Genomic DNA, 225,076 nt, shown 5'->3' with positions numbered 1-225,076 from the left:
CACGATGCGGCAGTGAGTTTTCCCGGCCCGGCCGGTCTACGGTTCGTCGTGTGATCAGAAAGCGCGAAGCAGGAGGAGCGACATGAGCCAGTTGCTGCGGGTCCAGAACTTCACCGTCTCGAGCGACGGGTTCGGCGCCGGCGAGGGCCAGAGCCTCGAGAAGCCGTTCGGCCATGCCGATCCGGGGAACTTGCTCGCCTGGGCCTTCGCCACCGACCACCCACCCATCAACCGCTCCGAACCCGGTGGCCGAGGTCTGGACGACTACTTCACGCGGGACTACGCCCGCAACATCGGCGCCGAGATCATGGGCCGCAACAAGTTCGGGCCGCAGCGCGGGCCCTGGCAGGACCACGAGTGGCAGGGATGGTGGGGTGACGAGCCCCCGTTCCACACGCCGGTGTTCGTCATGACGCACCACAAGCGCCCGTCGTTCACGCTCTCCGACACCACGTTCCACTTCGTCGACGGCGACCCGGCCGCGGTGCTCGCCCGGGCGAAGGAGGCAGCTCAGGGCCAGGACGTCCGGCTTGGCGGTGGGGCCACGATCATCCGGCAGTTCCTCGAGGCCGACCTCCTCGACACCTTGCATGTGGCGGTCGCGCCGACGAAGCTCGGCTCCGGGGCCCGGCTGTGGGAGTCCCCCGATGAGCTGCTCGACCGGTTCCACCAGGACGTCGTGCCCAGCCCGAGCGGCGTGACGCACCACCTGTTCTGGCGGAAATGAGGCCGGACCAGCCGGCCGGCGCGGGCTCCGTCACCGGCGCCCGCGGCATGGCCGCTGCCCAGCGGCGTCCTTCTCCAGTTCGGCTGTGGCCTTGGCCAGCCGCTTGGTGCGCGCTCGGCGCTGGCCGGCGGCGTTACCGGTGGAATGCACCAGGATCCGGCGCATCTGTAGCACCGGATCGCGCTTGCGGGCCCGGGGATGCGCTGGATGTCCTGAAGGACGTGGTAGTGCCCGCGCTGCTCGGGCGGCAGGTGCTCCTCCCGCTAGGCGGTGTAGTCCACCGGCGCGCGGCTGCTGGAGGTCCGGGCCGGCCCAGAACTCGTCGCTGATCTTGGACGCCGGTACCGGCGCGATGAAGTCCGCCTCGGCGGCCAGCGGCGCACCGATGTCGTCCCAGGAGTACAGCTTGGAGTCCGCGACCATCAGCAGGCGTCGCTCGCCGGCGAGTGCCTTGAGGGCCTGTATCGCGCCGACGACCTGGGAGACCTCCCCGGCGCCGCCGGAAAGGACGCGGGAGAAGACCGGGACGCCGCCGTCGGCGGCCACCCCGATGCCGGCCTGGACCTGCTTCAAGTCCACCCGCCGGTCCTTGGCATGCCCGAACTTGACCATCGGGTAGTCCTCGTCCTGCCCGGCCTCGGGGTAGGCGCCGTGCACGGACATGCTCGTCATATCCCAGTGGATGCGGGCCACATCGATGCCGAAGCCGGCGATCGCGCCGCCCCGACGCTGCCGGCAAGCCGGTCCAGGTACGGAGCGATGGGGCCCAGAGCACGCACCAGGCGGTCGTCACCCAGCACGTCGGCCTCGACGCCGAAGACCTCCTCCACCGCCCAGCTGCGGGCCCAGTCCCCCGACCCTGAACAGCGGCGCCGGAGCGGTCAGCCGGTTGGCCACCAGCACCTCGATCACCTGGCCGTGCGTCAGCTCCGCCCGGGAATCGGGCGGGCAAAGGGCATCGACGATCCCCGCAACGTCCAGCTGGCGCAGAAACTCGGCAGCGACGGGCAGAGCGCCCAAACGCTTGGTCACCACGGACTCGATCACGCACTCCATACGGGGGGCGTTCCGTTCGTGGCCGCGGGGACCGGGAAGTCATCGACACACCCGATCGAACGCCGACAGGCCCGTGCCGGACACTGCCCGGCCCCGCTCTCCAACCGAATCAACGACCCGCGAAATACGGGACTAGCGGGACGGTGTGAGGAGGAGGATCAGGCAGACGTCTCAACGGTGCAGTTGGGCCGCAACAGGGGGCAGGGCCGTCGTGCATCACCCCCGTAACAGAATGATCCACTTCCTTGTGCGGCCCGCGTCCACGCCTGTGAGGTGGTCTGATGCACTTTCCGACGGCAGGCAATCCGTTCGTCCGCCACCTGCGCGTGTGGCACGCAGTGGTGGCCTCTCTCGTCGCGGCGGCGGCGTTCCTCGTCCTTCCTCCGTCCGACGACGGCGTGCGCTCGGTACCCGGCAGCCCCTGCCGACCGGTCGATTCCGCGCGTGAGGACACGCCCGTGACCCCCGACCTCGACGGGGACGGCTTCGTCGACCTGGTGCATGAGATCTCCCGGTCGTTGAAGGTCGACGTGGTCGTCGTGCCCGGCTCCGAGCGCGGTCCGGACCACGACAGCACGACCGTCCTCACCCAGGACGGCCTCGGTGTACCGGACGACATCCAGGTGGGCGACGACCCGTTCCAGCCCACGGTCGCCGACCTGGACGATGACGGCCACGCGGATCTCGTCGTCAGCGGCGCCGCCAGTGTCCTGTGGGGAGGTCCCGAAGGCCCGCAGGCCGGCGGACCGCACGGGCGCGTCCCACTGCCGGGCAACGGCTACCACACCGCGCCGATCGCCGGCGACTTCGACGGGGACGGCCACACCGACCTCGCGGTCTTCAAGCACTCGGGCGAGGAGCAGGGCGAACTTGTCGTCCTCAAGGGACCGTTCAAGCGCTCGGGCGCCCCCGCCCGGACCGTGGAGATCCCCAGCCCGGTCCACCAGGGCGCGTCACCCGTGCTGGTCGCCGGGGATGCGAACGACGACCGCGCCACCGATCTCGCGCTCTACGACTCCCCGTGGGATCCGCCCCTGCTGTTCACCGGCGGCGCCCGTACAGCCAGTGGCCTGGGCAAGGAACCCGAGCGGCTGCCGGAGGGCGAGAACATCGTCTTCGGCGACTTCGACGGCGACGGACACCAGGACATCGCCATCGGTCGGAGCTTCGTCGACAGCTACGACGAGGTCGACACACCGCACCGGCGCGGCCAGGTCAGCGTCCGCTACGGGAAGGAGCCGGAGAAGTGGATCACCATGGACGGCGGCGGCTTCAAGGAGGGCTTCGGCACCAGGCTCGCCGTCGGGGACTTCAACGGCGATGGCTGCGACGACCTGGCCGTACAGCTGACCAAGAAGAAGGAGGAGGGAGACGCGCGGATCGAGGTGCTGCGGGGCGGCTCCGAGCACGGGCTCGGATCGAAACCCTGGCACTCCGCCAAGCGCTCGGTGCCGGGTGACGACGGCCCCGACGACGGCACACTCTTCGCCGTCCACGACTGGGACGGCGACGGCCGCGCAGAACTGACCCTTCTCGGCGGGGACAGATGGTGGATCACCGACGGCACGGGCCGCGACGAGGCATCCTTCCCGGTCACCCCCAGCAAGAACCAAGGTTCATAGACACCTGCTTGTTGTCCCAGGCCGTGAAACGGCCGGCCCTGGGGTGCCGACCGGGACCTGCACCTGGACGCTCGGGTGGCTGCCCTCCTGCAAGTGCCGCCCCCGCACGCAAATATCCTGACCGCCGGACAGGACTCCGGCAGCCCTCCGTTCATCCCCGTTCTGGAGAAGATCCGGGACCGCGACCCGATCGGACGTCCACGTTCTCACCCCGAGGCGGTCACCGACGACAAGCCCTGCCCTTCTCACAGCAATCGCGCCTACCCCAGGACGCGGCCCGCAGCCGGGGGCGCTCGGCCGACGGCGAACTGGACTCCGGCGCCGCCGGTCAGCCAGGGCGGGGTGCGGCCCAGGCCGCACCCCAACAGCGCAGAACGTGCGGCCGCTGGCTCCCGCCTTCCGACACGCCCGCGAACAGTACGAACTCGACCGCCTGGAACGCATCGTCACCGGCCACGACCGCACCGGAGAACCCCACGATGGCCACTGACCGCGACGCCATCACCGCAGCGATTCAGCGGCTCCTCGACGGCCGTCCAACCCGGTCCACTGGGGCGCTTACCACGCTGCAACTCGCCGCCGAGGCAGGCGTCAAGCGCTGGGTCCTCACGCACAAGCACGTTGACCTGAAAGAAGAATTCACCCGCCGAAAGTCCGAGGTGAACGGAATTCCGCCCGCGTTCCAGCATCTGCACGCCCGCGCAGTAGACGCCGAAGCCATCGCCCGCGCACTGCGGGAGGACAACGGCCGGCTTCGCGAGCGCGTCGCCGTCTATGCCCAGGTCATCCACGGACTGCGCGTCGAGCTGGACCCGCGCACCGACAACCGCCCCCAACGCAGCCCCGTCCGGAGCCTGCCTACCAGCATCATCTGACGTGCGCGTTGACCGGGGCCGGTGCCGGTCTCCCAACCCTGTTGTCACGCGGGAACGGTCACGCAATTTCTCCACGTAGTCCCGCGCCCCACCGGACCCCGGTGACCGCTCGGACGGCTACACGAATCGGCATAGCGTCCGCACGTCCATGGGCGAGTACCTGGGCGAGGACTTCGCGGAACAGGACGACGTCCTCGGCCGGGGCTTCAATGACGGCTTCGATCTCGCTGTCGCTCAGCCGCAGGTCATCCAGCGCTTCAGGGTTGAGCGAGACGCGGAGGACGTTGCCCTTTAGAACGGCTTCGCGCACACAGCCGTACGCGGTCCCCTGTCCGGCTGTGACCAGGCAGTGTGTGTCCATGCCCAAGGCGACCTCCTGATCATCTGGGTCATTCTCGCCCGCCATGAACATCAAGATGAATCCGCTTCCGTCCTCCCCCTCGGCGAGAGCAGCCTCGGTGAAGTAGCCGTCAGGGTCGATCTCTGTTGTGGCGACACGAGCAGTGAACCGGTATGTCATGACGGGGTTCTATCAGGGCGTTCAGCTGAGGCAGGACTCAGGATGCGGGGCCAGGTGAACCGCGACTGATTGACATCGGAAGCAACAGCTCGCAATAGGCGAGAGGACCGGTGGACGCCACCGGGCAGCGGCCACGGCGATGGCACTGCGCGCAGTCACCACCGGGAACGTCGAGGAGGCCGGCGCCTACGGACTGGCCGACGCCGCCGAGGCGTTCACCGCCCGTCGGCTGACCGTCGACCTGGTCCACCGCGACATCGACTTCAGCCTGGACGGCATCGGCATCTGACCCGCCCACGGGACAGCGGAGGGCCCGCAGCCATTGGAGCTGGCTGCGGGCCCTCCGCGACGCCGGCCGACAGGCCGAATGACCAGCTACCGCCCTCTGCGGGGGCCGGGAACCCTCGGGAGGAGTTCCCAGAGAGGCCGGCCGCTGCTCGCCCAGACAGCCAGGGTCCGCCGGTCGACCAGGTGCATCTGCAGCTGCTCGGCCAATGGCGCGCAGCGCGTCGAGAACCGGCCGTTGGTGACCACCAGGACGACATCGGCCCCGTAGAGCTGACGCGCCGTCCCGTTGACCCGCTGCAGGTCCGGGGTACCGACTGCCGACCCCCGGTCCCCATCGCGCCGGTGCTTGCACTGGATGACCCAGGCGCGGCCCATCGGATCGGTAGCCAGCACGTCCGCCCCATTGTCCCCGGCGCCGCCGATCTGCCGGGCGTCGCCGCACCCGTCCCGCCGCATCAGGTCACGCACCGCGTACTCGAAGTCCCGGTGGCCCAGCGCATCCAGCTGTGGCAGGCCGTATCGCAAGCCCTGCTGCCGGGTCCGCTCCCACAACAGGCGCTGCCTGCGGCGGTGCGCCCACAGCGCCGCCCCTACCACCGCGGCGGCAACCAGCATGATCAGCACCAGCGGGTTCGCCGCCAGCCAGGTCACCACGACCGACAGCAGAGCGATGCCCACGACACCCCCGGCTGCCAGGCCGAGCAGCTGGTCGGCCTGCCGCCGCTGACGCCTGCTCGGGCGACGCCTCCGGGGACGCCGGACAGGCGACCGACGGGCCGTCACCGCCCGCTCCGGGGGGAGGGGAACCGGACCGGATAGGACGCCGTGGGCCGCGGTAACGGCTTCCTCTCCCAGCCAGGGAATTGCACCGGGTAGACCCCGGACGTGGGGCGCGGCCGCGGCTTGCCCTCCGGGCCCTTGGGGTGCGCCCCGTTGCCTGCGCCGACGATCACGATCCCGACGACCGCCACGATCGCCATTTCTCTACGCGCGCCTGCCGCCCACCGGGAATGACCCCTGACATTTGTTCCGTCCGCCCGGGTGTAGTCCCCGATCCATGGCACAGCGGTGTCCCCTCGAAGCGCTTCGCTGACAGCCCTACATCGTGACACCGGCCACTGACACAGCGTGAGCCAAAGAGGATCAACGACTGAAAAGGATCAGGACGACCGAAAGCGGTCCCGGCTGTTTCCCACCAGAATCGAACCTTACCGGCGCCCACAGGGCGAAAAGCGCCTGGGCAACGCGCGACGAGACCAGTCGATCACCGGTGACCTGGCAGCCTTCGTGGCCTGGGTCAACGACGAGTGCCACCAACTCGGTCGCAGCGATCAAATCCCCGAGGACGGCCGCGACAGACTCAAAGCCAGCCGCTTCCGGCGTACTCTCGCGTGGTTCATCCGGCGCCGTCCGAGAGGGCTGGTCGCCGCATCGATTCAGTACGGCCATGCCCACACGCAAATGCTTCAGGGTTACGCGGGGAGCTACGAGTCCGGCTTCCCCGATGAGTACGCGTTCGAGGACTGGCTCTCTACCGCATCGAGTGCCTTGGCGACGACGAACAAGCCCTCACCAACGGTGAACACCTCAGCGGCCCCGCCGCCGACACGTACCGGCACCGCATCACGGCCGCCAACCGCGAATTCGTCGGCCGCGTGCTCACCAAAGAGCGCCATGCCCGCGACCTGCTCGGCAATCCACTGCTGCAGATCTACCACGGCGAAGGAATGACCTGCGTCCTCAACCCCGCCACAGCAGCATGTCAGCTCCGCGGAACAGCCGATGACCCCCAGGTCACCCCCGATACGGACGACTGCCGCCCGCAATGCCCGAACATCGCCCGGACCGATCGCGACATCGCCTACGTCCGGCAGCGAGCCGCTGAGCTCGCCGACGTCGTCGCTGATCCACTGGCGCCACCCATCCGCCACGAACGCGAGCGGCGCGAACTCGACCGCCGGACGAACGGACGACTTAACGTCTCTCAGTTGGCCATCGAAGCAAACGTCAAGCGCTGGCATCTGACTCACCAGCACGCCGATCTCCGACAACTCTTTCAGACCAAGGCCGCCGAGCTAGAGACGAAAAGGACCTCGAACGTCCATTCCTCGGACGCCTTCGAGGAGCTGAAGAAGAAGCACAAGGAGCTGCAGGCCCACTGCAGGATCTTGGAAGCGCGTCTTCAGCTCTACGCGACCACCTTGAACCTGCTGTCCCTGGAGAACGCTGCCCTCTCAGGCCGAGACGCTGACGCGGCCAAGGTCCGAGCCATGCCGCGGCAGCCGCAGCACACGCCCAGACAAGCACCGGAAGACCCTGGTTCAGAGCAACACTGCCGTTGCGCGACATGCGACGGCGACTTACCTCAACCGATGCGCCGTGGGGATATGCCCAGGACGAGCTTCTCCAGCGCTTCCCGGACCGGGCCGAACGCCGCTACCCAGGTCTCGATCAGGTAGACCTCGCTGGTCTCGTCGATACCGAGGAAAAACCGGCCCTCGTCGAGCTCACCGATGGGGAAGATGTCCCGCCCAACCGTCGAGCTCCAGTCTGCGAATCGATCCTCCTCGCCCACCGCGAGTTCGGGATCAAAGTTGAAGGGCGTCCTTGCGCAGGTGATGCCTGGCCCGCTGATCTGCACGTCCAAGCCTCCGAACTCGGTCAAGAAGCGTTCGGCGGCCTCATGCATCCGGACCAGCCCAGTTGCCTCCAGCATCTCGCGCCATTGCTGAATCGGGACGCGTCGCCCCGGCTTCCATCCGGCCGCACGCAGCGTTTCCTCGACCTCGCCGGCATCCCGCCGAGTCGCCACATCCGCTTCAACCCACGCCTGGTCCACGGGCACGTTCTCAGGCCAGCCCGGCCGCCACTGGGCCAGCCACTCGTCGAAGTCGTCGCGCAGGAACTGGCGCTCTACGGGCTTGAGTCGCACCTGCGGCCGCGCATCGGCCCACCAGACCTCGAACTCCGCCACGGTCCCTACTGCCGGCCAGCGCTCCGCGGCTGCCGGAAGCAGCAGCACGTCGACGAACCCTCCAACCGGAAGGCCGATGTCAATGAAGATCCCCGTCGCGCCCGGATTCGGGACCGCGATTACCGTCCCCGAAAGCCTCTGTCCCAATCGCAAGCCTCTCCGGGCCTGGATCCATTCTTCGACGCTGACCATGAGGGCCATCATCGCAGCGGAATCAGCGCAACGGGGTTATGCGCCTGCAACAGTGCTGTTGTCTCGATGCCAGACATGTCAGCAGGTCAGCCCCGCCCGACGAAGGGCAGTAGCAACTCGAACTGGCGAAAGAAACGCGGCCCTGTACGACGGGAAGCACTCCGGCCATGCGGTCATCGCCACCGCCGCGCACGTCGCGGTGCCGACCGTCAACGGCCGCCGCTCCGGGCACCCGGGCACCAGCATGTGGGGGCGAGCCGCATGAGCATCGAGACCCTGCCCGAGGGCGACTGGATCCGCGGAGGCGCGGTCGGCGAGGACGGCCACGCCCTGTCGTTCACAGATTCGGACGATCCGATGGGTCCGAGCCGAGGTCAGGTCGTGGGTGCGGCCCGGCAGTACGGATAGGGGACCAACATGCCTCCTGCGCCGATGGGTTGGCACTTCGAACACCTCCCTCAACGGCACGGGAGCCATGTGCGTTGCGGACACCTCGCTCACGCCGCCTCCGTCACCCGATCAGTGGCCACGCTGAAAACGCTCAGTGTGCCCATCTCGGCATGATCAATCGCGATGGCTTTTGAAGTCACTCGCCGCTTGCCCTTTCGACTGAGGAAGGCAGGAAGACGCCGTCGTCGCAGTCAGCTGCGCGCCTCACATAGGTGCCTTTCCGCTCTGACTGCTGTGGCCGTGCACGGGCTCGGTGCCAGGCCGGTCGCGGAGCCGAAGGCTGATCAGCGCGGTGATCGTGAAGGCGGCGACCTGGTAGAGCATGGCGTGCCGGAACGCGGTGTCCGCATCGGCGGCGGGGGCGTAGTAGGCGAATCCGGCCGCGGTCACCCCGATGGATCCGCCGAGCTGCTGTGCTGTGGGCAGCAGTCCGGAGACCGAACCGGCGGCGGGGCCGTGCACCTCGGCCAGGACCAGGGTGAACACCGATGCGGTGAAGGCGCCGAACGCGGCTCCGCCGACGGCCAGCACGGGCAGTGCCGCCTGGCGTCCCGCCGCCGAACCGACGAGGGGGGCCAGCGCCAGGCACATCCCGGCCAGCACCAGGGACGTGACGGTGAGCACCGTCGGCCCGTGCCGGCGGGTGAGAACGGGCGCGGCTCCGCTGCCGACGGCGGCGGCAGCGGCGAACGGTGCCGACGTCAGCGCGGCCGCCAGGGCCGAGTACCCGACGGCGGACTGGAGGTGGAGGAAGAGCACGTAGGTGAAGGAGGGCACGCCCGTGTTGAACACGAACACCAGCAGTGTGCCCCTCCGCGCCGACCGGTCACGCAGCACCGCTGGATGGATCAGCGGGTCAGGCCGGTACGGGAGGCTCCGGACGAAGTAGCCGAGGGCGGCCACAGCCACGGAGAAACCGGCCCACGTCCACCAGGGCCAGCCCGCTTCTCGCCCCAGCGCCAGGGGCATGACCAGCGCGCCTGCTCCCACGGTGACCAGCAGCGCACCCAGCTTGTCGACGCGGAGTCCCTCCGCCCCGCGGGTGCGGGGCAGAGCGGACGCTCCGGCCAGCGAGGCGAGCCCCACCGGCACGGTGAGGAGCATCACCGGCCGCCAGCCGAGGCCGAAGAGGTCGGCGCTGAGGACGAGGCCGCCGATCAGCGGCCCGGCCAGTGACGCGACGGCCATGGTGGCGCCGTACAGGCCGAAGGCACGCGGCCGGCGTGTCGCCGGGGTGGCGGCCTGGATGAGCGACAGGACCTGGGGGGCGACCAGGCCGCTGCCCGCGCCCTGCACCAGCCGGGCCGCGATCAGCGATGCGGCGTCGGGGGCACACGCGCCGGCCACCGAGCCCGCGGTGAAGACCACCGTGCCCGCCACGAACAGCCGGCGGTAGCCGTACCGGTCGCCCAGCCGTGCGGCGGGGATGAGCAGGCACGCGAACGTCAGGGTGTATCCGGCGAGGACCAGTTGCACAGCGCCCGGACCGGCGCCCAGGCCGGCCTGGATCGCCGGCGCAGCCACCTGGGCGACAGTGACGTTGAGCAGTTGCACGAACGTAGCGCTGAGCACCACCGGCAGCACGAGGCGTCCGCCGCTCACGGCAGCAGAGCCGCGGCGAGCTCACGGGGCCGGGCGGCGAACGGGCTGTGGCTGCCCAAAAGGGTGCGCACGGTGAACGGGTTGCCGGGCATGGCCCGGTCGGCTTCCGCGATCATCAGATCCTGCACGGCCATCGGCAGCGCCCGATCGTCGGCGCAGCGCAGGAAGGTCCGTGGGACGCGCCCCCACCGTTGCGGAGTCACGACGACCGGGGTGGTGGGGATCGCCAGCGGCAGATCGGGGCTCAGTGCCGAGCGCCAGCGGTCGAAGCGGTCCAGGGGCGTGTCGTGGTAGTGGGTCTGCCGCAGTTCCTCGACGTAGGCGGGGTCCTGCGAGAGCGGGTTGATCCGCACGGCGCCCAGTTCCCCGGGGTCGCCGAGGTTGAGGCTCTGGCCCCGTACCGTGGCGTACTCGGGCGAGCCGAGATAGTCGAAGAACCGAGGCCGTCCGGCGGGCACGAAGGCCGAGAGGTAGACGATCTCGTTGACGAGTTCGGGTGCGCGCTCGGCAGCCAGTGACGCGGGGCCGCCGCCCACGCTGTGCGCGACGAGCACGACACGACGGTGGTGGCGGGCCTGGCGCAGCGTGTCCAGCACGGCTGCGGCGCAGTCGTCCATCGTCACGGTGGCGAGCGCGGACTTCTCGGTCAGCAGGCCCGGCTGGCCCGGCTGGAGGTATCCGCTGGGCAATGGCGCGTCGAAGCCGTGTCCCGGCAGGTCGACGGCCATGCTCGCGGCACCGGCTCCGGCGAGCGCGCGCTGCGTCGCCGCCCACTGCCCGGAGCCGTGCCAGGCCCCGTGCACGAAGACGAAGACAGTACCTGGGGAGGAAGAATCAGTCATGACCGCATTCCACGCGACCCGATCCCGATCATCCAGTGAAAGATCTGACAAGCTGGCCGACGATACATGTGAGATATGGCTGGGAGGCTGACATGGAGGCGCGGCACCTGAGGTACGCACTGGCCCTCGCGGAGCACGAACACTTCGGCCGGGCGGCCGGTGCGCTGGGCATCGCGCAGCCTCCGCTGTCCAAGCAGATCGCCGACCTCGAACGGGAAGTGGGCACCCGCTTGTTCGATCGCACCCGCCAAGGGGTGTTCCCGACGGCTGCGGGCGCGGCCTTCCTCTCCCGGGCGCGCAGGGCGCTCGACGAGATCGCGGCGGCCCCGGTCGACGCGGCCAGGGCAGCACGCGGCGAGACGGGACGGCTGCGCCTGGGTTTCATCGCCTCGGCACTGCTCGAACCCCTGCCGGACGTCCTTGGCCGGTTCGGCCGTGAACGGCCCGACGTGCGGTTGGAACTGCACGAGATGGCGACCAACCGCAGCACGGCCGCGCTGGTCGCCGGCGAACTGGACGTGACGATCGGCCTCGGCCGGCCCCGGGGCGTCGGGGCCGAGCAGCTGGTATCGGTCCCGATCGGACACGACCACCTGGTCGCGGTCGTGAGCAGCACGCATCCGTACGCGGGTCAGTCGTCGGTGGACGTGGACCAGCTGCGGCGACAGCCGCTGATCGTTGCGCCGGAGGAGGACGAGCCCGCCGTCGCCACCGGGCTGCGGACCCTCCTGGGCAAGGACTCCCCGGGGCTCTCCGGCGCGACCGTCGCGAGGGACATCCACACCATCATCGGCCTCGCCGCCTGCGGAGTGGGCGTCGGTCTGGGACCGTCTCGCATGCTGACGGCCCCACGACGGGGCACGTGGTTCTGCGAGGTCACCCCGCGCACGCCTCTGCCCGATCTGGTCCTGTCCTTCAGCGCCCGGGACCGTTCCCCGGCACTGAACGCCTTCCTCGACGTCATCCGCACGAACTGCTCCGAGGTCGGTGCCGCGCTCGACCACCGGCTCGGCCCACTCGGACCACAAGAAGAACGCGACCGCGACTCGCCCCCCACCTGACTTCGCCTCGCCGGACGAGTGGAAGAAGTTCACCCCGTCCCTGTGCTCCGGCACCGAGCTCGCGGGATCACACCGAAGATCGCCCGTCGCGGCACCCCGCACGGCTCCGGCCTGGGCAAGACCCGCTGGGTCGTCGAGCGGACCTTCGCCTGGCTGCACCGGTTCAAACGCCTCCGGATCCGCTACGAGATACGCGCCGACCTCCATCTCGATCTGCTCCAACTCGCCCGCAGCATCATCTGCTTGGGAGGACTCCGAACTTCATTCTGAAACGATCAGTAAGGCAAGCCTCTTACTGGCATTCGACGGCGCCGTCCTCGCCGGACTGGCCAGCATCGCCGACAAAAACCTGCCACTGCCCAGCAAGGTCATCGGCTCGGCCGCCGTCGCGACCCTCGTAGCCGCCGCCGTCATCCTGCTTCCTGGTCGTGCGGCCCAACCTCGGCGGCAGCCGCCGCACGGTGCGCGAGGGATTCCCTGTCTAGGCGCAGATGGACAAGGACACGCTGCGTACCGCGCTTCGCGAGGAGACGCGCCTCACCCGCATCAAGACGCTCTCGACCGTCGCGGTCACCAAATACCGGCCCCTGGCCCGCCCGGTTGACGTCATCCTCGCCGCACTCGCCCTACTGACCGTCGCCGCGATCGGAGCCCTGGCATGAGCGCCGCGATCATCGCCGTTCTCGGCACGCTCGCCGGGGCGATCCTGACCGGCACGCTCGCGCACCTGACCCAGCTATCCCAGCGCGCCGCCACCGAGGCCGCCACCCGTCGCACCGAGGCCCCGGATGCCGTGGCCGCGCTCGCCGACCACCGTCGCGCGATGTGGCTGCGGGAGGACCTGCGGCTGCGCGGCGAGCACTGGACCACGGCACGGGCCACCTCACACATCACCCGGGCCGCGATCACCGCACCGCTCCTGCGGCTGTCGATCCTGGCACCCGCCCTCGCCTCCGCAGCACAGACCGCCACCACCGCCACCTACGCGTTGCGGCACGCGCCCGACAACACCATCCTCCAAGCAGCCCACGAGCATGCGATCCGCACCACCGACACATTCGTCGCAACAGCCGGGACCATCCTCGCCGCGTGACCACCGACCGTCAGCGACACCGGCCCTACCGGTCGGTGCCATTGACGGACCCACCGTCAATAGTCGCCGTGGACACCGAAGCGACCCCCGGCCGGGAAGGTGCCGGGGGTCGCTTCGGTGCGTAACGTCGCGCGGTTTGGTGCGCGAGGTACTGCGGTGCCATCCAGCGGTCTCGTCGGCCGCTTGGGGTCCGGTTGGGTTGAATGTGGGTCCGCCGAGCAGCGAGCTGTTTACCGTTCAGCAGGGGAGGGTTGTCTTGCCGGCAGCGCCTGTTGCGCCGGCGATGCCGTCTGCGGTGGATGTGGCATTGGTGCCGTTACCGCCGGGCTGGCCGGGACACACCGGGCTGGCGGCGCCGCCAGCGCCGCCGGTACCGCCCGTGTGGCCACCGCCGGCCGTGGAGGCGCCGCCGTTGCCGCCCTTGCCGCCGGCGATGCCGACTCCGGCGTTGCCTACACCGCCCACGCCGCCCTTGCCGCCGGTGCCACCGAGGGTGGCGTTGCCGCCGGTGCCCCCGGCGCCGCCGTTGCCATTGGCACCCCCGGCACCGCCAGTGCCGCCCAGGCCGCCGGTGCCACCGAGGGTGGCGTTACCGCCGTTGCCGCCGTTGCCGCCGTTGCCATTGGCTCCGGCAGCGCCACCGGTGCCGCCCAGGCCGCCGGTGCCGCCGTTGGTCCCTGCTCCGTTGATGCCGTTGGCGCCAGGGAAGCCGAGGACGCCGAAGCCGGTCTGGGTCCGGATACTGTTCGCGTCGGCACGGGGGGCCGCCGACGCGAGGGTGGGTGCCGTGAGGCTGAGGACGGCGATCGCGGCAACCAGGAGGATCCGGGGAACAGCAGGAGTACGCGTGAAGCGCATGAGGGCGACCTCTCGATTTGCGCGGCCGGAGATACTCTCCGGTCGGCACACAGTCAACGTAGGCCGGAACGGGCCGCGCAGCGCTCCACGAAATGATCCAATGGCCGTAAATGAACTAGTTGCCCAAAGAATGGCTTTAAGTATATTTCTTAGGTACTCCTGCATCCTCAAGCGGCGGACTGCCGAGCGCGTCCCGGGCCAGCAACGGCAGGCCCATGAACGGCGTAACCGCGCAACGCTGGTGGCCGCCTGCCGGTCGGTCAGATGCCACACCCCCCGCCGACCAGACCAGCCCCACCGGACCCGCCGAGCGCGTTCTCAACGACGGAACTGCCAGCCTGCCGTGGCAGGCATGTGATCCACGAGTCGCGCCTGGAACTCTCGCCGCTCTTGCTTGCCGACTTCGATACTGCGCGGTACGCGGCACGGCCCGGCCGCCTCCGAGAAGCCGGAACCTCATAGCTCCACCAGGACCGCTCCCACGTGGTTGCCTTCGACCAGTTCGCGCAGAGCGCTGGGGGCGCTGTCGAGACCGTGCAGCCTGGAGTACGGGAAGGTCAGCGTGCCGTCGCGCAGCCCGGTGCCGAACTGGCGGTACCACTCGGGGATCAGGCCGAGGTGATGCGCATGCAGGACGGTACCGCGCAAGGTGATGCCCCGGGTCAGCAGGGGGAAGGCGTCGATGGCCGTCGTCGGGGAGCCGGAGGCCGCGAGCTGGGCGTCCACCGCCCCGACGAGAGCGATGCGGGCGCCTCGGTCGGCGACGGCGATGGACGACGCCTGTAACTGCTCGCCGCCGACGTTGTCGATCACCGCGTCGACGCCCTCCGGAGCGGCGGCGCGGAGTTGCTCCTCGATTGATCCCGCGCCGCGGAGGACCACGGCGTCGAAGCCGATTTCCTCGCGCAGGACGTCCGCCTTGCGCTGCGAGCCGGCGCTGCCGATGACCCGCCAGGCCCCGTGGAGGCGGGCGGCCTGTCCGGCGAGACGGAGACCGCTACTGGGCCTTGCATACAGGAGGGGCAGTCGCCCAATACGGGCCCAAGGAACTCGGCTGTCCGAAGACCTCACAGCGACCCCGGACAACCCACGGGCTCTGAACAGCAGCGGATCCATCGACATGGCCTCGATCCTGCCGTCGGAGCCAGCTGCTGACCTCGGATTTCACTCGGCGACCGGTCTTCCAGAGGCATCAGTGAACACGCGACCCGGACAGCCACGTCATGATCGCCTTCTTAGAGGACGTTCCGGTTGAAAAACGGAACGTCCTTTTAGCACACGATCTGACATGGATGTTCCTCAAGCCCCGGGTTGCCGCGCTGCCGCAAGTATCTTCTCCCGGTCCCCGGCCGGCCTCAGCCGTGGAGCGACAGCGGGAAAGTTGCGTCATCATCGGGCGTTGGCTGCGCGGGCTGTCCGGTATCAGCGGCCCCGCAGTTGGCTCCGCGGTGTGGCGCGGGTCACCGGAACCTTTCGGCTCGACCGGAGAGGTAGGTGATGTGAGATGTGATGAACAGGGAGATCGGGAGCGCATGCGCGCACGGATCAGGGCGGGCGACCGCGAGGCGTTCGCCGCGCTCTACGAGGAATACGCGCGGGCGGTCTACAACCACGCCTATCGGCTGTCGGGCGACTGGTCGACGGCCGAGGAGGTGTTGTCCGAGACCTTCCTGGCGGCCTGGCGTACTCGTCACGCCGTCGAGCCGGAAGGCGACTCACTGCGTCCGTGGCTGCTCGGGATCGCTACTAACAAAGCACGCAACGCCAACCGCGGTATAGGGCGGCGCCTGGCCTTCCTGGCCCGCCACCCCGCCCCGGAACCGGTGGCGGACATCGCGGATGTCACGGTCGGACGCGTCGACGACACACGGCGGCTCGCCGCGGTCCGGCAGGCACTGGGCGGACTCCGCCGCCAGGAACGCGAGGTGCTGGTCCTCTGCGTTTGGTCCGGGCTGGACTACGCCGAGGCCGCCGAGGCCCTGGGCATCCCGGTGGGCACCGTGCGGTCGCGGCTGTCCCGTGCCCGTACCCGGCTGCGCCGGCTCACCGATGGGGAACTCGGCCGGACACCGGACGGGTCCGCGCGGGAAGCGCGACTGGGAGAAGCGGTCCGATCCGGCCGGGAACCCCGCCCCGACCGCGGAGAGGTAGAGAGCAGGGCCGCGTTCGTGGCCCTGCCCATCCAGGAGGAAGCCCGATGAATGACCGTACCTCCGGCTCCGAGCGGGCCGAACGCGAGGAACTGGCCCGCCTGCTACCGGCCCCGGCCGAACGGGACCTGCCCCTGGGCCGTCATCTCCACCACAAGGACACCCTGATGCGTCTGATCGACCAGGACGGCGACCGCGTCACCGCCGGCCCCCGCCCCCGCCTCCTGCGCCCTGCCGTCCTGCTGCCCGCCGCCGGGCTGGCATTGGGCGGAGTGCTGCTGACCACGCTCGCCATGACCGGCCAGGACCGCGCTCCGGCACCGTCCGCCGCGGGCACGGGTTCCCAGGCCACGGCCCCTCGTGGCGCGGCCGTGCTGCTCGACCGGATCGCCTCGGTCGCCGAGAAGAGCGGTGAACAGACGGTCACCGGCCACCAGTTCGTGTACGTCAAGACACTGCAGACTGAGAACGACGCCGATTTCGGTGGCCCGGCGAAACTGACCGAACCTCGCGAGCGTGAGGTCTGGATGTCACAGAAGGCAGGACCGGTAATCGATGTCGGCCTGATCCACGAGGACGGCTCGTACTTCCCGATCAAGGTCGGGGTCCCGGACGGCCAGCCCGCCGTCGGCTACCCGGCGGGCCTCAACCGGCCGACATACACGTGGCTGGCCTCGCTGCCCACCGACCCCGACGCCCTGCTCCGGCGGCTCGCCACAGAGATCACCCGGGACCAGGACTCGCGCGACACCCCGGCCAAGGACCGGGACCAGGCCCAGGACGCCTTCGACACCATCGGTGAACTGCTGCGGGAGACGGTGATGCCACCGAGGACCGCGGCCGCCCTCTACAAGGCCGCAGCGAAGATCCCCGGCGTGACCGAGGACTCCGACGCGGCGGACGCGGCCGGCCGGCACGGGATCGGCGTGGCCCGCGACAACACCCGGACCGGTGAACGCACCGCCTGGATCTTCGACTCGACCACCCTGGAGTACCTGGGCGAACGGAGCTACCTCATCAGGGACACCTCCATGGGCAAGATGGGCACCCTGATCCACGTGTCGGCGGTCTTGGAGCGCGCGGTGGTCGACGCCCTCCGCGAGGAGCCGTCGACGACGACCTGATCCCGACAGGGAGCTGCCGGGGCGTGGCTACACGCCCCGGCACCGGCCGCAACCGCCCTCTCAGGGGTCGTTCTCGTCCGGTGTTTTATTCCGTGAAAGCCTGTTCTGTGGTTTTCTTCGGGTCGCGCCAGGAGATGGTGTTCTCGCTGGTGAGTCGGCGGGCCATGAGATCGGTCATGGCAATGTGGATCACGGCTTCGGAGCGGGTGGGCAGGGTTTCGTAGTCACGGGCCAGGCGGCGGTGGAGCATCAGCCAGCCGTAGGTCGGCTCGACCGCCCAACGTTGACGGACCGTCCTGGTGGGCACGTCGCCGTGCCACGCGGGCAAGCTGACCGGTGACTGGCCTTCCGTAGGATGCGGAACGCCGCGTCCCCGGCAGCTGCAATGCCGGGGACGCGGCGCTCGTGCATGAGCCTGGCCTACAGCTCGATGTCGAGCCGCTCCACATCGGTGAACTCCGCTCCCAGCCCTTGTGCGCGGCTGTTGTTGGCGCGGAAGTACATCTTCGCGAGACCGTCGGCCGCGATCTGCCGGAGCTGCTGCTCGGTGGCGCCCTGCTCCCGTGCGCTGAACAGCTGGTCCGCGAAGGCGGGGGGGCAGCGCCTGGGTGATGTCACGGATCCGGGCGTCGTCGGTCGTGCCCGATTCCGCGGTGAACCCGAACCGGGCACGGGTGGAGACGACCAGGCCGTCCGTGGACGCCGCCTTCTTCCGCGCCTTCGCGCGGATCTGCGGCTGCCACCTCTTCTTGGCCTCACTCTCCAGGCGGGAGCGTGGCTCCTTGCGGGGCCGCTTGAGCTTGCCCGAGACGTACCGCTCCACCGTGCGCTGGGAGATCCCGAGGGCCTGGGCGGCGGCCTCGGTGCCCCTTGAACTGCTTGACGAGGTAGTTCATCTGCGCCTGGGCGCTCTGCGGGATGCGGCGGGTGAACGCCCCCTCCAGCGCGCGGTCCAGGCTCTCCCCGAGCGAGTCGACCATTGGTTACTCCCCTTCTCCGGGGCTCTGATCGGTCTTGATGAGGTTGGCGATGCTGAACACGCCGCCGCGATCCTCGAATTGCTGTTCCGCCCACAGGACGGTCTGGGTGCCCTGGTGCTTGACCATCCCCGGCGAGACCCCGAGCCGGAACGTGCCCCGCCCGGCTCCGGTTTCCCGTCGGCGGTTTCCCGTCGGCGGTGTGCGGGAGGATGTCCAGCGGGGACGGGCCGGGCGAGGGGGTAGACGATCGCGTCGGTGCCGATGGAAACCGGGTACAGGTTGGCGGCGGCCGCCGTCCTCAGCATCTTGCGGTGCAGGCCGATCCGCTGGTTCGCCAGCACGGCGCCCCGGATGTCGGGACGCCATGTCTCCCGCTTGAGCGCCGATCACTTCTCGTAGTAAGGCACCTGGCCCCGGCTGCGCTGGCGCAGCTTGCCGATGCCGCCCTTCGCCGTCGCCTTGATCGCGGTCGTCAGCAGGCTCATGGTCGGGTCGACCTGCCTGGAGCGGGCCATCGCGTCCAGGAAGTCCTGGCCGCCGAGGTCAGTGGTGACGCCGAGGTCGGCCATGGTCGCGATGTAGGCGTCGCGCAGCCGCTTGTACCAGGGGTGCAGGTAGCGGCCGGTCTGGGTGCGGACGTGCGCCTCGATCGGTGCGACGTCGAAGCCGAGCTCCACCGTGTACTGGACGGTGGGGGTGGCGTACCAGGCCTGGCCGGTCGGGCGGTCTCCCTTCGGGGTGAACGGGCTCGGGAGCCGGGCGAGGTCGACGGTGCGCCCGAACACGTGGGCGAGGTCGACGTGGGAGAGTTCGACCAGCCACGAGCCGGGCAGCGAGGCGTCGGAGGCCGGGTTGTCCTTCAGGCCCCGGCTCGCACACGTGATTCTCGATGCCGGCCGGCGCAGCCGCCTCCTGCCCGGACGGGCCGACCTGCTCGGCGGTCGGCCTGCTCTTCAACATGAACCTCGGCGTCGGCAAACCGCGCTGACGGTGGTTCAGCGACTAAGGTACTCGTAAGGGCGCAGGCGGTGGCCCGGCGTGCGGACGAGGGCGGCACACTGGGGCGGCTGCCTGGTGGCTGGGCATCCCAGGCTGTCGGCCGTGGTCGCCCTCGGCGCCCGGGACGGGACATCCTTCCCCGACGGCTCGGAAACTGGGTGAGGCGTCTGCCGGGTAGCCAGCAGGGACACCGTGCTCCCGCAGACCGATCCGCCCGCGCACCGCGAGGAGCTCCATGACCGTATCCGACCGCTACCGCACCGCGTGGGAAGGCTTCTGGGAGCAGAGCTCCGGCGAGCAGGGCGAACCTTTCTGGGACGCGGATCCGGCCCTGGCAGCGCGGCGCGACGTCGAGCACCTCACCCCGTACGCCGACTACTGCCTGCCGGTCGCCGACCTCGGGTGCGGCAACGGCACCCAGACCCGTTTTCTCGCCACCCGTTTCACCCTCGCCGTCGGCGTCGACCTCTCCGCCGCCGCCATCGCCCACGCCCGCCGGACCGATCCGAGCGGAGCCGCGACGTACGAGCAGCTCAACCTCGCCGACCCGATGCAGACCGGCGCGCTGCACGAGCGCCTCGGCGACACCAACGTCTACATGCGGGCCGTACTGCACCAGAGCGACCCCGAGGACCGCCCCGCGGTGGCCGCCGCCGTCGCCCAGCTGGTCGGCGCGCACGGTAGGGCCCTGATCCTGGAGCCGACCGGTCAGGCCAAGGCGGTCATCGCCGCCGTCGCCGCTCAGCCCGGCGGCCCTTCCCTCAAACTGCGCCGTGTCAAGGAACACGACCTGCGCCCCGGCGAAGTCGCTGAGGGCGAAGTCGCCGCCCTGCTGCGGGCAGCGGGGCTCACCGTCCTCGGCGAGGGCGCCACTGCCCTCGCCATGAGCGAGACCCGCCCGGACGGCTCACCGGTCGGGCTCCCCGCCCGCTGGTTCGTCGCCGGCCGCCCCTGACCCGGATTCTGTACGGTGGATCCCCTTGACGCGAGAACTGTGTTCTGTGGCACGGGGTGCACCTCGGCGCGTGGGCGATGCCGGCGGTGATCGCCTGTTGCGTGGAATGTCCATATGTCCGGCGGCCCGCGCGAAGGTTCCCGGTGGAGAGCGTTGGGACCGGCACCCACCCCAACACCGCCTACGCCTGAGCTCAGTACGCCCAAAACAGCTGGGCTGAATACCTCGAAGTTGTTCAATCCACCGACTAGCCCCCGCGACTTCGAGGACCGATCTTGGGCACCCTCGTTCTCGTCTCCGCAGGCACCCCCTGGACCGAACCACCAGGAGGAACCAGCGTCATACCCGCAACTGCTCACCCCCGAGGAGAAGCTCGCCGACGCGAAGAAGCTGTTGAGCCTCCCGCATATCGTCGTGATCTGCGGCTCCACCCGCTTCATGACCGAGATGAACGAGGCCGATCTGCGGGAGACCAAAGCCGGAAAGATTGTCGTCAAACCGGGCATTGACATGAAGTCGCCGCACGAACTTTGGTCCGATCCGGTCGAGGCCGAGGCGCTGAAGGTTCGACTCGACGGTCTGCACCAGGCGAAGATCCGGCTCGCTGATGAGGTGCTCGTAGTCGGCGACTACATCGGAGACAGCACCCAAGCCGAAATTGCCTACGCCCGGTCGCTGGGCAAGCCCGTGCGGTTCACGCACCCCGAAGTCGACCCTGACGCCTGACCGCCCGCTGCCACCCCGACAATCAGGGCCAGCAGCCCGCCGTCTGCCTGTTTCGCGGTGGTTTCGGCCACCGCCACCCCGCACCCTCCGCAGGCATCCCTTGGAATTGATCATTTAGCTTCCGAGTCGAGGGTTGGAACACCGACTCTTCCCCAGTCGCCGACGACCACGCCCGGAACGGGGACGAAGACCCCGAGGGCCGCGCCGACCTGGAAGCCCAGTTCGCGGACGCAGTCCGCGAGTGAGCCGCGCCGCCGACAGCCCGCACCCGCTCACCCCGGCCGACCTCCTGGCCGGGGACCGGTGGGCACACGAGTGCCCGGCCTGCCACCTGCCGATCCGGGGCAAACTAGCCTAAGTGCTGTCCCGCAATGGTGCGCCGAGTGGGGTGCCTGGCATGACTTGGTAAGGTTGTCCGCATTTGGGTGGACTGGACGTGTAGTGGGCCTCGGATTTCATGGAGGCCGAGCGGTGCGGTTCGCCTGCCGGAACTTTGGACTGTCGGATCTGCCGCGGCGCGGTCTCGCCCCGCACGAGGCTCCCCTGGAGGTGCTTCTCCTTGACATCGAGGCAGAGCTGTCCACCTGGGAAGAGGGGAGGGTGGTGTGGTCCCAGGAGGCGTTCCCCGTGGCCGAGCTCGCGTACCAACTGGCGCTCTGGCTCCAGAGCGCGGCCGCCGGCCAACAGAGTTGCGAGCTCGACTCGATGCGAACGGATGCGGGACTGATCCGCATCGTGGGTTCCGACGGAGGCTGGCGGATTGGCTCCGACTTCACGCCCGACTTCTGGACCTCTCCCGTTGCCTGGGATGTTCTCGTGGCTGAGATCAAGCAGTTCGACCGTTCCGTACGTGGGGGCGTCGCTGCGATGGGTATCGAGCTGTTGTCCTTCATCCCAGAGGTCTGACGGCTCTCCCGGATGCTCAAGTGCGGTGTACGCGCGGGCCTCATCTGCTCCAGTGTTTGAAGGTCTGGCCAAGGCGAGCAGGCAAGAAGCGGCTGCCGACGACGTGATATCGATGCCGTCGACGCCGTGATGCCCGCTATGAGTGACCGGGACCTCGAGTTCCGGAATGCGATGGTCTCGGTCGCGACTCAGCAGGGGCCTGTGTACCGCGGCGACGCGCGTTCGCCCGTAAGGAGCCTGGCTGCCACCCTCCCCACCTTGTAGGCGTCAAGGGCGAGTTGAGCGGGTAAGGCAACGCATGCCTGGAGCATCCCCAGGGTCAGACAAAAAGCTAATTTTACTACCTATCGGGCGTAAGGCGGCGCACCGGAGCGTGTTCTATTCGGCTTGCTTCTCGCGCAGGAATCAAGATTTTCTGTGAAGCGTCCGTGATTCAATCTTCGCATTTATCCGGCGACGTTCCTGTGACCACGCCATATCGCCTCCGGACAGTACTACGCTCGATGATCACTCGATGTCTGAAGGAATTGTGGCTACTGAACCCCTTCCAACCTGACGGGTGGTTGGGCCGGCAGCCCCGGCGGCGGGCATGAAGAAAGCTCCTGGTAAACGGGTTCACGACCAAGATCACCAGTCCGCCAGGAGCCTTCGCGTGCTTGTCTACCCGTCCGGCATCGATCTGTCCAGCCGCACTCTGCGGCATCTCTCCGGTCTTCTCGCAGGTCACCGCCGTCGGATCGGTTCACGCTGGCGGCGCCTGACCTGCGGCCGACAGGCCATGCTCGTCCTGGCCCACCTACGCTGCGGCGACACCTACGCCCGTCTCGCCGCAGGCTTCCGCATCGGGATCGCCACGGCCTACCGCTACATACGCGAGGCCGTCGACCTCCTGGCCGCTCTCGCGCCCACGCTGGAACAGGCCATGACGACCGTCCGCAAGAAGGCGTACGTGATCCTTGACGGCACCGTACTGCCGATCGACCGCATCGCCGCCGACCGGCCGTACTACTCGGGGAAGAAGAAGCATCACGGGATGAACGTGCAAGTCCTCGCCGATCCCGCCGGACGCCTGATCTGGGCTTCGGACGCACTGCCGGGAGCCACACACGACCTGACCGCGGCGCGGGTCCACGGCATTCCCGCCGCCCTCGCCGCAGACGACATCAAGTGCTGGGCCGACAAGGCGTATCAGGGTGCCGGCCCTGCGATCCGTGTCCCGATCCGTGGCAAGCACCTGCGCGGCTGGCGCCGACGTCACAACCGCGATCACGCCAAGATCCGCAGCCTCGGCGAACGCGCCATGGCCATCCTCAAGTCCTGGCGGCTCCTGCGGAAACTTCGCTGCAGCACCACCCGGATCACCGCCGCCGTCCGAGCCGTCGTCGCCCTCGAACTCGCCACCTGATCAAGATGGAAAAGGCTCACTCTTCTATGTCCTCAGAGTTCCGGAGTTTACCTTCCCCGCACTGTCACACTTTGTGTACGAGAACGATTTCCTGGTCTTCTCGGGGACCTATGTGACCGTGCTCTTTCTCGTCTACTTCCCTCTGGGAATTCTGGTGCCCGCCCTACGGCCGTGGGCTGCGGTCATGTCCATCGGATTCCACCTCGGGATCGGCTTGCTCATGGGCCTGACCGGCTTCGCCCTGACCATGGTGGCCTGCGATCTGGTCTTCCTGAGCAGAGGGCTGGACCAGGCCGTCGCCTTCGGCGTCGGACGGTTCCAGAAGGCCCGCTCCCGCAGGTTCGAAGGGACTTCAGCCGAAGCCACACCCGAAGGGGACGTGGCCGGGGGGAAGCCTGTTCGGGGAGAAGAGGCCTCCCGTGAGCCTGTCGGCTCCGGGAAAGCGGGATAGCCGACCGTCTTGCCGCTCGGCCCCGCTTCGGTCGGCACCCACACCTCCTGCATGGCCAGAATGAGGTTATGCGCCCATGAGGGATGCTTAGTGTCGGTCAAAAGTGTTGTACGGAACGTGGGTTCACTGCGGCCGGGCAGCGGTTTCTGCCGTCGAAGAGGACCACCGGCGTCCGGTGTCTCCCGGCTGGTGATCCCGCAGGTGGCCGGCCGGTGGCGCCCATGTCTGGACCGAGGAACGGAGCTGGAAAATGGCAGTGCCATCGCCCCAGGACGACGGACCCGACCGGCAAGGATGCATGATCGGCCTGTTCTGGATAGAGCGGGACAGGGTGTGCCTGGGTGCGCCTCCGGTTGAGGAGGATCCTGGCGTCTTCCTCTCCCCGACCAGGCTTTCGGTCGGGGAAGGTGCTCATCAACAGGCCTGGCCCTGGGCCGATGTGACGGATCTCCAGGTCCTGGATGTTCCGGTCCGGTCAACCGCGGCCCGGTGGGCGACCCGGGTCACGACCGTCGTCGCCGCAGCTCTGAACGCCTGGGGGCCGGGCGGCCCGTCGATGATGACCGCAGTGGTGTGCGCCCTGGACCAGCGTGTTGAGACGCCGGTCTTCTCCGGCGCGGCCACCGCATACACGCAGCGGGAGGTCGATCTCTCCCTCGGTCTGCTCTCCCACTTCGTGCGGGGCAGCGCCTCGCCGTCCCTGCTGACGCAGTGGTGGCAGGAGAACCAGCCGTCCGCCGTCCTGCACTCACGTGAGCGGGAAGCCGTTCTCGAGGACTGGACAGCACCCCTCATGTGAGGTCCACGGACACCTTCCGCACCCGGGGACGGCACACTCAGCGATGGAGAGCACTCATGAACAGCTCAGTGACTGGTGACGCGGGAAGACGTGTTGTCCTCGCCTTCGACGGCGACTGCGGCTTCTGCCAGGCCGCTGTCCGGCAGATTCAGCGGCGGGCCAGCCCGCGAATGGAGGCCGTTGCCTGGCAGACCCTTCCGCCGGAGCTCACCGAGCCCCATCTGGAGCGCCTGGACCGGGAGGTCCTGCTCTTCGACGGGGACCGGGTACGCGATGGCGGGGCCCCGGCCCTGGCCGGTCTCCTCGGAACCTCCACGGTCCGCACGTACCGGAGTGTCGGGCGGTTCCTGCAGCTTCCCCTGATCCGCCTGGCAGCGAACCTGGTCTACCGCTGGGTGGCCGGCAACCGGCAGCGGATGCCGGGCGGCACAGCAGCCTGCGCAGTGCCCCGTCCCCACCACTGAAAGCACGAGCACCCCCCATGCCCCACGTACCCTTCTGCATACTCAGCAGCTCCCACGCGCCCAAGGTCAGCCACGGCCACGACCTTGACCGTTTCGTCCAGATCGGCTCGCTCACCAAGCCACTGACCGGAACCCTGCTCGTCCAACTTGCCTCCACCGGAATCCTCCGACTGGACGACCCACTCGAGCAGTTCCTCCCCGCCCCGGCCGGGACCGGCATCACCCTGCGGCACCTCGCGGAGCACACTGCGGCCCTCCCTCGGGTCCCGCCTCGGCTGCGCAGATTCGACCCCTACGCCGACTTCGACGCCGGAGCCCTGGACTCAGTGGTACGGAGCCTCGACTCCTTCACCAATGGCAGCCCGGGCAGGGAAGAGGAGTACTCCAACCTGGGCTACGCCTCCTGGGCGCCGCCCTCGCCTCGGCAGCGCGAGCGCCGTACGAGGAACTGCTGCGCGAGCACGTGCTCGCGCCCCTGGACCTCACCGCGATCACATCGAAACCACCGCCGGACAGCCGGCTGTCCGGGCGTGGATTCCTGGGACGAACCCTGCCCCCCTGGACCATGAACGGCGCGATCCTGCCCTCCGGAGGACTGTGGGCCACCCCACGCGACACCGCCCACCTCGTCACCAGACTGCTCGTCGAACGCCGCCTGGGCGACCCTGCACCCTCCTGGCAGACGACCGGCCGACTGCGCTGGCACGACGGCGCCACCCGGGGCGCTTCTGTTTTCGCGGGCGCCATGACGGACGGCACCTGGGTCATGGCCCACCGGCTCTCCGGAAAGCCGCTCCCGACGGAGGAGATGGCTGCCCGGGTTCTGAAGGACGCGGTGACCGAACCATCCGACGAAGTCTGAGCAAGCGTAGGCGGTCACGGCTGTCCCCAGAAGCCGCCGCTTTCTTCGCAGAGGCCCAACCTCGTTGGTCGTCCTCACGAAACCTGTACCTGATCCCACTCAGAAGTCCGTGAGCGTTTTCAGCGGAGCAGGTTGCGCAGCGGGAATGGTCCCACAAATCGCGGACTGTGGCGGTGGCACCGGCATCGGCAAGGTCTGCGGCGGGAGTACGTCCAGTCGTTACGGCCATGACGGGTACGCCTGCTGCGCGGCCTGCGGCTACGTCGGCCGGAGTGTCTCCGATGAGCAGGATGTCGGCCTGGGCGAAGGCGGTGTCCGCGGCGTTGCGGGTGCCTGCGATTGCGGTGTGGACCAGTTCTGCCCGGTCGTCGTGGTCCTCGCCGTACCCGCCGTAGGCGAACTGAATGTGGGTGTCGAGCCCGAACATCTGGAGCTTGATCTCCGCGACGGCCCGGATGTTGCCGGTGACCACGCTCTGCACGACGCCGTCCATGTCGGCCAGGGCCGCGAGGGCGGATGCGGCGCCGGGCATGGCGCGGCATCCAAACCAGACGCGTTGACCCGTCTGGGCAGTTCGCGACTGAACGCCGGAAGCCTTGCGACCTGGCCAGCCCCGGGCGGCACTCGATCGCACGGAACCCGTACGTATGATCGATCACCTGTATCCGTTCGTTACCCAGAGGGGCAGCGTGGCCGACGGGGCAGGTTTACGACCAGCAACACGGGGGGTGCTGACAATGTCGTTCGAAGAAGAGTGGGCCGCGGACAAGGCAGCCGTGACCATGAGATTGAACCAAGCCGGCAGTAGGAGCGGTTCGGCGCCGACGCCGGGCTCGGCCGACTACGTGGTCGAAGACGACGACCTCGGCGGGATCGGCCATGCCGCTTACGGGCTCTTCAACGGCCTGGAGCCCGCAGGCAAGCACGCAAGCGCGGCGAGCGAGAGTGCCGGGAGCAGCCTGAAGGGTGACGGCTTCGACACCGGTGCCGCGCTCTCGGAAGTGAACAAAACTTGGGAGACGCAGGTGAAGACCCTCCTCCAGGCATGCGCACACATCTCCAACCACCTCGACTACACGAAGAAGTCCAGCAAGGCCAATGACGAGTGGGTCGGAGCGCAGCTGCGCATCATCGGACCCGTTGCGCCGGGCAGCGAGGGTGCCGTTTCCGCGTCCAAGATCAGCGAGTTCTTCCGGTAAGGAGCCCCAGCCATGCCCACGTTCGAGCAGCTCCTGAATGCCAAGCTGGGTCCGATGGACACCGTGGTCACTCAGTGGACCGAGATGATCGCCAGGCTGACGCAGCTCAAGACCGATGCGTCGGCCATGAAGAGCAAGGCCGACAAGTCCACCTGGCGGGGTGAGAACGCCTCCGTGACGAAGGAGTTCGTCGCGAAGACGGCCAAGGAGTTCGGTGATGCCGTCACCGAGGCGGAATCCGTGCGTGACCTTCTCCAGGACGCCTACACTCTGTTCAAGACCGCCCATGACGACCTCAAGGCCACGTACGAAAACCCTCCGCCGGGCATCACCATCTACCCGAACGGCGTGCTCAGCCACCGTGTCCACCCCGACCGCCGGTCGAAGGACAGCACCGAACCGATTGCCACCGAAGCACAGTTCGAGGCGCTGCGCGGCAAGATCGAAGGCATCCTGCAGCGGGCCAACGAGGCCGACGAGCTGTGTGCCTGGGGTCTGCGCGCGCTGATCAAGAACCACCCCAACGACTTCGGCAGCACCGACCTCGGCGGCGTCGCCGACGCGAAGAAGATGCGCGAGGAGGAGAAGCAGCAGGCCGAGAACGGCCGCGAGGCCGCCAAGCTGTACGCCCGCTGGGAGCACCTCGACGACAAGGAGCGCGAGCGGCTGCTCAAGCTGGCCGAGGGCGGCAAGGACTCGCCGGCCTTCGCCGAGCAGCTGATGACCAACCTCAGCTACAACGGCCGCGACCAGCAGGAGGCCGTGCTGCTGCTCGCCGGAAATCTGGAGCACGGCGGCCGCGAGGGCCAGCTCTCCGCCGCCGACGCCCGCCTCTACAAGGCCCTGTCCGGCTCCCTTGCCACCGCCACCGGACCCGACTCCTCGATAGGTTCCCCCGGCGGTGTCACCTCGGCCTGGACCGACAAGCTCATCACCACGGCCCGCGACGGCAACGGCCTGCCCACGCGCCACCCCGGCGCCATTGGGGGCGGCGCCGCGACCCTGAAGGACCTCACGGACCTGATGGCCGCCGACGCCGGCGACAAGGCGTACGACCCGAACGACAAGAACGCGTCCCCGTACGACAAGGACAAGGGCGACCCGGTCTACGGCGAGGCGTTTCTGCACGAGGTCGGCGACACCATCCGCGAGTGGGAGACGGACAGCGACGACGCCTACGACGGCGTCATGAAGAACTGGCAGGGCACGCAGGAGGACCCGGTGAAGGGTCTGATGAACGCCATGAGCCGCAACCCCTCCGCCTCCACGCACTACTTCGACCCGAACACCACGGACAACCTCAAGTACTTCCTGGAGGACCGCAAGTGGCCGGGCGGCGAGGTCGAGTTCAGGATGCCCGAGGAGACGCAGCGCACCTCGGCCCGCACCGAGTTCGGCGCCGCCCTGGAGGCCGCGGCCACCGGCCGTGAGCCGGGCAGTCCGCTGCACGGCGTCCCCGCCCAGCACGACGGCGCGCAGGCCGCGATCTTCGAGCGGATCGCCAAGGAGTACACCGGCGAGCAGACCTACGGGACCCAGAGCTCCGTGCCCCTGGCCATGCGCACGAGCATGGGCAACATGATCGGGGACTACGCCTCGGACGTGCACCAGATCCTCGGCAAGAACATGGACGGGCCGACCGACTTCAACAACCTCACGATCGAGCGGGGCGACCTCACCCGTCTCATGCGCGGCGTCGCCGAGGACCCCAAGGCGTTCGGTGTCATGCACCACTCTCAGAGCGTGGTGATTGCCGAGGGACTGAACGGCTTTCCGCCGGACTCGTACCGCAAGGAGGATCCCGAGATGCGCGCCTGGGTCAAGCAGTCGGCGTCGGTTCTCGGCCACCTCGACGGCGTGCGCGGCGACGTCATCTATGACCTCGGCCAGGCGGAGAAGGACACCAACGCCTGGAACCAGAGGATGAACTACCACGCCATCGGCGCACCCCTGACGGCCATCCCCGTCGTCGGCGACGCGCTCCAGCGCACGGTCGACGCCGGCACGGCCGGGTACATGAACGAGCTCAACGCCAAGGTCGACGAGGAAACTCGTAAGAACATGGTCAACCACTTCGAGAACGGCGAGGACCAGATGAACGCCATGATGCGGAAGATGGCGACCGAGAAGGGCATCACGACGGAGGAACTGGACGCGAGCCCGGGCGAGTACGAGGACGGTCTCCAGACGACTGCCGAGAACTGGTACCAGCAGGGTATCGAGGACGCCCAGAAGAAGATGGGACAGCCGTAGACATGGACAGGAAGTGGCTGCCGCTGACCATCGTGCTCGGCGCCGTCGGGGTGGGCGTCGTGACGGCGAGCTTCTGGCCTGACGACGAGAAGCCGCCGCTACCGCAGACGCTGTGTCATGGGGCGCTCAGCCGGCAGACGGCGGAACTGATCGACGACGGCAAGGGGGGCGAGGTCACCACGGAGGAGTGGGAGAGAAAGAGCAAGAGCACCGATTACGCGGTGTTCAAGGGGTGCCAGGTGCTGCGTGCCAACGCGGACAGCGACTCCCCCCGAGGGGTCTACACCCTGATCATCGAAGACAACCGGAACGACCCTCACTACAAGCCCAAGAACTCTGTCCCCCTCGGCCCCGGCTTCACCGGTTGGGCGCTTCCCGATAAGGCCGAGGCCAACCTGCCCGCCGGCTGTGCCGCCCGCATGGGCTCGACGGCGCCGAACATCACGGTGACGCTCATGGCGCCCTCGAAAAAGGGGGAAGAGGAGGAGAAGGACCTCGTCGACCGGGACGCCCCCGCGATCCGCAACAATGCGGCCGTGGTGCAGGAGGCCGCCACCAAGCTCGCCAAGAAGTACGGCTGCGCCGCCTGACCGTCGCCTGACATTGATCTTGGTCGACACGGCTCCAGCAGGACCTCCAGGCTCTGAGCGTCACCCGGGCAGCCTCGCGGTGCGCTCGGGGTGGGCGGTGCCGACGTAGTGCATGGCGGTCTTCTCTGTGATCCCAAAGAGCCGCATCAGCCTGAGCGGGTCGGCGGTTTCGGCTGCCTCGTTGAGGATGCGGTCCTGGCGCAGGCCAGCCAAGGTCAGTCCCTGGGGTACGTCGCTGCGGAGCAGCGTCTTGCCGACGGCAGGGTGGTCGGGGTCGAGCGCTGATCTCTGGCTGACGATCAGGCGCGGGTTGGTCGAAGCGGGCCAGCGGCGGTGCCGGTTGTCCAGCCAGTCGGCGGCGGTCCGGTGGGTGAGTTCCTCCAGGTAGAGGGTGTGCCGTCGGAGGCCGCGGCGGATGACGAGGGTGCCGCGTGCGAGGTCCAGGTCGCAGGTGAGGATCGTGCGGAGTTCGTGGACGGGCACGGCGTGGACGGCGGCCAGGACGAGGATCAGACGCCCGAGAGGGGTCTTCGTCTGCCGCAACGCGTTGGCCAGCAGGTCGCTGGGGACCGGCTTGGGGATCCCTGTCGGGCTGCCGACGCGAAGGTGCTGTGCGGGGTCGCGGAAGACCACTCGTCCCCGTTTCAGTGTCCTGAACAGGCTGCGCAGGGCGAGGGCGAGCTGCCTGCGGGCACGTCCGGAATGGCCGTCCACGGCCGCGTCGACGTGGTGCCGGGTGATCTCTCGAAGCGAGAGCAAAGCGGCCTCTGCCCAAGCGGTGAGCACGGGCTGGAGGGAGGCCAGGTACGGGCGGATCGCGTCGTAGCCGCGGACCTCGCCCTCGTGGCGCCCCCGGCTTCGTAACACCTTCACCCACTGTCCTACCTCGTCGGCGAGGTTCTCCGGTAGCGCGGCGAGGGTGATGTCGATCCACGTCAGATCGACGTCGCGGTGGAGGTCGGGGTCCTGGAGGAGGATGCCCCGGTCTCGCAGGAACTGGCAGACGGTCTTGGCCTTGAGGTCTGGGCCGGTCCGGGCCAGGCCGTGGATGTCCCGCTCGGAGATGGCCGCTTGGGCGCCGCACCAGTAGAGGAGGATGCTCAGGGTGCGGATGTTGCTGTTGTGGCTGGGTGACTGCCGCTCGTGCAGAACCCGGCTGAAGTCCTCGACCAGCCGTGCGGCCGTCCCGCTCAGCACCAGCTCGGCCGTGTTCCGGCCTTGGAGACGCGGCAGCAGCCGCGTCCAGTCGCGCCGGATGGCAAAGAGCTGCTCCTGCCTGGCAGCGGTGTGCGCCGGTGCGGGTGGCAAGTCCGCGTGGGACGGCTCGTCGACCGGGATCGGCGGGGGCGGTCCGGATCCGCCGATAGGCACGTCGATCAGCAGCTGTGTGTACCGGGTGGTGGTGGGCTGGGCGTCGTCGAGGAGACGGTACGGGCGGCAGCCGCGGCAGCGGCCCTTCCGCAGCGGGAGTTCCTGCCGGTGGCAGCGTGCGCAGGTGCCCCGCACCAGCTTCTCGCGCCCGTGCCGACAGGGAGCGCAGCGGGAACCGTACGGACCAGAGGGCATCCACGCCTGGCAGTCCGCACACGACCGCGGCGACCGACACCAGGGCACCCGGCCGGCCACGGTCCGGGGTGGGCGCCGGACTACTGGGAACAGTCGCAGAGGTTCCGGCTCGGAGGCCAGCAGCCCCGCCCGCTGAAGAACGAGGCGGATGGTGGTCCGGCCGGCGGGCAAGTCCCGCAGGAGCACCTCGGGCAGCAGCCAGGTACCTTCGGCCGCGCGGACCGCCAGCGCGAGTCGCAGCAGCGCTGCCTTGCGGTAGCGGTTCCCGCGGCTCAGCCCCTGTTCGGCCGCGATCTCCTCCAGCACCGCCTGGGTCTCCTCCCACCCGGACACCGGTCGGCCCGCGACCGCCCGGACCGTGTCCGCGGACAGAGTCCTGGGGATCGTGAACAGCGGGATCTGCCCCCACACGCCCGGCTGCAGCACCGCAGACCGCTGCTCGGCGCCCGCGCGCTGCTGCCTGAGTCTGAGGTTCCACACCTCGCTGGTCCGCGGGCCGGAGCCGCCGGCCCGGCTCAGCTGGCGGGCTGAGTCCGCCCGGTCGTGATAGACGCCGACCGTCAGCTGGAGGTCACGTGGCGGTGCCCCCTCGATCCCCAGGGCCCACTCGGCGTCGTCCAGCAGCCGGATCGCCTGCAGGCACGAGCGGCACAGACCGTCGGAGTTCAGCAGCCGCTCGTGCCGGCACCGCGGACACGTACCCCGCTCGCGGTAGTGCTGTCGCCAGCGCCTGCACCCGGCGCAGGCCGTCCTTTGGTTGAGGACGACCCAGCCCAGACAGTCCGCACAGCTCCGGGCCGTTGCCCGGTCCGCAGCCACCGGCGCTCAGCTCGGCGGGAGCGAGCGCGGCCCGCTCCCCCGGCGGCTTCCCGGCACTGGCCGCACCGGCCCCGACGGCAACTCCGCGCCGTCGGCCGTCCGCTCCCCTTCCTCCGGCACCGGCTGGGTCCCGGCGAGGGGCTCAGCCTGCAGCAGATCTGCGACGGTGCAGCCCAGCGCGGCGCACATCATGTCCAGGTCCTCCAGCCGCACCGTGACCGGAGTCCCGCCCCACAGCGCGGCGACCTTGCTCAGCGACGGGTTGAACCCGACCTGCCGGAACGCGGCCAGCACCTCGGTCGGCCGCCACAGATCCCGCTGCGCGGCCACCATCCGCAGATTCCACTTCACCGCAGGTTCCCCTTGTCCATCACCAGTCGTTGGGCCGCCCGGGAGCTGGCCTCCAGGTTCGCGTGCTCAGGATCGGCCTGCGCGGTCGCCATGTACCGAAGAGTCGTGGTTGCCCAGGCGTGTCCGAGGACCTTCTGTACCTCCCACAACGTCATCCCGCGCTCGTAGTTGTGGGTCGCGCAGGCGTGCCGGAGAAGGTGCGGGAACAGGTCGCTGACCGGCCCGCTCAGGTAGCTCGCCGCTGCACTGTGCAGGGCGCGGCGGAACGTCGAGGGCATGATCGCCGGTGCGATCGGCAGGTTCAGCGCTGCAACCGCCGTGGGCTTGCGCTCCGACGGCCACAGCGGCGCCCGGGGATGCGCGGCATCGTCGCCGAACTCGCCCCGGATCTGCTCGATGTACCACCACAGCAGAGCCCGGCCCTCCTGGAACAGGTACGCCTCGCGCGGCCGCGGCCCCGAACCGCTCGCTCCCTTGCCCAGGACGACGAACCAACCCCACTGGCCGTGCTCCCAATGCACGTCCCCCATGCAGACCCCGCACAACTCCGCCGCGCGGACGCCCGACAGGTAGGCGATCTTCGTCATCACGTAGTCGCGGCAGGCGACCGGGTACTTCCGCGCCCGGGGCAGGTCCTCGCGCCAGCGACCGAAGAAGTCCTTCATCGCCGCCTGCGACGGCGGGATCCTCAGCCCGAAGTCGCCTCGGTGCCGGGGCCGGTTGAACGGATCGATCGGCGACTCGACCACAGCCCCGAAGCGGCTCATGATCTCGCCCGCGTACCGCTGCTCCAGGAACGCAAAGTACCGGTCGATCTTGCCGATCTTGTACCGCATCGTCGACTGGGCACGTTTCCCCGGCCCGGCGAAGTACCGGTCGACCTCACGAGAAGTGAGCTGCCACGGCACCGTGCCGTAGAACTCACAGACCTCGATCACCGGCTTGATCAGCCCCTCCAGCGTCTCCTGCGCCAGGCCCGCCGCGTCCCGGGCCCACTGATACTCCGACAGCGTGTCCAGGAAGAAGCTCTCCTCGTCGTGCGCCGAGATCCTCGCCTGCCGGCGCCGCTGAAGCGTAACGACGTCCGCGAGCCCCGCCTCGACCGACACCGCGGCCGTGTCCACCGGCGCCCCCGGCTCCGGCATGGTGCGTACGAGCGACAGCGTGCGACTTTCGAAATCCGACACAACGACGCAGATTACGGCGATCACTCGCAGAATCTGCGAGTTACTGCAGAGATCTCACACCATCGAGTGAACGGACCCAGCACACCGATCTACCAGCTGAAATGCGACGTTGACGCGTCAGTCGGCCGCAAACGAACCCGTACGTACTCCACCAATCAAGCGCGTCCAAACGCGCATCCGGCATATACGAACTCACCTGGCCCATGGGCACGGGCCCCGCAGGGCGCGCTACCTGGGAGTACGGGGCTCAACGCCGAACGGGCGAGTGCCACATCATCTGGCGTCGCATCGGCACCCACAACATCCTCACCGGCCCCTGAGCTCGCTGGAGACTTCCTGATCGATATGCGGGCGCCGTCGGTTCTCGGGCTCTGGCTCACATTCCGTGATGCGGCTACGGGGGGTAGGACACTGCCGAGGAGTGCGCCGGGGTCTTCCATGTGGGTTCCGAAGTCCGCGGAGCAGCGGTCAGGTGCGGAGCAGGAGCACGACGCCTGCGGCCAGGAAAACGAGCCCGAAGGCGACGAGAAACCCGCCCCAGACTCGCACGAGCCGCCTCTGGCGCCCGGCGTAGTGGAAGAAGTCCATCCCTGGATGCTCGAATCCCAGTCGGTTGAAGGTCCGTAGGAGGCTGGTGTCGGCGTGGGCAGGGTTGAGATACGTGTCCACGGCCCGCTTGGCGATACTGCGGTGGTCCGTCGCCAGCGCAAGCCCGATGAGCACCATCCCGAGGCCCAGCAGCAAGGGGACAAGGTACATACGTTCCTCCGGTGCAGGCACTGTTCGACAGGTGCACGGTACACAGGGATGACGACAGACCGTCATGCCGGAGAACGGCAACCTGAGGCCCAGTGCACTGCCGGTCAGATGCCGGCCGTCGCTCACAGCACGCGTCACGAAATGTGCGCCAGAACCGGTTCTCGTGAGCATCGGCCTTGCTCAGGAGCAACTGATTTCTCCGTACTCAAACGTGCCCCCGTTCTTCGGACTCAACTGCTGTTCACAACTGTTCATTCGGGATGAGAGCGCTGGAAGGCTCGCCCCATGAGCATCGTTGAGAATGTCGTGTCCGGTCTCCTCGTGGCGCTGGTTCTGTGGGGCGCCAGGTGGCTCCGGATCCGGTGGTTCCGGCACCGTCCCGCCCACGGGCCGGACCACGAGACCACCGACATCTGAGCCCTGCCGAGCGTAGGCAGGTCTACCGGGGACTTCACCGCACCGTCCGCACACAGCACCGCGTCCACCAGCTCGAACAACTCATCGCGGCGGGTGCCCAGACACTCGTGGAAATCGCCCCGGAAGCGTAACGCTTCCGCGAACGCTTCCCTCCGGACAGCATCAGGCAGCAGACTCACCTCACGGCCTTCGTCTTGGTCACGTGCACCTTGGTCGGAGCACATGATCAGACGAAGGCCGGCCCTGCGTCCGGCGAATCCTCAGGTGAGCGACCCAGTTCGAGACGTCATTCGAAGTGACTCGAAACAACGAACCCCGAGCAAATTCCCCCCAGGATGACTGCTTGCGCCCTACCAACCCACGTCCTTGGCCACCTCGGCCTGGGCTGCGGCGATGTCTTCGGCAGTGGACTCGATGATGTCCACCTCCTCCAAGCGTGCCTGCAGGTCCGCGAGGGCCTGCTTCTGAGCCGGGTGAGTGATGGGCACAGCGTTCAGGTCGGTGCTCATCAGCCAGTCGAACAACACAATGGCGTCAGAACGCCACAGGCGGAGATCGACGGTTGGCGTAGACCCCCAGGGGAACCCAGTTTCCATGTGGATATCTTGCCAGGTCAGCGCGCTGTGCATCATCACTGCGTCGATGGTAATGATCCAGGTGCAGCATCACAGGGCGAAGCCGGAAGATAAAGAACAAGCTGAGTGCGTGCTTCTAGTCTGTTCAGGCTGCGGCATCACGGGGTGCCCCGGAAGGTGTGTGCTGCCCCGTGTCTTCTACCATCGGCTACCACCGACCCGTCGAGTAGCACCAAGGACTTTGTGAATCTCTCCGGTCTTCGCGCCAAGGCCCCCTCGCTCGCGGCCGGCATGGCCGCCGCCGATCACAGCCCGGACAGCCAGCTGTCCCAGACTCGCCACCGCGCCGCGCTCGTGGCGGGCTGGCAGATCGGGCCAGGTACAACTGTCCTCGAACTGGGCTGCGGCCAGGGCGACATGACCGCCGTCCTGGCAGAGGCGGTCGGGCCCAAAGGGCGCGTGGTGGCCGTCGACGTGGCCGAGCCCTCCTACGGGGCGCCGGTGACGCTCGGGGAATCGGCAGCCCGGCTCGCGGCGGGCCCCCTCGGGCCGCGCATCGACTTCCGCTTCGGCACCGACGTCCTCGCCCCATCGGTGGACTTCCCCGAAAGTGCCTTCGACCACGTGGTGCTCGCACATTGTTCCTGGTATTTCGCATCGCTTGGACAACTGCGGGACACACTGGCCCGGGTACGGCCGTGGGCGCGGCGGCTGTGGTTCACCGAGTGGGATTTGACGCCGGCGTCCGGCGACCAGTTGGCGCACCTTCTCGCCGTGCTGATCCAGGGGCAGATCGAGGCCGCAGGGTTGCATGGTCAGGGCAACGTCCGCACGCCTTTCTCCCGTGAAGGGCTGCTGCGGCTCCTGCCTGAGGCCGGCTGGACGGCCGACGGCAGCGGGCCGGTCGATACCGCAGAGCTTCAGGACGGTGACTGGGAAATCGCTGCCTGCCTCGACCTGGCCGGAACAGAGGAGCCTCTGGCGACACTGCCCGAGGCGGTACGACAGATCGTCCTGAGCCAGGTCGACGTTCTCCGGGCCATCGCCAAGCCGCACGACAACCACGCGCTCGCCGCGTACTCGGTCACCGCGCGCTGACATACGACCCATCGGCAAAATACCTCAGAACGCACTAACCGGGAACGGCTGTCGTCCGGGCGGCCGTCAGGCGATGTCCTCGTAATCGGGCAGGACATCCGTCGACGCCGGGACCCGCACCCAGATCTCCGCATCGGCCGGCACCACATCAACGCCCCGCGTCGTCGGCGGCCGCCGCGGCGACATCACAGAACGCACCAACCGGGCCCCGTGGAGCGTTGTCACCGAAGGTTGAGCGCCATCGCCTCGCGCTGTGAATGGTCGCGGCATCATTCAGAGATGGCCCACAACATAGTGTTCTTCCTCGCTCCCGACGACGAGACCGCCGCCGCGACGCACCTGCGGGGACCTGGTGAGGCCGTTGATGGTGTGACCTGCCGTTCTGTCGAGCCGGACAGTGCCATCGCCGAGTGGGACATGTACTTCGCGGAGCCTGCGGCCGAGGCTCCGCCGCTAGAACAGTTCTACGCGTGGCGGCCGTGGCCGGAGTGGGTCACCGCGCCTTTGAACGATGGAGCTGAGGTGTTCGCCCTGCCGCAACGGCTGACCTGGGCGTTGGCCAACGCGAGCTCCGCCGAACTGGCAGAGCTCGCAGGTCGCTGGAGCACGCGGCTCTGGTCCGAGGACGGAGATGACATGACCGACGATGATCTATTGGCGGTCCTGCAAGGTGTTGCCCGACTCGCGGCATCTGCAGTGAACACAGCTGGCGGACTCTACAGCTGGAGCTTCTGACCATCCTCTGGCGAGGGACGTTGGCAGCCCAAGTTCGCTCAATGTCCGACGACACGGGACAACCAGGCATGGCTGCCATCCGTGCAGCGGTCAGGCGATGTCCTCGTAATCGGGCAGGACGCGCGTCGAGGCCGGGACCCACACCCAGACCTCCGCATCGGCCGGCACCACGTCGACGCCCTCGTCGGGCGGCCGCTGCGGCGACGTCACATGCCGCGTCCGGAGTCAGCCGCCAGCCCCGGGTCCTGCGCCCGGCCCGCGCGGCAGCACCGGCACCGCTTTCGCCAGCGCCACCTTGATCGGGAACTCCACACCCCGATCCCGCGACCCGGGAAGTACAGCGGCGCGGCGGGCGGTCCGGGCGGCCTACTCCGCTCTCGACCGACCCTCAGTTCAGAGACGAGCACGCTCGCGTCCGACCGTGGTCTACGCGGACAGCCCGCCGTGCTGGCGTTCGCATCTGTCGTACTGCAAGTGCAGCCGGCGGAGGTCCTGCAGCGCAGCAACGGGGAATGGGTGCTGGAACCACTTCACCCTGTAGCCGTCCTCTCCGTGGAGCCGGACCACCGATTGAGCAGCCTCCATGACGACGTGCCCGAGGAGGCTAAGGGGCTGTAGTGGAGGTCCACGAGAGTGTGCCTGCCTGGTCCGGCGCGTCGAAGCTCGTGGACATGCCGGGAAACCGGTAGATCGCGACTTGAACGTCTGAGCCTCGGCGGCGGAGAACCCACCTCACTTCGGCTGGCTCAAGATCGAAGGAGAAACGCTGGACGGAGGTGCCACCGTAGAGCCCGACGACACCGTGGAGCACGTCCGCAAGGGCGTCCGTGCAGTAGCTCACGATGTCTTTCTGCTCCGATACACCGTCCGCAATGCGGCAGGTCGCCCAACCGCTACCACCGAGTTCCCAGCTGAACTCAAGCTGACTCATCCCGCCCCCCTGCCAGTGATCTTCTACGCAACGACGGTACAGCGGCGTTGAGGGCAGCCCTCACCCTCCCTTCGTGCTAGTGCCAGGTCTGGGCGGGTGTGGCGTCGCAGGGCTGCTGGTCGGCCACGGCCCCGGTGCCGGGCACCGTGATGCTCAGGCACTGCTTGGAGTTCGCGTTGACCAGGCTCCAGCCCCCGCCGGGCTGGGCCTGCCAGCGCCAGTTCTGGGTCGACGACTTGTTGCACGCCCACTGGTTTGCGGTCGCCCCGGTCGCTGGTCAGGAATGGTTTCGGTGGGACGAGGGAGAGATCCTGCGTCCTGTTTCCGTCTGATCGTCGCGGGGTGGATCGCCTGGGTTGGGGGGGGTGGTCAGTTCTTGAGGAGGGCGAGGAGGGTGGTGGCGTTGGGGGTACCCAGGCCGGTGCAGGCGTCCCATCCGCTGGTGCTGGAGTAGCCGTTGTTGTTGCCGCTGGTGATGTCGCGGAAGCCGGGTGCGGTGGTGGTGGCGGTGGCTCCGGTGTACAGCTGGGTTTGGATCAGGCCGAAGTGTTTGCCTGAGGCTTGGACCAGGCGGCAGATCAGGGCGGCCCACAGTGGGGCGACGGCGCTGGTGCCGCCGTACACGGCGGCGGCTCCGTTGAGGCGGATCTGGTAGCCGGTCATCGGGTCGGCGTTGCCTGCGACGTCGGGGACGCCGCGGCCGGGGCCGGTCGGCCCGGCGGGCATGGTGACCGCGTTCTGGAAGTCCGGGACGTACCAGAGGTTGCTGACGCCGCCGCCGGTGGCTCCGCTGCTGTTGTTCCACACCGTCTCTGAGGTGATGGTGTTGTTGGAGGTGTTGCCGGTCAGGGAGGTGCCGCCGCAGGCCAGCGCGTATCCGGAGGCGGGGTAATCGCAGTGCCGCTGCCCGTCGGGGGCGCCGTCGACGGCGCCGTTGTCGCCGGAGGCGGCGCACACGGTGATGCCCAGGGCGCACGCGTCCTGGATCTGGTCCTCCATGGCGTCGACGGTCGCATCCGCCCACGCCTCTTCGTACTGGCCCCAGCTGATGCTGATCGCGGTCGGGGCGGGGCTGGCGTGCACAGCGCTGGTGAGGGCGTCCAGGAAACCCTGGGCGCTGTTGGGGGCGAAGTACACCAACTGCTGGGCTTTGGGGGCCAGCGCCCCGGCGACCTGCAGGTCGAGCATCACCTCGGCGTCGTAGTTGGTGTTCTTGCCGGGGTTGTTGACGGCGCCGTCCACGCTGACCGCGATCGGGACCGGCCCGGTGATGCCCAGGCCCTTGTAGTAGGCGGTGAGGTCTGCGGTGGAGAACCCGCCGCCCAGCTCGATGAAGGCGATGATCTGCCCGGTCCCGTCGGTGGCGGCCGGGAACTTGTACAGGTTGCCGACCTGGATCGCGGTGAAGGAGGTGGCGGCGACGACAGAGGCCCGTTGCAGGTTCGGGCGGGCCTGGGGGCGGTTGTCCAGCCCGACCACCGCGGTCACCAGGCCGTCCAGTTCGGCGGGCACCCGCAGGCCACCGGTCCGGTAGCGGTGCACGATCCGCTCGCCGGTGGAGGGATCGAGGCTGGAGGTGTAGGCCAGGGTGGCGCCGAACGCCTGCGCCATCGAGGCTGCGGTCCCGGCGACGTGCAGCTGCCGGGCCCCGGTGTTGGTGGCGGTGACCTGCAGGCCGTATCGGGCCAGGATCCGGCCTACCAGGGTCACTTCGGCGGGACTGGCGCCGTGCCGCTGGGCGAGCTGGTCGTGGGTCAGCGTCGCCGGGCCGGTCACGTACTCGCGGGAGACCGGCGCGAGCCGGCGCAGCATCACCGTCACCTCGATGTGCTCGGAGTCAGACACCGGCCGGACGTTCTCCACATCAGGCAGCGGCGGCCGCTCACTGCCTTCGAGCGCGACGAACCCCTCGCCCACCGAGTCACTACCGGCCCGGACGGTACCTGCGGACTTACGATCCATGACTGATCCCCCTTCTCCTGCCACCCCGCAGGGGCGGCGACACCGACCTGCTCGGGCCAAGACCACCTCGGAACCGAATCGCCGCGGCCGCGCGAGGCCGGCCGCACGCAGCAGCCGCACCATCAGCACGTCACCGTCAGAGCGGGGGCTGGGTCCAGACGTCCCCGGAAACAACGATCACGACTGGAGATCGCTTGCACACACTGGGTCGTAGTGAACAGCTTGTCGTCAAGTAGTTACTTACCGCTATCCCCTGAACCGGTGACAGCCATCAACGCGCCGCGCATCCCGCCAGAAGCCCACCACTGCTGGGCCCTATGCCCGGGGGCGGGCGTCCCGCGCGGTGCTGGTGTTCCACTAGCAAGCTGATGATCAGTGGGGTGATGGCCTTGCAGGTCGCGGTGACGCTGTCGTTGGCGGGGTCGGGGTCGGTGGGGGTGCGGGCAGGGGCAGCCGAGTTGGACCCAGCCAGAGCAAGGGCATAGAACGGCGACAACAGGGCCTCCCGGTGCGCTCAACGGTCTTCGACAACTACGAGCTGCAGCAGGGGACCTGTCTTCATGCACGCCCCGACCCAACACCACTCGACCGGGGCCCACTAATCGAACTGATGCCCACCAAGATCGATAGAGCAACAGCTCCCAACGCCTCATGACAGCAAAATCTCTCACCTCATGACAGTGAAACCAGACGATCGATACCGCTCTGACCAGCAACAAGAACCCACGACAACAATCCCCGCCACTGACCCTCACCACCACTGACACCAACCCGAGAGATCGCAGTGCACGTCAACACGCTGCTGCTGCAGGAGGTCCTGGCCGATCCGAAGTGGGCGGACAAGCTGACCGATGCGGACCGGAGGGCGCTGTCCCCGCTGTTCTGGACGCATGTGAACCCGTATGGCCGCTTCGAGCTGGACATGACAGCCGCCTCAATCTGGACCTGACCCTCCGGGCGGCGGTGCTCGGCCCCCGTGTCCCGCAGGATGAGGCAGCTGCAATTCCCGCGTGAAGACGACGTTGCCCGGGACGCCGAAGCATCCCGGGCTCTCTGGTGGCGCGGTCGGTGCCGAACGATGCGGGCGGACGAACCTGCTCGGCCGGCCGCGCACCAGGGTGGGCGCTTTCTCGACAGTTGGACGTGATTGCCGCGAGGCATTATCCCAGGCCGCCGTCCAATCCTGCGCCTTTTCGATCTCTCGGCGGGAATCGCGTGTCGGGGCGTCGTACCGTCCAGGCGGGAGCTCCCGCAGGCAGGTCCCGTCCGTAAGGGCATCCCGTCGATTGTATGCCGGGGCCCGTGTCGCCGGGCGGCTCGATCGGACGTGCCGGGCGTGCGCTCTTCAGCTGTTCCAGTCCAGCGCATGGAAAGTGGAAGGTGAGTATGGCCAACGGATTTCCCGAGGGAGAGTTCTACCTCCTGAACAGGGACGCGATGCTGTGTCTGGCCGCCAATCCCGGCGGGACCAGTTCCACCCAATCACTGGGCCCAGGAGGAGGAACCATCGAGTACAGCACCACCGAACCACCGGTCGTACGGCTGGAGACCCCCAAGCCTCCGTCGGGCAACGCCTTCCAGGGCTGGTACTTCGACACCAGCCACCTGGAATATCATCCCCCCAACAACTACCTCGTCAGCCGCATGAAGGCGGCCAGCATGGGTCACTTCGCCCTGCAGGTCGAGACGGAATGGGAAACCGAACACGACTCCCTGCACATGTGGGGCGTGGGACGCAGCGAGGTGTCGACCTGGCAGGCCGACGACGGATACCTCTTCCATACGGAGAAGCCCGACTCGGTACTCACGATCATGGACCGCGACAGAGAGCCCCGAGTCGGCATGCTGCCCCGAGGCCGGGCCCACCAACGCTGGCACTTCATCCCGTTCCCCTAGACGCACGTGAGCCGGTGCGACCGTTCCAGTCAACGCTGACGACGCGGCCCTGGTGCCGTTGACTGACGGCCTCGGTTCACTCGGCGTCGGTCTCGTCCTCGTCCAGCCCGCGCCGGAGCTGAACGAGGACGACGACGGGGGGGCGGACAGGATTGCGAATCGCGCCGAAGGCTCCCCGGCCGCTCAAGGACTTCACCAGTGAGAGAGACGGCGATCATGCTGCGGGGACACAGATTCCGGAGGGCGGCCTGCCGCAGACCGCCGTCGGGGAAGGATCAGCGCACGGGGACGATGGTGAAGCCGGTCTCCGGGGTCCCGGCCGCACCCGCCGCGGTGCAGCATCGCGGGCATCCCACCGCGCTGCGGCTGGATCTTCCACGACTGCTCCGCCCGCGCCCGCTGCCGCGCCCGCTCCTCCTGCTGTTCCTTGACCTCCAGCTCCCGGATCCGGGAGCGGACCTGCCGCAGCTGCCACTCCAGCCACTCGGCCAGGACCCGGTTCTTGTCGAGGTCAGATATGCCGTCGGACACAGCTACACCTCGGCAGGTGCTTCGTGGACGTGCTTCAGCGCCGTCCTGGCCTTCACCACGTCCGGCCCGATCAGCGACCGCCAGTACCGGTGCGTCGACACGGTGGTGGAGAGCTCCAGCAGCCTCGCACGGTAGTCGGCGATCCGCTGCGCCTGCTCGTCCGAGAAGCCGGGGCTCTCCGTCTTGGCGGAGACGTAGGTGCTGTGGAGCTGCTTGTCCGTCTCCCAGCCCGGCATCGGCTCCGCTGGCTTCGTACACGGCAAGCAGCAGCGTTTCGACAGCAGTTTGGACGGCACTACGACCGGCGGTGCTTCCCGGATGCTCACGGCTTCGGGAGGCAACGCAGCCGGTCGGGAACCCCGGGCCGCGACACGAGCGTCCGCAGCCTGCGGTGTGCTGAGGACAAAAGCGCTGGCTACGGGCGCAGGTGGTCTGGCGGCCGTGCCGTTGCCGACTGCCGCGCCGCCGGGCCTGGGTGCCTCCCGAAGTCGGGTTCTGGCTCAGGATCTGTGACGGGGCCACCGTGAGTCATCATCGGGTACCCCCATCGCTCGGAGAACCAGCAACGGCCTGCTGGCGCCGTTCACCCGCGTCCACTGCGCTCTGCCAAGACGTGCAGCCAGCAGGAAACTTGGTGGTAGCCATCCGGGCCGTACGAGATGCTGCCAGAGTGATTGAACGAGATGCCGCGGTTCAGATCGTTGAGGAAGAGCTGGAACGCGACTACCAGCGCGAGCTATCGCTTGGGCTTGTCCCGATACGTATGACTGTGTCAAATGTAGAGCGGCATGAGCTGGTATGGATAATCTCCTGGACATCTGAGAAGTACCTGCGCACCCGAAACCCAGACTTCGCGCTGGCCGGGAATGGGCCGTACCTTGTTGACCGCGTCGACGGAAGCCTGCATCAGATCGGTGTCGTCTCCGCGGTAGCGGACGCGTGGGAGGCGGACTACCGAGTCCGCATTCGAAAGCAGGTCACGCGGACCGCAGTGAACGATCTGCACGATGAGGTCCGGGCGGTGGCAGGCGCTCGTGGGAGGGTTCATGCCATGCACACCCTGCGCCAAAGAGTGCCAGTGCTCTCCCACGCTCAAATCATCGAGTACGTGACCGCCTTGCAACAGGGCGACGCTCCGGTGCACCTTGTAGAGGTCTCCTCCAGGGAACTGGTGCCGCCCACCGACCCGATCTAGTCCGTGGTGACCATCCGCAGAGCCGGGAACCGTTGAGGTGCCTGAGGCAGCGGCTGTCCTCACGAAGCGAGGAGAACTCGCTTGCGCAGCAGCGAGAAGCCAGCGCGGCCGAACACCTGGCGCTTGAGCATTTTGATCCGGTTGACATGGCCTTCGACGGCGCCTGAGCTCCAAGGCAGGGTCAGTCCGGCGATGACGGCGTCGCGGTCGCGGTCGATGCCGGCGGCGAGGGTGTGGAGGCTGGGCAGGTCGTCCTGCCGGACAGCGTCGAGCCAGTCGGGCAGGCGCTCACCCTGGCGCTCGGTGAGCATGGTCGCGAAGGAGCGGACGTGCCCGGTCAGGGCGTCGATTGCGGGGCAGTGCGTCCGGACGGTCTTGAGCTGGAGTTGTTCGGTTTCGGTGAGGGTGTCCGGACGGCGGAGGATCCATCCGGCGACGGTTCGGGGCGAGGGCGGCCGGGGGGTCACCGGCTGCGGCGAGGTGCGTTTGTCGTGCAGGTAGGCGCGAACGCGCTGGTAGCTGCCCTTGTAGCCGAGTGGCACGATCTCCTCCCACAGCTTCCAGGCGTTGGTGCAGCCCTCGTTCCAGCGGTCGTCCAGATAGAGCTTGTAGTCGTCGAGGACTGAGGGCCGGTTCTGCCACTGACCGGTGAACAGTTCCTCCGATGTCGCGGCGTCGGCGAACTGTTTGACGGTGCGGTAGGTCATCCCGAGCTGCCGCTGGACCGAGCGTCGGCTGTGCCCTGCGGCCAGCAGTGCGTGGACGGCGGCATGTCGGGCCCGGGTCCGATCGGCGAATCGGTGCCCGCGCGGCCAAGGAGAACCGGGCGAGTCCGCTGCCGGGACGGCCTCGGGTTCGGGACTGGGAGCGGGTGCGGGAACCGTGGGGACCAGAGCGCGGAGGCAGCGACGGTGCTGGGCGACGCTCCGCTCGGTGGCCTCGCTGAGGTTGTGCCAGAGATGCCACCGGTCCGGGACCTGGACGGCCTGCGGCGCACCGGCGGTGGCGCCCTCGGCGAAGAACGGCGCCCGGTCCCGACAGACGACCTCGACGCCGGGCCGATCGGCGAGCCAGGCCGCCAGGCTGGATGCCTCCCGGTCGGGCAGCAGGTCGACAGGGCGGCGGGTTTCGACGTCGACGAGAACGGTGCCGTAGTGGCGGCCCTTGCGGGTGGCGTACTCGTCGACGCCGACCACACGCGGGGCGGGCACTTCCGGCTCGGGCAGGGCATCGACCAGGCGCAGGACGGTGCTCCGGCTGACGCAGACCCCGAGCGCAGAACTCAGGCGGGCGCCGGCACGGCCCGCCAGGGCGAGACCGACCGCGGCCAGCATCGCGCGCAGTCGCTCGGTCCGCCGACCGTGCCGACGGGTCAGGCCAGGTACCTGCTCGACGAAGGTGCGGCGGGTGCACCCCGAGTTCCCGCAGGCGAACCGGCGGGCCCTCAGCTGAAGAACAACGCTTCGGCCGGCGCTGGGCACATCAGCGGGAAACCGCAGGTAGGAACCATGAACCCGGTTCGATCAGACCCCGCACGCCGGGCAAACGGCAGCGTTCGCAGTGCATTCCGCGTCGACCCGCACTATCGCGATGCTCACGTCCACCGACAGCACTGCGACGTCCGCGATCGACGGGAACAACAGCTCCTTCAACCGGAGCACGATCTCTTCCACGGACCCGAACTGTCAGCCCAGCTACCTTGACCACGGCTGATTTTCGGGCGACTTCACGCACTGCCCGGAGAAGCTCAGCCGTCACACAGCGTGGCCCCGTCACAGAACCTGAGCCAGAACCCTGCGACGTGAACAGAACCAGTTCCTGGTCGCCATGCTAACGAAGGCGATGTACGCGGTGAGCTCGACCATCGCCGCCGCACCGAGCCGGTCGAGCAGGCTCACGTGCAGCTCGCCGGTGACGGTCGGCGGCGTGTTCGTCATGGCCTCGGCGTACTTGAGGACGTCCCGCTCCAGCGGCGTGAACAACTCCGAATCCCGCCAGCGGGGCACCTGGGACGCGACGGCCATGTGCGCGAACGACTTGAGGCTCGCGTCGGCCGCGTCCCACTCGCCCAGCTTGGCCGAGACCTCAAAGTTGGACGTGGCGACCTTGGGGTTGTGCCACACCACCTCGACGGGCTCGGCCACGGCGCCGAGCTGCTTGATCATGTTTTCGCTCATCTCGGTGCTGAACTCGGCCTTCGGAACGCGGAGCGCCATGGTGTTCTCCTCAGTGGATTTACCTGTCTGGCTGTTCGGCATGGAGACACCGCCGGGCCCGCAAATGTGACAACCACCGCCACGCGTAGATCGTCAGCACTCCAGTGCCTGGTCATCCCGCACGACTAGGTTCACTGTCGTAGAAGCCGAAACGACCGGGTTCGCTGTCAAACGCCTTGGATGGCAGAGGACATCTGCCGAGACCGCGCCTTGCCAGGACCACTCAGCTCTCATTATCTTGAAGTCAAGATTCTTTAGCAGGGGAGCAGATGTGGCTCAGGGAACGCTCGGATACGCCTTGGACGGCCTGCATCACGTGCAGCTTGCGATCCCTCCGGGCGCTGAGGAAATCTGCCGCAAGTTCTGGGGAGACGTTCTCGGTATGACAGAGCTCGAGAAGCCGCCGGTGCTGGCGGCTCGCGGTGGGTGCTGGTTCCGAGGCGGTGGCCTGGAGGTCCACTTGGGGGTTGAAGAGGACTTCCGCCCGAACAGGAAGGCACATCCGGGCATCCTTGTGACCTCGCTCCAGGCGCTCGCCAAGCGGTTGGAAGACAAAGGAGTGAGCGTCACCTGGGATGACAGCTTTCCTGGCCACGATCGCTTCTATGCGTTCGACAAACTGGGCAATCGGCTCGAGTTCCTTGAACCTGTCCGCGATTGCTGACGTCTCATGATCAGGACGTCTTCTTCGTCCAGTGGCTGGTGCGGGGACTTTTGCGGGTGAGGCGTCGGGTCATCATGGTGATGAGTGCCCAGTTGAGGTGTGCTTCGGAGTGCTGGGGCAGGGCCTGACGGCGCACCCTACGGCCTGACCGGCCGATCCGATGCCACCACCGGGCTGCAGCAAGCACACGTGACCACCTGTCACCGGGCCCTGGTGGCTGCGATCATGAGGGCTCATCAGCCTCCTGACCAGCGGCTGGAGGATTATCCTGAGTAAACATGACATACGAGACCGGTCTCTCCTGGCTTTCGGAGCAGTGTGGGGAAATGGCCGACCTGCTTCCCGCGGAACTTGACTGCCTCGTCGAGCGGGGGCCGGTATCCGCCATGGTCCTGATCGCCGAGCGGTCGGTGTCGGAACTGGATGGTCCGGCGGCACTGCAATTGGGACGCGACGTGCGGCGTCTGCTGGATTCCGTGCTGCCCGAGGAGACGATGCGGACGGCCTGGGTCGGCTCCACAGACCACGTGTTCGACCCGTGCAAGGAGAACGTCGCTCCTCGGGCCTGGCTGAAGAGGATCGAAGCTGCCTGGCTCTCCGCCGAGTTCCGGCGTGCTCCCGGGTTCGTTCCGCCTGCTGCCGATCCGGTGACGGACGACGCACTGCGCGCCGCCGTGCTCCGGGCGATGGGCTGGGTCGCCGCTGATCTGACCCTGGCGGACGAGGTGGGGCAGCAGTTCAACTCCTTGCCGCAGACAGGACTGGTGCCTGCGCTGGAACAGGTGGTCGTCCACGTCTGCGCCGACCTCGGCTACCGGCTGTTCCTTCGAGCCATGAAGGCGTACTACGTGGCGGTCGACGCGAGCAGCCTCGACGCGTTCGTGACGCTCGGCAAACAATTCGGATACCCGGACCCGCTCGTAGAGGAAGGCCTCCCCGGACCGCCCTGACCGCACTGTTCACCGGCGGCACGCCCCTGGACCGCCTCGACCGCGCCGACCATGCCCAGCTGGCCTGGCCGCCGTCGCCGCCGCCCGGTCCCCGGCCTCCGCCGCGACCGTCGCGACGACCGCGCGCTTGGGGCCCCGGGTCGACGGCCGCGCCGAACTCGCCTACCTCGACGCCGCGACCCGCGTCCCCCTCGTCGCCGTCACCGGCGCCGCCCTCGGCGTCACCGCCGCCGCCGCCGGCATCCTGACCACCCTCGACCCGCTGCTCCTGCCCCTGCTGCTCCTGGCTGTCCTGCCCCGCGCCTGCCCCGCGCCTGGGCCGCCGCCCGCGCCGCCCAAACCGCCCACCGCGCCGACCGGCACGCCGTCGGCGACCGCCGCACCCGGCACATCCTCATGTACCTCGCGGCAGGCCGCTCCACCGCGCTCGACGTCCGCGCCGGGACCATGCGGCCCTGGCTCCTCGACCAGTACCGGGCCGTCAGCCGCCGCCTGGAGGACCACACCGCCCGCATCGGCGCCGACACCGCCCGCCGTCAGCTCGCCGGTGACACCCTCGCCGGAGCCGCCACCCTCCTCGTCTACGGCGCCCTGCTGTGGCTGACCGTCCGCGGCCGGATTCCCACCGCGGACGCCGCGACCGCCCTCATCGCCGTCCAGACCAGCCGTACGCTCCTGACCGGCCTGACCACCACGTACCGCATGGGTCTTTACCTCGACGACTGGTCCACCTTCCTCACCGACGCCAAGGCCCGCACGACCCTCCCGGCCGCCCCCGAGCCGGTGCCCGCGAACCCCGCAGTGATCCGCGCGGACCGCGTCACCTTCACCTACTCGGGGGCCACCGCGCCCGTCCTCGCCGACACCTCCCTCACCGTCCGCCGCGGAGAAATCCTCGCCACCGTCGGCCACAACGGCGCCGGCAAGTCCACCCTGGCCAAACTCCTCGCCGGTCTCTACACCCCCACCCACGGCACCATCACCTGGGACACCACCGACCTCACCACCGTCGACCCCGACGAACTGTGCTCCCGCCTCGCGATGCTGCCCCAGGACATCAACCGCTGGCAGGCCACCGTCCGCGAGAACATCACCCTCGGGCAGGGCAACCAGAGCGACGACGCAGTCCTGACCGCCGCCCGCGCCCACGCCCGCAAGAACGCCCCCCTGCTGATCTGCGACGAACCCACCAGCGCGCTGGACCCCCGAGCCGAACAGGCCGCCTACGACCGCATCCGCGAACTCGCCGCCGACGACCGCACCGTCATCCTCATCACCCACCGCCTCGGCTCCACCCAGCACGCCGACCGCATCATCGTCCTCGACCACGGCCGCGTCCCCGAAGAAGGCACCCACAACAGCCTCCTCGCCGCAGACGGGGAGTACGCCGCGATGTGGACCACCCAGGCCCGCGCCTACACCCCCGCCCCCGTCCCGTAGCCGACCGCCCCCGTTATGCTTTCGCGTTCCTGCAAGAGGACCGCTGGCCTCCGGGCCCGGCATAACTATGTTTCCCTGTCGAAGGCATGACCTGGGGGTGGTGTCACCGGGCCCGGGGCCCTATCTGTTTGGTCAAGGGAAATGGGGCTGCGTGGGGTCGGGTAGCGGGGCAGCATGACCGTGTGGCTGATCTGTCATAGGACAACGTGAGCTGTTTCTTCGATCCAGATCTGATGGGGGCGTTGCCGGACGTGCATGTCCCGGATGCTTCGGTGCAGGACTGGCAGGCGGTCCTCGATCTGGTCGTGGAGAAGGGCTGAAAGTGCCAGTACTCCGAGGGAGAGACAGTGCTTCCGGTGTCCCGGGCGGAAGCCGTGCTGTGCCGCCCGGCTGATGTCGAGTGCCCGGACCTGCGGGTCTGGCCGGCTGCCGATGTGTTGGCGATCTTCCGTTTTCATGCCGACGATGAAGTCGACGTCGACCTGCGGGAGTTGCAGGGCCAGGGTCGACTTGATCTGTTCTGCGGCTTCTTTCGGGAGATCGGGCGGCGGCTGGGCAAGCCGGTGCTGATGGACCCGGAAGGCGACCGTGGCCACCCGGTGCTCGGCTTCGATGTCGAGGCCGACCGAGTCGAACTGCTCGCAGACCCGCAGGTCAGGTGACTGAGGCAGACGGCTGCAGTTCGTAGAAGGTGGCAGTTCGCCCGCTTCCCGAGTGCCCCGCAGTGCTGACGGGCCACCCCGGCCGAGTCCGGCCGCACTGGGGAAACGACACATCGTCGACCACCCGCACCTGTGGCGTGATCGCCTCGACCGGACGGCGGGCGATCCGTCGCCGCACCGGCAACGGATCCCACGGCGACTGATTCACGAACTGCTGCAGGGCCTGCATGTTCCCGTCCGGCAGTCGCTCGGCCATCGGCTGGACCGACTTACGCCGACCCTCCATCATCAGGCCCCGCAGACAACACGCACCCCACCTCGCTGATCCCGCCGCGGCAGAGACCCGAACGCATCACCAACGAACTCCGCCAACCCGCCCCGGAGCCGCTCGACATCCCCCAGCTTCACACTCAGAAGGATGCCCACCACCAGGCGATATCACCCAGTGCGACGAAGCGCTATCAGGAGTGCACTGCTTGCCGAACCATAGCGGCGAAGTCGTGGTAGGGCTCGGGGTCGCCACCGTCGCCGGGCCACCACACATACGCCGTCCACTCGCCGTTTTCCCCGATGCTGTCGGCATGCAGCAGCCAGTAGCAACCGCTGCCGCCGTCGTCGTCAGCGATCAGCAGGCACCGCTTGACCAGGGCGAGATGGTCCACGAAGGAACTGTCCGACCACGCTTCGACGAGGTCGGCGTACAGGTCGGCGAACCAGCCGATGTCCTCGACCTGGAATAGGTCGACGAACCCCAAGCTTTCCCAGCCGTCGCTGACCTGGAGGAAGTTTCGGTACGAGGGAGGAAACCTCACTCCGAGCCGCTCCTCAGCGGCCACGATCGTTTCCTCACCCGCCGGTTCGCCCCCGGCCCACCCGGCCTCCAGCCGCTGCTCACTGATGACCTGCCGATGCTTATCGATGGCCTCACGGGCCTCGTCTGAGTCGATGTGCCCGACGCTGTAGTCGCCGAGGAACGCACGCCATTCCGCGACCGTCATGGGCGAAGGGGTCGACATACCTGAACTCCAATGATTCCTAGGGTGGGTCTCGGACAGCTTCACACGCCCCACTGACAATCGAATCGTGTGCTGCCCCGGCGGCGACCCCGGCCCTTGAAACCGCCGCTCGGGACACGGCGCGACCTCGGTGGTTCCTGCTGCGGATACGGCTGGCTTGCAGCGATACCTGCGAACGGTCTGCTCTCGGCCTACGCCCGGCACCTGGCTAAGGACCTGGACAACCGCCGTCAGCTCTCAGCGACCCCGTCACACAACGCGGTGCAGGTCGCCCGCTCCATCCGCAAGCGGCTGCGCGACCGTCAACAGCTCGGGGAGTAACCGCAGCCGAGCAGAGGGCGATTGAGCACGGCATCGCGTGCATGAACATCCGCCGATGAGCTGGTGCTGGAGGCTGGTCCTCGCGAGGCCGCGGTAGCGGGATCTGCGCAGGCCGCAGCGCCCGACGGCCTGGGAGATGGTGCCCTCGACACCGGCACGGATCTTGTACCGCTCTTTCCAGGTATCGGTTCGCTGCTCGGCTCGGGCCGTGCGGACGGTTTCATGTTTGCCGCAGCCCTGCACCGGCGGCGCGGCCGCCGGACAGCCCGCCGCGGCCCGCGTCCGTGAGGCTTGGACGCGGGCCGCGGCTTCGAGGGGAGGGCTCCGTTCGGCAGGGGTTCGTTCGGAGGGTTCTCGGCAGGGGCTTGTCAGCAGGCGCCGAGGTCCTGCCAGACGCCCCACTGGCCGGTGGTGCCGGGCTCTTCGCCGGTGGTCCACCACTTGGCCCGCCAGTTGTGACTCTTCCAGCTGACCTGGTTGCCGCCGATGTAGATGGCGTTCGGGTCCCAGCTGGTGCCGCTGCAGCCGCCGCCTCCGCCGGTGACGGTCAGCGAGTAGGTGGTGCTGTGGGTGGCGGTGCCGGTGCCGGTCACCGTCACGGTGTAGGTGCCCGCGGTCACCGACGTGCCGACGGCCACGGTCATGGTCGCGGAGGAGCCGGACTGCACGGAGGCCGGGGCGAACGAGACGGTCATCCCGGTCGGCGCGCCGGACGCCGTCAGGTTGACGGTCTGGGCGCTGCCCGAGGTGGTGGCGGTGGAGACCGTCGCGGTGGTGGTGTCGCCCGGCTGGACGCTGCCGGCGACGGGGTTCACCGCGACCGAGAAGTCGTTGGCCGGGGCCGTGGTGCCGACCGCCGTCTTCCACAGCGTGTAGGCGACACCGTCGGCGCTGCGGTCGAGCGCCGTCGCGTTGATGTTGGCGGTGGTGTCACAGGACTGGTGGTAGCAGGAGTCGTACGACCGGTTGGCCGTGCCGCCCCACTTGGTGGCCTGCGCCGCGGTCTTGATGGCGTCGGCGCCCGTGGCGTACGCGGAGGTGGCGATCCCCGCCTGTTGGAAGGAGTAGTCGTCGGACCGCCCCTGGCCTTCGATGTTCTCCTCCGGACGGAGGTTCAGCGAGTCCCAGTACTCCTTCATCGGGGCCGCCGCGGCCGAGGTGATGTTGTTGATGAAGTAGCCGGCGTTGGTGGAGCCGACCATGTCGAAGTTGTAGTAGGCCTTGATGGCGCTGCGCTGCGTGGTGCCGAGCTGGCTGACGTAGAACTGCGAGCCCTGCATGCCCTGTTCCTCGCCGTTCCACCAGGCGAAGCGGACGTGCTTGGCCATGGTGGGATTCTGCTGGGCCAGGACGAGGGCGTTCTCCAGTAGCGAGGCAGAGCCGGAGCCGTTGTCGTTGATGCCGGGGCCGGCCGACACGCTGTCCAGGTGCGCGCCGAACATGATGACCTGGTCGGTGGGCCCGCCGGGCCAGTCTGCGATCAGGTTGTTGCCGCGGTTGGTGCAACCGGTGCAGGACTGCTCGGTGACGCTGTAGCCGGCCGCCTGCAGCTTGCTCTTGACGTAGGCGAGCGACGCCGTGTAGCCGCCGGTGCCGGCCTGGCGGGTGCCGCCGTTCTGCTGGGCGATCGTGTACAGCTGCGCCAGGTGCGCCTGGACGTTCGTCACGCTGATGTCGGGAGCGGTGCCGCCGGGGTTGGTCCCGCCGGGCGTGACTGTGAGGGTGTACTGAGCGGTGTGGCTCTGGGTTCCGCTGCCGGTCACGGTGATGACGTAGGAGCCCACCGCGACCGCCGAGCCGACGGTGACCTTCATCGTCGAGGAGGCGCCCGACTGCACCGAGGCCGGGGTGAACCCGACCGTCACACCGGCCGGGGCGCCGGAGGCCGTCAGGTTCACGGTCTGTGCGCTGCCGGAGGTGACGGTGGTGTTGACCGTGGCGTTGGCCGAGGCACCCTGCTGCACCGAACCGGCCGTGGGGCTCAGCGACAGCGAGTAGTCACTGTTGCCGCTGGGCGTGCAGGTGGGTTCGCCGCTCTGCGCGGGGATGGTGATGGCGTCCCAGGCCGCCTTGGTCCTGGTGAACAGGGCGCAGCTGGGGTCGAGGTTCTTGGCCGCGGTCAGGGTGGCGACGCGGTACCGCTTGTGGGTCATTCCGCTGGTCTTGAGCAGCATGCCGCCGTAGAAGACCTTGCCGGCCTGCTGGATGCCGACGCCGGTGACGGTGGAGTTGTTGCAGGTCGGGCTGGTCGGCTTGCCGCCGCCGGGGTTGGAGCCCTCGGCCAGCAGATAGAACCAGTGGTTCAGCGGGCCGGCGGCCGCGTGCTCCTCGGTGTTGGGTATCGAGGAGCTGTAGCAGTTGGGGTCGCCGATCTGGGACGGGTTGTGCATGATGCGGATCGGGCCGTTGCCGACGAGGTTGATGGTCTCGCCCACGGTGTAGTCCGGGCTGTCGTACGGGGAGGGCTCGTTGGTGTACGCCTCGGTGAGCGCGCCCATGATGTCGCCGGTGGCCTCGCCCAGTCCTGACTCGGCGCTGGCCCCGCCGGGGGTGAACTGGTCGAGGCCGTGGCCGAACTCATGGCCCACGACGTCCATCGCGCCGATCCACTGGTTGGCCGTGTTGTGGCCGATGGAGACCGAGGAGCCGTCCCAGTAGGCGTTGACGTCGTTGAGGCCGACCTTCACCGGCCAGCTGCCGCCGTTGCCGTCGTGGCCGTTGCGGCCCAGCCAGTCGCGCAGCATGTCCCACTCGTGCTGCGCCGCCCACATCACATCGACGCAGCCGGTCTCCTTGGAGGTGGCGCTGCCGGTGCCCCACGTGTCGCTGGACTTGGTGAAGACGCTGCCGGTCGAGTAGTCGGCGCAGCTCAGGCCGGGGCGCCCCGGGTCGCGCAGCGAGTAGCTGGCACCCGAGCCGGTGGTGGCGATGCTGAGCGGGTTCGGCCCGTTCCACTGGCTGTTGCCGGTGCCGGCCTTGACGTCGTCGTAGTGGTCGAGCACCGCTCCGGTGGTCGCGTTCACGAAGACGTGCAGATGGCTCGGGGCCTTGGCGGTGCGGCCGGTGAGGACCGTCTCCCAGGCCAGCGCGTCGTGGCCGTCCTTGACCCGCACGACGAGGCGGTGCGAGTCGACCTTGTCCACCGCGGTGAGCCGGCGGCGGGCGGTGGCCTCGGCGGTGCCGGCCGTGACGGTCGGGGTGGTCGGCACGTTGATGCGCGTCGAGTCGGCGGACTGTGACGCCTGCACCCGGCCCTGCCCGTCGGCCAGGATCACCGCGTCCCCGCCGACCACCGGCAGGCCGCGGTAGTTGCGCTCATAGGCGACCGAGTACAGGCCGTTGACCCAGGGCGTCACCTGGCGCCGTTCGTAGCTCTCACCCGGTCCGTTCACCAGCGCGTCGAAGCCGCTGTCGGCGGCCCGGTCGGCCGCCGACACCGCCAAGGCCAACGGCCCCGGGGAGACGGACGGGGCGGGGGCAGCAGCTGCCGGCTGGCCGCTGGTGGCGACCATCATCCCGGCGAGGACGGCCAGGGTTGTCCCGGCCGTCACCGTTCTGCGTTTCATGGGGCTCCTTGACTAGGGGCGTGCCTTGAGTACGAAGCCGCCACCCCGCCGGCCGGACGATCGGCCCGGACCGGTGGGTAAGGGGCGGACTCACGTGTTTCAAGTGAGCGAGCGAAACGCTCACATCACGCCATGTCCTCGTCAAGGGTCTAGACAAGCTCCGGCAACATACGGCAACTTCTGACAACGTCCGAGGTCAAACGCACCGGTCATCGGACACCGGACCGGATGCGGGCCGAATGCGGGCCGGGAAACGCCGGGGGCGAACGCCCCGCCGACGCGTCAGGTCCCGTACGGGATTTGCTCCAGCAGACACCGCGTCTCGCGGACGCCGGGGTAGCGCGTCGTCAGTCTCGTCCGCAGTCCGGCGAGCTCCCGGTTGACGCTGGTCCGGTCTGCGGCGACCGCCTCCGGGAGGACCGGTGCCGCGGCCGCCACTGCGGCGTCCAACTGCCCGGAGCACACGAACGCGTCGGCCAGCCGGAGCGTGAGCAGCAGCACGGTCGGCCGGTGCGTGGCGGGCAGGCAGCTCAGGGCTGCCTCGGTGGCCTTGACGGCCTGCCGGGCGACCCACAGAGCACCGGTGATCACGGCGGCGTCGCGCAACGTCCCGCCGATCGACGCCTCCACCTGCAACCGGCCGGTGGCGCCGCCGAGCCAGGGCGCCTCGATGAAGTCCCGCCCGTCGAGGCGGTCCAGCGCCCGCCGGGAGAGCACGACGCGCTTGCGGCACTCCGCGAGGTCGCCCCCCAGGGCGCGCGCCCGCGCCTGGTGCAGGTGCGACATGGCCACCATCCAGGCCCGGTGCGGGTCCACCGTCCCCAGCTCCTGCGCATAGGCCAGTGCGGACGCTGCGTCCCCGTCGAGGCGGACCAGGGTGCAGACGTCACACAGCAACGTGGCCCGCGCCACCACGTCATCGGCGACGTCCGCCCAGGTCAGGCCGCGCGCGAACCAGGTCATCCCGAGAATCCGCTGTCCCCGCTCCACCCGGAGCCAACCCGCGATCTGCGCGCATTCCGCGGCCAGCCGCAGCTGCGGCACCGGCAGGGTCCCGCGCCGGTTCAGCGTCTCGGCCCAGCGCACCACGACGCGCAGCACCCGCTCGACCGAGCCGACGGTCCCGGTGGAGACGCTCTCCAGTCCGTCCTGGGTGTACCCGACGATCAGGGCGGTCAGCGCGTGCATGGCGTCGGCTTCCGTGCCGGGCCACCGCTCCGTCCGCCCGTGGTCGCCGTCGGCGGCACTCAGCAGCGTGAGTGCGTCGGCGAGCGGGGGCACCTCGCAGTCGCCGCTGTGCAGCGGGCAGGACAGCAACCGGCCGGGCCAGTGGTGGACGGGCTGGGGCGCGGCCGGGTCGCCGCTGTCGCGCGGCGCGGTCGAGAACAGCGTCGCGGGCAGCAGCGGCGCGCTGTGGCGCTCCTCCGGCCGGCCGGCGAGAATCGCGAGGAGCTCGCCCCGGCCGTCCAGTAACACGTCGAGCCGCAGCGGCAGCCCGGCGGGCGGCTCCCGGACCCCGCCCTCCAGCTTGCTGATCAGCGTGTGGTGGTACCCCACCCGAAGCGCCAGTTGACGCTGAGTCATCCCGGCCGACCTGCGCAAGGCGCGCAGCCGCCGCCCGAACTCCGCCCACGACTGACGCACTGCGACCGTGTCGGTGCTCATGGACCCTCCCGGCCGGAAGTCGTCGTACCGCCGCTGCCGTCCCTGGCACCGGCGCACACCGATCGGCGCTGGGGACTACTAGAAGATTACGGTCCGGGGGCCGCCGGACAACGACGATCAGTGCGATCCGGACTCCCGGTTTCCCGTTGGCGGGCAATCGGCGCGGCCTGACCGGATCTCCTCGCACACACATCGAACGCGGCCGGTACAGCCCGAGGCAGACCGAAGGGCGTCGCTCCGTCGCAGCGATGTGACTGAGCACTTCAGTCGGCGAGTGGAGCACCGGTGAGCGCCGGTAGGGTCGCCCACGGACGCTGAGCGGCACTGAACTGGGCTTTACTGATGATGAGGTCAGACATGACGAACGTCGCCGAACGGCGCGCTGGAGAAGGCAGGCCCGCGCCGCGAGGGCGTGAGGTGAGGCTCGCGGTTCCGCGACGGCGTGCACAACGGCGGCGTCCTGTATCGCGTTCCGCATACTGACGGCACATGAACAGCGCCGACGCATTTCTGGAGACTCTCGCGACAAGCGGACTGCCGCCCCTGCACGGTGGGCGGCACGCGGGCGACGACTTCCGCGCCGACATCGTCACCCGCGACCTGGGGCCTCTACGGCTGGCCGAACTGGTAACCCCGGAGGGCGAGTGCTTCCGGGACGCGCGGTCCGCCCGCGCGACCGACAGCGAGCTGTGGCAGATCGAGCTGGTGACGCAAGGACGAGTGCGCGCCCAGCAGGGCCACAACACCGCTGTGCTCGGGCCCACCGACCTGGTTCTGATCGACCCGGTGCGGCCAGTCCGGTTCGCCAGCACCGCGTCCACACACGTGACCATGCTGGTACCCCGGCGCTCGCTGCGGCTCGGACCGGACGACGCCGCCCGGCTGGCTGGAGTGCGTATTCGCGGAGACCAGGGCCCCGGGGCACTGGTCTCCGCGCTCGCGCGGGACATGATGCGGACCCTGGACGGATTCCGCGCCGACGAGGCGGACAGGTCGGCGGCCGCGGTGATCGAGCTGATCGCGGTGGCACTCTCGGCTCAACTGGGCCACTCGCGGCGGCCGGTCGCCGACGAGACGTTGCGCACCCGGATCGTCGGCTTCATCGAGGCGAGACTGTCCGACAGGGATCTCGCTCCGGCGAAGGTGGCCGCGGCGCACCACATCTCCGTGCGCCGACTGCACAAGCTCTTCGAGGACCAGCCACTGACGGTTGCGGCCCTTATCCGCCAGCAGCGCCTGGAACGGTGCCGCGTGGACCTGGCCAGAACCAACCGAACCGTCGCAGCCGTCGCCGCCAGCTGGGGGTTCAGCGATCCGGCGCACTTCAGCCGGCTGTTCAAGGCCACATACGGGTACACCGCGGCGGCACTCATGTCCAACAACCGTGCGCAGATGATCAATGCGTCCGTCGCCCGGCCCGCCGAGGATGGTGCCTGAGAGTGTAGAAAGCAGAAAGGCGATCACATGGAACAGTCAGTCGAAGCAATGAGCGCTATCCCGGCCCGGATGAACGAGGGCTGGAACAGCGGTGACGCCACCGCGTTCGTTGCCGATTTTGCGGATGACGCCGAGCTCGTAGACTTCGAGGGCACCATTCACAAGGGACGCGAAGCGGTGATTGCGTTCAATCAGCCGCTCTTCGACACAGTGCTGAAGGGCTCCCGGATGACGCGGGGCGAGGTGCCGTTCGCCCGGATCGTCCGCCCGGGCTGGGGCGTTGTGCACCACCGCGTCGCCATGGTGATGCCGGGCGAAGAGGAGCCGCTGTCGAGTCGCTACTTCATGCAACTGCTCGCGCTCGTGTGGCAGAACGACCGCTGGGAGGTCGCAACATTGAGCCTTTTCCATCTTGATCAGGTGGCGAGTTCGAGGGCGACGACGGCTCGGACGGCGGCGGTGATCCGGGTGGTGCTGCAGCGAAGTTTCCGCAGGAGCCGCCGGGACTTGAGGATGGCCATGGCGCGTTCGCCGAGGCTGCGGATCTTGGCGTGATCGCGGTTGTGACGTCGGCGCCAGCCGCGCAGGTGCTTGCCACGGATCGGGACACGGATCGCAGGGCCGGCACCCTGATACGCCTTGTCGGCCCAGCACTTGATGTCGTCTGCGGCGAGGGCGGCGGGAATGCCGTGGACCCGCGCCGCGGTCAGGTCGTGTGTGGCTCCCGGCAGTGCGTCCGAAGCCCAGATCAGGCGTCCGGCGGGATCGGCGAGGACTTGCACGTTCATCCCGTGATGCTTCTTCTTCCCCGAGTAGTACGGCCGGTCGGCGGCGATGCGGTCGATCGGCAGTACGGTGCCGTCAAGGATCACGTACGCCTTCTTGCGGACGGTCGTCATGGCCTGTTCCAGCGTGGGCGCGAGAGCGGCCAGGAGGTCGACGGCCTCGCGTATGTAGCGGTAGGCCGTGGCGATCCCGATGCGGAAGCCTGCGGCGAGACGGGCGTAGGTGTCGCCGCAGCGTAGGTGGGCCAGGACGAGCATGGCCTGTCGGCCGCAGGTCAGGCGCCGCCAGCGTGAACCGATCCGACGGCGGTGACCTGCGAGAAGACCGGAGAGATGCCGCAGAGTGCGGCTGGACAGATCGATGCCGGACGGGTAGACAAGCACGCGAAGGCTCCTGGCGGACTGGTGATCTTGGTCGTGAACCCGTCTACCAGGAGCTTTCTTCATGCCCGCCGCCGGGGCTGCCGGCCCAACCACCCGTCAGGTTGGAAGAGGTTCAATCCGTCGCTGTTGTGACGGGCGTACTCTTGTGGCAGGAGCCAAAAAAAGTGCTCGGCTGTGGGATTCTCACAGCCGAGCACCCATGTTTGGCGCCCTACCGGCCGAGAAAGAATTCGGCGGAGGACTTCTACATTTCACCGCTCGGGCTGCGCCCGTCCACGCCGGAAATCAACCTGCGCGCCGATTAATTAGACGTACCAGTTGCTCGTGCCGTTGACACTCAGCCGCACGTTCACGGTCCCACCGCCCGACGAGGGGACGTTGACCGTCGGTGCGTAGCAGCCGCGGGTGAATCCCGGGTTGAGGGTCGAACTGTTGCACAACGTGTTGCTGCCGAAGCTCGACACGACCTCACCAGCGATGACGGCAGCGGCAGTTCCTGAGTGCTGGACGACGAGAACGACCTGCGTGTCGTTGTTGGCGTTGGTGACGACACACGGCTTGAACTTGATGTTCGTGGAGATGCTGTGTGTCTTGTAAGGGAGGCAATCCCAGTTGCTGTTTGTGTTCACTTCCTGCCAGTTCGCCGCAGCGCTGGCAGGAGAGGCGGCGAACGCGAGGGCTCCCGCAGCGGCGGCAGCAACCGTCAAAGCTTTGAAGCGCACAGGAATTCCATCTCCTCGATCAATCTCCGCTGCGTGATTGCGGAGCGGGGTTTCCATTTCCCCACCGATTCCATTGCCCGGAGTGGGCCCGTTGATCTTATGAACGTCCAACTCGGCTCGGAAAGAAACAAATAAGCCACGAAATTTTCACAAATGGCTGAGAGTTGACGGTCAACAGCTGCCCGAATCCCCGCCACGATGTTGCGGGGCTACGCCCCTCTCATACCGAGCAGCCAGGAATGCACGCGCAAGCCATCACGGCTGCACACGCCAGCGGCCTCCACCTGTCCAGGAACCGGGTGGCCCGCCAGTCACTCTCGCCCGGGGCGCCGGGGTCACGCAGGGACCGCAGATCGCCGGGCATCTCCGGCAGGGCGAACGCGGCCGGTACAGCACGAGGCAGGCCGAAGGGCGCCGCCCCGTCGCAGCTGTGCCGAAGCACGATGGCTGCCACCATCGGCGGCCACTGACCAGTGGCTTTGACGCGGCGAAGCAGGGTAGTTGTCACCAGGTCGGCGCGCTACTTGTCACCAGTAGCGCGCGGAAGCATGACGGTTGTAACCGGCTCCGCTGCTCCGTTGGCGAGCTGAGCTGCTCGGTCGCGCTCGCGCGGCCCGGCGACTGTGGCTACGCCTGGGTGAGGCCGATAGGCACCGGTCCTGCGTATGCTCGCCTCGACTGTGGGGCTGAGGGGGGGGTGGGCGTGCTGAAGTTGCTCGGCTTGTTCGATGACTTCGGTCACTTCGGTGAGCTGGCCGCGGGACCGCTAGGGGCCCAGGTGCGAGCGTCTGGCGAACCGGACGAAGCGCAAATTGTGGAGTACTTGGACGTTGGTCATCACCTCACGTACTTCATGGAGGCCGGGTTTGACGTCCTCACGGGTGCGGTTCACAGGCACACATCCGGCTGTTCGTCCCTGGTCACCGACGGCTTGTGGGTATGGCGCGCGGACTTTGCACACTACTTGGAGGCGTACCACGTGCCGTTGCCCGCAGACTTCGTCGCCCGTGTCCGCCAGTTCCGCCATCAGATGCCGGACCTGGTCGGTGCGGACTTCGCGCCGGTCTTCGACGAGGTGGTCCGGGGCTTCGGATGGACGCATGTGGACCCCTGGGACGCAGACTCGATCCTGCGCCCCCAACCACGAGCTGTCCTGACTCGCGCAGAATTCGTATCGAGGGTCCGGCAAGAACGGCCTGCCGGCTCTTGGGGAAGGGCACCGCGCAAGCCTCGCAGGGACAAGAATCGCGGTCTTTAGCGATCCCGCGAAACGCTGCTGGTCTGATCAGTGGCGAGTAGTTTGTAGCGAATCGTGGTCATCCGGCCTTGGGGAACATCGGTACAGCCGTTGGCGCTGAGATTGATCATGAGGTCTAGCTGCGGATCTCCGTGTTCGGGTGAGGCTGGGCCTGGAGGCGTTCGTGTACGGCCTCGGGGAACAGCGGTACAGCGGTTAACGCTAAGCCGATAATCACGGGCCTTTCAGCAACCACCGCAGCTGCGCCGACCGGCCGCCGCATCACCCGACCGCCCTGCAACGCGTCGAGCAGCAGCCCATCGAGCGTTCCGCCGACCAGTTCGGCGTAGTCGCGGTGCGGCAGCGGGACCGGGCGGTCGTGGTCGGCCCCGTAGACCCGGCCGCGCAGCAACTCCTCTTCCCTGTCCATGTATCCCAGCCTCCCAGCCTCCCAGCCTCCCACTGACAGCCGGGGCCCGGTACTTGTACCCATCACCTCGCCGCCGCCGACAGCACGGGCTTGCCCAGGCCGGCCTTGGGCTTGCCCGCGCCCGCCGGAGGCTTGCCCGTGTCAGCCACGCAGGCGTGAGAGGGCGGTTCGTGAGCTTTCGCGAGGTTCTGTCGGTGGCGGGGTCCGCGAGGAGCCGAGAGTTTTCATCGGCTGCTCCCTGTGAAGCCGTCCCCTTTACCGCCGCACCCCCACAGCGCGAACATAGTGGGGGACAAAGCACCGGGAGGGAACGACCTCTTACATCTCTGCCGCATCGATGACCATCACCCCGACCAGCCACATGATGAGGTAGAAGGTCATCAATATCCAGGAGATCACTTTCCACAGGCGTGCCTTCTGTCCGCTTCGCCGGACCCAGGCAGGCACGGCGACCAGCACTGCGGCCGCTGCGAAGCTATTGAAGGCCCACTTCTGACCCGATGCCAGCGGGATCGTGACGCTGCCGATGCTTGTCGTGCTCATGTATATAATTGCTTCCCACATCAGGAACAGGGAGATGGTCAGCCGAACGCCTTGTGTGACGTGCGTTCGCCACTGCAGGCGCACGGGCGCCGGATCTGGCGTGAACCCTGGGAGCAGCGCTGGCACGGGTGTGGGTGGGGATATCGGTGCACGTGTGGGGAGTGGTGCGGTCGCTACTGCCATCCGGAGGGCGACGCGCATCGATTCCGCGTCGGGGTAGCGTTGCTCGGGCCGCTTGGCGAGCGCGCGGGCCAGCACCGGTTCCAGGCGTGGATGTCCGAGGACTCCGAATGAGGCCAGTGTCGGTGGCGGTTCATGCAAGTGCCGATAGGCGATCGCGAACGCGTCCGACCCGTCGAATGGTGTCCGGCCCGTCATCAGTTCGAAGAGCAGCACGCCGACTGCGTACAGATCGGACCGTCCGTCGAGATGCGCCGAGCCCTGCACCTGCTCGGGTGACATGTACTGAGGAGTGCCGATCGTCATCCGCGTGCCGGTGAGGGCGCTCCCGGCACCGGCGGCCGCGCGGGCGATACCGAAATCTGCCACTTTCGCGATGCCGTCCCCGGACAGCAGGATGTTTGCTGGTTTGATGTCGCGGTGGACGAGCCCCTGGGCATGGCTGGCGGCCAATGCGGACAGGATCTGGTCCGTGATGCGCACTGCGGCTGAAGCGGAGAGTCCATCTGTACGTAGCCGGTCCGCCAGCGAAGGTCCCGTGACCAGCTCCATCACGAAGTACGGCGCCGACGGCCCGTCTGCCCGCGGCTCTTCACCAGTGTCGTGCACGGTTACCACGTGCGGGTGCCGGAGCGCGGCCATGGCCTGCGCCTCGCGTCGGAATCGCTCCGGATGGCTCGCGTCGAGGGCGAGTCCGGGCAACATCGTCTTGACAGCCACTGCCCGCGCCAGGCTGAGGTCGTAGGCCCGGTAGACCTCGGCCATTCCGCCGCTTCCCAGTAACCCGTCGATGCGGTACCGGCCTCCGGCCAAGATCTCACCTTGCGCAAACACATCCCCCATGTGACCGATCATAGGAGCAACGCGGACGCCCGAGGCCGGTTCATGAGTTGATGTCAATTCCCTGGTGAGGCTGAGGCAGGGCTGCCGCTCGCGGCACCCCGGCACCGGGTGCGCACCATCGGGGTGCGCTCAGTGGCCGGCCTCCCGGCCCCGGTGCGGTCCGGGCTCCGGCGGGCGGTGCGCCTGCTGGTCGTCCTGGCGTACCGGGCGCACCGCGTCGGCGTTGTCCGGTTCGGTGTAGCGGGTCGTGCGGGTGCGGGAGTCGTCGGCCGCCTTGGTGAACGCGTCCTTGAGGTGGCGCAGCCGTTCGGCGGTGAGATCGAGGGCTTCCACGTCCGTGCGGGACTTCCTCAGGGCCCGTACTGCTGTCATGTCGATCGCCTCCTGGCCGTCGGGCTCGGGGTCGGCGGCCTCGGGCGCGAGCAGCTGCTCGGGCATCGCCGCCTGCCGGTGGGCGACGATGTCGTACGCGCGGCCCCGCACGCCGGTGGCGGTGGTGGTGCGCAGCTTCTCCCGCACCACCGCACCAGCGAGGACAGCGCGCTCGTACTGCATCCGGATGCGAGGTATCTCCCACTCCCCCGCGTCCTGACCCGAGGGCTGGGGTGCGGTCGGCTCGCCGGGATCGGCCGGGGGTTGCCGGCCCGGGTCGGGAGTGGGGGTGGGTGGGCGGCGACGGCCGGTGAGGTCGGACAGAGCCCACCGTGCGGTGTAGAGGCGGTAGCCGGCCTCCAGGCCGCGTACGGTCTTCGGCTCGCTGATGTCCAGGCAGTACGTGGAGATGGCGGCAGCCACGGTCCGGTCGTCCAAGTCCGGCTCGCGAAGTTGGCCGCGCAGGACGAGAGCGAGGTGGCGGCGGGCCTCGGCGAGCAGGTGCCGACGGTGAAACCGGCCGCCCTCGCTCATCACGAACACCGTCGCGGCGACGTCGACGGCCGCCAGGGCGATGTCGACCACGGCGGCGGCACGGGCGTACTTGAGAAGGGAGTTGATGATGTCGACGGCCACCTTGGAGGTGGCAATCGCGCTCTTCTTCCAGTCGGCGCGCAGTTGCGCGAGGGAGCGGATCTCCTGCTTCTTGGGCGGGCGCGTCATCTTCGCGGCGACCTGGTTCAGCTTGTCGCGGGCCCGCTCGGAGACCACGGGCAGGAACCGCGGCCCGCCGTCGTCGTCGACGGCGGTGACGTACTCGTGCTCCAGCTCTGCCAGGCAGGCGGCGATCTGGTCGCTGCGCCGGGAGGTCCAGCGGATCAGCTCGTGCGGCACCCCGGCAATCTCCATGACCGGCCGGCGCCCGGGGGTGACGGTGCGCGGCTCGGTCGCCAGCCCCAGCGCCTCGCAGACCTCCGCGGCCACGAGCTCGTTGTAGAGCGCGGAGACGGCCACGGTGTTCTCGTGCGGGGCCAGGGTGTGAATCGAGCCCCACTTCCCGTCCAGGCGCTGCCCCTTCACGGACAGCAGCAGATGGTCACCGAGCAGTTCTTCGCGTTCAGGGTGTCTCATGAGACAGCTGATCCCGACCTTCGCGCCGGTCAGCGAATCGCGCGCCGCGCCGCCAGGCGGCGTGAGCCTGTGAGGCGGTGAGACAACGCCAAGATGCTGAACCGGTGCGCCGGCTCCGGCAGAACAGTGGGTCATTGATGAGGCTCCATGAATCTCCCAACCGGCTGCTTGGAGGTTCCTCAGACCCGCTCGCCGCGATTCCCCACCTGCAGCAAGTTGTGGACCGGTGCCGCTCGGGCGGGACCAGCTGTTGCTGTGCCACGGAGGCTGTGTCAGTGCCTCCTGCGATCCTTCTTCGATGATCAACGAGTACGAGAAGCTGCTGGCGGGGCTGGACGATGTGGACTGGGCCAGCTTGTCCCACGCCTACGAGTCGGCGGATGACGTTCCAGGGCATATACGCACCCTGTGCGGGAGCGACGACGAGGCGCGCAAGCAAGCTTTCAGCAGCCTGTTCAGCAGCATTTTTCATCAGGGCAGCCGCTATTCGGCCTCTCAGGTCGCCGTGCCGTTCCTCGCGAGGATCGCCCTCGCAGGCCCCGAGGCTGCCCGCGAGGACACGATGTGGCTGCTCACCCGCCTGGCCGTGGACTGGCACGACGAGTACGACGTGACCACCGGCATCAACGTGGCCGGATGGCGTGCGGCCGCGGCGGAGGGCGGACCGGAGGAGCTCCTGCCGTGGTACGAGGAGCAGCTGGCCGCCGCGACGGATGCCGACCAGCGCGCACAGCTGCAGGAAATACGGGACTGGGTGGCCGCCGGCAACTCGCCCGACGCCCGGTGGTCGGCACTCCAGTCATACGACGCCGTCCTGGCCGAACTCCCTGTCCTTCTCGCCCTACTCGACGACGATGACGCACGACTGCGGACCCGGATCGCCTACCTCCTGGGCTGGTTTCCCGAATTCTCCACCACCGCCCTGCCCCTCCTCCTCGCCCTTGCCGCACACGATAAGGACCCGGTCACCGCAGCCACCGCACTGCTCGCCGCCGGCATCGTCGGGCCTTCCTCCACGGCCGAGGGCATCACCCCGTACCTGGATGCCACAGATCCGCTGATGCGGTGGGCTGCGGCCACCGCCCTCATCCGCCTCGCCGGCCTCGACGGAACCCCTGTCGGCCCCGGCCTGCTCGGCCGGGCTGTCACGGAACTCACCGCAGCTGCCCGCAGCCCGTTCGATCGCGTAACCGACTACTGCGAGGGCGACCTGTTCGGCCACATCGAGCGCACCCTGCACGCCCTGCCGCCCGGCTCGGACCCGGCTGCCGTGCGCGAGGCGCTCGACGCGTGCCTGCCCCGCATCGTCTGGGACTGCTACGGGTCCCGCACCCGCAGGGCGATCGAAAAGCTCTTTCCCGCTCCGCAGCCGCACCCCGCACCCCACTACACCGACCTGACAGCGGCGCAGCAGCAGCTGTTGGGCGATCTCGCCGGCCACCGGCACGCCTGGCTCATCCGCTCGTGCGCAGACCGGCTGCGGGACCTCGGCCTTCCCCACACGCAGGAAGCCCTGCAGTCCTTCGTCGGAGCGCACCGCACCGCCTGAAGCACCGCAGCACCACGCAGCGAGCGAAGGAGTGCTCAGCCACGTAAAGGCGGCACGGCTGCTCGGCCCGACACACACGCTGAACAAGCGGGCGACTTCTGCTGGCCACCTGTGAGGCGCTCGTTCCGTTCCTCCTCCTCACCGTGACCCAGGCATCCGCCGCCTCCGCCGAAACCGAGCGTGCCACCGCCACCACTGGCCCTACCGGCGACGGCTGGGAGTGCTCCCCCAACTACAGCGACCAGAGGGCCCAGGTCTGCTACGAGGACGTCGGCGGCTGGTTCCACGTCATAGACGGGGTATCGGACGGCTACTCCGCAGTCGCCCAGTGGGAAACCATCGACCCCCAGAACAGAGTCACCCGCTGGGGCTTCATCTACAACGCTGACGGCGCCCATACCACCCGCTTCAAGAACAGGGTCTTCGCGGAGACCGACACCATCCGCTTCCGCGTCTGCCTCGGGCACTGGTCTACGAAGTGCATCGATGCGGGCACGTGTTCCGCCTGGCGGTCCATGGACAGCTGATAATGGTCCCCGCGCTGCGGGGTTGCCCCCTTCTCCTTCGGGCGAAGGGGGCCTTTCGCGCGTCAGGCGTCGGCCGTGGCCACGGTGAGGCGGCCTTCCTGCTGCTCGGCCCAGGCCACGCGCTCCAGTGCGATCAGTTCGTCGGTAAGTTCGATATTCGCCACGGGCGGATCCTACGGCGCGTCCCCAGCCAGCGACCCGACCGCGTCCAGCGCGGCGTGCCAAGGGAATGACTGCGGGTCGCCCTGCTTCGGCGGGTGCGACTCGTACCCGGAAGGACCGTCGAGGAAGACCACGCCCTGTTCCCGCAGGTCCGCGATGCTGCGGGCCACGGCAGGCTGAGCGCCCTGCGCGCGGTTGAAGTACGGCATCGCCGCCACTGGCACGCCCATCTGCACGCCCTCCGAGGGCAGCCCCAACGCGAGCGTGTCGGAGATCCCGTTGCCCCACTTGTTGAGGCTGGTGCAGGACAGCGGGGCGACGAGCATGGCGCCCGCCTTCGGTAGCGAGTCCTTCTCTCCGGGCAGCTTGTACTGCGAGCGGACCCGGTGCCCGGTCAGCTCCTCCAACTCGCCGATGCGCGGCTCCCACCAGCAGGCGGCGGACGGGGTCAGGATGAGGCAGGTGTCCCACCCGCGTGCCTGCGCTTGCCGCACCCCCTCGTCGATGAACTGGGTCGGGCCGGCCGCGCAGGCGATGAGGTAGAGAACTCGCTTCGTCATGCGGGGAGTCCACATTGCGCGGCCAGGCGGCGCAAGTCCCCGCCTGGAACCGGGGTCGCTCCGACTACGTCGGCGACAAGGTCGACAGTGGACTGCCGGCCGATGACCTCTTCCGGGGCCAGCCGTGCCGCGGCAACCAGCGATTCAGCGGCAGTTTCCTTCCGCCGTGTCAAGAGCTGAGCGCGTGCCATCGTGATGAGATGCTGCGCCTGACGCTCCTTCGACAGCCCGAACAGCGCTTCACCCTCCAGGCCATCCGCTGCCTCGATCGCCGACCACCCGTCCTCGAACCTCGTCAGCACATCCACCCGGTGGAGACTCACATTCGTCGGCCCGAACATCGTGTAGTCCTCGTCGAGGTCGGCACCCTGCTGGTCCGCCACCTCGGCGGCCTGGTCGACGTGGTCACTGGCTTGCCGAACCGCGGCCGTCGACCGGCTCAGAGACGCGGCTGCGATCGCCGCGTTCAGATACAGCATGCCGAGCGTCGACAACCCCAGAGGGCCGCTCGCCTCCAAATCCATGGACAGACGCCGAGCCGCACCTACGGCGAAGTCCACGGCCGCTCGGGGCTGCTGCTGGTAGTTGAGCGACTTCGCTACCCGCCTCGATGCCGCACCGATTGCGACCGCGTCGCCGGAGCGTTCCGCCGCCGCCAAGGCTCGGTCGGCCACCACGGCAGCTTGAACCGCTGTTGCCGGACCGTACTTGTGAAGGAAAGAAGCGGTCAGCTGTAGCACCCGCGAGTACAGGGCGTGGGCCTCGCTGGCTGCGGTGCTGGCTTGCGCGGCGGATTGCCTGGCCTTGACGATCAGCGCGGGCAGATCCCGGCCGAGTGCCCCGTAGTGGCAGGCCTGGAATGCCTCGCAGCAATAGGTGAGCCGACGTCGCAACTCCGTGAGCGGCGGGGGATCCCCGTCGTCGTCGTTGCGGTACAGGACATCAATGACGGCAAGCGCCTCGACAGGCGGCGTGGTCGCAGGGGGCGGCTCAGGAGGCCCGTCCATCAGTAGTTGCTCCAAGGGGATGCGCAGAACGTCGGCCGCCCGCACCAGCACGGATAAGCGAGGGTCCTGCTGGCGTTGGCCGCCTTCCAGGTCCTGCACCCACCTGCGGGTCTGCCCCATGAGCCGACCGAAGTCGGCTTGGGTGAAACCGCGCTGCTCACGCCAATAGGCAATGCGGCGGCCGATGCGTCCAGTGTCCATGGAGCACCTCCGTACAGGGCACGCACTTTGCGTGCCCACCCCCGTTGTACCGCGTCTTACCGTGCAGACACAGCGGATCAGCGACAACCAGGAGGGCCCCATGGCGGTGACGCAGCTACCGGCGGTCAGTAATCTGACCGAGCAGCAGCAGCGCGGGTGGAATTGCGTGTGGTGCGCGGCACCGCTCGGCAAGGACCTGGGTGTCGACCTCGGCGAGCAGCGAGTCACCCCCACCACCGGTGCCGCGTACTCCTGGTTTCCCCGTGAGTGCGTGGACGCGAACGAGTGCGCGGGGCGGAGGGCGGCCCGGTGATGGCATCGACGCAGCAGCGGACCGCAGTCCCGCCGCCGGAGCTTGCGTATCTGGCGTATCTCGGGCACACCCTGGCGTGCGACGCCTGCCGCGCGGGGACGAGCTGTGCGACGTTCATACGGCTCGGCCGCGCGTGGAAGAGGGTGCGCCGATGAACACGCCGATCGGGTACGGGTACTGCTGGGCGGAGCGCCCCGATTCGTACGCCCGATGCACCCAGCCCCCCGGCCACACAGGTCCCCACTACGACTGGCGTGCCCCCAGCGACCACAGGGAATGGCCGAACATCCCGAACCGGCACGGACTCCGGTGACAGACCCGGCTGCTCCCGGACGAAGTCGGCGAGATCTGTGTTCAGGGCTTCGGCAATGAGGATGAGGCTGTCGATCAGCGCGGCCGAGTGGCCCATCTCGATCCGGTTGAACGTGGCCCGGTCCACTCCGATGCGCAGGACTACCTGCTCCTGCGTCAGGCCGGCGGTGAGCCGGGCTGCGCGGATGCGGTCTCCGATGGCCGGGCGGCGGGTGAGTACCCAGTCGGGTGGGGGAACGGAGCGCGGCACACAGTGACGCTCGCCCGACCATGATCGAATGCATGTAGGGCAAAACCTACATTTTACGGCACATGCCATAGGCACGTAACCCTGAGCAGCCGCACTCGAAAGGGTGCGACTCCGAAGCGGCGCCGAGGCGTTCGCGTGTCCATCTCATTTGCGCCGTTACTGAGGTTTAACTCGTGGTGTCGTTACGTAGATCTGATGGTCAGGCCGGTCTCGGCTAGGCAGCCGTCGATTAGGTTGCTGCGGTACTGGATGTGCCGTAGACCGCTCCGGACCGTGCGGATGAGATGGTCTGGCGTGGAGAAGGCGACGTTGGAGAGCCAGCCGCGACGTAGCAGGGACCAGATGCCTTCGACGGGGTTGAGGTCGGGTGCGTAGGGCGGCAGGTAGAGGATGGTCAGCCAGTCGCGGGTTTCGGCGAACTCCCGTAGACCTGCGGCTTTGTGGACGTTGAGGTTGTCCCGGATGAGGACGATCGGGCCGCCGAGCTGCTGGTGGGCTGCGGTCAGCAGGTCCCGGTAGTCGCGCCAGGAGAAGCTCTTGCGCCCGTCACGGTTGCCGTCGTCCCGTCGCGGCCGGTAGATCAGCCGGGATCGGCGGCCGGGTTTGTAGCAAGTCAGCGCGGCGATCGATATCCGTCTGCGCGAGCGGCTGCGGACCCGCACCACCGGGGTCCGCCCGCGCTGGGACCAGGTCCTGGCTTGCGACGACGTCATGGAGAAGCCGGCTTCGTCCTCGAAGACCAGCCAGGCCCCACGGGCCGCCGCTGGCCTTCCGCGCGGGGCCACACCTCCTTGACCCACCCGGCCACCGCGTCGTCGTCCCGTTCCATGGCACGACGGGCCGGGACCTGGCAGGACCAGCCGTTGCGCACCAACAGCTTGCGGACACCCTGAATCGTGTACGTGAGGTGGAAGCGCCGTCCGATCACCGTCTTCACACGGTTCAGAGTCCAGCGTTGGTCCTCCCAGCCGTGCGCGGCCGGCCCTTTGGCCAGCTCGGACTCCAGCTGCGCGAACTGCTTCTCACTCAGTAGCGGCAGCGACGCGGGCCCCTGCGACCTCAAGGATCGCGGGCCGCCCTCGGCCCACGTGTGACGCCACCGCCGCACCGATCGGACACTGACCCGCAGATCCCTGGCGATCGCCGTACTGCCCTCGCCCCGAGCGAACCGCTCAGCTGCCTGGAGCCGTAACTCCTCGCGCTTGCCCTGCCGTTCAGCGGTCAACCCGCCACCCTGTGGATACCTCATCCTCTCGTGATACCGCAGGCAGACACCCCTCGTCAGCCCCTATGACTTCACGAGTTCAATCTCAGTAAGCACCTGGTCAGTCTCACGCATCCCACCGCCAACAACCCTTGGAATGCGAGGAACCGGCGACGGCGCATCGCGGCGTACGTGCAACGCGTCGCACCGCAGGCGGAAGTTGTGTGGCCTCGCCCGGCACGACCTCCCTCTCCCGCTCCGCCCGGCCGTCCCGGCCCCCGTAGGATCACACGGCCTCGACGTGTGCGGCGTCCCGGCGGTCCAGGCCTCCATCCGGCAGGACTCTCCCGCCTCACTCCTTGGCGGGACTCGGTACCGAACACAGCACCAGGGCGCCGACGACGTCCGCCCTGACGTCGCGCCGCCGGCTTGTCGCCGGTGCCCCTCAAGGGGTTCGCGGCCTGCATCAGCCGACGCTGTCCCGAGAACGCAGAAACTGGCAGGCAGAGGCGGGCAAATACGGGAGAACTGACGCCACGGACTGCAGGGTGCCGGCCCTGCCGACTGGCCGCTCGGAGAGGCGGACATGGGACAGATCGAGCAGGCACCGGAGCGCGCGTGGCGCACCCGTCCCATTCCCTCAAGCACTGGCCGCGCCGACTGTTCTTGATCTTGATCCGAGAAAGGGTCGCCTCCAGGAGTCGGGCCACTGCATCCAGGAGTCGACAGGGCGGGGTGGCTTGAGCGTCACGGCGGGCCAGTCCGCCACCACGCCGGTAGGACCCCCGCAAAGTGCATGGACTTTCAAATAATTGGATTATCCATGTACTGTGTGGGTCATGGATGATCGGCAGCTGACCGAAGAGCTTTACGACTGTCTGTTCGCGATCCGCGCCCAGGTGCATGCCGAGCTCAAGGAGCTGGCCCGGGACGCGGGGCTGACTGACACTCAGGCCGATGCGCTGTGGAGGCTGAGCCGGGGGCGGGAGATGACCGCGCGCCGTCTGGCCGAACTCTTGCAGTGCGACGCCTCAACCGCCACGTCGATGATTGACCGGCTGGAGAAGCGCGGCCTGGTCCGCCGCGTTCCCCACCCCACCGACCGCCGCGCGAAAGTCATCCAGCTCACCTCCGAGGGATGCGCGCTGCGCGATCGCGTCGTCCGGCACACCACCGAGCACTCACCCTTCGCCCTCCTCGACCACGGGAGCAGGCTGCGCCTGCACACGCTTCTCCGCGAAGTGATCGACGGCCCCCGGCCGACAGGTGAGGCCGCCGGCGTCAAGGGCACCGTGGAAAAGGAGCAGCAGTGAGCAGCAAGACCGCGGTCATCACGGGCGGAGCCTCGGGTCTGGGCCTTGTGACGGCACGCCACCTGGTCAAGGCCGGTCAGAGCGTCGTCCTTGTCGGCCGGGACGCGACGCGCACCCGGGCCGCCGCCGACAGTCTGCGCGGCCTGGCCCCGGCGGGCAGTGACGCGGCACCGCCGAGGACGTACACCGCTGACCTGGAACAGTGGTCGCAGGTACAGGCACTGGCAGCGGAACTGGCCGCCGACAGACACCCGGTGGACGTCCTCATCAACAACGCAGGGGCGGCGTTCCCCCGGTATGAGCAGACGCCGGACGGCGTGGAGCGCACCTACGCACTCAGTCACCACGCCCCGTTCTTGCTCACCCACGCACTCCTGGCCGAGGGAGTACTCACGCGCGAAGCGCGGATCGTCAACATGTCCTCGTTCGTGGAAAAGCGTGGCAGTCTCGATGCCACCGATCCGGATGTCGCGGGAACATCGTGGAGCAAGCGCTTCTACAACCAGATCAACGTCTACGCGACGAGTAAACTCGTCAGCCTCCTGGCCGCGCGAGAACTCGCACAGCGCCTGCCCGACGGCATGAGCATCTACAACGCCAATCCCGGCATGGTCAAGGGCACCGCGATGAACAGCAACGCCGGCGGTCTGATGCGGCTGACCGCCCCGCTGTTCCGCCCGTTCGCCATCACCCCGGACGAAGGCGTGCAGACCCCGGTCTGGCTCGCCAGCGCCTCGCCCGCACCGCGCCCCAGCGGCGGCTTCTTCAGCGAGTCCCAGCCGGACACCCCTTCACGCCTGGCCCTGAACGACGCTCTCGCCCGGACCGTCTACACCAAGACCGCAGCCCTCCTCGGAGTGGAGCCCCTCACGAAGTAGGGCCGTCCCGGAACCGGTTGCCACGCCGGGGTCGCGGCTGCCTCGTCTGCGGGTACGCGGGGTACGCGGGCCGGGCACGATAGCCCGGATGGACAGGTCCAGGTCGAGGCGGCTGTTCATGTCCGGCTCGAACCGGCCGTACACCTCCGCACGGCACTTTCCGTCTCGGCATGGACAAGCGGCTCGACCTGGTGCTGCCGGTCAGGGTGCTGAGCCCGTGCTCCGTCGAAACCACCGCCGCGGCCGCTGCGCCACGGTCGAAAGGGGCGTCCGAAGCTCCCTGCAGCTTCGGACGCCCCTTTCGTGACCGGCCTCGGAGCTGGTGGCCCAGCGGGACGAGGCAGGCGGCGTGCGGCCAACCGATTCGCCGCGCTCCTCAGCGCCTCCTACCGGACGTGGACCAGGTGGAGGGCCCGATTTGCGCTCGGCGCGGGCCTCGCTGTTCTTCAGGCGAGAGTCTCAGCGGTGGCTGTCAGGACCGCGCGGCCGAGGATGTGGCCGGCCAGGGTGAAGCCGAGGGCGGCCGGGGTGGCGTCGGCGGGGACGCCGATGGTGTCGACGTCGAGGGCATGCACCACGGTGAAGTAGCGGTGCGGGCCGTGTCCGGCCGGCGGGGCGGCACCGATGAAGCGGGCCGCGCGGGCGTCGTTGGGCAGCTGGAAAGCGCCCCCGGGCAGCCCCGAGCCGGTGTCGTCGCCGGCGCCTTCGGGCAACTCGGTGACGGTGGCGGGGATGTCCGCGACCGCCCAGTGCCAGAACCCGGACCCGGTGGGGGCGTCGGGGTCGTAGACCGTGACGGCGTAGCTCCTGGTGCCTTCCGGGGCGCTGCTCCAAGAAAGCTGCGGGGAGACGTCCTTCCCGCCGGGCACGCCGGAGAGGCCGGAGTACTGCTCGATCGGCCAGGGGGCGCCGTCGGTGACGGTGGTGCTGACGACGGTGAAAGAGGCCGCCTCGGGGAGACGGGCAAAGGGGTCGTTGGAACTCATGGTGTCGTGCCTCTCAGGTGTGCTGTGTGTGGGTGGTGGTGATGCGGCCGACGGAGGTCCCGTCGTGGCGGCGCCAGGAGGCGATGTGGTCGCGCTTCCGCTGACCACCGAGATCGACGATAACGCCGATAATCGATTATATCCCTGATCGTCTATTGTGTAGACATGACCCAGACGATCCACACCTCACCCCCGGCGGGGAAGCAGATGCTCTCCGAGCAGGTCTACACACACCTGCGGGACGCGATCATGCGCGGGGATTACGCCCCCGGTGATGCCCTCAAGCCCCAGGACCTCGCCAAAGAGCAGGGCGTAAGCCTGGCCGTCGTGCGTGAGGCGCTCGTGCGGGCGGTCGGCGAGGGACTCGCCGACCGGCTGCCCAACCGCGGCTTCGCCGTCCCGGCCCATTCCGACCGCCGCTGGCAGGAGATCGCGGAGGCCCGTCGGACGATCGAACCGGTCATGCTGCGCATGTCCATCGAACGCGGCGATGTGGACTGGGAAGCCCGCGTACGAGCCGCCCACCACCGTCTGACCCGCACCCCGGCGTACGTACCGGAGGAGGGCGAGCACTACAGCAGCACATGGGCCGAAGTCCACCGCCGCTTCCACCGCACCCTGCTGGAGGGGTGCGGCAACCTTGTCCTGCTGGAGACCTTCGACCGGATGTGGACCGCGAGCGAACTGGCCCGCCGCTGGTCGGCGCACCGCAACCCCGACCGGGACGGCGCCCTGGAGCATCGCCGGCTGGAGGAGGCGGCCCTTGCCCGCGACGCCGACACCGCAGCCGAGGTCCTGACCCAGCACCTCACCCAGACCGCGGCCGGACTGACCGACTGCCCCCACCACGAACCCACGAACGACGCCTGATGCGCCATGTATGCCTGGCCGCACGACCGCACGTGAACACCGAAACCGGAGCCACAGCATGACCATCTTCGAGGCGAGCACGGGCCGCCACTGCCACAACGCCGTCAGTCCTCTGCACGCATCCGTGTACTTCGCGCCGGAGCCGGAGGACGAACTCACGGCACTCGGGCTGGAGCGCGGAGCCATGGTCTACCTCGCGAGCCGCGCGGCACCGCTCGGTGCCGTCGACGCGGGCACCGTCACAGCGACCTTCTACAACTTCAACCACGCGCATGTGCAGCGGTACATCCCCGCGGCGTGGACCGTCACCACGCCGGAGCAGGTGCTCGCGGCACGGCTGCGCAGCGCGGACCGAACGCTGCAACGGCTGCTCGGGAAGGAGACCCTCACGTCCACCGAAATGACCGAGGCGGCCGAACTGGCACTGCACGCCACCGAAGCGTGCCGCCGGGAGGGACGGCCGCTCTACGCCGCCAACGCCGACCTCCCCGTACCCGAAGAACCGCACCTGGCCCTGTGGCACGCCGCGACACTGCTGCGCGAACACCGGGGTGACGGTCACCTCGCCGCCCTGGCCATCGCAGATCTGTCCGGCATCGAGGCACTGGTCCTGCACAACGCCACCGGCACGGGCCCGACATCAGCACTGTTCACGCGGACCCGCGGGTGGTCCGCCCAGCAGTGGACCACCGCCCGAAACCAGTTGCGCGAGCGCGGCCTGCTGGACGAAGCAGGCAACCTCACGCAGGCGGGCACGGCCCTGCGCGGCGAGACCGAGGTGCTCACCGACCGCCTCGATACCGCCCCGTACGACCACCTCGGCCCGGCCGCCACCGCACGCCTCACCGAACTGGCCGGCGGCTTCTCCGAAACCCTCAGAGCAGCGGGCGCCTTCCCTGCGGTGCACTTCGGCAAGGGCTGAGATCCTGGGCCGGGGCCCGGCGCGCTCGTAGTAGCTACGGTCAGGTGGCACGCAGCTCTACATGACGTTCAGTTCCGCGGTTGCTGTGACGGCCGGTGGCGGTGCCACAGCAAATACCGGATTCACCGCGACGGACCCTTTGCGGTGATCACCGGACCTGCGGCGGGCTGTTCCGGCCGCCGGCGTGCGGTGTACGCGTCTACCGCGGCAGCGCGGGAGCGGGCGTGACGCTCGAACCAGTGACCGAACTCGAACGCAGGGGCCTGCTGCGCGGCCCTGACCGGAGACCCTGGCCGAACTGGCGGCGGCGCGGGCGGACGAGATGGACGCCGACACCGCCAACCGGGAGCTGTCCATCGCACGCAAGGCGATCGGCTGGTGGCAGCGCCGGGGCGGGATCGAACGCGATCCCACGATCGGCATCGAACGGCGGCCCGCGCCGCCCGACCGCACCAAGGCCCTCTTGGAGAACCAGATCGCCGCCCTGTGGCGCCTCGACGTCTCGCTGCCGGACAAGACGTGCTGGAAAGTACTCGACGAATCGACAGCGAAAGCCGATGAAGTGCTGTGCCTGAACGTGGAGGACCTGCACCCGGGCGACAAGCACGCCCGGAACCTGGCCAAGGGCAACCGAATCATGCACAAACTCGCAGCGTCCAGCAGATCCCGGCTCGTCGTACTCGCCCAAGGCCGCCGTCGGCCGCACCACAACGGTCGCCGACGGCGGCACGGCCTTCCCGGGAACACCCATCTGCGTGGGCCCCGATCTCCTTGATGCCCGTCGCGGGAGCGGCGTGTTCGGTGTAGCCGTACTCCCAACTCGGCGGGACGAGGGGAGGATGAGGGCGCGAAGATCCCCTGAGGGTACGGGATTTGACCCTTCACGCCGCCTCCACACATACTGACGTTCAGTGCAATGTCACATTGCAACTGCATCATCCTGAGTGCATCAGTGATGCCTGTGAACGACGCCTCTGAACAGAGAGAACTACCCTCATGTCTCGTATCGCTCTGCTCGCCACCGCAGCCGTGGGCCTGGCCTTATTCGGCGCGGCCCCGGCCACAGCCGTACACGCCCCCACCACCACCGCCACTACCGTGACGTGCGGTCCGTCCGCCCTCCGGGTGGGCTTGTCGACCAAGGTGTGCGCCGAAGTCACCGGCAACAGCGTGCAGTTGAACGGCCAGATAGGCCTGTCGGGCCCGCCCAGCCCGGGCTCCACGCTCCCGGTCAAGAACCTGACCACGACCCTGACCGGCAACGCCGTCGGTGGCACCTCCCTCGGCCACCTGGTGCAGCCGGTCCGTTTCCAAGCCGCGACCACCCGGGTCCGTGGCGTCGGTGGCATCGTCCCCTGCGGCTCGACCGTCCACGCCGAGTTCACCTCATCCGCCCTCGGCCATCCCTCCAGCCCGGTAACCCTGGACGTTCCGGTCACCTGCTGACGAACGTCCGACACAATGAGCAGGCTGCGCGGCCGGAACCGGACGCGGAGCCTGCCAGGGCGGCGAGCCGGTCTTGCGGGTCCGGCACCTGGCGGCGCCCCACCTGCCGGTGGTGATGAACTGGCGGCCGATGTGCTCGGTGCAGGCGGGCGGGATGGCCTCGGTCAGCCCTTCACGCACGTCCGTCCAGGTGGTGTCTCCGCCGTCTGCTGATGCCCCGTACACGGGGACCGTCACCCCAGCCGTCCCGGCCGGTACATCGCCGCGTACGGCAAAGGCACCATCGCCGAGGTGCAGAGCGCCACGGGTCCCCTGCCCAGGGGCTGGGGACCCACCCCCCCTTGCGCCGGTGCCCCAGGTCATCCGGGCGGGCCCTGGGTGACGGCGGCGCCCTGCGCCCTGGTGTGCGGGCTGGTCTGCTACTTGCCGGCCGGACGGGCGTCCAGCGCCGTGCGCAGGCATTCAGCGATGGGCTGGTACTGCGAGACGAAGTTGAGGTCCTGGAGCCGGTCGGGCTCGGGTAGCTTCCTGTACCAAGTGGGCCGGCAGTCGCAGGTTGTCCAGCCGAGGGTGCGCAGTCCGGCTCGGCTCATGTCCCGGTCGATGCCTGCCAGATAGTCCGCGTCGACGGGCAGCCTCCGATTCGACTGCCGGATCACCCGTCCAGCACGATGGGGAGATGCGGGAAGCCGAAGAGGAAGCCCAGGCAGCGCTCGCGCAGAACCACGGCGCTCCGCTCGGGGCTCAGCGGGACGCCTTCCTCTTCGTCTCCGGTGCCAGGGAGCGCAACACGGCAGTCAACGTGCGGGAAGACATCCACCTCCCCGAGGACCACATGCGCCGTCGCGTGCTCACGGTCCGGGTAGCTCCAGCACCTTCTCGGCAGGAGGACGATCACGCCGTAGGCACCGAGCGTGTCGGCCACCGACGCCTTGAGCGGGCTCCGATCCGTCCGGGGCGGGCCGCGGTTGCTCTCCTTGGAGGGGTGGCGGACCTCCCACATGAGGGTGTGGTGCACCAGGGCACCGGGGCCGTCCGGCGAAGCCCACAAGGTGCCGGCCGTCGGCTCCGGCGGAGAGGCCGGCTCGATCCGCTTGCGACGGCCCCGGCCGCGGACGGCGCCATTCATGGACAAGCGCCAGTGGTCCTCGGCTTCCTCAAGGAGGAGGACCCGCTGTCTGCCGTGCACCGAGGCCGCCGCGATTCCGCCGTCGAGTCGGTAGAGATTGCCCGAGCGCCAGCCAGGAACCGCAGGACGTGCGGTGTACCCGGTGCAGCGCCGGTCGTCGCTCGGCGCAGAGCCTCGGTGTATGTGCCCCCGCTCCGGCTCGCCCTGCGGGCGGTCTGCGCGGCGGTGGACTGGGTCTTCGGCATGACGTACTCCTCTGCCGGGCCGGGCCACGCCCCCGACTCCGGCTCGTACGACTGCCGTTGACACGAGGGAGCGCAGAACTGGGAGAGCGGGCCCCTCAGGACCTTGACCTCCGCATCCGGTCGGCGTGGCTCCGGAAGCGGGCGGTGACCGGCAGTACGCCACTGGCCGGGCAGGGTGCTCTCCGGCCCAGCCGCACCGGCCGAAGAAGACGGGCAGTCGATTCCCGCGAACGGGCGAGTACTTCGGCCTACGCAGCAGCACGTCCTGGGCAAGCCGCCGCACGGGAGCGCTTGCCCGGTCTCGCCATCGGCCGCATGACGGACGAACTGCTCCATGGAGACCTCTGCCCGCTGTGCGCCACCCTCTCACGCCGCGCACGACTGCCGGGGCCTGCTCGAACACGCCGTACCCCCTGTGGATCGACGGAGTGCCGCACTGCGCCAACAAGCGGGAGTGGGCGGACATGATGCACGCCCTCTACGAGAGCTGACCCCGGCCGTGCGAATGCTGCGCCACGACCGCACGAGCCCACCCGACACGAAAACGTACGCCAACCGACTCCACCGATTGAGCGCACACCAGCACACCACTCCCCGACAACCTGCCACGACTGAGCACCCCCGCACCGACGCCCTTCAACACGAACAGCCACCGCCGCCCATCGGCTGCGGCGACGTCCAGGCGCATCCGGGCAGAGCGGAGCGGGGGCGAAGGCGCCTCGGTCGATGGCGGTGTCCGCGCTGATCTCCGCTACCTGGTCGGGTACGACCGGATGAGGTCGAGGGCGTCCCGGCTGCCCCATGAGGCGGTGAACCGTACGCCGGTCCAGGGGTGGTCGGGGCCGGTCGGGGTGAGATGCTCCGCGGCCCGGCGGGCAGTGTCCGGTCTCACGACCCGGACGAGGCGCTGATATCCCGGAACTCCGCCCGGGCGTCCTCGGTGTAGGCACCCATGCTGCCCGAGGTGTACGGCCGTTCCCGGTCGGTGAAATCGGCCACTTCGCGGCCGTCCACCGCCACCGTCATCCGCGCACCGCGCTGCCGGACCCGGACCTCTGACCAGTCGCCGACCGGGAAGCCGGGGATACCGGTGGCGAGGAACCGCTGTCCGCCTCGGTATTCGGGGTCCCGTTTGCCCAGTTCCCAGCCATTGGGCTTGAGCGCCAGGTAGTAGAAGTGCTCCGGGTCGTCGTAGGACCAGACCAGCCACGCCACCTCCCACGGGTTGGGGTCGGGCTCGCGCAACTGCTCGGCGGTACGTATCCGGGCGCGGTAGTCCAGCACGCCGTACCGGGTTGTGGAGATGACCAGACAGGCATGGGTACGGTCTTGTTCACGGGCCGTGCGCGGAGTGAGCGTCAGCTCGTCCACCGTGCCGGTATTGGCGCCGTAGCCGTGGAAGACGGACCGCCAAGGGCCGTACACCATGCCGTCCTGCCAGGACTCGACCGAGTCGGTACCGTGCCTCTCCTCTCGGAGCAGTGCAGCCGTGACCAGGCCGGTGCTCACCACGACAAGGACGGCCAGCAGCAGCCCGCCGGTCCGGCGGAAGGAGCGCCACAACATGCGCAAACGGTACCGCCGGACCATCCGTGCCGCGTGGGCCGTCCGGGGTCGGTACGCGGTCATCCCGCCCCGCGTTCGTCGTCGCCCGGTGCCTCGTGCCTGCCGTCGGTGGGCGTCTCCTGCCCGTGGATGACGGCCGGGGTGCCGCCGAAGTCGCTGGTGAGGCGGGCCACGATGCGGTCGGCCGCGTGTCCGTCGCCGAACGGGTTGGCGACCGCCGACATCCGTCGGTACTCCTCCGGGTCGTCCAGCAGCCGCGCGGCGACGGCCAGGATCTCCTCCGGATCGGTGCCCACCAGCAGGGCCGCCCCCGCCTCCACCGCCTCCGGCCGTTCGGTGGTGGACCGCAGCACCAGCGCAGGCTTGCCCAGACTCGGGGCCTCCTCCTGGAGCCCGCCGGAATCGGTCATCACCAGGTCGCAGGCGGCGAGAGTGGCGGCGAAGTCCAGATAGTCCAGCGGATCCACCACCGAGATCCCGGGGTGACCCTCCAGTGCCGGCAGCAGGGCCTCCCGTACCGCCGGACTGCGGTGCAGCGGGAGCACGATCTCCACATCTCCCCGGTCGGCCAGCCGCCGGAGCGCCGCACCCATGGAGCGCATCCGGTCACCGTGGTTCTCCCGGCGGTGCAGGGTGAGGAGCACCCGCCGCCCATCGGTGCGGAAGGCGCTCCGCCCGGCGCCCCGCCCCAGCACCCACAGCAGGTTGTCGACGACCGTGTTGCCGGTGGTGATCACCTGTCCGTCGGGTACGCCCTCGGCCCGCAGATGGCCGGCGGACCGCGCGGTGGGGGCGAAGTGCCAGTTCGCGAGGCGGCCGATCAGCCGTCGGTTCAGCTCCTCGGGGAAGGGATTGTCCGGGACACCGGTGCGCAGCCCCGCCTCGACATGGGCCACCGGGATGTGCTCGTAGAAGGCGGCAAGAGCGCCGCAGAGCGCCGTGGTGGTGTCGCCCTGGACCACCACCAGATCGGGCCGTTCGGTCCGGATGACCGTGCCCAGGCCCTCCATCAGGCGGGCGGTCAACTCGGAGAGCCGCTGCCGGTCCCGCATCACCGCCAGGTCGGTCTTCACCCCCACTCCGAGCAGGCCGAGCATCTGCTGCAGCATTTCCCGGTGCTGGCCGGTGGTCACCACCATCGGCTGGAAGAGCGGGGAGGCGGACATCGCCCGGCTGACCGGGGCCAGTTTGATTGCCTCCGGGCGGGTGCCGAGTACCAGCATGGCGCGCACCGTGCCGGGTGGAGCGGCGGAGCGCTCCGGGGCGTCCCCGGCCGGGCGCGGCGCGGACGCGTTGTCCACGGGTGATAACAGCGGGTTCTCCGATGAGGACATGGCTCTCCCTTGACGAGACAAACGGAAGGAGCAGGAGTGGTTCGTCGGGCGGCACCGCGCGGCGCATACGACATCGGCGTACGGGACGGCCGGCGGCGGTACGGACGGCCTGCGGTGCGGACAGGCCGCACTGCGGTGCGGTCGCGCGGATGGTACGGGTGGGACCCTGAGCGGCGTGGATGGTACGCGTGTGGTACGGGTGAAACCTTGAACTGACGGGTCAGCTGCGGGCTGTCTTCAGCCAGGTTCGCTTGCCGGTGACGGTCCGCCAGAGCCCCATCCAGCCGGCGGCGAACCAGATGTAGCCATAGATGATGAAGACATGCCCGAGCAGTACCGCCTGAATCGCGGTGAGCGACCGCTCGCGCACCCGGTACACGAAGCCGTAGATCCAGGCCGAGGTGAACGAGAGCAGATACGGGCCGAGGAACCACATGACGGAGACCAGCGGATGGCCCGCCCTGATCGAGCCGACGACCGTGCCGAGGAGCGCGACCAGGAACGAGAGCGGCAGGAGCGAGGTGAGCAGGATCAGTACCGGGCTGGACAGATGGTAGATCAAGTCCATCGCCGCCCGGCCCCCGACGTCGCGCAGTATCAGCGGGGTCAGGTTGGCCGACTGGAGATGTCCCTGGAACCAGCGTGACCGCTGGCGGATCAGTCGGCGCACTTCGAGGACGGCCTGCTGGGAGACGGCCGCCGTGGTGCAGTGCTGGTTGGTCCAGCCACGGGCGATCAGCCGTACCCCCAGGTCCAGATCCTCGGTGAGACTGTCGCTCCACGGATTCTCGCCCAGGGTGTCGAGCGCGGACAGGCGCATGAACTGGCCGTTGCCGCCCATGCCCACGCTGCCGATGAAACGGCGGGCGCTCTGGAACACATCGCCGTAGACGACGAACTCCATGTCCTGGAGCCGGGCCAGCAGCCCCTCCCGCCGGTTGTACATCCGGACACCGATCTGGGTGGCCCCGGTCGCCGGATCGTTGAAGAACGGGTCGACGGCGTCGATCACATGCCCGTCCAGCCGGCCGTCCGCGTCCACGACGCAGAGGATCACATCGTTCGGGTTCCGGCCCTGGAGAAGCGGTGACGCCCGCAGCAGTCGTACGCCGTCATTGAGCGCGGCGCCCTTCCCGCGCCGGGCGTTCGGCAGATAGCGCTGATGGAGCCAGACCCGCTGGGGGTCGGCGGCCCGCGCGATATCGGCCGTTCGGTCGTCGGAGGCGTCGTCGATGACCAGGGCGACACATTTCTCGGCCGGCAGAGCGGTGATCCGCGCAAGGCTCTCAGCCAGCACTATCTCCTCATTGAGGCAGGCCAGAAGGAAAACATAGAATCTTTGTTCGCCCTTGTCGGGTCGGTGCGGCACCTTGCGACGGGAGAGCAGGAACAGGCTGAAATTGTAGGTGCCGGCCAACACGATCAACGCAATGCTGGCCCATATCAGGGACTCAACGATCACGATCCGTTCTCCGCGACCCAACCCCGGCGCCCAGCGGCGGCGGCATCGGTCACGGAGGGCCTGACACGTAATCGCAAACGCGCCACGAACAGGCCGAGAACAACCAGAAGATACAAGAGGAATCCCGCCCCCGCGGTCGCCTGCAAAGCACTGGCCACCGGGCTCCCGGGTATCTCCTCCATGGACGCGGCCAGCCCCACCAAGGGCAGCGCTGACCCCAACGCAGACCTACCGTACATCGGTTCCCCCCACCTTCAGCTCTGCGCAGGAGTGGTTGGCACGTCCCCAAACGGAACCGGCCCCTGCACGCTTACGGAAAGTACCAGAAGCGGCCCCGCAAGTGGTTCTTCGGCGGAAAACCTGGACCTTGATCTTTCACCGGAGTCCCCATTGACATCCGAAGGGAATGGAGCGAACAATCCCGGCTGTTGAGCTTCGCAATCCGCTCGTGGAATTCCATGAAGGACCGAGTCATGGCTCTTGTGTCGCGAATCAGCCATGTCTCTTTCTCCTTCCCTGCGCCCGGTTCCACGTCATGCGACGCGGTACCCAAATCGAGGGGGTAAACAAATGAGACAACCCAGGAGAAGACCGCAGCCGGCCTGGCTGGCTTTGATCGCCCTGGCCGTCGCCGCCCTGCTGGGGGGCAGTCTGCTGGCACCGGCGGCCGTCGCCGGCGGCCGGGGGGACGGCGACCACCATTCGGTGACTCAGGAATCACCCATCGGCGTTCAGGCCAAGGACATGAAGGGCTGGGCCGCGGCACAGCGGTCCGGTGACGCCGAACGGCGGGCGGAGAAGGGCACGAAGAAGCGCGCGGGCAAACTGCTGCCGCGGCTGACCAGGGCAATCGGGCCGAAGGCGCGCAACGCACCGGCCGCTCCCGAACCCGGCCAGGCAAAGACGCTGGTCCTGTACGACAACGCGGGCCCGTTCGGACACCTCGGCGAGCTGTACGCGATGGGCGTGGCCAACCTCGGAGGCCGGTTCGGCACCGTGACCGCCAAGCCGGTCCAGAACTACGCACCGGGTGAGCTGGAGACCTTCGACGCCACCGTCTACGTGGGCTCCACCTACTACGGCGAAGACATACCGGACGCGGTGCCGCAGGATCTCTATCTGGACATCCTGCTCTCCGAGCGGCCGGTGATCTGGATGGGCGAGAACATCTGGAACATGGCCAACTCGATCAGCCTGCAGGAGTTCGAGTACAAGTACGGCTGGGACCCGACGTCCTCGTTCTACGAAACCGGCGGCAGCGTAGGCGATATCACCAAGGTCGAGTACAGGGGCCAGACACTGACCCGGAAGATCCCGGCCGGGCAGGACCCGGGCGTGCTCCACCCCGCCATCAGCACCGGCGCGGACGCCCCGCCGGTGACCGAGCTCGCCACGGCGGTGGACACCGCGGGTGCCACCGAGACGACCTTCCCGTGGGCGATCCGCTCGGCCAACCTGACCTACCTCGGCGAGATCCCCTTCACCTTCGTCTCGGAGACCGACCGGATCATCGCCTTCCAGGACCTGCTCTTCGACGCGCTGGCACCGGCGACGGCCGAGCAGCACCGTGCCCTGGTGCGCCTGGAGGACATCTCCCCGATGTCCAACGCCACCCAGCTCCGGTCGATCGCCGACTATCTGAAGTCGCAGAACATCCAGTACGGCATCAATGTCATCCCGGTGTACACCGACCCCAAGGGTGTGCAGAACAACGGTGTGGCGCGCACGGTGCGGCTCGCGCAGCGGCCCGCGCTGGTGAACACGCTGAAGTACATGCTCGCCAACGGGGCCGTGCTGATGGACCACGGCTACACCCATCAGTACGGCAACCTGGACAACCCGTACAACGGACTCAGCGCCAGTGACTTCGAGTTCTTCCGGGCCCATGTGGACGCCAACGACTTCGTGGTCTACGACGGGCCGGTGGCGGAGGACTCCAGCACCTGGGCACAGGGCCGGATCACCTCCGCCCTCAACGAATTCGCCGCGGTCGGCCTGCCCAAGCCCAAGCTGTGGACCACCCCGCACTACGCGGCCTCGGCCACCGACTACAAGGTGTTCGCGCAGAACTTCGACGCACGGCTGGAGCGTTCGCTGTACTTCTCCGGGACGCTGACCGGCGCGCCGGTCGACAGCAGCCGCTACCTGGGCCAGTTCTTCCCGTACCCGGTCACCGATGTCTACGGCACCAAGGTGCTCCCGGAGAACATCGGCAGCTATGAGCCGCTGGCCTCCAACAACAACCCGCCCCGGCTGGCCGAGGACCTGATCAAGAGCGCCAAGGCCAACCTGGCGGTACGGGACGGCTTCGCCAGCTTCTACTACCACCCGACCCACCCGGTGGCTCCGTTGAAGGAGATCGTGGAGGGCTTTACGGCGCTCGGCTACACCTTCGTCAACCCCGAGAGTCTGCTCTGACCCACCCCGTCCCGGAGCACCGTCCCCGCCGTTGCCGGTCCGCCTCGCGCGGGCCGGGAACGGCGCACGTCCTGCGGGCTGCGGCCCGGGAAAGGCCCCTGTCCTGATGCGAACACCGCGGCGGACGACGTTGGTGGCGACGGCCGCCACCCTCGCGATACTGAGCGGATGCACGACCGGCGGCGGGGACGGCCCGCGCCCCCCGCGCTCCGGTGACCGGATACGCGGAATCACCCTGCCCGCGTGGGACGTCAACGACTACGGCCGGCCGGAGGCCCGGCGCTATCTGCGGCAGATCGCCCGCACCGGCGCCCAATGGGTGGTCTTCACCCCCACCTGGTACCAGGACGGGACGGACCGGTCCGCCATGCACACCACCACGGAGACGGCGAGCGACCGCAGTCTGCGCCGGATCATCGCCCTGGCCCACGAGGCTGGACTGAAGGTGCTGCTCAAACCGCATGTGGATCTGACCGGGGGCGGGGACCGGGCGGCGATCCGCCCGGCGGACCCGGATGCGTGGTTCACCGCGTACCAGCGGTTCATCACCCATTACGCCGCACTGGCGGCGGAGTCGGGGGTGGCACAGTTCGCCGTCGGCACCGAATTGGCCGGCACCTCCGGCGACCGGCCCCGCTGGACCCGGGTGATCACGGCGGTGCGCGAGGTCTACCGGGGCACCCTGACCTACGCCGCCAACTACGACGAATACCGCCGGATCCCGTTCTGGAACTCGCTCGACCTGATCGGCATCGACGCGTACTGGCCACTGGCCGAATCCGCCACGGCCGATCCCGCGCGGCTGGCCAAGGGCTGGAAACCGATCGTCACCGAACTCACCGCGTTCGCGGCCCGGCACCAGCGCCGCATCCTCTTCACCGAGGCGGGCTATACGAGCCAGCACGGCACCGCCGCGGAACCGTACTCCTGGACGATCAGCGAACGCGCCGGGGCGGAGGAACAGTCGGCGGCCTACCAGGCTCTGCTCACCGCCTTCGACGGCAAGGACTGGTGGGCCGGGGTTTGCTGGTGGATGTGGGACGACTGGCCGGAGAGCGGGGAGACCGCGCGGGCGCTCGCGTACACACCTCGTGGAAAGCCGGCGGAGAAGGTGCTGCGGCGGTGGTGGCGGAAGTGAGCGGACGGCCGGCGGGTGCACACGTGGGCGGGGCAGCCGACAACCGTGTACGGCACCGGTCACCGGCCGCCCGGCCTGGAACAGCAAAGTGGCTCGCCCATCCCGATCAACAAGGTAGGGACCACTGACAACATTCGGACTCGTTCATCCGGACGTCGAGCCTCGCCAGTGATCCGCTTCCGGGACAGCCCTACCTCTCCGACACCGGCGACCACCGCGCCCTGCGCGGTACAGCCGGGACCGGGCCCGGTTGGTGCTGATGGTGGCCGTCGGACAACAGCCGGGCAAGGTCGTGTCCAGCACAGCATTCGCACGACCCGGACGGCACCGGGCTGTTCGTGTGGAAACCGGCCTCGGCCGGTGCGGCAGCCGAGGAACCGCTCGCAGCTGCCGCGTGGATCGGCGGCCGGAACAGCCGCGGATTGTTCCGGAGATTCAGAACAACCCGGTTTACCCGGTGCTACCGGCGTAAGTGTGAGCGGGCCTGAAGAAAGCGCCGCGCCGGGGTGCGGAGCCGTGGCATCGAGAAAGTCCCTGTGTGGCCGCTCAGGCGCTTGGCACGAGGCGCGGTGGGGTGGGTTGGGTTGGTCGACCGGGACCTCGCAGCGGCCGCTGAGACGCAGGGTGCGGTGGGCAGGGGATGGTCCAGGGGCGGGCCTTGTGGCCAGAGGCGTCTCGGAGTCTGCGGGCCCGGCCCGGTCCGGGACGCCAGGAGGCGTCCCGCGGTGCGGGGCGGGCGAGCCCTTGCACGGGTGTGCGCCGCCGCGGGTGCGCTCGCCGACGACTACGGCGCGGCCGAGCTGCTGGAGGTCGTACGTCAGCTCTTCAGCGGCAGAGAAGGTGCTGTCACTGGACAGCACATACAACGGCTCGCTACCCGCCGAAGCGCGCTCCGGGAACGTGCGGCAGGCTCCAGGACTGCTCTCTGCGCTCGCCGCCGCGCCAGTACATGGTGTTGAGGTGGGTGTGAGCGCGGCACTCGGCGGTTCGGCGGCCCACTCCAGCGGAAACAGCATCGGCGCCAGCTCCACGACGGCGACCCCTCCATCGAGCAACTGCACCCGGGGCGCACCGCCCGGTGAGGTGTCGAAGTCCCGGTGCATGGCGTCCCGGGTGGCCGCCCCCTGCTTCGGGGACACCGGGTCGGCGTGGTGGCTGAGTCTCAGGTGCAGCGGACCGCGTCGACAATGGCGAGGATCAGCCGGACCGACATCGGCGCCGTGGATCTGCCGGGTGGCTGCCTCGATGCCGTCCTCGCTCGCGGGGCGGGGTTCCGTTCGCCGTCCCCGGCCGCGGGGGCCGGGGACGTTTCCGGGCGCCGCTGTATGTCACCGAGTTGACGTACAGGCCACCCCGGCCGCTGTCACGTCGTGCACCGCGCCCGTGGCCCCTGTCCGGCCCGGTACGAGCAGGGGCCCGTCCGTATCGTCGGACGGGCCCCTGCTCGTACCGCCTGGCTGTCGGCCCGGGTCAGCTCGGAGTTCCTCCGGCCCAGATGACCTTGGCGTTCACGTCGCACCACACGGTCGAGGTGCCGCCGGACGACGCGCGGTTGCCGAAGTGCCGGTAGACGGCACCAGTGTCGGTCCGCTTGCAGTCGATGATCCCGGTGAACGAACCACCCGTACACGTGATGGCCGCGCCCTTGTGCGGATTGCCGCTGACCAGCTGGTAGCCGCAGCTCAAGGCGGACGCTGACGCCGACGCCGACGGAGCGGCAGCCATGAGGCCACCTGCCGCGAGCATGAGCGCGGCAAGAGTTCCGGCAGAACGCTGAAGGGATCGCATGTGGTTTCTCCCGATTCGTAGGGTGCCCATGAAGGTCACGGTCGGGAACCTACGGCTGTGTACCCGTCAGTCACTAGGCTGACTTGGCTAGGTGCGATCTCTCGGTTTCAGGACAGTGGTGGTGAGAGACAGTCGGCAGTGGTGTGTTCCCCCTCGTGATCTGCGCGACCAGACTCCATCATTGGGAAGGCAACGCATGACAGCGGCGGAAGCAGCGGGCCGGTGAAGGCGCGGCGGCCGGGCGCGCGGCCATCGTATGGGGGCTGGCGGCAGGGCTGGAGTGCGCAAGCGGCTACCGGTCCATCCCGGATCCGACGTCGTCGTCCTGGTGCTCGGCACCGGCAGGTCATCGGCAGAGCGGCATGCCCAGTCTCGGGAGAGAAGGCCGAGGCTGGGCGCCGTCGTGTGTCTCGGGGCGTCTAGCCCTTCGAGTCCGGCTTCCAGTCCTCGGCGAGGAGACCGAGCAGCACCTCGTCCAGGAACTCGCCCATCACCCAGGCCGAGGAGCGCAGTAGGCCCTCGCGGACGAAGCCGTTGCGCTCGGCCGAGCGCAGCATCGCGGCGTTGTCCGACAGCGTCTCGATCTGCAGTCGCCGCAGGCCGCGCACGACGAAACCGTAGTGGCACAGCACTGCGACCACGTCGGTGCCGTAGCCCTTGCCGCGCGAGGACGGCAGCAGCCCCAGCCCGATGTGCGCGGACCGGTTGTGGTTGTCGATGTCCCACAGGACCGCGGTACCGATCAGCGTGCCGCCGTCCAGCTCCACCACGGAGAACGGGACGTGCCGCTGCTCCTCGTCGTCCACCGCCAGCCGCGCGTCCTTCGAGCCGGGCGTGATCGGTCGCCACGGCTGGCTTCCTGTCCGCGAGGAGTTGACCACGTCGTCGTAGAGCTCAGTCCGCAGGATCGGGATGTCGTCCTCGTGCCGGGCTCTGAGCCCGACCTTGCCGCCGCTTAGCATGCGAGCTTCCTACCCGAGCGGACTCGCCGACGGCAAACCGATAAGGCAACCGGATTGGCACCCCGCACCCCCAGGGCCCAGGGGCGCGTCGCGATCCCGCAGAGGTCCGCCGGACAGATCCGAGCGGTGCTGGCCGCTGGCGCCGCGCCTACTTGGCCGTGTGTGTGGGGTAGACCTCGACGTCGGTGTAGGCGCCCTTGATGTCTCCCGCACCCGCGGGCCACTTCAGGCTCACGGTGTGGGTCTCGTTCGGGGGCGTCACCAGGATGTTCGTCGGGGACGCGAGGCTGTTGCCGGTGTTGTCGATGTCGTAGGCGAGGTCGAAGACAGCGGCGTCGCCCGGCTTCAGGGTGGTGATACGCGGCTGGGCCTGGCCGCGCTCGATGGGGTTCGAGGTGTTGTCGGCGTCCTTGATGTCGACGCCCGCGAAGCCCGTCGCCGAGCAGGTGGTCGAACCCCGGTTGATCATGGTGATGTCGATCCTGCCGGAGGCCTCGTCGGGCGCGGCGTCCGTGGCGTCGATGGCCAGGTCCTCCGTCTTGCAGAACGTGACCTTGCCGCCGGTCTGCGTCGCGCCGTTCGTGCCGTTCGTGGCACCAGCGCGGGCCTCGGTGCCCTGACCGGAGCCCGACTTCCCGTTGCCGGCCTCCGAGCCGCCGGAGCCCGTACCGCTCTCCTGCTTCGAGCCACCGTCCGGGGACGAGGAGGACGAGGACGTGGAGCTCTTGGAGGACGCGTCCTTCGCGGAGCCGTCGCCGCCACAGGCGGTGAGCGAGAGGGTGGCGGCGACGCCGATGGCGGCGAGAGCGGTGACGCGGGTGTACTTCACGGTGTTCCCCCAGGAGTGGCGCGGTGCATGTGGTCGGACATATTTGTATCTCGCACCGAGTTACAGGCAGTCCTCCGAGACGTCTTCGTTCTGTCACAGGCGTATTGACCTCGGGAGGGGGTGGTGTGGGAGCCGGGGTCGAGGTGTGGGAGGCGAAGCTCGCCGCGTTGCGCAGCTTCCGCCGGGCTCACGGCATCTGGCACCCCGGCAGTACGCGGTGTGGGGTTGTACGCGGCGGGCGTCATCGGCCGAGGTGCTTGGCTTGACCCCGGGGCGTAGTCGAAGCGCAGTTCCTCGCCGGCGTGGATGGCGCGGCTCAGGTCCATCAGGACCTGAGCGTCGGCCCGCGGGTGTCGTCGGCCGCCGCGGGTGGTTGGACCGCGGTGATGTGCAACAGGTCGATGCGGTGGCGCGGGCGGGGCGGCATGACCTGGTGGAGGGTGGCCGGCGCGCGGGAGCGTCCTCGGCGACGGTGGTGCCGACGGCTGCGGTCTGCAGTGCCACGGTGTGTTTGAAGGAGCGGGAGCAGCACGGGCAGCCGGGCGGACGTTGATGCATGGCACCCATACTTACCGCAGTACCGGACACACACTGTCCTCTACCTCTGCCATCGTGGCGTACGAGCCGTTCGGGAGGCATACCCCCTGGTCACGGCAGCCGCCACTCGGTATCGACGGCTGACGGTGACGGCTGACGGCTGACGGCTGACGGCTCACATTTGTCGCCGTGAGGCAAGGAGCGAGTCATGTCCGTCACGACCACCACTCACCTGAACTTCCGGGGCACCGCACGCAAAGCGCTGGACTTCTACCAGTCCGTCTTCGGCGGACGTACTGTCGCGGTCACCTACACGGACGTGAACGCCGTACGGAACGAGAGCGAGGCGGACTGGGTGATGTGGGGCGAGGTGGCCGGCGGCTTCCAGCGCGCCGCGCAGGAGCTCGTCGGGGTGCTCCCCGACGCGAGCCACCGCACGCTGAACGGACTCAACCACGGCGCGGTGATGATGGCGCCCAAGAAGCTCGCCCCGGAACTCATCGGGTTCCTGCGCGGCTGAGTCGATGACACGAAGCTGAGACAACGAGTGCCCTATGTCATGAGCCGCGAGAATCTACAGCCGGTGTGGGATCTCGCACTGCCTGACCGTCGCACTGCCTGGCCGAATCTCACGGTTGCCGGTCCCAGGTCCGTGGCCGATCGGCCACGGACCTGGGACCGGCTGGTCAGCCTGTTCATTCATTCGCCGAGGATTTCCACCGCGGGTCGCCGCGGGGCGTAGGGAGCCCAGCCAGGGTTCCCGGTGTTGGCGAACGCGACCCAGGCGCCGTGTACCCGGGCTGCGAGTCCTGCTGGGGCGGGGTCGGGGCCGAGCAGGCGGGTGTCCCCGTGCAGCCAGGGTTTGTCGGCGATGTCGAACACGAAGGGCAGTTCGACGGTGTGGGCAGCGCCGAGTCGCCCGTCCAGTGCCGTCGAGCGGTACCCGAAGGAGTAGACGTACGTACGGCCGCCCGAGACTCGCGCGTGGGCCTGCGCCATGCGCGTCGTACCGGCCTCGAACAGGGCCTGTCCGAGCAGGGCGGAGCGCGTCTCGCCCAGTGTTTCGTCCGGGCGTGCCGCTCGGTGCGCGGCGAGGGTGGTCTCCGGGTCCGCATACGCCCGGGTGGCGACGGCGAGTACGTCAGCTTCCGTGGTGGACTCCAGGTCGCCCCGCGGTGCGAGGTAGAGGTGCCCCTCTTCGGTGTTGGTGCCGATGAGCAGGTCGACGTCGCCGGCCGGGCCGTCGGCGAGACCGTCGGCGGGCTGGACGGGCAGGACCAGGCTGAACGGGCTGAGTCCGGCCAGCGGGTCCGTGGCGGTGCCGGTGCGGAGGTCGAGGCCGGCCAGTGCGGGCAGGATCGCCAGGAAGCGCTCGTCCGGGATCGGGGCGAACGCCTCGGCGGTCGGTTCGACGCCCAGCGCGGCGGCCGCCGTGGCGGTGACCCGTTGTGCTTGTTCCGGGGTGAACGCGCCGGTGCCGTTGCCGCTCTGGACGATCGCTCGCCGGAACAGACCGCCTGCCTCCGGTGTCGCGAGCAGCGCGCCGGTGAGCGTGGCGCCCGCGGACTGGCCGAAGAGCGTGACGTTCCCGGGGTCGCCGCCGAATGTCGCGACGGTGTCGTGTACCCAGCTGAGTGCGGCGAGCACGTCGAGCAGTCCGCGGTTGGCCGGAGCACCCGCCAGATCGAGGAACCCGGGGATGCCGAGGCGGTAGTTCACCGTCACGAGGACGACGCCGTCGCAAACGAACGCGCTGCCGTCGTAGAGCGCGGCGCGGTTCGAGCCGGTGACGAACCCGCCGCCGTGCACGAAGACCATGACGGGGCGCCTGCCGCCGTCGGCGGCAGGCGTGTGGACGTCGACGGTCAGGTACTCCTCGCCGGGCACCCAGCCCGGCCCGAAATAGGGGACCATGTCGAGCCGGCCGAAGTCGCGGGCCGGCTGGGGAGCCGTGGGCGAGGGCCGTGTGCCGTCGCGGACGCCGGACCAGCCCGGGTGCGGCGCGGGTGGGGCGAAACGGCCTGCGCCGGTGGGGGCCGCCGCGTAGGGAAGGGCGCGGTAGCGCTCGCCACATCCGTCTCTGAGGCCGCGCACGGCGCCCGCCGGGGTTTCGACGACCGGATCTGCCTGTCGGGGCATGGGACACGCTTCCTTTCCGGAGGGGGACATCAGGAGAAGCGGGGGAAGCCCGCCCACTCCTTGATCGCGAACTTCGAGCCGCTGCGCGCGACCTCCGCGGCGCCTCGGCCGCCGAAGTGCGCCGGGAATACGAGCGCGTTGCTCTCGGCGGCGCGGCCGAGCAGCTTGTGTCGGGTGGCGCGGGACTCCGCCGGGTCCTCGCAGAAGCAGGAATTGGTGTCGGGCTCTGCGATCTGCAGCGCGGTGTGCACCAGGTCCCCGACGAACAGAGCCTGATCGCCGCCGGATTCCAGGGTGAGCACGGACGAGCCGGGGGTGTGCCCAGGAGCGAGATCGAGACGCAGGTTCTTGTCGATCCGGTACGTCCCCTCCCACAGGTGAGTGAGTCCCGCCCGGTGGACCGGTGTGACGCTGTCCTCGAAGACGTTCTGGTTCCCGCGGCCCAGCACGGTCCTGTTCTCGTTGGCCGGGTCCCAGAACTCGAAGTCCCGCCGGGTCATCAGGTACGTGGCGTTCGGGAAGGTCGGTACCCAGGTCCGGCCGTCGAGGCGCGTGTTCCAGCCGACGTGATCGATGTGCAGGTGGGTGTTGACCACGATGTCGACGTCCTCGGGCCGCACCCCGGCGGCGGCGAGGTTGTCGAGGTAGTCCGTGTCCAGGCGGCTCCACACCGGCGCGTAGGGCCGGTCCTTGTGGTTGCCCACACCGGTGTCGACGAGGATCGTGCGCCCCTCGCTGCGCAGCAGCCAGGACTGGATCGCCGTATGGCACTCGTCCGTCTCCGGGTCCCAGAAGTCGGGTGCCAGCCAGTCGCGGTGCTCGTCCCACGAGTCGTCGGGGCTGTCCGGGAAGAACTGGCCCGGAGACATCTCCGACGAGCCGGAAAACTCTTTGATACGGCTGACGGTGACGTCGCCGAGGGTGATCTGCTCCGGGCTCTGATCCATGTGGTCCGTCCTCGGGTCTGGAGTACGTCGCTGAAGGAGACCGAGCCTGGCAACGCGGGCGGGCACGCACCACTCCCGGGTTGTCCCACCCCTCACAGGGTGTGGCTGGGGCCGGGCGCGCACCGAATACTGGGGTGATGAACGGACCCGGCCCTCTCGGCGCCTTCCTCCAAGCCCGACGGGCGCGGCTGCGCCCCGAGGACGTCGGCCTGCGCGACTTCGGACCCCGCAGGCGGGTGGCCGGGCTCCGGCGCGAGGAACTGGCCCAGCTGGCGGGCGTCAGCGTCTCGTACTACGCACGGCTGGAACAGGGCCAGTCCCGCGGGGCCTCGGCCGAGGTGCTCGACGCGATCGCCCGCGCGCTCCTGCTCGACGACCACGAGCGCGAGCACCTCGACCGGCTCGCCGGCTCCGCCCGCCACGCGCCCCGGCCGCGCCGCCCGCGGCCCGAGAAGCTCGCCGACGAAACACGCGACCTCCTCCGCGCCGTCGACGGCGTCCCGGCGGTGGTGCTCGGCCGCCGTACGGACGTGCTGGCCTGGAACGCCCTCGGCCACGCCCTGCTGGCCGGTCACCTGGACTTCCTCGGCCCGGATGACCCGGCGCGACGCCCGAACATGAGCCGGATGCTGTTCCTGGACCTGCACTGCCAGGAGCTGTACGCGGACTGGAAGCGCAAGGCGCAGGCGGTGGTCGGCAACCTGCGCGTCGCCGTCGGCAGGCACCCGGAGGACCCGCTGCTCGCGGAGCTGATCGGCGAACTGACGATGAAAAGCCCGCAGTTCGTCGCACTGTGGGGGGACCACCGCGTGGTGCCGTGCGATGCCGCGACCTACGAGCTGCACCACCCCGTCGTCGGCACGGTGACGGTGACACAGCAGACACTGTCGATCGCCCGTTCACCGGAGCAGGCGCTCATCGTGTGCACAACCCCCGCCGGCTCCTCATCCGAGGAGGCCCTCGCGCTCCTCCGGCAGGCGAGCGACAGCAGGGCGCCGCACGCGGACAGCGTCGGCGTTCCCGAGAAGCCACCCCGACAGGGATAGGCGGCCCGGAAGGTCCTGCCCGTACTCCGATCCTCACGCCGCACCCGATCCACCGCACCCGATCCACCGCATCAGGACCACGGCATCAGGACCAGCCAGGTACATCGCCTCGGATGGACTGGAACGCGAGAGCGAGCCGCGCATCTCGGAGGTCTTGGGGGAGTCGTACTGAGGCCCCTTTTAATAGCACTTACATTCGAGTGCCAGATGCGAACGGCCACCCTGATACTCGGGCCCGCCGGGGGTCAGCGCGACCTCCAGCTCGCGCCGGCGCCGCGCGGCGGGGCCCGGACGGGTGCGGCTAGGGCGAGCGGCACGGGGAACTCCACCCGCCAAGGGTGACCCGGCACCGTGAATTGATCGGGGAGGCGCAAATACTCAAGCGCGCACGCGGTGAATCGTCGAGGGAGCATGGGAAAGCAGGGAGCGTGGAAGAGCGGGGACGGCACGCTGAGGATGATCGTCTTCATGGGAGCGGCCATCTGCGCCGCACTCACCCTCGGTGGTGGCGCCTGGCCCGCGGGTCTGCTGTAGCGGTGCCGAGGCGCGGTCCAGATCCTTCGGAGTTCGGCGGTCCGAGGGTGTCGAGAACGTGCCACCGGGTCCGTCCCGGGGACATCAGCGGCCACCACCGGCCGTACGAGGAAGAAGGAGAAACCAGCATGGCGATTCAGCGGATGGACAACGTCGGCATCGTCGTCGAGGACATGGATGCCGCCATCGCGTTCTTCGTGGAACTCGGTATGGAGCTGGAGGGCAGGGCGGAGGTCGCGGGCCTCTTCGCCGACCAGTGCACCGGACTCGACGGCGTCCGCTGTGACATCGCGATGGTCCGGACCCCGGACGGTCACAGCCGGATCGAGCTGGCGAAGTACCGCAGCCCCGCGGCGATCAGCGCCGGGCCGCGCAACCGGCCGCACAACATTCTGGGCACGCACCGCGTCATGTTCGCCGTCGACGACATCAAGGACACCGTTGCCCGTCTGCGCCCTCACGGCGCCGAACTCGTCGGCGAGATCGCCCGGTTCGAGGACAGCTATCTGCTCTGCTACATCCGCGGCCCGGAGGGCATCATCGTCGGGCTGGCCGAGCAGCTGCGCTGAGAAGGGGAAACCGAACCATGCGGTCGAACAGATCATCGGGGTTCTGAACCTCCCGATCCGCCAGGAGCTGCCGGCCCGTGACGTGACCCGCCTGGCCTGCATCGTCCCCCGAACCGTCCGTCGTCCGGCCTGCCGGGCGGCGCACCCTCGGCACCGGATCCGCCGCGAAGAGCCACCCGGGCCCCTGCGCAAGCTCTTTGGAGTGACTTTCCGTTGCCCGGATCGTTCCGTGGCGTTGAACGGCCGGGCGCTACCGCTTCGCGTCGCGCCCGTCCAGAGACCCATGGGAGTAGTCATGCGTATGCGCTCAGCCCTGACCACGTCCGTCCTCGCTGTCGGCATCCTGCTCGGCGGCGCCGGCGCCGCTCTGGCCAACGACGGCGGCGGGATCGTGAACGCCACCGGTTCTCAGGGCGCCGAGCAGACCAGCGACACGACCTTCGCCGGTGTCATCGACCGCGTCGGCCCGGTCTACTTCTCGAACAGCGAGACCGGACGCGAGTGGAACAAGGGAACGATCCAGGCCATCTTCGGCTAGCAGTGAAACGTCGGCCCGGCACTGCCGGGCAAGGCACCCGACCCGCCGCGGACCCGCTTGACCGCTACGGTTCGTAACCGCAAGACACGGCGAATCCCCTTGACCGCAACGTGGTCAAGGGGGTTCGTCGTACGGACCGTCACTTTCCGTGGTGCTGCCGGGCCGTCCCCGCTCCGGTCGGCTCCCCCGGCCCGGACGACATCGTGCTCCTGGTCCTCAACGCCTCGCGCGCGGGTGCGCGGCACGCGGTGGCCGCCCCGGACCGGCATCCGAACACAGCCGGGGGCAAGGGACGCAACCCCGCCCCGGCTTTGTCCGCTTCGAAGAGCAGCGTTTCGACAGCAGGGGGCACTGCCGCCCGCGCGGCACCGTGAATGTTCACGACTTTGGGTTCTGGCTCAACTTCTGTCCTGTCAGCGGTCACGCTGGTTTCAGGACGGTGCTGTGCCAGGCTTCTCCCAGGTCAGGCAAGTGGAGCGGGCTTCTGGAGAAGACACTCCTCCTCCGCATCGCAGAAGTTGAGCCAGAACCGATTCTCGCGTCCGAAGCCACCTCACGGAGTCAGCGGCCCGGACGCCGTTTCCGTTTCAGCAGTAGCTGATCACGCCGCCACAGGGTGACGGTGGGCTCAAGAATCGAGCACGGCGGCGACCGCCTCGATCTCGACGAGCTGGTCCTTGTAGCCGAGCACGGTGACGCCCATCAAGGTGCTGGGGACGTCATGGTCGGCGAACGAGTCCCGGACTACCTCCCAAGCAGCCACCAGGTCCTCCTGCCGGGCCGACGCGACAAGAACCCTCGTACTGATGACGTCCTGCAGCGACGCACCCGACGCAGCGAGGGCAACCCGCATGTTCTCGACGGCCTTCCTTGCCTGACCCGCGTAGTCACCGACCGCTGCCGTAGAGCCGTCGTCGTTCAGCGGACACGCCCCGGCGAGAAAGATCAGGCGTGACTCGGCGGGCGCCGTGGCCGCGTAGGCGTACTCGGCGACATCGGACAGAGAGGCGGAGCGGATCAAAGTGACGGCACTGGCCATAATCGTCGGGTCCTTCCCCATCGGGTGTTGATCTCGGACATCCTGCCAACGCCCCGTCGGTTCCCGCCTTCCCTTTTTCTTCGCCGACCCCGCGCGCGCAGGCGTCACTTCTGCTCGACCATCACGAGCCGAGTGATCACCAGCTGACTCCGGAACCCGTCGACAAACGAGGGTTGCGGTGGGCAGGCTCCGTTCAGTTGGCCAAAGTGCCCTGGTGAAAGTCCATGCGCCAGCCCGTCTCCGTCTCCGACGACACCGTTCCCGCACTCGTCACCGTGAGGATCGACTCCGCATCCCACCAGCGCCCGGAGGCTCCGATCTCCATGAATTCCGGATCGGAGAAGCTTCGAGACAAGGTCCGGTGAGGCACGCACCTCGGGATCGAGCAGCCGCAGCTCCCCATCAATGGCCGCTTGCACGGCCCGCTCGCTTCTGTCTGTCATGCACGGGCCCTACGAACACCCGTCGCCCAGGACACGGCGAACATCTCGCCCGAAGTGATCGCCAACAGCCCGAGTTCGCCCCAGCGGGCGGGCCCTTCCAAACAGGCTCCCAAGTAGGGCCGCTTTAACGTTCTGCGGGCGCCCACGCGGCGGAAGTCCCCAGACACATGCCCGATGCTCCGCACATCACAGAAGTTGGGCCAGAACCCCGCTTGGTTCTGGCTCACATTTCGTGACACGCGCACTGCGAGTGACGGCCGGCAGCTGACCGGCAGTGAACCGGGCCTCAGGTTGCCGGTCTCCGGCATGACGGTCCGTCTTCATCCCTCTGTACCGTGCACCTGTCGCACAGTCCCCGCACCGGAGGAACGTATGTACCTTGTCCCCTTGCTGCTGGGCCTCGGGATGGTGCTCATCGGGCTTGCGCTGGCGACGGACCACCGCGGTATCGCCAAGCGGGCCGTGGACACGTATCTCAACCCTGCCCACGCCGACACCAGCCTGCTACGGACCTTCCACCGACTGGGATTCGAGCATCCAGGGATGGACTTCTTCCACTACGCCGGGCGCCAGAGGCGGCTCGTGCGAGTCTGGGGTGGGTTTCTCGTCGCCTTCGGGCTCGTTTTCCTGGCCGCGGGCGTCGTGCTCCTTCTTCGCACCTGACCGCCGCTACGCAGACTTCGGAACCCGCGCGGAAGACCCCGGTGCGCTCCTCGGCAGTGTCCTACTCCCCGTAACCGCTCCACGGAATGTGAGCCGGAGCCCCAACTGCTGTAGAAACGCTCCTGTCACCGAACTGGCCCGGTCATCGGCGGGGGCCGTCGGAAGGTCGGTGCGGCACCGTTGACCGTCAGTGTGTGAAGACAAACGATCAGCCGGTGGCCGCAGGTCACAGCGTAGACCCCGGCCGTTGGCCAGAGGCGTTCGAGGACCTGATGGCCCGGATCGCTGGGAGGTTCGCACGGGTCGAACCCCGGCGCCGGGTCGAGAAGTTGGTGCTCGGGCCGCTGTCGGACCTGCCACGCAAGGACTGCTGGACCATCGCCGAGTGGGCGGGTGAGGCGACTCCGGGTGGGATGCAGCACCTGCGCTGGGCCGGGCCTCGTAGGACGCGGATCGGGTCCGCGACGACGCGCGCGGTTACGTGGTGGAACATCTGCACGACGACCAGGCGGTGCTGGTGGTCGACGAGACCGGCGACGTGAAGAAGGCCGCGCACACGGTCGGCGTCCAGCGCCAGTACACCGGCACCACCGGCAGGGTCGAGAACGCCTCGGTCGCCGTCTGCCTGGTCTACGCCGGTCGGCGTGGGCACGGCGCAGTGGACCGGGAGCTGTATGTTCCGCGCCCCTGGACCTCCGACTCCAACCGCTGCCGCGCTGCGGGCCTCGCCGAAGACACCTCGTTCGCCACCAAGCCGGAGTTGGCCGCCCGCATAGTCGCCCGGTTCCTGGACTCCGGCCACCCGGACGCGTGGGTCGTGGGCGACGAGGTCTACGGCGGCAACCCGAAGCTGCGAACCGCGCTGGAGGAGCGCCGGATCGGCTACGTCCTCGCGGTGGCCTGCTCGCATGAAGCCACCGCCAGCGCGGGGAAATTCCGCGCCGACGCTCTGGCCGAGAAGGTGCCCGAGCGGGCCTGGCAGAAGCTGTCTGCAGGAGCAGCGGCAGAAGGGCCACCGCTTCTACGACTGGGCCGTCATCGATCTGGCCGATCCCCGCCCCGGAAGTCAGCTGCTGGTCCGCCGCAACCGCAGCAACCGCGAACTCGCCTACTACCGCTGCTACTCGCCGAGCGGGTGCGCGTCGCTGGATCACGATGGCGAGTAGAAGAAGTCTTCCAGTTCGGAAAGGGCCTGGCCGCCCTGGACGAACACCAGGTCCGCCGCTACACCTTCTGGTCCCGCTGGGTCACCCTCGCAAGCTCAGTACATCCGAGACATGCAGGAAGAACGCCACTCTATGCGTGATGCACTGTGCTCAGATCTGCCCGCTGCCCACATGGGCCTGGGCGCGACCGTCGTTGTCTTGATCGTGGTCACCAGCTTCTCCGGCCCTCGATGGACCTTGATCGTTGCCGGGGCTCTCACGGCCTCGTTCCTTCTCGCACTGGCGGTGATTCACATCGGCAGCGGCCGTGGCTGGGACGCCGCCCGCCGGGCCGACACCGCCACGTTCGGCTGGGACAACTGGATCTGAAGGCCCTTCGCCGCCCGCCCATCCACCGAAACCAAACGATAAACGGCAAGCTCAGGTACCACGCAAAAACGTCGAGACGATCGCCGTCGGCAGGGACTGCAGGCACGACGAACGTGACACCGACCGATACGGCCTCACGTCACCACAATGGTCGGGAAACCGTCACCAAGATCGACCGCCCCAACTGCCCTTGAACAACAACACGCCTACACGTCAGTGACATACAAAGCCGAACATCCCGGTGCCATCACAACCGAACCTCACACCGGACGTGACAGCTGTCGACTTCATATGGAGGTGCCGCCGGGTTCCGGCGGCACCTCCACTAGATCAACAAGCGCGGATCGCCGTCAATGTCCCGCTGTTATTGATGGCGTCATTCACAATCACGCTCACCTCGGCACCGTAGAGGACGTTACACGTAAGGCGCTTCGTAGGGGCGAAACATCCTCTTTGGAGGCCCGGGTTCAGAACTGAGTCAGCGCAGGTCGTGTTGCTGCCGAAGCCAGACGTCATCGAACCGCCAATCCGAACTGCCTTGGGCCCATTGTTCACGACCACTAGAACAACCTGTGCGTCACCGCTGGAATTCTGGACAATACATCCTTGGAATCCCACACCGCTATATGGGTTGTGAGTCTCAGTTTTCGCACAGTGCCAATTAGCGTTTGTGTTTACTTCTTTCCAGTTCGTGGCGGCAGATGCGGGGCTAATACTGAAAGCTGTGGCCGCTACAACCGCCACAGCGAGCGATGCCCCCCGAGCACAATTATGAAGTTTCATGTCCCCTCCGGTCTTCGTACTTCACAACACCCCCTGGTGCCGTGCGGGTCCGCTAGCGGCGAAAGCCCCACCCTCGCGGTCCACTGAGAGATTACAGGTTCAACTGATCATCTAACTGATCGTTTCAGAATGAACTTTGTGTGGTAGGTTGCCATTTGGAATGGTGTGTCGGCAGGATCTGCTGTGTGTCTGACGATCTCGTGCCTGATGACCTGTGCGAATGCGTTGTCCCGCTGTTGCCGGTTCGTCCGCCCCGGCGCCACCGGTATCCCGGTCGGTTGTCAGCGGATGACCGTGCCGTGCTTCGGGGGATTGTCCATGTGCTGCGCAAGGGTATGAGCTGGCGTGACGTTCCCGCAGAGCTGGTCGGCTGCAGCAGGGTGACGGCCTGGCGGCGCCTTCGGGACTGAACCGAAGCAGCAGTGTGGCCCCGGCTGCACGAGGTCCTGCGAGCGGAACTCCGAAAGGGCGGCCTGCTGGAGATGGACTATGCCGCGATTGACGGCTCGCACGTCCGGACGCTCAGGGGGGGGCTCACACCGGACCTTGGCCGGTCGACCGGCACGAAACCCGCTCGCTGTGTCTCTAACCGGCGGCAGCCGTCACGACGTCACCCAGCTCATGCCGTTGCTGGACACGATTCCCCGTATCCGAGGCCTGCGCGGCCGGCCACGCCACCGGCCCCAGTGCCTGTTCGCCGACCGCGGCTACGACTTCGACACGTACTGGCGCCCTGCGGGGTCACGCCCAAGATCGCCCGCCGCGGCACACCGCACGGCTCGGGACTGGGCAAAATCCGGTGGGTCGTAGAGCGGACCTCCGCCTGGCTCCACCAGTTCGAACGACTCCGCATCCGCTACGAGAGCTTGATCTTTATCTTCCGTCCTCGAACAGCATCTCGCACTGAGTCGCTCACCTGGGATTCGCCGGACGTGGGGGCGGCCTTCGTCTGATCATGTGCTCCGACCAAGGTGCACGTGACCAAGACGAAGGCCGTGAGGGTGAGTCTGCTGCCTGATGCTGTCCGGAGGCAGGCGTTCGCGGAGGCGTCACGCTTCCGGGGCGAGTTCTACGAGTGTACGACCGCTCGGCGCGACGAGTTGTTCGAGCTGGTGGACGCGGTGCTGTGTGCGGACGGCGCGGTGAAGTCCGTGGTCGACCTGGCGCTGTTGCCCGGGCACCGCCGTGGGCACGGAGCGATGTACGGCGGCTTGAACCACTGCCGGCTCGACGCCGGTCGGCTGCGGACTGTGCTGGCCGGGCTGTCACTGCCTCGCTTCGACGGCGGGCGCCTGGTCCTGGCAGTGGATGTGCCGCCGTGGCTGCGTTCGGACGCGCTGTGCTCGGCGGAGCGGCTGTTCTGCTACGTCTACGGCCGTGCGAAGACGGCGTCGCAATTCATTCCGGGCTGGGCTTACTCCTTCGTCGCCGTGCTGGAGCCGGGCGCCACGTCCTGGACCGCGATCCTGGACGCGGTCCGGCTCGGCCCGGCGGACGCGCGACCGCGATCACCGCCTCCCAGCTGCGGGGTGTCGTCGAGCAGCTCATCACTGCGGGGCCAGTGGCAGGCCGACGACCCTCACATCGTGATCGTCGCCGACTCCGGCTATGACGTCACCCGCCTGGCCTGGGTCCTGCGTGACCTGCCGGCCGAGCTGGTCGGCCGCGTCCGCTCCGACCGTGTCATACGTCTGCCGAAACCACCCAGGATGCCCGGTATCAACGGCCAGCCGCCCAAGCACGGCCCGGAGTTCCGTTTCACCAAGCCGGAGACCTGGCCCGAGCCCGCGATCACCACTGTTACCAACACCACCCACTACGGGAAGGCCGAAACCCAGGCATGGGACCGGGTCTATCCCCGGCTCTCTCGGGCGTTCCTCATGGCTCGACCACGAGGGTGAACTGCGACTGTTCGAGGGAACGTTGATCCGGTTGAAGGTCGTGCACCTGTCGTAGGAACGGGACGCTCCGCCGGTGTGGTTGTGGTCCTCGAAGACCGGTGCCACCCCGGACGATGTGGACCGTTTCCGGCAGGCATTTCTCCGTCACTTCGATCTGGAGCACACCTGCCGCTTCGTGAAGCAGACCCTCAGCTGGACCACCCCGAAACTCCGCACTCCCGCGGCGGCGGCGGACCGCTGGACCTGGATCCTGATCGTCGCCCATACCCAGCTCCGCCTCGCCCGGCCGCTCGCCGAGAACCTCCGCAGACCGTGGGAGAAACCCGCTACCTCCGACCGGCTCACTCCGGCCCGGGTCCGCCGGGGGTTCAGGAACATCCGCGCTCACATGGTGAAACAGCCTGGTCCACGGCCCGGTCAGAAACCAGAAGGCGCTCTCCTCCCACAGAAACCACACAGGCCGCACGCTCGGTCCATCGGTAGCGGTGCGCGCGGTAAGCGGCTGACTGAGGAAGGCGTCAATGACAAAGGGAGGAGCCGTCACGTCTCCGTGCTCGTTCATCCAAACACCGCTGACCACCCCGACCTTCTGCCTAGGCCGAGCCATCGGTAGACCTCGCCTGGTAGATAAAGAACAAGCTGAGCATGGGCTGCATCAGCGACTTCGCCCACGTTCTCAAGACGGATCCTCGGGTGTGGGAGTGGTTCAACCGCCAGCCCCCGCCGATCAGACAAAGACGGCCGCCGAGTGGCGCGGGGGCAGCGGCAAGACCCCGGAAGACATCGTCCAGGACCACGGCTGCCCTGCGAGCACCGGCAGGAAGTCCATCCCAGACATCCAGTAACCCCGCACAGTGACAGCCTTCTCCCCACTGCGGGAACACCGCCCGACAACTGCGCGCACTTGGTCGCCAGCAGCCACACCGCGAACCCCTACCGCACGTCCGGCATCGAAACCCCGTTCACTCCCGCGGGATCGAGTCGGCACCGGCCGAGCGCCGGACCGGTAGCGGGTGCAGCCGGTCCCAGACTGTGGCGACGGCCTTCCCGTAGTGAGTGCTGTCAGTCACTGTGGTGACGGACGGGGCTGGCTGAGTTGATGGACATCAACGACAGAGTTCTACCGGTGGCTGCCGCATCATGTCCGGGTGACGGGCTGGGATCTCGATGAGACCGAGCAGGTGGACAATGTCCATGTCTCCCGGCGGGTACTTCTTCCCGGTACGGGCGTCGATCGCGCTGTCGACGGAGTTCACCGCAGCCCAGACCAAACAGCTCACCAGCAGCCTTGGTGTTGATCGCGCCGGTCCGCCAGCCTCCCCCATTACGGGCACGTCTACAGCACGACCCGTACCGTCAGTCCGCCGCCCGGGTTCGCCGTCGCACTCGCCTCGCCGCCGTGCGCCCTCGCGATCGACGCCACGATGGAGAGCCCCAGACCGGCCCCCTCACCGGGAGCGTGGCGGCGGGCCTGCGCCCGGCGGAACGGTTCGAACAGCAGCGGTACGGTCGCCGGGTCCACCACCGGCCCAGTGTTGGCGACCTCCAGACCGCCCGGCCCCACCCGGACCCGTACCCTCCCGCCGGGGTGGTTGTGGCGCAGGGCGTTGGCGACCAGGTTGTGCGCAAGGTGGTCCAGCAGAACCGGGTCGCCCTCGACCGACAGCGGCCGGAACTCCGCCTCGACGGTGATGGACCGTTCCTCCGCCTCCGCCTCCAGCGACTCGGCCGCCGCGGCCGCGACCGCGACCAGGTCGACCGGTTCGCGCCGCCGCAGGCCCTCGTCGGAGACCGCGAGGAGCAGCAGTCCCTCGATGAGCTGCTCGCTGTCGGTGGCGGTGTCGATGAGCTTGTCCCGGATCCAGGCGACCTTCTCGGGCGGCGGGTCGTCGGCGAGGCCGATCTCGGCTGCGGCCCGTTGCACGGCGAGCGGGGTGCGCAGTTCGTGGGCGGCGTTGGCGGCGAAGCGCTGCCGGGCGGCGACCAGCTCCTCGATCCGGTCGAGCATCCCGTCGAAGGTGTCGGCCAGTTCCTTGAGCTCGCCGGGCGGGGCTTTCAGTGCGAGGCGTTCGTGCAGGTTGCTGCCGGAGAGCCGGCGGGCGCGGGAGGTGATGATGCCGACCGGCCGCAGTACCCGGCCCGCCATCCACCAGGCGAGTGCGATGGAGAGCGCCGAGTAGGCGGCGAGGGAGACCGCGGAGACCGTCAGCAGTTGGCTGAGCGCGGCGTCCCCGGCGGCGGTGCTGACCTTCTGCGCCACCGCGTACTGCCCGGGTTGGGCGACCGCGGTCTGCGCCCAGTCCGACGACGGCAGCGCGGGCGCGGCAGCCCCGCCCGACCGGATGGCGATGGTGGTCTCGGCGGGGACCGCCGGGACCACCGCCGTCAGCAAATTGGCGTAGAGGCCCTCGCTGACCAGCAGGTAGACCAGCCCCATCAGCAGGGCGCCGGCCAGCACCAGCAGTCCGCCGTACAGCGCGGTGAGCCGGGCGCGCTCGCTGCTCACCGGCACTCCTCCGGCCGGTTCGCGGAGCCGTCGTCCGGCTGGTCCGCCCATCCGCGGACCGGTCCGGTCGCGTCGCCGCCCACCGGTCCGGTCGCGGGGCCGTGGTCCCGCGGTCCGGTCGCGAGGCCGTCCCCGATGCGGTAGCCGGCCGCCGGGACCGTCTCGATCACCGGGGGCGCGCCCAGTTTGGCGCGGAGCTTGGACAGGGTGACCCGGACCGCGTTGGTGCGGTAACTGGTGTCCTCCTCCCACACCTCCTCGATCAGGTCGGCGCCGCTGACGACCGCGCCCTCGGCCCGCAGCAGGGTCTCCAGCACGGCGAACTCCTTGCGGGAGAGCGAGAGGTAGCGGCCGTCACGGCAGACCTGGCGACGGGCGGTGTCCAGCGTGAGTCCGGCCCGTTCCAGGACCGGGGGGAGAGCGGGGCGGGCACGGCGGCCGAGCGCCAGGACCCGGGCGAGGAGTTCGTCGTACGCGAACGGCTTCGTCAGGTAGTCGTCGGCGCCGAGCCCGAGGCCGTCCACCCGGTCCCGTACCGTGCCGGACGCCGTGAGCATCAGGATCCGGGTCAGCAGGCGCATGCCGACGACCCGCCGGCACACCTCGTCGCCGTGCAGCCCCGGCAGATCGCGGTCGAGGATCATCACGTCGTACGCGCTGAACCGAAGCCGGCCCAGCGCCGCCCAGCCGTCATGGGCGATGTCCACCGCGACCGCGTCGCGGCGCAGCCCCTCGGCGATCATCCCGGCCAGGAATTCCTCGTCCTCCACCACCAGCACACGCATGGGTCCTGTGTATCCGAAAGTGACGTTTCGCCGGTGTAAGCATCGTGGCTGAGAGAAACGAAACCGCGTCCTCGCGCACGCTCGTGCCGTTCGTATCCAGCCTGTCAGCAACGGACGAGGAGCCCTCATGAACCCGACCATTTCCCGCCGGACCACCTCCCGCGCACGAAGTCGCGGCGTCGCCGCCGCCTGCCTGATCGCCGCCGCCGTCGTCCTGTCGGCCACCGCCTGCTCGGGCGACGGCGACGGCGGCGGAAGCGGAAACGGAAGCGGAACCAAGAGCGGCGGATCGGCTTCGGACAACGGGAAGACGAAGGAGGACCAGGCCCTGGAGCACCGCAAGTGCCTGCGGGAGCAGGGCCTGAACATCCCGGAGCCGAAGCCGGGCGAGAACGGCGTCGGCATGACCATCGACGGCGGCGGTAAGAGCCAGAAGAAGGTGGAGAAGGCGTTCAAAGCCTGCCAGGACAAGGCGGTCGGCGGCGGGCCCAAGGAGCTCACCCAGGCCGAGAAGGACAAGATGGTCGCCTTCGCCCGGTGCATGCGCGAAAACGGCTTCGACATGCCCGACCCGAAGTTCGACGGCGGGGCAATGCAGGCGGCGCCCGCGCTGAAGCAGAAGGACATGAAGAAGTTCGAGAAGGCCAACGCGGCATGCGAAAGCGCTGGGCGGTGAGGCGCGGACGGGCCATGGCGGCCGCTGCGGCATTGCTCGCCGTGGCGGCCGGGTCACTGGCTCTCACCCAGTTCGGCTCCGCCGAGGAGACGGGCGGCCCGAAGAACACCGGGCTGCCCCCGGCCACCGTCCCGGTCGCGCGCGGCGACCTGCGTGACAGCGCCCAGGCGGACGGGACGCTCGGCTACGACAAGCAGCGCAAGGTCAACGCGGGCGTGGCAGGCACCATGACCTGGACCCCGCGCACCGGCTCGAACGTCAAGCGGAACGAGCGGCTGTACGAGGTCGACGGCCGGGCCGTGCGGCTGATGTACGGCTCGGGGCCGATGTACCGGACGCTGAAGCCCGGCGACCGGGGCCGGGACGTGGAGCAGCTGGAGCGCAATCTCGCGGAGCTCGGCTACACCGGTTTCACCCCGGACGACGAGTACACGAAGCTGACCGCCGCCGCCGTCAAACGCTGGCAGAAGTCCCACGACAGCAAGCGGACCGGAACGGTGGGGCCGCAGGACATCGCCTTCGCCCCGGGGAAGGTCCGGATCAAGAGCGTCGAGGCGGCCGTCGGCGAACTGGTCCAGCCCGGCGCTCCGGTCCTCACCACGACCGGCTCCGAGCGCATCGTGACGTTCGAGCTCGACGTCGCCGAGAGCGAGCTCGCCAAGGCGGGCACCAAGGTCACCGTCGATCTGCCGGACGGCAACAGCGCGGCCGGGGCGGTCTCCTCGGTCGGCCGGACGGCGAAGCCCGGCGACGACCCGCAGGACAACAGCCCCAAGGTCACCCTGACCGTCTCCTTCGACAAGCCGGACGAGGTCGGCGGCTTCGACCAGTCGCCGGTCACGGTGAACCTGACCGGCGAGCTGCGCAAGGACGTCCTCAGCGTCCCGGTGAACGCGCTGCTCGCGCTGCCCGGCGGGGGCTTCGGCCTCCAGGTCGTCCGGGGCGGCACGGTCCGCGACGTGAAGGTCGAGCTCGGCATGTTCGCCGAGGGCCGGGTCGAGGTGTCCGGCGGCGGGCTGCGCGAGGGCATGAAGGTCGGGGTGCCGAAGATATGAGCACGGTCGTCGGCCTCAGGGGCGTCACCAAGGAGTACCCGGGCCCGGTCGCCGCCCTGCGCGGGGTGGACCTCACCGTCGAGGAGGGCGAACTCCTCGGCATCGTCGGCCCGTCCGGCTCCGGCAAGTCCACGCTGCTGCACATCATCGGCACCCTGGACCGCCCCAGCGCCGGGTCCGTCCACATCGCGGGGCACGAAGTGGCGGCGCTCTCCGACCGCAGGCTCTCCGCGCTGCGTGCCCAGCACGTCGGCTTCGTCTTCCAGGCGTTCCATCTGGTACCGGGTGTCAGTGCCCGCGACAACGTCGCGGAGGGCCTGCTGTACTCGGGTCTCTCCCGTGCCGTACGCCGCCGCAGGGCCGCCGACGCGCTGGAACGGGTCGGGCTCGCCGACCGTCTCGACCACAAGCCGCACCAGCTCTCCGGTGGACAGAAACAGCGGGTCGCCATCGCGCGGGCCGTCGTGGGGGAACCCGCGCTGCTGCTGGCCGACGAACCGACCGGGGCGCTCGACTCGGCGTCCGGGGAAGCGGTGATGAAGCTGCTGCGCGACCTCAACCGGGAGGGCGCCACCATCGCGGTCATCACGCACGACACCGAGATCGCCCGGGACCTGCCGCGCGAGGTGCGCATCCGGGACGGCCAGGTGGTCGCGGACGTGCGCAATCCGCCCACGGGCGTACGCGAACCGTCCACGGGCGTACGCGATCCGTCCACGGGCGTACGCGAACCGTCCGAGGATGGGCGCGATCCGTCCACGGGCGTACGCGATCCATCCACGGGGATGCCGGATCCGTCCGCGGATGGGCGCGATGGATCCGGGAACGGCCGCTCCCCCGCCGCGACGGGAGCGGACCAGTGAGGGCGCGGCGCGCGGACCGCGACGCCGACGGCCGGGGCCCGGGGCGGCTGAAGGCGGCCCGGCTCCGCCCCCGGGACGTGCTGCACGTCGGCTCGGCGGGCCTGCGCAGCCGGCCGATGCGGGTCGTGCTCTCCGCCCTCGGTATCGCCATCGGCATCGCGACGATGATCTCGGTGGTGGGCATCTCCGCCTCCAGCCAGGCCCAGCTGCTCCGGGAGCTCGACAAGCTGGGCACCAACCTGCTCGTTGCCTCCCCCGGCGATTCGATGTTCGCCGGGCAGGACGTCCAACTGCCCGAGGACGCGGTCGGGATGGTGGGCCGGATCAAGGGCGTCCACGAGGTGGGCGCGACCGCCGACCTCGACGCGACCGCACGCCGCAACGAGAAGATCGACAAGGACGATACGGGCGGGATCACCGTCAAGGCGACCACCGGCGACCTGCTGCGGGTGCTGCGCGGCGAGGTCCGCAGCGGCAGCTGGCTCAACAACGCGACCGGACGCTACCCCGCTGTCGTGCTCGGCCATATCTCCGCGGAGCGTCTCGGCATCACCGCTCCGGGCCGTCAGGTGTGGATGGGCGACCGGTACTTCACCGTGGTCGGAATCCTCGCCCCGCTGCCGCTCGCGCCGGAGATCGAGCGGTCCGCACTGGTCGGCTGGGAAGGTGCGAAGCGTCTGCTGGGCTTCGAGGGGCACCCGACCTCGGTGTACGAGCGCTCGGCCGACGCGGCGGTGCAGGACGTGCGCAAGGTGATGGCGGCGACGGTCGACCCGCAGAATCCGCAGAACGTGAAGGTCACCGACCCGTCGTCGGCGCTCCGGGCGAAGGCGGCGACCGAGGGGGCGTTCAGCAGCCTGCTGCTGGGCCTGGGCGGCATCGCGCTGCTCGTCGGAGGCGTCGGGGTCGCCAACACCATGATCATCTCGGTGCTGGAGCGGCGCTACGAGATCGGGCTGCGCCGCTCGCTCGGCGCGACCCGGGGCCAGATCCGCATCCAGTTCGTCACGGAGTCGCTGATGCTCTCCGGCCTGGGCGGCCTGGCGGGCGTGGCGCTCGGCGCGGCGGCGACCGGGGTGTACGCGTACTCCGGCGGGCTGCCCTGGGTGGTGCCGCCGTGGGCGGTCGGCGGCGGCTTCGGCGCGACGCTGGTGATCGGCACGATCGCGGGCCTCTACCCGGCGGTGCGGGCGTCCCGTCTCTCACCGACGCTGGCGCTGCACGCGGCGTGAGGACGGGCCCCGGCCGGGGGGCGGTGCCGGGCTCCACAACGGGGCCCAACACCGCCCCCGGCCGGGCCCCGTCGCCAACGGCCGCTTCGTCACTTGCGGCCGCTTCGTCACCTGCGGCAGGTCGACCGCCCTCGCGCCCCCGGGCCGCCAGGACCCCGGATGGCGCCGGCCCCGCACCAGCAGCCCGCTTGACGAAGCGAAAGCTGATTTTGCTGAGATGGCTGTCTGCGTGCTGCAGGAATTCACCAATCCAATCCAATCCGGGGCCGGTTGGCAGCCCGGGTGAAGAGAACGGACGCGAAGCCCACGCAGAGCAGCAGCGGCAGCGGCGCGGCGCCGAAGCCGGGCGCCAGTCCGGCCGGCGCCTGGAGCAGCCCGAATGCCGGCGCGGCACCCCCGTTACCCGCAGCGCCCACCCCGAGCACTTCACCATCGACCCGACCCAGGCATGACGTGATGCTGTCTACTCTGCTCCGTCGCTGTTCAAGGCCGTGAGTACGTGATCCAACTCGTTCGGCATCACAGCAACGAGAAGGGCCCCCTCGGGAGAGGCGCACTCAACGATCCTGGACCCACCGTTGATCTTCACCGCTTCGCGCAGCGAGGGTGAACGCACGCTGACCCGCCGCAACCCATCCGGAAGGGATACTGCCGCACCGGCCTTGGTCCGGGGCTCCCAGGCCATCCCGGAGGGGCCTATCAACAGCCGCCCACGGAGCCACCGCCCCTCAATCGAAGGATGCCGGAGCAGGCAGGGAACCTTGATCACATTTCCCTGAGCGGCACTGTCCGCACGTTGCTCCAGTTTGCGGCGGACGAGCCACGCCGTCAGCCCTGCCGCTGCCAGGGCAACCACCAGTTCGATCACTGGAGCATTCAAGCAGCCCTGAACCTGAGTGCCCAGCCGCGGACCCGCCCGCCTTCGTGGACCTCCGGCAGTGCCGGCAGGACCGGGCACGCCGGAGAAGCGTGCCCGGTCCGCCCAGCGTCCTTTCCGGAACCACCCCGGAACGGAACGTACAGAAGGCTCGTCCCCATGCCCACACAGCACGACCGCACGGTGCCGCCGACGAACGGGAGCCCGCAACGCGGCTCCACCACCACGACATTCCGTGTCCTGCGGCGGCACCGGGGCGTGCTGACGGGAGCGGCCGTACGCCTCGTCGGCCTGGCCGGGCTGGCCGGGCTGGCCGGGCTGCTGATGACAGCTGCGATTTTCGCGCTCGCCTGGCCCGTCTTCACCCGTATGCGGAACCAACGCATCTGGTACCACCACGTCGAGGACCCCTACCTGCACGACGGCACCGACCTGGCATTGGTCGCCCTCTGCACGCTCCCGCTCTTCCTGCTTCTCCTCGGCACCGGCAGCGCGGCCCTGCAGACGGTGTGCTCACGGGCGGTCGCGGCGGAGTCTCGCGTGCCATCGCAAGGAGAGTCGTCACGCGCCGTGGTCCCCGCGCGGCCGCGACCGGTGCTCGCCGTGTACACGCTGCGCGGCCTGATCGTATGGCCCCTGCCGCTGCTCGTCGCAGCCGTGGCGAACTCTCTCACCGGCTACCAGCTCGACACCCCGGAGCCCTTGGAACGCGGATCCTGGCCCTACACACTCGTCGCGGCCTCCCCGCGGCTGCCGGATTCGTCGCCGTGCTGCTGCGCCTCGCCCTCACCCTCGCCCCAGCCGCCGCGGCCGATGGCCTCAGCCCCCGCGCGGCCCTGCGCCGTTGCTGGTCGCTGACGTGGACTCGCGCCGGAGCGGCCCGCGTCCTCGCCCTCGCGCTGCCGCTGGCCGCGCTCACCGCAGGGATGGTCCGGCTGGTGGTGGAGCTCGCCCTGCCGCTGCGGCCCCTCGTACGAGCCCACCTCGAACAGGCCACGGGTATTTTCTTCGCCGCGTACTACGCAGGCATCCTCGCCCCCGTCATCGTCGGCATCCTGGTCACCGCAGCCGTGATCCTCCCCGTCACGTGCACGGCCTTCGCGGCCGTCCACGACCAGCTGCGGCCGCCCCGTACCTCTCCCCGACGTGCCGGGGACACAGCGGGCTCCACCGCCTGACCCGGACCGTGGTGCTGTGCTCTGACATCTGTGCCCCACGGGGCGACCGACCCGACGACATGCGAGGGGACCGGACCCGCCCGTGAAATGACGCGAGGTGCGGCCCACGAACACCACGCCCCGGACCGTCGGCCCGTCCCGGACCATCGACCCCTCCCGTCCCGGCCCGTCACATGCCAAGCCGGGTCCCGCGCACTCCGGTGCCCGGACAGCGCGCTCGTCGAACCTGGGTCATGGGCGAGGGCTGTCGGCGGTGTTCCGGCGGGACTGACGCCGTCCGCGCCTGGCGAGCGCCATTCTGATGGGGATCAGCGCCAGCCAGGTCCAGATGGCCGCGGTGGTCGAGACGTAGGCGATCGGCACCGTGGCCGCGAAGACCAGGGCCGTGGTGCTCAGGTCGGTGACGACGTTGAAGCCGCCGTGGCCGGAGGTGGTAACGCGGCGGTGGGGACGGTACCCGGAGGCGATCAGCGCGGCCAGTTGCAGCAGGTTGATGATGACCATGGTGGTTGCGTAGACAGCGACCGCCAGGGGTTGCGAGGCGTACTCGGACAACATGGTGGTGGGGAAGGGGACCAGCGCGATGACTCCCAGGCCGGCGAGTGTGAGCCGCATGCACAGCCCCTCCGCCCGGCGCGTCAACTGCAGGATCCGGCGGTGGTCGCGCCAGATCCCGGCGAGGATGGCGAAGCTCAAGGCGTAGGCGCCGATCTTGGGCAGCAGGTCATGCGCCATGTGGCGGAAATCTGCCGGGTCCAGGCCGGCGGTGACGTGAATGTCGAGCACCAGCAGCGTCATGGAGATGGCGAAGATTCCGTCGGACAGGGCGGTCAGCCGGTCCAGACTCTTCTCGTCCGCCTTGTCAGCTCTACCAGGTCCAGCGTGAACCGTCATTGCTGCAGGCTTCTTCATCGCACCCGCGTGGGCAAGCCGAACCGCGTGGGGCGGGCCGGCCTTCCCCCCATCGCGGACCGGAAGCCGGACGTCGGCCTCGTCCTCACTCCGGAGGGATTTCCTGGGCCACCTGACGGCACGTCGCACGTGAAGGAACATCACATGGGGCACCGCGGCGACCGCATCGGCCCGCAGGATCACGGCCAGGGCGCGGAGTGACCTACCGGCTCCACTTTTCCCCGGACATCTTCGACACGTACAAGCAGCTCCCCGGGTTTGCCCGCCGGGACCTCGCTCTCGTCCTGGTCGACGCGCAGGAGAACCCGCTCGATCGTTCCGAGCCGTACGGTCAGGACGACGGCATCATCCGTACCGTCGCCCAGGGCCACGTCACCGCGGTCATCCACCTCGGCCACGACACCCGCACGCTCACCGTGCCGGCCATCGCGTACGCCGGGCCCGCCTGACCCTTCGTAACCCGTAACCCGTAACCCGTAACCCGTCACGCGCGTTCCGTTCCTCGTCGCTCGCGCCGGGACCGCCTCTTCGAGTGAGAAATCGGCGTGAGCAGGGTGCGAGGTCCGTGCGGGCAGCACAGTGGCCGCATGACCATCGAAGTCGACGCCGTCGTCGAAGAGCTGCCTTCCCGCCGCCGGCCTCTGCCCGAAGGCGTCCGGATCGCCAGGCAGTTGCTGGCCGGTGTCGGGAACTACCAGAGGCGGCGAGCCATCATCCTTCTCGGCCACTGCCAGGACGGGTACTGGCTGTGCCGGTTCAGCCGCGACCCCGCCCTGGCCGGAATCCTTGAGCCGGCCGAACACCCGGCGTCGATGGACTGGGATCAGATCGTGGAACTGCTCCGCACACCGGAGGTGCTCAAGGACGACGACCTGGAGCCCGGCGCCCTGGACCCCCGTCTCGCCCTCCTTGAGATCGCCGCGTCCCTCGGCACAGGCCGCCCCGTCGACCTGTGCCGAGCCGCGTCTGTCCTGCCGGCCTCGGAATGGCGGGACCTCCTCGGGCGGATCGAGCCCGCCGCCGACTTCGCCTAGCCGGCCCGGCCGGGTGCAGGCGGTTTCCCTCCAGCCGATGAGCCGTCATTTCACGCTCCCTCATCTCCCACGACGACTGCCCGCGATCGGAATTTCTCATCGAGTGGCGGATGGAGCCACGACACTTCTGGAAGGTGACCATGAGGGGCAAAGAAGAAGCGGCGCGGGTGCGGGCGGATCGGTTCCCTGACCCGCTTGATCGGTTCCCTGACCCGCTTGTGGTCCGGCAGCGGCGTGGTCCGGTGCCGGACAGCCTCGCGCGGCTGGCTGACGGCCTCGCCGATCAGCCGTGCCGGCAGAGGCTGGCGCGGCTGACCATGGGACCGCCCGGGCACCCCGGCCTGGATGGGGCACAGGTCGTGACCGCCACCGGTTACCGGCCGTACGAGTCAACGAGGATCCCCGGCTCGCCGGACGGCGACCGTCTCTGCGCGGAGTTCATGGACGCGCTGTTCAGCCACGAGGTCGCCAAGAGCATTCAGGAGAGCGGCCCGATGGCGATCCTGGCCGCCACGGAAGCCGTCCGGCAGATCCTGGCCGGCCCCGGCAACCCCGTGGGGGACCGGCTGGCCGCGCTCGCCGCCGCCATTCCCGCCAAGGGCGGTGAGGCCGGGCCGATCATCGCCGAGTACATGGCGCGGCACGCCACGGACGCCACCCAGGCCGCGTTGATGGCGGTTCGTGACTACTGGGGCAGCATCAACACGTTCTGGCTGCCGCGGGGAACCGGTGAGTTCCTGGACCTGTTCGGCGCCGTGTTCATCCTCGCCAGCGCCATCGACTACGCCGGCGCCTCCGACGACTCCGGGGCGGGCGGCCGGGACCTGCACATCAAGGCCGCCGCGGAGGGGGCCGTTGCCGTGGCAGGGCGCGCCGCCGACCTCGCGCTCCAGGAGACCGTCCTGACGTGTGGGGTAATGCTCGCCAAGGACGCCCTGCGAGATCTTTCCGTCCCGCTCCCCGACCCGCACCGGTACCTGGCCGACGCGGGCGGTGCGCCGACCCCCCACGAGTACATGTGGGCCCGGTGGTGGGACGCGGCCATGCTGCCCTATTTCCGTCTGGGTTTCGGCTCACCGCCCTACCGGACGCTCGACGACGACGGCGCCGGAACCTTCGACGCCTCTTTCCGCTGCCACCGGATCCGCCGGGCGATCGACAATTCCTACCGCTACAACGAGATCATCGGCATCCTCACCGACTACGCCCACGGGGAAACCTGCAACGAGGCGCTGCTGGCCGTCGCCGCAGGAGGACTCCGGGCACTCAGCGGCTACGCCACCGCGTGCGCCCGCGTCGTCGATGACGTCCTGGCCTGCGACTGTGGAGAAGACGGGCACGAGGAGGTGGCCGAGACGGCCATGGGCGCGCTCGCCTGGTACGTCGTGACCCCCCGCTACGACGTCCGCGCGCAGCTGCACGCGCTGTCCACCACCGGAGGCGACTGTCAGCGGGCGTTCTCCCTGAGCACGGAAAAGCCCCAGCTCGGATCGATCGCGCGGACCAGGCTGGCTGACGGAGACATGCTCCACGGCCTCGGATGGGAACCGCTGTGGTACGAAGACGACACACCTGAAACACGCTGGGTCGATCAACTCGCCGAACGGGCCGCACGACGCGTCGTCACCGCGGGCACCAGCACCGCCACCGCCACGGCCTGTGCCACGGCAGCACACAAGGCCATCAGCGCCTGTGTCACGGCCACGCCCGACGAGCTGCCACAACTGGCGCCCCTGTGGCGTGAGCTGTTCCTGACCGCTGCCGCCCTCCCCACCGGCACCACCGCCGTCGCCCTCACCGCCTCCGCCTCCGCCTCCGCCTCCGCAACCACCGACACCCCCGCCGCTCACGATGTCGTCACCCGACTCGCCGACCTGACGGCCCGCATCTGGGAGCACACCATCGCCGGCCCCGGAGTCGCCCCCACCCCGCCCGGCAACGCCGACACCGTCCTGTCGATCGACACCTACCACGCGGTCTGGGACAGCTACTCCCTGCCTCCCCGGCAGGGAATCCCCATCCGCCGCGCATTCATCGGCACGCTGGCAAGCAGCATGGAACTCAGCGGAATCGGCCCGTGCGCCCGGCTCATCGACGGAATCGTCTCCGCCCTGACGCCGCAGGATCAGGACCAGGATCAGGACCACGACCAGGGCCGGGACCACGCCCCCGTCCGACCTCTCCGACCGTGACCGAGAAGGACGCCAACTGTCGTACGGAGGAGGCGCGATGAGCGAGACCACACCTGAGGTCGGAACCCGGAGAGCATCGGGAGCACGGGTGAGAGACCTGCGGCTGATCCCCCCGGCCCCCCGCGCGTGGCCTCTGATAGGCCACCTGGTGCCATTGGTACGGGACCCGTTGGCCCTTTTGAGGTCGCTGCCCGCCCACGGACCACTGGTCCGCGTCCATATGGGCCCCGTGCCACTGGTCGTGATCTGTGATCCGGAACTGACCCGTCAGGCCTTGGTCGACGACCGACTCTTCGACAAGGGCGGCCCGGTGTTCGACCGCTTCCGTGACGTCCTGGGTGACGGCCTCAGCAGCTGTCCGCACCCTGCCCACCGCAGGTTGCGCCGACTGGCCCAGCCTGCCTTCCATCCCGACCGGCTCCCGGGCTACGCACGAACCATGACCGCCTGCACCGAGAAGGTGACCGGTTCCTGGGTGCCGGGCCAGACCCTGGCCGTGCCCACCGAGATGATGTCGATCAGCTCCCGGACCACGGCCGCCACCCTGTTCTCCAACTCCCTGCCCGCGGGCGAGCTCGGACAGCTCATCGACGACGTCAAGACCATCGCGGGCGGGCTCTTCCGGCGCATGCTCCTCGTCCCGCCGCTGGACCGGCTCCCCACTCCGGACAACCGTGCCTATCTGCGTGCACACACACGCCTACGTCACACCTGTGACCTGATCATCGCCGAACGGCGCGCCGATCGCACCGACCACGGCGACCTGCTCTCGGCCCTGGTTGCAGCCCGCGACCTCGAAGACGGCGGCCGCGGGATGACGGACGCGGAAATCAGCGACACGATCCTCACCGTCTTCCTGGCCGGTACGGAGACGACGGCCAGCACCCTGGCCTGGGCGCTGGACCTATTGGCCCGCCACCCCGGGATCGAACAGCGGCTGCACACCGAGGTCGACACCGTCCTGCGCGGAACCCCGGCCTCCCCAGCCGATCTGCCCCGCCTGGAACTGACCGAACGCATCATCACCGAGACCCTCCGCCTGTACCCCTCGGCCTGGTTCCTCACCCGCACAGTCACCCATGACACCCACCTCGGCGGGTACGCGCTCCCCGCCGGCACCAACGTCGCCTACAGCCCCTACCTCATCCACCACCGCCCCGATCTCCACACCGATCCCGAAACCTTCGACCCCGACCGCTGGGATCCCGAGCGCCCCCAGCCTCCCCGCAACGCCTTCCTCCCCTTCGCCACCGGCGCCCGCAAGTGCATCGGCGACACCTTCGCGATGACCGAGGCCACCCTCGCCCTCGCCACCATCACCGCCCGCTGGAGCCTGAAACACCTGCCCGGCCGGCAACAGGTCCGCCCCGTCCTGGGAGCGTCATTCGGACCGGGCAGACTCCGGATGCGGGCAACACCCCGGTAGCGGTAACGGAGTTCGGTTTCCACAAGGACGGCCGGAATCAGGAGGACAGAACGACCGGTCGAGGATCAATGGACACGCACACGAAGCTCCTGGTGGACAGGGTCGTCTTGTTCAGGACCCGTCTGCCAGGAGACTCGTCGTTCCGGGCACCGCAGCACTGTCCATGTCCCGACGCTTCCGCCAGGTTCGCAAGGATCAGTCGCGGAACATGGCCTCTTGTCCATCGATATAGGTCAGGACAGGCCTGATCACTTCCCCTGCACCCACCGGTTGCAGCTCGATGGCCATTTCTTTGACTGCCGCGATGGCGTTGACCTTGCCCTCGGGAAACCCCGACCTCCTGGCCTCGGCCTGGGCCTCGAACAAGCTGCGGACGCGTTCCCAAGCCTCCCCGGGATGGAATCGGGCGATCGTCCATGGCTGGTCGCCGGACGGTGACGAAAGCGAACCGATGAGACCATCGGCGCATCTGACCCACCACACGACCTCTTCAGGTCACCACGGAGCCCGTGCCCCTGCGGACCATCCGCAGTACCCGCCGGCCCTCGTCGTCATCGATCTCGCGAACGCGCACACGTTCTGCCACCCGCACGGCTTGGCGGCCCGATGCCGCTGGAGCGTCAGGTTCAGGAGGAGTCGTCGGAGTCGGCCGCGAGCGTCTTGCCTTCGATCCCTGACCGGGTGACGCCGTCGACTGCCACACAGATACCAAAGACACGATCGTGGCTGGTCCAGCCATTGATGCGGCCACGATTATTGCTGATCTGCACCCGCTTCCTGGCGGGGTCCACGGACGACACCACGTGCAAGTAGACCGTCCCGGCGACACGGGCGAGGACGATGTCCCCGACCTCCAACTTCGACGGGTCGACCGGAGCAACGACCACTTGCTGCCGACTGCGTATCAGCGGGACCATCGAGGAGCCGCTGGGCCGGAACGCCAAGGTGGCCCCGCCAGCAACCCTGCCTGCCACTGCATCCAATGCACCCATCCAGCGATCGTGGCAGATTCCCCTGCATCACCCCACCGATTTACTCCTCCGTCTCCACAGGCGAGGCGAACGTGGCCTTCTGCGGCACTCGCACCCCTCGAAAGCGGTCGATGACCGGGCAACCGCGCAGGGCGGCCCGTTGGTTGAGCTGACGGACAGGTGAAGCTCCTGGCGGATGGGCCACGACGGTTCCGATCAGGCGGTGTGGCAGGAACACGCGCAGCCGGGGCGCCGGCATGCGGTGTGGCCGTCGGACAGATGCGGCTGGTCGGCGGCTGCCCGGCAAGGGGCGCTGCGGGTGTCGGTGCGGGCCGCCTCGACCAGGGCGAGCGCCTCGTCCATCCGGGACTCCACAGCTGCCGCGGTCTTCAGTTCGGCGTCCGTGATGGGGTTGCCGTGCCACAGGAGCGTGACCCCGTGTTCGGGGCACCGGGTCATGCCGTCGGTCTCGATCGCGAAGTCGTGGACGCCTCCGCTGTGGTGGCACTTCACTCGTCGTCCCTCCGGGCGCGGTGCGGGGTGGTGGTCTGGTTGTTCGGCCATTCCCTGTGGTCGCTGGGGGCGCGCCAGTCGTAGTGGGGGCCTGTGTGGCCGGGGGGCTGGGTGCAGCGGGCGTACGTGTCGGGGCGCTCGGCCCAGCAGTACCCGTAGCCGATGGGCGCGTTCATCGGCGCACCTTCCGCCAGGCGCGGCCGAGCCGTACGGCGGTCGCGCACTGTGCCCCCGTACGGCAGGCATCGCACGCCAGGGTATGCCCGAGGTACGCCAGATACGCGTGGTACGGAGGCTGGTGCGCGGTCCGCTGCTGCGTCGGCGCCTTCACCGGGCCGCCCTCCGTCCAGAGCACGCCAGCGCGTCCACGCACTCACGGGGAACCAGGAGAACGCTGCACCGGTGGTGGGGGTGACTCGCTGTTCGCCGAGGTCGACCCCCAGGTCGGTGCCGAGCGGTACACGGCACCACACGCAATGCCAACCGCGCTGCTGCTGTTCCGACAGTGCGCGGACTGGCGGTAGATACTTCCCGGTCATCGTGGTCCCCGGCTCGTCGCTGATCAGGTGAGACCAGCGTGACGGGCAGGGAAGGGCTCAACGCTCACGAATCTGTGAGCGTTGGCGGGTCAGCGAGTGAGTGTCCTACAGGCCGATCCACGCGGCCATGTGGCCAAGGGTGTCCGGCGTACGGCGGGAGAGGTGCACGAGTCCAGTGATCGTCTCCCTGGCACCGGGGTGGTAGCGGGTCTGCTCGGGCGCCGTGTGGCGGGCGTCGATGATGCTGCCGAGGGCGGCTTCGGTCCGGCCGGTCTCCATCTCGGAGCGCGCCCGGTCAATACTGACGGATGGCGCCCAGGCAGGGGTCAGAGGCCCGATGGGCTGCCCAGTCCATGCGATCCAGGGCAACGCTCGACAGGTCGTAGTAGCCAAGCTTCACGGCAATGTCGTGGGCGGTCCGGTACGTCGAGGCGAGAGCCTGCCACAGCTCCGTCGACGGATTGCGCCACGCTGCGGTGGTCAGCTCGGAGATGGTGGCAGGCAGGAGCCGGGCAGCGTTCCGCAGGCGCGTTGCTCGCACCTGGGCGCAGAGGTCTCCGGCGCTCGCGATCAGCTGCTCGGCCGGCCGGTCGGGAACTGTGTCGTCGGCTCCGAGGTCGTACAGGTCGAGGGCTTCACGGATGGGGCGTACCAGTTCGGCGAGGCGGTCCTGCTGCAATTCGGTCACGTAGGGCTGTCCCGTCAGCACGGTGACGTCGATCCGGAGGGCCCGGGCCACAGCCGCCACGAAGTCCAGGTTGGCCGGCTTCGCGCCGCACTCGACTTGATTGAGGAGGCTGTACGAGTACGGAAGCAGGCCCGCGAGCTGCCGTTGGGTCAGTCTGGCGAGTTTCCGCTGCTCTCTGATCCGGGCACCTGTGTGGTCGTCGTCCAGTCTGGGCACACTGGTCTCCGTTCCTGACTCGTCATCCGGAACGGTACCCGCGCGACTGCGCGCTGGATCCTGCGTCGCCCCCCAAACCCCCCGGTTCGGGGGCGGTTGCCTGTGTGGTCGACTGACTGCATGAGAACTCTGTACCTGTTCGGCTCGGCTGCCCCGCCTGTCTTCGAAGTTGCCGAAGTCGTCGAGAACGCTCAGGCCCGAGGGTGGGATGTATGCCTGGGGTTGACGCCCACGGCCGCCCGATGGCTGGAGGCAGATCTGCCGAGCCTGGAACAGCTGACCGGACACCCGGTGCGGTCGGAATACAAGCGGCCCGGAGAGCCGGACGTCTGGCCGACGGCGAATGCGATCCTGACCACTCCGGCCACGTTCAACACCATCAACTCGTGGGCTTTGGGCCTGACGTCCAGCTTCGTCGTGGGGGTCCTCGCGGAGGGCATCGGGAAGCGGATCCCCCTCGTGGCAATGCCCTGCGTGAACGCCGCCTACGTACAGCACCCGGCCTTCGACCGGTCGGTGGGGACACTGCGCGGTGCCGGGGTGACGGTGCTGTACGGCGAGGGCGGCTTCGTGCCCAACCAGCCCGGAGAGCGGCGACCCTACCCCTGGCACCTGGCCCTGGACGCAGTGACGACAGCCGCCGGAGACTGATCGCACTGGAGCGCACGGCCTGGGGTGAGCGGCAGGAAAGCCGCCCCACCGTGGCAACGGCGGCAGCCGCCGTACAGCAGGCCATCGCCGACCAGGCACAGGCCACCGGTCAGGGCCGGTACCAGGTCGAGGCGGCGCTGAAGAAGGCCGTACGGCACCCCGAGCCCCCAGCCGACCCCTGACCCCTGACCCCTGACGCACGAAAAGGCCCCCCTTCGCCCGAGGACGAAGGAGGCAACCCCGCAGCGCGGGGACCACGCTGTGTGTGACGTCCAGCGCGACGTGATCCGGGGACCATCCCCGCAGTGCGGGGACCATCTCTGCGCGATGGGAATTGCCTCCACGGCCTGCGGGCCACCCCCGCGCGGGCGGGGAACACAGTTCCTGAGCTGCGGCTTTGCGCGCCCCGGCCATGTGGATCCGCGACTTCATCGGCTCGGAGAACTCGCCTGTGAGAGTACGCGGGGCCCGGAACGAGAGGCCCCACCCCGACGGGGGAGACGGTGTGGGCACGGGCATTCTGGCATGTCGTGGGAGCAGACCACGATAGATGCGGAGAACTCGCCCAGCGGCCGGCCTGATGGCATGGCGAATGTTCCGACAGCCGTTGTGCCCCGAGGTCGGCCTCCACCAGTTCGTGACAGGCAGTGAGAAGAACGCCGCCCCGGGGAAGGGCTCGTACATCGGCGGCGCGGGCGGCTTCGACAGGCCGTCCGGCTTGCCCCGAGCCTTTGGGCCGGGTACGAAGTCCCGGTGGAGGTCGGAAGCAGCGTACCCCCGGGGACTCCGCAGCGTCGTGGCCGCTCCGACCCGGTGACGGCCGCTCCGACCCGGTGGCAGACGCTCCGCGCGACTCGTTCAGCGCAACTCCTCCCCGCGCCGGAGTGGCCGGCCGGACACCGGGATAGGGAGGAAGGGACCTGCGGATGCGCGAGGCACGCTTCGCGTCCCGTCCTCACCGGAGCGAGGGGGCATGCGGATGCCGACGTCTGCCGGACCTGGGGGTTCCGGAAATCAGGGCCTCAAGCGGGACATCGGGCTGATCGGCCTCATCTGGACCTCCGAAGGGTCCATCATCGGATCCGGATGGCTGTTCGGTGCGCTGTTCGCGGCACAGGCGGCCGGTACGGCCGCCCTCATCTCCTGGGGCATCGGGGCTCTCGCCATCGTCATCCTGGCCTTCGTCCATGCTGAACTCGGGGCCATGTACCCGGTCGCGGGCGGCACCGCGCGCTTCCCGCACTACGCCTTCGGCAGCGTGGCCGGGGCCTCCTTCGGCTGGTTCTCCTGGCTGCAGGCCGTCGCCACAGCGCCGATCGAGGTAATGGCGTCGCTGAACTACCTCAGTGTCCACGCCCAGTGGGTCCAGACGGAGAAGAACCATCTGACCGCCGCGGGGTACGGGCTGGCCGTTGCCTTCATGGCCTTCTTCGTCCTCGTCAACTTCTTCGGCATCAGATGGCTCGCCCACACCAACAGCGTGGCCACCTGGTGGAAGATCGCCATCCCCGTCCTCACCATCATCGTCCTGGCGGCGACCTCTTTCGACAGCAGCAACTTCGGTCACCAGGGCTTCGCCCCGTTCGGCGTCCAGGGCGTACTCTCCGCCGTCAGCACCGGCGGCATCATCTTCGCGCTCCTCGGATTCGAGCAGGCCGACCAGTTGGCGGGAGAGAGCCGCAACCCGGCACGGGACATCCCGCGAGCGGTCATCGGCTCGATCCTCGTCGGTGCTCTCGTCTATCTGGCGCTCCAAGTGGTCTTCATCGCGGCTCTGCCGCAGAGCGCGTTCGCCCATGGCTGGGCCAACCTGACCTTCGTCGACAAGGCGGGGCCGTTCGCCGGCCTCGCCCTGTCCGCCGGGGTCGGGTGGCTCGCCACGCTGATCTACATCGACGCGGTCGTCTCACCGACCGGCACCGGCCTGATCTATACGACCGCCGCCTCCAGGGTCTCGTACGGTCTCTCCCGCAACGGCTATGTGCCCGCCGTCTTCGAGCGGACCACCGCACGCGGAGTTCCCTGGTTCGGTCTGTTCTTCGCCTTCGCCGTCGGGCTCATCATCTTCCTGCCGTTCCCCACCTGGCAGAAGCTGGTGGGTTTCGTCACCTCCGCGAGCGTGCTGATGTACGCGGGCGCGCCACTCGCCTTGGGGTGTCTGCGCAGACAGGACCCGGACCGGCATCGTCCCTACCGTCTTCCGGGCGGCATGTTCTGGGCTCCTGTCGCCTTCATCGTCTCCAGCATGATCATTTACTGGGCGGGCTGGGACACCCTGTGGCGGCTCGGTCTGGCGATCGTGCTCGGCTATCTGCTGCTGGGCGGCTCGGCACTGCTCGGGCTCAACCCGAAGGTCCCGCATCTGGACTGGCGGTCCGCGCAGTGGCTGCCTGTATATCTGGTGGGCATGGGCCTGATCTCCTGGCAGGGCGGTTACTGCAGCGGCGGGCCCGCCTCGTCGGTGTCCTGCGGCGCGACCGGCGTCCTTCCCCTGTGGTGGGACATGGTGATCATCGCCGCGTTCAGCCTGCTGATCTACTACTGGGCGCAGTCCGTCCGGCTTTCGGACGAGGAAGCCCAGGAGTACATCGGATCGATGGACGTGCTTCCCGGCCGCTGACGGCGACGCATCACCTGCCACGCTTGGCAGCTCTCTACCTGGGGTAACGGGCTGCCCCGCGATTGGTCATGAGGCGTGTTGGCTCGGGGAATCGGCTGGTGGGTGATTCAGCAGGCCGTCGTGCGGACGGGCCTGATGTGGCATGGCCGCGCGGACCTCTTTGATCTTCACAACCCGGACAACTCGCGCGGCCCCTATGCCGCCTGACGTGACCAAGGTCAATCGCGAGGCGGCCCGTGACTACGTCAGGACGAGAGGCACGGTGATGGTGAGGTGTCCGTCGGTGGTCGGCAGGGCGGCGGCAGGAGCGTTCATACGAGCCGCCAGGTGTCCGATCACCCGGCCGGTCAGTTCCTCGTCCCACTCCGCTGTACCTTCCGGCGGCAGGCGCATCTCCTCCCTGGCAGGTGGGTTGTCACCGAGATAGCGCGCGGTATCCATGTTGACGACCCAACAGGCCAGTGCGATCTTCACCTGCCCGGGTGCCGCCCACTGCGCCCGGATGTGGGCGCACATGGTGAAGCCGTCCCCGCCGGAGGTGACCGTCGTGGAGAACGACCCGCCACGGGGGTACTGCCGTACCAGCTTGAGTACTGCTGGTTCCACAACGGCTCGCGCCATAGGTTCCGTATACACCGTCTGCCCCCTGTCGAGCCCGGCCTTCAGCATCCCAGACGGAGCCTGTGACGGACAGATCGGCTGCCGTCCCGACCGTTTCACCGAGACGACCGCGGTGAGGCCGTCGTCGAACCGGTCAGGTCCAAGTCCGGTGTCGATCCTCGTCAGCGGTTGCCGCTCTTGTACGAAGGTGTTGACCGCTGCCGCCACTCCCTCTCGGAAGCCCACCACATGCGGCCCCCCGCCGGGGGTGGGCACGCAGTTCGCGAAGCTCTGGATGCCGCCCGTGAAGGTGTGGCTCCACATCAGGGCGACCTCGACGGACCCGGCGATCCGCGGATCCTCATGCTCGAAACCGAGCACGCCCGTCCCATCGGATGCCCCGGCCCGCGCCGCGATGAAGGCGACGAAGTCCTCGGCACCGAGGCCGCGGTCGAGGAAGGCCAGTGTTCTGAAGTGCTCTGCCAGCGTGTCGAACTGCCAAAAAGGCCCGCCCCCACGGATCGGCGGCCGCCGCGCCGCGGCCCGGGGTACATCCGGGTCAGCAGCTCTTCGAGGCTGGGGTCGCCGGTGTGCCCGGCGGCCTCGACCGGAGTCCCCGGCCCGTCGATGGCGACCCGCACGCAGCCGTCGGATTCCAGCGCGATGTCGACGCGGTCGGCGCGACCGGCGAGGACCTCGTTCACCGCCCAGTCGGAGACCTCGAACACCTGGTGGTGCAGCGCGCGCTCACTGGTCGATCCCACGTACACCCCTGGTCGTTTCCGGATGGCCTCCCGACCCTCCCACACCTGAATGCGGGCGGCGGCGTACGGGTTCGCGGCGTCCCTCATGAAGTCCCCCTCCGATGGGTGTCCTGCGGAACCCCCAGCCTAGGAGGATGGACGGAAAACACCAGGTCAGAGGGCGTTTATCGAGGGCGCGGACGGTCGGGTGACGGCCTGCCGGGAGTCGAACGGCCGAGGGTCGCGCATGGTCGTCGAAGGGCGCCCCGGGTCCCGTGAACCCGCGACCGAGCCCATTTCCGGCAGCCTTGAGGCCCCCGATTCCGTCCCGGCTGTTCCGCAAGGTGCCTCAGGTGTCTCCGCTGTGCTCGCGCCGCGCGATCCGGGCCAGCTTCGTCAGCATCATTCCGTTGCGGATCGCGACGAGGTAGTCCACGGGAAGTCCGTGCATCCGGGTGCCGGGGCCCCGGAGGGGGTGCCAGTCGAGTGTGAGCAGGGTGTTCTCGCCCCAGGGGATCAAGTTCATGGCGATGCGGGCCGCGCCGAACGGATCTGCCTTCGCTTCCAGCTCAAGACGGTGTCGCGGTTCGCAGATGCGGACGACGCAGGTGTCGTCGATGGTCAGGGGACCGGCACCGACCCGGACCTTCAGACGGGCGCCTGCTTCTGGCCAGTGCGCGTCCGCGGCGAGGACCTGCTGAGTACCCGTCACCCACTCCCCGTATCGGTGGCCGTCGGACAGCAGGTCCCAGACCTCGGACGGCGTGCTCAGGATCAGTCGGCAGTTCCGGGCCACGCTGATCAGGCTCCTTCCGGGGGCGAGGGGATATGAAGGATGCTGCCGGTCACTGACCTCTCCGCGACAGGGCCGTCCGTCGGAACATGCTCCGGGCGTCCCACCTCCGCACCGGGCTGCCGGTCCCGCCCACGGGCTTGGCCTCCAGATTCGTACCGAACCCACCACCTCCACAATTCGACAGGCCCAAACGGGGCCCCGGGGCAATGACCGAAGGTGGGTCCCTACCGCGAACTCATGCGGCCCCGGCTGTCCCGGCAGTCCACCCGCTGCCCTCCTCGCACGGAACGGGTCATCATCCTGCGCAGCCTCGCCGCGAGCGCAACCGGCACCACCCCGCACAGCTCGTCCCTCATTGCTCAAGTCCGGCGGGCGTGGCGGTGATGCGGTGCTCGGTCGGGGTGATGCCGCGGAGGCGCTTGAAGGCGACGCTGAGCGCGAAGGTGTCGGCGTAGCCGACTTTCCGGGCGATCGAGCCGACCGTGGCCCTGGTCTCGCGCAGCAGGTCGGCCGCCAAGTCGACGCGCCACGTGGTGAGGTAGGTCATCGGTGGTTCGCCGACCTGCGCGGTGAAGCGGCGGGCCAGCGCGGCGCGGGACACCCCCGCCCCGGCCGCCAGGCTCGCCACGGTCCATGGGTGGGCCGGATCGTCGTGAAGAAGCCGCAGGGCGTGGCCCACGACCCGGGTCGTCCATTGAGCGATACCACGGTGGCGCGTGCGCCTCGGGTCCGTCCAGCCAGGTCCGCAGCGTGGAGAGGAGCATCAGGTCCAGCAATCGGTCACGCATCACCTGCTGCCCGGGCCGGTCCGTGGCGATCTCCTCGACCATCAGATCGAGCAATGGGCGGTGACAGTCGGCGTCGCGGATCACAAGGATGTCGGGAAGTGCTCGGAGCAGGCGCTCACTGATCTCACCGCGGCCCGTGCAGGCGCCGCTGAGCAGCAGGGCTGAGCCGTCCGGGCCGTCGACGGCCCCGCCTTGGTCGGTACGTGAGCAGTAGTCGACGCTGTGGACCACTGCTCGCGGTGAGGTGGTCGGATCGTCGGCGACCGTGTACGGCGCCCGGCCGGAGATGATCGCGATGTCTCCCGTACCGACCGGCACCGGTTCGCCCTCGGCGGGGACGATCCACGCCCGGCCGCGCAGCATTGTGGCCAGTGTCAGAGGTGAGCCGACGGCGAACCGCAGGGACCACGGCCCGCTCAAGGTCGTCTGCCGGAACAGGGCACCCCGCGCCCTCACCCCGTCCAGCAGTTCGGAGAGGACATCTATACCCCCACCGTAGACGTACAGACATCGAAGCGAGCTTGACAGCCATGGATCGTCTCGCAAGACGCGTCTTGACTGGCCTCATGACCAAGCATCCGATTCTGATGACCGGTGGTACGGGCAAGTCCGGCAGCCGGGTCGTATCCCGGCTGAGGGCACAAGGGGTCCCGGTCCGCGTGGCCTCGCGCTCCGGTGATCCTGCCTTCGACTGGCTCGACCGCACCACCTGGGACTCCGCGCTGGAGGGCGTGCGGGCGCTGTACCTCGTGCCGGTCAACGGGCACCTCCTCACCCGCCCGTTCGTCGAACGCGCCGTACAGCTGGGTGTCGAGCGCGTCGTGCTGCTCTCAGGGCGCGGCGTGGATGTGCCGGGATACTCCGGAGAAGCCAACCTCGCCGGTGCCACCCACGTGGACGGTGAGAGCGCGGTGCGGGACAGCGGCATCACATGGACGGTCCTGCGACCGGCCTGGTTCGCACAGAACTTCAGCGAGGGGATCTTCCGGGACGCGGTTCTCGCCGGTGAGCTGAGACTGCCCGCCGGGGAAGGCGCGGCCTCCTTCATCGACGCCGAGGACATCGCCGCGGTCGCGGTCGCGGCACTCACCGAGGACGGCCACGCCGCGCAGACGTACGAACTCTCCGGCCCCCGGGCCCTGACCCTCGCCGAGGCCGTCGCCGAAATCTCCGGGGCGACCCGCCGCCGCATCCGCTATGTCCCGCTCTCCCCCGGTGGGTTCGTCGCCGAACTCACCGGGCAGGGGTGGCCGGCCGCCGAGGCGGAGGACTATGCCGAGGCGGTGAGCCCGATCCGGCGAGGCATGGACAGCCAAGTCTCCGACGGAGTACGGCGCGCACTGGGCCGTACGCCACGCGACTTCAGCGACTACGTCCGAGCGGCCGTGAGAATGTGGCACGCCTGAACCCACCGCCTCGTCCCGCGGCGCACTCCTCTGCTCACACCGCAAGCCCTCATGTGGTGCCGGGCTCAACCTCGCCACACAGTTGGCGCGGCATGGCTGCGCGGTGCGGCAGATTGTTCCGGACGGCGGGTCAGGTCCTCGCTCTCCCTCGTCGGTCAACTCCCTTCCATGAGCGCGAGGTAGTCGTCACGACGGATCAGATGTGCGCCGACGGCCGGGGTGAGGTCCACGACCAGCCGCGCGCCGACACCCGAGGCCGTGGCGTCGGGGGTGAGGTAGCCGACGGTGCGCAGCTCGCCGACCGCCTTGCGGAAGGCCTCGCGGCCCTCGGCGGCCCCGCGCTGGTTGCGGGTGAGGGAGGCCAGCTCGTTGATCGTGGGTTCCTGCCCCGAGGGGTAGCCGGTGGCGAGTTCGGCGAGGACGCCGCGGGCGCGCCAGGTCAGTCGCATGTCCCGCATCGCCTGCGCGAAGAGGGCCGGATCGTGGACGGGCGGGGTGGAAGGGACGGGCCACCGCGGAGGGGCGGTGGTGTCGCTGATGTCCATCGGGTGCGGCTCCTTCGGTGGTTCTTCCGGTGAGGGCGTGCCGGGTACGGCCTTCGCCTTCATCGAGGACGACGTCGTCCATGTTCTCGCGGTACGTGTCCTGTTATAGAGGCTGTGAGCGGTGAGCCGCAGTTGGACCCGTGAGGTCGCTGCGGCTCTTGAGCTCTGGCCGGTGGTGGGCGGCAGCGCTACGGGGCAGCCCCGTGCGGCCGTAGTCGCACGGGGCTGCCCAGGCGCTTCAGCTGAGTCGTGTCTCAGCGAAAGGCGGCGATGTTCCGGGCGACCCAGTCGCTGAAGGGGCGCGGGGCGCGGCCGAGCACTCGTTCCACGTCCGGGCTGATCCCCAGTTCGGCCGGGTTCGGAGCGGCGATGATGTCCAGGGTGTCGTCGGCGAGCTCCGGCGGCACGAACTGGGTCATCGCGGCCTTGGCCTCCTCGCGGGTGAGTTCGTGGAACCGCACCGGCGAGCCGAGCGCGGCGGCGATGGCCTCCGCCTGCTGACGCGGCGTGATCACCTCGGGCCCGGTCAGCTCGAAGACTCCCCCGGTGTGCCGCTCGTCGAGCAGGCAGGCCGCCGCGACCTCGGCGATGTCCACCGGGTCGACGACCGGAACCCCGACGTCACCGAAGGGTGCGGCGACCGTCCCTTGCGTGCGGACGGACTCCGCCCAGGCCAGGGCGTTGGAGGCGAAGCCGCCCGGTCGCAGGACGGCCCAGTCCGGGCCGGCCTCCCTCAACGCGTCCTCCACCGCGCGCATCGCGATCCGCGACGGGCCGATCGGCCTGGTCGCCACGCCCTGCGAAGACAGCAGGACGATCCGGCGCACCCCACTGGCCGCGGCCAGGTCGATGATGTCGGTCGGCCTGGCTCCGGGGGCGTGCAGGTCGCCGGACAACAGGAGGAACAGCGCCTTCGCCCCGTCCAACACGGGCGTGAGGCTTGTCAGCTCGGCCAGGTCGGCCGCCGCGTGCCGGACTCCGTCCGGCACCGCCGCCGCGTGCCGTGACACCGCCGTCACCTGCTCGCCCGCCTCGGCCAGGGCCTGCGTCAAAGGCCGGCCCACATTCCCGGTAGCCCCGGTCACCACAATCATGTTCAGCTCCTGATCCGTTGTGCACTGCGGCAACTGACGCTAGGAGCGGGACTTACTTTTCGTAAGAACATACCCAGAGGTAAGCTCCGAACATGAAGGAAGGCACGCAGGTGACGCAGGGCGAGGCGGGCAACCGGTATGACGTGTTTCACACGGACTGCCCTGCGCGCGACATGGTCGACCACGTGACCAGCAGGTGGGGTATCTGGGTGCTGATCTCCTTGCGGAGCAACAACCTTCGGTTCTTCGAGCTGCGCGACAGCATCCAGGGCATCAGCGAGAAGATGCTCGCTCAGACACTCCGCGCACTGGTCCGGGACGGGCTGGTCTGGCGGGAGGTCGAGCCGACGACACCACCCCAAGTCACCTACGGGCTGACCGATTTCGGCCAGGACGTCGGCGAGCCACTGACGGACTTGTTCGACCGGATCACACAGCGGCTGGAGTCCGACGGAACGTCCGCCACGGAACGTCCGCCACGGCAGGTCGGCCACAGATCGACCGAGCGGCTGAGCGGCTGAGCGCGACAGGTCCGGGGACGGGCCGGCTTCCGAAGTCGGTGTAGCGCTCCGGCTCCGGGCTGTGCTGGGTTCATTGCGGGTGTGGTCGTGGCGCTTGCTCAGGAGTCCGTCGGGGGAATGAGGTTGTCGAGTGCCTCCGCGCAGTCCTGGGCGGCCCGGGCCGAGCGCGGCAGCATGAGGCTCTCATAGGCGCGGACGGCGTCGTCGACGCTGGATTCGGCGATGAGGGCGTGGGCGAGGTCGGCGCCGTCGAGCATGGCGAGGTTGGCACCGAGCCCGACGGGAGGCATCAGGTGCGCGGCGTCGCCCAGCAGGGTGATGCCAGGGACGTGTTCCCAGGTGTGCGGAACGGGCAGTACGAACACGGGCCGGTTGACGAACCCGCCGTCGTGATGCCGCAGGAGGCGGAGCAGGCTCTCGTCCCAGCCGTTGAATGTCTTCAGCAGATGTGCGCGCACGGCCGCCGTGTCGTCGGGTTCCACGCCGGCGGCGACCTGCCAGTCATGAGGGGCGCGGAAGGCGACGTAGACGCGGATGTGGCCGTTGCTGTTGCGTTGGGCGAGCAGGGCCTTGCCGTCGGCCGTCGCCAGCAGGGTGCCGTTGCCGACCATGCGTGCGAGGGAGGGATGGCGGGTGTCGCAGTCGTCGAGACCGGTCTCGACGAAGGTGACACCGGTGTAGCCGGGTGCGGCGTCCGACAGGGCTGGGCGGATACGCGACCAGGCGCCGTCGGCGCCGACCACCAGGTCGGCGTCCTCGGTGGTGCCGTCGTCGACGAGCAGGCGCCAGGAGCCGTCCCCGAGCGGGGTGGCCCCGGTGACAGCGCAGCCCCACCGGACGGTGTCCTCGGTGAGGGATTCCAGGAAAAGGCCGCGCAGTTGGCCGCGGTCGATCTCCGGGCTGTCGTCGTCGTGGCCGGGCCCCGGGACGGGCAGGGCGGTGCCGGTGACGGGGTCGACCACGCGCCACTCCTGCCCTTCGGGTCGGGACAGGGCACGGAACCGGTCGAGCAGGCCCGCCGCGCGCAGAGCGGTCTGACCGGTGTCGGCATGTATGTCGAGACTGCCGCCCTGGGAGCGGGCGCCGGTGGCAGCCTCACGCTCGAAGACGGTGACGGAGCGGCCGTGCAACTGCAGGACGCGAGCCAGGGTAAGGCCGCCGAGGCCGGCACCGACGACCGCGACGCGGGGGCCGTGAGCGGAGTTCATGGGAGTGTTCCTCGAAAGATGGGTGAGTTGCCAGGAGGTCCTGCGCATCACCAAGAAAGCACAGTCACCAAGAAGATGCCGCTGAAATACGGTGTGCCGGTTCCGAGCCGACCGGGCGCCACGAGAGCAGAAGGCTCGCAGCGTGCGGGCCAGATCCAGGCGGGTGAGTGCGCCGCGGCCGTAAAGCACCCCGCACCTGCCGGACGGGGCGGTGGGTGCGCTCCTCAATCGCCCATCGTGGCAGGCCACAGGGCCGCCTGGTCTCCACGCGACACCCGACCGGGAGCAGCTCCACACCTCGTACGACCCGTGATTCACCCAGTCGGGACGGGTACAGAGGTACGTGGCCGCTCGGTCCGTATGCTCATGTCATGGCCACTGCACAGGACCGGCAGCGCGTGATCCTCGGCGAGATATCCGATCTGTGCGCGGCTCGCCCGGCCGCATCCGAGCTGTTCCGGAGTCTGGCCGGACTGCTGCACGACGAGCTCGGGTTCGAGGCCGGGTGCTTCCACGGCAGTGACCCGGTCAGCGGGTTCCCCACGTCGACGCTGCCGTACGGTCTCGATCCGGCCGACTTCCAGGAGGCCGCCCAACTGGAGTTCTCCAGCGCGGACAGCACCACCTTCGACGCCATCCGCGCGTCCGGCCGGTCCGTACAGAGTCTGCTGCGGGCCACCGAGGAGTTACCGGAACTCAGCGTCCGCTACCGGCAGATGCTCGAACCCCGGAGCTACGTCGACGAGCTCCGGGTCACCTTCGACAGCCACGGCGGCCGGTGGGGCTGCGCCGCGTTCATGCGGGGGCGCCGACACGGGCCGTTCACCACCGAGGACATCGGGCTGATGGAGCGGGCCGGACCCCACATCAGCGCCGCCCTGCGGCACTCCCAGCTCTCGCTCGAAGCTCCGTCGGAGACCGGTCCGAGCGCCGACGAGGCCGCCGCACCCGTCGGCGCCGTGGTGATCGTCGGCGCGGACGGGTCCCTGGTCTCGGCCGACGAACGTGCCGAGGTCCTGCTGGCCGAGCAGAGCCGGGACGAACTCCTGATCCGCGGCATCCCCAGTGGCCTGGCCGCCCTGGCGGAGTACGCCCGCGAGTCGGCCGAAGCGCAGCGGAAACCCGACTGCCGAGCCAGCATCCGTACCCGGCAGGGTCAGTGGCTGACCCTGCGGGCATCAGTCCTGCGCGGCGCGACCCCGGGCCACGTGGCCATCGTCGCGATGCCCTCCTCGCCGGCCCAGCGGCTGCCGGTCGAACTCATGGCGTACGGGCTGACCGCGCGCGAACAGGACGTGGCTTTCGGAGCGTTGCGCGGACACAGCACCCGACTGATCGCCGAGCGGCTGTCGATGAGTCCGCTGACCGTGCAGGACCACCTCAAGTCCATTTTCGACCGTACCGGGGTCCGCAGCCGCCGGGACCTGGTGGCCCTGCTGATGGCCGACAGGGCCGGGACCGCGCATCTCCCGCCCGGGTGAACGGAGGTACCCAGAAATCTGGGATACCGGAGTCCGATCATGGGCCAGCAGACTGGCCACGGCCCCGGTGCGGCGGGTCCGAACGGCCCGCACCGGACATTCGGACATCCGTGTTGCCCTTCCTTCTGGAGGAACGTTGCCCTCGTCCGTCAAACGACTCGTCCTCGCTGCCGTCCTCGCGCTGGCCGCGATGCTGCTCAGCCCAGGAAGCGCCTCCGCCACCCCGCCACCCTCGACTGTGGTGTTCAATCAGCAGTCCGCGCGTTGTCCCAAGGAGAACGTCGCCGACAGACCTGAGATGGTCATCTGCGACGAGGACCACGGTTCCGTCAGGTGGCAGTTCACCCCGGTCGCCGGCTTCCCCGGGGTACACACGATCAACAGCAACTCCTTCGCCGGCTCCTGCCTGGCCGCCGACCAGGGGGGCGGGGGCGTAACGATCAAAGCCTGCAACGGCAGCACCCTCCAGATGTGGCGGATCACCGCCAACCAGGTCGCCTCCCCGCTCTATGACCTGGTCGGAACGCGCCTGACCAGTGTGTCCAGCGGCCAGTGTCTGGACAACAAGCCGAGGAGCGGCGGCTGGATGATCTACCTGTTCGGTTGCAACAACGGCCCGTACCAGCAGTGGAACATCAACAAGGCCGCCTTCAAGGAGCTGACCGGCGGCCACCTCGGGATGACCTGGGCCAACCTCGAACAGCGCACGGACAACGTCGTGCACGTGGGCAGCGACGCCGCTACCGACGCGTACAACGGCGACACCACCCCCATCACCGCGCTGCCGCTGCTCTGCCTGAACCAGGACGGCCGCCCCGCCCCCGCCGGCATCCCGGCGAGCGGCTTCCACAGCTGGGCCCGGGGCCAGGTCAAGGCCACCTCCCCGCTCGCCGGCACGCTGTTGACCAGCCGGGCGGCAGCGGACCAGATCTGTGCGAACAACTTCGGCGCGGGCTGGCGCACAGCCGAGTTCCACGACGGCGAAGGCTGGTCCTTCTGGGCCAACGGCACTCTGCCGACCGGAACCCGGTTCTGGACCGCGATCAACAATCAGCCCGCCAACCCCTGGGACTGATCCCCCGGAGGGCGGGCGCCGCGTCGGCGCCCGCCCTCCTCCGTACCGCGCGATGCTCAGAAAACACGCGGCGGTGGCAGGGATGATCGCGTCGGCACCTGTACCGGTGGGAGTGCGCCTTGTCCGGCACCCGAACGTTCACCCGAACGTCGGACCGGGGCAGTGTCCACCGTGTCACGGCCGACGGCCGCGGCGGGCTGTGCGTCGCGGGCGCGGCTCAGCGGGCTGGGGCGTCCGTCGGTTCGTCCCCCGTCCCCTGCCGGGGCCGGCGGAGCAGATACAGACCGACGCTCAGGGCGAGGGCCGTCACCACGGCCGTGAAGATCAGGCTTGCGGTCCGCAGCCCCAGCCAGAGCGTCAGCGCTCCCACACCCACCACGGGCACGGCGATTCCGATGTAGGCGACGACGAAGAACGCCGAAAGGGTGCCGCCGCGGTGCTCGCGCGGGGTGGCATCACCGACCGCCGTCAGACCGGCCCGGAAGGCCAGCCCCTGACCGAGACCGCCGAGGAGCGCACCGGCCAGCAGCAGTGCCAGCGACTCCACCGCGACGGACGCGCCCACGAGCAGCAGTCCGGCCACGAGAGTCAGACATCCGGCGGGCAGCGCTCGGCGCACACCCAGTCGCCCGGTCAGCGACTGCCCCAGGGTGGAGGCGAGAAAGGCGGAGAAGGCCACCGCCCCGGACAGGGCCAGATCATCGATCCTCAGCACCTCGGCCACAAAACTCGGTGCGACAGCGGTGAACAGCCCGAGCAGCGAGAAACCCGCGAAAGCGGCGATCGCCGCCGAGGGGAACACCCCCCGCGCCTGAGGCGCCACGGCCATCCCCTGGGGCCGTCCGTGGGGCAGCCGCCGGGGACGGGCCACGGTCTCGGGCAGCAGCCAGGCCGGGACGCAGGCCACGGCCACCAGGGCGAGATGCACCGCGAAGGGCAGCCGCAACGGCGCCGGAGCGTACTGCGCGAGCATTCCGGCCAGCAGCGTGCCACAGCCCAGGCCGCCCATGTTCGCCGCGGTGGCAGCGAACCCGGCCCGCGCGGCGCGGCCCGGCGGGGCGAGTTCCATGACGACGGCGGTCGCCGCGCCGGTGAGCAGTCCGGCCGAGAACCCCGACAGCAGGCGGCCCACGAAGAGCAGGGGCAGACCGCCCTCGGACAGGAAGCACACATCGGCGGCGGCGGCGAGACCCAGGGCGCACAGGACAACAGGGCGACGGCCCACCTGGTCGGAGTAGTCGCCCGCGAGCAGGAGGGAGGTGATGACGCCGACCGCGTACACAGCGAACACCACCGTCACCATCAGCTCGGAGAACCCGATCTGGGCGCGATAGAGCCCGTACAGCGGCGTGGGCAGGGTGGTGCCCGCCATGCCCACGGCGAACACCGCCGCCGCCACGAGGTACCCGGGGCGGCGGCTCCCGCGGTGACGTGCGGTCATGCGAGCACGGTACGAGCCACCCGGCCGGAATCCGCCGCACCGGCTGGTCCCGGGGGCGGCGACCAGCCATCCGGCCCCACGATGACCGCCGGGCGGAGGGGTTCGCCACTCCCGCTTGCCCGTCCTTCGCACCCGGCGTTCGGCGCGGGCAGGCCGAACGCGTGACGGTTGTGCCCGGTTCGGGTGTGTCCGGCCTCGGCGGACCGGCCTGGGGGTGGTCGCGGGGCATGATCTGGGGCGGCCCGCGCCGCGTCGTCCGAGCGTGCCGGGACCGGCCGTCCGGCGAGTCCGCGAAGGGCGGGGTGGGTGAACCGACGATCAGGCGGGATGCCGCCGGGGGCGTTCGCGGCGCTGAGGGTGCCGAATTTCCGTCTCTTCTTCGGGGGCCAGTGCGTCTCTCTGGTCGGGAACTGGATGCAGGTGGTGTCGCAGTCGTGGCTGGTGCTCCAGCTGTCCGGGTCCGGCACCGTTCTGGGGCTGGTGGTGGCCGCCCAGTTCCTGCCCGTTCTGCTCGGCGCCCCCTACGGCGGCCTGATCGCCGACCGCGCTGACAAGCGGCGCCTGCTCATGGCCACACAGACATCCCTCGGCGTTCTCGCCCTGGTGCTGGGGCTGCTCACGGTGACCGGCACCGTACGACTGTGGATGGTGGTGGTCCTCGCCCTCGCGCTGGGCACCGTCAACGCCGTCGACAACCCGACCCGGCAGAGCCTGGTACCCGAACTCGTCGGCACCGGCCTGCTGCGCGGAGCCGTCAGCCTGAACAGCGTCATGACGAACGCCGCCCGCGCCATCGGGCCCGCCGTCGCAGGTGTCCTGATCGCCACCGTCGGGGCTGGAGTGTGCTTCCTCGCCAACGCCGCCAGCTTCGCCGCCGTCCTGGTCGCGCTCGGCCTGATGAAACCCGGCCGACTCCAGCCCGCACCCGCCGTGACACGCGCCAAGGGTCAGCTCACCGAAGGGCTGCGCTACGTACGGGGCACACCCGGACTGTGGGTGCCTTTGGTGATGATGGCCCTGATCGGGACCCTGGCGTACGAGTTCCAGGTCCTCCTCCCGCTGCTGGCGACCACCGGCCTGCACGGCGACGCCCGCACCTACGGTTTCCTGACCTCGGCCATGGGACTCGGCGCCGTGGCCGGAGGACTCGCCATCACCATCAGAGGGCGGGCCGGAGTCGGGCCCCTGACCGTGGCCGCGGCCGGCTTCGCCGCCGCCCTCACGGCAGCGGCCCTGATCCCCTCACTGCCCGGAGCGCTGACCACCCTGATGCTGGTGGGAGCCGCCGGCACGGTGTTCCTCGCCACGGGCAACACCACCCTGCAACTGATCAGCGAACCCCACTACCGCGGACGGGTGATGGCCCTGTGGGCGGTCACCTTCCTGGGCAGCACCCCCATCGGTGGACCCCTCATCGGCCTCGTCGGAGAGCACCTCGGCCCCCGGGCCGGTCTCGCCGCCGGAGCCGCCGCCTGCGCGGCAGCGGCCGTCCTCGGCCTCCTCACCCTGCCCCGCATCCCCACCCACCACCGCCTCCTCGACGAACACCCCCACCCGACCGACCCACCACCACCACCACCACCACCACCACCGCCGAACCGGAACACACCCGACCCCGGACGCGGCCACCCCACCGCCCTTCCCGAACCCCCGGGCAGCGGATGACCTCCGGCCTTGGCACCCTCACTGGCTGACGTCCGCTCCGGCGTTCCTGAGGCGCCAGTCGATCTCCAGCGGTGTCTCCTCACAGATGTTGAACAAGGGCTCCAGAATGCCCTCGTACATCGGATCCGTTCCCAGAGGGCTGTGGTCCGTCAGACGGCAGGACCACGCTTCCCGCTCAGTCATCGGCCGTGCGGCGTCCACCACCCGGATGTCGCGGTGCGCGCAGTCCAGCATGGTGATGAGTGCCTGGCGTTCCTCGTCGGTCCTCTTCCGGTGGGAGGGGTCTTTCCGGGCGCTGAGAAGCCGTTCGACGGGGATGGACAACGCTCGGCGCAGCTGTTCAAGGGTGGGTTCCTCACAGAGTTCGTCCACCTTTGAAGCGGTCAATGCCGGGGTGCCGGTCACCAGCCGGTCGAAGACCGTGATCCCGAGGACCGCGTGTGCACTGGCGTAGCGCCAGGCCGTCAGGCCCAGCTCGCGTTCGTAGCGGTAGGCCCCCGAGCGGGCGGCGTTGACGGCTTCGACGTGATGCTGGAACCGCCGCCCCCGGTCGTACTCCTCGACGGTTTCCATCTGGGTGCTGAGCCCGTCCACGAGAGCGAGTGCGGACCGCCACGCGGCCTGGCCGGCGTTGCACGCGTGGTACAGGGACCGCAGCGCCTGCACTTCCGTCGTCGTGAGTGGTGCCGAGTCGGATAAGTCTGGGAACCGCACGGGCCTTCCCCTTCGCCTCGCGTGCTGTACGAGATCGGCACGCTACCCGTGGCAGGCAGACCGACGCAGGTCATTGCCGCGGAAGCCGGTAGCTGGTAACCGGTAGCCGGTAGCCGCCGTGAGGGCGCACGCCCATCCGGCCTCCGCGACGGTTCCGCGAGCGGATCCCCCTGCGGCTCGTCATCTCGCTACGGTCGGCTCATGACGAATGACGGCGTAGTCGTGGACGAGGCGATCCGTGCGGCGTGGGACTCCTACCGGGTCCTGGAGAAGCGCACTTCCGCCAAGGAGCGCCGGCAGGCGCAGCTGCGGGTCGAGGCCGCGGTGGACGCCTACGGGCGTGAGGAGGTGTCCAGGGGCACGGTCTTCCTGGTGGGTGTGCTGACCGGATACCTGATCGCCGAGCAGGACGGTGGCGAGGATCGTCTTGATCCGCTCAGCGATCTGATCCCCGCCGTGATCCGCAAACTCCCCGCCTTCGAGATGGCCGACCCGGCTCAGGTCCCGATGGTCACCGGTGTCCTCATGGCCGCGGCGATGGGTATGGACACCGTGGCGTGGCGCGACGGGTTCGGACGGATCCCGCCGGAGGAGGCCCTGGTCCACAGCTTCGTGCTGTGGCTGCTCGCCGACCTCTTCGACTCCATGGCCGAACGGCCCGGCACCATCGACCGGCTTGTGCGGGCGACCTTCGACTCCATGGCCGCCGAGCCCAGTTGATGTGCGGGCGGTCTGCGGCGGCCCCGAGTCGCGCGCCGAGGAGGACATGGGCGGAGGGGCCTTACGGATCACCGGGCTGGTGGAGAAGCCGAAAACCGGCCGATGCGCCGTCCCGGTACGCGGCCATCGGCGGCTGTGTCGTCACCCCGGCGTGATCGACGAGCTACGGGATACGGGAACGGTGTCGAAATCTGAACCGTCACCGCGGGAGGTTCGCGTGGGTGCCTCGGCACCTGGAGGGGCTGAGGTCCTCAGCTGGGCATCACTCCCCGGCTGAGGTCCTCAGCTCGGGAGTGATGCCCAGAAGCGGCGCAGCACGTCCGCTCCCCGTTCGGGGTCCTGAAGCATCCAGTAGTGGGTGAGGCCGTCCAGTTCGGTCAGTTGGGCCCCGAGCCGTTCGGCCATGTCCCGGTCTCGCGAGGGCTGCGCCATGGGGTCACCGGTCGGGGCCAGTATCAGTCCCGGGGCGGCGGCGGGACGGTCGAAGTCCTTGCCCCAGTCGGCGTGGAAGTTGGGCCAGGCCGAGCGGTAGAGCGCCAGGACGGCGGCGCTCATCTCCTTGTCGTGGACCTCATCGATCTCCTTCGCGAGTTCGGCGCCCAGACCTCGGGGGCTGAGGAGGTCGCCGAAGGTGGGGCCGCTGCTGGTGGGTGACTTGCGCAGTCCGGCGAGCGACTCCTCGCCCTCCGGGCTCTTCTGCCAGAAGGTGGCCGCCTCGTGCCACTGGTAGTCGGGATGCCAGCCGTGGGCGACGTCGGACACCCAGCCGCGTACCGGTACGTCGACGGAACAGGCAGAGGATCTTCGACGAGGCCCACCACGCCATCACCGCCGGAGAGGTCACGCTCACCCTCAACGAACTCGCACGCCGGCCGGGCGTAGGGGTCGGGACGGTCTACCGGCTCTTTCCGACCCAACGGGCGATGCTGGAAGCCGTCCTGGAGGACTCGGTACGCGGCCTCATCGCCGTGGCGACCGAGGCGGAGCAACACCCGGAGCCCGTCCAAGCCCTCATCGGGTTCCTCCGTGCGGCACTCTCGGCCGCGCTCGCCCAGCCCGGCCTCATCGACATCCTGATCACCGCGACCGACGAGACGGACTCCCTGCGCCGGGCCAAGGCCGAACTGGGCGCGGCCGCTTCCTGCCTGCTCGCACGCATTCAGCCGGCTCCCGCTCTCACCGGCGAGAACCTGCTGAAGCTCCTGTGCGGACTGGTCCACGCCGTCAACGAGCATCCGGCGGACCGGCAGGCCGCCGCGGCCGACGCCTGCCTCCGCATCCTCCAGGGCGGCCTCTCCCCGGGCCCCGCCCGGTAGACGCCACCGACCGCTCACGCCCTCGCGTCTCGCGCGGTCCGGGCGAGTTTCGAGCTCCAGGAGGTGGTGAGCTTGAGCTTCCGAACTCCCCTCACATCGCTCTCACGAACGACAAACGACGAACGACGAACGACGACGACGGAGTTCGGCTGCCTCGGTCAGAGACCTACGGTGTCCGCGAGACCATCGGTGTGGGCGCGGAGGAACTCTTCGGGATCGCTCAGCGTATCCGCCGCGTACTGGCCGAAGGTGTCGAACAGAATGGCGCCGATGACCGCGGACCACAAACCGTAGGCCCGGCAGACGTTGCCCACCGGCATCTCGAATCCGAACGCTCCCCGCAACCGCTCCATGTCCGCGCGGACGGTCGGGTTGAGCGGCGCCTCCACCGTTCTCAACTCGCCCGCTCGCCAGGCGTCCTCGACCAGTCCGGCGAGAGCGAGGGCAAATCGCGTGCCTGGCTCCACGGTCCGGTCGCCGGGAGCCGCGTAGCCGGGCACCGGAGTGCCGTAGAGCATGGCGAACCTGGACGGTTCACGAACGGCCCAGGCGCGCGCCGCGAGTACCGCCACCGCAAGCCGCTCGCGGTACGACAGGCTCGACGCCGCCGCGAGTGCCGCATCGACCTCGTCGGCGAGTTCGTCGTACGCGTCGACGATCAGCAGGGTGATGAGCGCTTCGCGGTCGCGGACGTAGCGGTAGAGCGCCGACGGGACGACTCCGATGTCCCGGGCCACGGCCCGTAGGGACAGGTCGGCCGGAAGTACCGTCGCCAGGTGCTCGCGTCCCACCCGCACGATGTCACGCATCATCTGCTCGCGTGCTACTTGCCGTGGAGTGACCATGTATCCACCCTATAAGTCAGCGGTGTGCCCTCTTGGACCGACAGTGCTCCCCGCTCAGAAGCGGGGGCGGAGCCGCGGCGCAGGGCCGGCCGGGGGCGTCCCGGCCGGCCCTGCGGACACGACGGCTCAAAGCGCGTTCGCCGGGGCATCGTCACGCTTGACGACCCGCCACGATTCCCACCCGCGGCAGACGATGTACGCGAAGACCGTGAGCGCCGCGACCGTGGAGTCGGTGATCGAGGACTGCATACCCTCGGTGGTGTCCAGAATGGTGAAGGCGAGCACCGTCGCCGCGACCTTGTGAAAGATCACCATTTCCCAGATCGCCGGAACCTGACGCGGCCGGTACGCGAGCATCGCCCACATCGCGCTGAATACGAGGTATCCGAAGGTTCGCCACCCCTCCACCATCATGCGGTCGTCGCTCGCGTCCGCCATCAGGAAGATCCCGTTGATGAACACCGCGAAGGTGACTACGGAGTTGAGGGCCATCAGACCGCGGCCGATGCGGTCCCAACGCCTGGATGGGGTACTGCGGACCGTGATGCTCGCTGTGGTCACGACGGACATCCTTCGGTGAGAGGGGGCAAGAAGCGAGAACACTGTTCTCTATCGAGAGAGACGATGCCCCACCCTCCGACCCAAGTCAAGAACAGTGTTCTCGTTTGCCGTGCGCCGCCGCCCCCGTCGGCGCCGTTGGCCGCTTCGCCGCGGTCGTGGTCCGCTCCCAGGGAGCGCGCGGCTCGATGCCGGCGGCCTTCACCACCTCGGCGAACTCGGCGAACTCGGCGTCGAACCGCTCCATGCCCAGTGCGCGGCCGAGTCCGTTGGTCCGCGCGCGAGGATTGGGCTACGGGCCCGAGAGCGCGGCCTTCCCCTCGACTTCGCCGCCCCCGTGCCCGTCATCGGAATCGCGCGCACCACACCGCTCGACACGCCCTTGCCCACCGGCCCACACCCTTCCCGGGCCGCAGCCGCATCGGCGTACGCGATGGGCATTTCCGGGCCGTTCCGCGACCGGCCTGCCCAGCAGCAGGGGAAGCGCGTCCCCGGAGGGCGGTGGAAGGGCATGACAGGAAGTGGGCGCCACCGCGCGAGTCCTCAAGTCCCCGCGCCGCGCCATGACTTGAGGCGATGGAGATCGCCGTCGAGGCGTGCCCGCCCTGCCGCGGGCCGCTGGTCGCGGGCCGAAGCGTCCGTGTGTCAGGGCACGGTGATGACGATCTTGCCGCGCGCGTGGCCCGTGGCGCTGACGTCATGGGCTGTGGCGGCCTCCTTCAGCGGGAACACGGCGTGCAGCGGGACGGCGAGGCGGCCCCGGTCGGCGAGGTCGGCCGCCAGCGGTAGTCCTGCCCAGCCCGGCGACTCTCCGGCTTCGGAGCGGGAGAACCGCACTCCGTGCCGGCCGGCGTCGAAGTCCGCGATGGTCACCACATGGTGCGGGTCGCCGGCGATGGCCACCAGTTCGGCAAGAGAGCCCTTACCGGCCGCGTCCAGAACCACATCGACGCCGAGCGGGGCCAATGGGGCAAGGCGATCGGCCAGCCCCGCCCCGTAGGTGACCGGTACGACGCCGAGCTGGGCGAGGAAGCCGTGGTTGCCTTCGCTCGCGGTGCCGATCACGGTGAGGCCGCGGGCCCGGGCGAGTTGCGCGGCGATGGTGCCGACGCCTCCGGCGGCACCATCGATCAACAAGGTCATGCCTTCGGCGGCTTCCAGTGCGTGCAGTACACGTGTGGCTGCGTCGATATTGCCCGCGGCGCCACCCGCTTCCTCGAAAGACCATGACCGAGGCTTGGGCGCCCACGCCTCCAGCACGGCGTACTGGGCCGCGGCGCCTCCCTGATCCACGAAGGGGACGAGGCCGAAGACCGCGTCTCCCACGGCGGTGCCGGTCACCCCCTCTCCGACCTCATCGACGATTCCCGCGGCATCCATGCCGGGTATATGGGGGAAGTCCACGGTGGCGATGTCCCGCAGCATCCCTGAGCGCAGGTACCAGTCAGCAGGGGTGACGCCGGTGGCACGCACCGCGATGCGAACCTGACCCGGCCCGGCGTGCGGCTCTTCGACCTCCTCTACGCAAAGGACCTCGGAACCGCCATAGCGGTGGTATCGCACAGCGAACACGGGCAACCTCCGTACACCTGACACGTCGTTCAGCAGGAGAACTCGCAGCCGCTCACCTCTGCGGCAGAGAGCTGACCGCGGGGCACCGCGGCACCAGATCACGCTAACCCGCTAAGCGGTTGCCCCCTTCCGTTTGTGATGAAGTGGGAGACATGCCTGGCCAACTGTCTCGGAACCCGCCTCCCTCCGCCTCCGGAACCCCCGCCCCGGGGCAGAGGGCCGACGCCCGGCACAACCGCGCCCGACTCCTCCAGGCCGCCCGCGAGGCGTACGCCCTCAACGGCACCGACGTATCTTCCAGCGCAATCGCCCGCAGAGCGGGCGTGGGTGCCGCCACCCTCTACCGGCACTTCCCGACACGCGGCTCGCTGATCGCCGCCGCGTTCTCCGAACAACTCGGCCAGTGCGTCGCAGCCCTCGACGAGGCCCTTCAGGACGACGATCCCTGGCACGGACTTCGCAACGTCCTCACGAAGGTGTGCGCGATGCAGGCCCAGGACCGCGGGTTCAGCGCCGCGTTCCTCTCCCAATTTCCCGACGCGCCCGACGTCCATCGTGAGCGTGCCCGCGCCGAGGTATCCCTCGCACAGCTGGTGCAGCGTGCGAAGGACACCGGACAGCTGCGCAAGGACTTCGACCCCAGCGACGTCACCCTCCTGCTCCTGGCCAACAACGGCGTCGTACGAGAGTCCCCAGCAGCCTCCATGGCCGCATCCCGCCGCCTGCTCGCCTACTTCCTCCAGTCCTGCCTGCCGACGGACGGCACGCCCCTGCCCCAGCCCGCGCCACTCCGCCTCGACGACCTCTACAAGCCACCGCACCGAACGGGGTGACCGTCGGCGTCCGCCCGGGGACACGCGCCTCTGACGTGGATGTTCCTCAGACCCCCAGCACCGCACCGCCGTCATTTCTGCTCGACATTTCGGAGCCTCGTGATCGCCAACCGCCTCCGAAGACCGTCGACAAACGCTGTTCCTGGAAAGGTTCTGGCGCACATTCCGTGAAAGATCATGCTGGCTCTCGCCGGCAGGAGGCACGCGCGTCATGCGAGCCCCGCAGACCACACGTCACTGAGGGGCCGCAGAGGCCGGGACTCAAGATGCCTCACGGAATGTGTGCCAGAACCTCGCTCTCGTGGACAAAGCCAGCAGCGGTGTTACTCGCCGTACACCTGACGTCTCGCGTCGAGACTCTGGCCAGCGCGTTCTCCGCGCCAACTGAGCCGATCCGCGAGCGACGTCGAACCAACACCGATCACCGCGCCAGGTGCCGTGCTGACAGGTGATATCCACTCCATGCCGACGGAGCCCAAAGCTCCTGGCCAAGGGCTCCCACGCAAACGCCGGCTGGGTTGCGACCAGGTGTGAGCGGGATACCTGGGAGACTCCGGCACCGCGACTGTGACAGCCTGCGGCCATGCCATGGGAGCTGCGAGAACACGCAGGCCGTTACTACGCCGTCCTGTTCCACTACGCCTTGCCTGACGACGCCTGGTCCGTGGAGCTCAGCGAGGCCAGGGGTATCGAGAGCCCCGAAGCCGTGGTGACCCACTTGCCCGGCGCTGCTGTCCTGAGGGCACTCGTCCCGGACGAGGACCCGCGTCTGGAACCGACCATCCGGATCTACAGCCCCGACGAGCACGTCGTCCCCTACGAGATCATGCGGTGGTTCATGAAGCAGGTGGCCGACCAGGTTGAACGCTGCCGCATCTCCTTCGAGCAGGGAAGGCCTGAAGCGGAAGAATGATCACGCAGTGACTGGTGTGATCACGGCGTCAGAGCCCTCCTGGATGGCCCCGCTCAGGAACCAGGAAGCGCTCAACCTTCCGTTGCAGGTATGGGCGCAGATCAGTCAACTTCGAGACGATCACGCGAAGCTCTCGGCCCAGTTCGGGATACTCGGCCCGGACCGATGGGTTGCTGGTGAGGACCGCGGACAGCAGATCACCTTCGTACATGTGCCCGTTTGCCATCCGGTTCTCCCGCAGTACCTCCAGTGCCAGTGGCAGGAGGTAGGGCAGGCCGATGTCCTGCCCGATCAACAAGCGCATGTCCTCGACAGTCAGCTCGCTGGTAAATATTCCTCGCCAGCCACGAAGTCGACGGGACAACTGAATGGCAGGTCCGCGATGGTCGACTCGTCATCTCGCCCGCCGACGCGAGACACCAGTACCTCGGCGGATAGCCCCACCCATTCCGCAGGTTCCAATACCCGACTCCAGCATTATTGCGTCTCCGTACCGCATGCCAGGCACGTGAACACATCCCAGCCCACGGCGGGGTATGACGGAGCAGTCGACCCCGCTCAGCCCGGTCCTCACGACCGCGGCATCGCGTTCGGGCGGCCGAGAGCAGCCAAAGCCCGTGGGTCGACGACTCGGCTGTCGAACCTGCCGGGGCGTGACCGGGGCTACCGCCCGAAGCACTGGTCCGAGCGGGTGATTCGCCTCGGAATCCCACCACCGCCACACACACTGTGACCTCAGCGTCGTGGAAGGGAAGCGTGATTTTGTGTGTGAGCCCGCGGGCCGGGGCCGATCAATCTCGAAAGCTGTTCGTGTTCGGTGGTATTCGTGGTTCGCGTCCTGGGGCGAAGACCCGCGCCGCGGGCTCCGTCCTGGCGGTGATGGTGCTGACGGTGCCCGTTCTCACGGGAAGCGCCCGCGCCGATGTCGGGGATCGGAACGGGATCGTGCTCCATTGGGGCACCGCAGGTGCCCATGGCCGCAAGGACGCCCGCGGCCAACGCGTTCAGGAACGCCGAGCCGTGCACTTCTGCCTCGGCGCCGGTCTGCCCGCCCGCGCATTGCAGGGCGGGCAGAGTGAGTGTTGGGGACCGCCGCGTTGCGGGATGAGGACCTTGCCCCGCGGAACGGGCGGAAGGAATCCGTCCACTGTGATCTGTGGTTAATGTCCGTCGCATGACACAAATGCGGAAGATGCAGGCTCGACGCGTGGCGGTGGCGCTGATCGGTGCGGCTGCCGCTGTGGTGCTGGGTGTGGGCGGGGCGATTGCCGTGGCCGACCAGGACGGTGGACCGGCCGGCCCGACGCCCGTTCCCGCCGAGACATCCGACGCCGGAAGCGGTGGTGTCTCGGGTGGCACGGATACCGGCGGTGCCGATACAGGCGGCGCGGACAGCGGTTCTGTCAGCGGATCGGGTGGCACCGACGCTGGCAGCTCCGACGGTTCGGGTGGTTCGGACGGAGGCCCGTCCGATTCTCCGGCACCTACGAACGGGCCCACGTCAGGTCCCACGGCACCGGCGAGCTTGGACGACCTGGCAGAACGCATCGACGGTCTGGAAAGAAAGGTGGACAAGTTGCCCACGAAGAAGGAGCTGGCTGATGCCCTCCGCGCCTTCGCCGATGAGTTGGAGCAGCGGGACTGATGGCTGAGGTGGATCAGGCGGCGTGGCGCAGCTGTGGTGCGGGGCGGGTTGGGGTGAGGGTGGCGAGCCCGGCTCGGTCGGCCACGAGGCGCTGAAGGGCTCGGGCGCGGGCGGCGGCGCCCGAACTGGAGGCTGTCGCCTGGTCTCCGGTCCGGTGTCGCCGGGCCGCAGGATCTCCAGGTGCCGCACCGCGCCGTCCCCAGCCGCAGTGTTGACCTCGGCGATGATCTGGCGCTGGTGGAGGGCGAGCTGGGTGCGGTAGGCCGGAAAGCAGAGCAATCGGGATCAGTAGGTGCTCGCCCTGGCAACTCACCGGTAGTCAGAGGGCGTTCGGATTACTCTGAGTTTCCTGCGATCCTCCGCCTCGTTTCCACCAGGGCCGGGCGGAGCCACGACGGCGCGGCCCTCGCGGCCGGGTCCTACGCCCGCGCCGACATTCGCTACCTGGGAGTCTCCGGTCAGGAGAGCAACGCCGCCGTTCCCGGCGGTCACCTCACCACCACCGAGTACGACCGCGTCGGCAACATCGTCCGTGAGCTCACGGCCGCCAACCGCGCCGTCGCCCTCGGCGTGACGGCCGCCGATCGCGCCGTCCAGGCCGACCTCGGGATCGCCGCACTCGGCTCCGGCGAGCGCGCCGAACTGCTGTCCAGCCGCACGCTGTACAGCGAGAACGGTGTCCGCGAGCTGGAGACCTTCGGCCCGCTCCACCGGATCGACCTCACCCAGGACCTCAAGCAGGGCACCACGACCCTGGTCGCCGCCGGTACTTCCGTACCGGCACGGGACTGGGTCGTGAAGGAGTACGACGGGGGCCGGCCCACCGACGGCAGCGCCTCCATCCGCGACCGGGTCACGCTGGAGATCGCCGGCGCCCGGGTCCGCGACTACTACTCCGTCATGGGCGAGAAGCGCGTCAAGGAATCCCAGTACGACTGGGTGAAGGGGCAGCCGACCCTGTCCATCAAGGACTCCGGCGGCCAGAATCTGACCACCAGCTGGGGCTACGACACGCAGGGCCGGGTCGTATCCTCGGTCCTGCCCGGCGGCACCGGCGACGACGCCGCGAGCAAGGTCACCGCGTACTGGACCGCGGACGGCACCGGCTGGTGCAAGGGCCGGCCCGAATGGGCCGACCTGGTCTGCTGGAGTGGCCCCGCGGGTGCCGTCACCGGCGGCGGGTCCCAGCCCGCCGGGCTGATCGACACCAGCTCCGAGTACGACTGGTGGGGCAATCCGGCCAAGGCCATCGAGACGGCCAACGGCGTCGCCCGCACGACGGCCGTCACCTACGACGGCGCCGGCCGCCGGATCAAGGACACCGTCACCGGTGGCCTCGGCCAGGCGGTTCCCGAATCAACGACCGGGTACGACGCCGCCACCGGCAAGGTGGCCAGCACCACCTCCGCCACCGCAGGCGCCATCACCCGGTCGTACGACCGCCTCGGCCGCCTGACCTCGTACACGGACGCCGACTCCGGCACCACCACGACCCAGTACGACCTGCTGGGACGGCCCGTCAAGGTCTCCGACTCGGCGCCCTCGACCGTCACGTACTCCTATGACGCCGCAGCCGAACCGCGGGGCATGGCCACCTCCATGACGGACTCCGTCGCCGGCACGTTCAGCGCCGCCTACGGCGTGGACGGCGCCGTCACCGCCGAGAAGCTGCCCGGCGGCTACACCATGCGACAGAACACGGACACCGCCGGCAACGTCACCAGCCGTGCCTACACCCGGGACAGTGATGGCACCACGGTCTACACCGACGCCGTCAACAAGTCCGCCCACGGCCAGACCACCACGCACTCGGGCTGGTCCGACCAGGCCTACCGCTACGACGCGGCCGGCCGCCTCACCGCGGTCGAGGACACGTCCGAAACCGTCTGCACCGCGCGCACCTACACCTTCGACAAGCGCAGCAACCGCACGTCCCTGACCACCGCGGCGGGCACGCCCGGCGCGACTTGCCCGACCACCGGGGGAACCACCACTACCCACACCTACGACAGCGGGGACCGCCTCGTCGACGTCGGCTACGCGTACGACGCCCTCGGACGCACCACGTCCGCCCCTGGCAGCGGGACCTTCGGCTACTACGCCAACGACCTGGTCCACCAGCAGACCGTAGGCGGCCAGCGGCAGACCTTCAAGCTCGACGCCAGCCGACGGCTGCGGTCCTGGATCGTGGAGAAGGACAACGCCGGCACCTGGGCCACGACCCAGTCCAAGGTGAACCACTACGGCGCGGACGGCGACAGCCCGCGCTGGATCACCGAGGACACCGCGAGCGGCAAGCTGTCGCGCAACGTCGGATCCGCCTCCGCCGGTCTCGCCGCGACCACCTCCGCGACGGGCGAGGTCGTCCTGCAGCTCTCCAACATCCACGGAGACGTCGCCCTGCGGCTCCCGTTGGACAGCCCCGTCGCCCCGCTCGCCGTGGACGCGGACGAGTACGGCAACGCGCGCCCCGGCAGCGCCGGCGGACGCTACAACTGGCTGGGCGCGAGCCTGCGGTCCGCCGAAACCCTCACCGGCATCACCCTCATGGGCGTGCGCCTGTACGACCCGCGGGTCGGGCGCTTCCTGTCGGTCGACCCTATGAACGGCGGCAGCTGCAACGCGTACGACTACGCCTGCGCCGACCCGCAGAACAAGTACGACATCGACGGCACGTACCTGCGCGAGCGGGTGCAGTCGAAATGCCGCCAGGACGTCTGCGTCCGCATCCGCCGGATCTGCGAGAGCAACACCGGTCGCTGCTCGCTGAACTGGGACTTCCACTTCCGCAAGTCCTGGGCCAACTCCTGGATCAACGCGGGCTTCAAGTGGTACATCCACGTCAGTAACATGTACGTGAAGTCCGGTACCTACAGCCACGGCGAGTTCGGCAGCTACAACTTCCATGGCGGCTGGTACTCGAACAACAACAGCAAGGGACGCGGCTGGTTCAAGTGCGGCTGGTGGCAGTGCCGCCTCGACGCGGGTGACACCGTGATGTTCTCCGCCTACGGCACGGCCTGGCGCTACGGGCGGGGCTACGCCTGGAGTGTCGGCCAGAGCTTCGGCGGCGGAGGCCGCTACTCCTGACCCTGGCGTCGCGCACCCGCGCGACGTCCGAAGTCCGACAGCGGACATCTGTCACCCGACAGCCGAAGGCCCCCCGGCCGGCGACCTCGCCGGCCGGGGGGCCATACCCGTCCGGAGGGACAATGGATTCGCACTTCAGGGACTGGGTCCGCCTGCTCGACCGGTCCCTCGACCTGGAACTCGAAGCTGCGCTGGAGAAGGACGACGTCCGCGGATTTCTGTGGTCGGCCTTCGAGAGCAATGGCGCGATGCCGCCCGCGTACTTCGTTCCCCTGCTCATCGAGCGCCGCCGCGCCCTCGCCCAGCACGCGGTCGACTCCTTGGCGGCCGCAGCCCACCGGCAGACAGGGCAGCCGGTCGCTGTCCCCGTCCGCGTCAACGCGCCGACGGCGTACGAACCGACCGGCCAGGTCTGCGTGGGCGACGAGCCCGTCCACGGGATCGACGCACCCGCGATTGTCGTCGAGGCCGCAGAGGGCTTCCAGTGCCTGCTGGCCGACCGGGACCGTCTGGTCTGGCCGCTGTGCCCGGACCACGGATCAGGACTGCACCCATCCCGCATCGGCCCCGCCGCGGTGTGGTTCTGCCCCACGGCCGACCACGCGGTGGGCCCCGTCGTCACCACGTGACCGCCCGCCCTCATCCGCGCCGCGGGCCCTGGTTCGCGGGGCGGTTGCCGACGAGGGCAACGGGGTTACACGCTGACGCCCCGCCAGGTCACCCGCCGAACGGCGTCCCCCCGCCTCATCGCCGACGACGGCTCCCTGTGGATGACCGTCCCACCGGGAACCCCCTACTCCGCGCCGAACGGCGAGTGTTCGTTCGTGGGGCAGAAAGCCCAGGCGTCGGCGGAACTCATCGACACGGCCAACTGACCTCACTCGGTACGCCCCAGATGGCCGCGCGCGACCGCCGGTGTGATCGTGGCCAGTCCGGCAAGTTCGGCTGCCAGGCGTTGCAGGGCCTTGTGCCCGAGCCGCGTCGCTGGAGCGCGCCTGCTGCATGGCCGCTTTGGCTCGGAGCTCCTCCGCCTGCCGTGGTTGCTGCCGTACAGGCGCTCAATGTCCCGAAACGCAAGGCCAAACGTGAGGCGGCCCATGCCCGCGTCGCAGGGCAACAGGCACTCGAAGCCGCTGGGGCCACCTGGCAAAGCGCACAGCGCGATGGCCCGCACACTCTTCTGCGCGGTGCTCGACTTGCACCCGCTGGAGACGTCTCTGCCCGACATCGAGAAGGTACTGCCGGAACCAGCACCCGAGCCGCTCGCACCGGTCGACGAATCCGGGAATGAAGGGGTCCACAAGTGCGGCCCGCCCCGACGGCATTCGGGCAGGGCGTCCTGGACGAGATCGGCGAAAACGTGGCAGCGAAGTCGAAGGAGGAGCAGAAGAAGGTCGCTGCCTCGCCGTTCCTCACGGTGCAGCGCCGTGGCCTGCCGTAGCCTGCCGTAGTCGTTCATCCACGAGTGCGTACGCTCCACGACCCAGCGCTCCACGACCCAGCGCTCGGCGGCCCGGACCGGGGCGGGCACGCGCTTGCGGGCGATCCCTTCGGTGCGGCCCAACTCGGCTATCAGCACCCGGGATTTGACCCTTTCTTATCCGTCGGACGCTTGACCGGAGCGAAGGGACGGCGAAGCGGCGACGAAGCGAATACCGGGGACTCAGTTCGCCGCGAGAAACCATTGATCGTCCAATTTCCTTACTCTAAGGTCGCGTTAATCGAATGACCGTTCCCGGTCGCGAGTGCACCACCAGGAGCCCAGCCGCCCCCGGGCGGCGCGGAACAAGGGAGAGCCGTCATGGTCAAGCACTACGTCAAGTACGCCTTCAGCACGCTCACCGCGGCGATGTTCGCCAGCATGGTCTGACGCTCGGCCCCGGCCTGGACCGGGAGGACAACCCGGTCCAGGCATCAGGAGACCCCTTGTTCGGTACCGCCCTCAGCCAACTCCGCTACGGCATGGCGATTCTGCGCAACAGCCGCATCCGTCCGCAGGACCTGGAACGCATAGCTCGCGACCTCATCGCGACCCTGGCCGAGTTCGGCGAGCCCGGTGCGGACTCGGCTCTGCTCCCCGGTCAGGCGGGGGCCGTCGACCCCGCCGTACGACGGACCGTCACGGAGCGCAGCCTGCGGGCCACGGCACGGGCCGCCGCCCAGCACACGGCCCACTACCGGCGGACCTTCGACGCCCTGGGACTCGACCCGGGCAGCCTCACCCCGGAGACCTGGGACCGCGTTCCGGTTACGCCCAAGGAGGCCCTGCGCGGTCTGCCGGCCGCCTTCGTGTCCGCCGCCTCCACCCCCGCGCTGATGGCGCTCACCACGGGGACCAGCGGCACCCCCACCGCTGTCTGGTACTCCAGGGCCGAGGTGGAGATCGCGGTCGCCATGAGCACCGTCTCGGCCGTGCTCGGCATGGGCCTGCGGCCCCACCACACCATGGCGTACGCGGGCTGCTCCCGGGCGACCCTGCCGCTGCTCAACGTGGAGGAGTCGGTGACCCGGATCGGTGCCTCGTTCGTCCAGATCGGCACCGTGGACCCGGCCGTGGCGCTGGACCGGCTGGCCACCCCGCTCGGCCTGCGGGGCAAAGCCCCGCAGATCACCCATCTGACGGTCTCCGCGTCCTACCTCTCCGCCCTCGTCGAAGAAGCGGAGAGAAACGACTGGCAGGCAAAGGACTTCGGCCTGGAGTCCATCGGCGTCGGCGGTGAAGTGCTCTCCGATCCGCTGAGGGAGCGGGCCGCGGTCGCCCTGGGCGCACGGATCTCCACGGCGTACATGTCGACCGAGGCCCTTCCCTCGGGCGGCACACCGTGCACCGAGGGACATCTGCACCACACCACCGAGTTCGGGCACATGGAGATACTCGATCCCGTGACACACGGGCCGACGCCGCCCGGTGCCGTCGGCATCATCGTGCAGACGCCGTACGTCCCCTACCGGGACTGCACCCTGCTGCTGCGTTACGCGACCGGCGACCTGGTCCGACGTCCCGAGGCCGAGCCCACCTGCGAGCTGGCCCATCTGCCCGCGACCTCGCCCATACTCGGCCGATGGTCGGGTCCGCGGAGTATCGACGTACCCACCCGATCGGTGCTGGACCTGCTGGAGTCCGAGCCGGACATCCCGCTGCCGGCGCGCTACGCCCTGGTCGACCGGCCCGGGGGACCTGTCCTCCATGTACTGGTCCGCCGAACGCCCGCCGCCGCCCTGCTCGGCAGGCTGCAGGAGCGGGCCACGACGGCGGGCCTCGCGCTGGACGGCATCGTGCTCCACGACGATCCGGCCACGCTGCCGCCGACCGGCCCGGTCCGCGCCGATCTGCGCGAGCACACCTTCGAGTCCGTCCGTCCCGCCGCCGTACGCGTCGCGAGGCCGGCATGAGTACCGCCCTCGCCCTCGTGGGCCTCAACTGCGCCGTCGCCGCGATCACGGCGGCGGGTGCCGTCTACTTCGCGCGGGTCCGGATGCCCCGCCCTCCGGTCGGCAGGTACGAACTGCCCGACGTCGCCGTGATGGGCGCCGTCGTGGTGGCGGCTCCCCTGGTCTATCTGGCAGCGCCCCGGACCGCGGTGGCCGTCGTCTTCGGCCTGGTCCTCTGCGCGGCGCTCCAGTTCACCCTCGCGCCGCTGATCGGCGGGGGGCGGGCCTGGGCGGCCGCGGGGGCGCTGGTGGCCGCCACCGCCGGATGCGCGTTCGCGGACCTGCCGGTCGCCGTGACCGTACTGACCGACGTGCTGCTCGCCATCGCCGTGGTGGGAGTGGCCAACATGTGGGCACAGAGCGGGATGCGCTCCGCCCACGCGGCGTGGTTCGCGGGCATGCTCTGCTGCTACGACCTGGTGGCGACCGGACTCACCTCCGTCATGGACCGGTTCGCCGCCCAGGTCATGGGACTGCCGTTCGCCCCGCTGCTCGCGGTCACCCAGGGCAGACCACCGGTGGCGCTCGGGCTGGGCGACCTGCTGCTCCTCACGCTCTTCCCCCTGGTGGCGCTCAAGGCCTTCGGACGGGCCGCCGCACTTCTCGCGGCCGGAGTCGGACTGGCGGTCTCCGCGAGCGTCAGTCTGCTGTTCGGCCTGGGAGTGCTGACGGGCGCCTTCCCGCTCCTGACGGCACTGGGACCGCTGATCGTGTTGCAGCACGTGCTGTGGTCACGGTCCAGGTCCGGCGAGCGGACCACCGCCGAGTGGCGCGCGGGAACACCGCGCGCGGCGGCGGCCGACACCCCCACGGACCCCGACCCGGCGCTGCTCCTGGCCCTGGAACCGACCGGCGTGGACGCGCTGCGGGCGGACCTGTCCCGGGGCGACTGGCTCGCGGTCGCCGACGGCCGGGTGGTGGGCAGCGGGAAGTCCCCCGGTCAGGCACGCAGGGACGCCCGGCTCCGCGGCTGTGAATCGGTGCCTGTGGTACGCCAGAACTGGCCCGGGCTCGCGGCCGGGGCGACGACCGGCACGGCCGATACCGGCCAACTCCCGTCAGAGCCCCTCGACGTGTGAACAGGGCCGCTCGGAGCGAACGCCGCTGCCACACATGGCCATACCAAATCCTGCCGGCTGCCGAGCTCGTCGGTGTTCTCGTGTTGCCTTCCGCCACCGCTTCCCACCGTCCGGTGTCGAATCCTCGGCTGAGCACGCGTACCTCGTCGAACCTGCTCTGCGGCCGATGGTGACGTGGTGATGACGCCGTGGGGACGGCACGCGGGACGGTGATCGTCGTCAGCCTGAATGACCGGGCGGCGCCTCAGGCGGCACCACAGACGGCGCGCCAATCATCTGAAATCGAGGGGATCGATCATGGAACTCAAGGGACACGTCATTCGATTCGCCGGTGCGGGCGCGGCGATCGCATTCGGTTCGCCGCTGCCGCCTGCGCCCCGGCCTCGGCGCAGGCGGCAGCGGCGGTGAACTACCAGGTGATCAACGGCAACAGCAGCAACTCCTGCCTTCAGGTGGTGGACACCTCCGACAGGCAAGGGAAACCTCGTCCTCGGCACCTGTGACCACGGCGCGAAGCAGGTGTGGACGACCACGTCCGGCAGCCCGAAGTCCATCAGGCACGCCCGGAGCGGCAAGTACCTGCACGCGAGCGGAACCGTCGGGGCCCAGGTCGTCTTCCAGCCCATCCTCGGGACGGCGTCCCGCTTGGTGATCGACCAGGTGTGAACCGGCTGACCCCGTGAGCGCGGCGGGCCGTTCCCAGCACCGGCGGCCCACCGTCCCGGAACGCGGTGCACGGGTGTCGGATGCTGCTGCTGGGGGGCCACCTCGCGCCGGGCAGCAACAGGGAAGTGTGGCTGCACCGGTGCGGCAGCGTCAGGAAGCGTGGCTTTGTTCACGAGAACCGACAGCACCTGTAGACGAGTTCGGGAGGCGTCGGCGGTGCGTCGTGTTCGATGCTCATGAGAAACGACAGCGCCAGTGCACCCCGCCGTCGCAGAGCCGCCACTCGGGAAGTCGCGGCTCCGCAAAAACCCGTTTGAAGGACGAGTGCGGCCACTGCTACGTTTCCGGAGGCCGTGCGAGAGATCCAGGAGGTGGTACCCGTGAACGCAGTATCGACATGGGTGCTCCCCTCCGGGGTCACGGTCGGGCGATAGGCAGGTCGTCCGGGAGCGCCGTTCCAGTGCACTCCCGAAAGGCACGACCATGCATTTCACTTCCGAGCGGCGCCTCGACGACGGCGTCCTCGAACGCGAATTCACCCTCGGCGAGATCCCCGGCATCCTGTGGACACCCGCATCCGCATCCACACCGGCGCCGCTGATCCTGCTCGGCCACCCTCCCCTCGGGCTGCGCAGGATGTACCCCCGACTGGTAGACCGGGCCCGGCACTCCGTGGCGGAGGGCTTCGCCACGGCCACCATCGAGCTCCCCGGAAGCGGCGACCGGCCCCGTTGGCCCGCCGCCGAGCAGGCCCGCGCTGACCTGCGCCGGGCGATGGAGGCCGGCGAGCCGGTGAGCGACGAGATCGTCGACGCCCTCATCCTCCCGCTGGTCGAGAAGGCGGTCCCGGAATGGCAGGCCGCCCTGGACGCCCTCCTTTCGCTGCCCGAGATCGGCGGCCCGGTCGGGTACTCGGGGGGAGTGATCTCCATCGGCATCCGGCTTGCGGTGGTCGAGCCGCGCATCGTGGCCGCCGGCCTCTTCGCCGGGAGTTTCGTGCCTCGCGTCATGTTCGAGGAGGCCCGGCAGGTCACCATTCCGCTGCACGTCCTGCTGCAGTGGGACGACGAAGGGAACGACCGGCAGGCGGCCCTGGACCTGTTCGACGCCTTCGGCTCCAAGGAGAAGTCCCTGCACGCCAACATGGGCGGGCACACCGGCGTCCCGCAGTTCGCGGGGGACGCCGCGGCCCAGTTCTTCACCCGACATCTGAAGTGAGGCCGGGCCGTCGGGACCGGCAGCAGACGGTAGCTGATGTCGGCCGGTATGCCGCTCATCTAAAACAGGTCCCGGCCTTCCGCGCTCTGTGCACCATGGGCCCCTGCTGAGCTCTCGGCAGGGGCCCACGGTGCCTGAAGTCATGAACTGTTCGATCTGCAGAGCTTCGAGTGCTGCCCAAACTCGTCCACAGGTGCTGTCGGTTCTCGTGAACAAAGCCAGGAAGTACGACCTCACCGCACACCGCCTGAAGGTCGGACGCCGGCACGAAGGCGAGAGTCCTCCATCGCGCCTCTGGGTTTTCCCGGCGGAACCATGGCTTCCACCACTGCGCGGCAGGGCGCTGACCTGCTCCTCTGACCGGATGCCGCTCAGAGTGGTTCTCCAGTTCCTGCCGTACTGGATCCGCGAGCCCCTGCTCATCGTCGGCGGGCTCTTCTTCACGGGCGTTTGCTTCCACTGGTACGTCGTGAAGGCGGACTGGCGCATGGCCGTCCTCAGCGTCGTGTTCCTCGGGATCTCCATCGCGCGGGCGTCCATTCTTCGCCGCGACTGGCGGGCCCGGCCCCGAGCCGACCTGGCCGGCTGAGCCCCGCACCCGGCCCTCCCGGGCCTGGGCAACCATGGTGTTCATGGGGGGCTGTACATCGGGGCGGCCTTGTCGTCCCGCTCCGGCCGGGACCCGACAGACAACGAGACCCCGGGCGGTGCTGCCCGGGGTCTCTCTGCGCACGGTGACGTGTCCGGCCGGTTCAACGACCGGCGGCGGCCGGTGTCACGCACCTACAGCATCGGCGCCGCGCTCGCCGTCGTCGTCGCCGTCGTCGTCGGCTGTACGGCGCAAACCTGTCCAGGCATCGGTCGTTGACAAGGGTGAGGGGCACTTCCGCCGGCAGACACGCGTACGTCCTGGCGGTAGCCGACCGCGTCAGTGTGCTTGCCGGTGCGACGGGAGCCCAGGCCTACCGGGCGTACTCCTACGCCGCGAAGTCAGCTTCGTGTCCGAATCCGGTGTCACGGAGCGGAAGTCGGTGTCCAGTGTGGACGGCGGCGAGGAGTTGCTGTGGGAGGACGACCCCAAGTACAACGACGCCCTCCGATGCGGGCCAACCAGCCGCGCCAGAACCCCTCCAGGCCCCCACCGACGTGGACAAGGCCAACGACGAACGCCTCTGGGGCTGAAGTACCTGTTTCTGGACCGGAGTGTCCGGACCGTGGAAGTCGCGTATCTCCGCCCCGGCCCACTCGTTCTTGGTCATTCGGGTTCATTGGGCGTATGACCTGCTATCCGTGTCCGCCGAGGGGGGAGGCAAGTAGTCGCCCGGTCCGGTCAGCGCCGCCTTAGAAGGAGCACCCTTCATGGGTCCCGTCGTCATCCACGGAGTTCCCGCGCATGCGCTGCTCGTGCACGTCGTGGTGGTCCTGGTGCCGCTCACCGCTTTCGCTCTCCTGGTGTGCGCAGTGGTGCCGTCCTGGATCCGGAGGCTGGGCATCGTGCTGCCGGGGCTCGCTCTGGTCACGCTCATCAGCGTGCCGGTGACCACCCACGCGGGAGAGTGGCTGAAGCGGCGCGTTCCCAGCAGCCCCTTGGTCGAAAAGCATGCCGATCTCGGCGGCACCCTGTGGCCCTGGGTACTGGCGATGTTCCTCGTCGCGGCCGCCGTGTGGTGGGCGGGCCGCCGCTCCCCCTTCGCCTCCGAGACGGCCCAGCCGGGAAACTGGCGGACCGGAACGGCGATCCTCCGCGTTCCGTTGCATGTCGTCGCGGTCGTCCTGGCCATTGTCGTCGCCGCCGGCTCAGTCATTCAGCTCTATCGGATCGGCGACGCGGGCGCTGTCTCCGTCTGGCGCGGCAGCTTCTCCGACAAGCCCCTCGGCTGACTTGTCCTTTTCAGCCCTGCGATGTTTGCTACGTGCTACGCCGTTCAGGCAGCCGTAGCCTGGGCGCCGGTACGAGTCCGAAGTTCCCTGCTCCGGCGGGGGAACGCGCGGTCTGTCAGGGCGCCGACTCGTCACCGCCGCTGGGTGCATGGCTCAGGTCCACAACGCAGAAGATGTTGCCGTCCGGGTCGGCGAGAACTACGAAGTCGGGTTCGGGCGGGTAGAGGTCCCAGTCGACGGTTCGCGCGCCGAGACCGACCAGTCGCCGGACCTCCGCCTGTTGTTCCTCGGCCGTATCGGTGAAGAGGTCCAGGTGGAGACGGGGATGCGGCTCGGCCGGGGACGTGCTGCGCAGCAGGCCAAGGGCCCGGCCGGAGCCGTCGGGGTGATTGAGCGTCCGCCACGTTTCGCTCTTCCACTCCTCAGCGGCGACCAGGTTCAACGCCGCGGTCCAGAAGGCCACTGCGCGGGGAATGTCCGTGACACCAATGACAGGGATTCCGAGTCTCAGCATGAGGGCGAGCCTAGGGGCTGTCCCGTCGGATCGTCGGATCGTTGGTCTGCGTGCGCCGTTGACGAACTCGCTGATCGTGCTCTCGATGGCGGCCCGCAGCGAGTAGCGCGAGAACCGTTCCTGGGGCTGCTGCTCGGTCCGGGGTTCGGACTCGATGTCTACCGCTTGCTGACCGACCACTGCTCGGCAGCGCCTCCGTGGCAGACGTTGACTTCCACGAAGCCGTCGTCCTCCGCGCACATTCCCGTATAGACGTTCTTGATGGTTCCGGACTGGCCGGTCGAGGGCATGTTCCATTCCTGGCCGGTACCCCCGTTGCAGTCCTCCGTACGAGTGGCTTGGGCTCCCGGCCCGTAGTCGGTCAGGCACTGGCCCGTGAGAGCGTTCCTGAGCGTGGCGGCCGTGTCGGGGCCTGTCATCTCCCATGTCTCGACGGAGCCGCCGCCGTTGCACTCATGCAGCAACCCGCCCGAGTTCCTTGCGGGGGAGAACACGCACCGACCCGAGTAGTCGCTCTTGATCACCACGAGCCTCGCCTCCGGCTCCGCGCCTGCGGCGATGTCGGCCGGGGCCGCCAGAACGGAGCACGCCAAAGCTCCAACGGTCACGGCCGTGGAGAAACCGAGAGAACCCATATCCTCACCTTTCACTCGATAAGCAGCGGATCGTTTACGAGAGTGTTTCCCGGCGACGGAGCGGATCAAGGCGTCCGAAAGAAGGGTCCGAGGCAGCGCCGCCACACCGTGGGCCGGGGACGGCTGGTCAGGAGGCGTTATCGGCTGCATCGACGCGGTGGACACGTCCTCGGTGTTCACGATCTTCGGCAAGGCCCTCGACCGCGTGGCGAGGCTTCGCGGTGTGACGGAACCGGACCCGGGCGGTATGCGTGAGCCGGCCGGCCGGGATCAGGCCGTCCCGGACGACGAAGTCACCCCCACCGATCGGGGGCAACCGGTGTCTGCCCCAGAGCCGGGATAGCCCCCCACGGTACGACCGGCTCCATCGGACCCTGTTTACGGTGCCGTGTGTCCGCCCCCTGTTCACCAGGCTCTGTACCCAGGATGCTCTTGACCACGAGCGCCGATGAGGGAGGCCCAGTGAACTGCCCTACGTGCGGAGCCGGCGCGACCCAGGGAAGCGACGGGTCGTGGGTGTGCAACAACCAGTGCGGCTGGGCATCCGGGATTACACCGCCGTCCCCGGCGGTACGCTCCGGTCCATGGCAGAAGAGAAACCCCCGGCGGCCTACCGGCCACCAGAGATCACCTACATCGGGTGCGCCCAGTGCGGCACCCAGATCGCGGGACTCGACGGCAGGTACGCCTGCCCCGGGTGCGGCTGGGTGAACGACTGGTCCGAAGGACACACACCACTCACCGACAACTGAGCGCAACGGCGGCCGAACGAGGGCACACGTTCGAGTGCACCCGAGAAGATTCGGCCAGGCGCAGCACATTGCACGCCGACGGTCAGCAACCGCCGTGTGCCGCTCCCCTCGCCCGCTCTTGAGGGCCCGACTCGTGGAAGATCCGCCACAGTCAGCGGCCTCGGCTCTGGAGCTCCCGCCCGTGTCCGTCAACAGGTCTCTGCGGCCGCCAACTTGTCCGCCTGATGGCGGGTCAGCCGCCAGACCTGTTCCATGCCGGTCCTGGCCGGGGCAAGGCGCTCGGCAGGGTGCTCGGCAGGGCGCTCAGCGGGGCGGCGAAGGTGTTCGGCGAAGCCGAGCCGGGCCGGGACGGCAGCGCTGGCGCGGTTGGCCGGGTCGTGGACCACCTCGACGTAGTCGACGCCGGGGAAGCGGAAGCCCTGGTCGACCAGGGCGCGCGCGGCCCGGGTGGCCACGCCCCGGCCAGTGGCTGCCGGGTGCAGCCAGTAGCCGATCTCACGGCCGTTGACCGGGCTGTCATCACGTCGGAACAGCTGGCAGGCGCCGACGACGGCCCCGCCCAGCACGATCGCGTAGGTGAACTCCCGGCCTTTGTCCCAGGCCTCCTGTCGGCGGGCCAGGAATTCGGCGGTCTTGGCCAGGCTGGGCTCGGCGACCCACGGCATCCACGGGCGCAGGTGCTCCAGTGACTCCTTGATGACCTCGAACAACTCCGGAAGGTCCGCCTCGCGGTCGAAACGGCGAAGCGTCACGTCACCCAGTTCCATCACGTGCGGTGCAAGGTCCATCTGCGGAGGATCGTCCCCGGCCGCCGTCGATGGCAACGGGATTTTCGAACTCCGAGCAGCTTGGTTGCCCCACGCGGCGGAGGCGCTATTGATCATTCAACATCTGGCGTTGTGCCTGGGTTCATGTGTCATACACGAGTGGCCTCGACAATTTGTCCCGGCCCGTGTCGAATCGTGACCGGGCCATGGATGCGTGGCAATTACTGGAGGTCATGGATGGTCAGGCGTCGCGAGCTGCTCGGGATGGTCGGCGCGACCGTCGGCGCGGGAGTGCTGGCAATGGGCACGGCCGAGGCCGCCCCGCAGGACGCGCGGAACCACCGCCGTCCCTCGCACCGCACCCTCAAGGTCATGCAGTTCAACATCTGGCTCGGCGGCAGCCGGGTGCCGGGCGGCCGGGCGGGTATCGCCGACACCGTCGCCGCGGTCGGGCCGGACGTGGTGATGCTCAGCGAGTCGACCCCGGAGCGGGTGGCCGATCTCCTGGCCGATCTCGCCGAGCGCGGGCTGACGTACTTCGACAACGCGAACCCGGCCGATCCCGCCGTGATCTCGCGCTACCCGGTCATCGAGCACGCGTCGTTCCCGTCCTGGTCGAAGGCGGTCGTCTCGGTCGACGGCACCGAGGTCGCGGCCTACTCCGGGCACCTGGAGTACCGCTATTACGTCACCTACCTGCCGCGCGGCTACGGCGGCGGCACACCGCCGCCCCTGGAGACCTCCGAGTACGGCTGGGACGAGATCCCGACCGGTCCGATCACCGATGCCGGCCTGATCACACGGCTCAACGCGGCCTCGGGACGCACCAAGGTGACGCGGACGGTGCTCGCGGACGCCGCGAAGGAACGGGCCAAGGGGCGGCTGACGCTGCTGGCCGGTGACTTCAACGAGCCCTCCCACCGGGACTGGAACCACCGGACCCGGAACCTGTTCGACCACAACGGCACCGTCGTCAAGTGGTCGACCACGAAGGCGATCGAGGACGCCGGATTCCGCGACAGTTATCGCGTGATCCACCCGGACCCCGTCCGCACACCGGGCTTCACCTGGCCGAGCGACAACCCGGGCGCCGACGTCGGACAGCTCACCTGGGCGCCGAAGGCCGACGAGCGGGACCGGATCGACTTCGTCTTCTACCACCCGGACCGGCGGATCCGGCTGCTCGACAGCGTGATCGTCGGGCCGTCCAGCACCATCGTGCGCAACAAGCGGGTGGAGGAGCCGGGCAGGGACAGGTTCTGGGAGCCCACCTGGACCTGGCCGACGGACCACAAGGCCGTACTCAGCACCTTCCGAGTGGCCACCCGCTGAGCAGGTTCGTACCCCGGTAGGGACCGTCACCCGTGTGGGCGGCCGCCGACCCCGGGTCGCGGCCGCACCGGCCTCGCCCCGAACCGGGCGCGACACCGAACCGCGTTCGCGCGAGGAGCCGTGGGCGTGGTGTCCCGTGCGAGGCAGCGGGACCTCGCCACCACCCGCCCGATCAACCAAAACGGCCCGCCGAGGAAACCGACGGACCGTCAAGAAATATCGAGGCTAGCGGATTTAAGTAAGAGCGGTAGCAATCCAGAAAAGCCCGATAAGAATTGCGCCTGCACCGATCGCCCGAAAGGTATTGACCGTCGCCGCCCCCGGGTTCATGAAATCCGAGATGGATTCGAATATTCGACTTGCAAGGCTCCCAAAATTCCCCAAAAGGCAAATGCCAAAAGTCAGAACCAAGACCCCTACAGAGACGGCAAACACACGGACACCCTTCGATAGGAAAACTGTGACGCCCAGAAACGCCCGCTTTGCGCATAGTTCTTCCCGCCGCTGAACTCCGTTCCCAGGTCGATGCAACTGTCCTCATCGCAGCCATCACGAGTGACTATGACCCACGGTCGTCATACAGCGGGGTCCACGTTCCAAGCCTCGGGTTAATTCGCTGGCGCAGAAGACGCAGACGAAGTCGTCCTCGCGCACGATGTTGTGCTCCTGGCAGCCGGGACAGCGCCGGAACACCACTTCGTGGGTGAAGCCGGACGGACGCCCGAGGTCCACGTGTTCGCTTCGTCGCGGCGCCGGCCGAAGCACGCCGTCCGTGCCGACCACGAAGGTGAACGGTTCGGCCAGCTCCTCTGCCGATCTCTCAGCGACCCAACTGCTGAAGTCAGCCGCCGAGCTGATCCGGCAGCCCACGCCGCCGGGCCGGACCGCAGCCCTCAGATCGACCGGTCCGACATATCGGTAACTCCGCCCCCGCACACTCATGTGATCCAACCTAGAACACTTCCGACACACGCCCTGAACTTGATACTTAACGTCCGGCGACTGTTCCTCGTCAGTCGGGATTCGAAGGCTGCGTGTCCTGGTCGGCCAGTGTCGTGGCGACCAACGCCGTGAAGTATTTGAGTACGTCGAACGGGATCCCCTGGATACCGTCAAAGTGGGCGTAGGGGGCTTTTCCATGCCCGGATCATGGCGATTACGGTGACGGCCGCAGGACCTGCGGTGGCCGACAGGTGTGAGGCCGCTACCCTGAGTGGTCAGGACCGGCAGCGCGGGAGGAGACACCGGATGACCAGCGCACCCGACTACAGCCACGACGGGATCGACTCCGAGCGCGCCCTCAAGTACGCCGTCCAGCACATCCGCGGCGACCGCGTCCAGATCATCGAGGGGATCATCGAGCCGGTGTCACCGACCTGGGACCACGAACGCGCCGCCCGGATAGTACGCCGGCAACTTGAGGACCGCGTCGACGAACTCGGCTGCGTCGAAGGTTCCGGGAACCTGGACCTGCCCGGATCGTCGAACTGGTACGTACCCGACCTCGCCGTCGTCCCCGAAGAACTCGCCAAGGGCGGCGGGGCGCTGCTCCCCGACCAGACTCTCCTCGTCGTGGAGGTGACGTCGGAATCGAACGCGGAGACCGACCGGGTGGTGAAGCGGCGCCGGTACGCCGAGTACGGCGCTCCGCTCTACCTCCTCGTCGACCGGATCGAGGGATCCGTGACCCTGTTCTCCGAGCCCGGCCGGCTCGGGTACACCCGGGTCGACGGGCCGCACCCGTTCGGCGTCGTGCTGCGCCTCCCGGACCCGTTCGACCTGGGCCTGGACACCAGCGGCCTCGCGCCCGCCTGAGCAGAACACCAACACCAGCACGGAGCATCAGCACCAGCACCCCGCCGCTGGCCGGCGGCTCCTCGCGGGTCGGCCCGGTGAATGAGATGCCCCACCGGAACGGTGACGACCCGCCCGCAAGGGACACGACGGGCCAACTCGGCGATTCCTTCCCGCGGAATGTGCCTTCCTGGACCGCCCGCCACCACAAGGGTCTCCGCGGTGATTTCGCTGAGGTCCTCCAGCCGCTCCGGATCAGGGCTGTCGATCTGCCGTCCGACAGCCGGCACCATCTCCCAGTCGAAAGCCGGCTTCCCGCTCGGCCTGGTCGGAGTGGTCCGCTACCTGGGGCGTGGCACCGGAACATCCCCATGCCCGAAACGCAGCCGCGTCGCCACCGGTCATGATGGGGCCATGAGTGAGCGTGTGCTGCCCGTCGAGGCCCTCGTCGTCGTCGACCTTCAGTCGGCCTTCGTGTCCGGTGACGGGGCCGTGCCCGAGGCCGCACGGCTGGTCGCGCGGACGACGGATCTGGTCTCGCGGGCGCGGCGGAGTGGTGCGCTCGTGGTGCACCTCCAGAACGACGGGCCGGCCGGGGCGGTCGACGAACCCCATTCGCCCGGCTGGGAACTCCATCTCCCCGTCGAGGCGGGCTCTTGGGAGGTCGTGATCCGCAAGACCGAGGACGACGGCTTCGCCGGGACTTCCCTGGAGGGCGTGTTGGCCGGAGCGGGAGTGCGGGGATTCGCCATCTGCGGAACGATGTCCGAGATGTGCGTCCTCGCCACGGCCCGCAGGGGCCTGGAGCTGGATTACCGGGTCGTCCTTCCGCACGATGCCCACGCGACGTACGACATCCCGGCAGCCGAGGGAATCAGTGACCTGGTTCCGGCCGCCGCGGCCTCCCGGGTCGCCGAGTGGGCTCTCGGGGACGAGGTCGAGGTCGTCGCTCACGCCGCGGACGTCATGTTCATAGCCCCGCGCCCACGGCCGCGCTGACCGTTCCTCAGGCGTGGTGCGTCAGGATCGGTCAGGTGGAGGGGGAGCCATGGTGCGGCGGGTGTACAGCGATGTGGTGGCCAGGGGGAAGGCGGCGTTCCGGCGGGCGGGGCGGTGGGCCCGGGGCAGGGACGCGGAGGGGCGCGCGGGGGGCCGGTCGGCCTGGGCACGGGGGTGGGTGCTCGCCGCGCTCGCGGTGCTGACGGCCTGGCTGCTCGTGTTCCACCGGGCCTTCGCCCGCCTCGCGGGCCGTCCCGGCAGTCTGCTGGAGGCGTTCCTCCCCTGGCTCGGCCTCGTGGTCGTGGTGCTGCTCGCGTTGGCCCTGCTGCGCCGTTCGGCCACCGCGCTGGTGGCCCTGCTGTTGCCGGTGGCGGCCTGGACGTACCTCTTCGGCGGGCTGTTCCTGCCGGGGCCGGACGCGCGTGACCTGGTCGTGGTGCAGCACAACGTCAGCGACGAGAACGCCGACCCGGCGGGCACGGCCCGCGCCCTGGCCGGGGCCGAGCCGGATCTCATCGCGCTGGAGGAGCTGGTGCCTCCCGCGCTGAGCGTCTACGAGAAGAGCCTGGCCCCGGACTACCCGTACCACGCGGTCCGGGGCACCGTCGGACTCTGGTCGAAGCATCCGCTGTCCGGCACACGGCAGTTGGACATCAAGCCCCGGGGAATCACGGCGGGCTGGAGCCGCGGGCTGCGGACCGTGGTCCACACCCCGCACGGCGAGGTCGCCGCGTACGTCGCGCACCTGCCCTCGGTCCGCGTCCGGGCGAGCGGCCTCGCCTCCTCCTGGCGCGACGAGAGCGCCGGCCTGCTGGGCGAGGCCCTCGCCGCCGAGGAGCTGCGCACGGTGGTGCTGATGGGCGATCTCAACAGCACGGTCGACGATCACGGACTGGCCCCGCTGACCTCACGGATGAACACGGCCCGGCGCGGCTTCGCCTTCAGCTTCCCCGCCGCCCTCCCGCTGGCCCGGATCGACCAGGTCATGGCCCGTTCGGCGACCGTCGACCACATCCGTACGCTGCCCGCCACCGGCAGCGACCACCTGCCCGTCGCCGCCCGGATCACCCTGGGCTGATCGGCACCGTCCGGCAGGTCACCGAAGGCGGCCGAGGCTTCCGGGGTACAGGTACTTCCGTTCCGGGACGGTGGTGCCGTGTACCCAGGCGTCGAAGAATCCGGTGAGGTCCGGCCGGCCGGAGACCTTCTTCGCGAGTGCTTCGAACTGTGGCCAGGTGGCGTTGCCGTAACGGTGTTCCTTCTGCCACTGCCGGAGGGTCCCGAAGAAGGCGGTGTCCCCGATCGTCCGTCGCAGGGCGTGCATCATCATGGACCCCTTGTCGTACAGCGCCGGGTCCAGCTCCTTGCCCTGGCCCGGGTCGTAGAGCTTCACGTTCCAGAAGCCGGGTTCCTGCTCGCTCTCCTCCACCATGCCGGCGTAGAAGCCGGTGTCGAGGTCGGCGCCGCCCTTCTCGTCCCACAACTGGTTGGTGTACTGAGCGACGCACTCGGCGATGCAGCCGTCACGCCAGTCCGAGAACGAGACGCTGTTGCCGAACCACTGATGGGCGTACTCGTGCACCATCGAGGCGTCGAACATCATTCCGCCGTACGTCGGGCGGCTCTGCGTCTCCAGTGCGAGGGGGCCGTTGCCGCCCCCGTCGGCTTCGCCGTTGATGACGATGCCGCCGGCCGAGGAGAAGGGGTACGGGCCGAACTTCGAGGCCAGGAAGTCGATGATCTCCGGCAGCAGCGCCTCGGACTCCGGGTCGATCACGGCGCCGGGGCTGTAGGCGTTGATGACCGGGGTGCCGTCGGCCAGTTTCGAGGTGTGAACCGTGAACTTGTCGATGGCGATGGTGCTGAGGTAGGTGGCGAGCGGCCTGTCCTCGTACCAGCGGAAGGTCTTTCTGCCCTTGGCGGGGGTGGTGGTCGCACCGGGGCGGCCGTTGCCGATCACGGTCCAGGTGTCGGGGACCGTCGCGGTGAGCCGGAAGGTCGCCTTGTCGGACGGGTGGTCGTTGGCCGGGTACCAGGCGGTGGCGGAGTGCGGTTCGCCGGTCACGTTCGCCCCGCCGTTGGTGAGCCGGTGCCAGCTCTGGCCGACGGGCTTGCCGGAGTAGCGGACGCGGACGGCGAACTTCGCGCCCTTGGCGATCCGGGCGGCCGGGGTGATGACCAGTTCGTGCGCCCCGCTTCGGGCGAAGCTCCTGGCGGGGACGCCGTCGACGGTGACCGAGGCGACCTGGAAGCCCTCCAGGTCCAGGTTGAAGCGGTCGAGCCCGCCGGTGGCCGTGGCGGTGACGGTGGTGTCACCGTCGAGGTGGTCGGGGCGGGCCGGGTCGTAGGCCACGCGGACGTCGTAGTGGGAGACGTCGTATCCGGAGTTGCCGTCGTCGGGGAAGTACGGGTCCCCCACACCGGACCCGCCGCCGCCGGTGGTGGCCGAGGAGGGCACGGCGGTCAGCAGCACGCTGCCTGCCAGGATGCCCACCACCGCGGAACAGCGGTGTCGTTTCGTCGTACTGCGCATATGTCCTGCTCCTGACCGTAGTGGCCGTGGTCGGTGATCAGCGGGTGGCGAGCTGCCAGGTCACGCCGAGAATGGCGTTGGTGCTGAGGGTCTCGGTCTCGGGGTCCACGTTGTCGATGCGGTCGCAGGCGTCGTGGAGGCAGTCGCCGACGCCGGTGTTGAAGCCGGAGACCGGGATACCGGCGTCACCGAAGGACTCGTGGTCCGAGCCGCCGATGCCGATGTCGAAGGTGGGCAGGCCCTTGGCCGCGAAGTACGCCTCGAACGCGTCAGTGGCCCTGGGGTCGTCGTGGACGACGAGCCACTGCTGCACGTTCCTGCTGCCGGTCATGTCGAAGTTGAGGTAGACGTCGATCTTCTCGCGTCCGGCGGCGGAGAGCTTGCGCACGTAGTCCTTGGAGCCGATCAGGCCCTGCTCCTCCGCTCCCCACCAGGCGAACCGCAGATGACGCTTGGGCGCGACACCCGCCCGCGACATCGCGACGGCGGTGGCGAGCACGGCGGCCGAGCCGGAGCCGTTGTCGTTCATGCCGGGCCCGGCCTCGACGCTGTCGAGGTGTGCGCCGACGAGCACGACGTGGTCCGGGTCGCCTCCCGGCCAGTCCGCGATGAGGTTGTGTCCGACGACACCGTTGTGGGTGAAGGGCCGCAGGCCGGTGCGGAAGCCCGCCTTGTCCAGCACGCCCTTCACATACGCCAGCGACTGCTGGAAGCCCTTGGTGCCGTGGGCGCGGTTGCCTCCGGTGCGGTCCGCGATCGACTGCAGCGCCCGCAGGTGCGGCATGACCTGCTCCGTGGTGACGACGGGTATCCCCGGCGTCCTCGGCGTCTTCGGCGCGGCGGGTTCGGCCGCCGCCGCGGCGGGGACGGCGACCAGTGCCGCACACAGGCCGAGTACCGCGGCCGTGCGCCGCATGCGGCTGAGTATCTCCATGCGTGACTCTCTCCTTGAAGGCAAGGCGGGATCCTCCGGCGCGGAGCCGGAAGAAGAGAGTCGCTGGGTGATGTCAGAAAACTGTCAGAAACCTGTGGCCGCCCAGTGGTTCGTCGTCCACGGGAGGCACGTGGTTCGTGCGGCGGCTGATACCGCCGTTGCCCCGCTCCCGGCCCACCGCGTGTGCGCGGCCGGCCGGGAGCGGGGCAACGGGGCAGCAACGGGGCAGGAGCCCCGGGCTCAGAGGCCGAGGGCCTCGGCGGCCAGTGCGGTGCCCCGAACTCGCGCGTCGATCTTCGCGAAGGCGAGATCGCGTGAGGTGGAGGCGTCGTCCGCGAACGGCGCGAAGCCGCAGTCGTCGCAGGTGCCCAGCTGCTCCACGGGAATGTAGCGGGCGGCGAGCAGCACCCGGTCGCGTACCTGCTCCGGTGTCTCCACGGTCGGATCGATCGGATCCGTCACTCCGACGAACACCCGGGCCCCTGCGGGGAGGTGGTCCTGGATGACACCCAGCACCCGCTCCGGGTCGGCCTCGCTCGCCAGCTGGAGGTAGAAGTTGCCCGCCTTGAGCTGGAAGAGCTTGGGCAGCAGACCGGCGTAGTCGACATCGAGGCTGTGTGTGGAGTCCTGGTCCCCGCCGGGGCAGGTGTGCACCCCGATACGGGCACGCTCGGTGTCGCTGAACCGGCCGAGAACCTCGTTGTTGAAGGCGATGAAGTCGTCCAGGAGAGCACCGCTGGGATCCAGCTTCAGCGACAGCCGCCCTTCGGTGAAGTCGAGCTGGACCGCATGGGCCCCGGCGTCCAGGCAGCCGCGGATGTCGGCCTCCGCCTCGTCGGCCAGATCGCGCAGGAACTCCTCGCGGGTGTATCCGTCGATGGGCGTGGCCGGGTAGAGCAGGCTGAGCGCGGAGGGGGCGATGACGGCCTGCTTGAGCGGCCTTTCGGTGAGCCGCCGCGCCTCGCGCAGGTAGGACTCCGCCCGCACCTGGTAGCGGAAGGGCCCTTCGGTGATGCAGGGCAGTTGGCGGGTGTGTCCGTCGGCGAACGGGATGACGACACCGTCCGGCGAGAGGCTGTCCAGGCCGGCGACGGGGTAGGTGGCGAAACTGGGCTTGGCCTGCTCCCCGTCCACGAGGACGGGGCTTCCCGACTGTTCCAGCCGGGCCAGGGTCTCCGCGACGGCCTGCTCCTGTTGCTTGGCCAGGTCGGCGTCGCTCAGCCGTCCTCGCGCGTGCGCGGTGAGGGCGGACCGAAGGTCCGAGGGGCGCGGGATGCTACCGATCAGCTCGGTGGGGATGCTCATGATCGAGACGATAGGGACGGCCCCGGACGCTCACAAGCCGGATGCGTGAAATGCCTTGTGTATTGGGCGTGTTGGCCGAAGATCAGGCTTTGGGGGCGGTGATTGGTGTAGGGCTCGGAGCACCCTGCCGTACGACGCGGCGGGGAGCGTCGTGGCCGCTGCCGGAAGGGGCGGGCGACGGCCGATGAGTTTCTCCGTGCTCCGGAGTCAGGGATCATGGTTGGTGCGCAGCCGCGAGTGCGGTGGAAGCGCACCTGGATCGAATCTGCCGAGTTCCCGACACGAGACACTGAGGAACCTTGAGATGCGCACCCTGATCAGCACCGCCTTCGTCTCCCTCGACGGTGTCGTGGAGGCCCCGGGCGGCGAACCTGGTTACCGGAACTCCGGGTGGACCTTCAAGGACGTGGAGTTCCTCCCCGAGGCATTCGAGATCAAGGGCCGGGAGCAGAAGGAAGCCACCGCGATACTGATGGGCCGGGTCAGCTACGAGGCGTTCAGCCCGGTGTGGCCTGGCATGGAGGACTTCGCCGACTACAAGGAGATGCCGAAGTACGTCGTCTCCACCACCCTCACCGAGGACGACCTGGTGGGGAACTGGGGCGAGATCACGATCCTGCGCTCGCTCGACGATGTCGCCGCGCTGAAGGAGACCGAGGGCGGCCCGATCATCGTCCACGGCAGCGCCACCCTGAACCGGAAGCTCGCGGACGCCGGCCTGATCGACCGGTACCACCTGGTCGTCTTCCCGCTCCTGCTCGGCGCGGGCAAGCGGCTGTTCAGCGACACGGACAAGGACACCCAGAAGCTGAAGCTCGTCGAGCACGAGGCCTACCCCAACGGCATTCAGAAGAACGTCTTCGACGTCGTCCACTGACAGGGCCCCGCAAAGCCCCCCCGCCTGCTCGTCAGCAGGCGGGGGAGGGCTTTTGCATCGGGCTTCGGATTCGGCGCACCCGGATATCGGTACACCCGGATATCGGCGCACCCGGATATCGGCGCACCCGGATACGCGAACGGCAGGCCGTGTGCCCGGTACGAGTCGGGCCTGCGGCCTGCCGTTCGTGAGGTTGTGCGGTGTGTCAGGCGGTGGGGCGGGTCTTCTTGCCGTCCAGCCAGAGCGTGTCGCTCTCGTCACGGTGCGTGCCGGATGTTCCGACGTGCTTCGCGTCGATCTGCGGGCCCTTCTTGAAGACGTGCACCAGCGCCATCCCGTGCCCGCGGCCCAGGCTGTAGTCCTCCTTGAGCCACTCCAGGATCGTTCCCGCCTTGGTGGAGGGGTCATCGAAGCCGCGCTCGTGCGCGAGGGCGATGAACTCGCGCGGAGTCAGTCCGGTCTTGTCCTCGATCGTGTCCAGGTATGCCTGAAACGACATTCTTGTATCTCCCGCACCCGTAGCTGTGTTACTTGTCTGGTGGTCAGGTCCGGGTCCCCTTGTGCGGGGGCCGTACGACCTTTCGAGGTGTAGACCGCATCCGGATCGGAAACTCATCGCTCGCCGTGACGCTCACCCAGCTCATTTGACCAGGCTGAAGCCGGAGGGTGTGGAGGCGGGGGCGGGCGAGCGGATGAAGGCCGCCGGCCACGCGAGCAGGACCATGGCCATCACACCGGCGACGAACCAGCCGGAGGCGCCGCGTTCACCGAGGTAGGTGGCCAGTGCCGGTGCGATGCCGCCGAGGACGGCCGAGGTGACGGCGTTGGGCAGACCCAGCCCCAGCGCACGGTTCTCCGTGGGGAAGAGCTCGGAGAGGATGCCGGGGAGGGTCGTCGTGACGCACGTCAGGTAGACCGTGCCGCTGAGGTAGGTGAGCAGCAAGCTGGTGAAGGTGCCCTCGATGGTCAGATAGGTGTAGGAACCGGCGACGGCGAAGACGACGCTCGCCGCCAGGAGGAAGCGCCGCGGACCCACCTTGTCGGCGAGCAGGCCGACCGGGACGTTGACGATCATGAGGATCGCCGTGGCGCAGACGATGACCCAGAACATCAGTCCCGGAGCGCCCAGGTCCTGCCCCATGGCCGGAACCACGGAGGTCCACGTTCCGGCCACCGCGGCCATGCCCGCGATGAACAGCACGGACCTGAGGACCTGGCGGCGGTAGGTGACGAGGACCTCGCGCAGGGATCCACGGGTAGGACGCTCACCGGCCTCGCGCCGGAAGACCTCGGTCTCGGCGAGCTGGCGGCGCATGACCATCAGTACCGCGCCGAAGAGTCCGCCGACGAGGAACGGGACGCGCCAGCCCCACGAGGCCATGGCCTCGGAGCCGAGCAGCGCCGTCAGGCCGCCGCCGAGGAGGGACGCGGTGAACGCGCCCGCGACGGTGGTGAGCGAGAAGAGGCTGCCGTACAGGGACTTGCGGTGCTGGGGCGCCACCTCCATCAGGTAGGCGGCGGCGGCCGGCCACTCGCCGCCCGAGGAGATGCCCTGGGCGATACGGGCCAGGATCAGGACCAGCGGGGCGAGGAAGCCGATCTGGTCGTAGGTGGGGGTGATGCCGATCAGTACGGAACCCGCGGTCATCAGGCTGATGGCGAGCATCAGGGCGGGGCGCCGCCCGCGCCGGTCGGCGAGGCGGCCCAGCAGGATGCCGCCCAGCGGACGGACCAGGACGCCGATGCCGAGTACGGCGAACGCGCCGATCAGGGAGGTGACCGGGTTCGAGGAGGGGAAGAAGCGGGCTGCGAAGAGGTGGGCGAAGAGCCCGTATCCCAGCCAGTCGAAGGATTCGACGAAGTTGCCGACGACGGTCGCGGTGACCGCTCGGCGATGGGCGCGCTTCGGGGAGAGCGGCTTGTGTGTCTGTCCGGGCATGTGGTCCCGCCTCTCAGATGATGGGGGCGTAGCCGTGGGCGGTGATCCGCCGGCCCGACTCTTCGTAGTAACCCGGTTCGCCCGGCAGCTCGGTGTCGAGGCCGCTGACGTAGCGGTTGTACATGCAGAACGCCGAGGCGATCAGGACGGTGTCGTGCAGATGCGCGTCCGTGGCGCCCGCGGAACGTGCCTCGGCCACCGCGTGGTCCGGGACGGGCCGGGCCGCGTCCCGGACCTCAGCGGCGATCCGCAGCAGGGCCCGCAGCAGCGGGGACAGCGGTGCTGTGCCGGCGTGCCGATGGACGGCCTCGACCAGGTCGGCTCCGCCCGCCAGTTGCGCCGCCGCGGCGGCGCCGTGCGTGTCGGCGCAGAAACGGGTCTCGTTGAGTTCCGAGACGTACGAGGCGATCAGTTCGCGTTCCCCGCGGCTCAGCGGCGACGGTCCGCGCAGGAGGGCGTCGGCGAGCGCGTTGAGCGGGGCGGCGGTGTCGGGGCGTTCGGCCATCAGGCCTCTGATGCCGGGAAGGCCGTTGGTGATCGCTATGTGCGGCACCGGGTGTGTCCTTTGCTGGTGGCTGTCTCACGGATGAGCTGTCTCACGGATGAGCTGTCTCATGAATGGGTTGTTCATCGTCGGCAGCCGCTCGACGCGTGGCCAACTCCTGTTGTGCGCAGATCCGACAGTGCGCGCGGGTACCGGATCCCAGGCCGTCCCACCGCCTGCTCCTCCCGCCCCGGGCACCGGCCGGGACGCGGGTGCCGGGGGCGGGAGCGGCAACGCCGCCGTCCTCGCAGCATCGCGGTCGTCTCCCGTGCGGCACGGGCGGGCCCCGTCAACTGGTGAGTTTCATGAAGCAACCTGGAAGATGCCGATCTCTTTCATGATTACTAGATTCATTCACAGGTCGGGAAACAGCCCGCCCTCACCTGCGACAGGAAGTCAGGGAAAATGACTGCTACGAACAAGCTCGGCCTCATCGCTCGCATCGGCGCCACCGCCGCGGTCGCCGCCGGACTGGCGCTCGCCGTCCAGCCCAGCGCCATGGCCGCTGCTGCGGTTACGGTGTCGCAGTCCACGGGCCTGTCCGACGGTCAGCAAATCTCGGTCACGGCCACCGGCCTGACGCCGAACACTCAGTTCCAGGTCGGTCAGTGCGCGGTTGTGGAGCCCGGCAAGTTCGGTTGTGACAAGACCACTTCGGTGAACGTCACCGCCGACGCAACGGGCAAGATCACCAGCCCGATCACCGTCCACACCTCCTTCCAGGCGGTCGTGGGCGCCGACGGCACGGTCTGGGGCAACGTGGACGCCAAGGCCACCCAGACCCAGATCGTCGTACTCAGCGCCACGGGTGACGGCGGCAGCCAGGCGATCAACTTCAAGTAACCCGCGCGGGCTTCCACTCCACGGCCCCGGCATGTCGCCCCAGCGACGTGCCGGGGCCGAGCAGTGCGCACCGCCACAACTGCGCATTCTCGAAGATGCGTGCTCCGGTGGCCTCTGGAAAACTGGGCGCGAAAGCCATCCCCAGAAGAATTCAGGGAGATCACGTGGCGAATTCCGCCACCACCGACGAGTACGTGGCCGCCCTCGACAGGAGCCCACGAGGTTCCGCTCTCGGTGAGCTCACTGCCACAAGAGTGTTCAACGCCCCGCGAGAAATGGTTTTCAGAGCCTTTATGGAGCCGGAACAGTTCGTCAATTTCTGGGGCCCCGCGGGTACGACGGTGTCGCCCTCCGGCGTCACGATCGAGCCCTGGGCCGGCGGACGGTTCGAGGTCACCGCGGTGGTGGACACGGACGCCACCGAGTTCCCGATGAAGTACGTCTTTCTCGCGGTGGTGGAACCCGAACTGCTCTCCTACAGGGACTCTGTTTCGGGCATCGACTCAAGCCTGGTCTTCACGGACCTCGGCGATGGAAGGACCCGGGCCTCGGTGTTCCACAGCACGGGCCGGGCCGACGCCCACCTGTAGTTCCTGTTCCTGTTCCTGTTACGCCGGACCCTTTCGCGAACCCCTGCCGCGGCCGCGGCGGGGGTTCGCGGGTCTTCCGTGCCGTGCCGCCGGTTCCGCCGGCGGTGCGTGGCGTCGGCCACCGCCCGGTGCCGGTGTTCTTCGTGTGGCGGAAACGGCCGGAGACGTCACCATGCCGAAAAGTTCCCGGAGTCCGGACCTCTGTCGAATACCGCAACCCAAGAGATGCGCCACGGATGTCTTGAAAGCAAGCTGATGCGGCCCATTGAAACTGGAGGTATTCCCATGACTGCACTCGGGACCGGGTCCACTGTGAGACCCCACGACAAGAAACGCATCGGCAGCCTCGATGGGGTTCGCGGACTCTGTGCGATGGTCGTGGTCATCACCCACGTCGCATTCAGCACAGGTGTGGTTCTCGGCTCCGAATCCGGACCGCCCCAGCAAGGGATCTGGTCCATCCTGTCGGTCGGCGCGGAGGTGGGTCTGGGGCCCTTCTTCATCCTGTCCGGCATGCTGCTCTACAAGCCCTTCGCCCGTGCCACTCTCGGCGGGGTCAAAAAGCCCGCGCTGGGCGCGTTCTTCCTCCGGCGCGGACTGCGGCTCATGCCCGCCTACTGGCTGCTGACGGCGTTCTGTCTGCTCGTCCTCAACTTCTCCAGCATCGACTCGATCTGGTACGTGCTGCGTCCGATCCTGCTGATGCAGGACTACGACTACGTCTGGTACGCGGGCATGGACCCGACCTGGACCATTCCGACCGAGGCCCAGTTCTACCTCGTACTGCCCCTGCTCGCCTGGCTGATGCACTGGCTCGCGGGCCGGGTCGAGGACCCGGCCCAGAAGATACGCCGGATGATGATTCCCCTCGGCGTCATGGTGGTGATCGGGTTCCTGTTCACCGGGTACATGCACATGGAGTTCATGGGCCCCTGGCCGCCCGAGTACTGGTGGCCGTTCAGCCGTCTGGGCCTGTTCGGGATCGGCATGGCTCTGGCCATCCTCTCGGTCCGCGCGGAGCAGTCACCGGGTGAGATGCCCGCGCTCTACCGGCTGGCCATCAGGCGGCCGAACCTGTTCTGGGGCGGGGCGCTCGCGGCCTACCTCATCAACTGCACCTCCCCTCTGGGCAAGTGGGGCACCTGGGACTACGGAACACCGCAGTTCGCCATGCTCCAGCACATATCGTTCCTGGCGTTCGCCTTCCTGCTGATGGTCCCGCTGGTCGCGCCCAACGCCAGCTCGCCACTGATGGACGCGGTGCTGACGAATCGCCCGGCACGCTTCCTCGGTCGCATCTCCTACGGCGTCTACCTCTGGCACTTCGTGGTGATGTACCTCTGGTTCCAGAGCGGAAGCATCTTCGGCGCTCCCCCGGTCCCCGCCGCCTTCCTGGTCGGGAAGGTCGGATTCTGGGAGATGCTCGCCGTCGTGGTGGTGGGCACGATCGTGCTCGCGACGCTGAGTTACTACTTCTTCGAGCGTCCGCTGCTGCGCTTCGGCGAGCGGGTCATCAAGAAGCGGAACAGCGCCCGTCTCGCCGCGGAGACCGGTGGGAGCCGGCCCTCGGTCGAGGAGAGCGAGCCCAAGCGGGCATCGGTCTGACCTTCGCCCGGCACCTGGATGCCGGGCGCGGGACAGCCCCGTGCCCGGCCGCCCAGGTCCGGGAGACCTTCACCGACCGCGAGCCGGAATGGACAGCCCTCGGGCGACCGCGAGTCGGGATGGACGGCCCTAACCGACCGTTACCGGAAGCCGCTCGTGGCCGGGGACGATCAGCCGGTCGCGGTACGTCGCGGCGCCTGCGGGCGCGAGGCGTGGGAAGCGGCGGAGCAGCCTGGGCAGCGCGATCCGCGCCTCCAGCCGGGCGAGCGGTGCCCCCAGGCAGAAGTGGGCGCCGGCGCCGAAGCTCAGGGGCTGGGTGTCGGGCCGGTCCGGGTCGAAGAGGTGCGGTGATGGGTAGCGCAGCGGGTCCCGGTTGCCGGCGGCCAGCAGAACGAGCACCTTGGTGCCGGCGGGTACCGGGGTGCCCAGCACGTCCACGTCCGCTTCGGCGAAGCGGCTGGTGGCGTGCACCGGGGCCGCGAACCGCAGCGTTTCCTCCACGTATCCGGCGGCGAGAGCGGGCTCCGTACGCAGCCTGGCGGCCTGGGCCGGGTTCTCGAAGGCCAGCTGGAGACCATGGCCGAGCAGATGGGTCGTCGTATCGAATCCGGCGGCCAGCAGCAGTACCAGGTTGCCGACGAGCTCGTCGTGGCTGAACCGCTCCCCGCCGGTCTCATGGGAGGCGACCAGGGCACTGACCAGGTCGTCCGCCGGGTGCCGGCGCCTCTGGCCGATCAACCGGGCGAAGTAGGAGGCGAGCTCGTCCATCGCCCGGTCCGCGGCGTCGAGCCGGGCGATTCCGCTGATGCCCTCCAGGGCGACGGTCACGTCCTCCACCGCGGCGCGGAACCAGACCCGTTCGTCGTCGGCGACTCCGAGCATCTCTCCGATCACCGCGACCGGGAGCCGGTAGGCGAACTCGGCCATGAACTCCACCGGCGTGCCGTCCGATCCGAGCTCCGCCAGGTGGTCCAGCAGCCTGTCGGTCATCCGGACGATCGCGGGTTCGAGCTCCGCCACCCGCCGCGGTGTGAACGCGCGGCTCATCACGCGCCGCATCCGGGAGTGGTCCGGCGGGTTGCTGTAGAGCACGGAGTCGGTGAAGCGGCGCAGCGAGGAGTGCGAGCGCCAGTCGGGGTAGAGCAGGTCGTGGCTCTTGGCGTCCTGGACCAGCAGCCGGGGCTCCCGCAGCGCGCGCGAGCACTCGGCGTACCCGACGGCGGCCATCAGGCCCGGTTTTATCCGCACCAGGTTCCCGTGCTCCCGGAGGGCGTCGTAGAGAGCGTAGGGGTCCCGGCGTCCTTCCGGGGCCACCAGTGCCGCCATCGCCTCGCGCGGGTGCATGGTCATCACGTGCTCGGTCATCGGTATCTCCTCAGTGTGGACATGAGGGCCGACCCACACCAAGATCGCACCCCGATTCGTGCGGCAGGAGCGGCATCGGGGTGCGTGCCGCCGCCGCCTCAGCGCGTGGCCAGTTCGACGATCGACAGGATTCCGGCCGGGTGCACCGCGAGCTGGGTGAGCCCGGCCTCCGCCGCGAGGGCGGTGAGCTCGGCGGCTCCGCGTTCCCTGCCGCCGTAGTAGGCGAGCATCCGCAGATCCATTCCGGTGCCCGGTGACTCACCGTCGGCGCCGATGCGCTCCACGATGAAGACCTTGCCCCCGGCGCCCGCGGCTTCCGCGCAGCGTCGCAGGATCGCCTGTGCCTCCCGGTCGCCCCAGTCGTGGATGACCGACGAGAGGAGGTAGCCGCCGGCACCCGGCGGCAGTTGGTCGAAGAAGCTGCCGGGCACGGCGTCACCGCGGTCGGCGAGGCCCGCCGCCGCGAGTGCCTTGCGCGCGACCTCCGCGGTGTCCGGCAGGTCGAGGACCGTACCGTGCAGAGCGGGGTGTCCGTTCAGCAGGGCGATCAGCAGCGAACCGTTGCCGCCGCCGACGTCGACCACGTGTCCCAGCGATCCCCAGTCGTAGCCGGAGACGATGTCGTCGCCGCGGGCCGCGGCCAGGTCGGCGCCCATCCGTGCGTCGAAGGACGCGCCGCGCGCGGGGTCCTCGGCCAGGTCCTGCCAGAACGAGCGGCCGAACTGTACGGGGAAGGCGGCCTCTCCGGTGCGGACGCTGTGCAGGAGTTGCACGAAGGAGAGTTCGGCGCGGCCGACGGCGCCCTCGATGTCCAGCATGGCGTGCAGGCCGGCCGGGTGGCCCGAGCGGAGCGGCTCGCCGACAGCGGTCAGCGTGTAGCGGCCGGACCCGTCCCGCTCCAGCACTCCCCTGGCGGCGAGGTGTCTCAGCACCCGGTCGAGTGCGCCGGCGTCCGCGTCCGCGAGTCCGGCCAGTTCAGCCGCCGTTCTCGGACTTCCCGCGAGGTGGTCGGCGATCCGCAGGGTCGCCGCCACGCGTATCGCCATCGGGGTCGCCAGGTGCGCCATGGCCCAGAGCCTGGTGCTCGCCTCGTCCTTGCCCGCCAACACGTCCTCCTCGGTCACGATGCGCCCCGGGCGCACCGACTCGATCATGTTTGCCAGCCGTAGATCGAATCGTCGCGTCGGGGCGTGCCGCGCCGCATCTTCCAGCGTGCGGTGGATCTTGTCGGCCGGGCGAAGGGCGGTCCCGTACAGGGCCGCGGCTGTGGCGGAGAACCGCCCTCCGCCTCAGCGGAGGAAGAGCTCACGCCACGTCGCCCGTCCGGGCCGCGCGCGGAAGGACGGAGCGCGGCTCGGGCGGCGGCACCGCGGCCCCGAACGGAATCACTTGCCCGTGCTGAGCACCTTGTGCACCTGCTCGGCGAACTGGGGGCTGTGCGTCAGGAAGCCCTGGTGGTCGCCGGGGAAGTCCACGATGTCCGTTCCGACGCGGTCGGCCAGCACCACGCCCGCCTGGTGGATCGGCGTGCCCTTGCTCGCTTCGCCCGCGGCGAGAACGACCCGGGTCGACGCGGCCTTCAGCGCATCGGCGTCCGGAACGTAACGGCTGAACGGCACCATGACGTGGCCGAGGAAGAACTCGGCGTTCGCCGCCATCCGCCCCATCATCTCCATCATCTCCGGGTCCGGCGTACCCATGTCCGGGCCCGGGGCCTCCGGCGGCGTCGGCGCGGCGCCCGCCTGCGGGCCGTCCGGCTCCTCCACTCCGGCGATGAACTTGCCCATGGCGGGGCCGACACCGTCCTTGCGGTAGGTCTCGTGCACGTCCGTGAAGTGATCGCGCCACCGCTGGCTGTCGGTGAGCAGCTCCATCGCCGGCGGCTCGTGCGCGATCAGGGTGTGCACCTGCTCGGGGTGGCGGGCGGCCAGTTCCAGTCCGACCAACGCGCCGCCGCTGCTTCCGACCACGAACGCGGGGGCGTCCCCGAGGGCCGCCAGCAGGCGGTGGGCGTCATCGCTGTAGACCTCGATCTGCTGGTCCGTGGGCGTGCCGGTGAGGTTGCTCCGCGAGTTTCCGCGCGGGTCGTACCGCACGACGGTGTAGTTCTCGGAGAGAGCCGCGGCGAGCCCTCCGTAGATCGCGGCGTCGGTCGGCCCACCACAGATGAGGAGGAGCACGGGGCCCTGGCCGCTGACCTCGTAGTGCAGTGTTGCGCCCGGTACTTCCAGGTTTTCCACGTTCGTTGCAGACATCGCATGGTCCTCTCGGTTTTGAATTTCCTGGCTGTCCGGGAACTGCCAGGACACAAGGTCCTGAAGGGTCTTGCTACTGGATCCCCGGCGGGGACCGGCGCTTCGGCGCCCTCACGGTGCGGGAATCAGGCGTCAGGAGCCATGGGCGCCCCAACGCGTGCTGTTCCCCTGATCGGGTGGGCAAAGGACGGCCACCTCCTCATGGAACAGGCGGTCGTGTGCCGGTCCCACCGGAGGTTTTCGTCCTTGACGCACAACCGCCTTGAGAGGCATCATAAACCATCTGGTTGATCAATTGGTAGGTTGAATATGAGATGACGGGTGACGAGCTCAGCAACACCTTCTCCGCCCTGGCCGATCCGACCCGCCGGGCGATCCTTGTCCGGCTCGCCGCCGGGGAGGCAACGGTCAATGAGCTGGCCGAACCATTCACGATCAGTCTTCAGGCGGTCTCCAAGCATCTCAAGGTCCTTGAGCGGGCCGGACTGATCACGCGGGGCCGCGACGCGCAATGGCGGCCCTGCCGACTTGAGGTGGCGCCGCTGGACGCGGCCGCGGAATGGATCGAGAGCCAGGCGCAGGTCTGGCAGTCGAGGTTCGACCGCCTCGACCAGCATCTGCAGGAAACCCAACGAAAGCAGAGAGAGACACAGACATGACACTTCCGAGCACGGCCGGCACAGACCTCGGAGAGCTCACGGTCACCCGCGTGTTCAACGCGCCCCGTGAGCAGGTCTTCAAGGCGTTCATCGAGCCCGAGCAGCTCTCGCGCTTCTGGAGCCCCATCGGCACCTCCCTCCCGGTGGACAGGATCACCATCGACGCCCGTCCGGGCGGCGCCTTCGAGACGGTCATGGTGGCCGACGCCGATGGCACCGAGTACCCGATGAGCGCCACCTACCTCGATGTCGTCGAGCCGGAGAAGATCGCCTTCACCGTGAACGCCACGGGTCTGGTCTCGACCATGACCTTCTCGGACATCGAGGGCGGGACCGAACTGGTCGTCCACCAGACCAATGTCTCCGCGCAGTTCCGCACCCCGGAGGCCGTGGCCGGTCTGAACAGCAGCTTCGACCGGCTGACCGAGTTCCTGGCGCAGTCCGCCTGACAGACCGTCGACCGGGCAATGCCCGGGCCCCGGCGCCCAGCGGGCCGCCGGGGCCCGCGGGCGTCAGTCGGCCACGATGACCACCTTGCCGAAGTGGCCACCGGACTCAAGACGCCGGTAGGCCGCCCGCGCATCGGAGAACGCGAACGCATGATCGATCACAGGACGGATCCGGTGCAGCTCGACCGCGCGGTTCATCGCTTCGAACGTCTCTCTGCTCCCCACCTGCATCCCCTGGACCGTCACCGCCCTGCGCAGCAGTTGTACGGGGTCGAGGCCGGGTCCCTGGCTCAGTACGCCGATCACACTCACCCGCCCACCCGTCCGCACGGCCCTGACCGACTGCGGCAGCGTGCCCGAGCCGCCGACCTCCACGACGTGATCGACGCCGCCGTCCGTGATCTCCTGGACGTGCTTGCCCCACTCCGGTGTCCGGGAGTAGTTGACCCCGGCCACCGCGCCCATCGCCAGCAGCCGCTCCAGTTTGGCGTCGCCGCTCGACGTGACCACCACCTCGGCACCCGCCAGCACGGCGAACTGCAGCGCGAAAACGGAGACTCCGCCGCTGCCCAGGGTCAGGACGGACTGACCGGAGGCGATCCGGCCGTGCACCACCAGGGCATGCCACGCGGTGACGGCGGCGCACGGAAGGGTGCACGCCTCGGCGGCCTCCAGGTGCGAAGGCGTGGCGACCAGCGCGTCCTGGTCGAACACCACATACTCGGCGAGCACTCCGTCGGCCGGGCCGCCGAGCGCGCCGGCCGTCCTGGCCGCGTCGGCCGGACCGGAGATCCACCGGGGCAGGAAGACGCTCAGGACGCGGTCTCCGGGCTTCCAGCGCGTCACCTCCGATCCGGCTTCCACCACCTCTCCCGCCCCGTCGGAGAGCGGCACCACGTCCGGCTTCATCCCGCGTCCGTACCGGCCGTCGGCGATGAGCAGGTCCCGGTAGTTCAACGACCAGGCCCGCATCCGGACGAGGACCTCGCGCGGTCCCGGCACGGGCGTCCCGCGCTCGTCCAGCCGCAACGCGTCCACGCCCGAGAAGCTGGGCAGGTGGTAGTACCTCACATCGTCCTCGCCTGTGCAGTACGGTCCCCGGCGTAGTCGGCGCCGGGGTGACCCTCGGTGACGGATTCCGGGGTGAAAAGCCGTTCCACGATGTCCCTGCCCCCTGCCGTATGGGTGCTCCGAGGGTCATCACATCCATCGCGTTCCGCTCTCCGCAAGCGGACTTGGCCAAGTCACGCGAGAACAGCACGACCGCGGACGCCGGAACGGACGAACCCGTTGCTCCCGCACACCGGCCACCTCATGAAGAGCACGTCGTGAGATGCGCCGGACCACGGCGGAGAGGACCCTGTTGGGTGAGTCCGACGACACGGACGGTACCGGTCAGCGGGATGCCTGCCCGTATCCGAGCGGGGACGACAGGCTCCACCACCATCCCTTCATGACGACGGAAAGTAGTAGGCATGACTGCAGGCAGTGCTCCCAAGGCAGGGCGGAAGGAGTGGATCGGGCTGGGCATTCTCGCCCTCCCCACCCTTCTTGTGGCCCTCGACGTTTTCGTACTCCTTCTGGCACTGCCGCATCTGAGCGCGGATCTCGGTGCCGATTCCACCCAGCAGCTGTGGATCATGGACATCTACGGCTTCATGGTCGCCGGATTCCTCGTCACGATGGGAACGCTCGGTGACCGCATCGGCCGTCGCAAGCTGCTGCTGATCGGTGCCGCGGCCTTCGGCGCGGCCTCGTTGGCCGCCGCGTTCGCCACCAGCCCCGGCATGCTGATCGCCGCCCGTGTCCTGCTCGGCATCGCCGGTGCGAGCCTGACACCGTCCACGCTCTCCCTCATCACCACGATGTTCCAGGACGCCAAGCAGCGCACGGTCGCCATCAGTCTCTGGGCCAGCTGCTTCACCGTGGGCGCCATCATCGGCCCGCTGCTCGGCGGCGTCATGCTCGAGTACTTCTGGTGGGGCTCCCTCTTCCTCATCGGCGTACCGGTGATGGTCCTGCTGCTGATCCTGGGGCCGCGCGTCCTGCCGGAGTTCAAGAGCGGCGAGGCGGGCGGAATCGACATCCCGAGCGTCCTGCTGAACATCGGCGCCACCATTCCGGTCATCTACGGAATCAAGGAGCTCGCCCGCAACGGCTGGGAGGCCGTCCCCGTCGTCACCCTGGTCGTCGGCCTGGTGCTGGGGGTGCTGTTCGTGCAGCGCCAGCGCCGTCTGTCGAGCCCGCTGCTGGACGTGGGCCTGTTCGCCCACGGCCGCTTCACCGCCGCGCTGCTGGCTCTGCTCGCCTACAGCCTCATCGGTGGCACGATCATGCTGTTCATGACCCAGTACTTCCAGTCGGCGCAGCGGATGTCGCCGTTCGAGGCGGGTCTCGGGCTGTTGCCCGGCATGGCCGCGGCCACCGTCTCCTTCATGGTGTGCCCGATCATCGCCCGCAAGGTGCGCCCCGCGTACGTCATCGGCGCGGGGATCGCCGGTGTGGTCGCCGTGCTGCTGACCTTCTCCCAGCTCAATCCGGAGTCGGGCACGGCCGTTCTGATCGTGGGCTTCGCCGTGTTCTCCTTCTGCGGCGCTCCGATCGTGGCGCTGGGCACCAACATGGTGGTCGGAACCGTTCCGCCGGAGAAGGCCGGTTCGGCCGGCGCCCTGTCGCAGATGAGCAACGAGTTCGGGGCGGCGCTGGGCGTGGCGACCCTGGGGACCCTGGGTCTTGCCGTCTACCGGTCCGACATCGCCGACTCCGTGCCTGACGGAGTGCCGTCCGGAGCCGCGGAGGCCACCCGGGACAGTGTCGCCGGGGCGTCCGCCGCCGCGGACGGTCTGCCCGAGCAGGTGGGCAACGCGCTGATGGACGCCGCCCGGGTCGCCTTCACCGGCGGCCTGCACACCGTCGCCACGGTCAGCGCCATCCTGATCGGGATCGCCGGCGTGTTCTTCGTCGCCCTGCTGCGCCATGTGCCGCCGGTCGGTGCCGAGGTGCCGGAGGAAGCGGCGGAAGGGGCTCCCGAGGAATCCGTGGAGGAGTCCGCGGAGAAGTCCGCGGCGCCCGCCGACGCTTCGGCGGACCCCGCCGGTACGACGGGCACGCAGGGCACGACGGCGAAGTCGCTGACGGTGTGACGTCCGCGCCCCGCCCCTGATCGGCCGATGGCCCCCGCCCCGCGGCGGGGGCCATCGGCCGTGCGTGGGGCCCCTCCTTCCCGCGCACCGGAACGCGGTGTGCCCCCGGACAGGATCCGGGGGCACACCGCGTGCGGGTGTCAGAGCGATGCCGCTCCGGCGGAGACGTCGTCCGCGAAGACGCCGCGCGGGTCGTACCGGCGGCGGATCCGGGCGACGGCCGCCGCCCGGTCCTCGGTGAGGTGGCGTTGCGGCCGGGTGAACCCCTCCACGAGGGAGGGCACCGTACGGCCGGTGTCCCAGGGCGCGAGGGCCGCGCGCACCGTCGCGCAGTGCCGCTCCAGGGCCTCCACGGTCACCGGGCCGAACGGGGGGCCCGATCCCATGTACGCGTACGCCGCGTCCACCTGGTTCAGGACGCCGCCCGCCGGGTCCTCCTCGGCGAACGCGCCGCCGAGCTGCCGGAGCGTGGCGACGGCGAGCGGTGAGCCGGAGTCCGCTCCCACGGCGCCCAGGAACGCCTCGGCCCCGTCGTCGCCGAGCTCCCGCAGCAGGAAGTGGTCGCCGATGAAGGGGACCGGGTCGGCCGGATCCATGTGCGCGTCGAGCACCCCGGCCGGTCCGGTGAGCGCCCAGGTGTCGAGCAGGGCGGGCGCGATCTCCCGCAGCGTTCCCAGGAGTTCGTCCGCGTACCGCTGGGCCGCGGGGACGTCGTGTGCCGTCGGCGCCAGGACGGCACCGTCCACGCAGAGCACGGGTCCGGCGGCGAGCTGCGGCGGGACGCCGGGGACCGGGGGCAGGTTCATCAGGCGCAGTGAGGTGGTGGCCTCCCGCGGCGCGTCCTTCGTCCAGTCGCGCCAGGCCGCCAGGAGCGGTCCGGCGTCGGCCGCCGACCAGTACGTCGCGCCGGTGACGACCTTCGCCACCGGGAAGAGGGAGACCTCCACGGCGGTGACGACGCCGAAGCCACCGCCGCCGCCGCGCAGGGCCCAGAACAGTTCGGGTTCGGTCGTGGCGTCCGCGCGGACGCATTCGCCGTCGGCGGTGACGAGTTCGATCGCCCGCACCGTGTTCGCGGCCAGCCCGGTGCGGCGGCCGTAGAAGCTGACTCCGCCACCGAGCAGGTATCCGATCACCCCGACATCGGCCGCGGATCCGTGTGCCGCTCCGAGTCCGTGCGGTGCCGCCGCCCTGACGACATCGCCCCAGCGCGCGCCCGCCGGGATCCTGGCGGTGCGCCGGGCCGTGTCGATCTCCACCTCGCCCGCCGGGGAGGTGCGGATCAGCGCGGAGCCGTCGAGCGGGCGTACGGCCCCGGCGGCGTGCCCGGAGGTGTGCACCCGGACCGGCAGCCCCCGGCGGGTGGCCGCGAGCACCGCGGCCCGGACCTCGGCCGGACCGCGTGCGGTGACGGCCGCGGCCGGGCGGGCGGGGGCGGCCAGGTTGAAGACCCGGGCGGCCTCCTCGTAGTGGGGGGTGCCTGGTTCGGCGAGCGCGTCGTCGCGCACATCGGCCGTGCTCATGAACGGGTCTCCTCCTGGTCGTCGCGGACGGCCGTCAGAAAGACGAACGTCCCCGGTCCGCTCTCCTCGCTCACCGTCAGGCCCGCGGCGGCCAGCCAGCGGTTGAGGTCCTCGGGGTCGAACAGCTGAAGTCCCCCGTCGTGCTGGGGGAACCTGTGGGCCGACTGGAAGTAGCTGTAGACCGGGTCCTCGGAGCGACGGAACGTCAGCACCGTGAAGGTGCCTCCGGGCCGCAGGATCCGGCCGACCTCGGTGATCGCCTCCTCGGCCTCGTGGTAGAAGGCCTGGAGGGCGTTCCAGCAGACGACCGCGCCGACCGACGCGTCCGCGAAGGGCAGTTCGGAGGCTCCGGCCAGTACCGAGGGGACATCGGGAAGCCGGCCGCGCAGCACGTTGAGCATGGGCAGTGAGCTGTCGACGGCGACCAGCCGGTCGGCACCGACGGTCTCGGCGATGACGGTGGTCCAGCGTCCGGCTCCGGCGGCGAGGTCGACCACCGGGCCGTCGACCGGCCGTATGTGGGTGGCGAGGTAGTGGTCCTCGTCGGCCGGGCTCACCTGGCCGCCCCAGTTGGAGCCGGAGACGCGCAGGAAGGAGGGCCGGGCCACCGCTTCGTAGAACAGCCCCATGCTGGGCACCTGGGAGAGCTTCTCCAGGAAGTCGTCGACTGCGCCGTCACCGGTGGCGGGCGCGGTCAGGTCGAGGATGCCGTTCGCGGCGGGGTAGCGGGCCGTGCAGCCGGTGCAGTTCAGGAGGTCCTCGCCGGGCTCCAGGGTGCCGCGGCAGGCCGGGCAGCGCAGGGCTCCGGTGTGCGGTGCGAAGAGGGAGGTGTCGGCGGGCGGCGCGCTGGCGTTGGACCGGTCGGGCACGGTGGCCGCGGGGGCGTCCTGCGGGTCGCCGTTACGGACCGCCCAGTAGGCGCGGGCGCCGATGCAGCCGAGCACCGTCCGGGTGTCGTTCTCCCAGGCAGCCCGGATCTGCTCGCCGCTGAGCGCCTTGATCCAGCTCGCGTCGAAGGCCCGCTCGTCCTCGTTGAGGGTCCAGGCCGACGGGGAGGGCCACACCCGGCCGAGGTCGGGCCGCTCGGGGTCGAGTTCGCTCAGGCCGCGGTGCAGCCGGGACAGGTCCTCGGGCTCCAGGCCCAGGTCGAGTGTGGCGGTGAGGATCGTGTCCCGGTCGGCCGGGAAGTGTGCGAGCAGATAGAGCAGCGCGAGGGTGAGCGGCGTGCCGATGCCGTCGGTGCGCACCAGGTCCAGATAGAGGCCGAGGTGGGCACGGATCTCCTCGGTGACCGGTCCCGCCGCCGGGTACTCGGCCTCGGCGAGCAGTCCGAGCAGGATCGCCAGGTGGCCCTGGCTGTCGTGGTCGGCCCCTTCGAGCGCGGCCACCAGCGACGGCACCGCCGCGAGGGCGGCGGGCGAGAGTTCGCCCTCGTGCCAGAGGCCGTCCACCAGGGCGCGGAACTTTGCCTCGCGGACCTCCGGGGCCGCGTCGGCGAAGGCGTCGACAAGGCCGGCGGCGGCATGAGCGGTGGAGAAGTTCATCTGCGCGTCCTCTCGGGATCGGTGCGGCTGGGCCTGTGCCGCGTGGGGGCACGACCGCGCGCCGAGCGCGCCGGGCCGGTCACCCGGACGGTGATGCTGCCAGTGGGCGGGAGCCGCGCGCATCTTCTGAACTGCGCTGACGCACCGGGCCCGTGGAGCAGGACGCGCCGGGCCCATGGAGCAATTCGCAAGATGCGGCGGGCTTCGGCGGCGTCGGACGATACAGCCGGGCGCGCCGGGTGCGGCCGGGGCCGATCCGGTTGCCGGTGAGCCCTCCATCCTCCTTCGACGACCCCTTCCGGCCCGGACATCACGGAGTGCTCCCATGCGTCCCTTCCGTATCGACATCCCGCAGGAACAGATCGACGACCTGCATGCCCGCCTCGGGGCCACCCGTTGGCCGGACGAGCTGCCCGGCACCGGCTGGGACCGCGGGGTGCCGCTGGAGTACCTGAAGGGGCTCGCGGAGTACTGGCGTACCTCTTTCGACTGGCGCGCCGCCGAGGCCGAGCTGAACGGGTATCCGCAGTTCATCGAGGAGATCGACGGTGCCCCGGTGCACTTCCTCCATGTCGTCTCGCCGGAGCCGGACGCGACCCCGCTGCTCCTCACGCACGGCTGGCCCGGTTCGGTCGCCGAGTTCCTGGATGTGATCGGCCCGCTCTCCGATCCGCGTGCGCACGGCGGTGACCCGGCGGACGCCTTCCACCTCGTCATCCCGTCCATACCGGGGTACGGGTTCTCCAACCCGCTGCCGGAGAAGGGCTGGGACACCGCCCGCATCGCCCGTGCCTGGGCGGAGCTGATGGCGCGGCTCGGATACGACCGCTACATCGCTCAGGGCGGTGACGCCGGGTCGGTGATCTCGCTGGAGCTCGGCCGTATCGACCCCGGTCATGTGCTCGGGGTGCACGTGAACATGCTGATGACGTTTCCCTCCGGCGACCCCGCGGAGTTCGAGGGCCTGACCGAGCGGGACCAGGCCCGGCTGGGCAAGCTCTCCCGCTTCGACGCCGAGCTGTCGGGCTACATGAAGCTCCAGCAGACCCGCCCGCAGACGCTGGCGTACGCACTGACCGATTCCCCGGTGGGCCAGCTCGCCTGGATCGTGGAGAGGTTCCTGGACTGGACCGGGGCCGAGCGGCTGCCGGAGGAAGCGGTCGACCGCGACCGCCTGCTGACGATCGTGTCGATCTACTGGCTGACGGCGACCGCCGGTTCGTCCGCCCAGTTCTACTACGAGGGTGCGGAGGCGGTGCGGGCCGCGGCCGGTGGGGCCGTGCCGCCGCCGCTCACCGTTCCGGTGGGAGTGGCCGTCTTCCCCGACGACATCTTCGTACCGATCCGCCGCTTCGCCGACCGCGACCTCCCCACCCTCACCCACTGGACGGAGTTCGAGCGGGGCGGTCACTTCGCGGCGCTGGAGAAGCCGGCCGAGCTGGCGGGGGACGTCCGGACGTTCGCCCGTTCCGTGGTCCCGGCCGCTGCCGCGGTCTGAACTTTTCCGTCACCGAAGAGCAGAAAGAGGCATCTCATGACCGCCGCAACCGTGATCGACGTCTGGGTGGCCGACCTGACGTTCCCCGGCTACATGGACCGGCTGCACAGGCTGGCCGCCGAGTTCGAGAAGGCGCACCCCGAGTACCGGATCAACCTGGAGGGACGCGACTTCCGTACGCTCTCCGAGGAGATAGCGGAGGCGGCCGGGCAGGGCCGTCCGCCGGCGGTCGCCGAGTACTACTTCGCCGTCACCCAGGCCGCCCGTGACTCACGGACCCATGACGGCAGGCCGCTGTTCACCTCGGTGGAGAAGGCCGTCGCCGGGCGCACCGAGATCCTCGGCGAGCCCGTCGTCCTCGGCGACATCCTGCCGGCCGTGCGTGAGTACTACTCGGTCGACGGCGACCTGACGTCGATGCCGGCCGTGGTGACGGCCATGCTGATCTACGGCAACCGCGACCTCCTGCGGGCCGCCGGTGTCGAGAGCCTGCCGCGCACGTGGGAGGAGATCGAGGCCGCGTGCGAGGCGGTGGCCGCCCTGGAGAACGGGCCGTCGTACGGGGTGACGTGGTCGAACCACGGTCTGTTCTTCCAGCAGGCGCTGGCCGTCCAGGGCGGACAGCTGGCCGACAACGACAACGGCCGCTCCGGCCGGGCCGGCCGGCTGGACCTCGCCTCGGCGGAGATGCTCGGCTGGGTGGAGTGGTGGCAGCGCCTGCACAGCCGGGGGCACTACCTCTACACCGGCAAGATCCCGGACTGGGAGGCCAACATGAAGGCGTTCGCGGACCAGGACGTCGCGTTGCGCATCACGTCCTCCAACGACCTGAACTACATGGAGCAGGCCGCGCAGAACGCGGGCTTCGAGATGTCGGTCGGCCGGTTCCCCGGCCGGGAGGACCAGCCGTACGGCGGGAACATCATCGCCGGTACCTCGCTGTGGCTGGCCAATGGCCTGGATGAGGTGACCCAGGACGGTGCGCTGGCGTTCATGCAGTTCATGAACAGCCCGCGCAACGCCGCCGACCGCCACATCGCGAGCAGCTTCGTACCGGTCACGCGCTCCTCCTACCGGCTGCTGCAGGACGAGGGCTGGTTCGAGGCCAACCCCTTCCACGGCCTGGCGAGCGCCCAGCTCAACACCTTCGAGGAGGGCCGGGGCGAGGGCGTCCCGCCGTGCCGCGGCGCGCTGTTCGGTGACTTCGCCGGGGCGCAGGACGTGATGACGCGGGCGATGGGTGACGTGCTGCTGGACGGGGTGGACCCGGTCGAGCGCTTCGGGCAGGCGACCGAGGAGGCGCAGCGGTTGCTGGACGACTACGACAAGGACCGGGCCGAGAACGGGGTCCGCAGCCCGCAGAGTCTGCGCGTGGAGTACTTCACCGGCATGGAGGTCTACACCGGGGCGCAGCTGGAGAACGCGGTGCGGGGCAGCGCCGGCTGATTCACGGCGGCGTTGATGTCGAAGGGGCGGTACCCCGGCCGGGGTACCGCCCCTTCGACATCATCGGGTGGTCACACGCCGAGCACCCGGTCGGTGTTGCGGTAGTAGTCGAATTCCATGGCCTGCCCGTCGAGGGCGACCCGGAGTTCGGCGAGCGAGGCCCGTACCGCGGCGAGCACGGCCGGGACCCGGCAGTTGTCTGCGAGGTAGCCCAGCGTGCGGTAGCTCTCCATGAGGTGGAGCTCCTGCTCGGCGGTCAGGTACTCGGCCGTGGGCTGCCACGGTGTCAGGAGTTCGTCCGTCCGGGGTTCAGCCGTGAGCTGTGAGGACTCGTTCGTCATGAAGTCGTGCCGCCTTCCAGTTGGTTCGGGGCAGGCTGCCCGCCGGGGCGAGCTCCACCTGGGGCCGGATGCCGATCTCGCGCTTGAACTCCGCGGTGATGCGCGCGCACAGCAGGCGCGCGGCCTCCTCTCCGAGCCCTCCCGCGTCGATCTTGACGTGGATGGTGTCGAGGCCGCGCACGGTGCGGATGGCCGAGTGGAACTCGTTGACCTCGGCGAAGCCGCGTACGACGTCCTCGATCATGACGGGGGTGATGGAGACGCCCCGGATCTTGCGCATGTCGTCGACGCGTCGCAGGATGCCGCCGTCGTAGAAGTCCCAGGTCCTTCCGCAGCCGCACTCGCTGTACGGCCGCTTGACGACCACGTCCTCCGTCCAGTGCCGGAAGAGCTGGATGCCCTCACGGGCCAGGCCGGTGGTCACCCGGACGCCCTCCTCGCCGTAGCCGACGGGCTGGAGGGTCTCGGGGTGCAGCACCTCGTCGTAGGAGGAGGGCTCGTTGATGTGGCAGGCGCCGCGCCGCTGCGGGCACTCGAACATGAAGACGCCGCCGAACTCGGTGGTACCGGCCGCGTTGAAGACGCGGGCGCCGAACGCCTCCTCAATGGTCCGGGTGGTGAAGTCGGAGCGCGGTTCGGCGCCCGCGAGCATCACCTGGACGTTCGCGTCACGGGCGAGGTCGATGCCCATGTCGCGGGCGGTCTCAATCAGCCGCATCGCGTAGCTCGGGGTGAGGCCGAGCACTTCGATCCGGTAGTCGACCAGCAGCCGCACGACGGTTTTCGAATCGAGGCCGCCGGCGGGGACGATGGTGCAGCCCATGCGCTCCAGCGCGTAGTGCATGCCCCAGAACCCCGCGAAGAGGCCGTAGCCGAAGGCCACCAGACCCTTGTGGTGCGGGCGCACCCCGTTGGCGTGCAGCGCGGTGCAGAAGGTGTCCACGCACCAGGCCCAGTCGCGTTCGGTGTCGAACGTGCGGATGGGCGGGTTGCCGCTGGTGCCGCTGGTCTGGTGGTGGCGCACTCCCCGTGAGGGGTCCAGCGAGGGCCAGGTGCCGTACGGGGGCGCGAGCGCCTGGGCGGCCAGCAGGTCCTTCTTGTACAGCAGGGGCATCCGCGCCGCGTAGTCCTGCGGGGAATCGATGCCGTCGGGTATCCGTCCATTCCAGAACGGTGAGTTCCGCTTGGCGTGGTCGAGTGCCTGCCGGAGCCTGCGCCATTGCCATGCCTCAAGTTGCGGGCGGGGCATGGTCTCCGCCCTACTGTTCCAGTACGTCACGACGCCTCCGTTGCACAGTGCCGACACCACTGACTCTTCTCGTTCGGCGAGGGCCCGGCATCTTTGGATGTGCGCACTTTCGTTCGATGTTCCGTGTCAGGCCGCCTCGGCGTCGGGCAGGACCGCCGTGAAGGCGCGTACCGCGGAAAGGAAGTTCGTGACGATGCGCATGCCGTGTTCGGTACGGAAGCTCTCCGGGTGGAACTGGACCGATTCGATCGGCAGGGCTCGGTGCCGCAGGCCCATCACATAACCGTCGTCCGCGGACCGGGCCGTCACCTCCAGGCAGGGCGGTACGGTCGTCTCGGGAACGACGAGGGAGTGGTAGCGGGTGGCCAGGAAGCCGTCGGGCATCCCGGCGAAGAGCCCACGCCCGTCGTGCCGGATCCGGCTGGTCTTGCCGTGCATCAGGTGGTCGGCCGGCAGCACGCTCGCCCCGTACGCGCGGGCGATGGCCTGCTGGCCCAGGCACACCCCGAACAGGGGGAGCCTCCCGGCGAACGCGCGGACGATCTCGACGTGCCCGGACACGTCCGGGTGGCCCGGTCCCGGGCCCAGCAGAATGCCGTCGGGGCGCAGCAGCGGCACCTCGTCCAGCCGGAGCTTGTCGGAGCGGACCATGATCGGAACCGCCCCCGCCGACATGAGGTACTGCCGCAGGATGTCGACGAAACTGTCGAACGCGTCGACCACCAGCACCCGCGGCCGCTCCCTGTCCGGCGCACCGGCCGGGCCCGCCACATGCAGTTTCACAGCAACTCCTTACCGGTGACCGCCCAGTAGGCGGCGCTCATCTTGGCCAGCGTCTCGCGCCATTCGCTGTCCGGGCGGGAGTCGGCGACGATGCCCGCCGAGGCCCTGGTGCGGTAGGCGCCGTCGTGGTGGAACAGGGTGCGGATGCACAGGGCCAGGTTGGTGTAGCCGCCGATGTCCATCAGGCCGAGCGCGCCCGCGTACAGGCCGCGGCGGCTGCGCTCGACGGACTCGATGATCTCCATGGCACGGATCTTGGGGGTGCCCGTCATCGTCCCGGCGGGAAAGAGGGCGGCGATGGCGTCGAAGCTGTCCTCGCCCGCCTCGACCCGTGCCTCGACGGTGGAGACGAGGTGCAGTACGTGCGAGTACCGCTCGACGACCAGTTGGTCGGGCACGTCGAGGGTGTCGGCCTCGCAGATCCGGCCGATGTCGTTGCGGCAGAGGTCCACGAGCATGGTGTGCTCGGCGATCTCCTTGGGGTCGGTGGCCAGCGTCCGCGCGGCGGCCTCGTCGTCGTCCGTACCGGTGCGCGGCAGGGTCCCGGCGATGGGCCGCATCACGACCTTGCCGTCCTCGATGCGGACGAACAGTTCGGGGCTGGCGCCGATGACACACTGCCCCGCGATGCTTGCCATATACATGTACGGGGAGGCGTTGCGCTGCCGCAGCCTGCGGTAGACATCGATGGGGGCGGCCTCGGAGCGCATGGTCAGCTCGTGACCGATCTGCACCTGGTAGATGTCGCCGACCGCGATGTGTTCCAGACACCGCTCCACATCGGCCCGGAACAGTTCGGGGTCGCTGTCGTCGGTGACGGTCGCGGCAGGCGGGTCCGCCGCGTCGAAGTACGGGGACCCGGCGTCCGGTTCACGGACGAGCAGGGCGGCGGTCTCGTCCTCGTCCAGGGGCGGCCAGTGCTCGGACTCGTGCAGGAGCAGTTCGGTGCCGCCGTCGGTGAGGTCCGTCGTCACACAGCCCTGGTGGAGGACCAGGTGGATGTCCGGCAGGGCGGAGCGCCGCTCGATGAGGTACGGCAGTTCCTCGACGTAGCGGGCGGTGTCGTAGCCGAAGTAGGCGAGGAACCCGAACCGGAAGCGCCCCGAGGATCCCTGGGCGTCGAACATCCCCTGGGCGGCGCGCAGCAGCGCCCACAGATCGTCCGTGCCGCGCAGTCGCAGCCCCTGGCCGGGCACGTCGGTGAGCAGCGGCCCGGCCCGCTCCAGCAGCAGCCGGCGCAGAGCGGGCCTGCCCTCGATCTGTACGGCGTCCCCGGTGACCGAGAGGGACAGCAGGGTGCCGAACCCGGTGAACTGGTACTTGCGGTCGCGCAGCGGACCGGCCGCGGATTCGAGGAGATACGCCTCGTCGGGGCCGAAACGCCCGCAGAGATTGCGGTACGCGTTCAGCAGGTCGAGAGGAGGCAGGCGGCGCGTACGCGTGGTCACGCCGACGCCCACCGCCGGTGCTTGAAGGGTCATCGCGTGGTCCTCCCGGTCATGTCGTGATCGCGTAGCGGTGCGCGACCTGGCGGGCGGCACGCACGGCCCCGTCGAGGCCCGACCTGTGGTCGAGGACCCGGGCGGCCTTCCAGCTGACGAAGGAGCCGGTGTGGGTGACCGGGTCCATGTCGGCGTCGACGGCGATGTCGACGTGGGCTCCCGTGCGTGCGCGCAACCGGGCCGCGACGGCGGCCGCCGGGTCGGCCGCACCGGGCAGCAGGTCCATCCGCACGGTGATCCGGTCGCCGTCGGGGCCGCCGTCGACGACGACCTGGTAGCCCAGGCAGCCCCGTACGTCCCCCAGTACGGCGGCTTCGAGCTCCGCGGGGTGCAGGAGGACGTCCCCCAGCGGGATGCGGTCGGCGGCGCGCCCGACGACCTCGACCACCGGGCCGGGCAGTGCCGCTCCGGGCGGTGCGGGGGTGATGCGGACGAGGTCGCCGGTCCGGTAGCGGATCAGTGGCTTGATGCCGTCGACGAGCATGGTCAGGACCAGCTCGCCCTCACCGAACTCGCCGAGCGAGGCCCCGGTGTCGGGATCGACCAGCTCCGCCAGGTAGTTGGGCGTGGCCAGGTGGAGGGCGCCGCTGTCGGCACCGGTCGCGATGCACAGGGCTTCCTGGGAGCCGTACAGGGCGGGGCGGACGACGGCGTGCGGCCACACCGAGGAGACGTTGGCGGCGAACTCGGGGGTGCAGATCTCGCCGAGGACCAGGAACAGCTTGACGGGGAGGTCCGCCAGGTCGTACCCGTAGTGCTGGGCCGCCTTGGCGAGGCTGAGGCACAGGGCCGGCGCGCAGACGATGACCTCGACCCCGAGCTCCTCGATGAGGCGCAGGGCCTTGCGGAATCCGACCCTGGGGGACTCCGGCCAGATCTTGACGTGGCAGGCGCCGAGCGAGGCGGCGACATCGGTGAACACATCACCGAACGCGTACAGCTCCGAGGGCCCCATGAGCCCCACCACGGGCATGCGGTCGCCGAAGTGCGCGCGGAACAGGCGGCGCCAGGACTCCTCGACGGAGGCGTTGGAGGTGGCGATGTCCACGGCGCCGCGCGGGCACGGAGTGGCCGCCCCGGTGGTGCCGTTGGTCTCGTAATAGATGCTCGCCGCGGAAAGAGGACCGCTGAGCACGTCGTACATCTCGCGCCGCAGGTCGTCCTTGGTGGTGAAGGGGAGCGTGTTCAAAGTACCGGGGGTCACGGCCGTGACGTCGATGCCGGCCAGGTGGCGCCGGTAGAACGGGGAGCGTTCGCTCACGTGGTGGAGCACCGTGGTCAGCCGCCGGGCGCGCCAGTCGGCCAGTTCCGTCGGCGACAGGGCGGAGTCGTGGAAGGCCCGGCTGACGCGGCGGTAGTCGGTGAGGAAGTCCTGAAGGTCCGCGCCGGCCGGGGCGCAGGGCAGGGCCGGCGCGCTCACTGGCGGGCCCACACGTCGTCGGTGAGCTCCCGCGCGGTGAGGAGGTCCGACGCGTCCGCGGGGGCCCCGTCCACGACGGCCCCGTCCGCGGCGGGAGGGGCCGTCTCGTTCAGGGCGAGCCCGATGCGCTCGTTGACCTCGCGCGCGGCGAGCAGGTTGTCACGTCCGGTCAGGGCGCGGTGCTCGTCGAGCAGTTCCATCATGTCGGTCATCCGGTCGATCAGGCGCGTGACGTTGGTGAGCCCCTCGTCGTCCTTGAGCGCGTCTCCCCGGTGCAGTGCGTGGACCGTGGCGGGGAATCCGCTCCCGACCACGATCATGCGGTTGAGCAGCGCGTTCACCGTCAGCTGGGCCCACACCTCGCCGGCGCTGTAGCGACGGGCCACGGAGATGACGCCCGCGACCTTGTTGCTCAACGGCCGGTCGAAACGCAGGTAACCGACTCCGGCCCGTTCGATGAAGGTCTGCATCAGGCTGGCCGTTCCGAAGCCGTGCACGGGAGCGGCGAAGACGATGCCGTCGGCCGCGACCATCTTCCTGATCACGCCGGGCACCCCGTCCTCCAGGGCGCACGGGACCGGGCGGTCGTTGCAGTCACCGCAGGGCCCGCAGCGCGACATCTCGATGTTCCGCAGGTCGACGGTCTCCCACTCGACTCCCCGCGCCGCGGCGACTGCCGCGGCATGGCGCAGGACATCGCTGGTGTTGCCGTCCCGTTCCGATCCGTTGATCGCGAGGATCTTGAGTGGTGTGGTCACGGGATGTCTCCTTCGTGGATTCGGCTGCGGGCACCGGGTCCGCCGTACTTCACGTCGCTGCCACTTCGGCGACTCCGCGAAATCGTCGCGTCCGGGGGTATGAGGAGGCATCTCTTGAAATGCTGGGTAGAGGTGGTCCGCTCCCGGGATCCGCTCCCCGGTCCGCCCCCGGGTGTCGCGGATCCGGGCCCGGCGCGCGGGCCGGGCGTGCGGGCCATGTCACCGCGGCGGACATGCCGGTGCCGCCGGGGTCCTCCCAAGGAGGACCCCGGCGGCACCGGCGGAACTGGCGGAGCGCCGATGGGACGTCGCGTCGCTCAGACGCGCTCCAGCTCGGACTCCTTGCCGTCGACGGACGTGCCGGGGGCTGCGGATTCCCGGTCGGTGGCCGGCTTCGCGGGCCACCAGAAACGACGGGCGCCGAGATCGAGCGCGAGCGCGGGAACCAGGATCGTACGGACGAGGAAGGTGTCGATGAGAACGCCGATGCCGACGATCACCCCCATCTGGGCCATGGCCACGAGCGGCAGTACGGCGAAGACCGCGAACGTCGCGGCGAGCACCAGTCCCGCCGAGGTGATCACACCGCCGGTGCTGCGCAGGCCCGCGATGACGCCCTGGGCATGACCGTGCAGTGCCGACTCCTGCTTCACCCGGTGCATGAGGAAGATGTTGTAGTCGACGCCGAGCGCCACCAGGAAGACGAAGCCCAGCAACGGGACCGACCAGTCCATGCCGGGGTAGCCCAGGACGTGCTCGAACAGGAGACTGGCGGAGCCGAAGGCGGCGAAGTACGAGGCGACGACGGTGGCCAGCAGGACCAGCGGGGCGACCAGCGAACGCAGCAGCAGGGTCAGCACCAGCAGGATGACGAGCAGCACGGCGGGAACGACGACCCACAGATCTCGCTCGGTTGCGTTCTCCTTGTCGAGGGTCTGGGCCGCCTGTCCGCCGACGAGCGCGTCCGTGCGCTCGCGCAGCCGCTCGACGGTGGCCTTGGCGGCCTCACCCGCGGGAGCGCCTTCGAGCACCACGGCCAGCTGGGTCAGTTCGCCGTCCTGTGTACGGGCGGCGACGGTGGCGTCGACGACGCCCTCGGTCCCCTGGACGGCCTTGATCACGCCGTCGGCCTGCGACGTCTTGGCGATGACGACGGCCGGGTCGGCGGAACCGGAGGGGTAGTGCTTCGCGAGCGTCTCCTGGGCGGACGCCGAATCGGGCTTGCCCTCCAGCAGTTCGGACTGCCCGAGGCCCATGTTGACGCCGAAGGCGCTCAGCGCCAGGACAGCGGTGACGGCCAGCGACAGCAGCCAGGAACGGCGCGGACGGGCGGCGACCACATTGCCGACGCGCTCCCACACCGAGAGGGCGGCGCGCGGGGTCGCCCCGTAGCGGGGAACGAGGGGCCAGAACAGCCAGCGGCCCGCGATGACCAGGAGGGCCGGCAGGATGGTGACCATCGCGAGGAAGCCGAAGATGACGCCGATCATGCCGACCAGGCCCATGGAGCGCGAGGAGTTCATGTCGGCCAGCCCCAGGCAGGCCAGGCCGACCGCGACGGTCGCGGCGGAGGCGAGGAGCGTGGGGCCCGAGCGGCGCAGAGCGATCCGCATCGCGGCGTGCCGGTCCTCGTTGCGGTACAGCTCCTCGCGGTAGCGGGAGATGAGCAGCAGGGCGTAGTCGGTACCGACCGCGAAGACGAGCACCATCAGGACGCCCGAACTCTGCGGGTCGACCTGAAGACCGGCGTACTCGGCGAACAGGTACGTCCCCGCCTGGGTCAGCACGGTGGAGAAGCCGACCGCGAAGATCGGGAACAGCCACAGGAAGGGGCTGCGGTAGGTGAGCAGGAGCAGGATGATGACGACCAGCGCGGTGGACGCCATCAGGGTGCTGTCGAGCGTCTCGAAGATCTTCACGGCGTCGGTCGTCACGGCGGCGATGCCGCCGACCTCGGTCGTGACGCCGGGCGGGGCCTGCGCGGCGGCGACGGTACGCAGCTCCTCGACCTTGTCCGCCATGACCGCCTGGTCCGTGGACGACAGCGGCACGACCACCATCAGGGCCTTGCCGTCCTTCGAGGGGATCGCCTCGGGGACCTGCTGTCCCTTCGCCGCGATCTTCGCGAAGGCGGCACGGTCGGTCTCCACGGCGGCGCGGACGTCACTGCCCAGGACGTCGTCGCTGCTGTAGACCGCGACGGCCGCCATGAGCTCGTCCGTACGGAACTTCTCCAGCTCGGTGTTGACCTGCGTGGACTCGGCACCACGCGGAAGGAACGCGTTCGCGCTCGTGTCCTGGACCTCACCCACCTTCCCCGCCAGCGTGCTGAAGGCCATGACGGCGATCAGCCAGCCGGCGAGGACGATCCATTTGCCACGTCGACCGGCAGGCACGGCGATGCCTGCCTTGAGCCAAGCTCGCATGGGGTACTCCTTTTCAGTGGGGACGTCCTGGGCGCCGGACGCACCCAGGCAGTTCGAGCGGGTGGGGCCGGGCTGCGGCCGTGCTGAGCCGGGGTGCGGTGCAGTCCGGTGGAGGCCAACGGCGTGGCGTCAGCGCTGTCGCCACGGCTGCCACGGCTGTCATGGCTGTCATGGCTGTCGGTGAGCCCTGGATACACACGCTCCGTGCCCCGCGCACGCGCCGAACGGTCCGCCGGTCAGGACCGGCACCCCTTCCTCCACGGAGTGGTCATCAGCGATGGCGTCACCGTCGGCGGACTGGACGGACTTCATGGTTCTCCTGAATGAACGGCTCTTTCGCGGGGGCGCACACGGAGGTGCCGCGATCAGGCTGCCCGGCGACGGACCCGCGGCGCATCTTCGAGCGTGCTCTCCGTGATCGCGGGCGATGACCGGGCGCGGTGCGAGGCCCGTATCCGGGCGGTGGACTCCTGGTTCCCGGCGGAGCCGGGCCGGACTGACGCCCCGTCAGCACGGCACGGCAATCCAGGAGATGCAGGCCCACGGCGCGGTCTGTGAACGTGGCGCCATACCCGAGAGTGCGCCGTGCCGGGGGGACATCGCCCGCGGACGCGGATACGGCTGAGCGGATTGGACGGACGATGGCCTTCAGTAATTCCGAGGACACCGCATCGGTGCAGCGGCGCTTCGCCGCGCAGGTGGCACGGGTGCCCGATGCCGTGGCCCTGTCCGGACCGGACGGGTCCCTCACCTACCGGGAGCTCGACCGCCGCGCGAACCGGCTCGCCCACCGGCTGCTCGCCCTCGGAGTGCGGCCCGAGGAACCGGTCGCGGTCCTGATGGAACGCTCCGTGGACCTGGTCGTCTCGCTGCTCGCCGTGGTCAAGGCGGGCGGCTGCTACCTGCCCCTGCACAGCGCCCACCCGGTGGAGCTGATGCGGCGGATCGTGAACCGCTCCGGAAGCCCGTTGATCCTGACCGACGCCGTGATGCGGGGCCGGGCCGGTGTGCTCGGCGGCCGGCTGCTGGAACCGGCCGGCGACCCGGACCTGGCCGCGATGCCCGACCACGACCCCGGCGTCACCTCGGGCTCCGACGACGTCGTCTACGTCATCCACACCTCCGGATCGACCGGTGAGCCCAAGGGCGTCGCCGTGACGCACCGCGGCGTGCTGGGCCTGGCCACCGACTCCTGCTGGGACGGCGAGGGCCACCGGCGGATCCTGTCCGTGGCCCCGTACGCCTTCGGGGTGTCGACCTACGAGCTGTGGGTGCCGCTGCTGCGCGGCGGCCACCTGGTGATGGCACCGCCCGGCGAGCTGGACCTGGCCACGCTGCGCCGGCTGTTCACCGAGGAGCGGATCGGTGCCGTACACCTGACCGCGGGGCTGTTCCGGGTGTTCGCCGAGGAGGCCCCGGAGAGTTTCGCGACACTGTCCGAGGTCCTCACCGGCGGCGACGTGGTCGCGCCGACGGCGGTGCGCCGGGTCCTCGAAGCCTGCCCCGGGCTGGTCGTACGGGCCATGTACGGCGCGACGGAGGTGTCCTCGTTCGCCGCGTACGCGGTGATGACCTCCGTGGACGACTGCCGCGCGGTCGTGCCGGTGGGACGCCCGATGGACACCGTCGACGCCCGGCTGCTGGACGACCGGCTCACCGAGGTGCCCGACGGCGAGGTCGGCGAGCTGCACATCGCGGGCGAACGGCTGGCGGCCGGGTACTTCCGCGCCCCCGAACTGACCGCCGAACGCTTCGTCACCGGCCCGGACGGCGCGCGGATGTACCGCACCGGCGACCTGATGCGGCGTGGCGCGGGCGGTCTGCTGGAGTTCGCCGGGCGCTCCGGGGACCAGGTCAAGATCCGCGGCTACCGGGTGGAGCCGGCCGAGGTCGAGCACGTGCTCGGGCAGCTGCCCGGGGTGGCGCACGCGGCGGTCGTGGTCCGTGAACCGCAGCCCGGTGACAAGCGGCTCGCCGCGTACGTGGTCCCGCGCGGCAGCGGCCCCGGGGACCTGCGCACCGCACTGGGCGGCCTGCTGCCCGACTACGCGGTACCGGACACGTTCACGGAGCTCGCGGCCCTGCCGCTGACGCCCAACGGCAAGCTGGACCGGGCGGCGCTGCCCGAGCCCGCCGCGCCCGCGGCCACCGTCACCGCCCCGTCCGGCGAACGCCAGAAACTGCTGTGCGTGCTGGTCGCGCGGGTGCTCGGCGTGCCGGAGATCGGCCCGGACGACAGCTTCTTCGACCTGGGCGGGCAGTCGCTCCAGGCGATGCGGCTGGTCGCCCGCATCCAGGCCGAGCTCGGCGCCGAGCTGAGCGTCGGCGATGTCTTCAACAACCCCACGGTGGCCGAGCTCGACAGCCACCTCACCGAGCTGGCCGAACTGGCCGAGCCGGCCGCGACCGGAGCCGCGGCGTGACCGGCGGCCCCCGCCGGTCCGCCGCCCACTGAGCCCGTTCACGCCTCGCCACCACCGCACGGTCCATCCCGGTCGGCATCCCGGACCGGTCATCGCAGGAGAAAGGACTGGTCCACGTGACCATCACCCACGTGTCACCGGAGACGGCCGAGTCCGGCCGCCGCATCCCGCTGTCGTTCAACCAGGAGTTCCTGCGCGGTTTCGACAAGGGTGAGACCGACGGCGCGTTCGGACACCGGCACACCCTCGTGTGCGGCTGGCGGGTGACCGGCGCGCTCGACACCGACGCCCTGGCCGACGCCCTGAACGACATCGTGGAGCGCCACGAGGTGCTGCGCACCTCGATCCACGGCGACGAGTCGGGCAGTCACCAGACCGTCCACCCCGCCACGCCCGCCGAACTGCGGGTGGTGGACCTGGCGGACGACGGCCGCCCGCGCGACGAGCGTGCCGAGGCGTTCCTCAACGAGCTGGACGCCACCCCCTTCAGCGTCGCCGTCCTGCCGCACCTGCGGGCCGAGTTCGGCCGCTTCGACGCCACCGACGGTGTGCTGGTCCTGGTCACCCACCACACCGCCACCGACGCCTGGTCGGTGCAGCTGCTGATGCGCGACCTGGCCGCCGCCTACACGGACCGGGCCGCGGGCCGGGCACCGTCGGCGGAACCGGCCCACCAGTACCAGGAGTTCGCCCGGTGGCAGCAGGACAGCGCGACCGGCCGGCGCGCGGAAGGCGAGCGGGCGTACTGGAGCGAGCGGCTGGCGGGGGCCGAGATCACCGGCATCACCACCGACCGCCCCCGCGAGGATGTGGCCGCCGCCTACGGTGTGCACCGCTTCGTCTTCGACGCCGAGCTGTCCACGTCCGTCACCCAGTACGCGAGGGCCACCCGCAGCACCCCGTTCATGGTCCTCGCGGCGGCCTACAGCCTGCTGCTGCGCGGTCTGACCGGCACCACGGACGTCGTCTTCCCGACCTTCTCCTCAGGACGTTACGAGGAGCGGTTCGCCGAATCGGTGGGCCCGTTCTTCAACTTCGTGCCCATCCGCATCGACACCACCGGCTCCGCCACCTTCGGCGCGGTGCTGGAGCAGGCGCGCGCCGCCTGCCTGGGCGCCTACCAGCACGAGATCCCGTTCGCGCACATCGCGCAGGACAGCCCCGGACTGCTCGCCCCGTTCGCCGACGGCTTCCTGGCCGTCGTCGCCTTCGAGGTGCTCCAGTCACCGTTCGCCGCCGAGGACGGCGCCGCCGACGGCCCGCGGTTCACCGAGATCCGCCGCCGGGTGCTGTCCCAGAGCGTCAGCTCCGCCATCCCGGACGGCGGCCTGTGGGCCATGGACGTACTGCCGGACGGCAACCTGGCCGGCAGCCTCAAGTTCGACAACAACCGGTTCGACGAGGCCACCGCCGTCGCGCTCGTGGAGCGCTTCCGCGCCCTGCTCCACACGCTGGCGACGGCTCCGGACACCGCCGTCGACGCGGGCTGAGCCCGCACCGCCCGCGCCCACCGAGACGTAAAGGGACCGATCCACGATGACGACGACTCTGCCCGGCACCTTCGCAGCCGGCCCCGTGTCACCTCCGGAACCCGACCTCACCCCGGACGAGCTGGTCGCCCGCGCCGAGGCCCTGGCCGCGACGCTCGTCGGGCGGCAGGCGGAGACCGAGGAGCGCGGCCACTACGCCGAGGACACCCACCTGGCCTTCTCGCAGGCCGGCTTCTACCGCATCCTCGTCCCCCGGCGTTACGGGGGCTACGAGTTCGGCCCCGAGACGTTCGTCAGGGTCGCGACCGCCCTGGCCCGCGGCTGCCCCTCGACGGGCTGGATGTACCTGTTCGGGGCCGCCCACGCGCTGGTGGCGGGTGCGGTGTTCGACGAGCGGACGCAGGACGAGCTGTTCGCCGGCGGCGAGTTCATCTGCCCGGCGACCGTCGCCCCCACGGGATCGGCCGAGCCGGACGGCGAGGGCGGCTGGGTGCTGAACGGCACCTGGAACTACTGCTCGGGAGCGCCGTACGCCACCCACTTCATCGGCCACACCCTGATCCCGCAGGGAGAGGGGCAGCCGCCCGCGCCGCTGCTGTTCATCGTCACCCGCGACCAGTTCGAACGGCTCGACGACTGGGGCGACCAGCTGGGCCTGCGCGGCAGCGGCTCGCACAGCCTGCGCATCGAGAACGCCCGCGTCCCGGCCCACCGCGCCCTCGTCGGCCACCTCAGCCAGCTGCCCGTCACCGACGAGCTGCCCGGCCGGGTCCTGCACGGAGGTGCGTACGGCGGCGGCCCGCTCAGCTTCATGCTGCTCGAACTCGGCGTCCTCGCCGTGGGCATGGCCAAGGGCGCCCTGGACGCGTACGAGCAGCTGATGCGCGACCGCACCACGTCCTTCTTCCCGATCGTGGCGCGCACCGAGGACCCCGACTACCAGTTCCGCTACGGCGAGGCCACCGGGCTGATCGCGGCCGCCGAGGCGGCCGTGCTGCACGCGGTCGGGCAGTGGCAGGAACTGTGCCACCGCGAGGCGGCGGCCTTCACCCGCGAGGCGGAGCTGCGCCTGGCGCTGGTCAGCCGCGAGGCCGTACGGCTGTGCTGGCGAGCGGTGGAGAGTCAGCTGTTCCCGACGGCGGGTTCCAGTTCGGTCCGTCACGGCGAGCGGATCGAGCGGGTGTGGCGCGACCTGTCGATGCTCCACAGCCACGCCGGCAACGGCATCTTCCTCGCCACCCACGCCAACCGCGAGCTGTCGCAGGCCCACTTCGGCCCGCTCGGCTGATCCCGGCGAGACACCTCCGTACCGCCTCGTACTGCCCCGCCCGCTCCGTACCACCTCCGTATCGCTCCGTACCGCCGCCCGCCCCGCCGCCCCAGGCCAGAAGAGAAACCGGACACTCCCATGGAGCAACGCTGCCCGTTCGCCCTCGACACCACCGGCCGGGACATCCACGGCGAGGCCGCCGCCCTGCGCGAGCAGGGCCCGGCCACCCGGGTGGAACTGCCCGGCGGAGTGGTCGCCTGGTCGCTCAACAGCCACGACGTCATCAGGAAGGTGCTCACCGACCCGCGGGTCACCAAGAGCGCGCGGTCCCACTGGCCGGCCTTCGTCAACGGAGAGATACCGCCGGACTGGGAGCTGATCAGCTGGGTGGCCATGGACAACATGGTCACCGCCTACGGCAAGAACCACGTACGGCTGCGCAAGCTGGTCGGCAAGGCGTTCACACCGCGCCGAACCGCCGCCTTCCGGCCGCGCGTCGAGGAGCTGACCAAGCAGCTCCTGGACGCCCTGGAGACGGCCGGGCCCGACGAGGTGGTGGACCTGCGGGAGCGGTTCGCCTATCCGCTGCCGGCCCGGCTCGTCGCCGACCTGATCGGCATGGAGGAGGAGGCCCGCGCGAAGACCGCCAAGGTCATCGACGCGATGGTCGACACCACGGTCACCCCCGAGCAGGCACAGGCGGTGCTGGCCGGCTGGCGCGGGGCGATGGCCGACCTCATCGCCGACAAGCGGCGCGAGCCCGGCGAGGACATCACCAGCGACCTGGTCGCCGCGCGGGACGAGGACGGCACCGCGCTGTCGGAGGAAGAACTCGCCGACACCATCTTCGCCATCCTCGGCGCCGGTTCGGAGACCACGATCAACTTCTTCGACAACGCCATCACCGCCCTGCTCAGCGATCCGACACAGCTGGAACTGATCCGCTCCGGCCGGGCCACCTGGGACGATGTCATCGACGAGACACTGCGCGTCGAGTCGCCGCTGGCGCACCTGCCACTGCGTTACGCGGCCGAGGACATCGAGCTCGACGGGGTCACCATCCCCAAGGGCGACCCGATCCTGGTCAACTACAGCGCCGTGGGCCGCGACCCGGAGCTCCACCCGGACAGCCCCGGCACCTTCGACCTGACCCGGCCCGACAAGGCGCACCTGTCCTTCGGGGTGGGCCCGCACTACTGCCTGGGGGCCGGTATCGCCCGCCTCGTCGCCACGACGGGCCTGTCCCAGCTGTTCGAGCGATTCCCGGACCTGTCGCTGGCCGTGGACACCGGTGAACTGCAGCCGCTGCCGACGTTCATCATGAACGGTCACCGCAGCCTCCCGGTCCGCCTGACGGCCCCGGTTCCGGCGGCCGCCGGCTGACGCCCGCGTAACCGCCCACGCGTCGAAGGGCTGCCCCGGCCGGACCGGGACAGCCCTTCGGCGTTCCCGCCGACGCCCGCACGGCGACACAGCACCGGGACACAGCGGCGCCGCGACACAGCACCACGGCACGGCACGACGACCGCAGCACAACACCGCGACACAGCACGACGCCCGGCCGGGGATCCGGCCGGGCGTCGTGGGCGGACAGGGGTCGGGCGGACGGGGTCAGGCGGCCACGGTCTGCTTGCCGCGCCGTGAGCCCTTGAGCACGCGGTACATCATGCGCGGGCTCATCAGGGCCTGCGGCGATTCGACGAGGCCCGCCACCCGCATGAAGGTGCCGGTGATGCGGCCGTCGTGGACCGCCGCCGCCTGCAGCCGCGCCATGTACGCACCGCCCGTGCGCACCTTGGCGTTCCGTACGCCCTCGACCTCCGGGTAACCGAGGTCCCCTCCCGCGGAGAAGTCCCACGGGACGTCGATGACGCCGGAGATGTCGCGCTGGAACTCCAGGGGCTGCGGCGACAGACCGCGCGTCAGGTGCTCGGCGAGCACCTTGGCCTCCATCGCGGAGACCGTCATGCCCTGCCCGTAGACCGGGTTGAAGCTGCACGCCGCGTCGCCCATCACCAGCAGCCCGGCGGGCAGGCTCCGCAGCCGCTCGTAGTGGCGCCGCACGCTCGCCGGATAGCGGAAGGTCGAGCCGTCCCCGACGGGTTCGGCGTCCTGGAGGACGTCGTAGATGTCGGAGACCGGAAGGGTCTTGGTCCAGGCGAGGTATCCCTCCAGGTCGGCGGGCGCGCTGTCACCCAGCACTCCGGTCAGCGAGACCGCGATGAGCCCGTCCTCGATGCGGGAGAGGAACGCCCCGCGCCGGTGGCTGGGCGAGGAGACGGGGTTGATGGACAGGTCGCCGTTGAGCACACCGAGGTCCGGCAGCCGGAAGAGGCGCGTGGTGTAGCTGAGGTCGATCTTGATGCGCTGCTCCTCGGGGCGCTCGTACCCGAGTTCCTCCAGCCACAGCGGTGCGCGCGAGCCCCGGCCACTGGTGTCCACGACGAGCCCGGCCTCAAGGACCTGCTCCGGCTCGCCGGGCTGCTGGCTCTGGACCCGGGCCCCGGTGACGGTGGTCCTCGCGTCGTCCGTGACGAGCCCGACGATGTCGTGCCGGTCGAGGAACGTCACGTTCTCCAGCGCGGCGACCCGCGCCCGTACCCGGCCCTCCAGCACCGGGCGGGTGGCGGAGACGCACACCAGCCCCGTGGTGGCGGGGCTGAGCCGACGGCCGTTGAAGTACCAGCGCAGCTCTCCGAGGTCACCCGTCGGAATGCCGGCCGCGACGGCCTCGTCGGTGAATCCGGGGAACAGTTCGTCGAGTATCTGCTGTCCGCGGGCGAGCAGGCCGTGCACGTGGCGGCCCTGGGGCACACCCCGGCGCGCCTCGGCGCCCGGCGACAGGTCGTCGCGGTCCACGACGACGACGTCGCGGAACCTGTCGGCGAGCACCCGGGCGGCCAGCAGGCCGGCCATGCTGCCGCCGAGTACCACCGCGCGGCCTGCTTTCGTGTCGGCCATCGCCGTCACCTCCTTGGGAATGAGTACGGAGCGGACGGGCCGTCAGGCGGCGGCGTGGAGGGGAGTGTTCTGGTACGCGGCGAGGTGCCAGGCACCGCCGCGCTTGACCACGACCCAGGAGCCGTGGACGGCCCGCTCGGGGCTCGGTTCGCTCTGCCCCGGGGCGAGGATGCCGCCCCGGGTGATGAGGATGCCGGACTCCGCGTCGGCGAAGCGGATGTCCACCGGGGTGCCGGTGACCCGGGTGCCCTTGAGGGGGCCGGTGAACGCCTCGGTCATGAAGGCGGCGATGGCCTCCTGGCCCTGCTGGAAGACGCCGGGCAGGATCATCGTGCCGTCGGGGGTGAAGACGTCGGCGAACGCCTGGGCGTCGTGCGCGGCCCAGGCGGCGACGACTCGGCCGGGCACGGCCGCGACGGCGGCCTTGTCCTCGTCGGAGATCTCGATGGCGGGCGCGTCGGTGGTCTGAGCAGTCATTTCCGGTGGGCTCCTCGGTCTGGTCGAAATACGGTCTCGTCACATGCGGGCTGGTCGAAATGCGGTCTCGTCACATGCGGGCTCGTCACATGCGGGCTCGTCACGTGCGGTGCGGGCTGGGGCTGCGGCTGTGACCGCGGCCTCAGATGTAGAGCGTGTTCGGCTCCTGGCCGCACAGGATGCGGCCGTAGAGCTCGTTGTTCGTGTTCGGGTTCATCAGGGCGTGCAGGTTGATCGCCTGGATGTCACGGACGACGCGCTGGATGGGAACGTCGCGGTAGATCGAGGAGCCACCGCTGGCGGAGGCGAGCAGGTCGACGGCCTCCTTGGCGAGCCGGCACACGGCACCCAGGTCGGCGCGGGCGCGGGCGCGCTCCTCCAGCGTCCAGGTGTCGCCGGACTCGCCCTTGCCGTCCACGAGCGCGGCCAGCCGGTGGGCGTGGAACTCGGCCTGATCGGTCTTGAGCGTCGCCTCGGCGGCCTGGAAGTGGGTGAGCGGTGCCTCGGACTGCTGCTGGTAGGTGGTGTAGGTGATGGTGCGTCCCGGCAGCCGCTCGAAGAAGAGGTCCCGGGCGGCCTGGGCCAGCCCCAGCGCGGTGCCCACCGACGAGGCCGAGGCGACGGGCAGCAGCGGGGTGCGGTAGACGGGCGTCCGGGCGTTCAGCTCGGAGGCGTAACTCCCCTGGAGGATCGCGCCGAGCGGCAGGACGCGCTCCTGCGGGACGAAGAGGTCCTGGGCGACGGTGCTGACGCTGCCGGTGGCGCGCAGACCGGTGGTGTCCCAGTCGTCGATGATCATCAGCTCGTCGATCGGCACCAGGGCCATCACGGGCTGCGGCGGTCCGTCGGGACCCTGCAGGACGGCGATGATCTCCTGCCAGTGGCTGTGCCGGGCGCCGCTGACGAAGCCCCACTTGCCGTTGACGGTGATACCGCCGGGCGCCGGAGTGGCCAGCGCGGACGGGCTGAGGGTGCCGCAGATCCGGACGTCGGGGGTGGAGAAGACCTCGTCCTGGACGCTGTCGGGGAACAGGCAGGTCATCCAGGTCGGGATCCAGTAGACGGCCGTGGTCCAGGCCGCGGCGCCGTCGGCACGCCCGAGGGCGGCGGCGACGTCGACGAGGGTACGGGTGTCGGCCTCGTAGCCGCCGTAGCGCTTGGGCACCCGCAGCCGGAAGAATCCGGCGTCCCCCAGCGCCTCCACGGTCTCGTCCTGGAGTCTGCCGTCCTGCTCCGCCTGCGCGGCGTTCTTCTTCAGAAGCGGTGCCAGCTCGACTGCGCGCTGGACGAGTTGCGCCCGCGTGGGGATGTCGGCGGTCAGCATCGGTTTCCTCCTGGACATGACGTTCGTGGAGAGTGGCAGGGCTGGAGAGACCGTCACATCGGCAGGGGACGAGCGGCACCTCTTGGATTGCGCACCTGTCGTCGGCGGCACGGCGCGGGAGGACATCGCAGCCCTGCGGCGGGGCCGTTCACGGATGCGTGCGGCACTCCCGCACGCAGGGAGAAGCCCTGGTCGCCGCCGACTGCCACGATGACATCCCGGCCACGCCCGCGCGCCCCGGCATCGGGCGGTGATGGGGATTCGAGGGAAGAGGGCTCATGACCGATCAGCACCGCTCCGGCGCCGAGAGTCGTCCTCGGTCATCGGTGAGCCGGCCGCTCACCGGCGACGAGTACATCGAGAGCCTGCGCGACGACCGGCAGGTGTTCCTGTACGGGGAGCGCGTCAAGGACGTCACCGCCCACCCGGCGTTCCACAACCCGGTACGGATGACGGCACGGCTCTACGACGCTCTGCACGACCCGGCCACCCAGGACGTCCTGACCACCCGGACGGACACGGGCAGCGGAGGGCTGACCCACCGCTTCTACACCACGCCGCACAGCGCCGAGGACCTCGTCGCCGACCAGCAGGCGATCGCCGCGTGGTCCCGGATGAGCTACGGCTGGATGGGCCGCAGTCCCGACTACAAGGCGGCGTTCCTCGGCACCCTGGGAGCCAACGCGGACTTCTACGGGCCGTTCGCCGACAACGCACGGCGCTGGTACCGGGAGGCCCAGGAGAAGGTCCTGTACTGGAACCACGCGATCGTGCATCCGCCGGTGGACCGCAGCCTGCCGCCGGACGAGGTGGCGGACGTCTTCGTGCACGTGGAGAAGGAGACCGACGCGGGGCTCGTGGTCAGCGGCGCGAAAGTGGTCGCCACCGGCTCGGCGCTGACCCACCACAACTTCATCGCGCACTACGGACTGCCCATCAAGAAGAAGGAGTTCGCGCTGGTGGCCACGGTGCCCACCGGCGCCGCCGGGGTGAAGCTGATCTGCCGCCCCTCCTACAGCGCCACCGCGGCCGTGATGGGCACCCCGTTCGACTACCCGCTGTCCTCACGGCTCGACGAGAACGACACCATCCTGGTCATGGACAAGGTCCTCATCCCCTGGGAGAACGTGTTCATCTACGGGGACATGGCGAAGATCCAGATGTTCTCGTCGCAGTCCGGGTTCATGGAGCGCTTCACCTTCCACGGATGCACCCGGCTGGCCGTCAAACTGGAATTCATCGCGGGAGCGCTCGCGAAGGCCCTGGAGGTCACCGGGACCCAGGACTTCCGGGGCGTGCAGACCCGCCTCGGTGAGGTCCTGGCCTGGCGCAACCTCTTCTGGGGCCTGTCGGACGCGGCGGCCCGCAACCCGGTGGAGTGGCACAACGGGGCGGTGCTGCCCAACCCGCAGTACGGCATGGCCTACCGCTGGTTCATGCAGATCGGCTACCCACGCGTCAAGGAGATCATCGAGCAGGACGTGGCGAGCGGCCTGATCTACCTCAACTCCAGCGCGGACGACTTCAAGAACCCCGAGATCCGCCCCTACCTCGACAAGTACGTACGGGGCTCGAACGGCATCGAGGCCGTCGACCGGGTCAAGGTGCTCAAACTCCTGTGGGACGCGGTGGGAACGGAGTTCGGCGGACGCCACGAGCTGTACGAGCGCAATTACGCCGGCAACCACGAGAACACCCGCACCGAGCTGCTGTTCGCGCAGACCGCCTCGGGGCAGATCGACGACTACAAGGCGCTGGTCGACCAGTGCATGTCGGAGTACGACCTGGACGGCTGGACGGTGCCCGACCTCTCCTCGTTCGAGGGGCTCAGGGACATCCGGCGGAACCTGCCCGGCTGCTGATCCCCCGCTGCGGCCGGGCACCGGACGGCCGCGGACCCACCCGGGTCCGCGGCCGTCGCCGTTCGCGTCCACCGGTAGCGGCACGCGCGTCCACCGGTAGCGGCAGGGGTGTGGCCGGGACAGCCCTTCAGATGTCCCGGTCCGTCACCCGCGCGGTCCGGTGCCGCCGATGGTGATACCGGCCGAGGGGGTCTCCACGAGCAGCCGCTCACGCACGAGCCGGTAGCCGATCACCCGGTTCACGGCGAGCATCGGGGCGTTCTCCCGGTTCACGGTGACCGTGACCGACCCGGCCTCGGGAAACAGCTCGTGCAGACGCAGTGTGTGGCGCGCCTTCATCCAGCGGGCCAGCCCGCCGGTCCGGTGTCCGGGCAGTACGGCGGTATCGTGCTGGTCGGCTGCCCGCGCACCGGCACCGGCCACCGTGGCCACCGTCGCACCGACGACCTCGCACGAGGGCAGGTGGACCACCGCGCTGACGAGCAGTCGCCGCCCGGCCATCTCCGCCTCCCAGGCACGGACCGCCGCGGTGTCCCAGGCCCGGGACGCCATCTGCAGCGCGGCTCCGGGCGCGTCCAGCACATGGCCCATCACCCGTCCGAACGAGGGCGCCCATTCCACAGGCGCCGCACGCTGCCAGGACACCACCCGGTAGTCGGGGTGAGGATCCGCCGCCAGCTCGTGGCAGCGCCTCAGGACGTCCCGGTCGAGCCGCTGTTCATGCAGTTCCAGCCGCAGCGTCACGCGCCACCCGCGAACGAAGCTCTGTCCGGGCGTCCCCGCCGACACCATCGCCTGGATCCGCTCCGTCCCCCGGTCCCCGGCCTCTGCCGCGATCCGGGCGAGCAACGCCGACCCGACACCCCGGCACCGCGCCTGCGGCGCCACGGACAGACGAAGGAACCCGATCGCGGGATCGTGCCGCTGCGGCCGCAGGCCGGCCACCGCACAGATCCGCCCGGCCTTCCGGGCAGCCCACCGCCGCACCCCGTCCCCCGACCCGGCACGCAGCCGTTCGGCCGACGCGCCGGGCCCCATCGTCCCGCCGGTCAGCTCCCCGTGCCCGTCCTCGAACACCCGGCACCAGGCTTCCAGATCCTCCGGGCCGGCCTTCCGGACCTCGAACTCCTCAATCGTCAGCACCGTCCGCAACCTATCTGCTGGTGTGAGGCGTTGGTGTCGGCGTCGGGGGATCAGCCGGCTGTCGGGTTCCGGGCGGCGGCAGCCTCGGTCAGCTGTGCCCGTGACGCCGCCCCCGGGTGCCGGTCGGTCCACATCCCCGGGACATCTCGTCCGGCGGCAGCCGCGTCACCCCCGGTGGTCCGCCGGGGCCAGCAGATCCGCCAGGAACGGCGCCACCACCGTCTGCACGATCTTGCAGTCCAGCAGCAGCGTGCCGGGGCAGCCGCGTTCGCGCCATGCCGTGACCTCGGCCAGATCCTCCGGTACGCGTACGGTGACGGCCCGAGCGCCCAGCGCGCGGGCCGTCCCGGCGAAATCGGTGTCGCCGAAGTTGACGGTCGCCGGGTCCGCCCCGCGCGGTATGTACATGTGGTCCTCGAATCCGTACGACGCGTCGTCATAGACCACCACCAGGCAGGACCGCCCCGTGCGCACCAGGGTCTCCAGCTCGGGGAGCCCCATCAACGCGCCGCCGTCACCGAGCGCCGCCACCGTCGTCCGGTCGGGACGGCCGACCGCGGCACCGACCGCCCCCGCCAGGCCGAGGCCAATGGTCTGGAAGGCGGCCCCGGTGAAGACCATCGCCGCGGGATCGGGCACCGGCCAGTACATGGCGGGCCAGGCGATGAAGTGGCCGCCGTCCAGCACGAGGGTGCGATCGGCGGGCAGCAGCCCGGCCACCTGCCGGGTGAGGGTGCGCGGATCGATCCGCCCCGCGCCCGAGGCGTCCGCGAAGGGCACCGTGTCCCAGCGGCGGGCGGCGGTGGCGCGGACCTCCGCCGAGCGCCAGGTGCCGGACCCGTCCGGGGGCCCCGCCGTGCCGAGGGCGTCCAGCAGGCGGGCGGCGACGACCGAGGCGTCCCCGGTCACCGAGAGATCCCCGCGCCCGGCCGATCCGGGACCGGGCTCCAGGTCGATGCGTACGACGGTGGCGCCGGGATCCAGCAGCCGCCCGCCGTGCAGGGTGAACGTGTCCAGGCTCGCGCCGAAGGCCAGCACCAGGTCGGCGCCGGAGATGAGCCGGGCGGGCTCCGGGGCGGCGAACCCGCCGCAGATCCCGAGGGACCAGGGACTCTCGTCGAACAGCCCGTTGGCCATCACCGTCGTGGTGAACAGTGCGCCCAGCCGGTCACCGAGGTCGCGCAGTACCTTGCCGGCCCCCGCGCGCCAGGCTCCCGCTCCGGCCAGCAGCAGGGGCCGGCGGGAGCTGCCCAGGGCGCGGAGCACCGGTGCCAGTTCGTCGGGCCGGACCGTCGCCGCGGCGGCCGGCACCGCGGTCGTGTTGGCGCTGGGTGCCGAAGGGGGGGACACCTCGGCACCCAGCAGATCACCGGGCAGCATGACGACGACGGGGCATTGTCGGAGACGGGCGAGTTCCAGCGCGGCGGACGTCCGCGCGACAGCGGTGGCCGGATCGGTGAGGCGCACGACGGGTACACCGAGCGAGGTCACCAGGGCGCTCTGGTCGATGTCGTTCGACCTGGGCCCGTCGGTCGGCGCGTCACCGCACAGCAGGACGGCGGCGGAACGGTTCTTGGCGGCCTCGGCCAGGGCCGTGGCCGCGTTGGCGAGCCCCGGCCCATGGGTCGTCGTACAGACCGCCGCCTCCCCCGTCACCCGGAAGTAGGCGTCGGCCATGGCCATGGCACCGCCCTCGTGGCGGGCCGCCGTGTAGTGGACGCCCGCCTCGGTCAGGGCAGCGGTGGCGAGGATGTTGCCACCGCCCACCAGGCCGAACGCGTGCCGGACGCCATCGGCTGCGAGGGTACGGGCGACAGCGACGGCAAGCGTGGTCATGCTGACTCCTACACGCCCCGGGCCGACAGGAGGCGCCGGCTTCCGGGGGGCGGTGACGGCGGCAGCCGGGCGTGAGTACCGGAGAGCTGGGTGCATCAGGCCAGCTCGAAGATGACCTCTCCGACGGTCAGCTCGATGCGGTTGGTGCGTACGAGCTCCCAGCCACCCTCGGCGAACACCGACTCCCAGTTGTCGACGGTCGGCAGGAAGGTGCCCATCAGGTCGTGCCCGAGCTCGAAGCCGAGGGTGAAGACCGGCAGTTCGGTGTCCGGCAGCGCGGTACGGGTGGCGTCGCCGATCAGCAGCCGGCGCGCGGACGGGAAGACCTCGCGCAGGCGCCGCAGGGTGGCGACGCAGTTCTCGCGCGGCCAGAAGTCGTGGCCCATCATGAAGCAGGTGACCAGCTCGATGTCGGCGAACTCCGGGCGCGGCTCCAGCCGGAGCACGTCCCCCTGCACGAACTCGGCGCGGTCGGAGAGACCGGCGTCGGCGGCTTCCTTGCGCGCCACCTCCAGGGACGGGGCGGCGATGTCGACGCCGGTGCCCGTACTGCCGGGGAAGCGGCGCAGCAGGTCCATCAGCCGGCCGCCGCTGCCGCAGCCGAGGTCCGCGACGCGGGTCACGGGGAAGTCGAGGCGGTCGATGGCTCCCCGGTAGGCCGGGGCGTAGGTGATGTCGTCGATCTCGCGGCAGGCGAACGCGATGGCCGCCGGGTCCCGGCGGTAGTAGGCGCCGGTGCGCTGTTCGTTGCGCAGCACCCGCGGTATCTGCTGGAACAGTTCGGAGCTGCCCCGGGCGAGCCAGTGGAAGAAGGACTTGTTGTGGTACACCGCGTCGAACCCGGACAGCGGGGTCACGGTGGCGCCTTCGCGGTGGACCAGTCCGACCGAGGCCATGGCCCGGAAGAGACCGGTCGTGGAGAGAGCGTCGAGGCTGTTGCGCTCCGCGAATTCGACTGTGTCCAGGGTGCGTTCGCGGTAGAGCTCCTCCAACGCCCCCACCTCCCACGCGGCGGCGATGGTGAAGGCCGCGACGGCCGAGTTGTAGATCGTGGCAACGCTGCGCGCGCTGGTCGGCGCGATGTCAACGGTCACTGCTGAGCACCTCATCCCGGTGATCCTGCGACGGGTCGGCCCCGCCCTGGCCCACCGGCAGAACCGGTGGGCGATTCGCGGTCCATGTTCCGAGCGCCCGTCGGGGCGGGCATCTCCGGCGTTGCTCAGCTCTCCGCGCAGCCCGGTGGTGTTCGCCGCGGGCTGTTCAGGTGGACCGACGCCGTGATGCCGGTATTCGGGGGACGAGGCCCGATCAGGAGCCATCCGTAGGTGCTGAGTGCGGCGTACACGCCGCGCAGCCCCCGGCTCAGTCGGGGACGCGCCGGTACGGAGCGGTGGGACATGGTGGCCTCCGGGGCGGGGACGGCCGGATGAGGTGAGGTCTGTCTCAGCCCCGGTAGCCCTGCGAGACGATGCGCTCGGCCGCCAGCGCGTAGTAGGCGGGGTCGGAGGGGACCGCGGTGGCGAGGCCGTTGACGTAGCGGTTGTACATGCAGAAGGCCGCGGCTATCAGCACCGTGTCGTGCACGTCGGTGTCGTCGGCGCCCTCGGCGCGAGCGGCCGCGATCGCCTTCTCCGAGACCGGTCGGGCGGCTTCCCTGACCTCGGCCGCGATCCGCAGCAGGGCACGCAGCTTGCCGCTGACGGGTGCGGTGTCGGGGTCGGCGAGCACGGCGGCGACCAGGTCCCGGCCGCCGGGGAGCTGGGCGGCGGCGAAGGCGCTGTGCGAGGCGGAGCAGAACTCGGTGCCGTTGAGCTCGGAGACGTACGCCGCGATCAGCTCGCGCTCACCGGCGGCCAGCGAGGACGGCGCGCGCAACAGCGCGTTGGCGAGATCCCCCAGCGGTGCCGCGATGTCGGGCCGGTTCGCCGTCAGGCCGCTGATCCCGGGAAGGTCGTTGTCGAGTGCGATGTGCGTCATGGAAAGCCCCTTGCAGACGAGCGGGAAGGCAGGCGTCAGGGACATCAATACCTTCTGGACCAGGTGTGGAGCTGTCTGTTCGGCAAAAGGGACGGGCGGGGATCAGGGCCACTCGACGCCTTCGCCGGAGTCGGCACGGACGTCGGTCACGGTGAGAGCGATACGCATGTCGGCTCCTCGGAGAAGGCGGGATGCAGGTGCGGAGACCCGGCCATGAACCGTGGGAAGTCTCCCGATCACAGGAAGGTAGTGAGCCCCGCCGGGAATGGCAACGTTTTGCCAGACTTTGGCAACTTGCCTGTATGGAGGGGTGCTGCCTCTTGACCACCTCGGGTACGCCGACCCGGGCGTGACGACGCCGGGGAGGCGGGCGGGAGAGCCGGCAGAAGGGCAGGCAGGAGGGCGGACAGGGCGGCGTACCCCGGGAGGAGGCCGGGGGAAGGGCCGGGGACGGCAGAGGCGGCAGAGGGCGGCAGAGGGGGCAGAGGACCGGCCCTGGGGGCCAGGCAGGACCCCGCACAGGGCCTCAAGTCCCCAGAGGGGCCCGGGAGGCCCGCAGAGCGCCCCCGGACTGCGGTACGCGTACGCGGAAAGTCCTCGCCCCGGCCGGGTGAACCGGGCCGGGGCGAGGACGGGAAGCACGCGGGGAGGCGTGCGGGGAGGAACGGAAGGTGTGCAGCAGGATCAGGAGGGGCTGGCGGGGCGGAAGGAGCTGGCGGGGTGGGAGGGGCTGGCGGGGCCTCAGGCGGCCCGGCGCCGGAGCAGGGGCGCGGGGCGCAGCGCCTCGGTGAGCAGGCCGCCCACCAGCCGGGTCTGATCGGCCAGTGTCGTGGCGGTCAGAATGTCGCGCACCGAGACCTCGACGCCGAACTCCTTGCCGACACGCCGCACGAGCCGGGTGACCAGGAGCGAGTCACCGCCCAGCGCGAAGAAGTCCGAACCGTCGGACGGGCTCGGGCAGTCGAGGACATCCCGCCACTGCTCGGCCAGGAAGGTCCGGATGTCACTTGTCGTGACGGCGGGCCGGGCACGACCGGACAAGCCGCGGGTGCGCAGCATGTGAACGAGGTCGATCTGGTCGCCCAGATTCCGCCGCGACATGTCGTGCAGCGGGATCACGACGCCGAACTCCTTGCCGACGCGCCGTACCAGTCGCGTGAACAGCAGTGAGTCGCCGCCGCGGGTGAAGAAGTCCGCGTGTTCGGTGAGGTTGTGGCAGCCGAGCAGATCGCTCCAGGCGCCGAACATGAACTCCCGCACGTCCTGGGCGTGATCGACAGGTGCGGCGGGTGCGGCGGGTGCCGCGGATTCGGCGGGTGCCGCGGAGGCGCCGGCCCGGTCGGTACCGGTGATGGCGATGACGGCAGAGCGGTCACGGGTCATTTTCGCCACTCCTGTGGACATCGTCGGGCTGGCATCATCTTGCCCGTCATCGTACGACAACCCCCACCTGACTGGCAACAACTTTCCAAGGTTTCTGGCAACACACCTTGCCCGAACCCTCCCTCCAGGCCCCGCTATCCAGCCACCTTGCGAGGTCAGGCGTTTGCCAACCCGTACACTTCCCGGATATCCTTTGGCATAATTGGAACGAACAGTGTGACGCGAAGACGGCAACACGGTCGGCCCGGACTCTCTGTCATCCATCCATCCGTTGGGGTGTACACGTGCTGGAGCAGCCATCCTTCGGCCGCCGGCTGAAGCAGCTGAGGACTGAACGCGGCCTGTCGCAGGCGGTGGTCGCCGGGGACGGAATGTCGACCGGCTATCTCTCGCGCCTGGAATCGGGCGCACGCCAGCCCACCGACCGTGCCGTGGCACATCTGGCGGGGCAGCTGGGCATCAGTCCCTCGGAGTTCGAGGAATCCCGGGCCACCTCACTCGCGCAGATACTGTCGCTCGCCACGTCACTCGAATCCGACGAGACCAGTGAGCTGCTGGCCGGGGCGCTGGAGTCGGCGCACGGGCAGGAACCGATGCTGCGCTGGCAGGCTTTGTGGCTGCTCGGCCAGTGGAAGCGCCGTCACGGCGACCAGGCGGCCGAGCGCGCCTACCTCGAAGAACTCGCGGCGCTCAGCGAGGAGATCGGCCTGGCCGAGCTGCGCGCGCGGGCACTCACCCAGCTGGCCAGGTCCCTGCGCGTCACGGGCGAGATCGTCCCCGCGGTCGAGGCCGCCGGGACGGCCTACCGGCTGGCCCGGGAGAACGACCTCTCCACCCAGGACGTGGCCGCCGCGCTGCTGGTCCTGGTGTCCGTGGAGGCGGAGGCGGGCCGGATGCCGGACGCCCGCCGGCACGCGTCCGAGCTGACCTCCCTGGTGGAAGGCCGCTCCGACACCCTGTGGGCCGAATCGCTGTGGACCGCGGGCGCCCTCAAGGTCCGCGAGGGCGAGTTCGGCGTGGCGCAGGACCTCTTCCAGCAGGCCCTGGACGGCTTCGACAGCCGGGAGAACCTCACGATATGGCTGCGGCTGCGGGTGGCCATGGCCGAACTGCATCTGCAGAAGTTCCCGCCGGAGCCCGACGCCGCCCAGCGGTGCATCGAGGCCGCCGAGGCGGCACTCCCCTTCGCCCGCACACCCGCGCTCGAACAGTCGCTGACCGCCCTGCGGGCCCGCCTCGCCTTCCACGAAGGCAAGTTCGCCGATGCCCGCGCGCTGCTGGACCGGCTCGGCCGGGCCGAGCTGCGCCTGCCGTACCAGACCCGGGTGCGCCTGGAGGTCCTCGGCAACCAGCTGCGGATCCTGAACGGCGAGGAGGACGAGGGCCTGGCCGGGCTGCAGACCCTCGCCCTGCAGGCCCAGGAGAACTCCAACATAGATCTCGCCGCGGAGATCTGGCGGCTGGCCGCCGAGTGCCTCATGAAGGCCCGCGACAAGGCGCAGAGCGCCTCGGCCGCCTGACGTCCCGTCCTGCCGCCCTGCCGTCCCGCCGCCCGGGGCACCGATGACCGGCACGTCATCGGTGCCCCGGGCGGCGGTCTTTCACGGCTCCCCCTCGCGGACTCCCCCGCACGGCTGGCCCCTCGTCGATCCCGCACGGCTGGCCCCTCGTCGATATTGCCAACCCGCCCGGAGTTGTGGCAATATTTTGCCTGACAGTGGCAAGACTGGCACATCATGCGCGTCGGGCCTTCGACCGGGGAGTGGCTGATCATGCGGATCATGAGGCCGAGCAGGTATTTTCCCGGTGCTTCCGCGTCCTTTCCCGCCCATCTGGTTGGCAATTTTTTGCCAGAAGCCTTCACTGCCCATCCGTACGCGCGGGGCCGGGCGCTCCCGCGTACCGACAGGAATGCCGAGGCGCTGCCATGACCGACGAGCTCTCCCAGCGTGCTCTGCTGGAATCCGCGGCCGAGGGGCTGCGCAAGCTGGCCACCGACACCCGGTGCCGGGTCGCGTTCGCCGCCCCCGGCTCGGTGCTGCGGGACATCCTCTCCCCCGCCGCTCGGCGCTACGTACTGGCTCCCGACCGGGACGGGTTCCTCGAACAGGTGGGAAAGCTGCGGGCGAAGGGCTACCTGGTGGCCGCCGAATGCGCCGCGCCTCATCAGAACGCCGACGATCCCGCCCAGATCGAACAGGTCGTCGCGGAGTATCTGAGCCTGCTCGAAGCCGAACCGGCCCCCGACCGCCTCGGTTTCGAGCTGTCCCAGGTGGGCCTCGCCCGCTCGTCCCGCCTCGCCGCGGAGAACACCGGGCGGATCGCGGCCGCCGCGGCCCGGCACGGCAGCGAGGTCGTCCTCAGCATGGAGCGCGCGCCGGGCGTCGACGCCGTGCTCGCCGTGTACCGCCCGCTCGCGGACCGGTACGCGAACGTGGGGATCACCCTCCAGGCGCACCTGCACCGCACCGAGCGCGACGCGGCGACGCTGGCCCGGCCCGGCCGCACGATCCGGCTGGTCAAGGGCGCCTTCCCCGAACCGCCCCACATCGCCCTGCCCCGCGGGCCCGCCCTCGACGACCGGTTCCTGGACCTCGCGCAGAGCCTCGTGGACGGCGGGGTCCGGCTGAGCCTCGCCACCCAGGACCCCGTGGTGCTCACCGCGGCGCGGGAACGCGGGCTGCTGGAGCGCGTCACGGAGATCGAGATGCTGCACGGGGTACGGCCGGAACTGCTGCGGCACTACCACGAGTCCGGGCTGGTGTGCCGGATCTACGCCACGTACGGGACGAACTGGTGGCTGTACCTGCTCCAGCGCCTGGCCGAGCACCCGCCGATGGTCCTCAGGGCACTGGCCGACATCGGCTCCGGCCGCACCGACACCGTCGGCATCGGCTACTGACCCGGACCCGACCGGCCACCGACCCGGCCCCGGTCCCGAGGGGAGCGGCGGCCGGTCCTCAGGCGGCCGGTCCTCAGGCCGCAGGTCCTCAGGCCGCAGGTCCTGGAGTCCACCGGCCCTCAGGCCGCCGACCCTCCTCCCGGACCGCGACGGCGGCCGCGTATCCGCGCGGGACCGCGACGTCCTCCACCCGCCAGCCGGGCGGCCCGGCCACCGCCGCCGTACCGGTGCCGAGATAGTCCAGCGCCGGGCTGCGGGCGAGGCCGGTGCCCAGTCCCTTGAGGTATGCCTCCTTGCGCACCCAGGCCCGCGCGAACGCGTCGGGGCGGTCGGCCTCGGAGCAGGCCGCCAGTTCCGCCTCCTCCCGCGGATGCAGCACGCCCTTGATCTCGTCGGCGGCCTCGGCCGAGCCCTTGGTCTGTACGTCCGCCCCGACGGGCGTCGCGGCGAAGGCGAGCAGCGCGAGATCACCGCTGTGCGAGAGCGAGAAGTGCAGGGGCACATCCGGGTCCTCGGGCGCGGGTCTGCCGTGCGGTTCGCCGCAGCAGGGGCAGGGTTCGCGCCGGAAGCGGACCCGGTCGGCCGCGATCCCGAGCTGGGCCCCGAGCAGCAGCCGCAGGGCCACATGGGCGGTGACGTAGCACCGGCGGTCCGCGCCTCGGCGCAGTGCGGCGGCCCGGTCCCGTTCCGTGTCGTCGAGCACGAGGCGGGCGAGTTCCGCCACCGTCTCCGGGCGCGTGTTCGCATCCGCCAGCCACAGGTGCGCGGCGCCGTCGGGCAGCCGCAGCGGACCGGGGGGAGCGCCGGGGATCAGCAGTCCGGGTATCCGCGGCGCGGGTGACGCGGGCGCCTCGCACCGCGGACTCCGGACAGCGAGGTCAGTACGCATGGCCGGTGGCCGTCGCGGCGACGAACCGGTACGCGTCCTCCAGGAGGCCGTCGGTGTGCCGGACACCGTCCGCCCCGTACTCGTGCCCCGTCAGGACCGGCAGCAGGTCCGCCAGGAGCGCGGCCAGTTCGCCGCCGTTCTCCTGGACGAAGGCGACGGCCCCTTCCCACAGCGCGGTACGCACCCGCTCCGCGGTGAGCAGGCCGTCGCCCGCCGCCGCGACGGTGAGCAGACCGGCGATGCGCCGTTCCAGCGGCGTGGGTGTCCAGACGCCGCACCGCGCGCGCTCGGCGAGTGCGTCCAGGCCCTCGCGCAGAAGCGTTTCCGCCGGCCGTGGCCTACTCGGGAGCTGTGCTGAGGTGTTCGGCATGGTGACTCCTCACGGAGGGACGGGTGTCGGACGGGATGCCGCGCACTGCCCCCGGCGGCGGCCTTTCAGGAGGAGGTGGCCGGTGCGCCGACGGCGCGGCGCAGAGCCTCGACGCGGTCGGTGCGCTCCCAGGTGAAGTCGGGGAGTTCGCGGCCGAAGTGGCCGTACGCGGCGGTCTGGGCGTAGATCGGCCGCAGCAGGTCGAGGTCGCGGATGATCGCGGCCGGACGGAGGTCGAAGACGTCGCCGATGGCCTGCTGGATGCGTTGCGGCGGCACGGTGTGGGTGCCGAAGGTCTCGACGAACAGGCCCACCGGTTCGGCCTTGCCGATCGCGTACGCGACCTGCACCTCGCAACGGGCCGCGAGACCCGCCGCCACGACGTTCTTCGCGACCCAGCGCATCGCGTACGCCGCCGAACGGTCCACCTTGGAAGGGTCCTTGCCCGAGAAGGCCCCGCCACCGTGGCGGGCCATACCGCCGTACGTATCGATGATGATCTTGCGGCCGGTCAGCCCGGCGTCACCCATCGGGCCGCCGATCTCGAAACGGCCGGTCGGGTTCACCAGCAGGCGGTAGCCCTCGGTGTCCAGCTTGATGCCGTCCTCGATGAGCCGCGCCAGGACGTGCTCGACGACGAACTCACGGATGTCGGGCGCGAGCAGCGAGTCCAGGTCGATGTCGCTCGCGTGCTGCGAGGAGACGACCACCGTGTCGAGCCGGACCGCCCTGTCGCCGTCGTACTCGATGGTGACCTGCGTCTTGCCGTCGGGGCGCAGATAGGGGACGGTCCCGTCCTTGCGGACCTCCGTCAGCCGGCGCGAGAGCCGGTGCGCCACATGGATCGGGAGCGGCATCAGCTCGGGCGTCTCGTCGCAGGCGTAACCGAACATCAGGCCCTGGTCGCCCGCGCCGCCGGTGTCCACTCCCTGGGCGATGTCGGGCGACTGCGCGCCGATCGACACCGAGACCCCGCAGGAGGCACCGTCGAAACCCTTGGCCGAGGAGTCGTAGCCGATCTCCAGGACCTTCTCGCGCACCAGCCGGGCGATGGGTACGTAGGCCGTGGTGCTCACCTCACCCGCGACGTGCACCAGGCCGGTGGTGACCATGGTCTCCACCGCGACCCGTGCGGTCGGATCCGCGCGCAGCAGCGCGTCGAGCACGGTGTCGCTGATCTGATCGGCGATCTTGTCCGGATGTCCTTCGGTCACGGACTCCGAGGTGAACAGTCTCCCGGCCATGCCCAGTGATTCCTCTCGGAGAATAGGAATGCGGTGCCGTCGCGGCGTTTCCGGCACACCACGGCGCACGCATGGAGCCACTGTCCATCCAAAGGGCGAACGCGCCCCGTGGACACGGGGACTTGGACAAGTGTCGGGAGGGGCCGCCCGCGCAGCGCACTCAGGCAGGTCGCGGGGGTCGCGGAGCCGCGGGGGCCGAAGGACGGCGGGCTGTCGCGGCTCTGCGCACAGGAGAAGACGACCCCGGCGGCGGCAGGTCCGAGAATGTTCTTTCTCCAGCTGATCACCACCGTGCTGTCCCGGGGCGACGTGCTCCCGGGAGGTCTGCCGGAACGGAACCGTCGCCCCTCGCCGCCACGGTTCTCCCGGACACCATGCCGTGGCCGCGAGGCCGGTCCCGGCTCCCACCCGGCAAGGGAGGCAGAGCATGAGCGACATCCGCCCGGCGGCCCACGGGGCCGAGAGCGAACCGGCGGCAGCAGCGGTGCTCACCGCGGCCGCCGCCGCTTCCACCGCCTACACCGCGGCGGCCGCGAAGGGCGCGGCCACGGCGCTGGTACGCATGTTCGTCGACCAAGGGGTGTTCGGCATCGCCCTCCACGAGCCGGCACCGGACGCGGCGGCGGGCGCGGGCGCCGCGCCCGCCGCCGTGCCCGAGGCCGCCGAACCCACCGACTGGGACCGGATGTGCGCGGCCGTCGCGCAGGCCGAGGCACGACGTGCCACCGACAACGGCACGGCCGTACCCCCGCTGCGTCTGATGGGCGAGGCGGTGGCCCGGACCGCGGCCCGCAAGCCCGCGCTGCGCGCCGTACCGCCCGCCGCTTAGACCGCCCGCCGCTTGGACCGCCCGCCGCTTTAGCCGCTGGGTACGCCCGGCACCCGCGGGGCGGTCCAGCAGTTCTGAGGATGCGTCACGCCGGGCCGCGGGGTCAGGATCGGGCGCACGTCGCGCCGGCCGTCGGCGGGGGTGCGGGATCGGGACCCAGGAGGTGCATGACCGTGAGGCCGGTTGTCAGGGCAGTGCTGCGGGGCGCGCTCAAGGATGTGCGGTACGTGCGGGTGGTCGCGCCCGCCGAGGCGCACGGGCCGGTGGCCGAGGTGTACGCCCAGGTGGAACGGGACTTCGGGGTACTGGCCCCGCCGGTGGCCCTGCACTCCCCCGCCCCCGCCGCGCTCGCCGCGGGCTGGCTGGTGCTGCGGGAGACGCTGCTGGTCGAAGGGGCGGCGGGCCGGGCGGCCAAGGAGGTCACTGCGACCGCGGTCTCCGAGGCCAACTCCTGCTCGTACTGCGTCGATGTCCACCGGGCCACGCTCCAGACCCTGGAGGCGGAGCCGGCCGGCACCGATGCCGCGCTCGTCGCGTGGGCCCGCGCGACGGGCCGCCGTCGGGCGGAGGGCGAGGAGGCACCCGTCCTGCCGTTCTCCGCCGCCGGAGCGGCCGAGATCCAGGGGGTGGCCGTCACCTTCCACTACATCAACCGGATGGTCGCCGTCTTCCTCGCCGACTCCCCCGTGCCCGACCAGGCCCCCGGCTTCCTGCGCGGCACCATCCTGCGTACGGCCGCCCGCGCCATGCGGCCGGTCGGGCCGGCACCGCTGCGGGCCGGGGACTCGCTCGCCCTCCTGCCCGCCGCGCCCCTGCCGGCCGGCCTGGAGTGGGCGCGGGAGAACCCGGCGGTGGCCGACGCGCTGGGGCGGGCGGTGGCGGCCGTGGACGACGCGGCGCGCTGGGTGCCCGAGCCGGTGCGCGAGCGGCTGCGGGAGCGGCTGGCCGGGTGGGACGGCGGCCCGGTGGGCCTGAGCCGGGCCTGGCTCGGTCAGGCACTGGCCGGTCTGCCGGCGGACTGCCTGCCCGCCGCGCGGCTCGCCCTGCTGACCGCGTTCGCCGCGCACCAGGTCACCGACGGCGATGTGGCCGCTTTCCGTGAGCACCGTCCCGGTGACGGGGAGCTGATCGAGCTCACCTCCTGGGCCGCTCTGACCACCGCCGTCCACATCGGCACCCGCCTGGCCGTTCCGCGCCCGGCGTCCGGACGCTGAGCCCCGCCCGGCGCCCGGCCGCTGAGCCCCCTGGAATTCGCCGGGTGCCGGGGGCTCGGCGTCCGGGCGGTCATCCGGCGAGGCGGTGGATGCGCGGCATCGGCCCGGCGGGCCTGCCCGCCCGCAGACGCGAGGAGCGGCGCTGTGCCCGGAGCGGGGTGAGGGCGGACACCGGCACCTCCCGCAGCCGGGCCGCCGACAGGGGGCGGGCGGCGAGGAGTGCCGCGCGGCCCCGGTTCCCCCGGGCCACCAGCTCGCCCGCGGCGTCCGACGGAACGGCCCCGCCCTTCCTCAACTCCGCTGCCAGCGCCGCGAGTTCATCGGCCATCCGCTCCACCGTGTCCGCCACCGACGAGGCGTTCTGGCCCAGGATGTCGGCCCACAGCCGGGGATCGCTGCCCGCGATCCGGGTGGTGTCACCCACCCCGGTGCCGGCCAGCGACAGCACCTCGGGGCCGAGGTCGGTGAGCTGGGCGGCGAGCGCGGAGGAGACCACCTGCGGTACGTGCGAGAGGGCGGCGACCGCCCGGTCGTGCGCGGCCGGTGTCAGGTCCTTGCGACGGCCTCCGCACACGAAGACCAGCTCGTCGACGGCGGCGAGCGCCTCGGGATCGACGGTCGGGTACGGGCAGAGGATCCAGGGCCGCCCCGCGAACAGGTCCGCCTGCGCCGCGCCGGCACCGGAGAGTTCCCGGCCCGCCATCGGGTGTCCGGGAACGTAACCGAGCAGGTCGCTGCCGCGCAGCTCGGCCTCCGTCCAGATGTGCTCCTTGGCGCCTGCCACGTCGGTGTAGGCGCGGCCCAGGCCCCGGGCCTGGGCGTCGCACAGGGTGTCCACGACGGCGGACGGCGGGGTGGCGATCACCACGAGGTCGGCGACCGGGGTGTCCTCGGTCAGTACGGTCCCGGCCCCCATCCGCCGGGCCTGGTCCAGTGCGTCCGCGTCGAGGTCGTCGAGGGCGACCTCCACCCCGGCCCGGGTCAGGGCCAGCGCGATGGACGTACCGATCAGGCCGCTGCCGATCACGATGACGCGTTCCAGGCCGGTGGTTGTCATGGTGCTCTCCTTGGTGGGCTTCTGGCGCGGGTACGGGGGTGACGGTGCGGGCGGCGGGGCCTGACCGGGCGGCTCACCGCCGGGCGTCCGCGAACTGGCCGGGCTTGCGGCCCTCACCGGCCGGGCCGCGGTAGGCCTGGGCGATGTCCAGCCACTTCTCGGCGTTCGCACCGGTCGCGGTCAGCGCGAGGTCCTCGCGGTGCCGGCGCCGGGTGACCAGCAGGGCGAAGTCGTGCGCGGGGCCCTGGATCGTGTCGGTGGCGTCCTCGGGGCCGGCCGTCCACACGTCGCCGGACGGGGCGGTCAGGACGAAGCGGAGGGGCTCGGCGGGCGCGGTCAGACCGTGCGACTCGTAACCGAAGTCGCGGGTCAGCCAGGCGAAGTCGACGAGGTTGCGCAGCCGCTCGGTGGGCTGCCTGCGGGCTCCCAGCGCGTCGGCGATGTCCTGTCCGTGGCCGAAGAGCTCCATGATCCCGGCACAGGCCAGCACGACCGGCGGCAGCGGGTTGACCAGCCACGGCACGACCTGTCCCGCCGGGACGGCGGCGAGCGCCTCGACCGACGCCTCGCCCTGGGCACGGAAGCGGGCGAGCAGTTCCTTGGGCGGGAAGCCGTTGAACTGCTTGAGCGCGGCGTTCACCGCGCCGTTGAAGTTCCCGGCGGCCGAG

Annotated in this window: 215 protein-coding genes and 23 pseudogenes (1 of these 238 running past the window's edge); 114 read left to right on the top strand and 124 right to left on the bottom strand. The window is 69.5% G+C overall.

The genetic code is table 11. From position 1 onward, the window contains the following. Window positions 1-82: 82 nt before the first annotated feature. Entirely contained in the window at window positions 83-727 is a 645-nt protein-coding gene (locus OG413_RS43290; RefSeq protein ID WP_266815440.1) for a dihydrofolate reductase family protein, read from the top strand. A 30-nt stretch (window positions 728-757) separates the two neighbouring features. Here the strand turns inward: OG413_RS43290 and OG413_RS43285 are convergent, their stop codons facing one another. After that, entirely contained in the window at window positions 758-1,399 is a 642-nt protein-coding gene (locus OG413_RS43285; protein ID WP_266815438.1) for a hypothetical protein, read from the bottom strand. Window positions 1,400-1,516: 117 nt separating this feature from the next. Beyond that, entirely contained in the window at window positions 1,517-1,774 is a 258-nt protein-coding gene (locus OG413_RS43280) for a DUF4277 domain-containing protein (protein WP_266815436.1), read from the bottom strand. A 290-nt stretch (window positions 1,775-2,064) separates the two neighbouring features. Here OG413_RS43280 and OG413_RS43275 point away from each other — a divergent pair, with 290 nt between their 5' ends. Together OG413_RS43275 and OG413_RS43270 are read left to right on the top strand one after the other, a co-directional pair. Then, a complete protein-coding gene (locus tag OG413_RS43275) occupies window positions 2,065-3,405 on the top strand; it encodes an FG-GAP and VCBS repeat-containing protein (protein WP_266815434.1) in 1,341 nt (446 codons plus the stop codon). Between the two features lie 479 nt (window positions 3,406-3,884). After that, window positions 3,885-4,280, top strand: a complete 396-nt coding sequence (locus OG413_RS43270) for a hypothetical protein (protein ID WP_266815432.1) — start codon at window positions 3,885-3,887, stop codon at window positions 4,278-4,280. Between the two features lie 58 nt (window positions 4,281-4,338). Here the strand turns inward: OG413_RS43270 and OG413_RS43265 are convergent, their stop codons facing one another. Beyond that, entirely contained in the window at window positions 4,339-4,800 is a 462-nt protein-coding gene (locus OG413_RS43265; protein ID WP_266815430.1) for an Imm10 family immunity protein, read from the bottom strand. 139 nt (window positions 4,801-4,939) lie between these two features. On the opposite strand from OG413_RS43265, the gene OG413_RS43260 reads away from it, so the two are divergent. Further along, on the top strand, window positions 4,940-5,089 hold the full coding sequence (locus OG413_RS43260) for a hypothetical protein (protein WP_266815428.1): 150 nt from the start codon (window positions 4,940-4,942) through the stop codon (window positions 5,087-5,089). Between the two features lie 86 nt (window positions 5,090-5,175). Here the strand turns inward: OG413_RS43260 and OG413_RS43255 are convergent, their stop codons facing one another. The 6 genes and pseudogenes from OG413_RS43255 to OG413_RS43230 all read right to left on the bottom strand — a co-directional run bounded on the left by OG413_RS43255 (window position 5,176) and on the right by OG413_RS43230 (window position 11,148). Further along, window positions 5,176-5,766 carry a restriction endonuclease gene (locus tag OG413_RS43255; protein ID WP_266815426.1) on the bottom strand — a complete coding sequence of 197 codons (591 nt, stop codon included), beginning with the start codon at window positions 5,764-5,766 and terminating at the stop codon, window positions 5,176-5,178. 806 nt (window positions 5,767-6,572) lie between these two features. After that, window positions 6,573-7,139 (bottom strand): hypothetical protein, encoded by a 567-nt coding sequence (locus OG413_RS43250; protein ID WP_266815424.1) that lies wholly within the window; start codon window positions 7,137-7,139, stop codon window positions 6,573-6,575. A gap of 314 nt (window positions 7,140-7,453) precedes the next feature. Then, window positions 7,454-8,254 carry an SUKH-3 domain-containing protein gene (locus OG413_RS43245; protein WP_266815422.1) on the bottom strand — a complete coding sequence of 267 codons (801 nt, stop codon included), beginning with the start codon at window positions 8,252-8,254 and terminating at the stop codon, window positions 7,454-7,456. 303 nt (window positions 8,255-8,557) lie between these two features. Beyond that, window positions 8,558-8,653, bottom strand: a pseudogene (locus OG413_RS43240) (IS5/IS1182 family transposase); the annotation flags it as partial. A 255-nt stretch (window positions 8,654-8,908) separates the two neighbouring features. After that, window positions 8,909-10,306, bottom strand: a complete 1,398-nt coding sequence (locus tag OG413_RS43235; RefSeq protein ID WP_266815420.1) for an MFS transporter — start codon at window positions 10,304-10,306, stop codon at window positions 8,909-8,911. Continuing rightward, a complete protein-coding gene (locus OG413_RS43230) occupies window positions 10,303-11,148 on the bottom strand; it encodes an alpha/beta fold hydrolase (protein WP_266815418.1) in 846 nt (281 codons plus the stop codon). Before OG413_RS43230 ends, OG413_RS43235 begins: the two co-directional genes overlap by 4 nt. 92 nt (window positions 11,149-11,240) lie before the next feature. Here OG413_RS43230 and OG413_RS43225 point away from each other — a divergent pair, with 92 nt between their 5' ends. From OG413_RS43225 to OG413_RS43210, 4 genes and pseudogenes are all read left to right on the top strand, one after another. Beyond that, window positions 11,241-12,209 carry a LysR family transcriptional regulator gene (locus OG413_RS43225; protein ID WP_266815416.1) on the top strand — a complete coding sequence of 323 codons (969 nt, stop codon included), beginning with the start codon at window positions 11,241-11,243 and terminating at the stop codon, window positions 12,207-12,209. A 54-nt stretch (window positions 12,210-12,263) separates the two neighbouring features. Continuing rightward, window positions 12,264-12,479, top strand: a pseudogene (locus OG413_RS43220) (transposase); the annotation flags it as partial. Window positions 12,480-12,700: 221 nt separating this feature from the next. Further along, the gene (locus OG413_RS43215; protein WP_266815414.1) at window positions 12,701-12,871 is read left to right on the top strand and encodes a hypothetical protein; all 171 of its coding nucleotides are present in this window, start codon (window positions 12,701-12,703) and stop codon (window positions 12,869-12,871) included. After that, a complete protein-coding gene (locus tag OG413_RS43210) occupies window positions 12,868-13,302 on the top strand; it encodes a protein kilB (protein ID WP_266815412.1) in 435 nt (144 codons plus the stop codon). Before OG413_RS43215 ends, OG413_RS43210 begins: the two co-directional genes overlap by 4 nt. 237 nt (window positions 13,303-13,539) lie before the next feature. Here the strand turns inward: OG413_RS43210 and OG413_RS43205 are convergent, their stop codons facing one another. Continuing rightward, entirely contained in the window at window positions 13,540-14,160 is a 621-nt protein-coding gene (locus OG413_RS43205; RefSeq protein ID WP_266815410.1) for a hypothetical protein, read from the bottom strand. Between the two features lie 456 nt (window positions 14,161-14,616). After that, window positions 14,617-15,162, bottom strand: a pseudogene (locus OG413_RS43200) (zinc-binding dehydrogenase); the annotation flags it as partial. Window positions 15,163-15,692: 530 nt separating this feature from the next. Between OG413_RS43200 and OG413_RS43195 the strand changes: the two are divergent. Together OG413_RS43195 and OG413_RS43190 are read left to right on the top strand one after the other, a co-directional pair. Then, window positions 15,693-16,361, top strand: a complete 669-nt coding sequence (locus OG413_RS43195) for an RNA polymerase sigma factor (protein ID WP_266815408.1) — start codon at window positions 15,693-15,695, stop codon at window positions 16,359-16,361. Continuing rightward, on the top strand, window positions 16,358-17,434 hold the full coding sequence (locus OG413_RS43190) for a CU044_5270 family protein (RefSeq protein ID WP_266815406.1): 1,077 nt from the start codon (window positions 16,358-16,360) through the stop codon (window positions 17,432-17,434). Before OG413_RS43195 ends, OG413_RS43190 begins: the two co-directional genes overlap by 4 nt. An 85-nt stretch (window positions 17,435-17,519) precedes the next feature. On the opposite strand, the pseudogene OG413_RS43185 reads toward OG413_RS43190, so the two are convergent. The 4 genes and pseudogenes from OG413_RS43185 to OG413_RS47070 all read right to left on the bottom strand — a co-directional run. Further along, a pseudogene (locus OG413_RS43185) lies at window positions 17,520-17,726 on the bottom strand (transposase); the annotation flags it as partial. 128 nt (window positions 17,727-17,854) lie between these two features. Further along, window positions 17,855-18,414: pseudogene (locus OG413_RS43180) on the bottom strand (XRE family transcriptional regulator). 3 nt (window positions 18,415-18,417) lie between these two features. Continuing rightward, complete coding sequence (locus OG413_RS47075; RefSeq protein WP_323138039.1) at window positions 18,418-18,540, bottom strand: hypothetical protein; 123 nt, start codon at window positions 18,538-18,540, stop codon at window positions 18,418-18,420. Window positions 18,541-18,800: 260 nt separating this feature from the next. Beyond that, entirely contained in the window at window positions 18,801-19,199 is a 399-nt protein-coding gene (locus OG413_RS47070; RefSeq protein WP_323138038.1) for a hypothetical protein, read from the bottom strand. Window positions 19,200-19,648: 449 nt separating this feature from the next. Here OG413_RS47070 and OG413_RS43170 point away from each other — a divergent pair, with 449 nt between their 5' ends. The 8 genes and pseudogenes from OG413_RS43170 (at window position 19,649) to OG413_RS43130 (ending at window position 25,981) form a co-directional block, all read left to right on the top strand. Beyond that, window positions 19,649-20,368: a class I SAM-dependent methyltransferase gene (locus OG413_RS43170; protein ID WP_266815404.1), complete on the top strand. Its 720-nt coding sequence runs from the start codon at window positions 19,649-19,651 to the stop codon at window positions 20,366-20,368. 351 nt (window positions 20,369-20,719) lie between these two features. Next, entirely contained in the window at window positions 20,720-21,094 is a 375-nt protein-coding gene (locus tag OG413_RS43165; protein WP_266815532.1) for a hypothetical protein, read from the top strand. A gap of 471 nt (window positions 21,095-21,565) precedes the next feature. Next, window positions 21,566-22,000 carry a hypothetical protein gene (locus OG413_RS43160; RefSeq protein WP_266815402.1) on the top strand — a complete coding sequence of 145 codons (435 nt, stop codon included), beginning with the start codon at window positions 21,566-21,568 and terminating at the stop codon, window positions 21,998-22,000. Window positions 22,001-22,652: 652 nt separating this feature from the next. Further along, a complete protein-coding gene (locus OG413_RS43155) occupies window positions 22,653-23,405 on the top strand; it encodes a transposase family protein (RefSeq protein WP_266805032.1) in 753 nt (250 codons plus the stop codon). A gap of 73 nt (window positions 23,406-23,478) precedes the next feature. Continuing rightward, on the top strand, window positions 23,479-23,856 hold the full coding sequence (locus tag OG413_RS43150) for a hypothetical protein (RefSeq protein ID WP_266815400.1): 378 nt from the start codon (window positions 23,479-23,481) through the stop codon (window positions 23,854-23,856). A gap of 250 nt (window positions 23,857-24,106) precedes the next feature. Then, complete coding sequence (locus OG413_RS43145) at window positions 24,107-24,655, top strand: hypothetical protein (protein WP_266815398.1); 549 nt, start codon at window positions 24,107-24,109, stop codon at window positions 24,653-24,655. Window positions 24,656-24,711: 56 nt separating this feature from the next. Continuing rightward, complete coding sequence (locus OG413_RS43140; protein ID WP_266815396.1) at window positions 24,712-25,119, top strand: thiol-disulfide oxidoreductase DCC family protein; 408 nt, start codon at window positions 24,712-24,714, stop codon at window positions 25,117-25,119. A gap of 17 nt (window positions 25,120-25,136) precedes the next feature. After that, window positions 25,137-25,981: pseudogene (locus OG413_RS43130) on the top strand (serine hydrolase domain-containing protein). On the opposite strand, the gene OG413_RS43125 reads toward OG413_RS43130, so the two are convergent. Next, window positions 25,884-26,615 carry an HAD hydrolase-like protein gene (locus tag OG413_RS43125; RefSeq protein WP_323138037.1) on the bottom strand — a complete coding sequence of 244 codons (732 nt, stop codon included), beginning with the start codon at window positions 26,613-26,615 and terminating at the stop codon, window positions 25,884-25,886. The pseudogene OG413_RS43130 and the gene OG413_RS43125 overlap by 98 nt on opposite strands. A 13-nt stretch (window positions 26,616-26,628) precedes the next feature. Here OG413_RS43125 and OG413_RS43120 point away from each other — a divergent pair, with 13 nt between their 5' ends. From OG413_RS43120 to OG413_RS43110, 3 genes are read left to right on the top strand one after another with little or no spacing between them, the layout of a single operon-like run. After that, window positions 26,629-27,180, top strand: coding sequence for a hypothetical protein (locus tag OG413_RS43120; RefSeq protein WP_266815392.1), 552 nt, complete (start codon window positions 26,629-26,631; stop codon window positions 27,178-27,180). 12 nt (window positions 27,181-27,192) lie between these two features. Further along, a complete protein-coding gene (locus tag OG413_RS43115; protein ID WP_266815390.1) occupies window positions 27,193-29,433 on the top strand; it encodes a DUF6571 family protein in 2,241 nt (746 codons plus the stop codon). Window positions 29,434-29,435: 2 nt separating this feature from the next. After that, window positions 29,436-30,023, top strand: coding sequence for a hypothetical protein (locus OG413_RS43110; RefSeq protein ID WP_266815388.1), 588 nt, complete (start codon window positions 29,436-29,438; stop codon window positions 30,021-30,023). A gap of 60 nt (window positions 30,024-30,083) precedes the next feature. Here OG413_RS43110 and OG413_RS43105 read toward each other — a convergent pair whose 3' ends face one another. From OG413_RS43105 to OG413_RS43090, 4 genes are all read right to left on the bottom strand, one after another. Further along, window positions 30,084-32,408, bottom strand: coding sequence for a hypothetical protein (locus tag OG413_RS43105; RefSeq protein ID WP_266815386.1), 2,325 nt, complete (start codon window positions 32,406-32,408; stop codon window positions 30,084-30,086). Between the two features lie 6 nt (window positions 32,409-32,414). After that, window positions 32,415-32,759 (bottom strand): helix-turn-helix transcriptional regulator, encoded by a 345-nt coding sequence (locus OG413_RS43100; protein WP_266815384.1) that lies wholly within the window; start codon window positions 32,757-32,759, stop codon window positions 32,415-32,417. Continuing rightward, window positions 32,756-33,883, bottom strand: a complete 1,128-nt coding sequence (locus OG413_RS43095; RefSeq protein WP_266815528.1) for a site-specific integrase — start codon at window positions 33,881-33,883, stop codon at window positions 32,756-32,758. Before OG413_RS43095 ends, OG413_RS43100 begins: the two co-directional genes overlap by 4 nt. Window positions 33,884-34,414: 531 nt before the next feature. After that, a complete protein-coding gene (locus OG413_RS43090; protein ID WP_266815382.1) occupies window positions 34,415-34,705 on the bottom strand; it encodes a hypothetical protein in 291 nt (96 codons plus the stop codon). Between the two features lie 285 nt (window positions 34,706-34,990). On the opposite strand from OG413_RS43090, the gene OG413_RS43085 reads away from it, so the two are divergent. Continuing rightward, entirely contained in the window at window positions 34,991-35,122 is a 132-nt protein-coding gene (locus OG413_RS43085) for a hypothetical protein (protein WP_266815539.1), read from the top strand. A gap of 17 nt (window positions 35,123-35,139) precedes the next feature. Here OG413_RS43085 and OG413_RS43080 read toward each other — a convergent pair. Next, window positions 35,140-35,301, bottom strand: a pseudogene (locus OG413_RS43080) (transposase); the annotation flags it as partial. A 171-nt stretch (window positions 35,302-35,472) separates the two neighbouring features. Further along, on the bottom strand, window positions 35,473-35,754 hold the full coding sequence (locus tag OG413_RS43075) for a hypothetical protein (protein ID WP_266815526.1): 282 nt from the start codon (window positions 35,752-35,754) through the stop codon (window positions 35,473-35,475). Between the two features lie 186 nt (window positions 35,755-35,940). Between OG413_RS43075 and OG413_RS43070 the strand changes: the two genes are divergently transcribed. After that, window positions 35,941-36,795: a class I SAM-dependent methyltransferase gene (locus tag OG413_RS43070; RefSeq protein ID WP_266815380.1), complete on the top strand. Its 855-nt coding sequence runs from the start codon at window positions 35,941-35,943 to the stop codon at window positions 36,793-36,795. Window positions 36,796-37,074: 279 nt separating this feature from the next. After that, entirely contained in the window at window positions 37,075-37,530 is a 456-nt protein-coding gene (locus OG413_RS43065; protein ID WP_266815378.1) for a hypothetical protein, read from the top strand. 604 nt (window positions 37,531-38,134) lie between these two features. Here OG413_RS43065 and OG413_RS43060 read toward each other — a convergent pair. The 3 genes and pseudogenes from OG413_RS43060 to OG413_RS43055 form a co-directional block, all read right to left on the bottom strand. Beyond that, window positions 38,135-38,461 (bottom strand): hypothetical protein, encoded by a 327-nt coding sequence (locus tag OG413_RS43060; RefSeq protein WP_266815376.1) that lies wholly within the window; start codon window positions 38,459-38,461, stop codon window positions 38,135-38,137. Window positions 38,462-38,537: 76 nt separating this feature from the next. After that, window positions 38,538-38,723: pseudogene (locus tag OG413_RS47190) on the bottom strand (RICIN domain-containing protein); the annotation flags it as partial. 107 nt (window positions 38,724-38,830) lie between these two features. Beyond that, window positions 38,831-40,423 (bottom strand): protease pro-enzyme activation domain-containing protein, encoded by a 1,593-nt coding sequence (locus OG413_RS43055; RefSeq protein ID WP_266815374.1) that lies wholly within the window; start codon window positions 40,421-40,423, stop codon window positions 38,831-38,833. Window positions 40,424-41,207: 784 nt separating this feature from the next. On the opposite strand from OG413_RS43055, the gene OG413_RS43050 reads away from it, so the two are divergent. Then, on the top strand, window positions 41,208-41,372 hold the full coding sequence (locus OG413_RS43050) for a Tn3 family transposase (protein WP_266815372.1): 165 nt from the start codon (window positions 41,208-41,210) through the stop codon (window positions 41,370-41,372). A 437-nt stretch (window positions 41,373-41,809) separates the two neighbouring features. After that, the gene (locus tag OG413_RS43045; RefSeq protein WP_266815370.1) at window positions 41,810-42,319 is read left to right on the top strand and encodes a hypothetical protein; all 510 of its coding nucleotides are present in this window, start codon (window positions 41,810-41,812) and stop codon (window positions 42,317-42,319) included. Window positions 42,320-42,511: 192 nt separating this feature from the next. Here OG413_RS43045 and OG413_RS43040 read toward each other — a convergent pair whose 3' ends face one another. Beyond that, window positions 42,512-42,850 (bottom strand): hypothetical protein, encoded by a 339-nt coding sequence (locus tag OG413_RS43040; protein WP_266815369.1) that lies wholly within the window; start codon window positions 42,848-42,850, stop codon window positions 42,512-42,514. A gap of 2 nt (window positions 42,851-42,852) precedes the next feature. Continuing rightward, complete coding sequence (locus OG413_RS43035; RefSeq protein ID WP_266815367.1) at window positions 42,853-43,086, bottom strand: hypothetical protein; 234 nt, start codon at window positions 43,084-43,086, stop codon at window positions 42,853-42,855. Window positions 43,087-43,520: 434 nt separating this feature from the next. Here OG413_RS43035 and OG413_RS43030 point away from each other — a divergent pair, with 434 nt between their 5' ends. After that, the gene (locus OG413_RS43030; RefSeq protein WP_266815365.1) at window positions 43,521-44,045 is read left to right on the top strand and encodes a YrhB domain-containing protein; all 525 of its coding nucleotides are present in this window, start codon (window positions 43,521-43,523) and stop codon (window positions 44,043-44,045) included. Between the two features lie 59 nt (window positions 44,046-44,104). Here OG413_RS43030 and OG413_RS43025 read toward each other — a convergent pair. The 3 genes and pseudogenes from OG413_RS43025 to OG413_RS43015 form a co-directional block, all read right to left on the bottom strand. Continuing rightward, window positions 44,105-45,553 (bottom strand): annotated as a pseudogene (locus OG413_RS43025) (ISL3 family transposase); the annotation flags it as partial. A gap of 15 nt (window positions 45,554-45,568) precedes the next feature. Further along, entirely contained in the window at window positions 45,569-45,718 is a 150-nt protein-coding gene (locus OG413_RS43020) for a hypothetical protein (RefSeq protein WP_266815363.1), read from the bottom strand. Between the two features lie 99 nt (window positions 45,719-45,817). Continuing rightward, entirely contained in the window at window positions 45,818-46,261 is a 444-nt protein-coding gene (locus OG413_RS43015) for a carboxymuconolactone decarboxylase family protein (RefSeq protein ID WP_266815361.1), read from the bottom strand. A 271-nt stretch (window positions 46,262-46,532) separates the two neighbouring features. Between OG413_RS43015 and OG413_RS43010 the strand changes: the two genes are divergently transcribed. Beyond that, window positions 46,533-46,925 carry a glyoxalase gene (locus tag OG413_RS43010; protein ID WP_266815359.1) on the top strand — a complete coding sequence of 131 codons (393 nt, stop codon included), beginning with the start codon at window positions 46,533-46,535 and terminating at the stop codon, window positions 46,923-46,925. 19 nt (window positions 46,926-46,944) lie between these two features. Here OG413_RS43010 and OG413_RS43005 read toward each other — a convergent pair. Further along, window positions 46,945-47,046: pseudogene (locus tag OG413_RS43005) on the bottom strand (IS5/IS1182 family transposase); the annotation flags it as partial. Between the two features lie 157 nt (window positions 47,047-47,203). On the opposite strand from OG413_RS43005, the gene OG413_RS43000 reads away from it, so the two are divergent. The 3 genes and pseudogenes from OG413_RS43000 (at window position 47,204) to OG413_RS42990 (ending at window position 49,977) form a co-directional block, all read left to right on the top strand. Next, on the top strand, window positions 47,204-47,875 hold the full coding sequence (locus tag OG413_RS43000; RefSeq protein WP_266815357.1) for a hypothetical protein: 672 nt from the start codon (window positions 47,204-47,206) through the stop codon (window positions 47,873-47,875). A 396-nt stretch (window positions 47,876-48,271) separates the two neighbouring features. Next, window positions 48,272-49,315, top strand: a complete 1,044-nt coding sequence (locus tag OG413_RS42995) for an ABC transporter ATP-binding protein (protein WP_266815355.1) — start codon at window positions 48,272-48,274, stop codon at window positions 49,313-49,315. A 233-nt stretch (window positions 49,316-49,548) separates the two neighbouring features. Next, window positions 49,549-49,977: pseudogene (locus OG413_RS42990) on the top strand (hypothetical protein). A 26-nt stretch (window positions 49,978-50,003) separates the two neighbouring features. On the opposite strand, the pseudogene OG413_RS42985 reads toward OG413_RS42990, so the two are convergent. The 5 genes and pseudogenes from OG413_RS42985 to OG413_RS42965 form a co-directional block, all read right to left on the bottom strand. Beyond that, window positions 50,004-50,385, bottom strand: a pseudogene (locus tag OG413_RS42985) (transposase); the annotation flags it as partial. A 53-nt stretch (window positions 50,386-50,438) separates the two neighbouring features. After that, window positions 50,439-50,993 (bottom strand): SMI1/KNR4 family protein, encoded by a 555-nt coding sequence (locus OG413_RS42980; protein ID WP_266815353.1) that lies wholly within the window; start codon window positions 50,991-50,993, stop codon window positions 50,439-50,441. Window positions 50,994-51,371: 378 nt separating this feature from the next. Then, window positions 51,372-51,542, bottom strand: a pseudogene (locus OG413_RS42975) (transposase); the annotation flags it as partial. 140 nt (window positions 51,543-51,682) lie between these two features. After that, on the bottom strand, window positions 51,683-54,880 hold the full coding sequence (locus OG413_RS42970) for a M28 family peptidase (RefSeq protein ID WP_266815351.1): 3,198 nt from the start codon (window positions 54,878-54,880) through the stop codon (window positions 51,683-51,685). Window positions 54,881-55,162: 282 nt separating this feature from the next. Continuing rightward, on the bottom strand, window positions 55,163-56,545 hold the full coding sequence (locus OG413_RS42965) for a helix-turn-helix transcriptional regulator (RefSeq protein WP_266815349.1): 1,383 nt from the start codon (window positions 56,543-56,545) through the stop codon (window positions 55,163-55,165). A 489-nt stretch (window positions 56,546-57,034) separates the two neighbouring features. Here OG413_RS42965 and OG413_RS42960 point away from each other — a divergent pair, with 489 nt between their 5' ends. Continuing rightward, window positions 57,035-57,982: a helix-turn-helix domain-containing protein gene (locus OG413_RS42960; protein WP_266815347.1), complete on the top strand. Its 948-nt coding sequence runs from the start codon at window positions 57,035-57,037 to the stop codon at window positions 57,980-57,982. A gap of 27 nt (window positions 57,983-58,009) precedes the next feature. After that, window positions 58,010-58,363, top strand: a pseudogene (locus OG413_RS42955) (SgcJ/EcaC family oxidoreductase); the annotation flags it as partial. 35 nt (window positions 58,364-58,398) lie between these two features. On the opposite strand, the gene OG413_RS42950 reads toward OG413_RS42955, so the two are convergent. From OG413_RS42950 to OG413_RS42930, 5 genes are all read right to left on the bottom strand, one after another. Further along, entirely contained in the window at window positions 58,399-59,151 is a 753-nt protein-coding gene (locus OG413_RS42950) for a transposase family protein (RefSeq protein ID WP_266815345.1), read from the bottom strand. A 305-nt stretch (window positions 59,152-59,456) separates the two neighbouring features. Next, complete coding sequence (locus OG413_RS42945) at window positions 59,457-59,930, bottom strand: hypothetical protein (protein ID WP_266815343.1); 474 nt, start codon at window positions 59,928-59,930, stop codon at window positions 59,457-59,459. A gap of 1,316 nt (window positions 59,931-61,246) precedes the next feature. After that, entirely contained in the window at window positions 61,247-61,540 is a 294-nt protein-coding gene (locus OG413_RS42940) for a hypothetical protein (RefSeq protein ID WP_266815341.1), read from the bottom strand. Window positions 61,541-61,858: 318 nt separating this feature from the next. Beyond that, on the bottom strand, window positions 61,859-63,106 hold the full coding sequence (locus tag OG413_RS42935) for a protein kinase (RefSeq protein ID WP_266815339.1): 1,248 nt from the start codon (window positions 63,104-63,106) through the stop codon (window positions 61,859-61,861). Window positions 63,107-63,235: 129 nt separating this feature from the next. Next, window positions 63,236-64,609 carry a relaxase domain-containing protein gene (locus tag OG413_RS42930; protein WP_266815337.1) on the bottom strand — a complete coding sequence of 458 codons (1,374 nt, stop codon included), beginning with the start codon at window positions 64,607-64,609 and terminating at the stop codon, window positions 63,236-63,238. A gap of 298 nt (window positions 64,610-64,907) precedes the next feature. Between OG413_RS42930 and OG413_RS42925 the strand changes: the two genes are divergently transcribed. Together OG413_RS42925 and OG413_RS42920 are read left to right on the top strand one after the other, a co-directional pair. After that, on the top strand, window positions 64,908-66,158 hold the full coding sequence (locus OG413_RS42925) for a hypothetical protein (RefSeq protein WP_266815335.1): 1,251 nt from the start codon (window positions 64,908-64,910) through the stop codon (window positions 66,156-66,158). A gap of 143 nt (window positions 66,159-66,301) precedes the next feature. After that, window positions 66,302-66,685, top strand: a complete 384-nt coding sequence (locus tag OG413_RS42920; protein WP_266815333.1) for a hypothetical protein — start codon at window positions 66,302-66,304, stop codon at window positions 66,683-66,685. 173 nt (window positions 66,686-66,858) lie between these two features. Here the strand turns inward: OG413_RS42920 and OG413_RS42915 are convergent, their stop codons facing one another. Then, the gene (locus tag OG413_RS42915; RefSeq protein WP_266815331.1) at window positions 66,859-67,407 is read right to left on the bottom strand and encodes a flavoprotein; all 549 of its coding nucleotides are present in this window, start codon (window positions 67,405-67,407) and stop codon (window positions 66,859-66,861) included. Then, window positions 67,404-68,615: a helix-turn-helix domain-containing protein gene (locus OG413_RS42910; protein WP_266815329.1), complete on the bottom strand. Its 1,212-nt coding sequence runs from the start codon at window positions 68,613-68,615 to the stop codon at window positions 67,404-67,406. The genes OG413_RS42915 and OG413_RS42910 overlap by 4 nt, the downstream gene beginning before the upstream one ends. Window positions 68,616-68,676: 61 nt before the next feature. On the opposite strand from OG413_RS42910, the gene OG413_RS42905 reads away from it, so the two are divergent. Further along, entirely contained in the window at window positions 68,677-68,928 is a 252-nt protein-coding gene (locus OG413_RS42905) for a hypothetical protein (RefSeq protein ID WP_266815524.1), read from the top strand. On the opposite strand, the gene OG413_RS42900 is transcribed toward OG413_RS42905, so the two are convergent. The 3 genes from OG413_RS42900 to OG413_RS42890 form a co-directional block, all read right to left on the bottom strand. Beyond that, window positions 68,840-69,559 (bottom strand): helix-turn-helix domain-containing protein, encoded by a 720-nt coding sequence (locus OG413_RS42900; protein WP_266815327.1) that lies wholly within the window; start codon window positions 69,557-69,559, stop codon window positions 68,840-68,842. The two genes, OG413_RS42905 and OG413_RS42900, sit on opposite strands and share 89 nt — an antisense overlap. A 113-nt stretch (window positions 69,560-69,672) precedes the next feature. Then, complete coding sequence (locus tag OG413_RS42895; RefSeq protein ID WP_266815325.1) at window positions 69,673-70,203, bottom strand: transposase; 531 nt, start codon at window positions 70,201-70,203, stop codon at window positions 69,673-69,675. Next, window positions 70,200-70,739 carry a winged helix-turn-helix domain-containing protein gene (locus tag OG413_RS42890; protein ID WP_266810859.1) on the bottom strand — a complete coding sequence of 180 codons (540 nt, stop codon included), beginning with the start codon at window positions 70,737-70,739 and terminating at the stop codon, window positions 70,200-70,202. Before OG413_RS42890 ends, OG413_RS42895 begins: the two co-directional genes overlap by 4 nt. A 794-nt stretch (window positions 70,740-71,533) precedes the next feature. On the opposite strand from OG413_RS42890, the gene OG413_RS42885 reads away from it, so the two are divergent. Beyond that, window positions 71,534-72,007, top strand: a complete 474-nt coding sequence (locus tag OG413_RS42885; protein WP_266811016.1) for a MarR family winged helix-turn-helix transcriptional regulator — start codon at window positions 71,534-71,536, stop codon at window positions 72,005-72,007. Beyond that, window positions 72,004-72,885, top strand: a complete 882-nt coding sequence (locus OG413_RS42880) for an SDR family NAD(P)-dependent oxidoreductase (RefSeq protein WP_266815322.1) — start codon at window positions 72,004-72,006, stop codon at window positions 72,883-72,885. The genes OG413_RS42885 and OG413_RS42880 overlap by 4 nt, the downstream gene beginning before the upstream one ends. 446 nt (window positions 72,886-73,331) lie before the next feature. Here OG413_RS42880 and OG413_RS42875 read toward each other — a convergent pair whose 3' ends face one another. Beyond that, window positions 73,332-73,871, bottom strand: a complete 540-nt coding sequence (locus tag OG413_RS42875; RefSeq protein WP_266815320.1) for a YbhB/YbcL family Raf kinase inhibitor-like protein — start codon at window positions 73,869-73,871, stop codon at window positions 73,332-73,334. 165 nt (window positions 73,872-74,036) lie between these two features. Between OG413_RS42875 and OG413_RS42870 the strand changes: the two genes are divergently transcribed. From OG413_RS42870 to OG413_RS42855, 4 genes are all read left to right on the top strand, one after another. Next, window positions 74,037-74,741 carry a GntR family transcriptional regulator gene (locus OG413_RS42870; RefSeq protein ID WP_266815318.1) on the top strand — a complete coding sequence of 235 codons (705 nt, stop codon included), beginning with the start codon at window positions 74,037-74,039 and terminating at the stop codon, window positions 74,739-74,741. Between the two features lie 58 nt (window positions 74,742-74,799). Continuing rightward, complete coding sequence (locus OG413_RS42865) at window positions 74,800-75,663, top strand: hypothetical protein (RefSeq protein WP_266815316.1); 864 nt, start codon at window positions 74,800-74,802, stop codon at window positions 75,661-75,663. Between the two features lie 322 nt (window positions 75,664-75,985). After that, window positions 75,986-76,438 (top strand): hypothetical protein, encoded by a 453-nt coding sequence (locus OG413_RS42860; protein ID WP_266815314.1) that lies wholly within the window; start codon window positions 75,986-75,988, stop codon window positions 76,436-76,438. A gap of 221 nt (window positions 76,439-76,659) precedes the next feature. Further along, on the top strand, window positions 76,660-77,109 hold the full coding sequence (locus OG413_RS42855; protein ID WP_266810507.1) for a hypothetical protein: 450 nt from the start codon (window positions 76,660-76,662) through the stop codon (window positions 77,107-77,109). Between the two features lie 108 nt (window positions 77,110-77,217). Here OG413_RS42855 and OG413_RS42850 read toward each other — a convergent pair. The 3 genes and pseudogenes from OG413_RS42850 to OG413_RS42840 form a co-directional block, all read right to left on the bottom strand. Beyond that, window positions 77,218-77,301: pseudogene (locus tag OG413_RS42850) on the bottom strand (DNA methylase); the annotation flags it as partial. Between the two features lie 227 nt (window positions 77,302-77,528). Next, window positions 77,529-77,768, bottom strand: coding sequence for a hypothetical protein (locus tag OG413_RS42845; protein ID WP_266815312.1), 240 nt, complete (start codon window positions 77,766-77,768; stop codon window positions 77,529-77,531). Next, window positions 77,765-78,244, bottom strand: a complete 480-nt coding sequence (locus OG413_RS42840; protein WP_266815310.1) for a hypothetical protein — start codon at window positions 78,242-78,244, stop codon at window positions 77,765-77,767. Before OG413_RS42840 ends, OG413_RS42845 begins: the two co-directional genes overlap by 4 nt. Before the next feature lie 177 nt (window positions 78,245-78,421). Between OG413_RS42840 and OG413_RS42835 the strand changes: the two genes are divergently transcribed. After that, on the top strand, window positions 78,422-78,544 hold the full coding sequence (locus tag OG413_RS42835) for a hypothetical protein (protein WP_266815308.1): 123 nt from the start codon (window positions 78,422-78,424) through the stop codon (window positions 78,542-78,544). Window positions 78,545-78,836: 292 nt separating this feature from the next. Next, entirely contained in the window at window positions 78,837-78,974 is a 138-nt protein-coding gene (locus tag OG413_RS42830) for a hypothetical protein (RefSeq protein ID WP_266815306.1), read from the top strand. A 260-nt stretch (window positions 78,975-79,234) separates the two neighbouring features. Here OG413_RS42830 and OG413_RS42825 read toward each other — a convergent pair whose 3' ends face one another. From OG413_RS42825 to OG413_RS42810, 4 genes are all read right to left on the bottom strand, one after another. Further along, window positions 79,235-79,375, bottom strand: coding sequence for a hypothetical protein (locus tag OG413_RS42825; protein ID WP_266815304.1), 141 nt, complete (start codon window positions 79,373-79,375; stop codon window positions 79,235-79,237). Next, entirely contained in the window at window positions 79,372-80,049 is a 678-nt protein-coding gene (locus tag OG413_RS42820; protein WP_266815302.1) for a family 16 glycoside hydrolase, read from the bottom strand. Before OG413_RS42820 ends, OG413_RS42825 begins: the two co-directional genes overlap by 4 nt. A gap of 59 nt (window positions 80,050-80,108) precedes the next feature. Continuing rightward, window positions 80,109-81,383 carry a non-hydrolyzing UDP-N-acetylglucosamine 2-epimerase gene (gene wecB / locus OG413_RS42815; protein WP_266815300.1) on the bottom strand — a complete coding sequence of 425 codons (1,275 nt, stop codon included), beginning with the start codon at window positions 81,381-81,383 and terminating at the stop codon, window positions 80,109-80,111. Window positions 81,384-81,603: 220 nt separating this feature from the next. Beyond that, window positions 81,604-82,803 carry a glycosyltransferase family 2 protein gene (locus OG413_RS42810; protein WP_266815522.1) on the bottom strand — a complete coding sequence of 400 codons (1,200 nt, stop codon included), beginning with the start codon at window positions 82,801-82,803 and terminating at the stop codon, window positions 81,604-81,606. A gap of 612 nt (window positions 82,804-83,415) precedes the next feature. On the opposite strand from OG413_RS42810, the gene OG413_RS42805 reads away from it, so the two are divergent. After that, window positions 83,416-85,263 carry a polysaccharide deacetylase family protein gene (locus OG413_RS42805; RefSeq protein ID WP_266815298.1) on the top strand — a complete coding sequence of 616 codons (1,848 nt, stop codon included), beginning with the start codon at window positions 83,416-83,418 and terminating at the stop codon, window positions 85,261-85,263. A gap of 106 nt (window positions 85,264-85,369) precedes the next feature. Next, complete coding sequence (locus OG413_RS42800; RefSeq protein WP_266815296.1) at window positions 85,370-86,401, top strand: hypothetical protein; 1,032 nt, start codon at window positions 85,370-85,372, stop codon at window positions 86,399-86,401. A gap of 59 nt (window positions 86,402-86,460) precedes the next feature. Here OG413_RS42800 and OG413_RS42795 read toward each other — a convergent pair whose 3' ends face one another. The 4 genes from OG413_RS42795 to OG413_RS42780 form a co-directional block, all read right to left on the bottom strand. Then, the gene (locus tag OG413_RS42795; protein ID WP_266815520.1) at window positions 86,461-87,417 is read right to left on the bottom strand and encodes a S41 family peptidase; all 957 of its coding nucleotides are present in this window, start codon (window positions 87,415-87,417) and stop codon (window positions 86,461-86,463) included. Window positions 87,418-87,871: 454 nt separating this feature from the next. Continuing rightward, window positions 87,872-88,126 carry a hypothetical protein gene (locus OG413_RS42790; protein ID WP_266815294.1) on the bottom strand — a complete coding sequence of 85 codons (255 nt, stop codon included), beginning with the start codon at window positions 88,124-88,126 and terminating at the stop codon, window positions 87,872-87,874. A gap of 482 nt (window positions 88,127-88,608) precedes the next feature. Beyond that, window positions 88,609-89,151, bottom strand: coding sequence for a GNAT family N-acetyltransferase (locus OG413_RS42785; RefSeq protein ID WP_266815292.1), 543 nt, complete (start codon window positions 89,149-89,151; stop codon window positions 88,609-88,611). Between the two features lie 148 nt (window positions 89,152-89,299). Then, complete coding sequence (locus OG413_RS42780) at window positions 89,300-89,980, bottom strand: DUF4232 domain-containing protein (RefSeq protein ID WP_266815290.1); 681 nt, start codon at window positions 89,978-89,980, stop codon at window positions 89,300-89,302. Window positions 89,981-90,725: 745 nt separating this feature from the next. On the opposite strand from OG413_RS42780, the gene OG413_RS42775 reads away from it, so the two are divergent. Further along, a complete protein-coding gene (locus OG413_RS42775) occupies window positions 90,726-91,037 on the top strand; it encodes a hypothetical protein (protein ID WP_266815288.1) in 312 nt (103 codons plus the stop codon). Between the two features lie 179 nt (window positions 91,038-91,216). Here OG413_RS42775 and OG413_RS42770 read toward each other — a convergent pair whose 3' ends face one another. Next, window positions 91,217-92,656 carry a carboxylesterase/lipase family protein gene (locus tag OG413_RS42770; RefSeq protein WP_266815286.1) on the bottom strand — a complete coding sequence of 480 codons (1,440 nt, stop codon included), beginning with the start codon at window positions 92,654-92,656 and terminating at the stop codon, window positions 91,217-91,219. 29 nt (window positions 92,657-92,685) lie between these two features. Beyond that, entirely contained in the window at window positions 92,686-93,603 is a 918-nt protein-coding gene (locus OG413_RS42765; protein WP_266815284.1) for an MBL fold metallo-hydrolase, read from the bottom strand. A 137-nt stretch (window positions 93,604-93,740) separates the two neighbouring features. Between OG413_RS42765 and OG413_RS42760 the strand changes: the two genes are divergently transcribed. From OG413_RS42760 to OG413_RS42745, 4 genes are all read left to right on the top strand, one after another. Further along, window positions 93,741-94,649 carry a helix-turn-helix domain-containing protein gene (locus OG413_RS42760; protein WP_266815282.1) on the top strand — a complete coding sequence of 303 codons (909 nt, stop codon included), beginning with the start codon at window positions 93,741-93,743 and terminating at the stop codon, window positions 94,647-94,649. A 411-nt stretch (window positions 94,650-95,060) separates the two neighbouring features. Then, the gene (locus OG413_RS42755) at window positions 95,061-95,183 is read left to right on the top strand and encodes a hypothetical protein (protein ID WP_266815281.1); all 123 of its coding nucleotides are present in this window, start codon (window positions 95,061-95,063) and stop codon (window positions 95,181-95,183) included. Window positions 95,184-95,311: 128 nt separating this feature from the next. Continuing rightward, on the top strand, window positions 95,312-95,752 hold the full coding sequence (locus OG413_RS42750) for a VOC family protein (RefSeq protein ID WP_266815280.1): 441 nt from the start codon (window positions 95,312-95,314) through the stop codon (window positions 95,750-95,752). A 295-nt stretch (window positions 95,753-96,047) separates the two neighbouring features. Further along, window positions 96,048-96,290 carry a hypothetical protein gene (locus tag OG413_RS42745; protein ID WP_266815279.1) on the top strand — a complete coding sequence of 81 codons (243 nt, stop codon included), beginning with the start codon at window positions 96,048-96,050 and terminating at the stop codon, window positions 96,288-96,290. Window positions 96,291-96,918: 628 nt separating this feature from the next. Here OG413_RS42745 and OG413_RS42740 read toward each other — a convergent pair. Continuing rightward, entirely contained in the window at window positions 96,919-97,329 is a 411-nt protein-coding gene (locus tag OG413_RS42740; protein WP_266815278.1) for a RidA family protein, read from the bottom strand. 224 nt (window positions 97,330-97,553) lie between these two features. Here OG413_RS42740 and OG413_RS42735 point away from each other — a divergent pair, with 224 nt between their 5' ends. The 6 genes and pseudogenes from OG413_RS42735 to OG413_RS42710 all read left to right on the top strand — a co-directional run bounded on the left by OG413_RS42735 (window position 97,554) and on the right by OG413_RS42710 (window position 102,654). Then, window positions 97,554-97,694 carry a hypothetical protein gene (locus OG413_RS42735; RefSeq protein WP_266815277.1) on the top strand — a complete coding sequence of 47 codons (141 nt, stop codon included), beginning with the start codon at window positions 97,554-97,556 and terminating at the stop codon, window positions 97,692-97,694. A 450-nt stretch (window positions 97,695-98,144) separates the two neighbouring features. Continuing rightward, window positions 98,145-98,435 (top strand): hypothetical protein, encoded by a 291-nt coding sequence (locus tag OG413_RS42730; protein ID WP_266815275.1) that lies wholly within the window; start codon window positions 98,145-98,147, stop codon window positions 98,433-98,435. Between the two features lie 484 nt (window positions 98,436-98,919). Beyond that, window positions 98,920-99,741 (top strand): IS701 family transposase, encoded by an 822-nt coding sequence (locus OG413_RS42725; RefSeq protein ID WP_266815273.1) that lies wholly within the window; start codon window positions 98,920-98,922, stop codon window positions 99,739-99,741. Next, window positions 99,734-99,970, top strand: coding sequence for a hypothetical protein (locus OG413_RS42720; protein ID WP_266815271.1), 237 nt, complete (start codon window positions 99,734-99,736; stop codon window positions 99,968-99,970). The genes OG413_RS42725 and OG413_RS42720 overlap by 8 nt, the downstream gene beginning before the upstream one ends. Before the next feature lie 968 nt (window positions 99,971-100,938). Further along, a pseudogene (locus OG413_RS42715) lies at window positions 100,939-101,706 on the top strand (IS5 family transposase). A gap of 24 nt (window positions 101,707-101,730) precedes the next feature. Beyond that, window positions 101,731-102,654, top strand: coding sequence for a transposase (locus OG413_RS42710; RefSeq protein ID WP_266815269.1), 924 nt, complete (start codon window positions 101,731-101,733; stop codon window positions 102,652-102,654). A 394-nt stretch (window positions 102,655-103,048) separates the two neighbouring features. Here OG413_RS42710 and OG413_RS42705 read toward each other — a convergent pair. From OG413_RS42705 to OG413_RS42690, 4 genes and pseudogenes are all read right to left on the bottom strand, one after another. After that, window positions 103,049-103,177 (bottom strand): annotated as a pseudogene (locus tag OG413_RS42705) (pyridoxamine 5'-phosphate oxidase family protein); the annotation flags it as partial. Window positions 103,178-103,760: 583 nt separating this feature from the next. Continuing rightward, complete coding sequence (locus OG413_RS42700) at window positions 103,761-103,934, bottom strand: hypothetical protein (protein ID WP_266815267.1); 174 nt, start codon at window positions 103,932-103,934, stop codon at window positions 103,761-103,763. A gap of 56 nt (window positions 103,935-103,990) precedes the next feature. Then, window positions 103,991-105,160, bottom strand: coding sequence for a HAMP domain-containing sensor histidine kinase (locus tag OG413_RS42695; protein WP_266815265.1), 1,170 nt, complete (start codon window positions 105,158-105,160; stop codon window positions 103,991-103,993). Window positions 105,161-105,285: 125 nt separating this feature from the next. Further along, window positions 105,286-105,945 (bottom strand): annotated as a pseudogene (locus OG413_RS42690) (response regulator transcription factor); the annotation flags it as partial. A gap of 127 nt (window positions 105,946-106,072) precedes the next feature. On the opposite strand from OG413_RS42690, the gene OG413_RS42685 reads away from it, so the two are divergent. The 6 genes from OG413_RS42685 to OG413_RS42660 all read left to right on the top strand — a co-directional run bounded on the left by OG413_RS42685 (window position 106,073) and on the right by OG413_RS42660 (window position 111,826). Then, a complete protein-coding gene (locus OG413_RS42685) occupies window positions 106,073-106,621 on the top strand; it encodes a hypothetical protein (protein ID WP_266815264.1) in 549 nt (182 codons plus the stop codon). A gap of 14 nt (window positions 106,622-106,635) precedes the next feature. After that, window positions 106,636-107,676, top strand: a complete 1,041-nt coding sequence (locus OG413_RS42680; protein WP_266815262.1) for an efflux RND transporter periplasmic adaptor subunit — start codon at window positions 106,636-106,638, stop codon at window positions 107,674-107,676. Then, the gene (locus OG413_RS42675; RefSeq protein ID WP_266815260.1) at window positions 107,673-108,539 is read left to right on the top strand and encodes an ABC transporter ATP-binding protein; all 867 of its coding nucleotides are present in this window, start codon (window positions 107,673-107,675) and stop codon (window positions 108,537-108,539) included. The genes OG413_RS42680 and OG413_RS42675 overlap by 4 nt, the downstream gene beginning before the upstream one ends. Then, complete coding sequence (locus OG413_RS42670; protein ID WP_266815257.1) at window positions 108,536-109,771, top strand: ABC transporter permease; 1,236 nt, start codon at window positions 108,536-108,538, stop codon at window positions 109,769-109,771. The genes OG413_RS42675 and OG413_RS42670 overlap by 4 nt, the downstream gene beginning before the upstream one ends. Window positions 109,772-110,807: 1,036 nt before the next feature. Beyond that, the gene (locus OG413_RS42665; protein WP_266815255.1) at window positions 110,808-111,506 is read left to right on the top strand and encodes a hypothetical protein; all 699 of its coding nucleotides are present in this window, start codon (window positions 110,808-110,810) and stop codon (window positions 111,504-111,506) included. Continuing rightward, window positions 111,416-111,826 carry a hypothetical protein gene (locus OG413_RS42660; RefSeq protein WP_266815253.1) on the top strand — a complete coding sequence of 137 codons (411 nt, stop codon included), beginning with the start codon at window positions 111,416-111,418 and terminating at the stop codon, window positions 111,824-111,826. The genes OG413_RS42665 and OG413_RS42660 overlap by 91 nt, the downstream gene beginning before the upstream one ends. A gap of 231 nt (window positions 111,827-112,057) precedes the next feature. On the opposite strand, the gene OG413_RS42655 is transcribed toward OG413_RS42660, so the two are convergent. Next, window positions 112,058-112,720: a TMEM175 family protein gene (locus OG413_RS42655; protein WP_266815251.1), complete on the bottom strand. Its 663-nt coding sequence runs from the start codon at window positions 112,718-112,720 to the stop codon at window positions 112,058-112,060. Window positions 112,721-112,935: 215 nt separating this feature from the next. Between OG413_RS42655 and OG413_RS42650 the strand changes: the two genes are divergently transcribed. From OG413_RS42650 to OG413_RS42635, 4 genes are all read left to right on the top strand, one after another. Further along, window positions 112,936-113,187, top strand: a complete 252-nt coding sequence (locus OG413_RS42650; RefSeq protein WP_266815249.1) for a hypothetical protein — start codon at window positions 112,936-112,938, stop codon at window positions 113,185-113,187. Window positions 113,188-113,325: 138 nt separating this feature from the next. Next, window positions 113,326-113,772 (top strand): hypothetical protein, encoded by a 447-nt coding sequence (locus OG413_RS42645; protein WP_266815247.1) that lies wholly within the window; start codon window positions 113,326-113,328, stop codon window positions 113,770-113,772. Between the two features lie 359 nt (window positions 113,773-114,131). After that, complete coding sequence (locus OG413_RS42640) at window positions 114,132-115,964, top strand: hypothetical protein (protein ID WP_266815245.1); 1,833 nt, start codon at window positions 114,132-114,134, stop codon at window positions 115,962-115,964. Between the two features lie 37 nt (window positions 115,965-116,001). Continuing rightward, entirely contained in the window at window positions 116,002-117,390 is a 1,389-nt protein-coding gene (locus OG413_RS42635) for a cytochrome P450 (RefSeq protein WP_266815243.1), read from the top strand. Between the two features lie 195 nt (window positions 117,391-117,585). On the opposite strand, the gene OG413_RS42630 is transcribed toward OG413_RS42635, so the two are convergent. The 6 genes and pseudogenes from OG413_RS42630 to OG413_RS42605 all read right to left on the bottom strand — a co-directional run bounded on the left by OG413_RS42630 (window position 117,586) and on the right by OG413_RS42605 (window position 120,317). Next, a complete protein-coding gene (locus OG413_RS42630; RefSeq protein WP_266815241.1) occupies window positions 117,586-117,756 on the bottom strand; it encodes a hypothetical protein in 171 nt (56 codons plus the stop codon). Between the two features lie 260 nt (window positions 117,757-118,016). Beyond that, window positions 118,017-118,382 carry a S24 family peptidase gene (locus tag OG413_RS42625; RefSeq protein WP_266815239.1) on the bottom strand — a complete coding sequence of 122 codons (366 nt, stop codon included), beginning with the start codon at window positions 118,380-118,382 and terminating at the stop codon, window positions 118,017-118,019. 195 nt (window positions 118,383-118,577) lie between these two features. Continuing rightward, window positions 118,578-118,874 carry a hypothetical protein gene (locus OG413_RS42620; protein WP_266815237.1) on the bottom strand — a complete coding sequence of 99 codons (297 nt, stop codon included), beginning with the start codon at window positions 118,872-118,874 and terminating at the stop codon, window positions 118,578-118,580. Next, the gene (locus OG413_RS42615; RefSeq protein ID WP_266815235.1) at window positions 118,871-119,050 is read right to left on the bottom strand and encodes a hypothetical protein; all 180 of its coding nucleotides are present in this window, start codon (window positions 119,048-119,050) and stop codon (window positions 118,871-118,873) included. Before OG413_RS42615 ends, OG413_RS42620 begins: the two co-directional genes overlap by 4 nt. Beyond that, on the bottom strand, window positions 119,047-119,229 hold the full coding sequence (locus tag OG413_RS42610) for a hypothetical protein (protein WP_266815233.1): 183 nt from the start codon (window positions 119,227-119,229) through the stop codon (window positions 119,047-119,049). Before OG413_RS42610 ends, OG413_RS42615 begins: the two co-directional genes overlap by 4 nt. A gap of 289 nt (window positions 119,230-119,518) precedes the next feature. Then, window positions 119,519-120,317, bottom strand: a pseudogene (locus OG413_RS42605) (helix-turn-helix domain-containing protein). 120 nt (window positions 120,318-120,437) lie between these two features. Between OG413_RS42605 and OG413_RS42600 the strand changes: the two are divergent. The 3 genes from OG413_RS42600 to OG413_RS42590 all read left to right on the top strand — a co-directional run bounded on the left by OG413_RS42600 (window position 120,438) and on the right by OG413_RS42590 (window position 123,588). Next, entirely contained in the window at window positions 120,438-120,968 is a 531-nt protein-coding gene (locus tag OG413_RS42600) for a flavoprotein (RefSeq protein WP_266815231.1), read from the top strand. A 50-nt stretch (window positions 120,969-121,018) separates the two neighbouring features. Continuing rightward, a complete protein-coding gene (locus OG413_RS42595; protein WP_266815229.1) occupies window positions 121,019-121,150 on the top strand; it encodes a hypothetical protein in 132 nt (43 codons plus the stop codon). 797 nt (window positions 121,151-121,947) lie between these two features. Further along, window positions 121,948-123,588 carry an APC family permease gene (locus OG413_RS42590; RefSeq protein WP_266815227.1) on the top strand — a complete coding sequence of 547 codons (1,641 nt, stop codon included), beginning with the start codon at window positions 121,948-121,950 and terminating at the stop codon, window positions 123,586-123,588. Between the two features lie 240 nt (window positions 123,589-123,828). On the opposite strand, the gene OG413_RS47065 is transcribed toward OG413_RS42590, so the two are convergent. The 4 genes and pseudogenes from OG413_RS47065 to OG413_RS42565 all read right to left on the bottom strand — a co-directional run bounded on the left by OG413_RS47065 (window position 123,829) and on the right by OG413_RS42565 (window position 127,001). Then, entirely contained in the window at window positions 123,829-124,569 is a 741-nt protein-coding gene (locus OG413_RS47065; protein ID WP_323138035.1) for a hypothetical protein, read from the bottom strand. Further along, complete coding sequence (locus OG413_RS42575; protein WP_266815225.1) at window positions 124,512-125,039, bottom strand: hypothetical protein; 528 nt, start codon at window positions 125,037-125,039, stop codon at window positions 124,512-124,514. Before OG413_RS42575 ends, OG413_RS47065 begins: the two co-directional genes overlap by 58 nt. Before the next feature lie 241 nt (window positions 125,040-125,280). Then, window positions 125,281-125,727: an SRPBCC family protein gene (locus OG413_RS42570; protein ID WP_266815223.1), complete on the bottom strand. Its 447-nt coding sequence runs from the start codon at window positions 125,725-125,727 to the stop codon at window positions 125,281-125,283. Between the two features lie 352 nt (window positions 125,728-126,079). Beyond that, window positions 126,080-127,001 (bottom strand): annotated as a pseudogene (locus tag OG413_RS42565) (AraC family transcriptional regulator). A gap of 80 nt (window positions 127,002-127,081) precedes the next feature. Between OG413_RS42565 and OG413_RS42560 the strand changes: the two are divergent. Then, window positions 127,082-127,921, top strand: a complete 840-nt coding sequence (locus OG413_RS42560) for an NAD(P)H-binding protein (protein WP_266815221.1) — start codon at window positions 127,082-127,084, stop codon at window positions 127,919-127,921. Window positions 127,922-128,076: 155 nt separating this feature from the next. On the opposite strand, the gene OG413_RS42555 is transcribed toward OG413_RS42560, so the two are convergent. Together OG413_RS42555 and OG413_RS42550 are read right to left on the bottom strand one after the other, a co-directional pair. Next, the gene (locus OG413_RS42555) at window positions 128,077-128,466 is read right to left on the bottom strand and encodes a hypothetical protein (RefSeq protein WP_266815220.1); all 390 of its coding nucleotides are present in this window, start codon (window positions 128,464-128,466) and stop codon (window positions 128,077-128,079) included. Window positions 128,467-128,720: 254 nt separating this feature from the next. Beyond that, entirely contained in the window at window positions 128,721-129,560 is an 840-nt protein-coding gene (locus tag OG413_RS42550; RefSeq protein WP_266815218.1) for an SDR family oxidoreductase, read from the bottom strand. Between the two features lie 92 nt (window positions 129,561-129,652). Here OG413_RS42550 and OG413_RS42545 point away from each other — a divergent pair, with 92 nt between their 5' ends. Beyond that, window positions 129,653-130,081, top strand: a complete 429-nt coding sequence (locus tag OG413_RS42545; RefSeq protein ID WP_266815217.1) for a helix-turn-helix domain-containing protein — start codon at window positions 129,653-129,655, stop codon at window positions 130,079-130,081. A 98-nt stretch (window positions 130,082-130,179) separates the two neighbouring features. Here the strand turns inward: OG413_RS42545 and OG413_RS42540 are convergent, their stop codons facing one another. Continuing rightward, window positions 130,180-131,289, bottom strand: a complete 1,110-nt coding sequence (locus OG413_RS42540) for an NAD(P)/FAD-dependent oxidoreductase (protein ID WP_266815215.1) — start codon at window positions 131,287-131,289, stop codon at window positions 130,180-130,182. A 371-nt stretch (window positions 131,290-131,660) separates the two neighbouring features. Here OG413_RS42540 and OG413_RS42535 point away from each other — a divergent pair, with 371 nt between their 5' ends. Together OG413_RS42535 and OG413_RS42530 are read left to right on the top strand one after the other, a co-directional pair. After that, window positions 131,661-132,770 (top strand): helix-turn-helix transcriptional regulator, encoded by a 1,110-nt coding sequence (locus tag OG413_RS42535; protein WP_266815214.1) that lies wholly within the window; start codon window positions 131,661-131,663, stop codon window positions 132,768-132,770. 136 nt (window positions 132,771-132,906) lie between these two features. Continuing rightward, on the top strand, window positions 132,907-133,845 hold the full coding sequence (locus tag OG413_RS42530) for an RICIN domain-containing protein (RefSeq protein WP_266815213.1): 939 nt from the start codon (window positions 132,907-132,909) through the stop codon (window positions 133,843-133,845). A gap of 217 nt (window positions 133,846-134,062) precedes the next feature. On the opposite strand, the gene OG413_RS42525 is transcribed toward OG413_RS42530, so the two are convergent. Continuing rightward, on the bottom strand, window positions 134,063-135,286 hold the full coding sequence (locus OG413_RS42525) for an MFS transporter (protein ID WP_266815212.1): 1,224 nt from the start codon (window positions 135,284-135,286) through the stop codon (window positions 134,063-134,065). 306 nt (window positions 135,287-135,592) lie between these two features. Here OG413_RS42525 and OG413_RS42520 point away from each other — a divergent pair, with 306 nt between their 5' ends. After that, window positions 135,593-136,951 carry an MFS transporter gene (locus OG413_RS42520; protein WP_266815210.1) on the top strand — a complete coding sequence of 453 codons (1,359 nt, stop codon included), beginning with the start codon at window positions 135,593-135,595 and terminating at the stop codon, window positions 136,949-136,951. Window positions 136,952-136,969: 18 nt separating this feature from the next. Here the strand turns inward: OG413_RS42520 and OG413_RS42515 are convergent, their stop codons facing one another. Next, on the bottom strand, window positions 136,970-137,617 hold the full coding sequence (locus tag OG413_RS42515) for a hypothetical protein (protein WP_266815208.1): 648 nt from the start codon (window positions 137,615-137,617) through the stop codon (window positions 136,970-136,972). A 249-nt stretch (window positions 137,618-137,866) separates the two neighbouring features. On the opposite strand from OG413_RS42515, the gene OG413_RS42510 reads away from it, so the two are divergent. Further along, complete coding sequence (locus tag OG413_RS42510) at window positions 137,867-138,385, top strand: hypothetical protein (RefSeq protein WP_266815206.1); 519 nt, start codon at window positions 137,867-137,869, stop codon at window positions 138,383-138,385. 37 nt (window positions 138,386-138,422) lie between these two features. Next, window positions 138,423-138,534, top strand: a pseudogene (locus OG413_RS42505) (UTP--glucose-1-phosphate uridylyltransferase); the annotation flags it as partial. Window positions 138,535-138,667: 133 nt separating this feature from the next. Here the strand turns inward: OG413_RS42505 and OG413_RS42500 are convergent. Next, entirely contained in the window at window positions 138,668-139,147 is a 480-nt protein-coding gene (locus OG413_RS42500) for an alpha/beta fold hydrolase (protein ID WP_266815538.1), read from the bottom strand. Window positions 139,148-139,308: 161 nt separating this feature from the next. Here OG413_RS42500 and OG413_RS47060 point away from each other — a divergent pair, with 161 nt between their 5' ends. Next, window positions 139,309-139,701 carry a TetR/AcrR family transcriptional regulator gene (locus tag OG413_RS47060; protein WP_323138034.1) on the top strand — a complete coding sequence of 131 codons (393 nt, stop codon included), beginning with the start codon at window positions 139,309-139,311 and terminating at the stop codon, window positions 139,699-139,701. Between the two features lie 158 nt (window positions 139,702-139,859). Here the strand turns inward: OG413_RS47060 and OG413_RS42490 are convergent, their stop codons facing one another. The 4 genes from OG413_RS42490 to OG413_RS42475 form a co-directional block, all read right to left on the bottom strand. Then, complete coding sequence (locus tag OG413_RS42490; protein WP_266815204.1) at window positions 139,860-140,546, bottom strand: TetR/AcrR family transcriptional regulator; 687 nt, start codon at window positions 140,544-140,546, stop codon at window positions 139,860-139,862. Between the two features lie 126 nt (window positions 140,547-140,672). Further along, a complete protein-coding gene (locus OG413_RS42485) occupies window positions 140,673-141,107 on the bottom strand; it encodes a hypothetical protein (protein WP_266815202.1) in 435 nt (144 codons plus the stop codon). A gap of 85 nt (window positions 141,108-141,192) precedes the next feature. Beyond that, window positions 141,193-141,351: a hypothetical protein gene (locus tag OG413_RS42480; RefSeq protein WP_266815200.1), complete on the bottom strand. Its 159-nt coding sequence runs from the start codon at window positions 141,349-141,351 to the stop codon at window positions 141,193-141,195. Window positions 141,352-141,749: 398 nt separating this feature from the next. After that, a complete protein-coding gene (locus tag OG413_RS42475; protein ID WP_266815199.1) occupies window positions 141,750-142,676 on the bottom strand; it encodes an NADP-dependent oxidoreductase in 927 nt (308 codons plus the stop codon). A 152-nt stretch (window positions 142,677-142,828) separates the two neighbouring features. On the opposite strand from OG413_RS42475, the gene OG413_RS42470 reads away from it, so the two are divergent. After that, window positions 142,829-143,509, top strand: coding sequence for a TetR/AcrR family transcriptional regulator (locus OG413_RS42470; RefSeq protein ID WP_266815197.1), 681 nt, complete (start codon window positions 142,829-142,831; stop codon window positions 143,507-143,509). Between the two features lie 583 nt (window positions 143,510-144,092). Next, complete coding sequence (locus OG413_RS42465; RefSeq protein ID WP_266815195.1) at window positions 144,093-144,422, top strand: hypothetical protein; 330 nt, start codon at window positions 144,093-144,095, stop codon at window positions 144,420-144,422. A 28-nt stretch (window positions 144,423-144,450) separates the two neighbouring features. Here the strand turns inward: OG413_RS42465 and OG413_RS42460 are convergent, their stop codons facing one another. Beyond that, the gene (locus tag OG413_RS42460; protein ID WP_266815193.1) at window positions 144,451-144,786 is read right to left on the bottom strand and encodes a contact-dependent growth inhibition system immunity protein; all 336 of its coding nucleotides are present in this window, start codon (window positions 144,784-144,786) and stop codon (window positions 144,451-144,453) included. Window positions 144,787-145,629: 843 nt separating this feature from the next. Here OG413_RS42460 and OG413_RS42455 point away from each other — a divergent pair. The 3 genes and pseudogenes from OG413_RS42455 to OG413_RS42445 all read left to right on the top strand — a co-directional run bounded on the left by OG413_RS42455 (window position 145,630) and on the right by OG413_RS42445 (window position 149,786). Next, complete coding sequence (locus OG413_RS42455) at window positions 145,630-146,067, top strand: hypothetical protein (protein ID WP_266815191.1); 438 nt, start codon at window positions 145,630-145,632, stop codon at window positions 146,065-146,067. A 387-nt stretch (window positions 146,068-146,454) separates the two neighbouring features. Beyond that, a pseudogene (locus OG413_RS42450) lies at window positions 146,455-148,740 on the top strand (RHS repeat-associated core domain-containing protein); the annotation flags it as partial. A 539-nt stretch (window positions 148,741-149,279) separates the two neighbouring features. Then, entirely contained in the window at window positions 149,280-149,786 is a 507-nt protein-coding gene (locus OG413_RS42445; protein WP_266815189.1) for a hypothetical protein, read from the top strand. A gap of 248 nt (window positions 149,787-150,034) precedes the next feature. Here OG413_RS42445 and OG413_RS42440 read toward each other — a convergent pair whose 3' ends face one another. Beyond that, window positions 150,035-150,736 (bottom strand): hypothetical protein, encoded by a 702-nt coding sequence (locus OG413_RS42440; protein WP_266815537.1) that lies wholly within the window; start codon window positions 150,734-150,736, stop codon window positions 150,035-150,037. Between the two features lie 347 nt (window positions 150,737-151,083). Here OG413_RS42440 and OG413_RS42435 point away from each other — a divergent pair, with 347 nt between their 5' ends. The 7 genes from OG413_RS42435 to OG413_RS42405 all read left to right on the top strand — a co-directional run bounded on the left by OG413_RS42435 (window position 151,084) and on the right by OG413_RS42405 (window position 157,433). Then, window positions 151,084-152,550, top strand: a complete 1,467-nt coding sequence (locus OG413_RS42435) for a phenylacetate--CoA ligase family protein (RefSeq protein WP_266815187.1) — start codon at window positions 151,084-151,086, stop codon at window positions 152,548-152,550. Then, a complete protein-coding gene (locus tag OG413_RS42430) occupies window positions 152,547-153,668 on the top strand; it encodes a hypothetical protein (protein ID WP_266815186.1) in 1,122 nt (373 codons plus the stop codon). Before OG413_RS42435 ends, OG413_RS42430 begins: the two co-directional genes overlap by 4 nt. A 209-nt stretch (window positions 153,669-153,877) precedes the next feature. After that, window positions 153,878-154,171: a hypothetical protein gene (locus tag OG413_RS42425; RefSeq protein WP_266815185.1), complete on the top strand. Its 294-nt coding sequence runs from the start codon at window positions 153,878-153,880 to the stop codon at window positions 154,169-154,171. A 16-nt stretch (window positions 154,172-154,187) separates the two neighbouring features. After that, a complete protein-coding gene (locus OG413_RS42420) occupies window positions 154,188-154,334 on the top strand; it encodes a hypothetical protein (RefSeq protein ID WP_266815184.1) in 147 nt (48 codons plus the stop codon). A 483-nt stretch (window positions 154,335-154,817) separates the two neighbouring features. Next, on the top strand, window positions 154,818-155,552 hold the full coding sequence (locus OG413_RS42415; protein ID WP_266815182.1) for an alpha/beta hydrolase: 735 nt from the start codon (window positions 154,818-154,820) through the stop codon (window positions 155,550-155,552). Window positions 155,553-155,916: 364 nt separating this feature from the next. Beyond that, window positions 155,917-156,141 carry a hypothetical protein gene (locus tag OG413_RS42410; RefSeq protein ID WP_266815181.1) on the top strand — a complete coding sequence of 75 codons (225 nt, stop codon included), beginning with the start codon at window positions 155,917-155,919 and terminating at the stop codon, window positions 156,139-156,141. 770 nt (window positions 156,142-156,911) lie between these two features. Beyond that, complete coding sequence (locus tag OG413_RS42405; RefSeq protein ID WP_266815180.1) at window positions 156,912-157,433, top strand: DUF2231 domain-containing protein; 522 nt, start codon at window positions 156,912-156,914, stop codon at window positions 157,431-157,433. 115 nt (window positions 157,434-157,548) lie between these two features. Here the strand turns inward: OG413_RS42405 and OG413_RS42400 are convergent, their stop codons facing one another. Both OG413_RS42400 and OG413_RS42395 read right to left on the bottom strand, forming a co-directional pair. Then, window positions 157,549-157,947 carry a VOC family protein gene (locus OG413_RS42400; RefSeq protein ID WP_266815516.1) on the bottom strand — a complete coding sequence of 133 codons (399 nt, stop codon included), beginning with the start codon at window positions 157,945-157,947 and terminating at the stop codon, window positions 157,549-157,551. Window positions 157,948-158,105: 158 nt separating this feature from the next. Further along, complete coding sequence (locus OG413_RS42395; protein ID WP_266815179.1) at window positions 158,106-158,540, bottom strand: RICIN domain-containing protein; 435 nt, start codon at window positions 158,538-158,540, stop codon at window positions 158,106-158,108. A gap of 626 nt (window positions 158,541-159,166) precedes the next feature. Here OG413_RS42395 and OG413_RS42390 point away from each other — a divergent pair. Further along, on the top strand, window positions 159,167-159,334 hold the full coding sequence (locus OG413_RS42390) for a hypothetical protein (RefSeq protein WP_266815177.1): 168 nt from the start codon (window positions 159,167-159,169) through the stop codon (window positions 159,332-159,334). Between the two features lie 188 nt (window positions 159,335-159,522). Here OG413_RS42390 and OG413_RS42385 read toward each other — a convergent pair whose 3' ends face one another. Continuing rightward, the gene (locus OG413_RS42385) at window positions 159,523-160,122 is read right to left on the bottom strand and encodes a GNAT family N-acetyltransferase (RefSeq protein WP_266815175.1); all 600 of its coding nucleotides are present in this window, start codon (window positions 160,120-160,122) and stop codon (window positions 159,523-159,525) included. Between the two features lie 216 nt (window positions 160,123-160,338). On the opposite strand from OG413_RS42385, the gene OG413_RS42380 reads away from it, so the two are divergent. Further along, window positions 160,339-161,433, top strand: a complete 1,095-nt coding sequence (locus tag OG413_RS42380; protein WP_266815173.1) for an endonuclease/exonuclease/phosphatase family protein — start codon at window positions 160,339-160,341, stop codon at window positions 161,431-161,433. Window positions 161,434-162,008: 575 nt separating this feature from the next. On the opposite strand, the pseudogene OG413_RS42375 reads toward OG413_RS42380, so the two are convergent. Beyond that, window positions 162,009-162,375: pseudogene (locus OG413_RS42375) on the bottom strand (hypothetical protein). A gap of 306 nt (window positions 162,376-162,681) precedes the next feature. Between OG413_RS42375 and OG413_RS42370 the strand changes: the two are divergent. The 3 genes from OG413_RS42370 to OG413_RS42360 all read left to right on the top strand — a co-directional run bounded on the left by OG413_RS42370 (window position 162,682) and on the right by OG413_RS42360 (window position 165,304). Continuing rightward, entirely contained in the window at window positions 162,682-163,248 is a 567-nt protein-coding gene (locus OG413_RS42370) for a Uma2 family endonuclease (protein ID WP_266815172.1), read from the top strand. Between the two features lie 393 nt (window positions 163,249-163,641). Further along, entirely contained in the window at window positions 163,642-164,226 is a 585-nt protein-coding gene (locus OG413_RS42365; RefSeq protein ID WP_266815170.1) for an isochorismatase family protein, read from the top strand. Between the two features lie 178 nt (window positions 164,227-164,404). Then, a complete protein-coding gene (locus OG413_RS42360; RefSeq protein WP_266815514.1) occupies window positions 164,405-165,304 on the top strand; it encodes an endonuclease/exonuclease/phosphatase family protein in 900 nt (299 codons plus the stop codon). Between the two features lie 18 nt (window positions 165,305-165,322). Here OG413_RS42360 and OG413_RS42355 read toward each other — a convergent pair whose 3' ends face one another. The 3 genes from OG413_RS42355 to OG413_RS42345 form a co-directional block, all read right to left on the bottom strand. Continuing rightward, window positions 165,323-166,759, bottom strand: a complete 1,437-nt coding sequence (locus tag OG413_RS42355; protein ID WP_266815168.1) for a M1 family metallopeptidase — start codon at window positions 166,757-166,759, stop codon at window positions 165,323-165,325. A 37-nt stretch (window positions 166,760-166,796) separates the two neighbouring features. Further along, window positions 166,797-167,693: a M20/M25/M40 family metallo-hydrolase gene (locus OG413_RS42350; RefSeq protein ID WP_266815167.1), complete on the bottom strand. Its 897-nt coding sequence runs from the start codon at window positions 167,691-167,693 to the stop codon at window positions 166,797-166,799. A 240-nt stretch (window positions 167,694-167,933) separates the two neighbouring features. Then, complete coding sequence (locus OG413_RS42345; RefSeq protein WP_266815165.1) at window positions 167,934-168,998, bottom strand: cobalamin-independent methionine synthase II family protein; 1,065 nt, start codon at window positions 168,996-168,998, stop codon at window positions 167,934-167,936. 304 nt (window positions 168,999-169,302) lie between these two features. Here OG413_RS42345 and OG413_RS42340 point away from each other — a divergent pair, with 304 nt between their 5' ends. Then, a complete protein-coding gene (locus OG413_RS42340; RefSeq protein ID WP_266815164.1) occupies window positions 169,303-169,875 on the top strand; it encodes a dihydrofolate reductase family protein in 573 nt (190 codons plus the stop codon). A gap of 205 nt (window positions 169,876-170,080) precedes the next feature. Here the strand turns inward: OG413_RS42340 and OG413_RS42335 are convergent, their stop codons facing one another. From OG413_RS42335 to OG413_RS42325, 3 genes are all read right to left on the bottom strand, one after another. Further along, window positions 170,081-170,374, bottom strand: a complete 294-nt coding sequence (locus OG413_RS42335; RefSeq protein ID WP_266815163.1) for a DUF4287 domain-containing protein — start codon at window positions 170,372-170,374, stop codon at window positions 170,081-170,083. 141 nt (window positions 170,375-170,515) lie between these two features. Then, window positions 170,516-171,814, bottom strand: coding sequence for an MFS transporter (locus OG413_RS42330; protein ID WP_266815162.1), 1,299 nt, complete (start codon window positions 171,812-171,814; stop codon window positions 170,516-170,518). Between the two features lie 13 nt (window positions 171,815-171,827). After that, on the bottom strand, window positions 171,828-172,367 hold the full coding sequence (locus tag OG413_RS42325) for a carboxymuconolactone decarboxylase family protein (protein WP_266815161.1): 540 nt from the start codon (window positions 172,365-172,367) through the stop codon (window positions 171,828-171,830). A 396-nt stretch (window positions 172,368-172,763) separates the two neighbouring features. On the opposite strand from OG413_RS42325, the gene OG413_RS42320 reads away from it, so the two are divergent. The 3 genes from OG413_RS42320 (at window position 172,764) to OG413_RS42310 (ending at window position 175,396) form a co-directional block, all read left to right on the top strand. Further along, the gene (locus OG413_RS42320; protein WP_266815160.1) at window positions 172,764-173,201 is read left to right on the top strand and encodes an enediyne antibiotic chromoprotein; all 438 of its coding nucleotides are present in this window, start codon (window positions 172,764-172,766) and stop codon (window positions 173,199-173,201) included. A 164-nt stretch (window positions 173,202-173,365) separates the two neighbouring features. Continuing rightward, window positions 173,366-173,791 (top strand): SRPBCC domain-containing protein, encoded by a 426-nt coding sequence (locus OG413_RS42315; RefSeq protein WP_266815158.1) that lies wholly within the window; start codon window positions 173,366-173,368, stop codon window positions 173,789-173,791. A gap of 285 nt (window positions 173,792-174,076) precedes the next feature. Next, window positions 174,077-175,396 carry an acyltransferase gene (locus OG413_RS42310; protein WP_266815156.1) on the top strand — a complete coding sequence of 440 codons (1,320 nt, stop codon included), beginning with the start codon at window positions 174,077-174,079 and terminating at the stop codon, window positions 175,394-175,396. A 129-nt stretch (window positions 175,397-175,525) separates the two neighbouring features. Here the strand turns inward: OG413_RS42310 and OG413_RS42305 are convergent, their stop codons facing one another. The 3 genes from OG413_RS42305 to OG413_RS42295 form a co-directional block, all read right to left on the bottom strand. Then, window positions 175,526-176,761, bottom strand: coding sequence for a cytochrome P450 (locus OG413_RS42305; protein ID WP_266815155.1), 1,236 nt, complete (start codon window positions 176,759-176,761; stop codon window positions 175,526-175,528). Window positions 176,762-176,859: 98 nt separating this feature from the next. Further along, on the bottom strand, window positions 176,860-177,828 hold the full coding sequence (locus tag OG413_RS42300; protein ID WP_266815512.1) for a methyltransferase: 969 nt from the start codon (window positions 177,826-177,828) through the stop codon (window positions 176,860-176,862). Between the two features lie 318 nt (window positions 177,829-178,146). Further along, window positions 178,147-179,016 carry an alpha/beta fold hydrolase gene (locus OG413_RS42295; RefSeq protein ID WP_266815153.1) on the bottom strand — a complete coding sequence of 290 codons (870 nt, stop codon included), beginning with the start codon at window positions 179,014-179,016 and terminating at the stop codon, window positions 178,147-178,149. A 314-nt stretch (window positions 179,017-179,330) separates the two neighbouring features. On the opposite strand from OG413_RS42295, the gene OG413_RS42290 reads away from it, so the two are divergent. Further along, window positions 179,331-179,675, top strand: a complete 345-nt coding sequence (locus OG413_RS42290) for a helix-turn-helix transcriptional regulator (RefSeq protein ID WP_266815151.1) — start codon at window positions 179,331-179,333, stop codon at window positions 179,673-179,675. Further along, window positions 179,672-180,124, top strand: a complete 453-nt coding sequence (locus OG413_RS42285; RefSeq protein ID WP_266815150.1) for an SRPBCC domain-containing protein — start codon at window positions 179,672-179,674, stop codon at window positions 180,122-180,124. The genes OG413_RS42290 and OG413_RS42285 overlap by 4 nt, the downstream gene beginning before the upstream one ends. Before the next feature lie 63 nt (window positions 180,125-180,187). Here OG413_RS42285 and OG413_RS42280 read toward each other — a convergent pair whose 3' ends face one another. Further along, window positions 180,188-181,195 (bottom strand): NAD(P)-dependent alcohol dehydrogenase, encoded by a 1,008-nt coding sequence (locus tag OG413_RS42280; protein ID WP_266815148.1) that lies wholly within the window; start codon window positions 181,193-181,195, stop codon window positions 180,188-180,190. A gap of 404 nt (window positions 181,196-181,599) precedes the next feature. On the opposite strand from OG413_RS42280, the gene OG413_RS42275 reads away from it, so the two are divergent. After that, window positions 181,600-183,267, top strand: coding sequence for an MFS transporter (locus tag OG413_RS42275; RefSeq protein ID WP_266815146.1), 1,668 nt, complete (start codon window positions 181,600-181,602; stop codon window positions 183,265-183,267). 140 nt (window positions 183,268-183,407) lie between these two features. Here OG413_RS42275 and OG413_RS42270 read toward each other — a convergent pair whose 3' ends face one another. Together OG413_RS42270 and OG413_RS42265 are read right to left on the bottom strand one after the other, a co-directional pair. Beyond that, a complete protein-coding gene (locus OG413_RS42270; protein ID WP_266815145.1) occupies window positions 183,408-184,790 on the bottom strand; it encodes an FAD-dependent oxidoreductase in 1,383 nt (460 codons plus the stop codon). Then, window positions 184,787-186,334 carry a class I SAM-dependent methyltransferase gene (locus OG413_RS42265; protein ID WP_266815144.1) on the bottom strand — a complete coding sequence of 516 codons (1,548 nt, stop codon included), beginning with the start codon at window positions 186,332-186,334 and terminating at the stop codon, window positions 184,787-184,789. The genes OG413_RS42270 and OG413_RS42265 overlap by 4 nt, the downstream gene beginning before the upstream one ends. A gap of 325 nt (window positions 186,335-186,659) precedes the next feature. Here OG413_RS42265 and OG413_RS42260 point away from each other — a divergent pair, with 325 nt between their 5' ends. Further along, window positions 186,660-187,832 carry an epoxide hydrolase family protein gene (locus OG413_RS42260; protein WP_266815143.1) on the top strand — a complete coding sequence of 391 codons (1,173 nt, stop codon included), beginning with the start codon at window positions 186,660-186,662 and terminating at the stop codon, window positions 187,830-187,832. Window positions 187,833-187,868: 36 nt separating this feature from the next. After that, entirely contained in the window at window positions 187,869-189,278 is a 1,410-nt protein-coding gene (locus OG413_RS42255; protein ID WP_266815141.1) for an extracellular solute-binding protein, read from the top strand. 71 nt (window positions 189,279-189,349) lie between these two features. On the opposite strand, the gene OG413_RS42250 is transcribed toward OG413_RS42255, so the two are convergent. From OG413_RS42250 to OG413_RS42220, 7 genes are all read right to left on the bottom strand, one after another. Then, window positions 189,350-189,619: a DUF6052 family protein gene (locus OG413_RS42250; RefSeq protein ID WP_266815139.1), complete on the bottom strand. Its 270-nt coding sequence runs from the start codon at window positions 189,617-189,619 to the stop codon at window positions 189,350-189,352. Further along, window positions 189,588-190,898 carry a phenylacetate--CoA ligase family protein gene (locus OG413_RS42245; RefSeq protein ID WP_266815138.1) on the bottom strand — a complete coding sequence of 437 codons (1,311 nt, stop codon included), beginning with the start codon at window positions 190,896-190,898 and terminating at the stop codon, window positions 189,588-189,590. The genes OG413_RS42250 and OG413_RS42245 overlap by 32 nt, the downstream gene beginning before the upstream one ends. Before the next feature lie 96 nt (window positions 190,899-190,994). Further along, entirely contained in the window at window positions 190,995-191,651 is a 657-nt protein-coding gene (locus tag OG413_RS42240) for an aminodeoxychorismate/anthranilate synthase component II (RefSeq protein WP_266815137.1), read from the bottom strand. Next, window positions 191,648-193,132, bottom strand: a complete 1,485-nt coding sequence (locus OG413_RS42235) for an anthranilate synthase component I family protein (protein ID WP_266815135.1) — start codon at window positions 193,130-193,132, stop codon at window positions 191,648-191,650. Before OG413_RS42235 ends, OG413_RS42240 begins: the two co-directional genes overlap by 4 nt. 16 nt (window positions 193,133-193,148) lie before the next feature. Next, window positions 193,149-194,573, bottom strand: a complete 1,425-nt coding sequence (locus tag OG413_RS42230) for a phenylacetate--CoA ligase family protein (RefSeq protein ID WP_266815134.1) — start codon at window positions 194,571-194,573, stop codon at window positions 193,149-193,151. Then, window positions 194,570-195,331, bottom strand: coding sequence for a flavodoxin family protein (locus tag OG413_RS42225; RefSeq protein ID WP_266815133.1), 762 nt, complete (start codon window positions 195,329-195,331; stop codon window positions 194,570-194,572). The genes OG413_RS42230 and OG413_RS42225 overlap by 4 nt, the downstream gene beginning before the upstream one ends. 317 nt (window positions 195,332-195,648) lie before the next feature. Beyond that, window positions 195,649-197,757 (bottom strand): MMPL family transporter, encoded by a 2,109-nt coding sequence (locus OG413_RS42220; RefSeq protein ID WP_266815131.1) that lies wholly within the window; start codon window positions 197,755-197,757, stop codon window positions 195,649-195,651. Window positions 197,758-197,961: 204 nt separating this feature from the next. On the opposite strand from OG413_RS42220, the gene OG413_RS42215 reads away from it, so the two are divergent. From OG413_RS42215 to OG413_RS42195, 5 genes are all read left to right on the top strand, one after another. Next, window positions 197,962-198,084 (top strand): hypothetical protein, encoded by a 123-nt coding sequence (locus OG413_RS42215; protein WP_266815129.1) that lies wholly within the window; start codon window positions 197,962-197,964, stop codon window positions 198,082-198,084. A gap of 314 nt (window positions 198,085-198,398) precedes the next feature. Then, entirely contained in the window at window positions 198,399-200,180 is a 1,782-nt protein-coding gene (locus tag OG413_RS42210; RefSeq protein WP_266815128.1) for a non-ribosomal peptide synthetase, read from the top strand. Window positions 200,181-200,296: 116 nt separating this feature from the next. Beyond that, window positions 200,297-201,670 (top strand): condensation domain-containing protein, encoded by a 1,374-nt coding sequence (locus OG413_RS42205; protein ID WP_266815127.1) that lies wholly within the window; start codon window positions 200,297-200,299, stop codon window positions 201,668-201,670. 46 nt (window positions 201,671-201,716) lie between these two features. Next, window positions 201,717-202,958, top strand: a complete 1,242-nt coding sequence (locus OG413_RS42200) for an acyl-CoA dehydrogenase family protein (RefSeq protein ID WP_266815126.1) — start codon at window positions 201,717-201,719, stop codon at window positions 202,956-202,958. Between the two features lie 120 nt (window positions 202,959-203,078). After that, window positions 203,079-204,323 carry a cytochrome P450 gene (locus OG413_RS42195; RefSeq protein WP_266815125.1) on the top strand — a complete coding sequence of 415 codons (1,245 nt, stop codon included), beginning with the start codon at window positions 203,079-203,081 and terminating at the stop codon, window positions 204,321-204,323. A 228-nt stretch (window positions 204,324-204,551) separates the two neighbouring features. On the opposite strand, the gene OG413_RS42190 is transcribed toward OG413_RS42195, so the two are convergent. From OG413_RS42190 to OG413_RS42180, 3 genes are all read right to left on the bottom strand, one after another. Next, window positions 204,552-205,901, bottom strand: a complete 1,350-nt coding sequence (locus OG413_RS42190) for an NAD(P)/FAD-dependent oxidoreductase (RefSeq protein WP_266815124.1) — start codon at window positions 205,899-205,901, stop codon at window positions 204,552-204,554. A 42-nt stretch (window positions 205,902-205,943) separates the two neighbouring features. Further along, window positions 205,944-206,378, bottom strand: coding sequence for an SgcJ/EcaC family oxidoreductase (locus OG413_RS42185; protein WP_266815122.1), 435 nt, complete (start codon window positions 206,376-206,378; stop codon window positions 205,944-205,946). 142 nt (window positions 206,379-206,520) lie between these two features. Beyond that, on the bottom strand, window positions 206,521-207,702 hold the full coding sequence (locus OG413_RS42180; RefSeq protein WP_266815120.1) for an acyl-CoA dehydrogenase family protein: 1,182 nt from the start codon (window positions 207,700-207,702) through the stop codon (window positions 206,521-206,523). A 278-nt stretch (window positions 207,703-207,980) separates the two neighbouring features. Between OG413_RS42180 and OG413_RS42175 the strand changes: the two genes are divergently transcribed. After that, on the top strand, window positions 207,981-209,564 hold the full coding sequence (locus OG413_RS42175) for a 4-hydroxyphenylacetate 3-hydroxylase N-terminal domain-containing protein (RefSeq protein ID WP_266815118.1): 1,584 nt from the start codon (window positions 207,981-207,983) through the stop codon (window positions 209,562-209,564). Window positions 209,565-209,708: 144 nt separating this feature from the next. On the opposite strand, the gene OG413_RS42170 is transcribed toward OG413_RS42175, so the two are convergent. From OG413_RS42170 to OG413_RS42150, 5 genes are all read right to left on the bottom strand, one after another. Continuing rightward, window positions 209,709-210,707 carry a GNAT family N-acetyltransferase gene (locus OG413_RS42170; protein ID WP_266815116.1) on the bottom strand — a complete coding sequence of 333 codons (999 nt, stop codon included), beginning with the start codon at window positions 210,705-210,707 and terminating at the stop codon, window positions 209,709-209,711. 165 nt (window positions 210,708-210,872) lie between these two features. Beyond that, window positions 210,873-212,543: a thiamine pyrophosphate-binding protein gene (locus tag OG413_RS42165; protein WP_266815114.1), complete on the bottom strand. Its 1,671-nt coding sequence runs from the start codon at window positions 212,541-212,543 to the stop codon at window positions 210,873-210,875. 95 nt (window positions 212,544-212,638) lie between these two features. After that, window positions 212,639-213,637 (bottom strand): class I SAM-dependent methyltransferase, encoded by a 999-nt coding sequence (locus OG413_RS42160; protein WP_266815112.1) that lies wholly within the window; start codon window positions 213,635-213,637, stop codon window positions 212,639-212,641. A 349-nt stretch (window positions 213,638-213,986) separates the two neighbouring features. Further along, window positions 213,987-214,520: a carboxymuconolactone decarboxylase family protein gene (locus OG413_RS42155; RefSeq protein WP_266815110.1), complete on the bottom strand. Its 534-nt coding sequence runs from the start codon at window positions 214,518-214,520 to the stop codon at window positions 213,987-213,989. 741 nt (window positions 214,521-215,261) lie between these two features. Continuing rightward, window positions 215,262-215,903: an acyl carrier protein gene (locus tag OG413_RS42150; RefSeq protein WP_266815108.1), complete on the bottom strand. Its 642-nt coding sequence runs from the start codon at window positions 215,901-215,903 to the stop codon at window positions 215,262-215,264. Between the two features lie 284 nt (window positions 215,904-216,187). Here OG413_RS42150 and OG413_RS42145 point away from each other — a divergent pair, with 284 nt between their 5' ends. Then, window positions 216,188-217,423: a helix-turn-helix domain-containing protein gene (locus tag OG413_RS42145; RefSeq protein ID WP_266815106.1), complete on the top strand. Its 1,236-nt coding sequence runs from the start codon at window positions 216,188-216,190 to the stop codon at window positions 217,421-217,423. Window positions 217,424-217,830: 407 nt separating this feature from the next. Next, window positions 217,831-218,805, top strand: a complete 975-nt coding sequence (locus OG413_RS42140; protein WP_266815104.1) for a proline dehydrogenase family protein — start codon at window positions 217,831-217,833, stop codon at window positions 218,803-218,805. A gap of 88 nt (window positions 218,806-218,893) precedes the next feature. Here OG413_RS42140 and OG413_RS42135 read toward each other — a convergent pair whose 3' ends face one another. From OG413_RS42135 to metK, 3 genes are all read right to left on the bottom strand, one after another. Continuing rightward, window positions 218,894-219,694, bottom strand: a complete 801-nt coding sequence (locus tag OG413_RS42135; protein ID WP_266815102.1) for a 4'-phosphopantetheinyl transferase superfamily protein — start codon at window positions 219,692-219,694, stop codon at window positions 218,894-218,896. Continuing rightward, window positions 219,684-220,064, bottom strand: a complete 381-nt coding sequence (locus tag OG413_RS42130) for a hypothetical protein (protein WP_266815100.1) — start codon at window positions 220,062-220,064, stop codon at window positions 219,684-219,686. Before OG413_RS42130 ends, OG413_RS42135 begins: the two co-directional genes overlap by 11 nt. A gap of 65 nt (window positions 220,065-220,129) precedes the next feature. Beyond that, a complete protein-coding gene (gene metK / locus OG413_RS42125; protein ID WP_266815098.1) occupies window positions 220,130-221,308 on the bottom strand; it encodes a methionine adenosyltransferase in 1,179 nt (392 codons plus the stop codon). Between the two features lie 427 nt (window positions 221,309-221,735). Between metK and OG413_RS42120 the strand changes: the two genes are divergently transcribed. Both OG413_RS42120 and OG413_RS42115 read left to right on the top strand, forming a co-directional pair. Next, window positions 221,736-222,137, top strand: a complete 402-nt coding sequence (locus OG413_RS42120) for a hypothetical protein (RefSeq protein ID WP_266815096.1) — start codon at window positions 221,736-221,738, stop codon at window positions 222,135-222,137. Window positions 222,138-222,310: 173 nt separating this feature from the next. Continuing rightward, window positions 222,311-223,351 (top strand): alkylhydroperoxidase, encoded by a 1,041-nt coding sequence (locus OG413_RS42115; protein WP_266815510.1) that lies wholly within the window; start codon window positions 222,311-222,313, stop codon window positions 223,349-223,351. Between the two features lie 70 nt (window positions 223,352-223,421). On the opposite strand, the gene OG413_RS42110 is transcribed toward OG413_RS42115, so the two are convergent. Next, a complete protein-coding gene (locus OG413_RS42110) occupies window positions 223,422-224,408 on the bottom strand; it encodes a prephenate dehydrogenase (RefSeq protein ID WP_266815094.1) in 987 nt (328 codons plus the stop codon). A gap of 73 nt (window positions 224,409-224,481) precedes the next feature. Beyond that, window positions 224,482-225,076: the 3' portion of a TIGR03084 family metal-binding protein gene (locus OG413_RS42105; RefSeq protein WP_266815092.1), read on the bottom strand. Its footprint extends 209 nt past the window's final position; 595 of the gene's 804 nt are visible here — the last part of the coding sequence; the start codon falls outside the window, past its right edge; it ends in the stop codon at window positions 224,482-224,484.

It is taken from the genome of Streptomyces sp. NBC_01433 (assembly GCF_026340105.1).
In the GTDB taxonomy this organism is placed as follows: domain Bacteria; phylum Actinomycetota; class Actinomycetes; order Streptomycetales; family Streptomycetaceae; genus Streptomyces.
This window is presented reverse-complemented; position numbering and strand designations above follow the sequence as displayed.

Bases quoted from the DNA above. Each gene is read 5' to 3' on its own strand.
- OG413_RS43290 (WP_266815440.1), top strand. From the start codon at position 83: ATGAGCCAGTTGCTGCGGGTCCAGAACTTCACCGTCTCGAGCGACGGG.
- OG413_RS43285 (WP_266815438.1), bottom strand. From the start codon at position 1,399: ATGACGAGCATGTCCGTGCACGGCGCCTACCCCGAGGCCGGGCAGGAC.
- OG413_RS43275 (WP_266815434.1), top strand. From the start codon at position 2,065: ATGCACTTTCCGACGGCAGGCAATCCGTTCGTCCGCCACCTGCGCGTG.
- OG413_RS43270 (WP_266815432.1), top strand. From the start codon at position 3,885: ATGGCCACTGACCGCGACGCCATCACCGCAGCGATTCAGCGGCTCCTC.
- OG413_RS43265 (WP_266815430.1), bottom strand. From the start codon at position 4,800: ATGACATACCGGTTCACTGCTCGTGTCGCCACAACAGAGATCGACCCT.
- OG413_RS43260 (WP_266815428.1), top strand. From the start codon at position 4,940: ATGGCACTGCGCGCAGTCACCACCGGGAACGTCGAGGAGGCCGGCGCC.
- OG413_RS43245 (WP_266815422.1), bottom strand. From the start codon at position 8,254: ATGGTCAGCGTCGAAGAATGGATCCAGGCCCGGAGAGGCTTGCGATTG.
- OG413_RS43230 (WP_266815418.1), bottom strand. From the start codon at position 11,148: ATGACTGATTCTTCCTCCCCAGGTACTGTCTTCGTCTTCGTGCACGGG.
- OG413_RS43225 (WP_266815416.1), top strand. From the start codon at position 11,241: ATGGAGGCGCGGCACCTGAGGTACGCACTGGCCCTCGCGGAGCACGAA.
- OG413_RS43215 (WP_266815414.1), top strand. From the start codon at position 12,701: ATGGACAAGGACACGCTGCGTACCGCGCTTCGCGAGGAGACGCGCCTC.
- OG413_RS43210 (WP_266815412.1), top strand. From the start codon at position 12,868: ATGAGCGCCGCGATCATCGCCGTTCTCGGCACGCTCGCCGGGGCGATC.
- OG413_RS43205 (WP_266815410.1), bottom strand. From the start codon at position 14,160: ATGCGCTTCACGCGTACTCCTGCTGTTCCCCGGATCCTCCTGGTTGCC.
- OG413_RS43195 (WP_266815408.1), top strand. From the start codon at position 15,693: ATGCGCGCACGGATCAGGGCGGGCGACCGCGAGGCGTTCGCCGCGCTC.
- OG413_RS43190 (WP_266815406.1), top strand. From the start codon at position 16,358: ATGAATGACCGTACCTCCGGCTCCGAGCGGGCCGAACGCGAGGAACTG.
- OG413_RS47075 (WP_323138039.1), bottom strand. From the start codon at position 18,540: ATGGTCAAGCACCAGGGCACCCAGACCGTCCTGTGGGCGGAACAGCAA.
- OG413_RS43170 (WP_266815404.1), top strand. From the start codon at position 19,649: ATGACCGTATCCGACCGCTACCGCACCGCGTGGGAAGGCTTCTGGGAG.
- OG413_RS43145 (WP_266815398.1), top strand. From the start codon at position 24,107: ATGGCAGTGCCATCGCCCCAGGACGACGGACCCGACCGGCAAGGATGC.
- OG413_RS43140 (WP_266815396.1), top strand. From the start codon at position 24,712: ATGAACAGCTCAGTGACTGGTGACGCGGGAAGACGTGTTGTCCTCGCC.
- OG413_RS43120 (WP_266815392.1), top strand. From the start codon at position 26,629: ATGATCGATCACCTGTATCCGTTCGTTACCCAGAGGGGCAGCGTGGCC.
- OG413_RS43115 (WP_266815390.1), top strand. From the start codon at position 27,193: ATGCCCACGTTCGAGCAGCTCCTGAATGCCAAGCTGGGTCCGATGGAC.
- OG413_RS43110 (WP_266815388.1), top strand. From the start codon at position 29,436: ATGGACAGGAAGTGGCTGCCGCTGACCATCGTGCTCGGCGCCGTCGGG.
- OG413_RS43090 (WP_266815382.1), bottom strand. From the start codon at position 34,705: ATGTACCTTGTCCCCTTGCTGCTGGGCCTCGGGATGGTGCTCATCGGG.
- OG413_RS43085 (WP_266815539.1), top strand. From the start codon at position 34,991: ATGAGCATCGTTGAGAATGTCGTGTCCGGTCTCCTCGTGGCGCTGGTT.
- OG413_RS43075 (WP_266815526.1), bottom strand. From the start codon at position 35,754: ATGATGCACAGCGCGCTGACCTGGCAAGATATCCACATGGAAACTGGG.
- OG413_RS43065 (WP_266815378.1), top strand. From the start codon at position 37,075: ATGGCCCACAACATAGTGTTCTTCCTCGCTCCCGACGACGAGACCGCC.
- OG413_RS43060 (WP_266815376.1), bottom strand. From the start codon at position 38,461: ATGAGTCAGCTTGAGTTCAGCTGGGAACTCGGTGGTAGCGGTTGGGCG.
- OG413_RS43055 (WP_266815374.1), bottom strand. From the start codon at position 40,423: ATGGATCGTAAGTCCGCAGGTACCGTCCGGGCCGGTAGTGACTCGGTG.
- OG413_RS43045 (WP_266815370.1), top strand. From the start codon at position 41,810: ATGGCCAACGGATTTCCCGAGGGAGAGTTCTACCTCCTGAACAGGGAC.
- OG413_RS43035 (WP_266815367.1), bottom strand. From the start codon at position 43,086: ATGCCGGGCTGGGAGACGGACAAGCAGCTCCACAGCACCTACGTCTCC.
- OG413_RS43015 (WP_266815361.1), bottom strand. From the start codon at position 46,261: ATGGCGCTCCGCGTTCCGAAGGCCGAGTTCAGCACCGAGATGAGCGAA.
- OG413_RS43000 (WP_266815357.1), top strand. From the start codon at position 47,204: ATGACATACGAGACCGGTCTCTCCTGGCTTTCGGAGCAGTGTGGGGAA.
- OG413_RS42995 (WP_266815355.1), top strand. From the start codon at position 48,272: ATGTACCTCGCGGCAGGCCGCTCCACCGCGCTCGACGTCCGCGCCGGG.
- OG413_RS42980 (WP_266815353.1), bottom strand. From the start codon at position 50,993: ATGTCGACCCCTTCGCCCATGACGGTCGCGGAATGGCGTGCGTTCCTC.
- OG413_RS42970 (WP_266815351.1), bottom strand. From the start codon at position 54,880: ATGAAACGCAGAACGGTGACGGCCGGGACAACCCTGGCCGTCCTCGCC.
- OG413_RS42965 (WP_266815349.1), bottom strand. From the start codon at position 56,545: ATGAGCACCGACACGGTCGCAGTGCGTCAGTCGTGGGCGGAGTTCGGG.
- OG413_RS42960 (WP_266815347.1), top strand. From the start codon at position 57,035: ATGAACAGCGCCGACGCATTTCTGGAGACTCTCGCGACAAGCGGACTG.
- OG413_RS42945 (WP_266815343.1), bottom strand. From the start codon at position 59,930: ATGGAAACCCCGCTCCGCAATCACGCAGCGGAGATTGATCGAGGAGAT.
- OG413_RS42940 (WP_266815341.1), bottom strand. From the start codon at position 61,540: ATGGACAGGGAAGAGGAGTTGCTGCGCGGCCGGGTCTACGGGGCCGAC.
- OG413_RS42935 (WP_266815339.1), bottom strand. From the start codon at position 63,106: ATGGGGGATGTGTTTGCGCAAGGTGAGATCTTGGCCGGAGGCCGGTAC.
- OG413_RS42930 (WP_266815337.1), bottom strand. From the start codon at position 64,609: ATGAGACACCCTGAACGCGAAGAACTGCTCGGTGACCATCTGCTGCTG.
- OG413_RS42925 (WP_266815335.1), top strand. From the start codon at position 64,908: ATGATCAACGAGTACGAGAAGCTGCTGGCGGGGCTGGACGATGTGGAC.
- OG413_RS42915 (WP_266815331.1), bottom strand. From the start codon at position 67,407: ATGACGAAGCGAGTTCTCTACCTCATCGCCTGCGCGGCCGGCCCGACC.
- OG413_RS42910 (WP_266815329.1), bottom strand. From the start codon at position 68,615: ATGGACACTGGACGCATCGGCCGCCGCATTGCCTATTGGCGTGAGCAG.
- OG413_RS42900 (WP_266815327.1), bottom strand. From the start codon at position 69,559: ATGGCATGTGCCGTAAAATGTAGGTTTTGCCCTACATGCATTCGATCA.
- OG413_RS42895 (WP_266815325.1), bottom strand. From the start codon at position 70,203: ATGACGTCGTCGCAAGCCAGGACCTGGTCCCAGCGCGGGCGGACCCCG.
- OG413_RS42890 (WP_266810859.1), bottom strand. From the start codon at position 70,739: ATGAGGTATCCACAGGGTGGCGGGTTGACCGCTGAACGGCAGGGCAAG.
- OG413_RS42885 (WP_266811016.1), top strand. From the start codon at position 71,534: ATGGATGATCGGCAGCTGACCGAAGAGCTTTACGACTGTCTGTTCGCG.
- OG413_RS42875 (WP_266815320.1), bottom strand. From the start codon at position 73,871: ATGAGTTCCAACGACCCCTTTGCCCGTCTCCCCGAGGCGGCCTCTTTC.
- OG413_RS42870 (WP_266815318.1), top strand. From the start codon at position 74,037: ATGACCCAGACGATCCACACCTCACCCCCGGCGGGGAAGCAGATGCTC.
- OG413_RS42865 (WP_266815316.1), top strand. From the start codon at position 74,800: ATGACCATCTTCGAGGCGAGCACGGGCCGCCACTGCCACAACGCCGTC.
- OG413_RS42860 (WP_266815314.1), top strand. From the start codon at position 75,986: ATGGACGCCGACACCGCCAACCGGGAGCTGTCCATCGCACGCAAGGCG.
- OG413_RS42855 (WP_266810507.1), top strand. From the start codon at position 76,660: ATGTCTCGTATCGCTCTGCTCGCCACCGCAGCCGTGGGCCTGGCCTTA.
- OG413_RS42820 (WP_266815302.1), bottom strand. From the start codon at position 80,049: ATGTTGTGGCGCTCCTTCCGCCGGACCGGCGGGCTGCTGCTGGCCGTC.
- wecB (WP_266815300.1), bottom strand. From the start codon at position 81,383: ATGTCCTCATCGGAGAACCCGCTGTTATCACCCGTGGACAACGCGTCC.
- OG413_RS42805 (WP_266815298.1), top strand. From the start codon at position 83,416: ATGAGACAACCCAGGAGAAGACCGCAGCCGGCCTGGCTGGCTTTGATC.
- OG413_RS42800 (WP_266815296.1), top strand. From the start codon at position 85,370: ATGCGAACACCGCGGCGGACGACGTTGGTGGCGACGGCCGCCACCCTC.
- OG413_RS42795 (WP_266815520.1), bottom strand. From the start codon at position 87,417: ATGCTGTTTCCGCTGGAGTGGGCCGCCGAACCGCCGAGTGCCGCGCTC.
- OG413_RS42790 (WP_266815294.1), bottom strand. From the start codon at position 88,126: ATGGCTGCCGCTCCGTCGGCGTCGGCGTCAGCGTCCGCCTTGAGCTGC.
- OG413_RS42785 (WP_266815292.1), bottom strand. From the start codon at position 89,151: ATGCTAAGCGGCGGCAAGGTCGGGCTCAGAGCCCGGCACGAGGACGAC.
- OG413_RS42775 (WP_266815288.1), top strand. From the start codon at position 90,726: ATGTCCGTCACGACCACCACTCACCTGAACTTCCGGGGCACCGCACGC.
- OG413_RS42770 (WP_266815286.1), bottom strand. From the start codon at position 92,656: ATGCCCCGACAGGCAGATCCGGTCGTCGAAACCCCGGCGGGCGCCGTG.
- OG413_RS42765 (WP_266815284.1), bottom strand. From the start codon at position 93,603: ATGGATCAGAGCCCGGAGCAGATCACCCTCGGCGACGTCACCGTCAGC.
- OG413_RS42760 (WP_266815282.1), top strand. From the start codon at position 93,741: ATGAACGGACCCGGCCCTCTCGGCGCCTTCCTCCAAGCCCGACGGGCG.
- OG413_RS42755 (WP_266815281.1), top strand. From the start codon at position 95,061: ATGGGAAAGCAGGGAGCGTGGAAGAGCGGGGACGGCACGCTGAGGATG.
- OG413_RS42750 (WP_266815280.1), top strand. From the start codon at position 95,312: ATGGCGATTCAGCGGATGGACAACGTCGGCATCGTCGTCGAGGACATG.
- OG413_RS42745 (WP_266815279.1), top strand. From the start codon at position 96,048: ATGCGTATGCGCTCAGCCCTGACCACGTCCGTCCTCGCTGTCGGCATC.
- OG413_RS42740 (WP_266815278.1), bottom strand. From the start codon at position 97,329: ATGGCCAGTGCCGTCACTTTGATCCGCTCCGCCTCTCTGTCCGATGTC.
- OG413_RS42735 (WP_266815277.1), top strand. From the start codon at position 97,554: ATGCGCCAGCCCGTCTCCGTCTCCGACGACACCGTTCCCGCACTCGTC.
- OG413_RS42730 (WP_266815275.1), top strand. From the start codon at position 98,145: ATGTACCTTGTCCCCTTGCTGCTGGGCCTCGGGATGGTGCTCATCGGG.
- OG413_RS42720 (WP_266815271.1), top strand. From the start codon at position 99,734: ATGCGTGATGCACTGTGCTCAGATCTGCCCGCTGCCCACATGGGCCTG.
- OG413_RS42685 (WP_266815264.1), top strand. From the start codon at position 106,073: ATGAACCCGACCATTTCCCGCCGGACCACCTCCCGCGCACGAAGTCGC.
- OG413_RS42680 (WP_266815262.1), top strand. From the start codon at position 106,636: ATGGCGGCCGCTGCGGCATTGCTCGCCGTGGCGGCCGGGTCACTGGCT.
- OG413_RS42675 (WP_266815260.1), top strand. From the start codon at position 107,673: ATGAGCACGGTCGTCGGCCTCAGGGGCGTCACCAAGGAGTACCCGGGC.
- OG413_RS42665 (WP_266815255.1), top strand. From the start codon at position 110,808: ATGCCCACACAGCACGACCGCACGGTGCCGCCGACGAACGGGAGCCCG.
- OG413_RS42655 (WP_266815251.1), bottom strand. From the start codon at position 112,720: ATGACGGTTCACGCTGGACCTGGTAGAGCTGACAAGGCGGACGAGAAG.
- OG413_RS42645 (WP_266815247.1), top strand. From the start codon at position 113,326: ATGACCATCGAAGTCGACGCCGTCGTCGAAGAGCTGCCTTCCCGCCGC.
- OG413_RS42635 (WP_266815243.1), top strand. From the start codon at position 116,002: ATGAGCGAGACCACACCTGAGGTCGGAACCCGGAGAGCATCGGGAGCA.
- OG413_RS42625 (WP_266815239.1), bottom strand. From the start codon at position 118,382: ATGGGTGCATTGGATGCAGTGGCAGGCAGGGTTGCTGGCGGGGCCACC.
- OG413_RS42615 (WP_266815235.1), bottom strand. From the start codon at position 119,050: ATGAACGCGCCCATCGGCTACGGGTACTGCTGGGCCGAGCGCCCCGAC.
- OG413_RS42600 (WP_266815231.1), top strand. From the start codon at position 120,438: ATGAGAACTCTGTACCTGTTCGGCTCGGCTGCCCCGCCTGTCTTCGAA.
- OG413_RS42590 (WP_266815227.1), top strand. From the start codon at position 121,948: ATGCCGACGTCTGCCGGACCTGGGGGTTCCGGAAATCAGGGCCTCAAG.
- OG413_RS42575 (WP_266815225.1), bottom strand. From the start codon at position 125,039: ATGAGGGACGCCGCGAACCCGTACGCCGCCGCCCGCATTCAGGTGTGG.
- OG413_RS42560 (WP_266815221.1), top strand. From the start codon at position 127,082: ATGACCAAGCATCCGATTCTGATGACCGGTGGTACGGGCAAGTCCGGC.
- OG413_RS42555 (WP_266815220.1), bottom strand. From the start codon at position 128,466: ATGGACATCAGCGACACCACCGCCCCTCCGCGGTGGCCCGTCCCTTCC.
- OG413_RS42550 (WP_266815218.1), bottom strand. From the start codon at position 129,560: ATGATTGTGGTGACCGGGGCTACCGGGAATGTGGGCCGGCCTTTGACG.
- OG413_RS42545 (WP_266815217.1), top strand. From the start codon at position 129,653: ATGAAGGAAGGCACGCAGGTGACGCAGGGCGAGGCGGGCAACCGGTAT.
- OG413_RS42540 (WP_266815215.1), bottom strand. From the start codon at position 131,289: ATGAACTCCGCTCACGGCCCCCGCGTCGCGGTCGTCGGTGCCGGCCTC.
- OG413_RS42535 (WP_266815214.1), top strand. From the start codon at position 131,661: ATGGCCACTGCACAGGACCGGCAGCGCGTGATCCTCGGCGAGATATCC.
- OG413_RS42525 (WP_266815212.1), bottom strand. From the start codon at position 135,286: ATGACCGCACGTCACCGCGGGAGCCGCCGCCCCGGGTACCTCGTGGCG.
- OG413_RS42510 (WP_266815206.1), top strand. From the start codon at position 137,867: ATGACGAATGACGGCGTAGTCGTGGACGAGGCGATCCGTGCGGCGTGG.
- OG413_RS47060 (WP_323138034.1), top strand. From the start codon at position 139,309: ATGCTGGAAGCCGTCCTGGAGGACTCGGTACGCGGCCTCATCGCCGTG.
- OG413_RS42490 (WP_266815204.1), bottom strand. From the start codon at position 140,546: ATGGTCACTCCACGGCAAGTAGCACGCGAGCAGATGATGCGTGACATC.
- OG413_RS42480 (WP_266815200.1), bottom strand. From the start codon at position 141,351: ATGGAGCGGTTCGACGCCGAGTTCGCCGAGTTCGCCGAGGTGGTGAAG.
- OG413_RS42470 (WP_266815197.1), top strand. From the start codon at position 142,829: ATGCCTGGCCAACTGTCTCGGAACCCGCCTCCCTCCGCCTCCGGAACC.
- OG413_RS42465 (WP_266815195.1), top strand. From the start codon at position 144,093: ATGCCATGGGAGCTGCGAGAACACGCAGGCCGTTACTACGCCGTCCTG.
- OG413_RS42445 (WP_266815189.1), top strand. From the start codon at position 149,280: ATGGATTCGCACTTCAGGGACTGGGTCCGCCTGCTCGACCGGTCCCTC.
- OG413_RS42430 (WP_266815186.1), top strand. From the start codon at position 152,547: ATGAGTACCGCCCTCGCCCTCGTGGGCCTCAACTGCGCCGTCGCCGCG.
- OG413_RS42415 (WP_266815182.1), top strand. From the start codon at position 154,818: ATGCATTTCACTTCCGAGCGGCGCCTCGACGACGGCGTCCTCGAACGC.
- OG413_RS42410 (WP_266815181.1), top strand. From the start codon at position 155,917: ATGCCGCTCAGAGTGGTTCTCCAGTTCCTGCCGTACTGGATCCGCGAG.
- OG413_RS42405 (WP_266815180.1), top strand. From the start codon at position 156,912: ATGGGTCCCGTCGTCATCCACGGAGTTCCCGCGCATGCGCTGCTCGTG.
- OG413_RS42400 (WP_266815516.1), bottom strand. From the start codon at position 157,947: ATGCTGAGACTCGGAATCCCTGTCATTGGTGTCACGGACATTCCCCGC.
- OG413_RS42390 (WP_266815177.1), top strand. From the start codon at position 159,167: ATGGCAGAAGAGAAACCCCCGGCGGCCTACCGGCCACCAGAGATCACC.
- OG413_RS42385 (WP_266815175.1), bottom strand. From the start codon at position 160,122: ATGGACCTTGCACCGCACGTGATGGAACTGGGTGACGTGACGCTTCGC.
- OG413_RS42380 (WP_266815173.1), top strand. From the start codon at position 160,339: ATGGTCAGGCGTCGCGAGCTGCTCGGGATGGTCGGCGCGACCGTCGGC.
- OG413_RS42370 (WP_266815172.1), top strand. From the start codon at position 162,682: ATGACCAGCGCACCCGACTACAGCCACGACGGGATCGACTCCGAGCGC.
- OG413_RS42365 (WP_266815170.1), top strand. From the start codon at position 163,642: ATGAGTGAGCGTGTGCTGCCCGTCGAGGCCCTCGTCGTCGTCGACCTT.
- OG413_RS42355 (WP_266815168.1), bottom strand. From the start codon at position 166,759: ATGCGCAGTACGACGAAACGACACCGCTGTTCCGCGGTGGTGGGCATC.
- OG413_RS42350 (WP_266815167.1), bottom strand. From the start codon at position 167,693: ATGGAGATACTCAGCCGCATGCGGCGCACGGCCGCGGTACTCGGCCTG.
- OG413_RS42345 (WP_266815165.1), bottom strand. From the start codon at position 168,998: ATGAGCATCCCCACCGAGCTGATCGGTAGCATCCCGCGCCCCTCGGAC.
- OG413_RS42340 (WP_266815164.1), top strand. From the start codon at position 169,303: ATGCGCACCCTGATCAGCACCGCCTTCGTCTCCCTCGACGGTGTCGTG.
- OG413_RS42335 (WP_266815163.1), bottom strand. From the start codon at position 170,374: ATGTCGTTTCAGGCATACCTGGACACGATCGAGGACAAGACCGGACTG.
- OG413_RS42330 (WP_266815162.1), bottom strand. From the start codon at position 171,814: ATGCCCGGACAGACACACAAGCCGCTCTCCCCGAAGCGCGCCCATCGC.
- OG413_RS42320 (WP_266815160.1), top strand. From the start codon at position 172,764: ATGACTGCTACGAACAAGCTCGGCCTCATCGCTCGCATCGGCGCCACC.
- OG413_RS42310 (WP_266815156.1), top strand. From the start codon at position 174,077: ATGACTGCACTCGGGACCGGGTCCACTGTGAGACCCCACGACAAGAAA.
- OG413_RS42305 (WP_266815155.1), bottom strand. From the start codon at position 176,761: ATGACCGAGCACGTGATGACCATGCACCCGCGCGAGGCGATGGCGGCA.
- OG413_RS42300 (WP_266815512.1), bottom strand. From the start codon at position 177,828: ATGGCGCACCTGGCGACCCCGATGGCGATACGCGTGGCGGCGACCCTG.
- OG413_RS42295 (WP_266815153.1), bottom strand. From the start codon at position 179,016: ATGTCTGCAACGAACGTGGAAAACCTGGAAGTACCGGGCGCAACACTG.
- OG413_RS42290 (WP_266815151.1), top strand. From the start codon at position 179,331: ATGACGGGTGACGAGCTCAGCAACACCTTCTCCGCCCTGGCCGATCCG.
- OG413_RS42285 (WP_266815150.1), top strand. From the start codon at position 179,672: ATGACACTTCCGAGCACGGCCGGCACAGACCTCGGAGAGCTCACGGTC.
- OG413_RS42275 (WP_266815146.1), top strand. From the start codon at position 181,600: ATGACTGCAGGCAGTGCTCCCAAGGCAGGGCGGAAGGAGTGGATCGGG.
- OG413_RS42270 (WP_266815145.1), bottom strand. From the start codon at position 184,790: ATGAGCACGGCCGATGTGCGCGACGACGCGCTCGCCGAACCAGGCACC.
- OG413_RS42265 (WP_266815144.1), bottom strand. From the start codon at position 186,334: ATGAACTTCTCCACCGCTCATGCCGCCGCCGGCCTTGTCGACGCCTTC.
- OG413_RS42260 (WP_266815143.1), top strand. From the start codon at position 186,660: ATGCGTCCCTTCCGTATCGACATCCCGCAGGAACAGATCGACGACCTG.
- OG413_RS42255 (WP_266815141.1), top strand. From the start codon at position 187,869: ATGACCGCCGCAACCGTGATCGACGTCTGGGTGGCCGACCTGACGTTC.
- OG413_RS42250 (WP_266815139.1), bottom strand. From the start codon at position 189,619: ATGACGAACGAGTCCTCACAGCTCACGGCTGAACCCCGGACGGACGAA.
- OG413_RS42235 (WP_266815135.1), bottom strand. From the start codon at position 193,132: ATGACCCTTCAAGCACCGGCGGTGGGCGTCGGCGTGACCACGCGTACG.
- OG413_RS42220 (WP_266815131.1), bottom strand. From the start codon at position 197,757: ATGCGAGCTTGGCTCAAGGCAGGCATCGCCGTGCCTGCCGGTCGACGT.
- OG413_RS42210 (WP_266815128.1), top strand. From the start codon at position 198,399: ATGGCCTTCAGTAATTCCGAGGACACCGCATCGGTGCAGCGGCGCTTC.
- OG413_RS42200 (WP_266815126.1), top strand. From the start codon at position 201,717: ATGACGACGACTCTGCCCGGCACCTTCGCAGCCGGCCCCGTGTCACCT.
- OG413_RS42195 (WP_266815125.1), top strand. From the start codon at position 203,079: ATGGAGCAACGCTGCCCGTTCGCCCTCGACACCACCGGCCGGGACATC.
- OG413_RS42190 (WP_266815124.1), bottom strand. From the start codon at position 205,901: ATGGCCGACACGAAAGCAGGCCGCGCGGTGGTACTCGGCGGCAGCATG.
- OG413_RS42185 (WP_266815122.1), bottom strand. From the start codon at position 206,378: ATGACTGCTCAGACCACCGACGCGCCCGCCATCGAGATCTCCGACGAG.
- OG413_RS42180 (WP_266815120.1), bottom strand. From the start codon at position 207,702: ATGCTGACCGCCGACATCCCCACGCGGGCGCAACTCGTCCAGCGCGCA.
- OG413_RS42175 (WP_266815118.1), top strand. From the start codon at position 207,981: ATGACCGATCAGCACCGCTCCGGCGCCGAGAGTCGTCCTCGGTCATCG.
- OG413_RS42165 (WP_266815114.1), bottom strand. From the start codon at position 212,543: ATGACCACGCTTGCCGTCGCTGTCGCCCGTACCCTCGCAGCCGATGGC.
- OG413_RS42155 (WP_266815110.1), bottom strand. From the start codon at position 214,520: ATGACGCACATCGCACTCGACAACGACCTTCCCGGGATCAGCGGCCTG.
- OG413_RS42150 (WP_266815108.1), bottom strand. From the start codon at position 215,903: ATGACCCGTGACCGCTCTGCCGTCATCGCCATCACCGGTACCGACCGG.
- OG413_RS42140 (WP_266815104.1), top strand. From the start codon at position 217,831: ATGACCGACGAGCTCTCCCAGCGTGCTCTGCTGGAATCCGCGGCCGAG.
- OG413_RS42135 (WP_266815102.1), bottom strand. From the start codon at position 219,694: ATGCGTACTGACCTCGCTGTCCGGAGTCCGCGGTGCGAGGCGCCCGCG.
- OG413_RS42130 (WP_266815100.1), bottom strand. From the start codon at position 220,064: ATGCCGAACACCTCAGCACAGCTCCCGAGTAGGCCACGGCCGGCGGAA.
- metK (WP_266815098.1), bottom strand. From the start codon at position 221,308: ATGGCCGGGAGACTGTTCACCTCGGAGTCCGTGACCGAAGGACATCCG.
- OG413_RS42120 (WP_266815096.1), top strand. From the start codon at position 221,736: ATGAGCGACATCCGCCCGGCGGCCCACGGGGCCGAGAGCGAACCGGCG.
- OG413_RS42110 (WP_266815094.1), bottom strand. From the start codon at position 224,408: ATGACAACCACCGGCCTGGAACGCGTCATCGTGATCGGCAGCGGCCTG.